General features: G+C 71.8%; 214 protein-coding genes and 6 pseudogenes (2 of these 220 running past the window's edge). 121 read left to right on the top strand and 99 right to left on the bottom strand.

Annotated features, from left to right (window positions below; genetic code table 11):
- The 3 genes from fmdA to ACVW19_RS32195 all read right to left on the bottom strand — a co-directional run.
- A protein-coding gene (gene fmdA, locus ACVW19_RS32185) for a formamidase (RefSeq protein WP_457463926.1) crosses the window boundary here: on the bottom strand, positions 1-609 show its 5' end (the start). 639 nt of this gene lie to the left of the window's left edge; 609 of the gene's 1,248 nt are visible here — the first part of the coding sequence; its start codon is at positions 607-609; its stop codon lies beyond the left edge, outside the window.
- Between the two features lie 158 nt (positions 610-767).
- Complete coding sequence (locus tag ACVW19_RS32190; RefSeq protein ID WP_457463927.1) at positions 768-1,421, bottom strand: AmiS/UreI family transporter; 654 nt, start codon at positions 1,419-1,421, stop codon at positions 768-770.
- 174 nt (positions 1,422-1,595) lie between these two features.
- Positions 1,596-1,874: an FmdB family zinc ribbon protein gene (locus ACVW19_RS32195; RefSeq protein ID WP_457463928.1), complete on the bottom strand. Its 279-nt coding sequence runs from the start codon at positions 1,872-1,874 to the stop codon at positions 1,596-1,598.
- A gap of 387 nt (positions 1,875-2,261) precedes the next feature.
- Here ACVW19_RS32195 and ACVW19_RS32200 point away from each other — a divergent pair, with 387 nt between their 5' ends.
- Positions 2,262-3,419: an NAD-dependent formate dehydrogenase gene (locus ACVW19_RS32200; RefSeq protein WP_457463930.1), complete on the top strand. Its 1,158-nt coding sequence runs from the start codon at positions 2,262-2,264 to the stop codon at positions 3,417-3,419.
- Between the two features lie 84 nt (positions 3,420-3,503).
- Here ACVW19_RS32200 and ACVW19_RS32205 read toward each other — a convergent pair whose 3' ends face one another.
- Complete coding sequence (locus tag ACVW19_RS32205) at positions 3,504-3,878, bottom strand: hypothetical protein (protein WP_457463932.1); 375 nt, start codon at positions 3,876-3,878, stop codon at positions 3,504-3,506.
- A gap of 833 nt (positions 3,879-4,711) precedes the next feature.
- Positions 4,712-5,227 carry a hypothetical protein gene (locus ACVW19_RS32210; RefSeq protein ID WP_457463934.1) on the bottom strand — a complete coding sequence of 172 codons (516 nt, stop codon included), beginning with the start codon at positions 5,225-5,227 and terminating at the stop codon, positions 4,712-4,714.
- 308 nt (positions 5,228-5,535) lie between these two features.
- Between ACVW19_RS32210 and ACVW19_RS32215 the strand changes: the two genes are divergently transcribed.
- The gene (locus ACVW19_RS32215) at positions 5,536-6,732 is read left to right on the top strand and encodes an IS110 family RNA-guided transposase (RefSeq protein WP_457463935.1); all 1,197 of its coding nucleotides are present in this window, start codon (positions 5,536-5,538) and stop codon (positions 6,730-6,732) included.
- Positions 6,733-6,740: 8 nt separating this feature from the next.
- Here the strand turns inward: ACVW19_RS32215 and ACVW19_RS32220 are convergent, their stop codons facing one another.
- Positions 6,741-7,289 carry a DUF2231 domain-containing protein gene (locus tag ACVW19_RS32220; protein WP_457463937.1) on the bottom strand — a complete coding sequence of 183 codons (549 nt, stop codon included), beginning with the start codon at positions 7,287-7,289 and terminating at the stop codon, positions 6,741-6,743.
- A gap of 120 nt (positions 7,290-7,409) precedes the next feature.
- Here ACVW19_RS32220 and ACVW19_RS32225 point away from each other — a divergent pair, with 120 nt between their 5' ends.
- Both ACVW19_RS32225 and ACVW19_RS32230 read left to right on the top strand, forming a co-directional pair.
- Positions 7,410-8,162: a helix-turn-helix transcriptional regulator gene (locus tag ACVW19_RS32225; RefSeq protein ID WP_457463939.1), complete on the top strand. Its 753-nt coding sequence runs from the start codon at positions 7,410-7,412 to the stop codon at positions 8,160-8,162.
- A gap of 252 nt (positions 8,163-8,414) precedes the next feature.
- Complete coding sequence (locus ACVW19_RS32230; protein WP_457464879.1) at positions 8,415-8,900, top strand: DoxX family protein; 486 nt, start codon at positions 8,415-8,417, stop codon at positions 8,898-8,900.
- A 1,246-nt stretch (positions 8,901-10,146) separates the two neighbouring features.
- Here the strand turns inward: ACVW19_RS32230 and ACVW19_RS32235 are convergent.
- Positions 10,147-10,374, bottom strand: a complete 228-nt coding sequence (locus ACVW19_RS32235; protein WP_457463941.1) for a hypothetical protein — start codon at positions 10,372-10,374, stop codon at positions 10,147-10,149.
- Between the two features lie 311 nt (positions 10,375-10,685).
- On the opposite strand from ACVW19_RS32235, the gene ACVW19_RS32240 reads away from it, so the two are divergent.
- A complete protein-coding gene (locus ACVW19_RS32240; protein WP_457463942.1) occupies positions 10,686-11,144 on the top strand; it encodes an SRPBCC family protein in 459 nt (152 codons plus the stop codon).
- A 1-nt stretch (position 11,145) separates the two neighbouring features.
- Here ACVW19_RS32240 and ACVW19_RS32245 read toward each other — a convergent pair.
- Positions 11,146-11,627: pseudogene (locus ACVW19_RS32245) on the bottom strand (IS6 family transposase); the annotation flags it as partial.
- 104 nt (positions 11,628-11,731) lie between these two features.
- Here ACVW19_RS32245 and ACVW19_RS32250 point away from each other — a divergent pair.
- The gene (locus ACVW19_RS32250; protein WP_457463943.1) at positions 11,732-12,358 is read left to right on the top strand and encodes a hypothetical protein; all 627 of its coding nucleotides are present in this window, start codon (positions 11,732-11,734) and stop codon (positions 12,356-12,358) included.
- Between the two features lie 200 nt (positions 12,359-12,558).
- Here ACVW19_RS32250 and ACVW19_RS32255 read toward each other — a convergent pair whose 3' ends face one another.
- Both ACVW19_RS32255 and ACVW19_RS32260 read right to left on the bottom strand, forming a co-directional pair.
- Positions 12,559-12,921 carry a hypothetical protein gene (locus tag ACVW19_RS32255; protein WP_457463945.1) on the bottom strand — a complete coding sequence of 121 codons (363 nt, stop codon included), beginning with the start codon at positions 12,919-12,921 and terminating at the stop codon, positions 12,559-12,561.
- 564 nt (positions 12,922-13,485) lie between these two features.
- Positions 13,486-13,875 carry an ArsR/SmtB family transcription factor gene (locus tag ACVW19_RS32260; RefSeq protein ID WP_457463947.1) on the bottom strand — a complete coding sequence of 130 codons (390 nt, stop codon included), beginning with the start codon at positions 13,873-13,875 and terminating at the stop codon, positions 13,486-13,488.
- Positions 13,876-13,970: 95 nt separating this feature from the next.
- Here ACVW19_RS32260 and ACVW19_RS32265 point away from each other — a divergent pair, with 95 nt between their 5' ends.
- Positions 13,971-15,947: a heavy metal translocating P-type ATPase gene (locus ACVW19_RS32265; RefSeq protein ID WP_457463948.1), complete on the top strand. Its 1,977-nt coding sequence runs from the start codon at positions 13,971-13,973 to the stop codon at positions 15,945-15,947.
- On the top strand, positions 15,944-16,348 hold the full coding sequence (locus ACVW19_RS32270) for a (2Fe-2S) ferredoxin domain-containing protein (RefSeq protein WP_457463949.1): 405 nt from the start codon (positions 15,944-15,946) through the stop codon (positions 16,346-16,348). Before ACVW19_RS32265 ends, ACVW19_RS32270 begins: the two co-directional genes overlap by 4 nt.
- 529 nt (positions 16,349-16,877) lie before the next feature.
- On the opposite strand, the pseudogene ACVW19_RS32275 reads toward ACVW19_RS32270, so the two are convergent.
- A pseudogene (locus tag ACVW19_RS32275) lies at positions 16,878-17,056 on the bottom strand (DDE-type integrase/transposase/recombinase); the annotation flags it as partial.
- A gap of 204 nt (positions 17,057-17,260) precedes the next feature.
- Here ACVW19_RS32275 and ACVW19_RS32280 point away from each other — a divergent pair.
- A complete protein-coding gene (locus tag ACVW19_RS32280) occupies positions 17,261-17,545 on the top strand; it encodes a hypothetical protein (protein WP_384203297.1) in 285 nt (94 codons plus the stop codon).
- 252 nt (positions 17,546-17,797) lie between these two features.
- A complete protein-coding gene (locus ACVW19_RS32285; protein ID WP_457463950.1) occupies positions 17,798-18,352 on the top strand; it encodes a hypothetical protein in 555 nt (184 codons plus the stop codon).
- 80 nt (positions 18,353-18,432) lie between these two features.
- On the opposite strand, the gene ACVW19_RS32290 is transcribed toward ACVW19_RS32285, so the two are convergent.
- Positions 18,433-20,175, bottom strand: a complete 1,743-nt coding sequence (locus tag ACVW19_RS32290; RefSeq protein WP_457463952.1) for a VanW family protein — start codon at positions 20,173-20,175, stop codon at positions 18,433-18,435.
- 480 nt (positions 20,176-20,655) lie between these two features.
- Here ACVW19_RS32290 and ACVW19_RS32295 point away from each other — a divergent pair, with 480 nt between their 5' ends.
- Positions 20,656-20,811 (top strand): hypothetical protein, encoded by a 156-nt coding sequence (locus ACVW19_RS32295; protein WP_457463953.1) that lies wholly within the window; start codon positions 20,656-20,658, stop codon positions 20,809-20,811.
- A 172-nt stretch (positions 20,812-20,983) separates the two neighbouring features.
- Here ACVW19_RS32295 and ACVW19_RS32300 read toward each other — a convergent pair whose 3' ends face one another.
- The 5 genes from ACVW19_RS32300 to ACVW19_RS32320 all read right to left on the bottom strand — a co-directional run bounded on the left by ACVW19_RS32300 (position 20,984) and on the right by ACVW19_RS32320 (position 25,658).
- Complete coding sequence (locus ACVW19_RS32300) at positions 20,984-21,808, bottom strand: alpha/beta fold hydrolase (RefSeq protein WP_457463955.1); 825 nt, start codon at positions 21,806-21,808, stop codon at positions 20,984-20,986.
- Positions 21,809-21,880: 72 nt separating this feature from the next.
- Positions 21,881-23,530, bottom strand: a complete 1,650-nt coding sequence (locus ACVW19_RS32305; RefSeq protein WP_457463957.1) for a hypothetical protein — start codon at positions 23,528-23,530, stop codon at positions 21,881-21,883.
- A 232-nt stretch (positions 23,531-23,762) separates the two neighbouring features.
- Positions 23,763-24,455, bottom strand: a complete 693-nt coding sequence (locus ACVW19_RS32310) for a DUF305 domain-containing protein (RefSeq protein WP_457463958.1) — start codon at positions 24,453-24,455, stop codon at positions 23,763-23,765.
- Complete coding sequence (locus ACVW19_RS32315) at positions 24,452-25,108, bottom strand: DUF3105 domain-containing protein (RefSeq protein ID WP_457463960.1); 657 nt, start codon at positions 25,106-25,108, stop codon at positions 24,452-24,454. The genes ACVW19_RS32310 and ACVW19_RS32315 overlap by 4 nt, the downstream gene beginning before the upstream one ends.
- 106 nt (positions 25,109-25,214) lie before the next feature.
- Positions 25,215-25,658: a hypothetical protein gene (locus tag ACVW19_RS32320; RefSeq protein WP_457463961.1), complete on the bottom strand. Its 444-nt coding sequence runs from the start codon at positions 25,656-25,658 to the stop codon at positions 25,215-25,217.
- 282 nt (positions 25,659-25,940) lie between these two features.
- On the opposite strand from ACVW19_RS32320, the gene ACVW19_RS32325 reads away from it, so the two are divergent.
- From ACVW19_RS32325 to ACVW19_RS32335, 3 genes are all read left to right on the top strand, one after another.
- Positions 25,941-27,308 carry an MBL fold metallo-hydrolase gene (locus tag ACVW19_RS32325; protein ID WP_457463963.1) on the top strand — a complete coding sequence of 456 codons (1,368 nt, stop codon included), beginning with the start codon at positions 25,941-25,943 and terminating at the stop codon, positions 27,306-27,308.
- Positions 27,309-27,390: 82 nt separating this feature from the next.
- Positions 27,391-27,555: a hypothetical protein gene (locus ACVW19_RS32330; protein ID WP_457463965.1), complete on the top strand. Its 165-nt coding sequence runs from the start codon at positions 27,391-27,393 to the stop codon at positions 27,553-27,555.
- Positions 27,552-28,301: a sulfite exporter TauE/SafE family protein gene (locus ACVW19_RS32335; protein WP_457463966.1), complete on the top strand. Its 750-nt coding sequence runs from the start codon at positions 27,552-27,554 to the stop codon at positions 28,299-28,301. Before ACVW19_RS32330 ends, ACVW19_RS32335 begins: the two co-directional genes overlap by 4 nt.
- A 51-nt stretch (positions 28,302-28,352) precedes the next feature.
- On the opposite strand, the gene ACVW19_RS32340 is transcribed toward ACVW19_RS32335, so the two are convergent.
- On the bottom strand, positions 28,353-28,640 hold the full coding sequence (locus ACVW19_RS32340) for a metal-sensitive transcriptional regulator (protein WP_457463967.1): 288 nt from the start codon (positions 28,638-28,640) through the stop codon (positions 28,353-28,355).
- Between the two features lie 81 nt (positions 28,641-28,721).
- Between ACVW19_RS32340 and ACVW19_RS32345 the strand changes: the two genes are divergently transcribed.
- From ACVW19_RS32345 to ACVW19_RS32365, 5 genes are all read left to right on the top strand, one after another.
- Entirely contained in the window at positions 28,722-29,312 is a 591-nt protein-coding gene (locus tag ACVW19_RS32345; RefSeq protein WP_457463969.1) for a rhodanese-like domain-containing protein, read from the top strand.
- Positions 29,313-29,495: 183 nt separating this feature from the next.
- Positions 29,496-30,566: a zinc-dependent alcohol dehydrogenase family protein gene (locus ACVW19_RS32350; protein WP_457463970.1), complete on the top strand. Its 1,071-nt coding sequence runs from the start codon at positions 29,496-29,498 to the stop codon at positions 30,564-30,566.
- A gap of 68 nt (positions 30,567-30,634) precedes the next feature.
- The gene (locus tag ACVW19_RS32355) at positions 30,635-31,132 is read left to right on the top strand and encodes a flavodoxin domain-containing protein (protein ID WP_457463972.1); all 498 of its coding nucleotides are present in this window, start codon (positions 30,635-30,637) and stop codon (positions 31,130-31,132) included.
- A 284-nt stretch (positions 31,133-31,416) separates the two neighbouring features.
- Positions 31,417-31,866 carry a pyridoxamine 5'-phosphate oxidase family protein gene (locus tag ACVW19_RS32360; RefSeq protein ID WP_457464881.1) on the top strand — a complete coding sequence of 150 codons (450 nt, stop codon included), beginning with the start codon at positions 31,417-31,419 and terminating at the stop codon, positions 31,864-31,866.
- Positions 31,867-32,013: 147 nt separating this feature from the next.
- On the top strand, positions 32,014-32,637 hold the full coding sequence (locus ACVW19_RS32365) for a hypothetical protein (protein ID WP_457463974.1): 624 nt from the start codon (positions 32,014-32,016) through the stop codon (positions 32,635-32,637).
- A 136-nt stretch (positions 32,638-32,773) separates the two neighbouring features.
- Here the strand turns inward: ACVW19_RS32365 and ACVW19_RS32370 are convergent.
- From ACVW19_RS32370 to ACVW19_RS32420, 11 genes and pseudogenes are all read right to left on the bottom strand, one after another.
- A pseudogene (locus ACVW19_RS32370) lies at positions 32,774-32,962 on the bottom strand (PEP/pyruvate-binding domain-containing protein); the annotation flags it as partial.
- A gap of 67 nt (positions 32,963-33,029) precedes the next feature.
- Positions 33,030-35,426, bottom strand: coding sequence for a glycoside hydrolase family 65 protein (locus ACVW19_RS32375; protein WP_457463976.1), 2,397 nt, complete (start codon positions 35,424-35,426; stop codon positions 33,030-33,032).
- Between the two features lie 61 nt (positions 35,427-35,487).
- Entirely contained in the window at positions 35,488-36,363 is an 876-nt protein-coding gene (locus tag ACVW19_RS32380) for a universal stress protein (protein WP_457463978.1), read from the bottom strand.
- Between the two features lie 117 nt (positions 36,364-36,480).
- Positions 36,481-37,473 (bottom strand): Acg family FMN-binding oxidoreductase, encoded by a 993-nt coding sequence (locus ACVW19_RS32385; RefSeq protein WP_457463979.1) that lies wholly within the window; start codon positions 37,471-37,473, stop codon positions 36,481-36,483.
- Between the two features lie 52 nt (positions 37,474-37,525).
- On the bottom strand, positions 37,526-38,413 hold the full coding sequence (locus ACVW19_RS32390; protein WP_457463980.1) for a pyridoxamine 5'-phosphate oxidase family protein: 888 nt from the start codon (positions 38,411-38,413) through the stop codon (positions 37,526-37,528).
- 11 nt (positions 38,414-38,424) lie between these two features.
- The gene (locus tag ACVW19_RS32395; RefSeq protein ID WP_457463982.1) at positions 38,425-38,898 is read right to left on the bottom strand and encodes an Hsp20/alpha crystallin family protein; all 474 of its coding nucleotides are present in this window, start codon (positions 38,896-38,898) and stop codon (positions 38,425-38,427) included.
- A 129-nt stretch (positions 38,899-39,027) separates the two neighbouring features.
- A complete protein-coding gene (locus ACVW19_RS32400) occupies positions 39,028-39,312 on the bottom strand; it encodes a DUF1876 domain-containing protein (protein ID WP_457464883.1) in 285 nt (94 codons plus the stop codon).
- Between the two features lie 55 nt (positions 39,313-39,367).
- A pseudogene (locus ACVW19_RS32405) lies at positions 39,368-40,714 on the bottom strand (nicotinate phosphoribosyltransferase); the annotation flags it as partial.
- A gap of 402 nt (positions 40,715-41,116) precedes the next feature.
- Positions 41,117-41,407 carry an SHOCT domain-containing protein gene (locus tag ACVW19_RS32410; RefSeq protein ID WP_457463984.1) on the bottom strand — a complete coding sequence of 97 codons (291 nt, stop codon included), beginning with the start codon at positions 41,405-41,407 and terminating at the stop codon, positions 41,117-41,119.
- Between the two features lie 26 nt (positions 41,408-41,433).
- Positions 41,434-42,312, bottom strand: coding sequence for a universal stress protein (locus ACVW19_RS32415; protein ID WP_457463986.1), 879 nt, complete (start codon positions 42,310-42,312; stop codon positions 41,434-41,436).
- Positions 42,313-42,448: 136 nt separating this feature from the next.
- The gene (locus ACVW19_RS32420; RefSeq protein WP_457463988.1) at positions 42,449-43,327 is read right to left on the bottom strand and encodes a universal stress protein; all 879 of its coding nucleotides are present in this window, start codon (positions 43,325-43,327) and stop codon (positions 42,449-42,451) included.
- Between the two features lie 221 nt (positions 43,328-43,548).
- Between ACVW19_RS32420 and ACVW19_RS32425 the strand changes: the two genes are divergently transcribed.
- Positions 43,549-44,001, top strand: a complete 453-nt coding sequence (locus ACVW19_RS32425; protein ID WP_457463989.1) for a Crp/Fnr family transcriptional regulator — start codon at positions 43,549-43,551, stop codon at positions 43,999-44,001.
- A gap of 82 nt (positions 44,002-44,083) precedes the next feature.
- Positions 44,084-44,746, top strand: coding sequence for a CBS domain-containing protein (locus ACVW19_RS32430; protein ID WP_457463991.1), 663 nt, complete (start codon positions 44,084-44,086; stop codon positions 44,744-44,746).
- Positions 44,747-44,776: 30 nt separating this feature from the next.
- Here ACVW19_RS32430 and ACVW19_RS32435 read toward each other — a convergent pair whose 3' ends face one another.
- Both ACVW19_RS32435 and ACVW19_RS32440 read right to left on the bottom strand, forming a co-directional pair.
- Positions 44,777-45,823, bottom strand: coding sequence for an alcohol dehydrogenase catalytic domain-containing protein (locus ACVW19_RS32435; RefSeq protein ID WP_457463993.1), 1,047 nt, complete (start codon positions 45,821-45,823; stop codon positions 44,777-44,779).
- 198 nt (positions 45,824-46,021) lie between these two features.
- Complete coding sequence (locus ACVW19_RS32440; protein WP_457463995.1) at positions 46,022-46,897, bottom strand: universal stress protein; 876 nt, start codon at positions 46,895-46,897, stop codon at positions 46,022-46,024.
- Between the two features lie 196 nt (positions 46,898-47,093).
- Between ACVW19_RS32440 and ACVW19_RS32445 the strand changes: the two genes are divergently transcribed.
- Both ACVW19_RS32445 and ACVW19_RS32450 read left to right on the top strand, forming a co-directional pair.
- Positions 47,094-47,327, top strand: coding sequence for a baeRF2 domain-containing protein (locus ACVW19_RS32445; protein WP_457464884.1), 234 nt, complete (start codon positions 47,094-47,096; stop codon positions 47,325-47,327).
- Positions 47,240-47,590 carry a hypothetical protein gene (locus ACVW19_RS32450; RefSeq protein WP_457463997.1) on the top strand — a complete coding sequence of 117 codons (351 nt, stop codon included), beginning with the start codon at positions 47,240-47,242 and terminating at the stop codon, positions 47,588-47,590. Before ACVW19_RS32445 ends, ACVW19_RS32450 begins: the two co-directional genes overlap by 88 nt.
- A 71-nt stretch (positions 47,591-47,661) precedes the next feature.
- On the opposite strand, the gene ACVW19_RS32455 is transcribed toward ACVW19_RS32450, so the two are convergent.
- The 4 genes from ACVW19_RS32455 to ACVW19_RS32470 form a co-directional block, all read right to left on the bottom strand.
- Entirely contained in the window at positions 47,662-48,810 is a 1,149-nt protein-coding gene (locus tag ACVW19_RS32455) for a Rieske 2Fe-2S domain-containing protein (RefSeq protein ID WP_457463999.1), read from the bottom strand.
- A gap of 157 nt (positions 48,811-48,967) precedes the next feature.
- Entirely contained in the window at positions 48,968-49,735 is a 768-nt protein-coding gene (locus ACVW19_RS32460; RefSeq protein WP_457464000.1) for a sulfite exporter TauE/SafE family protein, read from the bottom strand.
- 103 nt (positions 49,736-49,838) lie between these two features.
- Positions 49,839-50,642, bottom strand: coding sequence for a polyphosphate kinase 2 (ppk2, locus tag ACVW19_RS32465; RefSeq protein ID WP_457464002.1), 804 nt, complete (start codon positions 50,640-50,642; stop codon positions 49,839-49,841).
- Between the two features lie 42 nt (positions 50,643-50,684).
- Positions 50,685-51,374: a vitamin K epoxide reductase family protein gene (locus ACVW19_RS32470; RefSeq protein ID WP_457464004.1), complete on the bottom strand. Its 690-nt coding sequence runs from the start codon at positions 51,372-51,374 to the stop codon at positions 50,685-50,687.
- Positions 51,375-51,743: 369 nt separating this feature from the next.
- On the opposite strand from ACVW19_RS32470, the gene ACVW19_RS32475 reads away from it, so the two are divergent.
- From ACVW19_RS32475 to ACVW19_RS32510, 8 genes are all read left to right on the top strand, one after another.
- A complete protein-coding gene (locus ACVW19_RS32475; RefSeq protein ID WP_457464006.1) occupies positions 51,744-53,012 on the top strand; it encodes an MFS transporter in 1,269 nt (422 codons plus the stop codon).
- A gap of 86 nt (positions 53,013-53,098) precedes the next feature.
- Complete coding sequence (locus ACVW19_RS32480) at positions 53,099-53,539, top strand: hemerythrin domain-containing protein (protein ID WP_457464007.1); 441 nt, start codon at positions 53,099-53,101, stop codon at positions 53,537-53,539.
- A gap of 255 nt (positions 53,540-53,794) precedes the next feature.
- Positions 53,795-57,502, top strand: a complete 3,708-nt coding sequence (locus ACVW19_RS32485) for a nitrate reductase subunit alpha (RefSeq protein ID WP_457464886.1) — start codon at positions 53,795-53,797, stop codon at positions 57,500-57,502.
- Positions 57,502-59,262 carry a nitrate reductase subunit beta gene (gene narH, locus ACVW19_RS32490; protein ID WP_457464009.1) on the top strand — a complete coding sequence of 587 codons (1,761 nt, stop codon included), beginning with the start codon at positions 57,502-57,504 and terminating at the stop codon, positions 59,260-59,262. The genes ACVW19_RS32485 and narH overlap by 1 nt, the downstream gene beginning before the upstream one ends.
- Complete coding sequence (gene narJ, locus ACVW19_RS32495; RefSeq protein WP_457464010.1) at positions 59,259-59,951, top strand: nitrate reductase molybdenum cofactor assembly chaperone; 693 nt, start codon at positions 59,259-59,261, stop codon at positions 59,949-59,951. Before narH ends, narJ begins: the two co-directional genes overlap by 4 nt.
- Positions 59,948-60,715: a respiratory nitrate reductase subunit gamma gene (gene narI, locus ACVW19_RS32500; RefSeq protein ID WP_457464011.1), complete on the top strand. Its 768-nt coding sequence runs from the start codon at positions 59,948-59,950 to the stop codon at positions 60,713-60,715. The genes narJ and narI overlap by 4 nt, the downstream gene beginning before the upstream one ends.
- A 96-nt stretch (positions 60,716-60,811) precedes the next feature.
- Positions 60,812-61,450, top strand: a complete 639-nt coding sequence (locus ACVW19_RS32505) for a DUF6629 family protein (protein ID WP_457464013.1) — start codon at positions 60,812-60,814, stop codon at positions 61,448-61,450.
- A gap of 70 nt (positions 61,451-61,520) precedes the next feature.
- Complete coding sequence (locus ACVW19_RS32510; protein WP_457464015.1) at positions 61,521-62,498, top strand: pyridoxal-phosphate dependent enzyme; 978 nt, start codon at positions 61,521-61,523, stop codon at positions 62,496-62,498.
- Between the two features lie 31 nt (positions 62,499-62,529).
- Here ACVW19_RS32510 and ACVW19_RS32515 read toward each other — a convergent pair whose 3' ends face one another.
- From ACVW19_RS32515 to rhaI, 6 genes are all read right to left on the bottom strand, one after another.
- The gene (locus ACVW19_RS32515; protein ID WP_457464017.1) at positions 62,530-63,168 is read right to left on the bottom strand and encodes a LutC/YkgG family protein; all 639 of its coding nucleotides are present in this window, start codon (positions 63,166-63,168) and stop codon (positions 62,530-62,532) included.
- Positions 63,165-64,661: a LutB/LldF family L-lactate oxidation iron-sulfur protein gene (locus tag ACVW19_RS32520; RefSeq protein WP_457464019.1), complete on the bottom strand. Its 1,497-nt coding sequence runs from the start codon at positions 64,659-64,661 to the stop codon at positions 63,165-63,167. The genes ACVW19_RS32515 and ACVW19_RS32520 overlap by 4 nt, the downstream gene beginning before the upstream one ends.
- Positions 64,658-65,413 carry a (Fe-S)-binding protein gene (locus tag ACVW19_RS32525; RefSeq protein WP_457464021.1) on the bottom strand — a complete coding sequence of 252 codons (756 nt, stop codon included), beginning with the start codon at positions 65,411-65,413 and terminating at the stop codon, positions 64,658-64,660. The genes ACVW19_RS32520 and ACVW19_RS32525 overlap by 4 nt, the downstream gene beginning before the upstream one ends.
- A gap of 73 nt (positions 65,414-65,486) precedes the next feature.
- A complete protein-coding gene (locus ACVW19_RS32530) occupies positions 65,487-66,938 on the bottom strand; it encodes a rhamnulokinase (RefSeq protein ID WP_457464022.1) in 1,452 nt (483 codons plus the stop codon).
- A complete protein-coding gene (locus tag ACVW19_RS32535; RefSeq protein WP_457464024.1) occupies positions 66,935-68,974 on the bottom strand; it encodes a bifunctional aldolase/short-chain dehydrogenase in 2,040 nt (679 codons plus the stop codon). The genes ACVW19_RS32530 and ACVW19_RS32535 overlap by 4 nt, the downstream gene beginning before the upstream one ends.
- A 144-nt stretch (positions 68,975-69,118) precedes the next feature.
- The gene (rhaI, locus tag ACVW19_RS32540; protein ID WP_457464026.1) at positions 69,119-70,279 is read right to left on the bottom strand and encodes an L-rhamnose isomerase; all 1,161 of its coding nucleotides are present in this window, start codon (positions 70,277-70,279) and stop codon (positions 69,119-69,121) included.
- A gap of 262 nt (positions 70,280-70,541) precedes the next feature.
- On the opposite strand from rhaI, the gene ACVW19_RS32545 reads away from it, so the two are divergent.
- From ACVW19_RS32545 to ACVW19_RS32590, 10 genes are all read left to right on the top strand, one after another.
- The gene (locus ACVW19_RS32545; RefSeq protein WP_457464028.1) at positions 70,542-72,056 is read left to right on the top strand and encodes a sugar ABC transporter ATP-binding protein; all 1,515 of its coding nucleotides are present in this window, start codon (positions 70,542-70,544) and stop codon (positions 72,054-72,056) included.
- Complete coding sequence (locus ACVW19_RS32550; protein WP_457464030.1) at positions 72,053-73,093, top strand: ABC transporter permease; 1,041 nt, start codon at positions 72,053-72,055, stop codon at positions 73,091-73,093. The genes ACVW19_RS32545 and ACVW19_RS32550 overlap by 4 nt, the downstream gene beginning before the upstream one ends.
- Positions 73,086-74,123, top strand: coding sequence for an ABC transporter permease (locus ACVW19_RS32555; protein WP_457464031.1), 1,038 nt, complete (start codon positions 73,086-73,088; stop codon positions 74,121-74,123). The genes ACVW19_RS32550 and ACVW19_RS32555 overlap by 8 nt, the downstream gene beginning before the upstream one ends.
- Positions 74,124-74,159: 36 nt before the next feature.
- Complete coding sequence (rhaS, locus tag ACVW19_RS32560) at positions 74,160-75,245, top strand: rhamnose ABC transporter substrate-binding protein (protein WP_457464033.1); 1,086 nt, start codon at positions 74,160-74,162, stop codon at positions 75,243-75,245.
- 31 nt (positions 75,246-75,276) lie between these two features.
- On the top strand, positions 75,277-75,597 hold the full coding sequence (locus ACVW19_RS32565) for an L-rhamnose mutarotase (RefSeq protein WP_457464035.1): 321 nt from the start codon (positions 75,277-75,279) through the stop codon (positions 75,595-75,597).
- A gap of 221 nt (positions 75,598-75,818) precedes the next feature.
- On the top strand, positions 75,819-76,844 hold the full coding sequence (locus tag ACVW19_RS32570; protein WP_457464036.1) for a LacI family DNA-binding transcriptional regulator: 1,026 nt from the start codon (positions 75,819-75,821) through the stop codon (positions 76,842-76,844).
- 120 nt (positions 76,845-76,964) lie between these two features.
- Positions 76,965-78,266 carry an alpha/beta fold hydrolase gene (locus tag ACVW19_RS32575; RefSeq protein WP_457464038.1) on the top strand — a complete coding sequence of 434 codons (1,302 nt, stop codon included), beginning with the start codon at positions 76,965-76,967 and terminating at the stop codon, positions 78,264-78,266.
- A gap of 77 nt (positions 78,267-78,343) precedes the next feature.
- Positions 78,344-79,087, top strand: coding sequence for a PIG-L deacetylase family protein (locus ACVW19_RS32580; RefSeq protein WP_457464040.1), 744 nt, complete (start codon positions 78,344-78,346; stop codon positions 79,085-79,087).
- 83 nt (positions 79,088-79,170) lie between these two features.
- A complete protein-coding gene (locus ACVW19_RS32585) occupies positions 79,171-80,049 on the top strand; it encodes a sigma-70 family RNA polymerase sigma factor (protein ID WP_457464888.1) in 879 nt (292 codons plus the stop codon).
- Between the two features lie 43 nt (positions 80,050-80,092).
- Positions 80,093-80,923, top strand: a complete 831-nt coding sequence (locus ACVW19_RS32590; protein ID WP_457464042.1) for a pentapeptide repeat-containing protein — start codon at positions 80,093-80,095, stop codon at positions 80,921-80,923.
- Here ACVW19_RS32590 and ACVW19_RS32595 read toward each other — a convergent pair.
- Positions 80,885-82,435: a cytochrome P450 gene (locus ACVW19_RS32595; protein WP_457464044.1), complete on the bottom strand. Its 1,551-nt coding sequence runs from the start codon at positions 82,433-82,435 to the stop codon at positions 80,885-80,887. The genes ACVW19_RS32590 and ACVW19_RS32595 overlap by 39 nt on opposite strands.
- A 183-nt stretch (positions 82,436-82,618) precedes the next feature.
- Between ACVW19_RS32595 and ACVW19_RS32600 the strand changes: the two genes are divergently transcribed.
- Complete coding sequence (locus ACVW19_RS32600; protein ID WP_457464046.1) at positions 82,619-83,233, top strand: TetR/AcrR family transcriptional regulator; 615 nt, start codon at positions 82,619-82,621, stop codon at positions 83,231-83,233.
- Positions 83,234-83,332: 99 nt separating this feature from the next.
- Complete coding sequence (locus tag ACVW19_RS32605) at positions 83,333-84,061, top strand: DUF2470 domain-containing protein (RefSeq protein ID WP_457464047.1); 729 nt, start codon at positions 83,333-83,335, stop codon at positions 84,059-84,061.
- 252 nt (positions 84,062-84,313) lie between these two features.
- Here ACVW19_RS32605 and ACVW19_RS32610 read toward each other — a convergent pair whose 3' ends face one another.
- From ACVW19_RS32610 to ACVW19_RS32620, 3 genes are all read right to left on the bottom strand, one after another.
- On the bottom strand, positions 84,314-85,372 hold the full coding sequence (locus tag ACVW19_RS32610; RefSeq protein ID WP_457464049.1) for a hypothetical protein: 1,059 nt from the start codon (positions 85,370-85,372) through the stop codon (positions 84,314-84,316).
- Positions 85,373-85,428: 56 nt separating this feature from the next.
- Positions 85,429-86,682: an FUSC family protein gene (locus tag ACVW19_RS32615; protein ID WP_457464051.1), complete on the bottom strand. Its 1,254-nt coding sequence runs from the start codon at positions 86,680-86,682 to the stop codon at positions 85,429-85,431.
- Positions 86,683-86,819: 137 nt separating this feature from the next.
- Positions 86,820-87,314, bottom strand: a complete 495-nt coding sequence (locus tag ACVW19_RS32620; protein WP_457464052.1) for an FBP domain-containing protein — start codon at positions 87,312-87,314, stop codon at positions 86,820-86,822.
- A gap of 272 nt (positions 87,315-87,586) precedes the next feature.
- Between ACVW19_RS32620 and ACVW19_RS32625 the strand changes: the two genes are divergently transcribed.
- From ACVW19_RS32625 to ACVW19_RS32635, 3 genes are all read left to right on the top strand, one after another.
- On the top strand, positions 87,587-88,876 hold the full coding sequence (locus ACVW19_RS32625) for an ROK family protein (protein WP_457464054.1): 1,290 nt from the start codon (positions 87,587-87,589) through the stop codon (positions 88,874-88,876).
- Positions 88,877-88,973: 97 nt separating this feature from the next.
- Positions 88,974-89,237 carry a hypothetical protein gene (locus tag ACVW19_RS32630; protein WP_457464055.1) on the top strand — a complete coding sequence of 88 codons (264 nt, stop codon included), beginning with the start codon at positions 88,974-88,976 and terminating at the stop codon, positions 89,235-89,237.
- 509 nt (positions 89,238-89,746) lie between these two features.
- Positions 89,747-89,986 carry a hypothetical protein gene (locus ACVW19_RS32635; RefSeq protein ID WP_279331864.1) on the top strand — a complete coding sequence of 80 codons (240 nt, stop codon included), beginning with the start codon at positions 89,747-89,749 and terminating at the stop codon, positions 89,984-89,986.
- A 53-nt stretch (positions 89,987-90,039) separates the two neighbouring features.
- On the opposite strand, the gene ACVW19_RS32640 is transcribed toward ACVW19_RS32635, so the two are convergent.
- Complete coding sequence (locus ACVW19_RS32640) at positions 90,040-90,669, bottom strand: VanZ family protein (RefSeq protein WP_457464057.1); 630 nt, start codon at positions 90,667-90,669, stop codon at positions 90,040-90,042.
- 85 nt (positions 90,670-90,754) lie between these two features.
- Positions 90,755-91,417: a DUF4230 domain-containing protein gene (locus ACVW19_RS32645; protein WP_457464059.1), complete on the bottom strand. Its 663-nt coding sequence runs from the start codon at positions 91,415-91,417 to the stop codon at positions 90,755-90,757.
- A 186-nt stretch (positions 91,418-91,603) separates the two neighbouring features.
- Here ACVW19_RS32645 and ACVW19_RS32650 point away from each other — a divergent pair, with 186 nt between their 5' ends.
- Complete coding sequence (locus ACVW19_RS32650; RefSeq protein WP_457464060.1) at positions 91,604-92,557, top strand: ribose-phosphate diphosphokinase; 954 nt, start codon at positions 91,604-91,606, stop codon at positions 92,555-92,557.
- 12 nt (positions 92,558-92,569) lie between these two features.
- Here ACVW19_RS32650 and ACVW19_RS32655 read toward each other — a convergent pair whose 3' ends face one another.
- Positions 92,570-92,977 carry an anti-sigma factor antagonist gene (locus ACVW19_RS32655; protein WP_457464062.1) on the bottom strand — a complete coding sequence of 136 codons (408 nt, stop codon included), beginning with the start codon at positions 92,975-92,977 and terminating at the stop codon, positions 92,570-92,572.
- Between the two features lie 363 nt (positions 92,978-93,340).
- On the opposite strand from ACVW19_RS32655, the gene ACVW19_RS32660 reads away from it, so the two are divergent.
- Genes ACVW19_RS32660 through ACVW19_RS32680 form a run of 5 tightly spaced genes read left to right on the top strand, consistent with a single transcriptional unit; the run spans position 93,341 to position 97,751 of the window.
- A complete protein-coding gene (locus ACVW19_RS32660) occupies positions 93,341-95,143 on the top strand; it encodes an ATP-binding protein (protein ID WP_457464063.1) in 1,803 nt (600 codons plus the stop codon).
- Entirely contained in the window at positions 95,140-95,550 is a 411-nt protein-coding gene (locus tag ACVW19_RS32665; RefSeq protein ID WP_109378666.1) for a roadblock/LC7 domain-containing protein, read from the top strand. Before ACVW19_RS32660 ends, ACVW19_RS32665 begins: the two co-directional genes overlap by 4 nt.
- Positions 95,547-95,918 (top strand): DUF742 domain-containing protein, encoded by a 372-nt coding sequence (locus ACVW19_RS32670; protein WP_457464065.1) that lies wholly within the window; start codon positions 95,547-95,549, stop codon positions 95,916-95,918. The genes ACVW19_RS32665 and ACVW19_RS32670 overlap by 4 nt, the downstream gene beginning before the upstream one ends.
- The gene (locus ACVW19_RS32675) at positions 95,899-96,504 is read left to right on the top strand and encodes a GTP-binding protein (RefSeq protein WP_457464067.1); all 606 of its coding nucleotides are present in this window, start codon (positions 95,899-95,901) and stop codon (positions 96,502-96,504) included. The genes ACVW19_RS32670 and ACVW19_RS32675 overlap by 20 nt, the downstream gene beginning before the upstream one ends.
- Complete coding sequence (locus ACVW19_RS32680; protein WP_457464069.1) at positions 96,501-97,751, top strand: cytochrome P450; 1,251 nt, start codon at positions 96,501-96,503, stop codon at positions 97,749-97,751. The genes ACVW19_RS32675 and ACVW19_RS32680 overlap by 4 nt, the downstream gene beginning before the upstream one ends.
- Positions 97,752-97,856: 105 nt before the next feature.
- Here ACVW19_RS32680 and ACVW19_RS32685 read toward each other — a convergent pair whose 3' ends face one another.
- A complete protein-coding gene (locus ACVW19_RS32685; protein ID WP_457464071.1) occupies positions 97,857-98,888 on the bottom strand; it encodes a 7-epi-alpha-eudesmol synthase in 1,032 nt (343 codons plus the stop codon).
- 329 nt (positions 98,889-99,217) lie between these two features.
- On the opposite strand from ACVW19_RS32685, the gene ACVW19_RS32690 reads away from it, so the two are divergent.
- Positions 99,218-99,610: a VOC family protein gene (locus ACVW19_RS32690; RefSeq protein WP_457464072.1), complete on the top strand. Its 393-nt coding sequence runs from the start codon at positions 99,218-99,220 to the stop codon at positions 99,608-99,610.
- A 96-nt stretch (positions 99,611-99,706) separates the two neighbouring features.
- Here ACVW19_RS32690 and ACVW19_RS32695 read toward each other — a convergent pair whose 3' ends face one another.
- On the bottom strand, positions 99,707-100,012 hold the full coding sequence (locus ACVW19_RS32695) for a DUF4235 domain-containing protein (protein ID WP_384211010.1): 306 nt from the start codon (positions 100,010-100,012) through the stop codon (positions 99,707-99,709).
- Between the two features lie 734 nt (positions 100,013-100,746).
- Between ACVW19_RS32695 and ACVW19_RS32700 the strand changes: the two genes are divergently transcribed.
- A complete protein-coding gene (locus ACVW19_RS32700; protein WP_457464074.1) occupies positions 100,747-102,603 on the top strand; it encodes a ricin-type beta-trefoil lectin domain protein in 1,857 nt (618 codons plus the stop codon).
- Between the two features lie 33 nt (positions 102,604-102,636).
- On the opposite strand, the gene ACVW19_RS32705 is transcribed toward ACVW19_RS32700, so the two are convergent.
- Together ACVW19_RS32705 and ACVW19_RS32710 are read right to left on the bottom strand one after the other, a co-directional pair.
- On the bottom strand, positions 102,637-103,251 hold the full coding sequence (locus ACVW19_RS32705; protein WP_457464075.1) for a DUF4232 domain-containing protein: 615 nt from the start codon (positions 103,249-103,251) through the stop codon (positions 102,637-102,639).
- Complete coding sequence (locus tag ACVW19_RS32710) at positions 103,248-105,668, bottom strand: SpoIIE family protein phosphatase (RefSeq protein WP_457464077.1); 2,421 nt, start codon at positions 105,666-105,668, stop codon at positions 103,248-103,250. The genes ACVW19_RS32705 and ACVW19_RS32710 overlap by 4 nt, the downstream gene beginning before the upstream one ends.
- A 316-nt stretch (positions 105,669-105,984) precedes the next feature.
- Here ACVW19_RS32710 and ACVW19_RS32715 point away from each other — a divergent pair, with 316 nt between their 5' ends.
- From ACVW19_RS32715 to ACVW19_RS32730, 4 genes are all read left to right on the top strand, one after another.
- Positions 105,985-106,230 (top strand): hypothetical protein, encoded by a 246-nt coding sequence (locus ACVW19_RS32715; RefSeq protein ID WP_457464078.1) that lies wholly within the window; start codon positions 105,985-105,987, stop codon positions 106,228-106,230.
- Between the two features lie 3 nt (positions 106,231-106,233).
- Positions 106,234-106,611 carry a toxin Doc gene (locus ACVW19_RS32720; RefSeq protein WP_457464080.1) on the top strand — a complete coding sequence of 126 codons (378 nt, stop codon included), beginning with the start codon at positions 106,234-106,236 and terminating at the stop codon, positions 106,609-106,611.
- A 354-nt stretch (positions 106,612-106,965) separates the two neighbouring features.
- The gene (locus ACVW19_RS32725; RefSeq protein ID WP_457464081.1) at positions 106,966-108,543 is read left to right on the top strand and encodes an RICIN domain-containing protein; all 1,578 of its coding nucleotides are present in this window, start codon (positions 106,966-106,968) and stop codon (positions 108,541-108,543) included.
- 428 nt (positions 108,544-108,971) lie between these two features.
- Positions 108,972-109,406, top strand: a complete 435-nt coding sequence (locus tag ACVW19_RS32730; protein ID WP_457464083.1) for a subtilase-type protease inhibitor — start codon at positions 108,972-108,974, stop codon at positions 109,404-109,406.
- Between the two features lie 260 nt (positions 109,407-109,666).
- Here the strand turns inward: ACVW19_RS32730 and ACVW19_RS32735 are convergent, their stop codons facing one another.
- The 4 genes from ACVW19_RS32735 to ACVW19_RS32750 all read right to left on the bottom strand — a co-directional run bounded on the left by ACVW19_RS32735 (position 109,667) and on the right by ACVW19_RS32750 (position 115,932).
- A complete protein-coding gene (locus tag ACVW19_RS32735; RefSeq protein WP_457464084.1) occupies positions 109,667-112,501 on the bottom strand; it encodes an NHLP bacteriocin export ABC transporter permease/ATPase subunit in 2,835 nt (944 codons plus the stop codon).
- 1 nt (position 112,502) lies between these two features.
- Entirely contained in the window at positions 112,503-114,725 is a 2,223-nt protein-coding gene (locus tag ACVW19_RS32740) for an NHLP family bacteriocin export ABC transporter peptidase/permease/ATPase subunit (protein ID WP_457464085.1), read from the bottom strand.
- A complete protein-coding gene (locus ACVW19_RS32745; protein ID WP_457464087.1) occupies positions 114,722-115,528 on the bottom strand; it encodes an HlyD family efflux transporter periplasmic adaptor subunit in 807 nt (268 codons plus the stop codon). The genes ACVW19_RS32740 and ACVW19_RS32745 overlap by 4 nt, the downstream gene beginning before the upstream one ends.
- A 188-nt stretch (positions 115,529-115,716) precedes the next feature.
- Positions 115,717-115,932, bottom strand: a complete 216-nt coding sequence (locus ACVW19_RS32750) for a type A2 lantipeptide (RefSeq protein ID WP_457464089.1) — start codon at positions 115,930-115,932, stop codon at positions 115,717-115,719.
- Positions 115,933-116,569: 637 nt separating this feature from the next.
- Between ACVW19_RS32750 and ACVW19_RS32755 the strand changes: the two genes are divergently transcribed.
- Positions 116,570-117,907 carry a S1 family peptidase gene (locus tag ACVW19_RS32755; RefSeq protein ID WP_457464091.1) on the top strand — a complete coding sequence of 446 codons (1,338 nt, stop codon included), beginning with the start codon at positions 116,570-116,572 and terminating at the stop codon, positions 117,905-117,907.
- A gap of 160 nt (positions 117,908-118,067) precedes the next feature.
- On the opposite strand, the gene ACVW19_RS32760 is transcribed toward ACVW19_RS32755, so the two are convergent.
- Positions 118,068-120,212: a SpoIIE family protein phosphatase gene (locus ACVW19_RS32760; RefSeq protein ID WP_457464092.1), complete on the bottom strand. Its 2,145-nt coding sequence runs from the start codon at positions 120,210-120,212 to the stop codon at positions 118,068-118,070.
- Between the two features lie 201 nt (positions 120,213-120,413).
- On the opposite strand from ACVW19_RS32760, the gene ACVW19_RS32765 reads away from it, so the two are divergent.
- The 5 genes from ACVW19_RS32765 to ACVW19_RS32785 all read left to right on the top strand — a co-directional run bounded on the left by ACVW19_RS32765 (position 120,414) and on the right by ACVW19_RS32785 (position 126,792).
- Positions 120,414-122,864, top strand: coding sequence for a SpoIIE family protein phosphatase (locus tag ACVW19_RS32765; RefSeq protein WP_457464093.1), 2,451 nt, complete (start codon positions 120,414-120,416; stop codon positions 122,862-122,864).
- A gap of 203 nt (positions 122,865-123,067) precedes the next feature.
- Complete coding sequence (locus ACVW19_RS32770; RefSeq protein WP_457464095.1) at positions 123,068-124,135, top strand: glucose-1-phosphate thymidylyltransferase; 1,068 nt, start codon at positions 123,068-123,070, stop codon at positions 124,133-124,135.
- Entirely contained in the window at positions 124,132-125,118 is a 987-nt protein-coding gene (gene rfbB / locus ACVW19_RS32775) for a dTDP-glucose 4,6-dehydratase (RefSeq protein WP_457464096.1), read from the top strand. The genes ACVW19_RS32770 and rfbB overlap by 4 nt, the downstream gene beginning before the upstream one ends.
- A complete protein-coding gene (gene rfbD, locus ACVW19_RS32780; protein WP_457464098.1) occupies positions 125,115-126,002 on the top strand; it encodes a dTDP-4-dehydrorhamnose reductase in 888 nt (295 codons plus the stop codon). Before rfbB ends, rfbD begins: the two co-directional genes overlap by 4 nt.
- The gene (locus ACVW19_RS32785) at positions 125,989-126,792 is read left to right on the top strand and encodes a class I SAM-dependent methyltransferase (protein WP_457464099.1); all 804 of its coding nucleotides are present in this window, start codon (positions 125,989-125,991) and stop codon (positions 126,790-126,792) included. Before rfbD ends, ACVW19_RS32785 begins: the two co-directional genes overlap by 14 nt.
- Here ACVW19_RS32785 and rfbC read toward each other — a convergent pair.
- Positions 126,782-127,390, bottom strand: coding sequence for a dTDP-4-dehydrorhamnose 3,5-epimerase (gene rfbC / locus ACVW19_RS32790; RefSeq protein ID WP_457464889.1), 609 nt, complete (start codon positions 127,388-127,390; stop codon positions 126,782-126,784). The genes ACVW19_RS32785 and rfbC overlap by 11 nt on opposite strands.
- A gap of 2 nt (positions 127,391-127,392) precedes the next feature.
- Positions 127,393-129,330 carry a glycosyltransferase family 2 protein gene (locus ACVW19_RS32795; protein ID WP_457464100.1) on the bottom strand — a complete coding sequence of 646 codons (1,938 nt, stop codon included), beginning with the start codon at positions 129,328-129,330 and terminating at the stop codon, positions 127,393-127,395.
- A 214-nt stretch (positions 129,331-129,544) separates the two neighbouring features.
- On the opposite strand from ACVW19_RS32795, the gene ACVW19_RS32800 reads away from it, so the two are divergent.
- Positions 129,545-130,048 (top strand): metallophosphoesterase family protein, encoded by a 504-nt coding sequence (locus ACVW19_RS32800; protein ID WP_457464101.1) that lies wholly within the window; start codon positions 129,545-129,547, stop codon positions 130,046-130,048.
- A gap of 221 nt (positions 130,049-130,269) precedes the next feature.
- Here the strand turns inward: ACVW19_RS32800 and ACVW19_RS32805 are convergent, their stop codons facing one another.
- The gene (locus tag ACVW19_RS32805) at positions 130,270-130,635 is read right to left on the bottom strand and encodes a nuclear transport factor 2 family protein (RefSeq protein ID WP_457464103.1); all 366 of its coding nucleotides are present in this window, start codon (positions 130,633-130,635) and stop codon (positions 130,270-130,272) included.
- A gap of 123 nt (positions 130,636-130,758) precedes the next feature.
- Positions 130,759-132,513 carry an ABC transporter ATP-binding protein gene (locus ACVW19_RS32810; protein ID WP_457464105.1) on the bottom strand — a complete coding sequence of 585 codons (1,755 nt, stop codon included), beginning with the start codon at positions 132,511-132,513 and terminating at the stop codon, positions 130,759-130,761.
- 174 nt (positions 132,514-132,687) lie between these two features.
- Here ACVW19_RS32810 and ACVW19_RS32815 point away from each other — a divergent pair, with 174 nt between their 5' ends.
- From ACVW19_RS32815 to ACVW19_RS32830, 4 genes are all read left to right on the top strand, one after another.
- Positions 132,688-133,776, top strand: coding sequence for an S-(hydroxymethyl)mycothiol dehydrogenase (locus tag ACVW19_RS32815; RefSeq protein ID WP_457464107.1), 1,089 nt, complete (start codon positions 132,688-132,690; stop codon positions 133,774-133,776).
- Positions 133,776-134,405 carry an MBL fold metallo-hydrolase gene (locus ACVW19_RS32820; RefSeq protein WP_457464109.1) on the top strand — a complete coding sequence of 210 codons (630 nt, stop codon included), beginning with the start codon at positions 133,776-133,778 and terminating at the stop codon, positions 134,403-134,405. The genes ACVW19_RS32815 and ACVW19_RS32820 overlap by 1 nt, the downstream gene beginning before the upstream one ends.
- A gap of 137 nt (positions 134,406-134,542) precedes the next feature.
- Entirely contained in the window at positions 134,543-135,469 is a 927-nt protein-coding gene (locus ACVW19_RS32825) for an SDR family oxidoreductase (protein WP_457464111.1), read from the top strand.
- Between the two features lie 47 nt (positions 135,470-135,516).
- The gene (locus ACVW19_RS32830; RefSeq protein WP_457464113.1) at positions 135,517-136,323 is read left to right on the top strand and encodes an SDR family NAD(P)-dependent oxidoreductase; all 807 of its coding nucleotides are present in this window, start codon (positions 135,517-135,519) and stop codon (positions 136,321-136,323) included.
- A 52-nt stretch (positions 136,324-136,375) separates the two neighbouring features.
- Here ACVW19_RS32830 and ACVW19_RS32835 read toward each other — a convergent pair whose 3' ends face one another.
- Together ACVW19_RS32835 and ACVW19_RS32840 are read right to left on the bottom strand one after the other, a co-directional pair.
- Positions 136,376-137,578 carry a Gfo/Idh/MocA family protein gene (locus ACVW19_RS32835; RefSeq protein ID WP_457464115.1) on the bottom strand — a complete coding sequence of 401 codons (1,203 nt, stop codon included), beginning with the start codon at positions 137,576-137,578 and terminating at the stop codon, positions 136,376-136,378.
- Positions 137,579-137,592: 14 nt separating this feature from the next.
- Positions 137,593-137,802 (bottom strand): hypothetical protein, encoded by a 210-nt coding sequence (locus ACVW19_RS32840; protein WP_457464117.1) that lies wholly within the window; start codon positions 137,800-137,802, stop codon positions 137,593-137,595.
- Positions 137,803-137,902: 100 nt separating this feature from the next.
- Between ACVW19_RS32840 and ACVW19_RS32845 the strand changes: the two genes are divergently transcribed.
- Positions 137,903-138,088: a hypothetical protein gene (locus ACVW19_RS32845; RefSeq protein WP_109378756.1), complete on the top strand. Its 186-nt coding sequence runs from the start codon at positions 137,903-137,905 to the stop codon at positions 138,086-138,088.
- A gap of 99 nt (positions 138,089-138,187) precedes the next feature.
- Positions 138,188-139,017, top strand: a pseudogene (locus tag ACVW19_RS32850) (IS5 family transposase).
- A 16-nt stretch (positions 139,018-139,033) separates the two neighbouring features.
- Here the strand turns inward: ACVW19_RS32850 and ACVW19_RS32855 are convergent.
- The gene (locus ACVW19_RS32855; RefSeq protein ID WP_457464119.1) at positions 139,034-140,389 is read right to left on the bottom strand and encodes a S1 family peptidase; all 1,356 of its coding nucleotides are present in this window, start codon (positions 140,387-140,389) and stop codon (positions 139,034-139,036) included.
- Positions 140,390-140,589: 200 nt separating this feature from the next.
- Between ACVW19_RS32855 and ACVW19_RS32860 the strand changes: the two genes are divergently transcribed.
- Complete coding sequence (locus ACVW19_RS32860) at positions 140,590-140,976, top strand: PPOX class F420-dependent oxidoreductase (protein ID WP_457464121.1); 387 nt, start codon at positions 140,590-140,592, stop codon at positions 140,974-140,976.
- 28 nt (positions 140,977-141,004) lie between these two features.
- Here the strand turns inward: ACVW19_RS32860 and ACVW19_RS32865 are convergent, their stop codons facing one another.
- Positions 141,005-141,427: a Zn-ribbon domain-containing OB-fold protein gene (locus ACVW19_RS32865; RefSeq protein WP_457464123.1), complete on the bottom strand. Its 423-nt coding sequence runs from the start codon at positions 141,425-141,427 to the stop codon at positions 141,005-141,007.
- Positions 141,428-141,663: 236 nt separating this feature from the next.
- Here ACVW19_RS32865 and ACVW19_RS32870 point away from each other — a divergent pair, with 236 nt between their 5' ends.
- Complete coding sequence (locus ACVW19_RS32870) at positions 141,664-142,515, top strand: hypothetical protein (RefSeq protein ID WP_457464124.1); 852 nt, start codon at positions 141,664-141,666, stop codon at positions 142,513-142,515.
- A 73-nt stretch (positions 142,516-142,588) separates the two neighbouring features.
- Positions 142,589-143,326, top strand: coding sequence for a peptidoglycan-binding domain-containing protein (locus tag ACVW19_RS32875; protein ID WP_457464126.1), 738 nt, complete (start codon positions 142,589-142,591; stop codon positions 143,324-143,326).
- 33 nt (positions 143,327-143,359) lie between these two features.
- Here ACVW19_RS32875 and ACVW19_RS32880 read toward each other — a convergent pair whose 3' ends face one another.
- The 5 genes from ACVW19_RS32880 to ACVW19_RS32900 form a co-directional block, all read right to left on the bottom strand.
- Positions 143,360-143,737, bottom strand: coding sequence for a hypothetical protein (locus ACVW19_RS32880; protein ID WP_457464128.1), 378 nt, complete (start codon positions 143,735-143,737; stop codon positions 143,360-143,362).
- Positions 143,738-144,064: 327 nt separating this feature from the next.
- On the bottom strand, positions 144,065-144,982 hold the full coding sequence (locus ACVW19_RS32885; RefSeq protein WP_457464129.1) for a MurR/RpiR family transcriptional regulator: 918 nt from the start codon (positions 144,980-144,982) through the stop codon (positions 144,065-144,067).
- Positions 144,983-145,144: 162 nt separating this feature from the next.
- Positions 145,145-146,689 (bottom strand): ArnT family glycosyltransferase, encoded by a 1,545-nt coding sequence (locus ACVW19_RS32890; RefSeq protein WP_457464890.1) that lies wholly within the window; start codon positions 146,687-146,689, stop codon positions 145,145-145,147.
- Positions 146,690-146,940: 251 nt separating this feature from the next.
- Positions 146,941-147,444: an N-acetyltransferase family protein gene (locus tag ACVW19_RS32895; protein ID WP_457464131.1), complete on the bottom strand. Its 504-nt coding sequence runs from the start codon at positions 147,442-147,444 to the stop codon at positions 146,941-146,943.
- A gap of 140 nt (positions 147,445-147,584) precedes the next feature.
- A complete protein-coding gene (locus tag ACVW19_RS32900; protein ID WP_457464133.1) occupies positions 147,585-148,247 on the bottom strand; it encodes a nucleoside/nucleotide kinase family protein in 663 nt (220 codons plus the stop codon).
- Positions 148,248-148,307: 60 nt separating this feature from the next.
- Between ACVW19_RS32900 and ACVW19_RS32905 the strand changes: the two genes are divergently transcribed.
- The 3 genes from ACVW19_RS32905 (at position 148,308) to ACVW19_RS32915 (ending at position 151,316) form a co-directional block, all read left to right on the top strand.
- On the top strand, positions 148,308-149,072 hold the full coding sequence (locus tag ACVW19_RS32905) for a beta-phosphoglucomutase family hydrolase (protein ID WP_457464134.1): 765 nt from the start codon (positions 148,308-148,310) through the stop codon (positions 149,070-149,072).
- 113 nt (positions 149,073-149,185) lie between these two features.
- A complete protein-coding gene (locus ACVW19_RS32910) occupies positions 149,186-150,679 on the top strand; it encodes a hypothetical protein (RefSeq protein WP_457464135.1) in 1,494 nt (497 codons plus the stop codon).
- A gap of 124 nt (positions 150,680-150,803) precedes the next feature.
- Positions 150,804-151,316 carry a DUF5709 domain-containing protein gene (locus ACVW19_RS32915; RefSeq protein WP_457464136.1) on the top strand — a complete coding sequence of 171 codons (513 nt, stop codon included), beginning with the start codon at positions 150,804-150,806 and terminating at the stop codon, positions 151,314-151,316.
- Between the two features lie 82 nt (positions 151,317-151,398).
- On the opposite strand, the gene ACVW19_RS32920 is transcribed toward ACVW19_RS32915, so the two are convergent.
- The 3 genes from ACVW19_RS32920 to ACVW19_RS32930 all read right to left on the bottom strand — a co-directional run bounded on the left by ACVW19_RS32920 (position 151,399) and on the right by ACVW19_RS32930 (position 154,162).
- Positions 151,399-151,605, bottom strand: a complete 207-nt coding sequence (locus ACVW19_RS32920) for a hypothetical protein (protein WP_457464138.1) — start codon at positions 151,603-151,605, stop codon at positions 151,399-151,401.
- A gap of 190 nt (positions 151,606-151,795) precedes the next feature.
- Positions 151,796-152,992: a glycoside hydrolase family 64 protein gene (locus ACVW19_RS32925; RefSeq protein WP_457464139.1), complete on the bottom strand. Its 1,197-nt coding sequence runs from the start codon at positions 152,990-152,992 to the stop codon at positions 151,796-151,798.
- A gap of 267 nt (positions 152,993-153,259) precedes the next feature.
- Complete coding sequence (locus ACVW19_RS32930; protein ID WP_457464140.1) at positions 153,260-154,162, bottom strand: Gfo/Idh/MocA family protein; 903 nt, start codon at positions 154,160-154,162, stop codon at positions 153,260-153,262.
- A gap of 197 nt (positions 154,163-154,359) precedes the next feature.
- On the opposite strand from ACVW19_RS32930, the gene ACVW19_RS32935 reads away from it, so the two are divergent.
- Entirely contained in the window at positions 154,360-154,620 is a 261-nt protein-coding gene (locus ACVW19_RS32935; RefSeq protein WP_202276907.1) for a DUF5133 domain-containing protein, read from the top strand.
- A 50-nt stretch (positions 154,621-154,670) separates the two neighbouring features.
- On the opposite strand, the gene ACVW19_RS32940 is transcribed toward ACVW19_RS32935, so the two are convergent.
- Complete coding sequence (locus tag ACVW19_RS32940; protein WP_457464142.1) at positions 154,671-155,642, bottom strand: GlxA family transcriptional regulator; 972 nt, start codon at positions 155,640-155,642, stop codon at positions 154,671-154,673.
- A 198-nt stretch (positions 155,643-155,840) separates the two neighbouring features.
- Here ACVW19_RS32940 and ACVW19_RS32945 point away from each other — a divergent pair, with 198 nt between their 5' ends.
- Positions 155,841-156,311, top strand: coding sequence for a hypothetical protein (locus tag ACVW19_RS32945; protein WP_457464143.1), 471 nt, complete (start codon positions 155,841-155,843; stop codon positions 156,309-156,311).
- 169 nt (positions 156,312-156,480) lie between these two features.
- Complete coding sequence (locus ACVW19_RS32950) at positions 156,481-156,696, top strand: hypothetical protein (protein WP_202276909.1); 216 nt, start codon at positions 156,481-156,483, stop codon at positions 156,694-156,696.
- A 48-nt stretch (positions 156,697-156,744) separates the two neighbouring features.
- Here the strand turns inward: ACVW19_RS32950 and tgmB are convergent, their stop codons facing one another.
- From tgmB to ACVW19_RS32970, 4 genes are all read right to left on the bottom strand, one after another.
- A complete protein-coding gene (gene tgmB / locus ACVW19_RS32955) occupies positions 156,745-157,728 on the bottom strand; it encodes an ATP-grasp ribosomal peptide maturase (protein WP_457464144.1) in 984 nt (327 codons plus the stop codon).
- Between the two features lie 16 nt (positions 157,729-157,744).
- The gene (gene tgmA / locus ACVW19_RS32960) at positions 157,745-157,936 is read right to left on the bottom strand and encodes a putative ATP-grasp-modified RiPP (protein WP_279331803.1); all 192 of its coding nucleotides are present in this window, start codon (positions 157,934-157,936) and stop codon (positions 157,745-157,747) included.
- A 119-nt stretch (positions 157,937-158,055) separates the two neighbouring features.
- Positions 158,056-158,376, bottom strand: a complete 321-nt coding sequence (locus ACVW19_RS32965) for a YkvA family protein (protein WP_457464146.1) — start codon at positions 158,374-158,376, stop codon at positions 158,056-158,058.
- 146 nt (positions 158,377-158,522) lie between these two features.
- Positions 158,523-158,654 carry a hypothetical protein gene (locus ACVW19_RS32970; RefSeq protein ID WP_457464148.1) on the bottom strand — a complete coding sequence of 44 codons (132 nt, stop codon included), beginning with the start codon at positions 158,652-158,654 and terminating at the stop codon, positions 158,523-158,525.
- Between the two features lie 43 nt (positions 158,655-158,697).
- Between ACVW19_RS32970 and ACVW19_RS32975 the strand changes: the two genes are divergently transcribed.
- Entirely contained in the window at positions 158,698-159,951 is a 1,254-nt protein-coding gene (locus tag ACVW19_RS32975; RefSeq protein WP_457464149.1) for a hypothetical protein, read from the top strand.
- Positions 159,952-160,024: 73 nt separating this feature from the next.
- Here ACVW19_RS32975 and ACVW19_RS32980 read toward each other — a convergent pair whose 3' ends face one another.
- On the bottom strand, positions 160,025-161,233 hold the full coding sequence (locus tag ACVW19_RS32980) for a hypothetical protein (protein ID WP_457464151.1): 1,209 nt from the start codon (positions 161,231-161,233) through the stop codon (positions 160,025-160,027).
- 450 nt (positions 161,234-161,683) lie between these two features.
- Between ACVW19_RS32980 and ACVW19_RS32985 the strand changes: the two genes are divergently transcribed.
- The 4 genes from ACVW19_RS32985 (at position 161,684) to ACVW19_RS33000 (ending at position 163,914) form a co-directional block, all read left to right on the top strand.
- The gene (locus ACVW19_RS32985) at positions 161,684-162,097 is read left to right on the top strand and encodes a hypothetical protein (protein WP_452984873.1); all 414 of its coding nucleotides are present in this window, start codon (positions 161,684-161,686) and stop codon (positions 162,095-162,097) included.
- A complete protein-coding gene (locus ACVW19_RS32990; RefSeq protein ID WP_457464152.1) occupies positions 162,094-162,897 on the top strand; it encodes a hypothetical protein in 804 nt (267 codons plus the stop codon). The genes ACVW19_RS32985 and ACVW19_RS32990 overlap by 4 nt, the downstream gene beginning before the upstream one ends.
- 38 nt (positions 162,898-162,935) lie before the next feature.
- Positions 162,936-163,454 (top strand): roadblock/LC7 domain-containing protein, encoded by a 519-nt coding sequence (locus tag ACVW19_RS32995; protein WP_457464154.1) that lies wholly within the window; start codon positions 162,936-162,938, stop codon positions 163,452-163,454.
- Between the two features lie 85 nt (positions 163,455-163,539).
- Entirely contained in the window at positions 163,540-163,914 is a 375-nt protein-coding gene (locus ACVW19_RS33000; protein ID WP_457464155.1) for a hypothetical protein, read from the top strand.
- 101 nt (positions 163,915-164,015) lie between these two features.
- Here the strand turns inward: ACVW19_RS33000 and ACVW19_RS33005 are convergent, their stop codons facing one another.
- Together ACVW19_RS33005 and ACVW19_RS33010 are read right to left on the bottom strand one after the other, a co-directional pair.
- Positions 164,016-165,218 carry a globin domain-containing protein gene (locus tag ACVW19_RS33005; protein WP_457464157.1) on the bottom strand — a complete coding sequence of 401 codons (1,203 nt, stop codon included), beginning with the start codon at positions 165,216-165,218 and terminating at the stop codon, positions 164,016-164,018.
- A 217-nt stretch (positions 165,219-165,435) separates the two neighbouring features.
- On the bottom strand, positions 165,436-165,819 hold the full coding sequence (locus ACVW19_RS33010) for an STAS domain-containing protein (protein WP_457464159.1): 384 nt from the start codon (positions 165,817-165,819) through the stop codon (positions 165,436-165,438).
- A 458-nt stretch (positions 165,820-166,277) separates the two neighbouring features.
- On the opposite strand from ACVW19_RS33010, the gene ACVW19_RS33015 reads away from it, so the two are divergent.
- The 3 genes from ACVW19_RS33015 (at position 166,278) to ACVW19_RS33025 (ending at position 171,268) form a co-directional block, all read left to right on the top strand.
- Positions 166,278-166,973 carry a response regulator gene (locus tag ACVW19_RS33015; protein ID WP_457464160.1) on the top strand — a complete coding sequence of 232 codons (696 nt, stop codon included), beginning with the start codon at positions 166,278-166,280 and terminating at the stop codon, positions 166,971-166,973.
- Between the two features lie 103 nt (positions 166,974-167,076).
- On the top strand, positions 167,077-168,801 hold the full coding sequence (locus tag ACVW19_RS33020) for a GAF domain-containing protein (protein WP_457464162.1): 1,725 nt from the start codon (positions 167,077-167,079) through the stop codon (positions 168,799-168,801).
- A 97-nt stretch (positions 168,802-168,898) separates the two neighbouring features.
- A complete protein-coding gene (locus tag ACVW19_RS33025; RefSeq protein WP_457464163.1) occupies positions 168,899-171,268 on the top strand; it encodes a glycoside hydrolase family 65 protein in 2,370 nt (789 codons plus the stop codon).
- Positions 171,269-171,286: 18 nt separating this feature from the next.
- Here the strand turns inward: ACVW19_RS33025 and ACVW19_RS33030 are convergent, their stop codons facing one another.
- The 4 genes from ACVW19_RS33030 to ACVW19_RS33045 all read right to left on the bottom strand — a co-directional run bounded on the left by ACVW19_RS33030 (position 171,287) and on the right by ACVW19_RS33045 (position 177,010).
- Positions 171,287-171,784, bottom strand: a complete 498-nt coding sequence (locus ACVW19_RS33030) for a lamin tail domain-containing protein (RefSeq protein ID WP_457464165.1) — start codon at positions 171,782-171,784, stop codon at positions 171,287-171,289.
- A gap of 219 nt (positions 171,785-172,003) precedes the next feature.
- A complete protein-coding gene (locus ACVW19_RS33035) occupies positions 172,004-173,368 on the bottom strand; it encodes an FAD-dependent oxidoreductase (RefSeq protein ID WP_457464166.1) in 1,365 nt (454 codons plus the stop codon).
- A gap of 151 nt (positions 173,369-173,519) precedes the next feature.
- Positions 173,520-176,258, bottom strand: a complete 2,739-nt coding sequence (locus ACVW19_RS33040) for a SpoIIE family protein phosphatase (RefSeq protein WP_457464168.1) — start codon at positions 176,256-176,258, stop codon at positions 173,520-173,522.
- A gap of 206 nt (positions 176,259-176,464) precedes the next feature.
- Positions 176,465-177,010, bottom strand: a complete 546-nt coding sequence (locus tag ACVW19_RS33045; RefSeq protein ID WP_457464170.1) for a hypothetical protein — start codon at positions 177,008-177,010, stop codon at positions 176,465-176,467.
- A 444-nt stretch (positions 177,011-177,454) separates the two neighbouring features.
- On the opposite strand from ACVW19_RS33045, the gene ACVW19_RS33050 reads away from it, so the two are divergent.
- Both ACVW19_RS33050 and ACVW19_RS33055 read left to right on the top strand, forming a co-directional pair.
- Positions 177,455-177,715, top strand: a complete 261-nt coding sequence (locus tag ACVW19_RS33050; protein WP_457464172.1) for a DUF397 domain-containing protein — start codon at positions 177,455-177,457, stop codon at positions 177,713-177,715.
- A gap of 109 nt (positions 177,716-177,824) precedes the next feature.
- Entirely contained in the window at positions 177,825-178,769 is a 945-nt protein-coding gene (locus ACVW19_RS33055; RefSeq protein WP_457464174.1) for a helix-turn-helix domain-containing protein, read from the top strand.
- Positions 178,770-178,878: 109 nt separating this feature from the next.
- Here ACVW19_RS33055 and ACVW19_RS33060 read toward each other — a convergent pair whose 3' ends face one another.
- Complete coding sequence (locus ACVW19_RS33060; RefSeq protein ID WP_457464176.1) at positions 178,879-179,700, bottom strand: SAM-dependent methyltransferase; 822 nt, start codon at positions 179,698-179,700, stop codon at positions 178,879-178,881.
- A gap of 312 nt (positions 179,701-180,012) precedes the next feature.
- On the opposite strand from ACVW19_RS33060, the gene ACVW19_RS33065 reads away from it, so the two are divergent.
- The 10 genes from ACVW19_RS33065 (at position 180,013) to ACVW19_RS33110 (ending at position 190,485) form a co-directional block, all read left to right on the top strand.
- A complete protein-coding gene (locus tag ACVW19_RS33065) occupies positions 180,013-181,185 on the top strand; it encodes a cytochrome P450 (protein WP_457464178.1) in 1,173 nt (390 codons plus the stop codon).
- On the top strand, positions 181,182-181,370 hold the full coding sequence (locus tag ACVW19_RS33070; RefSeq protein WP_457464180.1) for a ferredoxin: 189 nt from the start codon (positions 181,182-181,184) through the stop codon (positions 181,368-181,370). The genes ACVW19_RS33065 and ACVW19_RS33070 overlap by 4 nt, the downstream gene beginning before the upstream one ends.
- Positions 181,367-182,509 carry an NAD(P)/FAD-dependent oxidoreductase gene (locus tag ACVW19_RS33075; RefSeq protein WP_457464182.1) on the top strand — a complete coding sequence of 381 codons (1,143 nt, stop codon included), beginning with the start codon at positions 181,367-181,369 and terminating at the stop codon, positions 182,507-182,509. Before ACVW19_RS33070 ends, ACVW19_RS33075 begins: the two co-directional genes overlap by 4 nt.
- 9 nt (positions 182,510-182,518) lie before the next feature.
- Positions 182,519-183,436 carry a LysR family transcriptional regulator gene (locus tag ACVW19_RS33080; protein ID WP_457464183.1) on the top strand — a complete coding sequence of 306 codons (918 nt, stop codon included), beginning with the start codon at positions 182,519-182,521 and terminating at the stop codon, positions 183,434-183,436.
- Between the two features lie 246 nt (positions 183,437-183,682).
- Positions 183,683-184,657, top strand: a complete 975-nt coding sequence (locus ACVW19_RS33085) for a phosphotriesterase family protein (RefSeq protein ID WP_457464185.1) — start codon at positions 183,683-183,685, stop codon at positions 184,655-184,657.
- A gap of 49 nt (positions 184,658-184,706) precedes the next feature.
- The gene (locus ACVW19_RS33090) at positions 184,707-185,666 is read left to right on the top strand and encodes a phosphotriesterase family protein (RefSeq protein WP_202276936.1); all 960 of its coding nucleotides are present in this window, start codon (positions 184,707-184,709) and stop codon (positions 185,664-185,666) included.
- Positions 185,667-185,710: 44 nt separating this feature from the next.
- Complete coding sequence (locus ACVW19_RS33095) at positions 185,711-186,826, top strand: FAD-dependent oxidoreductase (protein ID WP_457464186.1); 1,116 nt, start codon at positions 185,711-185,713, stop codon at positions 186,824-186,826.
- Positions 186,827-186,830: 4 nt separating this feature from the next.
- Positions 186,831-187,754, top strand: coding sequence for an alpha/beta hydrolase (locus ACVW19_RS33100; protein WP_457464188.1), 924 nt, complete (start codon positions 186,831-186,833; stop codon positions 187,752-187,754).
- Between the two features lie 35 nt (positions 187,755-187,789).
- Positions 187,790-188,752, top strand: a complete 963-nt coding sequence (locus tag ACVW19_RS33105) for an MBL fold metallo-hydrolase (protein ID WP_457464189.1) — start codon at positions 187,790-187,792, stop codon at positions 188,750-188,752.
- Positions 188,749-190,485: a CocE/NonD family hydrolase gene (locus tag ACVW19_RS33110; RefSeq protein ID WP_457464190.1), complete on the top strand. Its 1,737-nt coding sequence runs from the start codon at positions 188,749-188,751 to the stop codon at positions 190,483-190,485. The genes ACVW19_RS33105 and ACVW19_RS33110 overlap by 4 nt, the downstream gene beginning before the upstream one ends.
- A 105-nt stretch (positions 190,486-190,590) precedes the next feature.
- On the opposite strand, the gene ACVW19_RS33115 is transcribed toward ACVW19_RS33110, so the two are convergent.
- Positions 190,591-190,731, bottom strand: a complete 141-nt coding sequence (locus ACVW19_RS33115; protein ID WP_457464192.1) for a hypothetical protein — start codon at positions 190,729-190,731, stop codon at positions 190,591-190,593.
- A 423-nt stretch (positions 190,732-191,154) separates the two neighbouring features.
- Here ACVW19_RS33115 and bdeA point away from each other — a divergent pair, with 423 nt between their 5' ends.
- The 3 genes from bdeA to ACVW19_RS33130 all read left to right on the top strand — a co-directional run bounded on the left by bdeA (position 191,155) and on the right by ACVW19_RS33130 (position 196,609).
- The gene (bdeA, locus tag ACVW19_RS33120; RefSeq protein ID WP_457464194.1) at positions 191,155-192,093 is read left to right on the top strand and encodes a bis(hydroxyethyl) terephthalate hydrolase; all 939 of its coding nucleotides are present in this window, start codon (positions 191,155-191,157) and stop codon (positions 192,091-192,093) included.
- Positions 192,094-192,313: 220 nt separating this feature from the next.
- Complete coding sequence (locus ACVW19_RS33125; protein ID WP_457464196.1) at positions 192,314-195,172, top strand: LuxR C-terminal-related transcriptional regulator; 2,859 nt, start codon at positions 192,314-192,316, stop codon at positions 195,170-195,172.
- Positions 195,173-195,313: 141 nt separating this feature from the next.
- Complete coding sequence (locus ACVW19_RS33130; RefSeq protein WP_457464197.1) at positions 195,314-196,609, top strand: helix-turn-helix domain-containing protein; 1,296 nt, start codon at positions 195,314-195,316, stop codon at positions 196,607-196,609.
- On the opposite strand, the gene ACVW19_RS33135 is transcribed toward ACVW19_RS33130, so the two are convergent.
- The gene (locus tag ACVW19_RS33135; protein ID WP_457464199.1) at positions 196,584-197,792 is read right to left on the bottom strand and encodes an erythromycin esterase family protein; all 1,209 of its coding nucleotides are present in this window, start codon (positions 197,790-197,792) and stop codon (positions 196,584-196,586) included. The two genes, ACVW19_RS33130 and ACVW19_RS33135, sit on opposite strands and share 26 nt — an antisense overlap.
- A gap of 58 nt (positions 197,793-197,850) precedes the next feature.
- On the opposite strand from ACVW19_RS33135, the gene ACVW19_RS33140 reads away from it, so the two are divergent.
- The 6 genes from ACVW19_RS33140 (at position 197,851) to ACVW19_RS33165 (ending at position 203,674) form a co-directional block, all read left to right on the top strand.
- A complete protein-coding gene (locus tag ACVW19_RS33140; protein ID WP_457464200.1) occupies positions 197,851-198,585 on the top strand; it encodes a TioE family transcriptional regulator in 735 nt (244 codons plus the stop codon).
- Between the two features lie 159 nt (positions 198,586-198,744).
- Complete coding sequence (locus ACVW19_RS33145; RefSeq protein WP_457464201.1) at positions 198,745-199,527, top strand: ABC transporter ATP-binding protein; 783 nt, start codon at positions 198,745-198,747, stop codon at positions 199,525-199,527.
- Positions 199,524-200,336, top strand: a complete 813-nt coding sequence (locus tag ACVW19_RS33150) for an ABC transporter ATP-binding protein (protein WP_457464203.1) — start codon at positions 199,524-199,526, stop codon at positions 200,334-200,336. Before ACVW19_RS33145 ends, ACVW19_RS33150 begins: the two co-directional genes overlap by 4 nt.
- Entirely contained in the window at positions 200,333-201,229 is an 897-nt protein-coding gene (locus ACVW19_RS33155; protein ID WP_457464205.1) for a branched-chain amino acid ABC transporter permease, read from the top strand. The genes ACVW19_RS33150 and ACVW19_RS33155 overlap by 4 nt, the downstream gene beginning before the upstream one ends.
- Positions 201,222-202,391 carry a branched-chain amino acid ABC transporter permease gene (locus ACVW19_RS33160; RefSeq protein ID WP_457464206.1) on the top strand — a complete coding sequence of 390 codons (1,170 nt, stop codon included), beginning with the start codon at positions 201,222-201,224 and terminating at the stop codon, positions 202,389-202,391. The genes ACVW19_RS33155 and ACVW19_RS33160 overlap by 8 nt, the downstream gene beginning before the upstream one ends.
- Complete coding sequence (locus ACVW19_RS33165) at positions 202,388-203,674, top strand: ABC transporter substrate-binding protein (RefSeq protein WP_457464208.1); 1,287 nt, start codon at positions 202,388-202,390, stop codon at positions 203,672-203,674. The genes ACVW19_RS33160 and ACVW19_RS33165 overlap by 4 nt, the downstream gene beginning before the upstream one ends.
- Positions 203,675-203,785: 111 nt before the next feature.
- Here the strand turns inward: ACVW19_RS33165 and mgrA are convergent, their stop codons facing one another.
- Positions 203,786-204,829, bottom strand: a complete 1,044-nt coding sequence (mgrA, locus tag ACVW19_RS33170; protein WP_457464210.1) for an L-glyceraldehyde 3-phosphate reductase — start codon at positions 204,827-204,829, stop codon at positions 203,786-203,788.
- Between the two features lie 246 nt (positions 204,830-205,075).
- On the opposite strand from mgrA, the gene ACVW19_RS33175 reads away from it, so the two are divergent.
- On the top strand, positions 205,076-205,678 hold the full coding sequence (locus tag ACVW19_RS33175) for a snapalysin family zinc-dependent metalloprotease (RefSeq protein WP_457464211.1): 603 nt from the start codon (positions 205,076-205,078) through the stop codon (positions 205,676-205,678).
- 259 nt (positions 205,679-205,937) lie between these two features.
- On the opposite strand, the gene ACVW19_RS33180 is transcribed toward ACVW19_RS33175, so the two are convergent.
- Entirely contained in the window at positions 205,938-207,116 is a 1,179-nt protein-coding gene (locus ACVW19_RS33180) for a S1 family peptidase (protein WP_457464213.1), read from the bottom strand.
- A 99-nt stretch (positions 207,117-207,215) separates the two neighbouring features.
- A complete protein-coding gene (locus tag ACVW19_RS33185) occupies positions 207,216-207,593 on the bottom strand; it encodes a hypothetical protein (protein WP_457464215.1) in 378 nt (125 codons plus the stop codon).
- Here ACVW19_RS33185 and ACVW19_RS33190 point away from each other — a divergent pair.
- The 3 genes from ACVW19_RS33190 (at position 207,592) to ACVW19_RS33200 (ending at position 210,175) form a co-directional block, all read left to right on the top strand.
- Positions 207,592-208,242, top strand: coding sequence for an HD domain-containing protein (locus tag ACVW19_RS33190; RefSeq protein ID WP_457464217.1), 651 nt, complete (start codon positions 207,592-207,594; stop codon positions 208,240-208,242). The two genes, ACVW19_RS33185 and ACVW19_RS33190, sit on opposite strands and share 2 nt — an antisense overlap.
- Positions 208,243-208,362: 120 nt before the next feature.
- The gene (locus tag ACVW19_RS33195) at positions 208,363-209,361 is read left to right on the top strand and encodes a GlxA family transcriptional regulator (protein WP_457464219.1); all 999 of its coding nucleotides are present in this window, start codon (positions 208,363-208,365) and stop codon (positions 209,359-209,361) included.
- 361 nt (positions 209,362-209,722) lie between these two features.
- Positions 209,723-210,175, top strand: coding sequence for an ATP-binding protein (locus ACVW19_RS33200; protein WP_457464221.1), 453 nt, complete (start codon positions 209,723-209,725; stop codon positions 210,173-210,175).
- 33 nt (positions 210,176-210,208) lie between these two features.
- Here ACVW19_RS33200 and ACVW19_RS33205 read toward each other — a convergent pair whose 3' ends face one another.
- From ACVW19_RS33205 to ACVW19_RS33215, 3 genes are all read right to left on the bottom strand, one after another.
- Complete coding sequence (locus ACVW19_RS33205; RefSeq protein ID WP_457464222.1) at positions 210,209-212,608, bottom strand: ATP-binding cassette domain-containing protein; 2,400 nt, start codon at positions 212,606-212,608, stop codon at positions 210,209-210,211.
- An 89-nt stretch (positions 212,609-212,697) separates the two neighbouring features.
- Positions 212,698-213,111, bottom strand: coding sequence for a VOC family protein (locus tag ACVW19_RS33210; protein WP_457464224.1), 414 nt, complete (start codon positions 213,109-213,111; stop codon positions 212,698-212,700).
- 5 nt (positions 213,112-213,116) lie between these two features.
- Positions 213,117-213,572 (bottom strand): helix-turn-helix transcriptional regulator, encoded by a 456-nt coding sequence (locus ACVW19_RS33215; RefSeq protein WP_457464225.1) that lies wholly within the window; start codon positions 213,570-213,572, stop codon positions 213,117-213,119.
- Between the two features lie 192 nt (positions 213,573-213,764).
- Between ACVW19_RS33215 and msrA the strand changes: the two genes are divergently transcribed.
- Positions 213,765-214,286, top strand: a complete 522-nt coding sequence (msrA, locus tag ACVW19_RS33220; protein WP_457464226.1) for a peptide-methionine (S)-S-oxide reductase MsrA — start codon at positions 213,765-213,767, stop codon at positions 214,284-214,286.
- A 115-nt stretch (positions 214,287-214,401) separates the two neighbouring features.
- Here the strand turns inward: msrA and ACVW19_RS33225 are convergent, their stop codons facing one another.
- Positions 214,402-214,875, bottom strand: coding sequence for a carboxymuconolactone decarboxylase family protein (locus tag ACVW19_RS33225; RefSeq protein WP_109378571.1), 474 nt, complete (start codon positions 214,873-214,875; stop codon positions 214,402-214,404).
- A gap of 325 nt (positions 214,876-215,200) precedes the next feature.
- Between ACVW19_RS33225 and ACVW19_RS33230 the strand changes: the two genes are divergently transcribed.
- Positions 215,201-215,425, top strand: a complete 225-nt coding sequence (locus tag ACVW19_RS33230; protein WP_457464227.1) for a hypothetical protein — start codon at positions 215,201-215,203, stop codon at positions 215,423-215,425.
- Between the two features lie 98 nt (positions 215,426-215,523).
- On the opposite strand, the gene ACVW19_RS33235 is transcribed toward ACVW19_RS33230, so the two are convergent.
- On the bottom strand, positions 215,524-215,976 hold the full coding sequence (locus tag ACVW19_RS33235) for a phospholipase (protein WP_457464229.1): 453 nt from the start codon (positions 215,974-215,976) through the stop codon (positions 215,524-215,526).
- 421 nt (positions 215,977-216,397) lie between these two features.
- On the opposite strand from ACVW19_RS33235, the pseudogene ACVW19_RS33240 reads away from it, so the two are divergent.
- Both ACVW19_RS33240 and ACVW19_RS33245 read left to right on the top strand, forming a co-directional pair.
- Positions 216,398-216,991, top strand: a pseudogene (locus ACVW19_RS33240) (dihydrodipicolinate synthase family protein); the annotation flags it as partial.
- Positions 216,992-217,166: 175 nt separating this feature from the next.
- Positions 217,167-217,955 carry an SAM-dependent methyltransferase gene (locus ACVW19_RS33245; protein WP_457464230.1) on the top strand — a complete coding sequence of 263 codons (789 nt, stop codon included), beginning with the start codon at positions 217,167-217,169 and terminating at the stop codon, positions 217,953-217,955.
- Positions 217,956-217,992: 37 nt separating this feature from the next.
- Here the strand turns inward: ACVW19_RS33245 and yicI are convergent, their stop codons facing one another.
- Positions 217,993-220,263 (bottom strand): alpha-xylosidase, encoded by a 2,271-nt coding sequence (yicI, locus tag ACVW19_RS33250; RefSeq protein WP_457464231.1) that lies wholly within the window; start codon positions 220,261-220,263, stop codon positions 217,993-217,995.
- A gap of 306 nt (positions 220,264-220,569) precedes the next feature.
- On the opposite strand from yicI, the gene ACVW19_RS33255 reads away from it, so the two are divergent.
- From ACVW19_RS33255 to ACVW19_RS33265, 3 genes are read left to right on the top strand one after another with little or no spacing between them, the layout of a single operon-like run.
- The gene (locus ACVW19_RS33255; RefSeq protein WP_457464233.1) at positions 220,570-221,844 is read left to right on the top strand and encodes an ABC transporter substrate-binding protein; all 1,275 of its coding nucleotides are present in this window, start codon (positions 220,570-220,572) and stop codon (positions 221,842-221,844) included.
- The gene (locus tag ACVW19_RS33260; RefSeq protein ID WP_457464235.1) at positions 221,841-222,794 is read left to right on the top strand and encodes a carbohydrate ABC transporter permease; all 954 of its coding nucleotides are present in this window, start codon (positions 221,841-221,843) and stop codon (positions 222,792-222,794) included. Before ACVW19_RS33255 ends, ACVW19_RS33260 begins: the two co-directional genes overlap by 4 nt.
- Positions 222,795-222,799: 5 nt before the next feature.
- Positions 222,800-223,642 carry a carbohydrate ABC transporter permease gene (locus ACVW19_RS33265; RefSeq protein ID WP_457464237.1) on the top strand — a complete coding sequence of 281 codons (843 nt, stop codon included), beginning with the start codon at positions 222,800-222,802 and terminating at the stop codon, positions 223,640-223,642.
- Between the two features lie 117 nt (positions 223,643-223,759).
- On the opposite strand, the gene ACVW19_RS33270 is transcribed toward ACVW19_RS33265, so the two are convergent.
- Positions 223,760-224,422 (bottom strand): CBS domain-containing protein, encoded by a 663-nt coding sequence (locus ACVW19_RS33270; RefSeq protein ID WP_457464239.1) that lies wholly within the window; start codon positions 224,420-224,422, stop codon positions 223,760-223,762.
- Positions 224,423-224,649: 227 nt separating this feature from the next.
- Here ACVW19_RS33270 and ACVW19_RS33275 point away from each other — a divergent pair, with 227 nt between their 5' ends.
- Positions 224,650-224,850, top strand: coding sequence for a type II toxin-antitoxin system VapB family antitoxin (locus tag ACVW19_RS33275; protein WP_202276968.1), 201 nt, complete (start codon positions 224,650-224,652; stop codon positions 224,848-224,850).
- Positions 224,851-224,860: 10 nt separating this feature from the next.
- Here the strand turns inward: ACVW19_RS33275 and ACVW19_RS33280 are convergent, their stop codons facing one another.
- Positions 224,861-225,022 carry the 3' end of a YqjF family protein gene (locus ACVW19_RS33280; RefSeq protein ID WP_457464241.1) on the bottom strand. The gene runs 621 nt beyond the window's last position, so the window shows 162 of its 783 coding nt (coding positions 622-783); the start codon falls outside the window, past its right edge; it ends in the stop codon at positions 224,861-224,863.

The raw sequence follows: 225,022 nt of genomic DNA on the forward strand, positions 1-225,022 counted from the left end.
GAGGGCCTGATCGGGCTCGGGCGCGAGTCCCAGGGGCGGGACCCGGTCGGGGTCGGTGTCGATCAGGGCCTGCTCACGCCTGTTCCACCGCTCCAGCAGTTCTGCGGACGGCGCGGTGCCGAAGAGACCCGGGTGGGTGATGCCGGTGAAGCGGACACCGGGAAGGTGCCTGGAGGTGGCTACTTGCCCGTGGAAATCCCAGATCGCTTTGTAGGCGTCGGGGAAGTAGTCCGTCAGGAACCCTCCGCCGTTGGCTTTGGCGAAGACTCCCGTATATCCCCAGCCCTGACCCGGCGCGTCCCCGACCTGCTGGGGCACCGGCCCCAGGTCGAGGATGTCCACGACGAGCAGGTCGCCCGGCTCCGCCCCTTCGACGCCTATCGGCCCGCTGAGCATGTGGGTGGCGTTCAGGCCGACATCGCGCACGTCGTTGGCGGAGTCGTTGTTGCCGATCTGCGCGTCGGTCCATTCGCGGCATTCGACGCGGAACTCGTCTCCCGGGCGGACCATCGCGGCAACCGGAACATCCGGATGCCACCTGTTGTGTCCAGGTACGTCCTGGTCGCGCATCGACCGGGATTGGTCGACGCTGAAGATTACGTCAGGCATGTGAACTCCGTGGTCTGTTCTGTACGGGTGAGCGGGTGCGGCGTGTGGCCCGGGGTGCTCCGACCACCCCTCACGCTGCTTCTGACGTCTCCACTTCTTGCGTTTCAACCACCTCCCGGCGCTCCCGTCGACAAGTCGGCGGCGGTCATCGGCAGCCACTAGCCGGGGCTGCCGACCGGATGGCCCGGGACGCCGTACTCCTCCGCGGGCCTGCCGGGCTGCCTCCGGCGAAGTACGATCCACAGCGCGGAGAAGGTCAGGACGCCGAACGCGCCCAGCGCGATAGCCATCTCAAAGAAGTTCTCGGTGACCCAGTAACCGGACAGCAGCAGGAATGCCGGTATGACACCGGTTACCCAGCCTTCGATCGCTGTCACCCAGCCGACATAAGACGTCAAGGCCTCCATTTTCAGTCCCAGTAGCAGGAAGAAAAGGAACCAGAGGAACGCCCAGTAGAGCCATATCACTCCGAACGGCTGATCGTCGAACAGCCGGAAGTTGACGAAGGAGTACCCCAGAGCCGCGATGGCCACGAACAGTGAGTAATAGCCCACACCTGTCGTGTCGAGCCCCATGAGTATTCCGATTCCCACATAAAGGTATGTGAAACCGAAAAGGAAGATGCCCGATGCGAGCGCGATTTGGCTGGGGTCCCGATTCGCGGCGATGATGAGATATGTGGGTGTGAGGACCTGGAGCCCGCCCACGAACAGATTGAATACGGCGGCTGCCCGGCTGTCGACCTTTCCCAGCAGCATCAATCCGTTCAGGAAGAGCACCGCGCCTACAAAGAGAAGTCCGACGTTGCCCAAGGGGGACACCTCCCGAGATTTCGCTCCGCGAGCGATGGGCCCGCCGGGCGGTCATGCAACCGAGATGCTGTTGTGCGCAACCCGTGCCTCCGGTGAGGCGGCAGGGATCGAGACCGTCCCACGCCCCTTCTCTGAGAGGGCGTTGGACTGATTCCGCCGGTCCGTGACTTCCCCTCAGGGCCGGGGGAGCCGGTCGAGGGCCGGATGGGCCGGCCTCGGCGCAGCCCGCTCGGGAGGCACCCGCGTGACCACCGCGGGATTTTCCCGAGACTTCTCCTCCTGCTCGCGCAGGCCCGCGACGGCAGGCGAGGTGAACGCGGTCGCGGGGGACGAGTACACACGCCGAGCCGTATTCGAGCACTGCGGGCAGGCGCGCGCGGTCGGCGCTGTGCCGATCGGCAGCTTGACGTCGAACGATCCGCAGCGGTTGCAGGAATACTCATACGTCGCCATGATCCGTCTCCGCCTCGCCGCGCTTCCGGCCTTGGGCCGTGGCGCGGTTCTGGTCGAGCCAATGAACACCGGAGCAGCATCGCCTCTTATTCCAGGCAACGCCTGTGACGACGGCGTGTCAAGGCGAGTTGGAGATGCTCCTGGGATCGCCCTGCGCCGCCGTGCCGAATGGGCGGGTACGACGCGGCGGGCCCCACCGGGTGGAAAGGACGTGACCCCCGCGCCGCATGCTGCTCGGTCGGGGCTTTGCGGGCGCGGTGATCAGTGTGTTCGGGCCCGTTTGTTGTGCGGCGGCCCGGTCACTCGGCACTGGACAGCAAGGCCGGCCGGAGCGAATGCGCGGTTACCGGACCACGCCTGTGCGCCGGCCTTCGTAGGAGTACGGCCATGGCGAAGATTCTCACGGTGCTTTATCCGGATCCCGTTGACGGCTACCCGCCCAGGTATGCCCGAGATGAGATCCCCGTCATCAGCGGCTATCCCGGAGGGCAGACGGCGCCCACCCCCCGGAGCCTCGACTTCAAGCCGGGTGAGCTGGTCGGCTGCGTCTCCGGCGAACTCGGTCTGCGTCCGTTCCTGGAGGAACGGGGCCACACATTGGTCGTCACCTCCGACAAGGAGGGGCCCGACTCCGTGCTGGAACGGGAAATTTCCGACGCCGAGGTGGTGATCTCGCAGCCGTTCTGGCCCGCCTATCTCACTCCTGACCGGATCCGCCGCGCACCGCACTTGAAGCTGTCGGTCACAGCCGGGATCGGTTCGGACCACGTGGACCTGCCGAGCGCCATCGAGCACGACGTCACCGTGGCGGAGGTCACCTACAGCAACAGCATCAGCGTGTCGGAGCACGCGGTCATGCAGATCCTCGCTCTCGTCCACAACTATCTGCCCGCCCACGAGTGGGTCACCGCCCGCCGGGGGTGGAACGTGGCCGACAGCGTCTCGCGGAACTACGACCTGGAGGGCATGGACGTCGGCGTTTTCGGTGCCGGGCGGATCGGCATGGCAGTGCTCCGCCGGCTGCAGCCATTCGATGTGAAGCTGCACTACAACGACGTGCACAGGTTGCCACCGAACCTCGAGCGGGAGCTGGGGCTGACCTGGCATGCGGATGCCCGCTCCCTGGCGGCCGCCGTCGACGTGCTCTCCATCCACGCGCCGCTGCACGCGCAGACGGTGAACCTCTTCGACGACGAGATGCTCGCGACCATGAAGCGAGGGTCGTACATCGTCAACACAGCCCGCGCGCTGATCGTCGACCGAGACGCCGTGGTACGCGCTCTGGAACGAGGCCATCTGGCGGGTTACGCCGGGGACGTCTGGTATCCCGAGCCGCCGGAAGAGGACCACCCGTGGCGCGGCATGCCGCACGAGGGCATGACACCGCACGTGTCCGGTTCGACGCTCTCCGCGCAGGCCAGGTACGCGGCAGGCGTCCGGGAAATCCTGGAGTGCTGGTTCGACAACCGCCCGATCCGCCAGGAGTACCTCATCGTGGAGGGCGGCAGGCTTGCCGGGACCGGGGCCCGCTCGTACACCGTCTGACGCACACGCTAGGAGTCGGCGGGGCCGTCACCGCCCGTGCACAGGCGGCCGGGACGGCACGCTCCGCTCTCCGTGTTCTCCGTGTCAGGGCGCCCCCGCGATCGCGCAAGCGCGGCACGGGGGTCGGCCGCAGGTGCACTGCAGGATGGCGTCCAGCACCTCGTGGTCGTGGTAGAGGCACTTGTCCTGGCAGGTGTGGCGCGGGACGAAGCCCGCCTGGAGCTCGTCCGGCCAGGGCTCCTCGCCCTCCCGGCAGCGTACGAACCGCTCGGGATCCGTGGAGTGCAGCCGGTGCATGCTCTCCCGTGCCTCGCCCTCCAGGTCGTGCGTTTGGGCGACCATTGCTTTGAGCTGGTCGGCGAGACCGGAGAACCTGGCGTCGCCCGTTCTCACATGGGCTGCGCCCAGCGCCATGACGGCGTTGCCCAGGAACCGACGAGCGTCCTGAAGATCGGTCACGTGATGCAGTTGGATGCCCGTTACGCTTCTGACCCACACGGCGTCTTCACTCACTTGTCCACCTTCCGGGGTCGGTCGCCCACTGGTAGTGCCGGCGCGGAAGTACGTCTTGTCTTCCTCATGCGCCCTGAAGTCCGGTCCGGGCGGCTGCCCGCAAGGTCACTGGTGAACGTCCTGCTTCAGACCCGGTCCGCCGCGCTGCGGAAAAGGTCCATAAGGGACGCATGCTCTCAAGAAAGCTAATTCTGCAGTGCGGGCCAGTCCAGCCCTGCATCAGTGAACTGCCTCACAAGCGCTGCACCTCTGCTTCCCGGCAGTGGTGAGGTGTCGGGGGATGCGGCGGCATGTCGACCGGGTCCACTCCGAGCATCGAAGGCGGGGGGCGGGCCGGGGTTCCTCCATGTCTTTCGCACCATCACGGAGCATGGCGACCAGCACGCTGATGTGGTGCCGGGTGAGCCGGAGGAGAGCCTGTGTGCGGGTCGTTCCGCGGGCGTGGCATCGGCTTGCGCAGACACAGCTCATCGGCGGGTCGGGGCACGGAGCGCGAGGGCTCGCCGATCGGCGCGGAAGGACCGACACGACCGACGACGGCAGGTTCTCCGGACGGTTCTTTCGGCGGCCCTGGTGCGGGTGCCGTGTTCCGGCCGTCGCTCGCGCATCGGGCGACGGCATGCCAGGGGGCGGGGGTCGGTGCGCCTGCAGTCGCATCGACCCCCGCCCCTGGTGGGTATGGGCGGCCCCGTCCGGTCACCTGCTGTCGTCTCGGCCATGGTTGCTCATACGCGATGTCGTTGTCGGACATGAGCCACGTGGACGGTGCGTGCGGCTGATCAGCGGACCGGCGGTTTCGGCCCCTCGCTGTCAGCGGCGATTGTCCCCGCGGCCGCAGTCGCGCCGGTCGCGGCGGTTGTCGTCGCGGACGTTGCCGCGGTCGCGGTCGTTGTCCATGGCGCAGGAGCCGGTGACGACGCGCCGGGCGTCGGAGTGGGGCGATGATGCCGAGGCCCGTACCGCCCGCGGCGAGCACGGCGCCCGCCACGAGAGTCACCGAGGCGGTCGCGGTGGGCGGGGATCCGGCGAACCAGCATCACGAATCCCAGCAGGGCGACCGGCAGCAGCAGGCCGAAGGAGGTCCAGACCAGGGCGCTCTTTTCGGCTACGACATAAATGATCCGTACCACCAGTCCGCTCGCGGCCAGGACAAAGTGCCCGAAAACCACAGGTGCGGGCAGGCGGCTGGTGCCGGACTGCTGCTGGAGGATTCCGCTGCGTTGGATCCAGATGCCGAGCATGTAGAAGCCGCCGAGGGCGGTGATCACCCAGGTGATCAGTGCGGCGATGCCCATGGGGACTCCCAAGTGATGAGATGTCGAAGGCAGCCGGACGGCACCGGCCCGCTGTGCAGGGTCGTGCAGTATCAGGCGGCTCTACCTTCTTGATCGGGTTGATCGAGCCATTCGTAGGGTTGGGTCGCCCAGGGGTGCTGGGTGTGGCTATCAGGCGGCTGCCGTCTCGTGGCTTCCCTTGCTTCGCCGCCCGGCGCCCCACGACGACTCGGCCGCCGATTAGGAAGTGCGAACAAGTCGCTGTGTAGAGCAATGCCGGCGAGGTCGTCCGTGGCACGAGCAGTACGAACACGCACGTCAGGAGCACAATGAGCCGGATATGGGCGGGGATCGACAGCGGCAAGGGCCATCACCACGGCCTTGTTCTGGACGCCGAGGGCAAGACCCTGTTGTCGCGGCGGGTGGCCAACGACGAGCCCGAGCTGCTGAAGCTGATCGGTGACGTCCTGGACCTGGCCGACGGCCGTGAGGTCACCTGGGCCATCGACATGACCGGCGGGGAGCCGGCACTGCTGCTGGCCTTGCTGGTCAACCACGGCCAGGAGGTCCTCTACATGCCCGGCCGGCTGGTCAACCGGGCATCCGACGGCTACCGCGGCGAGGGCAAGACCGACGCCCGCGACGCCTACGTGATCGCCGACCAGGCCAGAATGCGCCGCGACCTGCGGCCCATCCGCCCCGGTGACGAGACGGCCGTGGAACTCAAGCTGCTGACCGGACGCCGGTCCGACCTGGTCGAGGACCGCACCCGCGCGGTGAACCGCCTGCGCGGCACCCTGCTGAGCATGTTCCCGGCCCTGGAGCGGGCCCTGGACGTGACCAACACCGGCCCGCTCAGGCTGCTGACGGGTTACCAGACGCCGGCCGCGATCCGCCGGGCCGGCATCGCGCGGCTTGCGAAGTGGCTGGCCAACCGCAAGGTCCGCAACGCCAGAGCCCTGGCCGAGGCGGCGGTCGAGGCCGCCGAGCGCCAGCACACCGCCGTCCCCGGGGAGAAGACCATCGCCAGGCTGGTCCACACCCTGGCCGAGGAGGTGATGGCCCTCAACGAGCAGATCCGTGAGCTGGACAAGCTCATCGAGGGCCGGTTTCGCGAGCACGAGCTCGCCGACATCCTTCTGAGCGTCCCGGGCATCGGCACGGTTCTGGGAGCGGAGTTCCTCGCCGGCGTCCGCGGCGGCCTGGACGAGTTCGACTCCCCGGACGCCCTGGCGGCCTTCGCCGGCGTCGCCCCGGCACCGCGCGACTCGGGCAAGGTCAGCGGCAACCTTCACCGGCCGCTCGTCTATCACCGAAAACTTCAGCGCGTTTTTTACACCTCCGCGCTGGTCAGCGTCCGCTATGACCCGAACTCGCGGAAGTTCTACGACCGTAAACGCGCCGAGGGGAAGAAGCACGTCCAGGCCGTGCTCGCCCTTGCCCGCCGGCGCGTCAACGTCATCTGGGCCCTGATCCGCGACCGACGGTGCTACGAAGTGGCGCCACCGGTGACTACGGCAGCTTGACAACAGCATTAGGAAGCAGGGCGGGCGTTTCGCGTGCTGCCGCCGGGCGTGTATCCCTCGGCCTGGGTGTTCTCGTCGGCGACGCGGACGCCGTAGCGATAGGCGAGCCTGCCACCCAGGAATCCCGAGACGCCCAGGACCGCCACGCTGAGTGCGGACAGGACGAGCCTGTCCAGTCCGACACTTCCGCCGCCGGTGTGATCGCTGTACCGCCACAGGAAGTTGACGGCGTAGGCGGCGGTCACCAGCAGGTTCAGCGTCATGTGGACCAGGGCGGCGCGAGAGGCAGGGGCCCGGCCGGGGATCGCGAACAGGTCGAGGAATCCGACCATCGCCGCCGGCAGGGCACCGATCACCCCGACCGCGATCAGCCACTCCGAGGACTGGGTCAGGAAACCCGGACGGCTGACGACGTGGGAAGCGATGTCGAACACCAGGCTGGTCGCCCAGGCGCCGATCGGCACCGTGACCAGGATCGGGTGGAACGGGTGGCCGTACGGGCCGGCGAGCGAGGCGCTGACCGGACGCTTCGCCTGAAGCTGTGCCTCATCAGCCATCGCAACCTCCTTTGATTTCACCAATAAAGATCGGTTTTATTGAGAGGGGGCGTCAAGGTACGCAGGACACGGGGTTGCAAGAGCACTTGCGCCCACGCAGATGAGAGTTACCGTGGTCCTGTGGCCTCCGATCAGACAGCACAGGCCGACGCGGCCGGCAGCGCCATCGACTCCGTCAGCGTCCTGAGCGAGGACTCACGGCGGCGCATGTTCACCTTCATCCGCCGTGCGGGCCGCGCTGTCACCCGCGACGAGGCCGCCGCCAGCGTCGGCATATCCCGCAAGCTCGCCGCCTTCCACCTCGACAAGCTCGTCGACGCCGGCCTGCTGCGCGCCCGGTACGAGACGCCCGGCGGGATCCGCAAGGTCGGCAGACGGCCGAAGGTGTACGAGCCCACCGACGCCCAGATCACCGTGAGCATCCCCGACCGGCGCCACGAACTCCTGGCGGACCTTCTCCTGGACGCCGTCCTGACCGAGGAGGCCGACGAAAACGCCGCGCAGGCGGCGGTGCGGACCGCCGAACAGCGTGGCCGGCAGATGGGCGAAGCCGCGCGGGAGGAAATCCGTCCAGGGCGCCTGGGCCCCGAGCGGGGGCTGACCGCCTGTGAACGGCTGCTGGACAGGTACGGCTACGAGCCCGTCCGGGAAGGCCCGACCCAGCTCCGGCTGCGCAACTGCCCGTTCCAGCCGCTGGCCGCGAAGGCCCCTGACCTGGTGTGCGGCATGAACCAGGCATTCCTCAGCGGCTACCTCACCGGCCTGCAGGTCAACGGGGTTCAGGCTGTCCTGGCCCCCGAGCCCGGCGAATGCTGCGTGCGACTGGGCCCGAACGACACCGATCGCGATGACCAGATACTCCAGGACCACTGACGCGATACCGGCCGTCTGCCCCCGCGGGCCACCGCCCGGATCGACGCTGCCCGCAGCGAAAGGGGCGGATGGGGAGGGGGCTCGCCCGCGAGACCACGCGGAGCTCACCCATCACCGGTGCTCGACATCCGGTCGAGCTGGGGGAAACGTCCGTTCTGGCGTTCCAACCGGAGCATTGCCATGTTGACCAAAAGCATCCTCAACCCTCTTGTCTCTTCCACGGAACCGGTGGCGCATCGCACCACCGCGCCCATGACGACCGCCGCCGACTTCGGCCTGCTGCTCATCAGGCTGACCTTCGGCCTGCTGATGGCCGCACACGGGGCTCAGAAAGTTTTCGGACTCTTCGGCGGCGAGGGCCTGACGGCGACCGGCAAGGGGTTCGCGGCCCTGGGCTACCACCCGGGAGAGCTCTTCGCCGTGATCGGGGGAATGTCCGAGTTGCTCGGTGGCCTCGGTCTGGCCCTCGGCCTGCTGACGCCGCTGGCGGCTGCCGCCCTGATCGGCGTCATGATCAATGCGATGGCCACGGTCACCGGCGCCCACGGCCTGTGGGAGACGGACGGCGGCGTGGAATACAGCGTCTGTATCGCTGTCGTCGCCCTGGCCGTCGCTGCCATCGGTCCGGGCCGGCTGGCTGCCGACCGCCCATTCCGCTGGGGCAAGGGCGGCTGGAAAGAGGCAGCTTTCGCCCTCGGCCTGGGCGGCGTCGCCGCCGCGATCACACTCACCCTGTAGGCGCAAAGCGCCCCCCCCGCGGCTCCCGCTGCGCGCCGTCGAGGGCCGCGCGCCAGGCGCTCCTGCGCTCGGCCATGCCGTTCCCGCTGAGTGAGCAGGCCACCGGGACACTGCGCCTGTGTCGATCACGAGCGTTGTTGACATCGGCCGGGCTTGATCATGGCGAAGACCTCCGGTGTGGTGGGGATGTCGAGTCTTCACCACACGGAGGTCGGGCTTTTTCCCAAGGCCGGGTAGTCGACGATCTCCGCGCTCTGTCAAGGGAATTCGGAGACCGGTGATCGCGGTGCAGACACCTGGACCGGCCTTGTGGATGAGGCTGCTGTCAGCCCATCGTGAAAGTTGTCCGTACAAGGTGCCGGGGGTGGCGTCGCCGAGGCGGTAGGCGATGTCGCGGGTTCGCCAGGAACGGTCGGGGGCTTCCTGGAGCAGGGCCAGGACGCGTTCTCGGCGGCGGTCGGCCGGGGCGGTGTCGGTCGTCCCGGGAGGCAGCGGGAAGCGGGGTCCGCCGGGGCGGGGGTTCGAGGACGGTGATGTCGAGACCGGTGACGGTGCGGCTGCGGCCGGGCCCGCCGTCGGGGCGTTGTTCGTTGTACCGGGAAATGGGTGATGTGACCTTGCGGGTGCTCACTCGTGGGCGGCGGGCCGGGAGCAAGGAAGCCAGGATCCGGCGGCCGATGGTGCCGATCGGATCGGTGGCGTCGTGGATCACGCCAGAAGCCTGGACGACCTGGTCACGGGCGGTGTGGAGGGCGATGGTGAACCCGCAGCGGTCCGGGGCGGTGCCGGGGCGGGACTTGGCGGCGTCGACCATGGCGGCACGTAAAAGCTGGTAGAGCGTCAGCACGGACCACATCCCCTGCTCGGTCCCGACGGGATCGCCCGACCGCAGGACGCGTCCCTGCATGATCGTGTGACGCAGCGCGTAGTACGCCGATTCGTGTCCCCACTGCTGGTGGTGGAGGGTGACCAGGGCTGCGGCGGGTGTCGGTCAGGGCGGTGACCAGTCGGTAGGAACCGATGAAGGCGGTGCCGTCCTCGCGGGTCACGGTGATTCGGGCCTCGACGATCCGTACCCGGACGGTGCCGATCACCGACAGGTAGGAGCCGTCGGCGAGCCGGACCAGGACCGGGGTGCGCCGGTTGCTGCGCAGTCGACCCAACACCTGCGCGCCGGTGGCGGTCACCCGGGCGAGGAAGTCGTTTCCGTCGAAGCCCTTGTCCCACAGCACCAGCATGTCCGGCGTCAACAGGTGCAGCAGGTGCCGGGCATGCTGGTCTCGCCTTCGCCGGTGGGGCCGAAGACCGCGCCGATCAGGGCCCGGGTCCCGGTCTCCACCAGCGTCATCAGCTCCAGCAGCGGGGAGCCGCCGTGCCGCGGGGAGCCGAGCCAGGCCCGGTTGCGGTCGGTGTCCGGGGCCTTGATCGAGCTGCAGCCGTAGAAGGAGACCGTGCGGTACGAACCGAACCGCACACCGGGCGTCCTCGGTGCGCCGGCGGCCCGGACAGCACCTCGTACAGTCTGCGCATCGGGGCACTGCCGAGCCTGCGGCGCAGGTCACGCAGGGCCTTCGTGGTCGGCAGGGCAGTCGCCGGGTCGACAAGACCCGCCGGCGAGCGGTGCTATGGCCCGCGACCTGCGCTTGATCTTCGTTACGTGATGATCACCGGTGGTCGCACCCACCCTCGCATCGCCCCTGGCCGGCCAGAACGCGGTCTATGGCCGGGACACATAGGATAAGCGCGGTGGCGGATCTCGGGGCCTTCGGTGGAAGGAGGTTCGTGATGACACACGATGGCGGGTTGAGACTGCATCTGCAGCGCGTCCTCCGCGCACCGCGCTCAGTCGTATTCCGAGCATTGACCGAACCGCAGGAACTGGCCAAGTGGTGGGGTCCTGGCGGTTTCGCCATCCCGAGTGTGGAAAGCGACCTCCGGCCAGGCGGTAGTTATCGGATTTCGATGCAGCCTCCGGAAGGCGATCGATTCTACCTGGTGGGGGAATTCGTTGAGGTCGATCCTCCGGAACACCTGTCCTACACCTTCCGGTGGGAGGATCCCGATCCTGAGGACCGGGAGACGATGGTGACGCTGTGGCTCCGCGATATCGACGGTACGCGGGCCGAGTTGGTCTTGAACCAGGGCGACTTCGCCACAACGCGGCGCCAAGCTCTCCACGAGGAAGGCTGGACTCAGAGTCTCAACAAGCTTGAGGAACTCATTTCGTCGGCTGCGTCGGCCTGATGAAGGCGGACAGGGATCTTGGTGCGGCGCCGGCGGAGCGGAAGCCCTTCATCGTCCGTTCGCGCCGCCGGGTGGGCCGGTGCGGGTTCTCCGCCCGGTTGTTCAGGTACTTCGAGGTGCGGTGCTCCACCCCCGGCATGGCCTGGCGGTGGGCCGCTCCGTAGGAGCGGAGCCTGGCGGTGACCACCACACGCGGCACGCACTCCGGGCTTTTCGGGAGCCGACGGAAGAACCGCACGGCGGCACGGGTGTCGCGCTTGGGCCGGACGAGGATGTCCCGTACGTTCCCGTGCTGGTCCACCGCCCGCCACAGGTACTGCCGCTCGCCGTTGACCGTGATGAAGACCTCGTCGAGGTGCCGCGTGTCGCCGGGCGGGGACCTCGGCGGCGCAGCGCGTTGGCGTGGGCCTGCCTGGACCTGGCGCCCCAGCGGCGGACCGTCTCGCAGGAGACGACGACACCGCGCCCGGGCGGCAGGTCCTCGTGCCCGGGGCGGGAACCAGCCGGCCGGAACGACTCGTCACTGATCGCGACCGCCACTCAAGGCGGCGGGGGACATCATGGGTGGAGCAACAGCGGGGGGTTTCATGAAGCGTGCATCTGCGGCAAGAACGGGTCTGGCGGCCGTGGCGGTGGTGGCGATGCTGGCGGTCAGCGGCTGCCGGGGGGACGACACGGGCCTCCCCGACCCCGACTCCCCGAGCGGGCAGGTCTCCGAATCCGCGTCGCCGACGCCTTCGGCGGAGCAAAGCGGTCCGCGCACCCTGGTGGACGCCACCCGAGCGGGTGGCCTGGACAGGCTGGCGGGAGACCAGGCCCTGACGGACGCCCCGGTCGACCCGGGAGAGATGCGGGACGGCATGACGCTGGTCCTCGGCAGCTACGGGGCCCCGGGCGGGCAGGGTGCGCCGGTGCTGTTCGAGGGCGTCGACCACGTGCCCGAGGACACCGGCAGGCGCCGTGAGCACCTGTTCCGGGGCATGATCGAGTACATCCGGTGGGACCCGGAGCTGGGGCAGCCCGAGGCGCAGCCGGTGGAGCCCGGGCCGCTCGGCGGCTCGGTGGAGTGCCTGCTCGCCTCGCTGAGCGAGGAGGGCAGCGTCATCTGCGGGTGGGCCGACGAGGGCACGGCGGCCGTCGCGCTCTTCGAGGACAGCACGCTCGCCGACGCGGGAAAGCTCTTCGTCGAGATGCGTGGGGACCTGGAGCGCTGACCGACCGGCGAGCGAGAACAGGGCCGCAGCCCCGGCCGGCGGGCCGGACACTCTGTCCCCGGAGGTCCGGAGGGCTCCCGGGACCTCCGGGACCGCGTCGGGACGTACCGGCGCTCCCCGGCATCGTCGATGCCCTGACCGAAGCCGGCACCCGCGGGAGCCGGCTTCGGGGTGACGTTCCTTGACGCGTCCCCCTCCAGTCAGCGCAGGGTCGGTACGGTGCCGCACTCCGCCCACGTGACGTCGACCCCGTGCAGGTCGCTGCCCCACTCTTCGGAGATTTCCGCGAGCCGGGCAGCGTCGGGCGGGGTGCGGCCGAGGCCGATTGCGTACCGTGCGAACGCCGACCCGGTCTCGAACGGGCGGGGCCAGGCGTACGCATCCCCCGCTCCGGCGTCCTCCAGAGCGGTGAGCAGCGCCCGCAGACGCCCCCGGACGCGCCCCGGAGTCCCCTCGAACTCCTCGGCAGGGCCGGGTCTACGGTCAGGATCGCCCAGGCCGCGTGCTGCCGGTGCAGGGAGGGCGGCGACAACAGCTCGGGCCAGGGGGGTCCGTGCCTGCATCCGCTGCCGTTTCCAGGACGGTCCAGGCGCGGTAGAGCTCATCGGTCAGCAGGTCCCGGAAGCAGGCGCCGACTGAAGCCCGACCCCTGCTGGGACTCCCTTGGTGATGGCAGCGTCTCCGCGCTGTTCGGCGACCGTCGGCTGGAAGTCGAAGAGCAGGAGCTACGGCGCGACCCGAGGCCCGCCTCGCTCTCGTACGGGCAGTGCCGGATCACCGGCTTCAGGGGCGAGGAGGCGCGCCGGCGAGCGGTCGTGCGAGTGCACATTCTCGACGGTCTGTACGGCACCGACGGCCGCAACTGGCCGTCCGAGTTCCTTTCCAGCCGCATGGTCGCGCTGGGCAGTGATCTGCCGGGCGCGGTGCACACGGGAGGCCAGCCGGCACACGGTCACGAAGCAGCGGCGCGCCAGATCGGCCCAGCCGGACCGAGCAGCGGCTCGCAGGACAGGAACCGAGTCGCTCGATTCACCGTTCGGCGGCGTGTTCCTGCTGATGGCCTCTCGGTACTTCACGGGGGAGACCACGCTGCCGGCCCGCGCCGGCCGTCTGACTGACGCGGTTGCTTATCGCCGGTTCGCGGCTGGCGCTGCCTCGGAGGTGGGGGCGTCGCGCAGGCCGATCCGCAGGTGCTCCACATGGAAGAGGGCTTGCTCCAGGAGTTCGGCGACATGGTTGTCGTACAGCGAGTAGACGACGGAGCGACCGTGACGCTCGCCGGAGACCAGTCCCAGGTTGCGCAGCAGGCGCAGCTGGTGGGAGCAGGCGGAGGCTTCCATGCCAACGGAGTCGGCGAGGTCGCCGACCGAGCAGGGACCTTCCTGGAGCCGGGCCAGGATATACAGGCGTGAGGGGGTGGCCAGAGCCTGGAGGGTCGCGGCGACGTCGGTCACCCCCGCCGCGTCCAGTCGCTCGCGCGGGGTGGCGTTGTTCCTGTTGTCGGCTCCGTGACCCATGGCGTCCATCCTAGCGGTGACGTATGAAAACCTGTTCAGGTATTCCTGTACGGTGGGGGTCGTTTCCCCACCCGCCCGTGAAGGGTTGTTTTGTCATGTTCTCTGTCCTGGATCAGCGGCCCGCGTCGGTCGCCGCCGGGCCGCGTCCCTCCCTGCCGCGGCGCCGCACGCGCGTGCTGGCGCTGCCGGAGGCCCGGTGGGCGCTGGCTGCGCTGGTGCTGTTCCTGCTCGCCCTGCCGCCGTACCTGCTGGGTGCCCCGGGGTGGCTGTGGGGGGCGCTGTTCGCCGCCGTCTATGTCGCCGGCGGCTGGGAACCGGGCTGGGAGGGCTTGAAGGCCCTGAGGGACAAGACGCTGGACGTGGACCTGCTGATGGTCGTCGCGGCGCTCGGCGCCGCCGCGATCGGTCAGGTCCTGGACGGTGCGCTGCTGATCGTCATTTTCGCCACCTCCGGAGCCCTGGAGGCGGTCGCGACCGCCCGCACCGCGGACTCCGTGCGCGGCCTGCTCGACCTCGCCCCCGCCACCGCGACGCGGCTCCTGCCCGACGGCACCGAGGAGAGCGTCGACGCCGCACATCTGAAGGTCGGGGACACGATCCTGGTCCGCCCCGGTGAACTGGTCGGCGCCGACGGGCAGGTCCTCGACGGAGCCGGCGATGTCGACCAGGCCACCATCACCGGCGAACCGCTGCCGGTGGCGAAGGAGGCCGGGGACGAGGTGTTCGCCGGCACCGTCAACGGCACCGGCGCCCTGCGCGTGCGTGTCGAGCGTGACCCGGCGGACTCGGTGATCGCCCGGATCGTGACGATGGTCGAGGAAGCCTCCGAGACCAAGGCCCCCACGCAGCTGTTCATCGAGAAGATCGAGCAGCGTTATTCGATCGGCATGGTGATCGCGACCCTGGCCGTCTTCGCCGTCCCGCTCGCCTTCGGCGACGAGCCGCAGTCGGCTCTGCTGCGGGCGATGACGTTCATGATCGTCGCTTCGCCCTGCGCGGTGGTGCTTTCCACGATGCCGCCGCTGCTGTCCGCGATTGCCAACGCCGGACGCCACGGTGTGCTCGTCAAGTCCGCCGTCGTGATGGAACGCCTCGGGCAGATCGACGCCGTCGCGCTCGACAAGACCGGCACTCTGACCGAGGGCACCCCACGCGTCACCGACATCCGCCCGCTGCCCGGCAGCGCCCTGGACGAGGACGAGGTGCTCGCCCTCGCCGCCTCGGCCGAGCACCCCAGCGAGCACCCGCTGGCACGCGCCGTCGTGGACGCCGCCCGCGATGGAGGTCTGGTTATTGCCGACGCGGGCGATTTCACCTCCGTCCCCGGTCAGGGCGTCACCGCCACCGTCGCCGGCCGCACCGTCCAGGTCGGCTCCCCCGCCCGGCTGCTGCCCGCCGACGCCGACCCGGCCCACCATAAGGTGGTGCGGGAGCTGGAGGATGCCGGGCGTACCGCGGTGGCGGTGCTGCGCGACGGCGCACCGGTGGGGGTGCTGGGCATCGCCGACCGACCGAGGCCGGACGCCGCTGCCACCGTCGCCGCACTCACTCGCCTGACCGGCCGCACCCCGGTGCTGCTGACCGGCGACAACGAGCGCGCCGCGCGGTACCTGGCCGCCGAAGTCGGCATCACCGACGTCCGCGCCGGGCTGCTGCCGCAGGACAAGGTCATCGCCGTGAAGGAATGGCGAGATCAGGGCCGCAGGGTGCTCGTCGTCGGGGACGGCGTCAACGACGCACCCGCGCTTGCCGCCGCCCATTCCGGGATCGCCATGGGCAAGGCCGGCTCGGACCTCGCCCTGGAGACCGCGGACGCCGTCGTGGTCCGTGACGAGCTGTCGACCATCCCCGCCGTAGTGAACCTCTCGTGCACCGCCCGCCGCCTGGTCATCCAGAACCTGGCCATCGCCGGGGTGTTCATCACCGCCCTGGTCGCCTGGGACCTGATCGGCACCCTCCCGCTGCCCCTCGGCGTCGCGGGGCACGAGGGCTCCACCGTCATCGTCGGCCTCAACGGTCTGCGCCTGCTGCGCGAGGCCGCCTGGACCACCTCTGCCAAGGACATCGCATGAGCAAACGCACCCGCCGTGCCGCCCCCGCAACGGGGGCGGCACGGCCCACCATCACCGTCTGCCGCGGCTGCTGCTGCGGCACCCCCAAGATCCCCGGCCTCGACCACACAGCCCAACTGCGCGACCTGCGCCAGGCCGTGGAGGGCGCCGCGACCGTACGGGTCACCGACTGCCTCGGCACGTGCGAACGCGCCAACGTCATCGTCGTCCAGCCCTCCGCCGACGGCCGCAAGAACGGCGGTGCCCCCGTCTGGCTCGGCCTGGTCAACGACCCCGACGCCACCACCGACATCACCACCTGGGTCCACAACGGCGGTCCCGGCCTCACCGATCCACCAGGCATCCTCGACCTGTACACCTTCCAGCCCTCACGCCGCGTCCGCGCCGAACTCCACGACTGACCGACCCCTTTGGGCCGGGCCCTTCGCATCCGGCGGCACACCAGCAGGCCCTCGCCCCAGTGCGCCACGATCGGTACACGTTCCCGGGCCTCGATCAGAGCGGCGTGCGCCGAGGCGAACGTGTCTGCCCGCGCCCGTCGGCGAGCACACCGCATGCCCGCGCAGCCACCGGCCCCTGCTCGCCGCCGCCAAGGCGCAGCGGTCGGTATCCCTGCCAAGGCCGAGCCAGAAGCAGTTTGCGCAGCTGGAGGCGGAGCCGGAAGGGGCTGGCCGCGCACGGGGAGGACCAGCGGTGGACGCTGGTGCGAATCAAGCCGGTCCTGCCACGTGCCGGCGCGACGGACCGCGGAGCGGGACGACGAAGCCGTCACGGGGTGGGGCAAGGCGGTGGGGTCTTGCGCGGAAGGCTCGTGTCGGCCCGTGGACCCTGGCTCTTCGAGGACGAAGCCGGTTCCTCCACGGCGCCGCCTCAGACGAAGACCTGGTCACAGCGTGGCCGTCGGCTGAGACGACGAGCCGGGGCAGCTCAGGCTGCGCCGTAGAAGTGGAGCTTGTCGGTGACCACCACCCGCGGCCGGTGCGGGCCTTCTCGAGCGGTTTGCGGAAGAAGCGCCGGGCCGCGGCCTTGTCCCGGCGGTCCTGGACCAGGATGTCGAGCACGTTGCCGGCGGCGTCGACAGCTCGCCACAGGTACTTCAGCTCACCGTCATGCGGATGCTGCGCGAACACGACGAGCACACAACTGCGACGGAACCCGTGTGCGGGGCCGTGTGTCCGGGCCGGAAGCCGCCGTTCGGACCACCCAAGGGGGCCCTTCAGGTGATGGCCGGACGCCTCATGAGCCAGGCAGTTGTGACAGGGGTACGAGGTCTCAGCAGAGGACGAACCCAGAACCACCCGAGGAGCTTGGCGATGTACGCAGCGGTCCGGCGGTACGAAGGGGTGACCGATCCGGCAGAGGCGGGACGCCTCGTGAACGAGGGCTTCGTGCCGCTCATGCGCCAGGTCTCCGGCTTCGTGGCCTACTACTGGATCGATGCCGGGGACGGAGTGATGGTCTCGACCAGTGTCTTCCAGGACCGGGCCGGTGCCGAGGAATCGATCTCGAGGGCGGCGGACTTCGTGCGGGACAACCTTGCGTCCCTGCTCCCCAACCCTCCCCAGGTCACGGCCGGAGAGGTTCTGGCTTCCGCATAGCAGCGTCCGGCCCGGCCTCCTGGGTTCCCCGTGACGGTGAGTGAGGAGCTGACGTGGCTGGGAGGGCGGGGCCCGTTCCGGCGTTCGGTTTCGAAGGTGTTCCTTCGGCGGTCGTGAGCCGGGTGCCGGTTTTCTGCCGTCGACGACTGCTCGCTGTTCCCGGGAGCGCAGGCCCTCCAGCATCATCGGGGTGAGCGCCTCGGCGACCCTGTCACGGTCGACCGGCCGGCCCTCGAGCCGGACCACGGTGGCGTGGAACCGGGCGGAGCCGAAGCCGGCCCGCACGGCCGGTTCGAGGTCGAAGTCGCGGTGCCGCCACGGGGAAAGGCCGGTCTCGAGCACCTCGCGGAGCTGAGCCGGGTACGGCGCGATCCGCTCCCGCAGGCGCAGTGCACGCCCGCCTCGGTCAACCGGCGTGACCGCGGGCCGCCGCACGCGTTCGACGAGTCGGCGGAGACGATCGCCGCGGTCGTCTCGAAGCCGCTCGCAAAGGGTTACGGCGAGGTCGAAGTCTCGCGGCAGGCGCTGGGGGACCGGGTGGAGCCGCTGCTGCGCGACGGCGTGCCGTTCGGCAGCCCGGCGTGCATCCCGGGCCACTACAACAACGAGGGGGCAGCCGTTCGGGAAGACCTTCGAGCTGAGCGTCGGCGACCCGCGGGGTGCCACCGCGTTCTTCGCGATGATCGACGAGTGGCGGCGGGCCGGCGAGTTCCCGGAGCCGGAGCGGCGCCGGTGCGGCGGCTGAACGCCCCGCCGTCGAACGGCACGGCATGCTCGCCGTGCCGTTCGACGGGACCGCCCCGATGACGGATCGGTCCGCGGGCCGAGGGAGGCCGGGCGGGGCCCCGGGGCGATGCCACGCCGGACGGGTCGACGGGGGCGCCTCCTCAGGGCTGACGCTCGCTCGGCGCCTCTGCGCAGGTGACCTCGTCACGTGGGGTGTAGTGCGTGCGGAACGGTTCCCGCTTCACTTCCCGGCCGTCGTCGCGGAAGACCCGTTCCACGGTGACGTCGAAGCCCTCGAGCGGGGTCTGCGGCACGCACTTCTCAGCGGTGCTCACCTTCTTCGTCGGCTGCCGCACGTTGGTGCGCGGCCCCTTGACCGACGTGATCTCGTCGTACTTCTTCGTGCCGAGGAAGGTGACGGTCACCGAGGTGTCGGTGGACTCGGCCTGGATGTAGACGGCCTTGCCGGAGTCGTTGGCGAACCTCAGGTCGAGGCTGTCCCAGGCGACCGTCGCCTCACGGCCCTCGGGGTAGCGTTCGATGTAGAAGGAGTGGGCGCCGTACTCGACGGGCTTGACCCCGGCGAAGAACATCGCGTTGAAGACGGTCGTGGCCACGGCGGAGACACCGCCGCCGGACGCCTTGACGTACTGGTCGTCGAAGATCATGATGCCGTCGACGAAGCCGTTGGCCCGGGTGCGCTCGCCGACGGTCCGGTTGAAGCTCCAGGTCTCGTCCGGCATGACGACGGAGCCGTTGATGAGTTCCACGGCCCGGCCGATGTTCGTCGTGCGGTAGGCGGCCGGCTCGAAGGTGACGGTGAAGGAGGACATCTTCTCCGTCAGCCCCAGCCGGGCGGCGTTCTCGCGGGTGACCTCCGGCTGGATCCGCTGTGTGGCCACCTCGCCGGTGCGGGCGGCGCCCGACTCGGTGAGCAGGGGCAGGACGGCCTTGCTCAGGGCCTTGTCGGTGACCTTCACGGCGGGTCGGGCGTCGGCGGTCACCACGACCTTCTCGCCCTCGAGCCCCAGCCGGGCGTTCCGGGGCGTGGTGGGGAGGTCGTTCAGGGCGCCGGCCACCGCGGGGGCGGCGCGCAGGCCCTCGCCGTCGAGCTTCGGCGTGAGCCTGCCGGTGTCGTCCGGCCGCATCGTCAGGTACCCGCCCAGCACGGCCGGGGTGATCGTGAACCGCTTGTCGCCCGCGGTGAGCGTGACCGGTGCCGACATCGCCGGCTGCGCGAACTCGCGCACCGCCCGCCGTACCTCTTCCGCCGTGACCTTCGGCCTGGTCTCGCGTGCGGGCAGCACCGTGACCGAGTCCGCCGCGCCGCGCAGGAAGGGGGCGCGCAGGGCACCGGTCGCGGCGTCCACGTCCAGCGCGTACCCGGTGCGCGGGGCGATCTGCTCGACACGGCCGTCGTCGAAGGAGACGGCACCGTCGCGGACCTTCCGGTCGAGCGTCTTCGCCAGCTTCCCGAGGGTGGTACGGGCCTTGTCCTCGTCGATCCGCACGACCGGTTCGATGTCACCGCCCGAGCGGAACAGCCCGCCGACCACGCTGACCGGATCGGCGCCGGTGGACGCCGCCCGGTCAAGGGTCTCCCGGATGTCGAAGGTGAGCCCCGCCTGCCGCGGATCGACCGTGCCCTTGCGGTCGCCGACCTGCACCGCCAGCTTCCGCGAGCCGGCCGCCGCCAGGTGCTGCTCCAGCTTCCGGGCGGCTTCCTCGCGGGTCAGGCCGCCGATGTCCAGGCCGCGCACCGTCGTACCCGCCTCGATCTCACCGCCGGTGAGCAGCAGCCCGGCCAGGTACAGGCCGCCGATGCCGACGGTCAGCGCACCGCCCGCCAGGGCGACGGGCGGGAGCGAGGCCTTTCGAGGGACGGAGGGTATTCGGGGGTGCATGGGTCTCCTGATTGGTCGATGTAGCGTACACCCAATGCCGCGGCGTTATGTGCGAGAACGGTCCGTCAAGCTATGAACAACCGGACACCACAGGGTATATCCCGGATCACGTCGGTCCTCCCCGATCAGCTGCCCGAGTTTCGACGTCGACGACCTCGCCGAGGCCGGGGCCCGGCTGCTGTCCCAGGGCGCCACCCGCCCCCAGCCGGACCCGACCGCTTCCCGGTCCTCACGGACCCCGCGGGCCCGTCCCTTCCGCCCGGTTCCGCAAAAGCCGCGGACGACGGACCGAACGGCGTCAGGAGCACAGGCAGGGGTCGGTCTCGTGGCCCGGGCCGATGACGTCGCGATCGGGCAGAGCGCCTTCGAACGCCTGGATCTCGTCGACGGCGCCCTTCAGGTACTCGCCCCAGCCGTCGGCAGTGCGGGCACGTCCGACCTGGGCGGGCCGGTGCTCGTCCGGCCGTTGCGGAGGTGGCGGTGGCCTCGGCGTTCGTGCAGCCGTCGGCGTACAGCGTGACCGTGTCGGTCGCGTCGTCGTGGACGATGGTCAGCCGCGTGCCAGGGCCGCTGCTGCCGGCCGGCGTCGTGACCTGCGAGAGGACCGCCATGGGCCGGATGGCGTCGGCGTCCTGAATCCTGGCGACGACTCCGAGGGTGAAGCTGTCGCCGGTGTCCAGCACGGGGCGTCGAGCGCCGCTTCGGTCCGCTGCGTCAGTGCACCGTCGCCGACTCCTCTCACCCCCACCGCACTGTCCAGAACCGTGCGTTGCACCGTTTACCTGCACGGGTGCGATGCCGGCGCCTGTCACTGACGGGCGAGGAACGAGCTCAGTGCCGCGGAGAGTTCGGTAGGCGCCTCCAGCGCGATGAGGTGAGCGGCGGTGGGGAACTCGACCAGAGCGGCGTCGGGAATCTCTGTGGCGTACCGGCGGGCCATGTCCTGGAAGTCGGCGACGTCGAACGTGCCGATCCCGACCAGTGTGGGGACGGAGACAGCGGCGACGTCACCGGTTGTGGCGTCCTGGGAGTGCTTTTCCCTGGCGGCCTGGTTCACCAACGACGTCCGTAGTGGAGCGCTGAGTCGGTCGGCCAGTCCCGCGGCAACGTCATCCCACCCGCGTGCGGGCCCGCGCAACCACATGTCCAGGTTCACGCGAATGGCGGTGTCCAGGTCGCCGACGTCCAAGGCCGCAGTCTCGGCCTCGTCGTACGCGACCATGTCCGCGGACCAGTGGTGCCCCGGCCGTGGCGGGGCGAGCAGCGCCAGGGAGTGCACCCGGCCCGGGTGGGTGAGAGCGAAGTCCACGGCCACGCGGCCGCCCCAGGACGCACCCACGAGCCGGACGCGTTCGTGGCCGAGGTGGTCCAGGAGGCGGCGCAGGTCGTCGGTCTCGCTGAACGGTCCGGTCGGGGGTGCGGACTCACCGAAGCCACGCAGGTCGTACCGGATGACCGTGTGCCGTTCCGCGAGGGCGGGCACGACCGCGTCCCACATGCGGTGATCGGCGACGCCGGCATGCACGAGCACGACGGGCGGTCCCTCGCCGGTGACGACGTAGGAAAGGTGGCCGAGATCGTCGGCGAGTACGAGCATCCGCAGATCCTCGCAGGACGACAGCACAGGGGCCACCCGATAAGGGAAGGTCCGTCAGGAACCGCGGGACCGAAGCCGGCGCGACCGGGTCGTGGCGGGCCCGGCGCGCTACAGCAGTCCTCCCAGCGGCAGGACCCGCTCGGTGAGCTGTCCGCGCAGCCTTCCTCCGGTGGTGTCGGCTTCGGCGAGCCAGTCGGCGGCGATCAGCAGTTCGACGTGCCCGGTGATTTCCTCGGGCGGCAGGGCACAGAACGCGGCGGCCCTGTCCAGATGCAGTCCGCCGTCCTCGGCGTGCCCGAGGCGGCCGTCGGGGCGGATGTGGGCGGCGCTGTACAGGGCGAGGAGCCGGGTGGCGGCGCCCAGTTTCTTCTTGCGGATCTTCCGGTCGCCGACGGCTTTCTGAGCCCAACCGGAGATCTTCGAGCGGGTGGTTTTGCCGAAGACGAACGGGCGGGGCTGTTCGGGCAGCAGCATGGGGACGGTGACCGCGGTGGGGTTCTCGGGCCGGGAGGTCAGCGCCTCGGTGACGGTACCGGGCAGGCGCAGCCAGTCGGCGGCGACCAGCTGTTCCAGCACTCGCTCGGCATCACCCTGCAGCCAGGCGGTGAGGTCCTGTCCGGTGATGTTCCCGGTGCCGGCGCGCGCGGCCCGCAGGGTGAGCAGAAGCACCGCGAGGTGCACCTCGGCCTCGGGGTGCGGGGCGTGGTCCTGGACGTGGCCCAGCACGGTACGGGCGTGCACTGCCTGTTGCCGGGTCAGCAGCCGTTCCACCACCGGGCCGTCGGCGGGCCCGCCGACCCGGTTCTCGTGCATCTCGAGGGTGGTCTGCGCCGCCTTGCGGGCCCGGTGCGCCTCATGACGCAGGGTTCCGTCGCCGGTGACCTCGGCCCACAGGGCGAACGCACGGGCCTTGCGCTCGTGGAGTTCGGCAAGGAGGGCGAGGTCGGGCTCGGTGCGCTGCTGATAGGCGCGGAACGCATCCCCGAGCTCGATGAGTTCCACACGCAGTACGTCGGGCTGAAGGTCGTGCGGCACGGTCCGCTGCGCGATCTTCCCCCACCGCTTCGCCCGCCGGGACACGTCCCCCGGTGGGGCGGTGCGGGCGCCGGGCGCCACGGCGGATCCGGCGGCCGGGGAAGAAGCGTCGGCGGAAGCGGAAGCAGAAGCAGAAGCAGAAGGGTACAGAGGGGAGGGGCCGTGGTCGGAGAACACCGCCGCCACATTCCCGCCGGTCGGCTCCCGGCCCGTCTCCGGCTTTCCCGCCGCTTCCCGTCCCGCACCGATCGGGGCCGGGGCGGGACGGGGCGGTGGGGCGGTGTCCAGGACACGGCAGTCGGGAATGGCGGCCGCGCAGCGCACACACGTTTCCGCGATGCGCCACAGCCGCCCGGCACGGTTCGCGTGCACCATCAGGACCACCGGGCCCCCGCATCGCACCGTCCCCTCCGCCGGCCGCGCCCCGTCACGCCTGCCGGCGGGGACGTCGGAGGTGTGCCACGCACAGTCGGCGGCGCGGCAGCCGCACCATGCCCCGCCGCGCGGCCCGCCGTCCGCCCGGATGCGGGCCAGATGCGTGTTGACGTGTTCGACCGTGGCCTTGCGCCCCGCGGGAGTGCTGGAAAAGTGCTGATCGGCACAGGCCGGGCGGGAGCAGGAGAGCCGGACCGTGCCGGCGGAGGGGCGGCCGTAGGGGTCCAGGCGCACCGTCCACACCCTCCCCGTGACGCGCTCCTGCTGCGTACCGGCTTCCACCGTCATGTGTGCACTCCCAGCGTTGCCTGATCCGTTGTCCGGGCGGTCCCCATCATCGGGGAAACCTGCCGACCAGTCGCTGCGAAACGGAAATTTCACCCTGGCGTGCCCCGGTGACGGCGTGGGTGACGATCGGGCACACCGCGTCGCCACGCCGGACTCCGGTGCGGGAGCCGTCGCTGCGCATGCGGTCGGGTGCCGCCGCTGGGCGGCACCCGACCGGACGACCGGAGCGGAATCACTTCCGGGGCGCGGCCCCGCGCTCCTTCAGCAAGGCGGTCATCAACTCCACCTCCGACTGCTGGCCCTCGACCATGCTCTGCGCCAGCTTCCGCTCGGTGTCCACCTCGCACTGCGAGACACAGGCGCGGGCCATGTCGACGCCGCTGATGTGGTGGTCGATCATGAGCTGGAGGTAGAGGATCTCCGCCTGATCGTCCTCGAGCTCACCGAGCCGGTCGAGTTCCGCGGCCGTGGCCATGCCCGGCATCAGGGACCCGCCCTTCGACCCGTGGTCCTCGTGGCCACCGTGCATCCACGTCATGTACCCGTCGGGCGAGATCTTCGGCAGCTCCCACAGATCGAGCCAGCCGAGCATCATGCCGCGCTGGTTGGCCTGAGTCTGCGCGATGTCGTACGCGAGACGCCGGATGTCCTCGTCGGCCGTACGGTCACGGACGATGTACGACATCTCCACCGCCTGCTGGTGGTGGACGGCCATGTCACGAGCGAACCCCGCATCGGCGGAGTCCGCAGCCGGAACGCCGGCCGTCTGCTCGTTCTCCTTGCTCACCATGACCAGGACCGACAGGGCCACGACCACGGCGACGAGGGCCGCCGCGCCGACGGTCAGCCAGCGGGTGAGGCCGGGTCGTGGGCCGTGTGCCTCTCCCGGGTCCGTGGCTCGTTCCGTCATGACCGTGCCGGTCATGACGCCATCAGGCCGCCCGAGCAGGCGGCACCCGGCTCAGGGGTCTGGGGCCCCTGGACGTACTTGGTGAAGAACTGGTCGATCCGCGGATCCGATGCCTTGTCCACGGTGAGCTGGCGCCCCCAGGCCGACAGCATGATCGCCCCGGACTGGTTCGTGACCGGGCTCATCAGGCTGTAGGGGGTCTGGGAAACCTTGTCCCCGAGAGCCTCGATGTCGGCGTCGGCGGCCTTGTCGTTGTAGGTGACCCAGACCGCGCCGTGCTCGAGGGAGTGGACGGCGTTCTCGTTCGGTATCGCCTCGGTGTAGACGGTGCCCTCGCAGGTCATCCACGCCTGGCTGTGGTCGCCGCCGACCGGTGGGCTCATCGCGTACTTCACGGCGCCCTGGACGTGGTTCCGGGTGAGCTTCTTCGCCTCCCAGGTCTTCTCACCCTGTACGGGCTTCTTCGCCTCGGCCGCCTGCTGCTCGCTCTTCTCGTTGGCGCTGTTGAGGGCGTACCCGCCCCACCCGACCAGCCCCGCGACGATGACCGTGCTGAGCGTGATGGTGATGACGCGGCGACGACGCTCCCGCCCTCTCTCGACGCGACGCATCTCTTCGACGCGGGCCTTGCGGGCAGCCGCGGCTTCCTTCTTGCTGGTCTTGCTCATGACTGAGTGAGTCCTTCTCCCGCCGTTCGGCGGTGGGTGCAGGGGTGATGGACGGATACCGCTCGGCACCTGCGCGAACGTGAGCGCGGGGCGCGGCGGGGCACCGTCAGGTCCGTTGCACCTGGAGGACGTGGAGGTCGGGAGCGCCGTGCACCGGCGGGGGCTGTGCGAGGACCGCGGGGTGCCGCTCCGGACACGGGAAGCCCGGCACACGGGTCAGGACCAGGGGCGGAGTCTGCGTCGGCGCGCCGAGTGCGGCCGGTACGTCGTGGACGACAGGGGAACAGCAGGGATTGCCGGGGGAGCAGTCGCCCTGCCCGACGAGGGACATGACGGGATGCTCGGCCGGGGACCCCGCCGCCACCGTCCTGTCCGCGGACAGGGCCGTCGGGGGAGCGGCGTCGCCCTCGGCGCCACTGTGCCCCGCGTACCCCAGGCACACCACCAGGGCGGCGAGCAGGACGGCGAGGGCAGGGCAGAGGACCGCGGTGCGAACAGTCCACCGCGGGCCGTGTCCTCTGTCTTGCGCCGACTGCGCACAGCTCCTCATCACGAGTGATGTTAAGCGGTCCCCGCGGGAGACCTGATGGCCGGTCCCGGACTGTCAGTGATCACGCCCGTTCGTGTGGACCGGAGTGGACGGAGGCGCGGGACGCCCCATGGTGCGAACGGCCGGCGTCGCGGCCGCTCTCGAGGTGTGCGGGCCGTGCACGAGGTACTCGCGAGGCGTGTGCGCGGGTTCCCCCCCTCCTCGAAAATACCCCCCGGGGTACCTGTGTTACTGTCGATGACATACCCCCGGGGGTAATTCTTCACTGGAAGGGAGTGCCTCGTGTTCTTCGTCGACACGATCGAGGTGCAGGGGCTCGGCAACCGCGGTTATCTGGCGGGAGGCGAGCGGACGGCGGTGGCGGTCGACCCGCCGCGCGACATCGACCGGGTGATCGCGGCGGCCGTACGGCGCGGGGTGCGGATCTCGCACGTCGTCGAGACGCACCTGCACAACGACTACGTCACCGGTGGTCCGGAGCTGGCCCGGATCACCGGCGCCGCCTACCTCGTGCCCGCCGGGGCCCGTGTCGCCCTCGCGCGCGTACCGGTGCACGACGGTGACCACGCGGACATCGACGCCGCTGCCGGTCTGACCCTGCGCGCCCTGGCCACGCCCGGCCACACCCCGCACCACACCTCCTACGTGCTGGAGGAGAACGGCACGGCACGCGCGGTCTTCACCGGCGGCTCGCTGCTGATCGGTACCGTCGGGCGCCCGGACCTCGTGGAGCCGCGCCTGACCGAGCGCCTGGCCCGGGCACAGCACGCCTCCGCGCGCCGGCTCGCCGCCGAGCTGCCCGAGGAGACGGCGGTGCTCCCCACGCACGGCTTCGGCAGCTTCTGCTCGTCCACCCAGGCCGAGGGCGACAGCACGACGATCGGCAAGGAGAAGGAGTCCAACGAGGCCCTCTCCCGGGACGTGGACACCTTCGTCGCCGACCTGCTGGCCGGCCTGGACGACATCCCCGCCTACTACGCGCACATGGGACCGGTCAACGCCACGGGCCCCGCGCCCGTCGACCTGACCCGGCCCGCCCTCGCCGACGCCGAGGAGATCGCCGCCCGGCTGGCGGCGGGGGAGTGGGTGGTGGACCTGCGCAACCGCGTCGCCTTCGCCGACGAACACGTCTCCGGCTCGTTCAACTTCGAGGCCGAAGGGCAGCTCGCCACCTATCTGGCCTGGCTGATCCCCTGGGGCAAGCCCGTCACACTGCTCGCCGAGTCGTCCGAGCAACTCGCCGTCGCCCAGCGCGAGCTGGTCCGCGTGGGCATCGACCGCCCGGCCGCCGCGGCCACCGGAGGACCGGCCGACTGGGTGCGCGAGGGCGAGGAGCCGGCCTCCTTCCCGCGGGCGACCTTCGCCGACCTCGCCGGCCGGCACCCCGCGGAGGGCGTCGTCGTCCTCGACGTCCGGCGTGATGCGGAGCGGGCAGGCGGACACGTCCGGGGCTCGGTGCACATTCCGGTCCACACCCTGCACAGGCGCCTCGACGAGGTCCCCGAGGGTGAGGTGTGGGTGCACTGCGCGGGCGGTGTGCGTGCCGCCGTCGCCGCCTCCCTTCTGGACGCCGCGGGGCGTGACGTCGTCGCCGTGGACGACTCCTTCGACGCGGCCGGGCGGGCCGGACTCACCGTCCGCAAGGGCTGACGGCGGCTGACGGCACGGATGCCGCAGCGGGCCGCGCCGGCCCTTCGCGCCGGCATGAGAAACACAGGAGCAGGAAACCGACATGAGCGTCTTCCGGCGAGGCCGCAGCGGCCCGGACCGCGTGACCGTGCGGCAGGCGGAGCACGCTCCCCGAGCCGGCCGCCCGCCGCTGTCCACGCCGGCCGCCCGGGCCGCGGCGGGGCTGCCGGTGACGGACCCGCACGGCGCGAACGGCGCCCTCACGTGAGCGCTCTCGCCCTCGCCCTGGTGGCCGGGGCCATGATCGGTCTGGCACTCGGTGCGCTCGGAGGCGGCGGTAGCGTGCTGGCCGTCCCGGCCCTGATCTACCTGCTCGGCTTCACCCCGGTCGAGGCCACCACCGCGAGTCTGGCCGTCGTCGCGTTCACCTCGGTCGCCGCATTGCCCGCGCACGCCCGTGACGGCCGGGTGCGGTGGCGTACGGGGATGCTGTTCGCAGCGGCCGGGACCGGCCCGGCGATGCTGGGCGGCGCGCTCGCCGGACGCCTTCCGGAGACGGTGCTGACGGCGGCGTTCGCCGTGGTGGCGGCAGCGGCCGCGCTGCGCATGCTGCGGGCCCGGCCGCTCGCGGACACCGTCGTGCCGGTCCGGCCGGGCCGCGCGGCGGTAACCGGCGCCGGGATCGGCGCCGTCACCGGCGTGCTCGGCGTCGGGGGCGGCTTCCTCGCCGTGCCGGCGCTGGTGGGCGTGCTCGGCCTGCGCATGCGTGAGGCGGTGGGCACCAGCCTGCTGGTCATCACCGTCAACTCCCTGGCCGCGCTGGCGATGCGCGCCGGCACGCTCGACACGTTGGACTGGGCGGTCGTCGGACCCTTCGCCGGAGCGGCGGTCCTCGGCGCATGGGACGGGAAGCGGCTGGCCGCGAAGGTCTCCGGAGGCGCACTCCGGCGGATCTTCGCCGGGGTGCTGTCGGCCGTGGCCGCCCTCATGCTGCTCGACGCGGTGATGATGTGACGCGCCGCGGCCCGTACACCCCGGCGAGCCCTGCGCCGGGAAGGCGAGCCCCTACGCCAGGGACAGGAACAGCTTCTCCAGCCGGGCGCGCATCTGCTCGGTGTCCTCCCCGTTCTTACGACCGGACTCCATGTCCACCACGCACCGCTGCAGGCCCGTCGCGATGATCGCGAAGCCGGCCCGGTCGAGCGCGCGGGAGGCCGCGGCGAGCTGCATGACGACCTCCTCGCAGTCGCGCCCCTCCTCGATCATCCGGATCACCCCGGAGATCTGGCCCTGCGCCCGGCGCAGCCGGTTCAGCACGGCCTTCAGTTCCGCACCCTCGAGCTCCAGTTCCACGACCACTCCTCGAAAAATACCCCTAGGGGTACTGTACGTCCCGGTTCGGGATCACGTCGACCACCAAGGATCACACCTGACATGACCAGCCCCCTCACCCCGGTCACCCTCGGCACCGACCAGGCCCGGACCCGCCTCGACGAACTCACCGTCATCGACGTGCGCACGCCCGCCGAGTACGCCTCCGGCCATCTGCCCGGAGCCCTGAACATCCCCCTGGACCACGTCCGGCGCGCCCTGCCCGAGATCCGGCACGCCGCCGAGCGGGGAGACGTGCTTCTCGTGTGCGCCTCCGGGGCCCGTTCCAAGAACGCCTGCACACTGCTGGCCGAACAGGGCGTCCCCACCGCCACGCTCGCCGGAGGCACCGGCGCCTGGGCCGCCGAGGGCCACGAACTGCACCACCCCGCCGTCTGCGCCACCACCCCGGCCGGATGGAGCATGGAGCGCCAGGTCCGTTTCACGGCCGGCACCCTGGTGCTCCTCGGCCTCGTGCTCGGCCTGCTCGTGCATCCGGCGTTCCAGCTGCTCTCGGCCGGTGTCGCGGGCGGCCTGGTCTTCTCCGCGCTCACCGACACCTGCGGCATGGCGGTCGTGCTGGCCAAGCTGCCCCACAACCGCCCCCGCGCGGCCGACCTCGACGCCGCGCTCGCCGCCCTGCGCGGCCGCTGAGCCCTGCGGGGCCGACCGGGCCGGCCGTCCCCCGAGGGCCGACCGGCCCAAGCGGATGTCCCGGTCGTCGAACAGACTGGAGGTGCGGGACCCCGGCGTTGCGCCGGTGCTCGGCGCACACCTTGCTGACGGCGCGCCGCCGGGTTCCGCACCCCACCGGCGAGCAAGAGAGCGAGGGTCGTCATGAAGGGCTACGTCTTCCACGGTCCCGGACAGGCTTCCTGGGAAGAGGTCCCGGACCCCGGCATCAAGGAACCCACCGACGCGATCGTCCGGGTCGACGCCGTGACCATCTGCGGAACGGACCTGCACATCCTCAAGGGGGACGTGCCCGAGGTGCGGCCCGGCACCGTGCTGGGGCACGAGGCGGTCGGCGAGATCGTCGAGGTGGGAAGCGACGTGCGCACGGTGCGCCCGGGGGACCGGGTGCTGGTCTCCTGCATCAGCGCCTGCGGACGGTGCCGGTACTGCCGCGAGAGCATGTACGGCCAGTGCCGGGGCGGTGGGGGCTGGATCCTCGGGCACCTGATCGACGGAACCCAGGCAGAGTACGTCCGTGTGCCGTACGCCGACCTGTCCGTGCACCCGCTGCCCGGAGCTCTGGCCGGTCAGGACGCCGTGCTGCTGGCCGACATCTTCCCCACCGCCTACGAAGTGGGCGTGCTCAACGGAAGGGTGAGGCCCGGGGACACCGTCGTGGTCGTCGGGGCCGGCCCCATCGGGCTGGCGGCCATTGCCACCGCCCGGCTTTTCGCCCCCGAGCGGATCGTCGCGGTCGACCTGGCCGACGCCAGGCTCGAGGCCGCCAGGAGTCTCGGCGCCGACGCCGTGGCCGACGCGCGGGAAGCCCCCGAGCAACTGGTCACCGACCTCACGGACGAGCTCGGCGCGGACGTCGTCATCGAGGCGGTCGGTGTGCCGGAGACCTTCGAGATGTGCACGCGCATGGTCCGGCCCGGCGGGCACGTGGCCAATGTCGGTGTGCACGGCAAGCCCGCGGCCCTGCATCTGGAAGACCTGTGGATCAAGAACGTGACCATCACCACGGGCCTGGTCGACACCCGTTCCACGCCGACGCTGCTGCGGATGGCGTCCGCCGGCAGGCTCCCGACCTCACAACTGGTCACCCACACCTTCTCCCTGGACCAGATGGAGGAGGCCTACGACGTTTTCGGCAACGCCGCCGAGACCGGCGCCCTCAAGGTCGTACTCGGTGAGCCACGGCATGACGTCGTCGCCACGCGGACGACCTGACGGCCGGCAGGCGCGGCGCGGCGTGGCCGACGACTGGCTGCGCCGGCTGTGAGAGGAGGCGCAACACCATGACCGGCACCGTGTTGGTCACCTACGGAACCACGAACGGATCGACGGCGCGGATAGCCGAAACCGTCGCCGACGTCCTGCGGAAGGGCGGGTTGACGGTCGAGACCCTGCCCGCCCGGTCCGTCGCGAGTGTGACGTCGTACGACGCCGTGGTGGTCGGCGGTGGACTGTACGCCGGACGCTGGCACAAGGACGCCCGTCGGTTCGTCCGCCGGTACCGCCGCGACCTGGCGGAGCGCCCGGTGTGGCTGTTCAGCAGCGGCCCGTTGGACGCTACGGCCTCGGAACGGGACATCCCGCCCGTGCCCGGTGTGAAGAAGGCCGTCGCCGAAATCGACGCCAGGGAGCACGTCACCTTCGGCGGTTGTCTCGAGGAGGGCGCGAAGGGATGGGTCGCCCGGATGATCCTCCGCAGCGGAAAGGGCGGGGACTTCCGCGACTTCACGGCGATCGAGACGTGGGCGGCACATGTCGCCGACGATCTGACGCGCGCATGAGAGCGGGCTGGAGGACTGTGCCCGATCCAGACCCCGGTGCCCGGCGCCGGGGTCACCGTAATACCTGCGCCGACGACCTGTCGCCGCGCTGCCGCCAGGCCGTTTTCCGGTGTGAACGGGACTGTCGGCCCTCACCTTCCAGCCTCGCCCAGCTCAGGGTGGAGAGACATGGAAGGCCATGAAAGGCCATGAAAGGCCATGGACGGACATGGAAGGCCATGGAAACGCGTGAAAGGCGCGGAAAGAAGCGGTACCCGCTGTACCAGGAGGAGGACGGGTCGACGATGTACCCCAATGACGGTTTCCGTGAACTCGGTCGGCAGGAGTGCCTGCGGCTGATGGCCGAGGTGCCCGTCGGCCGCATCGTCTTCACGCGCCTGGCCCTGCCCGCCGTGCTGCCGGTCAACTTCCGCCTGGACGCCGACGGCGCGGTCCTGCTGCGTACCGCCGCGGCCTCGGAACTGGTCCGCGCGATCGACGGCGCGGTGGTCGCCTTCGAGGCCGACGACGTCGATGCGGCCCGGCAGGCCGGCTGGAGCGTGGTCGTCACGGGCCCGGCCGCGGTGGTGACCGACCCGGCCGAGCACGCGCGCCTGTCCCGCACCGGTCCGGTCTCCTGGGTGCCCGCGACGCGGGAGGTCTTCGTCCGTATCGAGCCCGAGCTGGTCACCGGGCGTGAACTCGTCGGCGGACGCACCCTGTACGGGGTGGGCCTGGCGGCAAAGGACGGCTGACGGCCGTCAACTGGTCCAGTACCGTGGGACGTTCGGCCCGCCCACCGGGTCCTTCGGCCCCTCCGGCGGACGCCGGCGGCGCGGGACATTGAAGGAGCAACGAGAGTCGTCCACCTCCTGCGCCACCCTCTGGAAGGGATGAGCACCATGGCAGTTCACGACAACCCCCACCGGCGTCCGGGATCCCGCGTTCCGTCCCCGCACCGGGCCGGGACGGCTCCCGTCTCCGCCGAGCCGGTGACCGCGGCGGCGACCGAGACCCGCGCGTACGTGCTCGCCGGGCTCCGTCTGCTGACGGGTTTCGTCTTCCTGTGGGCGTTCCTGGACAAGACGTTCGGCCTCGGCTACGCGACCCCCTCCGGCAAGGGCTGGGTCGACGGCGGGTCGCCGACCAAGGGGTTCCTCAGCGGCGTCGCCGTCGGGCCGATGGAGTCCACCTTCCACGCCTGGGCCGGGGCCGCCTGGGCCGACTGGCTGTTCATGCTCGGTCTGCTCGGTGTCGGCCTCGCGCTGATCGCGGGCATCGCCCTGTGGCTCGCCGCGGTCGCGGGCACCGTCATGATGGCGCTGATGTGGGTCGCGGAATGGCCGCCGGCCCAGCACCTGTCGGACGGTTCGCCGAGCATGTCGACGAACCCGTTCGCCGACTACCACCTGATCTACGCCGTGGTCCTCGTCGCACTCGCCGCCGCGGGCGCCGGCGCCACCTGGGGACTGGGCAAGGTCTGGGCACGGCTCCCCTTCGTCAGCCGCAACCGCTGGCTGCTCTGACGGCCGCGGAAGCGTCGGACCGGGCCACCTCCGCTCGTCGGCGGGGGTGCCCCCTCGTTCGTGTCCCCGCCGACGCCGTACGGTGAGGCTCCGCGCGACCGGGCCCGAGGGCCTCCGGTCACCTGCTGTCGCCGGCCTCGGTCCCGAGTCCGGCCGGCTCACCGCCGGTGGTGAGGAACGAGCGGCAGGCCTCGGGGATGACGGTGAAGCCGGGCGGCACCGGCAGGCCCAGGCGGGTCATCTCGGCCAGGTTGGCGCCCTTGCCGCCGAGCAGGTCGGCCATGTCCCGGTCGCCCTCGGTGAACGCGTACACATGACGGACCATGACGGTGCCCTTCCTTCCCGGTGCGGTCGGATCACATCTCGAGGACGTCGCACGACAAGCTTGGCGGTCAACCCCGCGGCAGCACGAGCGTGCACGTCTCTCCCGGTGCCACCGTGACGGCTCGGTCGGCGAGCACCACGCGGATCGGGGACTGCTCGGAGTCGGGCACGCCGATCCGCAACCGACCGCTCCGCAGTCGCACTTCGACGCCCCAGTGACCGCGGTAGCGCAGTGAGAAGCCGTATTCGGACAGCGCCGGAAGCGGCACCGGGTCGAGCCACAGGGCGTCCTCGCGGGTCTCCAGTCCCGTCAGGCCGCGCTGAACGAGGTCGAGGGTCCCCGCCATGGCGCCGAGGTGGATGCCTTCGCCGGTCGTGCCGCCCTGGACGTCGGCGACGTCCGACTCGAGGGCCTCATGGAGGTACTGCCATGCCTCCGCCCGTCTGACCCGGGCGAGGACCCAGCCGTGGACGAGTTCGCTGAGGGTGGAGCCGTGGCTGGTGCGCCGGAGGTAGTAGTCGACGGTCCTGCGCCAGATCGCGTCGTCCATCACGTACCCCAGACGCCGGAACAGCCACTGCAGTTCCGTGGGCGAAAAGAGGTAGCCGAGCATGAGGACGTCGGCCTGTTTGGAGGCCTTGTAGCGGTTGACCGAGTCGCCCTCGGCCTCGAGGATCCGGTCCAGTCGGCGGATGCTGTCGTACCGCGCGCGATAGCCGTCCCAGTCCAGTTCGGCAAGGTCGTCGTAGCCCTCGAACTGGCTGATCACGCCCTGGTGGTAGGGCACCCGCAACCGCCTGGACACCTCCTCCCACCTCGAGAGCTCGTCACGGTCCAGGCACACGTGCTCGAACAGCTCCTCCCGGCGCCACGCGGGAAGCCGCCGTACAAGGTCCAGGGCGCGGGTGACGACCCAGGCAGCGGTGACATTGGTGTACGTGTTGTCGTCCAGTCCTGGCCGGGCCGCGCCGGGGTAACTGTCGTGGTACTCGTCGGGGCCGACCACCCCACGGATGCGGTAACGGTCCGACTCCGGGTCGTGGACCGCCGTGTCCGCCCAGAAGCGGGCGATCTGCAGCAGCATCTCCGCGCCCTTGGTGTGGAGGAACTCCGTGTCGCCGGTGGCCTCGCAGTACTGCCACACGTTGTAGGCGATCGCCGACCCGACGTGGTGCTGGAGCCGGGAGTGATCCGGCAACCAGCGCCCCGAGCGGGGGTTCAGATGCAGCTCCTGGGTCTCCTCACGGCCGTCGCTGCCGCTCTGCCACGGGTACACCGCCCCCGCCCGGCCGGCCGCGGCTGCCGCCCGGCACGCCTGCGGCAGGCGCCGGTACCGGTAGGTCAGCAGTGCCCGGGAGACCTCCGGGAAGTGCAGGTTCAGATACGGCAGCACGAACAGCTCGTCCCAGAACACATGCCCCCGGTAGGCCTCGCCGTGCAGCCCCCGGGCCGGCACCCCCACGTCCAGGTCCGCGGTGTGCGGCGACAGCGTCTGCAGCACGTGGAACAGGTGCAGGCGCAGGATGTGGCCTGCCTCGCCGGGTACCCGGACCTCCGCGCGCCGCCACAGCCGCTCCCATGCGGCGACGTGGGATTCCAGGAGCGTGGAAAAGTCCGGGGCGCCGGCCACGCGGTCGACGGCCGCCTCGAGCGGGTCGGCGATCGCCGTGTCGCGTGAGGTGTGCAGCGCCACGGTCTTCTCCACGCCGACGTCCCGGCCCGGAACGACGGAGACCACCAGACGGTGCACGACGCGCTGCCGGGCGCGCTGCAGCTCCGGAGCCGGGGGCCGCCGCCCGGTGACCACGGTCCGGGCCGCCATGGCGATCGCGATGTCGGAGGTGCTGGTGCGGCAGCGCAGCCACACCGTGCGGGGCTCCTCCGTCCCTGTCTGCACGTGCGCCAGATGACGGCGCTCGAGAGACCGGTAACGATGCACGTTGCTGTTGATCACACCGCCGTCGAGGGCGGACTCGACCTCGATCTCCCCCGACCAGTCCTCGGCCGTGAAGACCGTCCGCAGCGCGGCCAGATGAGGGTCCCTCATGTGGACGAGGCGGGTCTGCTCCACACCCAGCACGCCCGCGTCGTCCCGATAACGGAACGTGCGGGTCAGCGTGGCCCGACGCAGGTCCAGGATGTGCCGGTGGTCGAGGAAGGCGCAGGTGTCCGGGGAGAACCACGGACCCCACGGTCCGCCGGCGGGGCGACAGCGAAACCGCAGGGGCAGCCAGTTCGGCAGGTTGACCAGATCCTCGTTCACCACCTGACGCCCCGCCACCCTCGACTCCAGACGGTCGTAGCAGCCGGCCGCGTAGGTTCCCGGGCAGTGCACCACCCCCGCCCGGCTCTCGGGCACCGCGCCGCGCGTGGCGAAGTAGCCGTTGCCCAGGGTGCACAGCGATTCCCGCAACCGCTCGGCAGCGGGGTCGTACCCCTCGTACTCCCACGTCCACTCCGGCATCCGCCGCCTCCACCCCTCTCCCTTCACGACACGTGCCCGCGTGGCGCCCGCACGACGGGGTTCAGGTTCTCCGGGGGACGACGGCGACCGGGCACGCGGAGTAGTGCAGCAGGGCGTGGGCGACACGGCCGAGCTGCAGACCGAAGTGGCCGTGGCGCCGCAGAGCGCCGACGACGATCAGGTCGGCTTCGGCCGACGCCTGCAACAGGACCCGGTGGGCGGGGCCTTCCACGGGCCTGCGCCGCACCTCGACCTCGGGGTGCTCCCGCATCGCCTGGTCCAGCGCGTCGGTGAGGTGGGTCGCGGCGCGCTCCTCGTGGGCACCGGCGGCGTCGTCGGCGAGGAGGGGATGGTCCGCGTGCTCGTGAGCCGGGCTGCGCCAGGCCCGTACGGCGTCGAGGGCGGAGCCGCGCGCCTCGGCCGCACGGAAGGCGAACCGCACGACGCCCGTGCTCGTGGCAGGGTCGCCGACCCCCACCACCACCCGCCCGAAGAGGCCCTGCCGGCTCTGTTCCGCACCACGGACCACGATCACCGGGCACACGGCACGTGCCGCCACGGCGAGGCTGACCGATCCCAGCAGCAGCCCGGCCATTCCGCCACGGCCGCGTGAGCCCGTGACCAAGGCGTATGACTCGCTTCCCGCGTGCAGCAGCGCGGACACGGCATCGTCGGGCTGCACATCGCCCGACACCTTCACCTCGGGATTGCGGAGCCGGGCACGTTCGACGGCGGACGCGATGATGTGCTCCGCCATGACCTCTTCGGCGGGGCGATCGGTCCTGAGGGAGGGGAGGGCCGCCTCGTAGCGCTCCCACAGGGAGGCATGGATCAGGCGCACCGGCAACCTGCGGCGTGCCGCTTCGTCCACCGCCCAGTCCAGTGCCTGAAGGCTGGAATCCGATCCGTCGACGCCCACGACCAGCGGGAGTTGCATGGGTTTCCTCACTTTCCTGCGCGGCCACTGACAGACCTCATGCCCATACCGTCGCACTGCCCGGGGCCCGCCGCGACATACGGACCGCACCACCGGTGCCCGTGGGGCCGCGGCGGCTCAGGGCTGGATGTCGAGTACGTCCGGCACCGGGCGTCGCGGGGCGCCGGGGCCCTTGGGGCCGTATCCCAGGCGCAGCACGATCTGTATGTGCCCGGCCCCGGACACGGGGTCGCGCAGCGGCCAGCGCAGGTCGCTCCACTCCAGGGCCTGGGTGGCGAAGGAACTGGACAAGCCCTCGAGGGTGGCCAGCAGCAGGACCCGTTCCATGGCCTGGCCGGCGCGCAGCCAGTCCTCCGGGCGGTCGTGGGAGGTGCTGAGGACGGCCAGCTGGGGGGTCCGTTCGAACTCGGCGGTGCCGCGGCCGGGCACCGGCCTGCTCCCGGCGAAGTCGCGCATGGGCGCCTTGCCGCCGTGCTTGCGCGGCCCGAAGGCGTAGTCGGGCACTCCGTCCGGGGCCGTGTTCCCCGACGGAGTATCGATACGGGTCCACTTTGCCAGGTCCCGGCCGCTGCCACGGTCCGTGAGATTGCGTGCCTCGGCCTCCTCCAGCAGTTCCAGCACCTGTTGCAGGTGCCAGGAGGACGGGAAGGTCAGCGTCGCTCCCTCACTGCGGGCGGCGTCGGCCAGGGCCGTGCGCAGCTCCTGGGGGATCTCCGTCTCCTCGAACGGGAAACGGCTGCTGTGCCGCTGGTGGATCGCCGGATACAGCGCGGGGAGAGCGCTCTGACCGCTCCAGGGAGCGGTCAGCCGCACGACGGCGAGCAGCGCCGGATCGGCCGGGTCGGGCAGCAGCCGGACTGCCGGGTGCCACCCCTCGTGGGTCAGCGCGACCCGCAGGTTCAGCAGAGCGGCGCCGCCGCCGAGGTGCAGGGCACGGTTGTCCGGGTCGGCGTGCGGCAGGGCGCGGTCGAGGTCCGCGCGCACCTGGAAGGTACGGCTGCCCCGGAAGTAGCGAAAGCGCCACGGCTGTGCGTTGTGCATGGACGGAGCGGCGGCAGCGTCGTGCGTAAGAGCCGCCACCCGCTCGTCCGGCAGGGTCTGCTGGTTCACAGGGGCTCCTTTCGTGAAGCGGCGGAGCACAGTGGGCACGGGCCGTGGCAGCTCACTGACCGGCCGGAGTGATGCGGCGTCCGGTCAGGCGGGTGGGCAGGATCGACACCCACATCTCGCGCCCGCCCCCGGCCCACGGTGCGGTGTGGGCGCGCTCGGTCAGCCGCCGCACCTCGTCGGGCTCCGTGACCACCCGTGCGGGGCCGACGGCGAGCACGCTCCAGCCCCGGCTCATGGCGTCGTCCACATGGTCGACTTCGAACGCGACGTCCGATCCCACGGCCGCCGCGGGCACGGAGTCAGGAGCGGTCCGGAAAGCGATCGCGTCGTCGACGACCTCGTAGTTCACCGGGACCACCGCCGGCCCTTCGGGCGTGGTCACCGCGACGCGCCCCACACCGTGCGTGGACAGCAGGGCGCGGCAGTCCTCCGGTCCGAGGTCCCGCAGCTCGGGGCGCAGCAGCGCAGCGCCCCGGCCGGGCGGCAGATCGACGCCACTCCCGCGCAGTGCCTGGACGCTGGTGCCCAGCGCCGAGGCCAGCCGGATGAGGGTCGCCAGGCTCGGATCGGCCGGGCGTTCCTCGAGATAGGCGAGATAGTCCGGCGCCATCCTGGCGCGGCTGGCCGTCTCTTCCCGGCTCAGGCCCCGCCGGGTGCGTTCGGTGGCCACTCGCCGGCCGATGTCGCCGGGGTCGGGCGCGCCGACGGGCGGGGGCGCGCCGGCCCCGGTGCCGGACTCGTGTTCGTGTTCGTGTTCGAGATGCTTGATGTGGGCGTCGGGGCCGGGGAACACGAGTGTCACCTCCTGTGTGTCCGACCAGCGCACGTCGTACGGAGGGGTGCCGTCCTCGTGGTGGAGTCCGACGATCTCGCCGTCACGCCGGGTGGCGCCGGTCGCCGGGCCTTCGATGACAAGTTGATCGCCGAGGTGAGCTCGCATGATCGCCACCCTCAACCCGTGATCTCGATGCGACGCGGCTTGGCCTTCCGGGCTTTGGGGACGCGCACCGTGAGGACTCCGCCGGTCAGCTCCGCGGTGATGTGCTCGGTGTCGACGTTCGGAGGCAGACTCGTGCGGTAGTCGAACCGCCCGACGTGCCGGGTCTGCCGACGGAGCACACCCGTGCGTTCCCTCTCCTTGATCTCGCCGTGGATGTCGAGCTCGCCGTCGCCGACCTCCACACTGATCCGGTCCTTCTCCACGCCGGGAAGTTCCAGCTCCATCAGATAGGCGTCCTCGGTGTCCTCGACGTCGGCCAACGGCGCCCACGCCCCTCCTTCGGCCTCGGCCTCGGGAAAACCGCGGCCGGGGAAGGGGAAGGTGGAGTGCATGAGCTGCTCCATGCGGGTGCGCAGCTCCTCGAGCTCCCGGAAGGGTTCCCACCCGGAGAGCGAGCCCCTGCCGCGGTGTGCTGGAAGCGTCATCGGTCGTCCTCCTTGACTTCTGGACCGGCGGTGCGCCCGCCGGTGGAGACGCATGTGCTGCTCACGGGGCCGGGTTCCCCGGCAGGCGCCGGGCTCACGAGGTCGTCCCCGGCCGGGCGCGGACTGCGGTCAGGCCGGCCAGCCGACGGGCGGGCGGGGGCGCGGCCCGACCGCGCCCGTGCCCTCGATGTCGCGCTCGGCGATGTCCACCAGCTGCCGGCCCAGGTCCTGCAGGGCCCGGCCCGCCGCCAGCTCGTCTCCGATCTCCGGTACCTCCGGGTCCGCCGGATTCCGGCGCGTGGCCCCGTGGCCGGTGAGCACCGTGGTCCCGGTGTCGATCACCGCGCGGGCCCTCGTCGTTCTCCCGTCCTCGAAGAGGTGGAGGCGGACCTTCCATTCCACGGTGTGCGGCATCGCTTCCTCCTCGGCTCGGTACGGACCGGTGTGCCCCGGATGCGGTTCGTTCGGACACTCCGTGCCGCGCGGCGGGTGCCGCCGTCTGCTGTGCGATACGGCGCCGGACCCGGTCGGTGAGGGCGCTCAGCCGCTCGGACGGCGCGGCACGGGGTGCGACGGGCGCCCGGACCCGCCGGGCGGTCGGCGGCAGTGCGGCCAGGTCGGCGGCGAACCTCTTCCGGCACTCGTCGAGCGTGGACCTCTCGCCGGTGCGCTGTCCGTTCCGCATCACCGTCTCCAGCAGCGGCGTGCCGTCGAGCGGTGGCCGCTCGTCGGCGAGAGCGATCACGTCGGAGCAGCCGGGACGGCGGAACACCTGCTTCTGCCCGGGCGCCGTCACCTTCGCCGACGACAGCTTCATGACCGGCCGCCCCTCGTACTCCACCATTTTGTAGGCCGAGTCCAGATACGGCGCGTCGGCCGAGACCCCGATGCGCGTGCCGACCGCGTACACGTCGATCGGTGCCCCGGAGCGGACCAGATCGTCCACCGCGTACTCGTCGAGACCGCCGCTGACGGTGATCCGTACGTCCGCGAGGCCCGCTTCGTCGAGGATGGACCGGGCCCGTGCGGCCAGGAGCCCCAGGTCACCGCTGTCCAGGCGTACGGCCGAGCCGGGCCCGCGGTTCAGGTCCCGCAGCACACGCGCCGCGACGCGGACGCCCTCCTCGGTGTCGTAGGTGTCCACGAGGAAGGTGACGGGGCCGGGGTGGGCCCGGGCGAAGGCGCGGAACGCGTCTTCCTCGGCCGGGAAGGCCTCCACATAGGAGTGGGCCATCGTGCCGACCGCGGGTACGTCCGCGGCCGTGGCCGCGGCCACGTTGCTGGTCCCCGCGAAACCGACCATCGCGCCGAGCCGGGCGGCCTGGAAACCGGCCTGCGGGCCGTGGGTCCGCCGCAGGGAGAAGTCCACGACCGGGCGCCCGGCCGCCGCGATCACACAGCGCGCGGCCTTCGAGGCGATCATCGTCTGATGGCTGAGCAGGTTGAGCACGTACGTCTCGGCCAACTGGGCCTGCGGCAGCGGCGCGGTCACCTCCAGCAGGGGCTCTCCCGCAAGGGCGATCCGCCCCTCCGGTACCGCCCGCACGCTGCCGGTGAACCGCAGACCGAGCAGGGACTCCAGATCCCGCGGCGGACGGTGCAGCGCGGCGGCGAAGGCATGGACGTCCTTCGGGCCGACCCGCAGACCGGACAGGTGGTCCAGGGCGGACTCCAGCCCCGCCGCGACCAGGAAGCCCCGCTCAGCAGGCAGATCGCGGACGAACAGGCTGAACGTCGCCGGGCCGGTCATCCCCTCCCGCAGATAGGACATGGCCATCGTCACTTCGTACAGGTCGGTGGTCGTCGCATCGGACATCAGCGCCACCTTCTCGGTCCCGTCCGGTTCTCTTTCGCGTCACCGGCGGAGTCGGCCGGACCACACGGGTTCCGCCGGATTCCCCTCGGCGCCGGCTCCCCGCGCGGTGGCAGCGGACCGGACGCGCGCGGTGAACTGCGTGGACTCGTCGCCGGGCCCCCAGCGGATCGCCGGTCGCTTCGCCTTCCACCATCGAACGGAGGCAGGCATCGGGCACAGGGCCGAAGGTCCCTGATGAGCGGTCCTTCAGGCAGGGAGGGGCCGGCCACCGGAGCTGATCACCGTTTCCCGGCCGTGCGGAACGGCGGTGAACGGCAGCCCGAGGCCGGCGTCCGCGCGCATCTGGATGCCTCCGTCTCCCACCGGGACGAAAAGCCGGGGCTGGGAGTTGTGGACCTGAGATCAGGGCGATCGCCCGCCCCGGTCCGAGGCCCCCCGCAGGACGGCCAGCCGGCGCCGGTACTCGTCCTCGTCGATCTCCCCGCGGGCGAACCGCTCGGCGAGGACCTGCTCCGGGGCCGGGTGCTCCGGGGCCGGGCGGCCGGCAGGGAGGTGCGAAGGCCCGGAAGCCCTGCTCAGCGAACGGAAGATCAGTACACCGGCGGTGATCAGCAGTGCCCAGAACAGGACGGTGCCCAGTGACATGGCGAACCAGCCCCAGCCGTTCATGCCATGCGAGTTCCAGTACGTCATCAGGGATCACTTCCTCGAACGCGCCGTCAGTCGTGCGGCACGATCACGACCGGGCAGCCGACGCGGTGGATCACGGCGTGGGTGACCGGGCCGGTGCGCGGTATCCCCCGGCGGTCGGTGAGCCGGTCTCCGACGACCAGCAGTTCCGCTCCGGACGCCGCCTTCATCAGGGCGCCTGCGGGCTTTCCCTCGACCACGGTCTGAAGGACCTCGACATCGGGGTACTTCTCGCGCCACACCTGGAGCACGGCGGAAAGGAAGCCCAGCCATTCCTCGGCCCGCTGCGGCTCGCCCACCAGGCCGACTTCGCCGGGGCCCAGGGTGAGCCGGTCGGGCGCACGCCACGCGTGCAGAATCCTCAGCCGCGCGTGCCGCAGGCGGGCCGCCTCGAAGGCGAACGCGAGCACCTCGTCGCACGGTTCCGTGACGTCGACACCGAGGACCACGTCCCGCCGGTCGGTGCCGGCCGCTTCCTCTTCCTCCCCGGCCGTGGCGGCCCGTACGAGGGCGACGGGCCGCGTGGCCTTCGCCACGACGCCGAGCGCGACCGAACCCATGAGCAGTCCGGTGATGCGGCCCAGCCCGCGCGAGCCCAGCACCAGCAGGTCGGCGTCGTTTGCCGCCTTCACCAGGGCGGCGGTCGCCGGTCCCTCGACCTGGTCGTCGTACACCCGCACCTCGGGGCACGCGGCGCGAACGCGTTCCTCCGCCTCCCGCAGGACGCGCCGCGCCAGGTGCCGCTCGCTCGCGTAGGTGATCTCCGCTCGCTCCTGGCGCGGGTGCCAGTTGCGCGCGTGCAGCAGCCGCAGGGCTCGCCCGCGACGCATGGCCTCGTGGGCTGCCCACTCGGCGGCCGCCAGGCTCTCGGCGGAACCGTCGACGCCGACGACAACAGGCGACAACATGACATGCACCTCCAGAACAAGGCCTTCTCCCCGCCACCAGCGTCGCCCCGGCGGCGGCGCGTGCGCAGGGGCCCCAGGTCCTCACCTGGGGGCCATCAGGCCCCGTCCGGGAACAGTGGACGGGACGGTTGCTCCGTCACACCCGCTGCGGCACGACCGCGACCGGGCACTGGGCGTGGTGCAGCAGCGTGTGACTCACCCGGCCGAGCTGGAGACCGAAGGGCCCCTGACGGCGTCGGGCACCGACGATCACCAGGTCGGCGGCCGCCGACCTGAGCACGAGGACCTTGGGGGCGGGTCCTTCGACCGTCGCCCGGCGCACCCGGACGCCCGGATGGTCGGCCATCGCATCGCGCAGCAGCTCGTCGAGCAGGGCAAAGGCATGCTCCTCGTGGTGACACGCCGGTTCCCCGGCGCGTGCCGGGTGGTGGGCGGTCTCGTGGGCGGGACAGCGCCAGGCGCGTACGACGTCCAGGACGCACCCGCGTGCCCCGGCCTCACGGAAGGCGAACCGCACGGCCTCACCGCTCGCGCCGGGGTTCCCCGCCCCGAGAAGGATCCGCTCGTGGGTGCCGGCCAGTCCGGCCGTATCGCCTCGGACCACGACCACCGGACAGCGCGCACGCGCCGCTACGGCCAGGCCGACCGAGCCGAGGAGCAGTCCCTTCAGCTCCCCCCGGCCGCGTGACCCGGTCACCAGGAACGAGGCGTTGTCACCCTCGCGCACAAGGGCGTGCGACGCCTCCTCGGGGAAGATCGCCGTGGAGATCCCGACCTCGGGGTCGCGCCGGCGGGCGCGTTCGGCGGCGGATGCGATGATGCGCTCCGCCATCACCTGTGCCGAGGGGCGTCGCGGATCGGACGACGGGCGGGTGCCTTCGTAGTGCTCCCAGAGGGAGGCGTGCACCAGCCGCAGCGGCAGTCCGTGCCGGCCTGCTTCGTCCACGGCCCAGTCGACGGCCCGCAGACTGGGATCCGATCCGTCGACACCTGCGATCAGGGGAAGTTCCCTCACGGTGCCCACCGCCTTTCGGCCGCCATGTGCTGCGGGTACGACTCGGCCTCCACCGTCTCACGCGCCTGGGTGGCCGGTGTCTCCACCCGGTTGGGCCGAAGGGCCCTCCGATGGGGCCCGGCCGGCCCGTGGCGTCCCGCTCCGGTCGGGCACATGCTGTCGTTACGGCCGACAGAGGCCGCCGTTCGGCTGCGGCGGCAGGCGCGAAGGGAGACAGAACGATGACAACGACCCCTCTGGCCACCGGTCTCCCGGCCGAACACCGCGAGCGGTTGATGCGGCACGCCCGCGAGGTCTCCTTCGACATCGGAGCCCGTCTGTTCGAGGAGGGGCGGCGGGCCGACCGGTTCTGGATCATCCGGACCGGTACCGTCGCCCTCGACCTGCAGGTGCCCGGTCGCCGCGCGGCCGTGATCGATTCGCTGGGCCACGGTGAACTGGTCGGCTGCTCCTGGCACTTCCCGCCCCACCTGTGGCTCCTGGGCGCCGAGACCACCAGCCCGGTGCGGGCCTGGGAGTTCGACGCGGAGGCCGTGCGGGCACTGTGCGCCGAGGACCCCGAGTTCGGCCGCGCGATCGCCGTGTGGGTCGGCCGGGTGGTCGCCCAGCGACTGCACGCGACCCGCGTCCGGCTGCTCGATCTGTACGCCCCGCACGGCAGCGGGAGCGGATGACGACCGAGTTCCCCGCGCCGTGCGCCCCGGCCCCAGCGGCCACGAGCTGACCCACGCACCTGACAACCCGAGGGGGAAACCCGTGAACGGCAGCCCGCACACCGTGAGCGACGTGATGTCGCATACCGTCGTGGCCGTCGGCCGCGACGCCCCGTTCAAGGAGATCGTCCGGCTCATCGAGCAGTGGAAGGTGAGCGCCCTGCCGGTGCTGGAGGGCGAGGGCCGGGTCGTCGGCGTCGTCTCCGAGGCCGATCTGCTGCCCAAGGAGGAGTTCCGCGACAGCGACCCCGACCGGTTCATGCAGCGGCGCCGCCTGCCCGAACTGGCCAAGGCGGGGGCACTGACCGCCGGAGAGCTGATGAGCACCCCGGCCGTCACCGTCCACGCCGACGCCCCCGTCGCGCAGGCGGCCCGCATCATGGCTCAGCGCAAGGTCAAGCGGCTGCCCGTGGTGAGCGACGAAGGGCTGCTCGAGGGCATCGTCAGCCGGGTCGACCTGCTGAAGGTCTTTCTGCGGACGGACGAGGAACTCGCCCGGGAGGTCCGCAGGGAAGTCGTCGCTCCCCTCTTCCCGGCCCCGCTCGAGCCCGTAGGGGTGGAGGTCTCCGACGGTGTCGTCACCCTCACCGGCCGCATACGGGACACCTCGCTGGTGCCCGTCGTCGCCCGCGCGGTACGCGCCGTCGAGGGGGTCGTCGACGTCACGTTCCACCTGGCGGACGGATCGTCGGGCGAGCCGCGGTGAGGGAGGGCGCACGGGACTGCCGGCCCCGCGCTACCGGGGCGGTTCCGGCGCCTCGCGGTACAGCACGACCTTGAGGGCGCCGGTGTCCGGGCCGTGCGCGAAGACCTCGTAGGCCTCCTCCATGCGGTCGAGGCGGAACCGGTGGGTGACGAGCGGGAAGACCGTCAGGCGTCCGAAGACCAGCAGGTCGAGCAGCCAGGGCGTGGAGGAGGTGTCGACCTGGCCGGTGCTGATCGTCACGTTCTTGCGCCACAGGGCCTCCAGGTGCAGGGTGGCCGGTTTGCCGGGCATGCCGATGTTGGCTATGTGCCCTCCCGCGCGCACCACGCGGGTCGCCAGGACGAAGCCGTCCGGGTCGCCCGCGGCCTCGATGACGACGTCGGCTCCGGGCCCCTCGGACAGCTCGGCGACCATCCGCCCGGGCAGTTCGGCGGCATCGGCGCCCAACCGGGTGGCGGCCGCCAGCCGGGAGTGGGACAGGTCCACCGCGACGATCCGGCGCGGCGCGTAGAGCCGGGCGACGAGGACGGCGGCCAGCCCCACCGGGCCCGCGCCCATCACGACGACGGTGTCTCCCGGACCGACGTGTCCGTTGCGCACCCCGACCTCGTAGGCGGTGGGCAGCAGCTCGGCGAGCAGGACCGCCTCGTCCAGCGGGAGGTCCGGGGGGCGTCGGTGCGTGGAGTGGTCGGCGAAGGGGACGCGGACGAACTCGGCCTGCGTCCCGTGGATCACATTGCCCAGGATCCACCCGCCGCCCCCGCGGCACTGTCCGTACAGGCTGTCGCGGCAGGGCGGGCAGTGTCCGCAGGCCGAGACGGAGGAGACGATCACCTGTTGTCCGGGGCGCCGGGTGTGCACCCCGCTGCCGACCTCCACCACTTCGCCCACGGCCTCGTGGCCGAGGATTGTTCCCGGTTTCACCTCGGGGAGGTCGCCCCGCCGGATGTGCAGGTCGCTTCCGCAGACGGTGGTCGCGTCGACGCGGACGATCGCGTCGGTGTCGGCCTCGATCACGGGATCCGGCACCGTGTCCCAGGAGGTCCGTGCGGGGCCGTGGTAGATGAGTCCGCGCATGCTTGCTCCCTGCCTCGCCGTCTCCTGTCCACCGTCACCCCCGGCGGGCTCCCCGGCAACACGGGATGCCCGCACCGCCCCGGGCCCGTCAGCCCGACCGCGCGTGGGAACGTCGTACCGTCGGGGTCGGAGCCCGACCGGAGTGCGGACGCGTCGGCCTGATGTGCGGATGCCGTCGCTTCTCTCGGATCATCCGGCTCAGTCGTGGGGGACGACGGCGACAGGGCAGCGTGCGTGATGGATGGCCGCATGGGCGACGGGGCCCAGACGAGGTGCCGGAGCGCGGTGGTGCCGACGCCGGCCGACGACCAGCAGCCCGGCGCTCCCTGCGGCCCGCAGGACCGCCCTGGCGGGACTTTCCAGCCCGATGCTGTCGGCCACCTCCACCTGCGGGTACTTCTCACGCCACGGGTGGAGGACCTGGTCCAGTTGCTTCCTCGCGTCCTGCGCGATGCCTTCGGCGACGTCGTGGTCCACCCCCCAGGGAACGTAGGCGTGCACGGGCAGGGCCTGGCCGTTCACGGCCCGCAAGAGCGCGCCGCGCGCGGCGGCGGTGGTGAAGGCGAACCGGAGCAGGTTGTTGCAGGGGCCGTGCAGCTTCAGCGCGACCACGACATCGCCTGTCCCGCCCGGTGCGGCCGGTTGCACCTCCGCGCGGGTTTTGGCGCGGACCAGAACCACCGGCCCCTCGGCCCGTGCCGCGACGGGCATGCTGATGTCCCCGAGGAAGTAGCTCTCGACGAGCTCCAGCCCCCGCGAGCCGAGCACGGTCATCTCGGACTCCGACGCCGCGTGCAACAGCGCGTCCTGGGCCTCGTCGGCAACCAGGTTGCCGACGATGGCGAGACCGGGATGGTGCTTTTGGAGTTCCGCCTGTGCGTTGTGCACCAGCCGCTTCGCCCAGTAGTTCTGGTCGATCTCGGAGGGCACCTCGGTGGGTTCCGGCGCGAGCATGGGCCACGCGTGCAGCAGGCGCAGCGTCAGTTTGCGGTGCTCGGCCTCGTCCGCGGCCCAACGGGCGGCGGCAAGGCTCTCGGGTGAGCCGTCGAGACCGACGGTGATCACAGGCTCCATGGTGCCTGCCTCCGTCTCGTATGAAGCTGGACATGACGGTGCCCGGGGCCGCCCCTCCAGAAGCGCCGGTACACCGCGCGGCCTTCCGTACATTCGATGAGTACCGCGAACCTTGCCGCGGCGCACGCGGACCGAGGTCGGTCGGGGCTGTCGACGAGGCGGCCCGGCGTACGAGGAGTGCGGCGCAGACCTGGTGGTGCTGGTCGGTGACCCCCGTGAACGGCCCGCGGTGCACGAAAAGCTTCCTGAGGCGGTCCGTGAGGTCACGGTGGAGACGGAGCACGGCGGCAGTACACACGTCATCGCCTGGACGAGGCACTCGACCGCTTCCACGCCGGACGGGTGGGCACCGGTCGGCCGACGGACGCGGTCGAAGGTGTCCCGGCCCTGGTCGAGGCCGCCCGGGAGCACCGCGTCGACACCCTGCTGATCCGGCCCGACGGGCCGGAGCTGGGCCGTGAGACGTGGGTGGGCGATGAGCCCGACCAGCTGGCGGTACGCCGGACCGACGCGCGCAGCCTGGGTGAGGGCGCCCCGATCCCCGTACGCGCCGACGACGCGCTGCTGCGGTCGGCCGCCGTCACGGCCGCCGACGTGCTGATCGTCCCGCTCTCGGACGAGGACGGCCCCGACGTACCGGCAGGCGGCCTCGGCGCCCCGCTGCGCTGGACGTACGAGCCGACCCCGGCCTGACGAGGAACCGTGTGACCCGGCTGCGTCCGCGGGGCCGGCGCCGGTGTCCGCCCTTCCGCCGCCGGGCGGGTTCACCCGCCCGGGGCCGGGCCGTCGTCGGGGCGGAGCCCGCATGCGGCGGGCCGGGGCCGGACAGGGACGCCGTTGGCGCGCAGCACCTCGCGGACGTCCAGGATCAGGGGGAAGACCTCGTGGTTGCGGTCCTCACCCTGTTCGTCCCACGCCCGCTGCTCGGCTTCGACGGCCATGCGGTCCTCGGCGAAGACGCGTTCGGTGAAGCGTCTGATGAACGGCCAGGCCAGGTGGAGCGCACCGGGAATCCCGGGCTTCTCGATCATGAGCAGGCCGTAGGCGTGACACGTGCGCTGCGCGGCGTCCTCGGGCACGTACGCGACCCAGAGGTGGAAGGACGGCCGCTCGGCGCCCTCCGGGACCAGGTCGAGCGTCTGGTACGGGTACTCGGTGCGGATGGTCATGAGGTCGCGGGAGTCGCGGCCCGTGATGCCCTCGGCGGCCAGCAGACCGGCACCCCGGTTCCGCTTTCCCCCGGTGTGGCTGAACAGGTACCTGGCCTCCACCGAGCGCGCGTCGGTCCGGTGGTCCAGCAGCTCGGGGCGGAGCCTGCCGACGACTCCGCGGTGGAGGAACTGGTGGTTCATGTCGAGCAGATTCTCGTGCATGAACGAGTAGTGGCAGCGCACGGTCCGGGAGAAGGTCATGGTCCGGTACCGCGGTGAGCCGAAGGCCGGCAGTTCGGGCACCGGAGTGGCCGCCGCTTTCTCCGGGCTGCCCGGGAAGACGAACACCAGGCCGTACGCCTCGCGGACGGGGTAGCCGCGCACGCCGCGCGGCGGCCGGCCGTCCCCCTTCGACAGGTACGGGATCTGCGAGATGCGGCCGTCGCCACGATAGGTCCACGCGTGGTAGCAGCAGCGGAGTGTCTCGCCCTCCACGACGCCCATGCTCAGCGGCACCTGCCGGTGGGCGCACCGGTCCTCCAACGCGTAGACGGCACCGCTTCGTCCGCGGTAGAGCGCGATGCGCTCACCGGCGAACGAGGTCGCGGACACCCGTCCGGCGCGCACCTTCCTGGAGAGCGCGACGGGATACCAGAAATCCGGGTTCGCCCCGACCCGCCGAAGGTCGCTCGTGCCGGAACGCGGATCGCGGTGCCCCGCGGACCGGTCGCTCCCAGCCCTGTCGAAGCCGGTGTCGGTCATACCTCTCCCTCGCACGTGGTCCATGCCATGGGGGCAGCACCCCCATCCTGGCGGCGGGCCCGCCCCCGAGCCCCGCCCGGCGCGTCCGGACGGGTGAGGAGGCCGACGGCCCCGGGAGAGGCGCGGGAGGCCGGCGACGGCGCCGGCGGTGGACGGCTCAGCGCAGGAGCAGTTGGGCGATGGCGAAGGTGCCGACGACGACGATGAAGACCCGCAGGGCGGGTGCGGGGAGCCGGCGCCCGACCTTCGCGCCGATCTGCCCGCCGATCGCCGAGCCCACGGCGATGAGGAGGACGGCCGTCCAGTCGTAGTCGGCGACGAAGAGGAAGAACAGGGCCGCGATGCTGTTGACGACGGCGGCGAGGACGTTCTTGACGGCGTTCAGACGCTGGAGGGTGTCATCGAGCATCATGCCCATCAGGGAGAGGTAGATGATCCCCTGAGCCGCCGTGAAGTAGCCGCCGTAGACACTGGCGAGGAGGATTCCGCCGAAGAGGACGGGACCGCCGTCGGTCTTGGTGATCGTGCCCGTGCGCGCCCGGCGCCGTTGGACGACGGCGGATATGCGGGGCTGCAGCACCACGAGGACCAGCGCCAGAGCGACGAGGACGGGGACGATCGTCTCGAAGGCGGTCGCGGGGAGGGACAGCAGCAACACCGCTCCGGTGAACCCGCCGGCCGACGCGGCGACGCCCAGCCTCAACACGAGGCGACGCTGGCCCCTGAGCTCCCTCCGGTAGCCTATGGCGCCGCTGATGGACCCGGGGATCAGCCCGAGGGCGTTGGACACGGTGGCGGTCACCGGTGGCAGCCCGGTGGCGAGCAGGACCGGGAACGTGATCAACGTTCCCGAGCCGACGATCGTGTTGATGGTGCCGGCGCCGATCCCGGCAACGAAGACCGCCGATGCCTCCCAGATGGACAAGGCCGTCTCCTTCACGATCGGTGAGCCGCCTCCCCGCCCGGAAGGTCGAGGGGCCACACCGATCATGCACGAAGGGCACTCGCCCCCGGCCGACGGGGGCAGTTCAAAGGCCCGCCGTGTGGTCGGGGACGTAGGTCTGGAGGTCACGTGGCGGGCGTTGGTATCCGGTGGACGACGGGCGCTCCGGCAGCTCGATGACCGGGGGTGCCACCTCCTGGTAGGGCACGGTGCTCAGCAGGTGGGCGATCATGTTCAGCCGCGCGCTGCGCTTGTCGTCGCTCTCCACGATGTACCACGGCGCCTCGGCGATGTCGGTGTGCACCAGCATCGTGTCCTTGGCACGGGAATAGGCCTCCCAGCGGGTGAGCGACTCCAGGTCCATGGGAGACAGCTTCCAGCGCCGCAGCGGATCCTCCAGCCGCTTGCGGAAGCGGGCCTGCTGCTCGGCGTCGCTCACCGAGAACCAGTACTTGCGCAGCAGGATCCCGTCCTCCACCAGCATCCGCTCGAAGATCGGGCACTGGCGGAGGAAGAGCCGGTACTCCTGCTCCGTGCAGAAGCCCATGACGTGCTCGACGCCGGCGCGGTTGTACCAGGACCGGTCGAACAGAACGATCTCGCCGGCGGCCGGCAGATGTTCGACGTAGCGCTGGAAGTACCACTGGCCGCGCTGGCGTTCGGTCGGTTTGGGCAGGGCCGCGATCCGTGCCACGCGCGGGTTGAGGTGATCCGCTATTCGTTTGATGGTGCCGCCCTTGCCCGCCGCGTCCCGCCCCTCGAAGACGACGACCAGCCGGGCACCTTCCGCCCGCACCCACTCCTGGAGTTTGATCAGCTCCGTCTGCAGCCGCAGCAGCTCGCTCTCGTACACCGCACGGGACAGCTTCACCGTCTTCTTGCCGGCCATGCCGCCTCCACCGCCCGGTGACCCGTGCCGTCGACGGTCAGGTCACCTCGTCCAGGTCCAGCACCGGAAAACCAGAACACCAGAGCGCCACCGTACTGACCGGCGACGGAGCGTGCATCCGGCAGGCCGGCCCGCAGGGCTCGGAGCAGGGTGCGCCGGTACGGCCAGAAGCGGGTGAGGACGAGTACGGCGATCACGCCGTACCAGGCACCGAGCAGCATCCAGTGGGTGTCCCGGACCACGTCCGGGAACCACGTCCGGGACCCTCCGGGGCGCGGGGAGGACTCCCTGGTCCAGGCAGTGCACGGTGACGTACCGGAAGAGGGCGACGGTGACGGTCCAGACCACGGCGCAGTAGGGGCAGAGCTCGTTGAGTTCGTACAGCGACCGGGCGATCAGCCGGTGGACGAAGACCACCCCGGCCAGCGCCCCGGCGCCCAGCGCGAGCCGGGGTCCCCGGTGGAGGCGGGCACCGGTGAGGGCGGCGACGCCCGGCACGGCGACGGCGGCGAACGCGCCCAGCCCGAGCGGCATGTCGGGGAAGCCGAACAGGTTGCCCCGCGGGCTGGACATGACGCTGCCGCAGCCCACCACCGGGCTGATGTCGCACGCCGGCCGGTGGGCCGGGTCGTCGAGCGACCGCCAGTCGTCCACGGCGAGCTGGAAGGACGCGAGCCGGCCGACGAGCCCGGTGACCAGCAGCACCAGGCCCGTCCGGCGACCGGCGCCCACCGTGTGCGGGGGGAGGGAGGCGGGGCGCTGACGGGTGGCTGCTCCGTCGAGCCGGGACCGGCGCCGGTCCCGGACAGGGTCGTTCGGCCCTCCGCCCGGGACGCGGGAGCCGTCGGTCGCCAACGTTCAGGCCCGTTGTTTCGCGGTTTGTCCATGTGGGAACCGAGGGGGGCGAGGCCGGCCGCCGGGCGGACCGGTCCCCCGGGCGGGGACCGGTCCGCCCGGCGGCAGGGACCTATGGCCCCTGGGGAGGGAAGGCCCCGGAACCGGACAGTGGTCATGGGGCTTCGGCCCGCGGGCAAGGGGCTCACGGTTTCCGCACGGTCCCGGTGCCGGGGCGCCCACGTGAGAGGAAGGGACGGACACAGCATGGTCCAGTCGCCGAAGTCCAAGAACGGCAGCCCACCGTCAGGCGCCGGGGTGCCCGGCCGGGCATGGCTGATGCTGGCTCTGGCCACTGTCGGTTTCGCCGTGAACTTCTGGGCGTGGGCACTGCTCAGCCCCCTCGCTCCACGCTTCCAGGACAGCCTGGACCTGACGTCGTTCGAGCAGTCGCTGCTGGTCGCGGTCCCCGTCGTGGTCGGCTCCCTGGGACGTATCCCGGTCGGCGCGCTGACCGACCGGTTCGGCGGGCGCCTGATGTTCCCGATCGTGTCGGCGGTCACGATCGTGCCGGTCCTCTACCTGGGCCTGGCCGGGCATTCCTCCCTCGCCGCACTGCTCATCGGCGGGTTCTTCCTCGGTATCGGCGGCACCGCCTTCGCCGTCGGCGTGCCCTTCGTCAACGCCTGGTTCCCGCCCGAGCGGCGCGGACTGGCCATCGGCGTCTTCGGCGCCGGCATGGGCGGCACCGCCATCAGCGCCCTGACCACGGTGACCCTGGTCGACGCGAGCAGCATGGAGACGCCGTTCCTGATCACCGCCGCGGTGCTGGCCGTGTACGCCCTGGTCGCCGCGCTGGTGCTGCGCGACGCACCGGGCCGCACCGTACCGAGCCTGCCGCTGGCCCGGCGGCTGGCCGCCACCATGAAGCTGGGCATCACCTGGCAGGCGTCCGCGCTCTACGCCGTCGCCTTCGGCGGCTACGTCGCCTTCTCCGTCTACCTGCCCACCTACCTCAGGACCGGCTACGACCTCACTCAGGCCGACGCCGCCAACCGCATGGCCGGGTTCGTGCTGCTCGCGGTGGCGATGCGTCCCGTCGGCGGCTGGCTGTCCGACCGGCTGGGCCCGGTCCGGGTCCTGGCCGGCTCACTGGCCGTGATCGTGGCCGGCGCGCTCGCGCAGTCGTTCACCCCGGTGCTGGCGCCGGTGGGGACCATCGCGTTCCTCGCCATGGCGGCCGCGCTCGGCGCGGGCAGTGGGGCGACCTTCGCGCTGGTGGCGCGGCTGACCCCGGCCGACCAGGTCGGCTCGGTCACCGGCGTGGTCGGCGCCGCGGGCGGCCTGGGCGGGTTCCTGCCGCCGCTGGTGATGGGCTCGCTGTACGGGGCGTACGGGTCGTACGCCGTCGGTCTGGTGCTGCTCGCGGTCGTGTCCGCCGCGGCGCTGGCCTACACCCTCACCGGTGTCCGCGCCGCGGTCGAGGGGGCCGGGCAGCACACCGGAGACCGGCACCCCGCCGGGAGCGCCGTGTAAGGAGCACCGGTGAACGAAAAGTCGACAAAGCCTGGCGAAGAACAGTGAAGAGTGACGGAAGACGACAGAGAAGAGGAGGAGATCCAGTGTGCGAGTACTGCGGCTGCCAGTCCCTGGCGTCGATCGACGAGCTGACCCGCGAGCACGACGAGGTCGTCCGCCTGATCAGCCACCTGCGCCCCGCCCACGAGGCCGGTGACGTGGCCCGGATGGCGCAGGTGGCCCGGGAGATGGCAGCCGTGCTCGGCCCGCACACCCGGGTGGAGGAGGGCGGCCTGTTCCCCGCCATGGCCGAGGACTTCCCCGACCGGATCGCCACCCTGGAAGCGGAGCACCGGCACGTCGACGCGGTGCTGGAACAGGCCGCCGACGGAGCCGTCCCGGGCGACCCGGCCTGGCCGGACCGGCTGATGGAGGCGATGGAGTCGCTGCGCGACCACATCCTCAAGGAGCAGGACCGGCGTCTTCCCGGCCGCGCTCGCGGTGCTCAGCACCGAACAGTGGGCCACGGTCGACGCGGTGCGTGAGGAGGTGGGCGGTGCCCTGCCCCGCCCCGCCGCCGCGACGGAGGCGTAGGGCGAGGTTCAGCGCACCCGGACAGCCGCACCCCACCGTTGTTGATCTTCATCGGAAAGCAGAATCGGTGGTGTGGCTGTTGACCTCGGGGCGGGAAGTGGTCCTAGAGTCGAGAGCGGCCGAAACCGATCACAATTCGAACGGGCCACCTGTGCCCGGAGCGGAGTGGCACGGTGAGCACGGAGACCAGCCCGGGACGGGCGGGCATGGACGGCGCTCTGGCGGAGGCCCTGGTACGCAGCCGCCGGTTCTTCACCCGGGCGGAGGTCTCCAAGGACCTGCGCACCCTGCACAGGAGCGGCGGACGCCAGGCGGACGAGTTCTACCGGGACCGCTGGTCGCACGACAAGGTGGTGCGCTCCACCCACGGGGTGAACTGCACCGGCTCGTGCTCGTGGAAGGTGTACGTCAAGGACGGCATCATCACCTGGGAGGCCCAGCAGACCGACTATCCGTCGGTGGGCCCCGACCGCCCCGAGTACGAACCGCGCGGCTGCCCCCGGGGAGCGGCCTTCTCCTGGTACACCTACTCGCCGACCCGGGTGCGCTACCCGTACGTGCGGGGCGTACTGCTGGAGATGTACCGGGAGGCCAAGGCCCGCCTCGGCGATCCGGTGGCGGCCTGGGCCGACATCGTCTCCGACCCCGAGCGCTCCCGTCGCTACAAGCGGGCGCGCGGCAAGGGCGGTCTGGTGCGGGCCGGTTGGGCGGAGGCGACGGAGATGGTGGCCGCCGCGCACGTGCACACCATCAAGGAGCACGGCCCGGACCGGCTGGCCGGGTTCTCGCCGATCCCGGCCATGTCGATGGTCTCGCACGCGGCCGGCGCACGCTTCTACTCCCTGCTCGGCGGCGCGATGCTGTCGTTCTACGACTGGTACGCGGACCTTCCGGTGGCCTCGCCGCAGGTCTTCGGCGACCAGACCGACGTACCGGAGTCGGGGGACTGGTGGGACGCCGGCTACCTGATCATGTGGGGCTCCAACCTGCCGGTGACCCGCACCCCGGACGCGCACTGGATGGCCGAGGCCCGCTACCGGGGGCAGAAGGTGGTCGCGGTCTCCCCGGACTACGCGGACAACGTGAAGTTCGCCGACGAGTGGCTGCCGGCCCAGCCGGGCACCGACGGCGCCATGGCCATGGCCATGGGCCATGTGATCCTCAAGGAGTTCTTCGTCGACCGGAAGACGGAGTACTTCGAGCAGTACGTCAAGCGGTACACCGACCTGCCCTTCCTGGTCACCCTCGACGAGGCCGGAGCCGGAGCCGGAGCCGGCACCGAGACCGGTGCCTACGTACCGGGCAAGTTCCTGACCGCCGCCGACCTCGGCGGTGAGGCCGCCGAGGCCGAGCACGCGGAGTTCCGCACCGTGCTGCTGGACGCGGCCACCGGGGAGCCGGTGGTGCCGAACGGCACGCTCGGCGACCGCTTCGGCGAGTCCGGGGCCGGCAAATGGAACCTCGACCTGGGCGACACCGTGCCGTCGCTGTCCGCCGACGGCACCCCCGAGACACCGGTCACCGTCCTGCTGCCGCGTTTCGACGCCCCGGACGGCGCGGCGGGCCGGCTGCGGCGAGGGGTGCCGGTGCGCCGGATCGCCGGCCGTCTGGTGACCACGGTCTACGACCTGCTGCTGGCGCAGTACGGAGTGGCCCGGGAGGGACTGCCCGGCCGCTGGCCGGCCTCGTACGAGGACGCGGAGGAGCCGTACACACCGGCCTGGCAGGCCGCGATCACCGGAGTGGACGCGGACCGGGTCGCCCGTATCGCCCGGGAGTTCGCCGCCAACGCCGAGGAGTCCGGCGGCCGTTCGATGATCATCATGGGGGCGGGGACCAACCACTGGTTCCACTCCGACACCATCTACCGGTCCTTCCTGACCCTGACCACGCTGACCGGCTGCCAGGGCGTCAACGGCGGCGGCTGGGCGCACTACGTCGGCCAGGAGAAGGTCCGCCCGATCACCGGCTACTCGGCGATCGCCACCGCCGCCGACTGGAACCGGCCGGCCCGGCTGATGATCCAGACCGCCTACTGGTACCTGCACGCCGACCAGTTCCGCTACGACCCGTTCTCCGCGGACACCCTCGCGGCGGCCGGCCCCGGCGGGGGCGGCCCGTTCGCCGGGAAGACCACGGCGGACGTCATCGCGCAGTCGGCGCGGATGGGCTGGATGCCGTCGTATCCGACCTTCGACCGCAACCCGCTCGACCTGGCGGACGACGCCGCGGCCGCGGGCCGCCCGGTCGCCGACCACGTGGTGGACGAACTCAAGGCGGGGCGGCTGAGGTTCGCCGGTGAGGACCCGGACGCCCCGGAGAACTTCCCGCGGGTGCTGACCGTCTGGCGGGCGAACCTGCTGGGCTCCTCCGCCAAGGGCAACGAGTACTTCCTCAAGCACCTGCTGGGCACCGACGCCTCCGTGCGGGCCACCGAGGCCCCGCCCGAGGCCCGCCCGCGGGACGTGGTGTGGCGGGAGGAGGCCCCGGAGGGGAAGCTCGACCTGCTGCTGACCCTGGACTTCCGGATGACCAGCACCACGGTCTTCTCCGACGTCGTCCTGCCGGCCGCCACCTGGTACGAGAAGTACGACCTGTCCAGCACGGACATGCACCCCTTCGTGCACGCCTTCAACCCGGCGATCCCCCCGCCGTGGCAGACCCGCAGCGACTGGGACGCCTTCCACACCCTCGCCAAGGAGTTCAGCCGGCAGGCGGCCGGCCATCTGGGCGTGCGCACCGACGTCGTCGCGGCGCCGCTGCTGCACGACACCCCGGACGAGATGGCGAACCCGCACGGCCGGGTCCGCGACTGGAAGGCGGGGGAGTGCGAACCGGTCCCGGGCCGGACCATGCCGAAACTCGTCACCGTCGAACGCGACTACGCGGCCGTCGCCGACAAGATGGCCGCGCTCGGACCGCTGCTCGACACCCTCGGCGCCACCACCAAGGGCATCACCTTCAAGGTCGACCGCGAACTGGAGTACCTGCGGCACAAGAACGGCACCGTGCGCGGCGGCACGGCCGACGGCCGTCCCTCGCTCGCGCGTGACACCCACGCCTGCGAGGCGATCCTCGCCCTGTCCGGCACCACCAACGGCCACCTCGCCACCCAGGGCTTCCACAGCCTGGAGGCGCGCACCGGCACCCGGCTCGCGGACCTGGCGGCCGAACACGAGGGCAAGCAGATCACCTTCGCCGACACCCAGGCCGCGCCGGTCCCGGTCATCACCTCGCCGGAGTGGTCCGGTTCGGAGACCGGTGGGCGCCGCTACTCGCCGTTCACCGTCAACGTCGAGCGCCTCAAGCCCTGGCACACCCTCACCGGCCGGCAGCACTTCTACCTCGACCACGACTGGATGTCCGCGCTCGGCGAGGAACTGCCCGTCTACCGGCCGCCGTTGAACATGGACGCCCTGTTCGGCGAGCCGCGCCTCGGGGACGTCGGCGAACTGGGCGTGACCGTGCGCTACCTGACCCCGCACAACAAGTGGTCCATCCACTCCGAGTACCAGGACAACCTGTTCATGCTGTCCCTCTCCCGGGGCGGCCCGACGATCTGGATGAGCAAGGAGGACGCCGCGAAGATCGGCGTCCACGACAACGACTGGGTCGAGGCCGTCAACCGCAACGGGGTGGTCGCCGCCCGCGCGGTCGTCTCGCACCGCATGCCGGAGGGCACCGTCTACATGCACCACGCCCAGGACCGGCTCATCGACGTGCCCCGCACCGAGACCACCGGCCGGCGCGGCGGCATCCACAACTCCCTGACCCGGCTGCTGATCAAGCCCAGCCACCTCATCGGCGGCTACGCCCAGCTGTCGTACGCCTTCAACTACCTCGGCCCCACCGGCAACCAGCGCGACGAGGTCACCGTCGTCCGCCGCCGCTCGAACCAGGAGGTGACGTACTGATGGCCGTCGGCGAAGCACCCGCCGGGCCCGCCCCCATCGGGCGGGTGATGGCGCAGATGGCGATGGTGATGAACCTCGACAAGTGCATCGGCTGCCACACCTGCTCGGTCACCTGCAAGCAGGCGTGGACCAACCGCTCCGGCGTCGAGTACGTCTGGTTCAACAACGTCGAGACCCGCCCCGGCCAGGGCTACCCCCGCCGCTACGAGGACCAGGACACCTGGCAGGGCGGCTGGGAGCTCAACAAACGCGGCAGGCTGGGGCTGAAGGCGGGCGGCCGGTTCAAGAAACTGATCCAGATCTTCTCGAACCCCAAGCTGCCCTCCCTCGACGACTACTACGAGCCCTGGACGTACGACTACGAGACGCTCACCAACGCCCCGCTCCAGGACCACACCCCCGTCGCCCGCCCCAAGTCCCTGATCACCGGCAAGGACATGAAGATCGCCTGGTCCGCGAACTGGGACGACGACCTCGGCGGCTCGCCCGACCACGGCGACAAGGACGTCCTGCTCGACCAGGTCTCCGAGAAGATCAAGTTCGAGTTCGAGCAGACCTTCATGTTCTACCTGCCGCGCATCTGCGAGCACTGCCTCAACCCGTCCTGCGCGGCCTCCTGCCCCTCCGGCGCGATCTACAAGCGGGAGGAGGACGGCATCGTCCTGGTCGACCAGGACAAGTGCCGGGGCTGGCGGATGTGCGTCACCGGATGCCCGTACAAGAAGGTGTACTTCAACCACCGCACCGGCAAGGCCGAGAAGTGCACCTTCTGCTTCCCGCGCATCGAGGTCGGACTGCCCACCGTCTGCTCCGAGACCTGCGTCGGCCGGCTGCGCTACATCGGCCTCGTCCTCTACGACGCCGACCGGGTCCTGGAAGCCGCCTCCACTCCCGACGACACCGGCCTGTACGAGGCGCAGCGGCAGGTCTTCCTCGACCCGGACGACCCCCGGGTCGTCGCCGCGGCCGAACGGGCCGGCATCCCGCGGGACTGGATCGAGGCCGCGCAGCGCTCCCCGATCCACTCCCTGATCAACACCTACAAGGTGGCCCTGCCGCTGCACCCGGAGTACCGGACCATGCCCATGGTCTGGTACATCCCGCCCCTGTCCCCGGTGGTCGACGCCGTCCGCGACACCGGACGCGACGCCGAGGACCACCGGAACCTCTTCGCCGCCGTCGACGCCCTGCGCATCCCCGTCGACTACCTCGCCCAGCTGTTCACCGCGGGCGACCCCGCCCCCGTCGACGCGGTCCTGCGCCGCCTGGCCGCCATGCGCGCCTACATGCGCGACATCAACCTGGGCCGCGAACCGGACGACGCCGTCCCCGAGGCGGTCGGCATGACCGGCGAGCAGGTCTACGACATGTACCGGCTGCTGGCCCTCGCGAAGTACGACGAGCGGTACGTCATCCCGCCCGCCCACGCCGAACAGGCCCACCAGCTCGAGGAACTGGCCACCGAGTGCAGCCTCGACTACGAGGGCGGCCCCGGCATGGGAGGCTCGGGCCCCTTCGGCGAGACCTCCGGCGGCGCCGCCCCGATCGCCGTGGAGAGCTTCCACGCCCTGCGCCACCGCCAGACCTCCGACACCCCGGCCACCCCCACCGACAAGACCACCCGGGTGAACCTCCTCAACTGGGACGGCAAGGGCTCCCCACCCGGCCTGTTCCCGGACACACCGTCCCGGGGCGGCGACAACGGGAGCGGCGAGGGCCCGGGTACGGGCCGCGACGGGAAGACGGAGCCGAAACCATGAAACGGAAGTCACCGAAGCCCGCCGGGCTCTCGAAGAGCACGCGGGCGCACCGCACCCGGCCCTGGCACCCCTCCGCCTGGCAGGCCCAGTCCCTGCTGCTCGCCTACCCCGACGACGGGTTCGGCCGGAACCTGGCCCTGGCCCGCCGGGTCGCCGACGCCCTCCCCGACCCGGCCGTGGCCCGCCCCCTGCTCCGCTTCGCCGCACACGCCGAGCGGACCGCCCCCGCCGACCTGGCCGCCGCCTACGTGGCCACCTTCGACCACCGCAAACGCTGCTGCCCGTACCTGACGTACTACGCGCACGGCGACACCCGTAAGCGCGGCATGGGCCTGCTGAGGCTGAAACAGACCTACGCCGCGGCCGGCTGGCGGCTCGCCGACGACGAACTGCCCGACCACCTCGCCGTCGTCCTCGAGTTCGCCGCCGCCGACCCCACCGCGGGAGCACGCCTGCTCACCGAGCACCGGGCCGGCCTCGAACTGCTGCGGCTGGCCCTGAACGACGACGACTCGCCCTGGGCGCACGTCCTGGACTCCGTCTCCGCCACCCTGCCCGCCCTCGCCGGCGACGACCGTGAAGCCGTCCTGCGGCTCGCCGCCCAGGGCCCGCCCGAGGAACAGGTCGGGCTCGACCCGTACGCGTCCCCCGTGTTCCTGCCCGACCCCGTCGTAGGAGGTCCCCGATGACCGTGCCCGCGCAGCCCGTCACCCTGGCGGCGGAGGCAGGCACCGGCGGCATCCTGCTCTGGGTCGCCCTGCCCTACGTCTGCCTCGCGGTGTTCGTCCTCGGCCACATCTGGCGCTACCGCTACGACAAGTTCGGCTGGACCACCCGCTCCTCCCAGCTGTACGAACGGCGGCTGCTTCGCATCGGCAGCCCCCTGTTCCACTTCGGCATCCTCGTCGTGCTGATCGGCCACATCGTCGGCCTGCTCATCCCCAAGGGCTGGACCGAGGCCGTCGGGGTGAGCGAGCACACCTACCACATCGGCGCGGTCGTGCTCGGCACCGTCGCCGGCGTCGCCACCCTCGGCGGGATCGCCGTCCTGATCTACCGGCGGCGCACCGTCGGCCCGGTCTTCTCCGCCACCACCCGCAACGACAAGGCCATGTACGTCTCCCTCACGGCGACCATCGTGCTGGGCCTGGCCGCCACCGTGGCCGCGAACATCGCCGGCGGCGGCTACGACTACCGCGAGACCATCTCCCCCTGGTTCCGCTCCCTCTTCTACCTCCAGCCCGATCCGGCCCCGATGACCGGCGCCCCGGTGCTGTTCCAGCTCCACGCCCTCAGCGCCCTGCTGCTCTTCGCGGCCTGGCCCTTCACCCGCCTCGTCCACATGCTCACCGCCCCCCTCGGCTACCTGACCCGCCCCTACATCGTCTACCGCAGCCGCGACACCGCTCTCGGCACCCGCACGCCCCGCCGGGGCTGGGAGCGCACCGGGTAGACACGGGGGAGCGCGCGCTCCCCCGTGTCGTCGCCGCCCGGTCGTTCCGGGCCCGTGAAGATGGGGGTTCTTGGCGGGTGACCCGAGGGCGGAGCGATGTGCTGGAGTGCGGAGGCCGACCTCGTGGCGGGCGTCGGTGTCGCGGCGGTCGGTGCGGCCTGTGTGGCGCGGGCGGACCGCAGCCGTGACCTTCCGCTGGCCGTGCTGCCGCTGCTGCTCGGAGTGCACCAGATGATCGAGGCGGCGATCTGGGCCTCGGACGGAGGGACGGGTCCGGCCGTCCTGCTCTGGGCGGTCGTCGCCCTGCCACTCCTGGCGCTCTGGGTACCGGTGGGCGTGTGGTGCGCCGCCCCGCGCCCCGCGCGGCGCGCACTGGTCCTGCCGCTGGCCGCCGGTGCCGTGACGGCGCCGGCCCTCGGGTACGTACTCGCCACGCGCCCGGTGCGGGCGGAGAGCCGCGGGCACACCATCGGGTACGTCCTGGACCTGCCGCACGCTCCACTGCCGGCCGTGGGCTACCTGGTGGCCACGGTCGGCGCGCCGCTGCTGTCCGGCGACTGTGGCCTGCGGATGCCGGGCGCCCTGGCCGCCGCGGGCGCGCTCGTCTGCTGGACCCTGTGGCGGCTGGAGTTCGTCTCGACCTGGTGCGCGTTCGCCGCCCTGTGCTCGCTGGCCCTCTTCGGCTGGGTACGCGGGCGCAGCCCGGCACGGGACGGCCCGGGCGGGACCCGGTGAAGCCCACCGCGCCCCGCCCCTGCCCGTCCCGCCCCTACCGGTCGACGGCGACGGAACCTAGAGTCACCGAATGACGACCACCACCCTGCCGGTCACCCTCGACGACGTCCGTGCCGCCGCCGAACGGCTCGAAGGCGTCGCCCACCGCACGCCGGTCCTGCGCTCCCGCACCCTGGACGCGCTCGTCGGCGCCGAGGTCCACCTGAAGTGCGAGAACTTCCAGCGGGTGGGCGCCTTCAAGTTCCGCGGCGCCTACCACGCGGCCTCCCGCCTCACCCCCGAGCAGTTGTCCCGGGGCATCGCCGCCTACTCCTCGGGCAACCACGCCCAGGCCGTCGCCCTGGCCGCCCGGGAACTCGGCACCACCGCCGTCATCGTCATGCCCGAGGACGCCCCGCCCTCGAAGCGGGCGGCCACCGAGGCGTACGGCGCTCAGATCGTCACGTACGACCGGTACACCGGAGACCGGGTCGCCGTCGCCGAGGCCCTGGCCGCGGAGCGCGGCCTGGCGCTCGTCCCGCCCTACGACCACCCGCACGTCATCGCGGGACAGGGCACGGCCGCGCTCGAACTCCTCGAAGAAGTGGGGGAGCTGGATGTGCTGCTCGCGCCGGTCGGTGGCGGCGGGCTGATCGCCGGAAGCGCCACCGCGGTCAAGGGCCTGTACCCCGGGGCGCGGGTGATCGGCGTGGAGCCGGAGGCGGGGGACGACACCAAGCGGTCCCTGGAGGCGGGACACCGCGTGAGCGTCCCGGTACCGCGCACCATCGCCGACGGCCAGGCGCTGCACACACCGGGTGAACTGACGTTCTCCGTCAACCGGCGGCTCCTCGACGGAATCGTCCTGGTCGGCGACGACGAGATCAGGGACGCCATGCGGTTCGCCTTCGAGCGCCTGAAGATCGTCCTAGAGCCGAGCGGCGCCACCTCTCTGGCCGCACTGCTCGCCGGCCGCGCGGGCCCCCTCCCGCGCCGGGTCGGCCTGATCCTCTCCGGCGGCAACGTCGACACCGCATGCTTCGCCCGGCTCTGCGGCCCTCACGACTGACCCCCGTCGCCCGCGACGTGCCACACCGGCCTCACTCGACCAGGACGACCTCCAGGGTGCGTGGGCCGTGGACGCCCTCCACCCGGTCGAGTTCGATGTCGCTGGTCGCCGACGGGCCGGAGATCCAGGTGAGCGGGCGGGCCGGGTCGAGGCGTTCGAGGGCGTACGGGACGGAGGGGACGACCTGGGCGGCGCGGACGACGCAGATGTGGTGGTCGGGGACGAGGGTGATACGGCGGCGGCCCTGGTCGGGCGAGCCGTCCAGCACGATCGTGCCGGTCTCGGCGACGGCGACCGCGCAGGCGGTGACCACGCTGTCGACCCGGTCCAGTTGGTGCGGGGTGCTCTCCGCCCGGTCCGCGACCCGCGCCACGCCGGTCCGCGCGAGCCAGACCTCGTCCAGCCCCGGCGGGACGAGGACCGACGACGCGCCGCGCGAGGACAGGAGTCCGGCGACGACCCCGGCCAGACCGGCGGCGTCGGTGCGGTGCACGATCGCCCGGTAGTCGGCCAGGTTCTCGGCGAGGAGGTCCAGCGTCTCCGCGACGGTCCGCCGCCCGTGCTCGCGCAGATACTCCCGGGCGACCGCCTGCTCGTACGGGGTGTGGTCCTCCGGCACGTCCGCGAGGGCGCGTCGCACCCGGCCCAGGATCCGGTCCCTGCTGCTCATTCGGCGGCTCCCTTCACGTCGTTCCCGCCCCGCGTACGCTGCCACCAGTCCCGGAACGGCTCGGCGGGGACCGGCGGAAGGTCCCGTGTCCCGCTCCACGCCCGGCCGGGACCCGGCAGGGTGCGCGGGTGGAGACGGCGGGTGCGGGAGGCGAGGCGCTGACCGGTGCGCAGCGCACCCGGATGCGTGAACGCCCAGCGCGCCGCGCGCATCGCCGCACGCTCGGCGGCGTGCCCCTTCGCGGGCTTGAGCACCACCTTGTTGCCGCCCCGGGTGACCTCGCCGCCCTCCACGACCCGTTCCCGCAGATGCACCAGCACCTCGGGGATGTCGATGGCGACCGGGCACACCTCGTAGCAGGCCCCGCACAGCGACGAGGCGTACGGCAGGGACGCGTCGATCTCGCTCGCGGTGCCCCGCAGCTGAGGGCTGAGGATGGCGCCGATCGGACCCGGATAGACGGAGCCGTAGGCGTGGCCGCCGGCCCGCTCGTAGACCGGGCAGACGTTGAGGCAGGCCGAGCAGCGGATGCAGCGCAGGGCCTGGCGGCCGACCTCGTCGGCGAGGGTGTCGGTGCGGCCGTTGTCCAGCAGCACGAGGTGGAAGGCGCGCGGGCCGTCCGCGTCGGTGGTGCCGGTCCACATGGACGTGTACGGGTTCATGCGCTCGGCGGTGGAGGAGCGGGGCAGGGTCTGCAGGAACACCTCCAGGTCCCGCCAGGTCGGCACGATCTTCTCGATGCCGACGACCGAGATCAGCGTCTCGGGCAGGGTCAGGCACATCCGTCCGTTGCCCTCGGACTCCACCACCACCAGCGTGCCGGTCTCGGCGACCATGAAGTTGGCGCCGGAGATGCCGACCTTGGCGCGCAGGAACTTCTCCCGCAGGTGCAGCCGCGCGGCTTCCGCGAGTTCGGCGGGCGTGTCCGTCAGGCCCTCGGGCGCGGGACGGCCCCATGCGCCCATCTCGGAGCGGAAGATGTCCCGGATCTCACCGCGGTTGCGGTGGATCGCCGGGACGAGGATGTGCGAGGGCCGGTCCCTGCCCAACTGCACGATCAGCTCGGCCAGATCGGTCTCGTAGGCGTGGATGCCCGCGGCCTCGAGGGCCTCGTTGAGCTCGATCTCCTGGGTGGCCATCGACTTGACCTTGACGACCTCCGACTCGCCCGTCTCCTTGACGAGTCCGGTCACGATCCGGTTGGCCTCGTCGGCGTCGGCGGCCCAGTGGACGGTGCCGCCCGCGGCGGTCACCGACTCCTCCAACCGCACGAGATAGTGGTCGAGGTGACGGAGCGTGTGGTCCTTGATCCGCTTGCCGGCCTCCCGCAGCTCCGCCCAGTCGGACACCTCCGCGACGGCCTTGGCCCGCTTGGCACGGATGGTGTGCGTGGCGTGCCGGAGATTGCCGCGCAGGGTGGTGTCGCGCACGGCCTCCCGGGCGGCGCTCGGAAACGCGGGAAAGCCGGGCATTCCGACGAACGTTCCACTCATACGGCCGGTTCCTCCTCCGTGCTCGCCAGGATCTCCGCGAGGTGCACCGGCCGCATGCCGGTGCGCAGCCTGGTCATCGTCCCTCCGATGTGCATCAGGCAGGAGTTGTCCGCCGCGCACAGCACCTCGGCGCCCGTCGACTCGGCGTTGCGGACCTTGTCGGCGCCCATCGCCGCGGAGACGTCGGGGTTCTTCAGCGCGAACGTGCCACCGAAGCCGCAGCACTCCTCCGCTCCCGGCAGCTCGACCAGCTCCAGCCCCCGCACGGCTTCCAGCAGGCGCCGGGGCCGCTCGCCGAGCCCCAGGGAGCGCAGCCCGTGGCAGGTGGGGTGGTAGGTCACCGTGTGCGGGTAGTAGGCGCCGACATCCGTCACACCCAGCACGTCCACCAGGAACTCCGTGAGTTCGTACGTCTTCGGCACCACGGGCGCCAGCGTGGCCGCGAGGGTGTCCCCGCGCCCCTGGGCACGGGCCCGCTCACCCATCCGCGGATACAGCTCCCGCACCATCGCCCCGCACGACCCGGACGGCGTCACGATCGCCTCGTAGTCCCGGAAGACGTCGGAGAAGTGCTCGGCGAGGGGTTCCGCCTCGTGCCGGTACCCGGTGTTGTAGTGCGCCTGCCCGCAACAGGTCTGCGCCATCGGGAAGTCGACCTCGACACCCAGCCTGGTCAGCAGTTTCACGACGGCGCGCCCGGTGTCCGGATACAGCGTGTCGTTGACGCAGGTCAGGAACAGGGCGACACGCATCGCGGCTCCTTGTGGATCGGTCATCGGGTGGATGCAGGGTAGTGCGCGGGCGCCGCGCGGGGGAGACCCCCGGTCAGCCCCGGGCGAGCCGGGCGCGAGCGGCCTCCCACCGCCGCGTTCCGCCGCGCGGTTCGTACCGCGTCAGCAGCTGGGTCCGGGTGAGCAGGCGCCGCATCCCGGCCAGGTCGCCGACCGGTCCGCGCACACCGGCCTGGACGAGGACGTTGCCCAGCGCGGCCGCCTCGGTCGGGCCGGCCACCACAGGCAGCCCGCAGGCGTCGGCGGTCAGTTGGCACAGCAGGGTGTTGCGGGTGCCGCCGCCCACGATGTGCACGACGTCGACCGACCGTCCCGCGAGCCGCTGGGCGTCCTCGACCGCGCCGCGGTGCGCGAGGGCGAGCGAGTCGAGGATGCAGCGGGTGATCTCGGCGGGGGAGCCGGGCACCGGCTGCCCCGAGGCACGGCAGGCCTCGGCGATCCGCTCCGGCATCCGCCCCGGCGCCAGGAACGCCGCGTCCCCGGCGTCCACCACGGACCGCAGCGCCGGCACCTTCGCCGCCTCCAGGAGCAGCGCCCCCAGGTCCGGATCACCCCAGGCCCGTACGCACTCCTGGAGCAGCCACAGGCCCATGATGTTGCGCAGGTACCGGACGGTGCCGTCCAGCCCCAGCTCGTTGGTGAAGTTTGCGGCGCGGCTCTCCTCGGTCAGGACCGGGGCGTCCAGTTCGAGACCGGCCAGCGACCAGGTGCCCGTGCAGATGTAGGCGAACCGCTCACCGGTGGCGGGCACGGCGGCCACCGCGGAGGCGGTGTCGTGCGAGCCGACCGCCGTCACCGGGACGGGTCCGGCCAGCCCGGTCTCCTCCAGTACCTCGGGGCGCAACTTCCCCGCCGGGTCTCCGGGTTGACGCAGCGGCGCGAACAGGGAGAGATCGATGCCCAGCCGCTCCGCGACCGCGTGGGACCAGTCGCGGGTGCGCGGGTCGATCAGCTGCGTGGTCGAGGCGTTGGTCAGCTCCGTGCCCTGCTCACCGGTGAGCCAGTACGTCAGCAGGTCCGGGATCAGCAACAGCCTTCTGGCCTGTGCCAGTTGGGTGGTGCCGCGGGCCGCCGTCAGCTGGTACAGGGTGTTGAACGGCGCGTACTGCAGACCGGTCGCCGCGTACAGCTCCTCGGCGGGCACGCTCGCCCGGACCTTCTCCGCGACCCCCTCCGTACGGCGGTCGCGGTAGTGCACCGGGTTGCCCAGCAGCGCCCCGTCCGCGTCGAGCAGGCCGTAGTCCACGGCCCAGCCGTCGATGCCGACGGACGACGGCCCGTCGCCCGCCGCCCGCAGCCCGTCCAGCACTCCGGCGTACAGCCCGAGGACGTCCCAGCGCAGCCCCTCGGGCACGCGCACGGGCCGGTTGGCGAAGCGGTGGACCTCGGTCAGCTCCAGGCTGTCGGGGCCGATGCGGCCGACCATGACACGCCCGCTGGACGCGCCGAGGTCGACCGCCGCGTACGGCCGCACGGCGGCGCTCATCGCAGGAACGCGGCGGCGACGCCGGCGTCGACCGGGACGTGCAGGCCCGTGGTGTGCGTGAGGTCCCCGCCGGTCAACGCGAAGACGGCGGCCGCGACATGCTCGGGCAGCACCTCCCGCTTCAGCAGCGTGCGCTGTGCGTAGAACTCGCCCAGCTTCTCCTCGGGCACCCCGTACACGGCCGCCCGCTGCGCGCCCCAGCCGCCGGCGAAGATGCCCGAGCCGCGCACCACACCGTCCGGGTTGACCCCGTTGACGCGGATGCCGTGCTCGCCCAACTCGGCGGCGAGGAGCCGTACCTGATGGGCCTGGTCGGCCTTGGTGGCCGAATAGGCGATGTTGTTCGGACCGGCGAACACGGCGTTCTTGGACGCGATGTAGACGATGTCCCCGCCCAGCCCCTGCGCGATCATCACCCGGGCCGCCTCACGGGAGACGAGGAAGGAACCGCGGGCCATGATGTCGTGCTGGAGGTCCCAGTCCTTCGCGGAGGTCTCCAGCAGGGGCTTGGAGATGGAGATCCCGGCGTTGTTCACCACCAGGTCGACTCCGCCGAAGGCGAGCACCGCCGCCCGGAAGGCCTCGGCGATCTGCTCCTCCGACGTGACGTCGACGGTCACGGCGACGGCCTTGTCGGATCCGCCCAACTCCTCAGCCACCGCAGCCGCGTTGTCCCCGTTCAGGTCCGCCACGACGACACAGGCGCCCTCGGCCGCCAGCCGCCGCGCGATCGCCTTCCCGATGCCGCTGCCGGCGCCGGTCACCAGCGCCACCCGGGTGGCGAGCGGCTTCGGCTTCGGCATCCGCCGCAACTTGGCCTCCTCCAGGGCCCAGTACTCGATGCGGAACTTCTCCGACTCCTCGATCGGCGCGTAGGTGGAGACCGCTTCGGCGCCGCGCATCACGTTGATCGCGTTGACGTAGAACTCGCCGGCCACGCGCGCGGTCTGCCTGTCCTTGCCGAAGCTGAACATGCCCACGCCGGGGACCAGCACGATCGCCGGGTCGGCCCCGCGCATGGCGGGGGAGTCGGGCAGGGCGTGGCGCTCGTAGTAGGCGGCGTACTCCTCGCGGTAGGCGGCGTGCAGTTCCGCCAGCCGGGCCACGGCCTCGTCCAGGGGGGCCGCCGGGGGCAGATCGAGGACGAGCGGCCGGACCTTGGTGCGCAGGAAGTGGTCGGGACAGGAGGTGCCCAGCGCGGCCAGCCGCGGGTGCTCGGCACGGGCCAGGAAGTCCAGTACGGTCCCGGAATCGTCGAAGTGCCCGACCTGCGGCCGGTCCTGCGAGGCGACGGCACGGACGTACGGCGCGAGGGCGGCGGCCCGCTCCCGTCGCTCCCCCTCGGGCAGGGCCTCGTACCCGTCGAGCACCGGCCCGAACGGCTCCGGCCCGCCACGCTCGGCGAGGAACCGTTCGGCGGTGCGGATGATGTGCAGCGAGTTGCGCTCGCACTCCTCGGAGGAGTCGCCCCACGCGGTGATCCCGTGGCCGCCGAGCACGCATCCGACGGCCCGCGGGTTGGCCTCCTTCACGGCGGCGATGTCCAGCCCGAGCTGGAAACCGGGGCGCCGCCACGGCACCCATACGACGGTGTCGCCGAAGCACTCGGCGGTCAGCTTCTCCCCGTCGGCGGCGCAGGCGAGCGCGATCCCGGAGTCGGGATGCAGATGGTCCACGTGCGGGGCCTTCACCAGTCCGTGCATCGCGGTGTCGATGGAGGGAGCCGCACCGCCCTTGCCGTGCAGGCAGTAGTCGAACGCGGCGACCATCTCGTCCTCGCGCTCGACCCCGGGGTAGACGTCGGTGAGCGCCCGCAGCCGGTCCAGCCGCAGCACGGCCAGCCCTTCCGCGGTCAGCGTCCCGAGATCCCCGCCGGACCCCTTGACCCACATCAGCTCCACCTCACCCCCGGTGACGGGATCGGTTCCCGTGCCCTTGGCGGAGGTGTTCCCGCCGGCGTAGTTGGTGTTCCGCGGATCGGCACCGAGCCGATGCGAACGGGCGAGGAGGGCGGCGGCTTCGGGATGGGTAGACATGAGCCTCAGTCCTTGTCCAGGAGACGTGGGGGAAGCGCGCCCCTCCAGGGGCGCGGGGCAGTTTCCATGTGCGGCTACCGCCGCGTGGGCGCGATCAGCCGCACACGGCCCGCAGCCCGCAAAACAACAGAACCCGGCAGACGCCTACGCCCCCCACCCCGCCTGCTCCCCGCCAACCCGCTCAGCGACAACCTTCTCCGCCCACCCGGACTGGCGATAGGCGGAAACAGGGTCGGGGTCCAACCCCATCTCCTCCCGCACCTCACACAGCAGCGGCCGCACATCCGTGTTGTACGCGTCCATCAACACGGCGTTGGCGCCGAGCACATCGCCGGATGCCTGCGCATCGGCCAACGCCGACCGGTCGACGAGGAGAGCCTTCGCCGTGGCCTCCTGGACGTTCATGACGGAACGAATGATCGCCGGGATCTTCGCCTCGATGTTGTGGCACTGGTCGAGCATGAACGCGGTCTCGGAAGTGAACCCGCCCCCGCGCACCACCTCGTACATGATCCGGAACAGCTGGAAGGGGTCGGCGGCGCCCGCCATCAGGTCGTCGTCGGCGTAGAAGCGCGAGTTGAAGTCGAACCCGCCGAGCTTTTGCTCCCGCAGCAGCGTCGCGACGATGAACTCGATGTTGGTCCCGGGCGCGTGGTGCCCCGTGTCCACCACGACCTGTGCCTTCGGCCCGAGCTTCACGCAGTGCGCGTACGCGGTACCCCAGTCCGGGACGTCCGTCGTGTAGAACGCCGGCTCGAAGAACTTGTACTCCAGCAGCATCCGCTGGCCCTCGCCGAGCCGCTCGTAGACCTCCGCGAGCCCCTCGGCGAGCCGGTCCTGCCGGGCACGGATGTCGTCCTGGCCCGGGTAGTTCGTACCGTCGGCGAACCACAGCTTCAGGTCCTTCGACCCGGTCGCGTCCATGATGTCGACGCACTCCAGCAGATGGTCCACGGCCTTGCGGCGCACCGACGGCTGTGGATGGCAGATGCTGCCGAGCCGGTAGTCGTCGTCCTGGAAGGTGTTGGAGTTGATCGTGCCGAGCCGCACACCGCGGTCCTCGGCGTGCTCGGCCAGCGCGGTGTAGTCGTCGACCTTGTCCCACGGGATGTGCAGCGCCACCAAGGGTGCGGCCCCCGTGAACTCGTGCACCTTGGCCGCGTCGTCCAGCTTCTCCTGCGGGGTGCGGGGCACGCCCTGCTGCGCGAACACCTTGAAGCGGGTCCCCGAGTTGCCGTACGCCCACGACGGCGTCTCGACGACCTGTGTCTTGAGAGCGGCCTTCGCCGCGGCGAGCTCGGTCACGTCAGGGCTCCTGTGACATCGGGTCGTATCGACCACTGAGTGAAACGATTCAGGACGGGAAGCTATGGGGCCTCCGCAGGGGTGTCAACCCCTGCGGCCGAGACCGTGATCCGTGACCAGGGTGTGACCTGAAGCTGTCGAAACTTTTTCGACCGGGACCCATTGACGTGACATGCGCCGCGCGCCTAACGTCCCGGCAACCCAGTTGAAACCTTTCACGACGTCGCCAGGGCCGTCCCGCCGACGTCGTCGAGGAGCCCTCATGACCCACCCGTCCGACACGGGTTTGGCCCCGGTTCTCGCACTGAGGGGCATCTCCAAGTCCTTCGGCGCGGTCCGCGCGCTGCGGGACGTCTCCCTGGAACTGTTCCCCGGCGAGGTGCACGCCCTCGCCGGGGAGAACGGTGCCGGAAAGTCGACCCTCATCAAGACGCTCGCCGGAGTGCACCGGCCGGACACCGGCCAGGTGCTGCTCGACGGCGAGCCCGTCGTCTTCCACGGTCCGGGCGACGCCCGCGACGCCGGAATCGCCGTGATCTACCAGGAGCCCACGCTCTTCCCCGACCTGTCGATCGCCGAGAACATCTACATGGGCCGGCAGCCCCGGCGTGCGCTCGGCCGGATCGACCACAAGGCCACCCGCACCGCGACCGCCGCCCTCATGCGGCGGCTCGGCGTCGAACTCGACCCCGGCCGGCCGGCCCGCGGCCTGTCCATCGCCGACCAGCAGATCGTCGAGATCGCCAAGGCGCTCTCCTTCGACGCCCGCGTCCTGATCATGGACGAGCCGACCGCCGCCCTCACCGGCAGCGAGGTCGCCCGCCTCTTCGGCGTCGTGCGCACCCTGCGCGAACAGGGCGCGGCGGTCCTGTTCATCTCCCACCGGCTGGAGGAGATCTTCGAGATCTGCGGGCGGGTCACCACCCTGCGCGACGGCGCCCGCATCGCCAGTGAGCCGCTGGACGGCATGACCGAGGACGACCTGGTGCGCCGCATGGTCGGCCGCGACCTCGAGGAGCTGTACCCCAAGCAGGAGGTGCGCCCCGGCGAGATCGCCCTGAGTGTGCGCCGGCTGACTCGCGAGGGGGTCTTCACCGACGTCTCCTTCGACGTGCGGCGCGGCGAGATCGTCGGCCTCGCCGGGCTCGTCGGCGCCGGGCGCACCGAGGTGGCCCGCGCCGTGTTCGGCGTCGACCGCTGGGACGCCGGCGAGGTCGAGGTCGACGGACGGGCGCTCACCAACGGCGCTCCGTCCACCGCCATGGCCGCGGGCCTCGCCCTGGTCCCCGAGGACCGGCGCGCCCAGGGACTGGTGATGAACATGTCCATCGAGCGCAACATCGGTCTCACCGGACTCCGTACGACGGTCCGGGCCGGCCTGATGGACCGGGGCGCCGAACGCGACCGCTCCCTGGACTGGGCGGTCAGACTGCACGTCAAGTACGCCCGGATCGCCGACACCGTCAACACCCTCTCCGGCGGCAACCAGCAGAAGGTCGTCCTCGCCAAGTGGCTCGCCACCGGCCCCAAGGTGCTGATCGTGGACGAACCCACCCGCGGCATCGACGTCGGCACCAAGGCCGAGGTGCACCGTCTGCTGTCCCAACTGGCCGCCGACGGCGTCGCCGTGCTGATGATCTCCTCCGACCTGCCCGAGATCCTCGGCATGGCCGACCGCGTGCTGGTGATGCACGAGGGCCGGCTCACCGCCGAGATCCCCCGTACCGACGCCACCGAGGAAACCGTGATGGCCGCAGCCACGGGGAGGGCCGCGTGACGGTCGTCAGCCCCGATCCCGCCCCCGTCGCCGAGGTGCCCAGGTCGAGCGGCACCCGGCTGGTCGACCGCGTGTTCAAGATGCGCGAACTCGCCATCCTGCTCGTCTTCCTGGTGATGATCGCCGTCACCCAGGCCGGCAACAGCGAGTTCCTGTCCGAACAGGGCATCAAGGACCTGCTGCTGAACGCGACCATCCTGGTCCTGGTCGCCACCGGCCAGGCCCTCGTCGTCATCACGCGCAACGTCGACCTGTCCGTCGGTTCCACGCTCGGCATCAGCGCCTTCGCCGCCGGCATCCACCTCCAGGGCGGCGGAAACCCGGTCGTCGCCGTCGCCCTCGCCGTCCTGCTCGGCATCGGTTTCGGACTGCTCAACGGACTGCTCGTCAGCCTCGGCCAGGTGCCCGCCCTCGTCGTCACCCTCGGCACGCTCTACATCATCCGCGGCATCGACTCCGTCTGGGTCGGCTCCCGCCAGATCACCGCCGCCGATCTCCCCGGCGGATTCGTCGACTTCGGATCCGGCGGCATCTCGGCGGTGCCCTACCTGGCGCTCATCGCCCTCGCGGTGCTCGTGGCGACGGCGTACTACCTGAAGCACTTCGGCAGCGGACGCGAGCTGTACGCGCTCGGCTCCAACCCCGAGGCCGCCCGGCTGGCCGGCATCCCCGTGCGCAAGCGGATCCTCGCCGCGTACACCTTCTGCGGCGCCCTCGCCGGACTCGCGGGCGCCCTGTACCTGGCCCGGTTCGGCAACGTCGACTCCGGCACCGGCAGCGGTTACGAACTCACCGTCGTCAGCGCCGTCGTGGTCGGCGGCGTGGTCTTCACCGGCGGCTCCGGCAGCGTCTACGGCGCGGCGCTCGGCGCGCTGCTGCTGACCTCCGTCAACAGTGTGCTGCCCGCCCTCGGCGTCAGCTCCGTGTGGGTGCTCGCCATCAACGGCATCCTGCTCATCCTCGCCATCGCGGTCGACCGGATCGTCGCGCTGCGCGTGGCCACCGCCCTGAAGAAGAGGAACGCCCGCCATGGCTGACTCCGCTCTCGCGCGCGCCGTCCGCCGGTCCCCGTCCGTGCGGTGGGACACGGTCGTGGGCGCCCTGCTCGTCGTGGTCCTGCTGCTGTCCTTCGCGACCGTCGACGGCTTCGGCAACGCGCTCAACCTGTCCTTCCTGATCGGCAACACCCTGCCGATCGCACTGATCGCCCTGCCCATGACCCTGCTCGTCGTCTCCGGTGAGATCGACCTCTCCGTCGCCTCCACCGCCGGCCTGTCCGGCGCGGTGATGGGCGCCCTGTGGAACCAGGGCCTGGCCATCGAGACGATCATCCCGATCTGCCTGCTCATCGGTGTGGTCTGCGGACTGGTCAACGGTCTGCTCGTGACCCGGCTCGGGCTGCCCTCCCTCGCCGTCACCATCGGCACCCTCGCCGCCTACCGCGGCATCGCGCAGATCGTGCTCGGCTCCGACGCGGTGACCGACTTCCCCGCGCAGTACCTGGACTTCGCCGCCGGACGCATCGGCGACACCTTCGTCCCGTACGCCTTCCTGCCGTTCCTGGTGCTGCTCGCGATCGCCGTGGTCGCGCTGCACGCCACCCCGTTCGGGCGGTCGCTGTTCGCCATCGGTGCCAGTGAGGAGGCCGCCCGGTTCGCCGGCATCCGGGTCAGGCGGCAGAAGCTGATCCTGTTCACACTGACCGGCCTGATGGCCTCCCTCACCGGAGTCTTCTGGGCCCTGCACTACGCCAGCGCCCGCTACGACAACGCCACCGGCCTCGAACTCTCCGTCGTCGCCGCCGTGTTGCTCGGCGGCATCGACTTCGACGGCGGCAAGGGCACCCTCGGCGGCGCGATCGCGGGCGTCTTCCTGCTCGGCGCGCTGCAGAACGTGATGAGCCTCGTCAACGTCTCCGCCCAGTCGCAGATCGTCGTCACCGGCGTCCTGCTCGTCGTCTCCGTGCTCGGCCCGCGCGTGGCACGGCAGCTCTCCGCCGCTCGCGCCGGACGCCGGGCGGCATCCGCCCCGCCACCGGTGTCCAGGACACCGACTCCGGCCCCGTGAATCCCCCTCGCCCGTCTCGCCCGTAAGGAATCCACCATGCGCAAGACTTCCCTCCGCCGGACCTGCGCGGCCCTCGCCGCCGTCACCTCCCTCGCCCTGGCCGCCACCGCCTGCGGCGGCACCACCAAGGACGACGTCAAGAACGAGGGCGGCGGCCAGGCCGCCACGGCCGGCAAGGCCGACCCGAACGCGCCGACCAAGAAGGGCCTGACCGTCGGCTTCCTCCCCAAGCAGGTCAACAACCCCTACTTCACCACCGCCGACAAGGGCGGCGAGAAGGCCGTGAAGGAACTGGGCTCCACCTACAAGGAGGTCGGCCCCTCCAGCGCCACCGACACCGCCGGCCAGGTCTCCTACGTCAACACGCTCACCCAGCAGCAGGTCGACGCCATGGCCGTCTCCGCGCAGGACCCCGGCGCGCTGTGCACCGCGCTCAAGCAGGCCATGAAGAACGGCATCAAGGTCGTCACCTACGACTCCGACACCACCGCCGACTGCCGCAACGCCTTCGTCTCGCAGGCCAGCGGCGAGGACCTGGGCCGCACCGAGGTGCAACTGCTCGCCGAACAGATCGACTACAAGGGCGAGATCGCGATCCTGTCCGCCGCGCAGACCGCCACGAACCAGAACGCCTGGATCGAGTTCATGAAGGACGAACTCAAGGACCCCAAGTACAAGGACATCAAGCTGGTCAAGGTCGCCTACGGCAACGACGACGCCCAGCAGTCCTTCCAGCAGACCCAGGGACTGCTCCAGGAGCACCCGAACCTGAAGGGGATCATCTCCCCGACCACCGTCGGCATCAAGGCCGCCGCCCAGTACCTCTCCGGCTCCAAGTACAAGGGCAAGGTCAAGCTGACCGGTCTCGGCACCCCCAACGACATGCGCAAGTACGTCAAGAACGGCACCGTCGAGGCGTTCGAGCTCTGGGACCCGGCGAAGCTCGGCGAACTCGCCGCACGCACCGCCGTCGCCCTGGCCTCCGGCCAGATCACCGGCAAGGAGGGCGAGACCTTCACGGCCGGCGCGATGGGCGAGTACACCATCGGCAAGGACGGCGTGATCAACCTCGGCAAGCCCACCGTCTTCACCGCCGAGAACATCGACCAGTTCGACTTCTGAGCATCAACGAGTAGGGAAGGAGCGGTACTTCATGCAGCGCGTCTGTTTCCTGCTCAAGGTCCGCCAGGACAAGCTCGCCGAGTACCGCGAACGCCATGCCGCCGTGTGGCCCGAGATGCGCGAGGCGCTCTCGGTCACCGGCTGGCACAACTACTCGCTCTTCCTGCGCGACGACGGCCTCCTCGTCGGCTACCTCGAGACGGAGGACTTCGAGGCCGCCAAGGCCGGCATGGAGGCCACCGAGGTCAACGCCCGCTGGCAGACCGAGATGGCCCCCTTCTTCGAATCCCTCGACGGTGCCCGCCCCGACGAGGCGATGCGACCGCTCACCGAAGTTTTCCACCTCGCCTGAGAACGGAGCCCCGGGACGAGACGACGCACCCTGCCGGCCGCACGCGTTCACCGGTCACGTCCCCGGCCGCTCCGGTCTCTTCGGCCGGTGCACCACGAACCAGGTCGCCGGCTTCCGGCCGCTCGCCCGGCCCCACCCGACGGCAACCGCTCCCGGGGCGGCCGTGCCGGTAATGTGAAGGTCCACCCGCCGCCCCACGTCTCCTCGGAGGTTTCAGCCCGATGGCCCAGTCGGTGGGTATCAAGGACGTCGCCCGCGTCGCCGGAGTCTCCGTCGGCACGGTCTCCAATGTGATCAACCGCCCGGACACGGTCGCCGTCGAGACCCGGGCACGGGTGCTGTCCGCCATAGACCGGCTGGGCTACGTCCGCAGCGAGTCGGCACGGCAACTGCGTGCGGGCCGCAGCCGGATCATGGGCCTGCTCGTCCTCGACATGGGCAACCCCTTCTTCGTCGACGTGGCGCGCGGCGCCGAGCGCGCCGCGCGTGCTGCCGGACTCGGCGTGATGGTCTGCAACAGCGACCAGAACGCGGGCGAGGAGGCCGAGTACCTCTCCCTGTTCGCCGAGCAGCGGGTGCGGGGCGTGCTGCTCACCCCGGCCGACGCCACCGGCCGCAACATCGAGGCCTTCCGCCGGCACGGCATCCCCTTCGTGCTGGTCGACCGGGTCGCCGAGGGCACCACCGAGTGCTCCGTCTCCGTGGACGACGTGGCGGGCGGCGCGCTGGCCGTGCGCCACCTCGTCGACGCGGGACACCGGTCCCTCGCCTACGTCAGCGGGCCGCCCGGCCTGAACCAGGTCCGGGACCGGCGCACCGGCGCCCTGAACGCCCTCGCCGAGGCCGGACTCGGCCCGGAGCGACTGCGCGAGCTGCCCACCGACCGCCTCGACGTCGCCGCCGGACGGGACGCGGGCGCCAGGCTGCTCGGCCTCGCCGACCGCCCCACCGCCGTGTTCTGCGCCAACGACCTGCTCGCCCTCGGCGTGCTCCAGGCCATGTACGCGGCCGGCGTCGGCGTCCCGGACGACCTGGCGATCGTGGGCTACGACGACATCGAGTTCGCCGCCGCCGCGGCCGTCCCCCTCACCTCGGTACGGCAGCCCGCCGTCACCATGGGCGCCCTGGCGGCGGAGCTGCTGCTGGAGGAGACGGAGACCGGGACCGCGGCCGCGCCCCACGAGCACCGGAGGGTCGTCCTGCGCCCGGAACTCGTGGTCCGGCGTTCCAGCCTGTCGGCACGTTGACCGATGCACGGAAAGATGAGGCGGGAGCGGAAAGAATTGTGTGATCCCGGGCTCGAAGGCCGGACGAACATGTGTTGAACTGGGTCGCGATCCGACAATTCGTTCGTCCCGGGAGTCCCGTTGACCGTCAGCTACCGCCAGCCCGGCGTCGTCCTCACCGACCGCCGCTTCACCGTGCCCCTCGATCACGACGCCCCCTCCGGGGAGACGATCGAGCTGTACGCGCGTGAGGTCGTCGCCGCGGACAAGGCCGGCCGGGACCTGCCGTGGCTGATCTACCTCCAGGGCGGCCCCGGCTTCGGAGCGAACCGTTTCATCGGGCAGCAGGCATGGCTCGGCCGGGCCCTGAAGGACTACCGCGTCCTGCTGCTCGACCAGCGCGGCACCGGCGGCTCCACCCCCGCCAACCGGCAAACGCTCCCGCTGCGCGGCGGCCCCGCCGAGCAGGCCGACTACCTGGCCCGTTTCCGCGCCGACTCCATCGTCCGCGACTGCGAGGCGATCCGCCCCGAGGTCACCGGCGGCGCCCCCTGGACCGTCCTCGGCCAGAGCTTCGGCGGCTTCTGCACGGTCGCCTACCTGTCCACCGCCCCCGAGGGCCTGGACACCGCTCTCATCACCGGCGGACTGCCCTCCCTGGACGCCCGCCCCGAGGACGTCTACCGGGCCGCCTACCCGCGCATCGAGCGCAAGGTCGCCGCCCATTACGCCCGCTACCCGCAGGACGTCGAGCGCGCCCGCCGGATCGCCGACCACCTCCTCACCCACGAGGTCGTCCTCCCCAACGGCTACCGGCTCACCGTCGAGGCGTTCCAGTCCCTCGGCATCCTCCTCGGCAGCGGAGACGGCAGCCACCGACTGCACTACCTCCTCGAGGACGCCTTCGTCCGCACCCCGGCGGGCCCCGCGCTCTCCGACGCGTTCCAGGAGCAGGTGCAGGGCCTGCTGTCGTACGCGGGGCACCCGCTCTACGCGCTCATCCACGAGTCGATCTACGGCCAGGACGGCCGGGCCACCGACTGGTCGGCCGAGCGGGTGCGGGCCGAGTTCCCGCAGTTCGACGCGGCGAAGGCGCTCGCGGGCGACGGGCCGCTGCTGTTCACCGGCGAGACCGTCCACCCCTGGGTGTTCGACTGCGACCCCGCGCTGCGCCCGCTGCGCGAGACCGCCGAACTGCTCGCCGCCCGCACCGACTGGACGCCCCTGTACGACCCGGCCCGCCTCGCCGTCAACGAGGTCCCGGTCGCGGCGGCCGTCTACCACGACGACATGTACGTCGACACGGAGCACTCCCTGCGCACCGCGCGGGCGATCCGCGGCCTGCGCACCTGGGTCACCGACGAGTTCGAGCACGACGGCGTGCGAGCGGGCGGCCCCCGCGTGCTGGACCGGCTGCTGGCGCTGGCCCGGGGCGAGGTGTGAGCGCGGGGTGAGGCGTGACCCCGGTGCTCCGTGTGGGCCCCGGGGGTGTTGTCGGTGGTACGGGTTAGTCTGCGGACATGACCGAGGTGACGTTCACTCAACTCGAGCCCATGCCCGGCGACTGGCAGCGCGCGCTGGCCGTGGTCGCCCACCCCGACGATCTCGAGTACGGCTGCGCCGCCGCGATCGCGACCTGGACCGACGCCGGCCGTGAGGTCGCCTATGTGCTGGCGACCCGCGGCGAGGCGGGCATCGACACCCTGGAGCCCGCCGAGGCCGGCCCGATCCGGGAGCGGGAGCAGAGGGCGAGCGCGGCCGTGGTCGGCGTGTCGACCGTGGAGTTCCTGGACCACCGGGACGGCGTCATCGAGTACGGCACCGCTCTGCGCCGGGACATCGCCGCCGCCATTCGCCGCCACCGTCCAGAACTGCTGATCACCCTGAACCACCGGGAGACCTGGGGCGAGACGTTCTGGAACACCCCGGACCACGTGGCGGTCGGCCGCGCGGTGCTCGACGCGGCCGGAGACGCCGGCAACCGGTGGATCTTCCCGGAACTGACCGAGCAGGGCCTCGAACCCTGGAACGGTGTCCGCTGGGTCGCCGTGGCAGGCTCCAGCATGCCCACCCACGCCGTGGACGCGGCCGCCGGCCGGGAGCGGGCGGTGCGCTCCCTGCTCGAACACCGCACCTACCTGGAGGCGTTGACCGACGAGGATCCCGAGGCGTATGTACGCGGCTTCCTGACGGGGGACGCCCGGGAGTCGGGCAAGCGGTTCGGGGGCCGGCCGGCGGTCACCTTCGAACTGTTCCCCCGGTGACGGGTGGCGGCGTGGACGACGGAAACGCCGGGGGCGAGACGGACGAGAAGGGTGCCGAGAAGGGCACGTCAGCCCCGGACGCGCTGGCCGGGCGCTTCGAGGCGCACCGCGGACACCTCAAGGCGGTCGCCTACCGGATGCTCGGCTCGCAGACCGAGGCGGACGACGCGGTCCAGGAGACCTGGCTGAGGCTGAGCCGGACGGAGGACGCCGCCGCCATCGGCAACCTCGGCGGCTGGCTGACCACCGTGACCGGCCGGATCTGCCTGGACCTGCTGCGCTCCCGCGCCGCCCGCCGCGAACAGCCCATCGACGAGACCTTCGTCCCGGACCCGGTGGTCAGGCCCGTCGCACCGGCCGACCCGGAACAGGAGGCGCTGCGGGCCGACTCCGTCGGTGTGGCCCTGCTGGTGGTGCTCGAGCACCTGGAACCCGACGAACGCCTCGCGTTCGTGCTGCACGACATGTTCGCCGTGCCCTTCGACGACATCGCCCCGGTGGTGGAGCGCAGTCCGGCCGCCACCCGGCAGCTCGCCAGCCGCGCCCGCCGCCGGGTGCGGGACGCCGCCCCGTCGTCCGAGCCCGACCTCGGCCGGCAGAAGCAGGTGCTCGACGCCTTCATGGCGGCGGCGCGCGGCGGTGACTTCGAGGCGCTCGTCGCCGTCCTGCACCCGGAGGTGACCCTCAGGGCGGACGCGGGCGCCCTGGTCCGGGGCGCCGCGGGGTCGAAGGCCCTCCAGGGCGCGCGGACGGTGGCCGAGTCGGCGCTGATGTTCGCCCGGCACACCGCGGCGGCGCGCCAGGTCATGGTCAACGACTCGCTGGGCCTCATCAGCGTCGTCGACGGCATACCCCGGTCGGTCATGGCCGTCACCATCACCGACGGCCGTATCACCGGCATGTACATCCTGGCCGACCCGGAGCGGCTCGAACGACTGGAGGTGCCCGGTCTCGGAGGGTGACCGCCGCACCGGCACCGATCTCTCGTTCCGTATGCTGAACGGCATGCCAGAGGAGAAGACCGGCCTGCCGGACCTGCGCGGCGACTGCGGGGAGTGTTTCGGGCTGTGCTGTGTCGCTCTGCCGTTCACCGCGTCCGCCGACTTCGCGATGGACAAGCAGGCCGGCAGGCCCTGCCGGAACCTGCGTGCGGACCACCGCTGCGGCATCCACGCGCGGCTGCGGCAGGAGGGATTCAGCGGCTGCACGGTCTACGACTGCTTCGGCGCCGGTCAGAAGGTCTCACAGATCACCTTCGGCGGACAGGACTGGCGCACCGGGCCGCCGGAGCGGGCCCGCCGCATGTTCGACGTGTTCCCGGTCGTCCGGCAGCTGCACGAACTGCTCTGGTACCTGACCGAGGCGCTCACCCTGACCGCGGCGCGTCCGGTCCACGCCGAGCTGCGCCGGGCGCTGGAGAAGACCGAGCGGCTCACCCGCGGGACCCCTGACGAACTGGGCGCGTTGGACGTGGGCGCCCACCGGCAGGACGTCAACGTGCTGCTGCTGAGGACGAGCGAACTGGCGCGGGCCGGGGCTCGCGGGCGCAGGAAGGACCGCCGGGGCGCGGATCTGATGGGTGCCCGTCTCCAGGGGGCCGATCTGCGCGGGGTCAGTCTGCGGGGCGCCTACCTCATCGCCGCCGACCTCACCGGCGCCGACCTGCGGGACGCGGACCTGATCGGCGCCGACCTGCGCGACACCGACCTCACGGACGCCGATCTGACCGGCGCGTTCTTCCTCACCCAGCCCCAGCTGAACGCGGCCCGGGGAAGCGCCGGCACCAGAGTGCCCGGGTCACTCACCCGACCCGCGCACTGGACAGCGGTGCGCTGACGGCGCGCCGGCGGGTCCGGGCGCCCCGGACACGTCGGACACCCCGGCGGCCTCGGCCCCGGCCGGCCGTGCCGTCCGCCGCTCCGGGCGCAGCCGCAGTCCCTCCGGCATCAGTGTGAGCCGCTCGGTCACGCGCAGCCGGTAGTCCGGATCGGGCCGCAGCTCGTAGCGGCGCAGCAGCAGTCCGAGCACCAGCGTCGCCTCGTGCAGCGCGAACTGCCGCCCGATGCAGGCCCGCGCCCCGGTGCCGAACGGCTTGAAGGTGTGCGGGGGCCGGGACCGTACGGCCGGTGCGTCGAACCGGCCCGGGTCGAACCGCTCGGCGTCGGGTCCCCACACCCCGGGGTCCCGGTGCAGCATCGGGGTCAGCACCAGCGTCCACGCTCCCCGCCGCATCGGGTGCTCCCCGGCCAGCACCGTGTCCGCGCGGGCCTCCCGGGCGAAGGCGGGCGCGGTGGGCCACAGCCGCAGCGACTCGTCGAGCACCCGGCGGACGTACCGCAGTCTGGCCACCTGCTCGTAGCCCGGAACGGCCGCGGAGCCCCAGACACGGTCCACCTCGGCGCGGGCCCGGGCCGCGACGTCGGGGTGCCGGGAGAGATGGTGCAGGGCGAAGGAGAGTGCGCCCGAGGTGGTCTCGTGACCGGCGATCAGGAAGGTGATGACCTGACGGCGGACGTTCTCCGGCGACAGCCGCTCGCCGGACTCGGGGTGCGCGGTGTCCAGCATCCGGTCGAGCAGATCGCCCTCCCCGCCGCCGTCCGCGCGCCGGGTCCGCACCACGTCGTCGACGATGCGGTTGAGACGGGCGATGTCGGCGGCGTTGCGCCGGCTCGCGCTCCGCAGCAGCAGCGGGGCCAGCGGCGTGGGCACGGAGTTCCGCCGCTGCGCGTAGGCGAGCGTGCCGACCATCGCGGTGACGAAGGGATGCGGACGGGACCGTTCGAACGAACCGAAGTCGTGCCCGAACCCGGTGCGCGCGATCGTCTCCAGCGTCAGCCTGGTCATGTCGCCGGGCACGTCCACGGTCCGGCCCGCACCTGCCGCGCGGTCCCAGTGGTCGGTCAGCCGCTCCGCCACGGCCAGCATCATCGTGTGATAGCGCGCCATGGCCTCGCGGTTGAACCCGGGGGCGAGCACGTCATGGGCGAGCTGCCAGTTGGGTTCGTGGTTGTACGCGGTGAACAGGCCGTCGCCCGCGACCGGCCGCAGATTGGCCACGCCCAGCCCCACGTGCTTGGCGAAGCGCGCCTCGTCGGCCAGATCGGCCACCAGGTCCGCGCCCCACACGAACACGAACTCCTTGCCGAAGGCGTTCCGCCGGAAGATCGGCCCCAGCCGGCGGGCGTGGCGCATCGAGTCCTGCAGGGGAGTGCGCCGGTTCGAGCCGAGGACGTCCCCGAGGAGGGGGACCCGGTGGGGAGGGCGGGGGATGCGGTGCAGTTCGGGCCAGCCCCGCTCGGCGCTGCGAAACCCCTTCGGCAGTCCGGTCGGTGTCGTCGTTTCCGCCATGCGGTCTCCTTCGATCCGGCGAGCGCCTGCGACGCGGCGTGGCGCGGCGCGGCGCGGCGCGTGGTCCGGGGGACGGTGCGGTGCGCCGTGAAGTTCGGGAAGCGCGAGACGTGTTGTACGCGGGTTCAATAGGGCGTCCCAGTCTGGTCCGGCGGTTGAACCGGCGTCAAGTAAGGTGCGGGGATGGCCGCGAACGAGGGCGAGGGCGGGCGCACGCGCCGCCGGCTCAGTACCGGGGAGCGTCGCGAGCAGCTTCTGTCGGTCGGGGCGCGGCTGTTCTCGGAGAGTCCGTACGACGACGTGTGGATCGAGCAGGTGGCCGAGATCGCCGGGGTCTCGCGCGGGCTGCTGTACCACTACTTCCCCACCAAGCGGGACTTCTTCGCGGCGGTCGTCGAGCGCGAGAGCGAGCGGATGCTGCGCATGACGGCGGCGGTGCCCGGCGCCCCGGTGCGCGGGCAGCTCGCCTCGGGACTCGACACCTACCTGGAGTACGTCCAGGAGCACGCGCACGGCTACCGGGCCTTCCACCGTGCCGACGCGGCGGGGGACCAGGCGGTACGCCGGGTCTACCGGCGCGCTCTGGCCGCGCAGGAGCGGCAGATTCTTCAGGCGCTTGCGGGGGACGCCGAGTTCGGTCCACTGCTGAGGCGGCGGCCGGACACCCGTCTGGCCGTGCGCGGCTGGCTGGCCTTCACCACGGCCGTGTGCCTGGAGTGGCTGCGCGGTTCCGAGTTGAGCCGCGAAGAAGTGCGCGATCTGTGTGCCCGCGCGCTGCTCGGTGTTCTCACGTTCTGAGAAGGTGCCGAAAGGTCTCGCACAGGTCACGCCGCCTGGTTGGCGTGCGCCCCGATCTTCGCTAGGTTAGGCAAGGCTTACCTAAGAGGAGGTTCGAGGATGGGTGACGACACGCACGTCTGGACGGCCGAGCCCGGCGCGGCGGAACGGGCCCGCTCCGTGCTCGCCGCCGCATGGTCCTGCGCGGTGACCGCGGAGGGCTTCCGGGAGGAGTTCGTAGGTGCGCACGGTGTGGGCGACGACGGCCGTGTCCTGCTGGAGGTGCCCGAGGAGAGCGCGCTGCTCACCGCCGCGATCTGCGCGCCCCGCGGCGAACCGTCCGCCGTGCTGGAGTTCGCCGACGTCGCACCCGTTCCGGTGCGGAAGAGGATCCGTGCCAGGCTGTGGCTCGCGGGCCGGTTCACCGTCGAGGACGGCCGGCTCGCCTTCCGGGCCACGCGTGTGGTGCTGCGGCAGGCGACCGGAGCAGTCGTCGTCGACCCGGACGAGTTCGCCGCGGCGCGCCCCGACCCGCTCGCCACCGCCGAGGCCCGGCTGCTGACCCACCTCGCCGACTGCCACGGCGACGCGGTCGAACGGCTCACCCGTCTGGTCGACCCGGGCAGCCTGCACGGCGCGGTCCGCGTGCAGCCGCTCGCCGTCGACCGGCACGGACTCACGCTGCGCATCGAACGCGTCCGCACCGGCGGCGACGTACGGCTGCCGTTCCACCGGCCCGCCGACGACCTCGGCCAGCTCACCGAGCGTATGCACGTACTCCTCTCCCAGGCGGGCACGGTCTCCTGCCCCCGCCCGCTGCAACGACAGCGCGCCGACGGGGACGGCTAGGGGATGTCCGGCGAATCGGGGAGCAGGAAATCGACGGTGCCTCATCAGCGCGGGTGAGCGGGGGTGATGGGGGTCCCTCCCGCTCATGGGGTCCCCCCCTGCTCGAAGAGCTTGGGGGAGGGCGTGCCGGACCCCGCGCCTGCGGCCTGATCCGCCGGACAGCACCTGGGTGGACTCCCGGCCCGCGGGCGTGCTCCACAGCCGTGCCACCGCCCCGGGCCGACCCGCCGCCGGCCGGCCCGGGACCCGTGCCTACCAGTCGCCGTCCTCGACCGGCTCGCCCTGCGCGTCCCCGAGCGGTTTCACCTGATGCGGCGACGGGGGCTGCCAGGGCTCGTGGTCGTCCCCGAGCCAGTCGCCGACCGGTTTCACCGACTGGAGCGTGTCGGTCGGCTCGAGGTCCCGCGCGTCCTGGTCGTAGTAGTCGAACCAGGGCAGCCCCGCCCGGGTGTAGGCGGCCCGGTCCACCGGGGACGGCGGCGGCGCCTCACCCGTGATGCTCCGCCACTGAGGAGGCGTCACCAGATGGACGAACACCCGGCCGGCGGGCCGCTCGGACCAGTCCGTCAGCGGCCGGTCGTCCTGGTAGACCTCCTGCCGCATCGAACCGCCGACACCGAGCCCCATGGCCGCGGCGGCCCGGGGCGTGCCGCCGGACGCCGCGGGTGCCGCGCCCGGCGCGGGCGGCGCCGCCATGGCGGGCGCGGCACCGAAGCCGGCGGTGTGGGCCGAGAGCCGCGCCCGCTCCGCCCGCAGGCGCTCCCGCTCCCGCTCCTCCTCGCGCCACCGGGCCAGCGCCTGAGGGTTCAGCGGGAAGGACTGCAACTGGACACCGCCCCACACCTCCTCGCCGGTGACCTGGCCCTCGACGGTCGCGCCCAGCCCCAGCGGCACGGCCACGAACTGGCGGACCGTGCCCTTCCCGGAGTTGATGCCGTCCAGCCAGGGCTGCCGGGGCAGCACCAGGTAGTTCTGCGGGTCGCGAGCCGGCCGGTCGCTCCACGGGCGGCCGGAGACCGCGCACACCTTGCCGACCCCCACCTGCAGCGCGGCCGGCTCCTTGGTGCCCGCGAAGCTCAGCCACATGGCCTCCCGCAGATACACCGGGAGCATCACACCGCCGCGCGCCCGCCAGGCTTCGGGCACCGACTCCGCGTAGTCCGCGACACGCCGTACCGGAAACTCGCCCAGGCCCGGCGGCAGTGCGTGTGTTCCGGTCTCCGGCAGCCGCAGCGTACGGATGAACCGCACTGCCGTACCGCCAGGCAGCCGCAAGGTGTTCCCGTCGATCCGCACGGTGGTGTCGGTCATCCGCGTGCCCCCTTCGTCTCCGTGGCCGACGGCACGCACACCCTCGGCCGGTTCCGTCACAGAGAACGCCCGGCGGTACCCCGCTGGTTCCGGCGCAGCCGCTTCGGCAGGCGCAGCCGCTCCCGCATCCGGGTGAGCCGCGGCAGGCGTTCGCGCTGCTCGCGTGCGTGCCGGTCCAGCTCCTCCAGCAGCCGTTTCGAACGGTGCTCGATGTCCATCTCGTCGAGGATGCGGTCGACCTCGGTCAGCAGCGCGCCGTGCAACTGCCACTGACGGGCGTCCCGCCGCACCTCCTCCAGCAGCATTCGGGCCAGCCGGTCGCGGGTCGTGGCGGCTTGCTGCAGTTCCGCGATGAGCCGCTCCTCCGCGGATTCCGCGCTCTCGCTGACGCTCGAGGTGACCAGCACCGAGAAGCTGACCACCGCATCGGAGATCTCGGACAGCAGCTGTTCGACAGCGGTACCCGTCTCCGGCGGGAACAGGGGGTCCGGCTCGCGTTCCTTCGCGAGGTCGGTGAAGGTGCGCGCCAGGACCCGCAGGACGACCGTGCAGATCTCCAGGGTGTCCAGGCCGGTGCGCAGCACGACCCGGTGCAGCAGACCCTCCCGCACCCGCGGGTTCAGCCGCAGGCTGTCCTCTGCCTGCCGGAGGTCCGCGTCCACCTCGGAGATGTCGTGATCGAGCCGGCGGGCCTCGTGCAGCCGGGCCGCCGCGCGGTGGTGGGGGGTGCGCTCGGAGGCCTGCTCGCCCAGGCGCAGCATCAGCTGCCGCACCCGCCGGGCCAGCGACTCGATCGACTCACCGGCCTCCTCCACCCACACCGGAGGGGCCAGCAGCAGGTTGAAGGCGAGCCCGACGACGGCGCCGATCAGCGTCTCCACGATCCGCGCCCACGCGGTGTCCCCGTGGTGGGTCACCCCGAGCACCAGCATCGCGCTGATCGCCACCTCGGGGACGAACTCGTCCACGCGTACGAGGCGGCCGACGATCAGTGACGCCAGGATGAGCAGGCCCAGACTCCACCAGCTCAGCCCCACCAGCAGGCTGAAGAGGATGGCGACCACCACCCCGGTCACCACGGCGTTCACCCGGCGTACGCCGGTGGTGAGCGTGGAGAACAGGGTGACCTGGACGACGAGCAGAGCCGTCAGGGGAGCGGTGAGCGGGGCGGCTTCCGGGCTCAGCCGCAGCGCGATGATGTAAGCGATCGTCGCCGCCGCCGCCGAACGCAGCGTCTGCACGGCCACGGGATCGCGCCGCTGCTTGACGAACTGCCTGGCCTGCGACACCCACTCACGAACCACTCGCATCCTCCGACGGTTCCCCTTCCCCGGACGCGTCGAACGTGTTCGGGGAGGACCGTAGTCAGCCGGGTGACGAACCGGGGCGTTCGCCGACCAAATGCTGACCAACGCCGACTGATGCCGACCAATGCCGCGGCCGGGTGTCACACCTTGTCGAGGAAGGCGTGGAGGTTGCCCAGCGTGCGGGCGATCTGCTCCTCCAGAGTGAGGGTCTCCTCGAAGCGGGGGCCCGTCTCCGGGACCTTCTTGCCGCGCAGGTAGAGGGAGCAGGCGAGGTCGGTGCACATGTAGGCGCCGACCGAGTTGCCCTCGCGCCCGGCCGGGCCCGCCCTGCGCGCGGTCATCAGGGAGACGCCTCCGCGCGGATGGGTCGTCAGGCACAGCGAGCACATGCTGCGGTGCAGGAACCCGCGCCGGGCGGGCTGGAAGCGCAGGGCCACCCCCACCAGGCGGCCCTGGTCCGCACGCTCGGTGACGAGGTAGCCGCGGTCGGGCGCACCCGGGTCCCGCCAGCCCAGGAAGTCCAGCTCGTCCCAGGTCCGCTCCCCGAGATCGTGGGGTACGAACAGGCGCTTGGCCTCACCCTTCGAACAGTTGACAAAGGAACCGCGGATGTCTTGTTCGGTGAGTGATCTCATGGGACTCTCCCAGCCTGGCCTTTCTGAACCTGGAGGCTCTGGTTTCCGGCCCAGGGTAAGGATCCCGAAGGAGCGTGAGCCAGCGCTTTTCCCCGAGAAGGCCCCGCTGCGGGTCGGCGCGGGGCGGAGTGCGGGGGCTGTGGCGCGGTGACGAGGGCCGGCAGTGTTGGTTCACAGTTAGTTCACAACATTAAATAAGGGTGGGGGGAAGTCGCGCCGATCCGGTCCTCGACGGTATGTTGCAGGTCGGGCAGGGTTTCGGAAGGAGCCATATGGCGGGGCGGAACGGGCGCACGGTACGCGACCTCAGACGGGCCAACCGTACGGCCGTGCTGCAGCGGCTCTACTTCGACGGCCCGCTCAGCCGCTTCGAGCTCGGCCCGGCGACCGGGCTGAGTTCCGGTTCGGTGAGCAATGTCGTCGCCGACCTGATCGGTGACGGCCTGGTCGAGGAGGCGGGCAGCGTCGACTCCGACGGCGGCCGCCCGCGCACCCTGCTGCGGGTGGCACCGGTCAGCGGCCACATGATCGGCGTCGATGTCGGCGAGACCCGGGTACGGGTCGAACTGTTCGACCTGACCCTCACCGAACTCGCCCGGGCCGAGCGCCCGCTGGAGCAGCAGCGCTACGAGGTCGAGGTCATCGTCGACCACATCCGCGCCGGAATCACCGAGGTGCTCACCACCGCCGGCCTCGCCCCCGAGCGGCTCCTCGGTGTCGGTATCGGCGTCCCCGGCATCGTCGAGCACACTCCCGACCGGGGTGCCGTCGTGCACGGGCAGACCATCGGCTGGGACGCCATCGAGCTGGAGTCCCTGCTGCGCAGCGGTTCACCCCTGCCCGGGAGCGTCCGCTACTTCATCGACAACGGCGCCAAGACCCTCGGTCAGGCCGAGATGTGGTTCGGGGCCGGACGCGGCGCCCGCAACGCCCTCGTCGTCCTCTTCGGCTCCGGCGTCGGCGCCTGCCTCGTCACGCCCGAGGCGGAGCACGGCCGCGCGGTCGAATGGGGGCACCTGACCGTACGGGTACGGGGCCGCCGTTGCCGCTGCGGCGCGCTCGGCTGCCTGGAGGCCTACGCGGGCGCCGAGTCGCTGCTCGCCCGGTGGCGGGAGGAGGGCGGCCGGGGCCCCGGCGGAACCGACGAGGAGACGGCGCTGACCTCGATGCTCGCCGCCGCCTACCCCGCCGACGGCACCGCCGCCGACCCGGTCGCCCTCGCGGTGCTGGAGGAGACCGCCGAGTACCTGGGCGCCGGCCTCTCCGACCTGATCAACCTCTTCCAGCCGGAGCGCATCCTGATGGGCGGCTGGGCCGGCCTTCAGCTCGGCTCCCGCTTCCTGCCCGCCGTGCGCAGGCACGCCCTGTCGTACGCGCTGCGCCACCCCGCCGAGAACGTGACGATCGAGCTGGGCAGCCTCGGCCCCGACGCCGTCACCGTCGGCGCCGCGATCCTGCCGCTCGCCGACTTCTTCACCCGCGGCGGACGGCGCCCCGACCCGGATCCGCAGTCCCCGCAGCCCGCCTGGCGCAGAGCGCTCCAGGAACGGACGCCGCGCTGAGGTTTCGCAGCTCACAGCGCAGGTACTCGCGCGGCGGCGTACGGACGCACGTACACGCCGGCCGTACGTGACGACGTGCGGAGGAAGGGAGAGGAGCATGACCGACCACCGCGACGAAGGACCGGGCGAGAGCGGCCAGGGTGTTCCCCGGGACCCGCCCGACCAGCAGGCCGGTGCGGGCGAGGACCCCTGGGAGGTCGCACCCGCCGCCGATGAGGAGGAGTCCGCCGGACCGGACGCGCCCGGTGAGCGGCAGCCCGACGTCCCCGACACGGACGAGGCCGGGACCGGCCGCCGGGGCGCGCCGCACTCGGCCTCCGCCAACCCGGACCAGCCGGTGCCGGACGAGCCCTCCGCCTGACGCGCGGCAGGCCTGCGCGGCGAACGCCGTGCGGCACGAACCGTACGGGGAAACGCGGGAAACCGTACGGGGAAATGCGGTAAAGCGCGGGGAAACGCCGGAAAAGGGAAAGCCCCGGCCGTGACGGGGGAATCACGGCCGGGGCGGTCAGGGGTGGGCACGTACGGCGGTCGCCTCTCGGCGGACGGCTCCACAGGGCTTCAGCCGAACGATCGTCCCTGTGGGCGGAAGGTGAGGCCCGGGGGCACTGTTCCCTCCGCACCCACGCCTCCTTCAACGGGGAACGGCTTCCGGGTGTTCCGTCCGTACGCCCGGTTTGGGGTGATGTGTATCACCTCGAGCCGGGCTCCCGGGCGTGGACGCAGCCGAGGATCTGCGGGTCGAGCCGCCCCGGCGCGCACGCGTCGGTGTCGATGCTCCGGGGTGCCCGGGTCCGGCTGTCGGGTCCCCGTCTGCCGGGTGGCTCCCCGAACCCGCGTTCGCCCGGTTTGCGGCCTACCCTTTGATGCATGACGGAAAGTGGGAGCTTGTACGTGACCCATCCACGGATCATGGTGCTCGGCGTACAGCCCGGTACGCCACCGTTCCGGATCGTGGAGATCGACGGAGAAGTGATCGGCGAGGCGAGAGCGATCACGGACGTGCTGCTGGCCGCCGCCGCGTTCGGGATCACGGTCCATGATCTCGACGACCCGGACACGGTGCGCTGGGTGGGCGGGGACAAGTTCACCTGGACCGTTCGCCGGTAGGCGCGAGGAGAGCGACGCCCTCCGCCCCCGAGGCTGTGGTGGTGCCGCCCGGGTCACGCCTGTTTCCTGCTCTTCAACTTGGCCTTGGGCATCGGCTCGGCCTTCCCCTCGGCGCTCGGCCTCGCGTCGGCCTTCGGCCTCCGGGCGTGCACGGCGCGGCTGAGCCGCCGTCCGAGCAGCAGATACCCGATCAGCGCACCACCGGTGTTCAGGATGACGTCGTCGATGTCGAAGGCGCGTCCGGTGATCATGGCCCCCTGCGCGAACTCCACCATGAGCATCACGCTCCCGGTCAGCAGCAGCACGCGCAGGAACCCGCGGGTGCGCGGGGCCACCACCGGCGCGAGGAGACCGAAGGGCATGCCCAGAAGGATGTTGCCGCCGACCTGGCGCACGGCGTCGCGCAGCGCGGGCTGGTCGAGATAGGCCCGCAGGGAACGGCCGGGACGCAGATTGGTGTGGATCAGCGCCTCCGAGGCGGGGGAGGGCTGCAGGGTGAGCCGGGCCAGCATCATCGCGAAGACGACCATGAAGGCGAAGGCGCACAGCATCGCGAGCAGCCGGATCGGCAGGGGCAGCGGTCGCGGCCCGCCGTTCCCGCCCCCGGCGCCGCGTGTGGGTCCAGGACCGCTGCCCGGCGTGCGGCGCCACCCGAAGAGCCGGCGTGAGGCAGTGCGGGGCATTCCGTCCTCCTATGGTCAACTGCTGTGCTGGATAGGTCAGTTACCCGGCCAAGCGACCATCACGCCGCCCCTGTGCCGGTACGGCTCAGCCGCCGTAGGCGACCTTCACCTTCTTGAACCCCAGGGAACGCAGCAGCCCTTCGAGCATCCCCGTGGTGTTGCTCTCGGCGCGGGCGGTCAGTCCGCTCTCCTTCGCCGCGTCACCGATGTGCCGTACCGCGAGCTTCTGGACGGCCTGCTCGCTGTTGGGGTTGTCCGAGAAGAGGTCACCGAGGCGGTCGAGCAGCCCGCGCTGCTTGGAGACTGCGTAGGAGCGCTCGGGGTCGAGTGCCGGAGTGCCCAGGCGGGCGTGCGGCAGCCGCAGGGTGGCGGACGTACGGTCCTCATTGACCTGTACGTCGTCCTTGCCGAGCTTTCCGAGGTCGACATAGGCGTCGACGGTGCCCGCGCCCACGTACAGGGTGCGGCTGCCGCGGACCGCGTCGGGCAGGAACCTGGCGTCCTTCTCCAGATCCACCACGACCTGGAAGTTGCCGGTCGCCGCGTCGTACCGGCTGATGTCCTGGATGGACTCCAGGAGCGCGGGGCCGGAGCGGTCCTGGGTCTCCGTGCCGAACAGGTCCTTCAGGCCCGGCAGTACGCTCAGCCGGACACCGGCGAACAGCACGGCGAGCACCACCACCACCGCGGTCAGTGCCTTCGCCCAGCCCGGTATGCGCCCGGGGAGGCGCCTGATGGGAGTCGTCATGGTGACGGCCCTCCTTCCTACTGACCGAATGCCCCCCACTTCCCCTGACAGACAGGGAAGTTGAGATGCGGGGGAAATCGCCGGGAGCACGTGGGGGCGCACGCCGTAGCGGTGCGGCGGGCTGGGTGAGGGTTCGTGGCCAGTAGCATGAGGCTCCCGGCCGACAGGTCATCAGAGGAGCCGACCGTGCGAGACATCGCCGTGTTCAGCGGCAGTGCCCATCCGGAACTGGCGGCGGAGGTCTGCGCGCATCTCGGCGTGCCGATCAGTCCGGTCCGGGCCAGCCGGTTCGCCAACGACTGCCTGGAGGTGCAGCTGCTGGCCAACTGCCGCGAGCGGGACGTGTTCCTGATCCAGCCCCTGGTCAAACCGGTCCAGGAACACCTCGTGGAGCTCCTCCTGATGTGTGACGCGGCCCGCGGGGCGTCCGCCTCCCGGATCACCGTCGTGATGCCTCACTACTCCTACGCCCGCTCCGACAAGAAGGACGCCCCGCGCATCTCCATGGGCGGACGCCTGGTCGCGGATCTCCTGGTGGCGGCAGGCGCGAGCCGCGTCCTGGCGATGACCCTGCACGCACCGCAGGTGCACGGCTTCTTCTCGGTGCCGGTGGACCACCTGCACGCACTGCGTGAACTGGCCGCGCACTTCAGCCAGTACGACCTGAGCCGGACCACCGTCGTCTCGCCCGACCTGGGCAACGCCAAGGAGGCGGCGGCGTTCGCCCGGCTGATCGGGGCGCAGGTGGCGGCCGGGGCGAAGCAGCGGTTCGCCGACGACCGGGTGCGGATCAGTTCCGTCATCGGTGAGGTGGCCGGGCGGGACGTCATCGTCCTGGACGACGAGATCGCCAAGGGCAGCACGGTGCTCGAACTGCTCGACAGGCTGAGGGAACTGGGCCCGCGCTCCATTCGCGTGGCCTGCACGCACGGCCTGTTCGCAGCCGGCGCGCTCAAACGCCTGAGCGAGCAGCCCGACGTGCTGGAGATCGTGTGCACCAACACCGTTCCGGTGCCCGCCGACGAGCACACGGACAAGCTGCGGATCCTGTCCATCGCCCCGGCGCTCGCCGAGGCGGTGCGCCGCATTCACAACGGCGAGTCGGTCAGCGCCCTGTTCGACGCCCCGCCGACCGCGTAGCGGCCCGGACGCTCACATCGGGCCGGGTGCGGCCCCGGGGTGTTCCAGGGCCGCGTCCAGGGTGGGCCGAGGGGGCAGCAGCCCGGCCAGGCCGGTGATCCGCAACAGGCGCAGGGTCAGCGCGTGGGTGCACACCAGGTGCAGCCGGCCGTGCTGGTCCAGCACCCGCTGCCGGGCGCGGTACAGCAGGCGCAGACCCGAGGCGTCCAGGAAATCGATCCGGGTCAGATCGAGCACGATGCGGCACTCGGGGGCCGAGGTCGCCGCATCGAGGTGCGGGACGACCTCCGCCTCCGCGGCTATGTCGATCTCGCCGCGGAACTCCAGCACGGTGTGTCCCCGGTCCTGGTGGACGCGGAGGTACCGGGTAGGCGGTGCAGGTTGGTGCCGCACCACGCCATCGCCTCCAGCCTGCTCCATGCGCGGTGGGATCGGCCCAACGCCGTTCCCTGCCTTGCAAGTTACCCTTGGGTGGGCGGATGCGGGCATGTTTGAATGTCATATGTCTTCGAATTGCGGCCAAGTTCTTCGGGGCGGCGACTGTCGTCAGAACCAACTCCCAAGCATGTAAGGACACTTGTTCGCCCTCACCTCTCCTCCGGGGCGTGACGGAACCCTCACTTCCGTCACCCCCGAACTTGATCCTTTTGTGGTGGGAACCGATAAGCTCCTTGGCAGCGCTGCGAGTTGAAGCGATCGCGCCGCGCCCGTTCGCGGTCCGTACCCCTGAGTGCGATCCCTTGCACACCCCCCTGTTCGATCGTGTTGCTTCGAAGGATGCAGATGGAACTCGCCACTCCGCCACCGGCGGCGCGGCCCCCTGTCGCCTGGTACAGCTGGTGGTTGATGCCGCTGGGCCTGGGCGGCGGGACGGTTGCCGCCACGTTCATGAGCTCGGAGCGAATAACGACGGCCGTCGCCGGCGCCGCCGCCACGGCGGCCGGTGCGATATGCGTACGGCTGTTGCTCCGCACCCGGACCCGACTGGCCCGGACGGAGCGCACCCTCCGTGCCGCACAGGCCGACCACGAGGCGCGGTTCGCCGAGCAGAACGCCGCACACGAACGGCTCCTCGCCGACCGGAACACGGCACACGAGGAGCAACTCGCCGACCAGGCAGAGTCCTTCGAGGCGAAGTTCGCCGAGCAGGCCGAGCGCCACGACGCCCGGCTGGCCGAACAGGCCGCCGGTCACGAGGCGCGGATCGCCGAGCAGCGTGAGGCCCTGCGGGAGCACTCGGCGCACCAACTGGCCGCGGTGACCCGGCTCGCCGACGAGCAGTTGCCGGAGGCGATCGAGCGGCTGCGCGCCGGTGACGCCATCGACGACGTGCTGCCGAGCGTCGACCGGAGCGCCGAGGCCGATGTCGAACTCCAGACCGAGCTGCGCAAGACCCTGCGGATCGCCCTGATGGCGCTCGAGGAGGAGTTCGACCGCTCCACCTCCGCCGAACAGGCCGTCATCAGCATCGGCAACCGCATCCACGTACTGACCAGCAAACTCCGGGGCCGACTGCACGAGCTGCAGGGTGAGCACGGCCGCCTCCCGGTCGTCGCCCGAGGCCTGATGGAACTCGACCAGGAGATCGGTCCCGCCGACTGTCTCGCCGCCAGCGTCGGCGTGCTCGGCGGTTCGGACCGGCCGGGCAGGCAGTGGCAGGAGCCGCAACGGCTGCTGAGCGTGATGCGCGGCGGCATCGGCCGGATCAAGGACTTCCACCGTGTCCAGCTGCGCCGGCTGCCCGAACTCGGCGTCGACGGCGGCCTGGTGGACCACCTCACGCTGATCTTCGCGCATCTGCTGGACAACGCGGCGCGCTACTCGCCGCCCACCGAGCCCGTGGTCGTCTCCGGCAAGGAGGTCCCGAACGGCGTCGGCATCGAGATCCAGGACTCCGGCAAGGGCCTGAGCGAGGAGAAGAAGCGCGAGGCCGAACACGCCCTCGCGGGCACCGCGCCCGGTGCGGGGATCGGCGGCATCACCGAGGACGCGAACATCGGTCTCAGGGTCGTCGGCGTCCTCGCCCGCCGCTACGGCATCCGCGTCACCTTCGCGGACTCGCCGTGGCTCGGCACCTCGGTGGTGGTCGTCGTACCGCACAAGTACTTCAGTCCGCTGCCCACGGCCGCCGCGGCGCCGACCGCTCCCGCACCGAAGACCCCCGCCGTCCCGTCCGTCCTGCCGTGGACCGCGGTCACCGACGAGGGGGAGGCCGACCGCTGGCCGACCGACTCCGCCGTGTCCCCGGAGTCCGACGGAGAGCCGGCCACCACGCCCGGCGGACTGCCCCGCCGCCGCAGTGCCAGGCGGACCGAGGCGGAGCCGCAGCCGACGGGCCGGCCCGAGCGCGGCGGGCCGAGCACCGTCACCCCCGTACCGCCGGACGCGTCCTTCGCCGGTCTCGCCGCCTTCGCCACCGCCGGGCGCGACAGCGCCGGACGCGACAGCGCGGCACACGACGCGGGGGCGCACGACTCCCAAGAACGCGACACCGGCGCGGCGCCCGAAGCGGCCACCACCGGTGACACCCCCGCAGGACGCGAGTCCACCGAGCACCGCACAGAGGAGAGCGACCACACCCCATGACACAACAGGGAAACGACGTGAGCTGGGCGCTCCGCGATCTCGTCGAGAGCATCCAGGAGATCCGCTTCGCCCTCGTGGCCTCCAGCGACGGCAAGGCCATCACCTCCTTCGGGGCGGACGACCCCGACGACGTGGACCGCTTCGCGGCCGTGGTGGCCGGTCTGCAGGCGCTGGCCCAGCCGGTCGCCGAACAGTTCCCCTCCTACGCGGGGCAACTGCGGCTGGCGATGATCGAGGTCGACGGCGGCCACCTCTTCGTGGTCCGCGCCGGTGTGGAGACCTACCTCGGCGTCCTCGCCCGAGAGGGCCTCGACCAGGGCCTGCTCGGACACCAGATGAGGGACCTCGCCCGCAGAATGGGAGAGCTCCTCGGCACCACTCCGCGCCTGGAGGAGCACTCTGGATGAGTGCTCCCCGCCGGCCGTCGGATCCGTCCGGTCTCGAGCGTTACTACGTCCTCACCGGAGGACGCAGCGGGCCGGGCGGTTCGGCGTCGAGTCTTGACGTGGCGACCCTCGTCGTCTCCCGCTCGGCCCCCGTCCCGGGGATGCAGCACGAGCACGAGGAGATCGTCCGGCACTGCCGCGATCCGCTCTCGGTCGCCGAACTCGGCGCCCACCTCGGACTGCCGTTCAACATTCTCGCCGTGCTGCTGTCGGACCTGCTGGACGAAGGCCACGTCGAAGCCCGTGACCCCATGCCGGCACACGACGCCGACCGCGGGCCCGACCTCGCGCTCCTTGAGGAGGTACTCAGTGGACTTGAAAGGCTTTGAGCAAGCCGGTCGGCATACGGCCGGGGACACCCGCTCGGTGAAGGTGATGATCGCCGGCGGCTTCGGCACCGGAAAGACCACGATGGTCCGGTCGGTCAGCGACATCAAGCCGCTCACCACCGAGGAGACCCTCACCCAGGCCAGCGCCGCCGTCGACCACCTCATCGGTGTCGCCGACAAGGCGGAGACCACCGTCAGCCTGGACTTCGGCAAGATCGGCATCAACGACAGCCTGGTCCTGTACCTGTTCGGCACGCCCGGTCAGGAGCGGTTCTGGTTCCTGTGGAACGGGCTGTTCAAGGGCGCGCTCGGCGCCGTCGTCCTGGTGGACACCCGGCGGCTGGCCTCCAGCTTCCGGGCGATCGAGGAGATGGAACGGCAGAAGGTGCCCTTCGTCATCGCCCTCAACGTCTTCCCCGACTCCAAGCACTATCCGGTGGACGAGATCCGCGACGCCCTGGACATCCCCGAACACATCCCGGTCGTGGCCTTCGACGCACGGGACCGGGCCGCCAGCCGCGATGTGCTCGTCACCCTCATCCATCACCTGCGAGAACGCTCGGCCGTGGCCGTGGAGTCCCGATGAGCGACCCGACCGAGAACGCCCCCGGCGCGGCCCGCGGCTGCCCCGTCGCCCACCACGGCGCGGACCTCGTCCGGCTGTACGGGCAGGACGTGGCCGGTGACCCGGGCGGCATCCACGAGCGGCTGCGCAAGGAACACGGGTCGGTCGCGCCGGTGCTCCTGGAGGGCGACGTGCCGGCCTGGCTGGTGCTCGGCTACCGGGACAACCGCCGGGTGCTCGACAACCCCCGCCAGTTCACCCGGGACGCCCGGATCTGGCGGGACCAGCGCGACGGGCGCGTCGCGGACACCTCACCGCTGGTCCCGATGCTCGGCTGGCGTCCCGACTGCGTCTCCCAGGACGGCGAGCCGCACCGCAGGCTGCGCGGAGCCGTCACCGACGGACTCCAGGCCGCGGCCGGCCGCGGTGTCCGACGGCACGCCACGCACTTCGCGAACAAGGAGATCGACGCCTTCGCGGATTCGGGCAGCGCCGACCTGGTGGGCGACTACGCCGACTACCTGCCGATGCTGGTACTCACCCGCGTCCTGGGGCTGCCCGAGGCGGAGGGGCGCGACCTGGTCGAGTCCTGCGCCCAGGTCCTCAAGGGCGGCGAGGAGGCCGTCACGCACGACAGCCGCATCCAGGAGATCCTCGGGGCGCTCGTCTTGCGCAAGCGGTCCGAACCCGGCAGCGACCTCACCACCGCCCTGCTGGCCCACCACGCCGGGCTCGACGAGGACGAGGTGGTCAGCCATCTGCGGCTGGTGCTGATCGCCGGCCACACCACCACCAGCAACCTGCTGGCCAGGGTGCTCCAACTGGTCCTCACGGACACCGCACGGCTCTCCGGGCTGATCAGCGGCCGGCTGAACGTCTCCGCGGTCGTCGAGGAGGTCATGTGGAACAGCCCGCCACTGGCGGTTCTGCCGGGCCGGTTCGCCACCAGCGACCTGGAACTCGGAGGGCACCGCGTCCGCGAGGGCGACCTGCTGGTGCTGGGCCTCGCGGCGGGCAACCAGGACCCCGAGATCCGCCCGGACATCGGGGTGTCCGTGCAGGGCAACCAGTCGCACCTGGCGTTCAGCGGCGGGCCGCACGAGTGCCCGGGCCAGAACATCGGCCTGGCCGTCATCGAGATCGCCGTGGACGTCCTGCTGCACCGGTTGCGGGACCTGCGCCTGGCGGTGCCGCCGGGGGAACTGTCCTCGACCGCCTCCACCTGGGAGACCCGGCTGGACCGCCTGCCCGTCGAGTTCAGTGTTTGACGACGCCGCCGCCGACGCCGCCGACGCCGTGACCGCCGACCGGGCCGGCCACCGTGACCGGCGGTGCTGCGCGGCCCCGCCACGGGGCCGCGCAGCACCGCCGGCTCACACGGTCAGCAGGTCGTCGACCGAGCCGCGGCCCGCCTGTTCGGCCGTGGCCACCGCTCCCTCCTTCGCCGCCGCGTAGCGGCCGCTGGTCAGGGCCCACTCGTAGTTGCCCTCGATCCAGTGCTGAATGGCCTGTACACCCTTGTCCACCCGGTCGCGTTCCTCCGTGTCGAGCCCCAGTTCGTCGCACATGCCGGGCACCCGCGACTCGAGGACGAGGTACTCGTCCAGGCAGGCGGTCGTCATGCGGTACGCCTCGGCGGCGGCCTCCTCCCAGGAGCAGCCGCGCTCCCGGTGCAGTACGGCGATCAGGTTGTGGCCGTCGCCGCGGCGCCGCTCCCGCTCGAAGGAGTGGATGTCGTTCATGAACCCGATGGTGTCCGCGGCCAGATCGCGCATCCGCTCCATCAGCGGATGCGCCATCGCCCGTGCCGGCACCTCGAAGCCGCGGCTGCGCTCACCGACGTCGATGCTGTGGTGGATGCCGACGGTACGGCGCCGGAACACGGTGTACTCGTCGAGGCCGAGCGTCCCGGCCAGCCCGCGGGCCGCCAGGTCGACCTCCTCGCAGTGGGCCACCAGGAACCGCCCCCAGGACGCCGCGAACCGGGTCTGCCAGGTCAGGGACATGCCATCCGAGAGGCGTTCCCAGACCTGCGCCCAGGCCACCGTGATCGGGCAGAGCACCCGAGGAGTGCTTCCCGCCGGCCGCAGCGGGGTGACGATCAGCTCCCGCGCCACGTCCGCTATCAGGTCCGCGCGGTCCGGCCGGCCGGAGTCGAACTGGTCGTCGAAGAGGAAGGCCAGGGAGAACCAGTTCATCAGAACGACCATGTCCTCGGCCGAGGCGTACGGATAGGTACGGGCGGCGGCCTGCGGCAGGTCCCAGGAGCGGTACTCGTCGAATCCGTCCCGGCTGCGTACCAGGCCCATCTCCCACACCCAGCGCAGATGGCGCGCGCGGGCGTACTCCAGATGCTCGCTGACAGGGGTGTTGAAGGGGAGATCGAACCGGACGTCCTGAGACATGTGCTTCCTTTCGGGAGACGGTACGCAGAGTCCCCCAGCCCTGCGGACGGGCCGTCATCGCGACCGCCCGCACACTTGAACTCGGCTTCACGGAGCGAAAGTTGAACCGGGAAGCGGTACGTAGCTGCCCAGATCCCAAATGATCTACACCAGGCGCCCCTCGTGATGTCTGTTACTTCACAGGTCACTTGAGGTGCTTACCGTCCCAAACGCTCCTGAAGCCACTGGACTTGGTGCGCGGATTGAAACCGCCGAGCGGGGACAGGTGCCAGGTACCGGCCGGGGTGCCGCCCCGAGCCCGGACGGACCCGGACCCCGCGGAGGAAGACATGGCACTGGTACATGCCGGAGTGGTGGTGCTCGACTGCGCCGAGCCCGAGAAACTCGCCGAGTTCTACCGGGAACTGCTGGAGGCCGAGGTGGCCGACGCCAACGCCAACCGGGTGGAGATCCGGGCCGCCGACGGCTTCCGGCTGGCGCTGCGCCGCGACGTCAACACCACCGCCCCGAGCTGGCCGCGCCCCGAGAACTCGCTCCAGGCACACCTGGAGTTCGTGGTCGAGGACCTGGATGCCACGGAACGCCTGATCGTGGGTCTCGGCGGCCGTGCGGTGGAGACGAAGGACGTCACCGGACCCCGGGAGGAACGCGGCTACGCCGACCCGGCCGGGCACTCCTTCACCCTGCGCCGCGGGGTGCCGGTGGGACCGAAACAGGGCTGACGGGCGCCTCCCCCGCCAAGACCTCCGCGGCCCCGGTCCCGGGCGCACCGGGCGCCGGGGCCGGAGCGGGGGAGCGGAGGCAGGGTGCGGCCTCGGTCAGTCACGTCCGCCCTTGTCCGGGACCGGCCAGTAGCCCGTCGAGCGTTCGATGGCCTTGGCGCCCGCGCGGTCCACGGCACTGCGTACCGCCGCGAAGATGGCGCCCTGGATCGCGGCGGCCAGCAGGATCTCGCCCCAGCGGCGGTCCCGGTCCAGCGCGTCGGGCGCGTCGTCCTCGTGCCGGATCACCTTCCATGTCTTCTGGAAGGCGAGCCCCGCCAGGGTGCCGCTCGTCCAGCCCAGCGCGAACCCGATGGGCTTGTACGCCAGGGGCAGCTTCTTCTTCTTGGTCTTCTTCGCCACGTGGATCTCCCAGGTCGGTTCCAGCGTTCAAGAGTCCCTGTGACCACGTTCCCCGTTTTGGGCCGTGGGCACGGCCCCACCGCACCCGACCGGGTGCCTCGGGAACGCGGGAGGCGCGAGAGGCAGGGTGGAGAGCCCCGCCGCGACGGGGGAACGCGGCGGGGTGCGGCCTACGGGTGCCCGTCGACCGGGCCGTCATGCACAGTGGCGCGAAGAAGATCCCGGAGCCCCGGGCGGGGAGCGGCCCGAAGGCCGTACGGTGCCGGCGGACCGGACGGGTGACCAGGGTTTCGGGTGATCGGACAGCCCGGGAAACCCTTCCCCCGCGTCCTCGTCCGCGCCGCCGCGGTCCAGACGCGGACCGGCCGGCCGTGCCCCTTTCGGGACACCGGACATCGAACCGGATGATCGGGCACGTGAAATCAAGTGCCTCGAATCCCGTTGACACTTTGTCAAAACGCGCTGGCCGTGGGAGAAATGCGCGAAACCGCGGAGTCACTTGTTCCTGCTCGTTGACCTGTGCAAAAGTGGGCCGTACCGGCGTGCGGACAATATCTTTTGTCCTGGCGTGCGCGTGGCCGCTCCCCGCAGGCCAATCGGCTCCAAGAGAGCTGTTCCGGGCGGGTGTTCGAGATGTCGAATCCCGTACGGACGGGCTCCCGTCGTATCGTCGGTGAGGCTGCGGGCCCGCTGGTACGGACTTTATTCCGCGCATCCTCGAGAGGACTGCATCCGTGAAGGACACCGGTCTGTCGCATTTTCGGGTTCCGGCCCATTCGTCCGAGGTGACGGACGAGCAGCTGGCCGCCGAGCTGCGGAAGTGGACGGGTGCCACACCGGCGCTGCACCCCGCAGGTGAACTGCTCGACCGGCACTGGGAGTCGGTCTTCGGCTACGCCCGACTGTGCACCGACGGCCCGCGGTCCGCCGGGATGCTCACCACCGCCGCGTTCACCCGGCTCTTCGGCGAGACCCTGAAGCACAACGGGCCGGGTTCCGCGTGGCGACCCCAACTCCTCGTCATGGTCCGCAGGATCGCCGCCGAGTGGATCGGAGACCACCGGCGCGACATGCTCCGTCCCGACCTCACCGCCGAGTCCGGTGACGACCGACAGCCGGCCGCCCGGCTGCTGCCGCTGCCCGAACGGCGCCTGCTGTCAGGGGCGTTCCAGCGACTGCCGCAGTCGGCGCGCTGTCTGCTGTGGCACGTGGAGGTCGAGTCCGAACCGCTCCACGTCCCTGCCGGGCTGCTCGCGCTGGACGAGGAGGGTGCCCGCTTCGAACTGCGCCGTGCCCAGGACCGGTTGCGCGACGAAGTCCTCCAACTCCACGGTGAACTGGCCCCCGACCAGGAGTGCCGACGCTATCTCCGCCTGCTCGAGGTGACCTACCGGCGAGTGGGAACCGAACTCGACCCGGACCTGCGCACCCACCTGGACAGCTGCGTCCACTGCCGGCACGCCGCGGACCAACTCGCCTGCTTCACCACCGGACTCGGCACGGCCCTGGCGGAGGCGGTCCTCGGCTGGAGCGCACAGGAGTACGTGGAGAGCCGGGCACGGGCGGCTGTCGCCACCGACGAGCCGGCGGACGGGTCCACGGACGGCTCGGCGGCCGAGGAGCGGCCGTCGCCCGAGGGTGTCGTCGGCACGGCCTTCCCCGGCCCCGCGGACGGGCCCTTGGGCGCGACGAACGAGTCCTTCACCGACTCGGAGTCGATCCCGCCCCTTCCCACCGAGGAACCCCGCACCGCACCCACCGTGCCCCCGGTCCCGAACACCGCCCCACCTCCCGCCGCGCACCCGGCCCCACCTCCCGCCGCGCACCCGGCCCCTCGTCCCGCTTCCCGCCCCGGGCGACGTGCGACACCCCGCACCGGTTCTCGCGGTGCCGTGCTCCGCGCCGGTTCCCGCGTCGCCCGGAAGGCCGCCCGCCGGGCCGCGCGCCGTCGTAACCTCGCCGCGGGCATCCTCACGGTCAGCGGGCTGATCGTCCTTCCACTGGTGCTGTGGACCTCGGGCGGCTCCGACGCCTCCGCGCGGGGCGACGGCCGCCCCTCCGAAACCCCCGGTGCCGAGGAGGGCACCCCGTCGCCCGGCGACCCCTCGCGGTCCGGCTCCGGCGAGGTGGTGAAGGGTGCCCTGCGCGGCCGGCTGCACAACACCGCCTCCGGCCTGTGTGTCGGCGTGGTCGGCGACCGTGCCGTCGCGGGAGCCGAGACCGAGCTCACCGCCTGCTCGGCGGGCGAGGTCCAGCAGTGGACGTACGAGACGGACGGGCTGCTGCGCAACGCCGCGGAACCGGACCTGTGCCTCGACTCCCGCCTCGGTTACTCGGTGCGGCTGGCCCGGTGCACGGGCCCGGCGCGGGCGAACGCCGACAGCGCGCGCTACGACTTCACCGTTCAAGGCAGCCTGGTGCCCCGCTCCGGCCGGGACCTGGGGCTGGCACCCGCGGCGACCGACGGCTCGGGCGCCCTCGTCCTGAAGACCCGCGACGATTCGGACACCCAGCGCTGGGCGATCCACGCCTCGGAGCCCGCCCCGCAGGAGAAGGTCGTCAACTGGGGCGCCGACGAGCCGCGACGGTGAGGCGTCCGCCGCCGGGCGGACGCCTCACCCGCGTCAGGGGCCGGTGCCCTCGCTCAGTACCGTGACGAACACCGCGGAGGAGTCACCGGCGACGGGCACGGCACCGGCCGTCCACGGCACCTTCAGGGGGTCCCGCTCGTCCGGCGGGGTCACCAGCAGCGCCGTGGGGGTGGCCGTGTGCGCCCCGCTGACGCCGGGCGCGGAGTACCGCAGCCCCGCCCACGCGCTCTCGCCGGGCTCCAGCGCGACGCGCACGGCGTCACCGGGGGAGCGCTTCGGGTCGGGGCCGAGTTGCTTGCCGGACGCGTCCACGAAGGCGGCGCCGGGATAGCCGTACAGGGTGCAGGCGCGGGAGGAGACGTTGGTCAGTACGACGGGGAAGTTGCGCTGACCCGCGCCCGGGTCCACGCCGCCGACCCGGGCGCGCAACTCGGAGGTGTGGCAGCGGGCCGTGGCGCGGTCGGCCGTCCTCCCGGAGGCGGTGACGGCAAAGGCGGCACCGGCGTCCGAGGCCGTGGTGACGCCGGAGGCAGCGGTGCCGGTTTCGGTGCCGCAGGACGCCACCGCGCCGAGTACCGCCAGCGCACTCGCGAGTACAGCCGCCCGGCGCACGAAGGCCCCGCCCCTGATGGTTCGGAAAGCGCTCACAGTTCCTCCTGCTCCAGCAGTCCCAGTTCGGCCCAGATGGTCTTGCCCTCGGCGGTGTGCCTGCTGCCCCACCGCTGGGTGAGCTGGGCGACCAGGAGCAGCCCCCGTCCGCCCTCGTCCCAGGTCTTGGCGCGCCGCAGGTGCGGGGCGGTGTGGCTGGCGTCGGACACCTCGCAGATCAGCGTCGTCGCGTCGCAGATGAGCCGGAGCCGGATGGGCAGGGCGCCGTAGCGGATCGCGTTGGTGACCAGCTCGCTCACCACCAGCTCGGCGGTGAACGACGCCTCGGTCAGGGACCAGATGCCCAGCTGGTCCAGGACCTGTTTGCGGATCGGTGCGACCAGCGCCGGGTCGGCCGGGATGTCCCAGGTGGCGACCCGGGAGGACGGCAGCCCGCGGGTACGGGTCAGCAGCAGGGCCGCGTCCTCCGTCCTGCTGCCCGGGCCGAGCAGGGCGTTCAGGACACGGTCGCAGGCCCCGTCGAGCGATCCCGAGGCCGCGTTCGACAGGGCGTCGGTGAGCGTCAGGCGGCCGGTTTCCGTGTCGCCCGCCGGGCCTTCGGTCAGCCCGTCGGTGTAGAACGCCAGCACGGAGCCCTCGGACAACTCCAGCTCCACGGACTCGAAGGGCAGACCGCCCAGGCCCAGCGGCGGTCCGGACGGCAGGTCGAGCACGCGGGCCGGCCCGTCCGGCGGAACCAGGACGGGCGGCGGATGCCCCGCCCGTGCCAGGGTGCAGCGCCGGGACACCGGGTCGTACACCGCGTACAGGCAGGTCGCGCCGACCTCGCCGCGACCGGTGTCGGCCGACTCGCCACGGCCGCCGACACCGTCGCCGGCCGACTCGTGGGCGAGGTGCAGGACCAGGTCGTCGACGTGGGTGAGGAGTTCGTCGGGGGCCAGATCGATGTCGGCGAGGGTACGGACGGCCGTACGCAGCCGGCTCATCGTCGCGGAGGCCTGGATGCCGTGGCCGGCGACGTCCCCCACCACGATGGCCACCCGCATCCCGGACAGCGGGATCACGTCGAACCAGTCGCCGCCCACGCCGGAGCGTGCGGCCGGCAGATACCGGGAGGCGGAGTCCACCGCGGCCGTCCGGGGCAGGCCGCGGGGGAGCAGGCTGCGCCGGAGCGTGAGGGTGGTCTCGCGTTCACGGGAGTAGCGGCGGGCGTTGTCGATGCAGACGGCGGCCCGTGCCGTGACCTCCTCGGCCAGCAGCACGTCGTCGTGGGTGAAGGGCTCGGGGTGCCGGAACCGGGTGAACACCGCGACGCCGAGAGTGATACCGCGGGCCTGGAGGGGGACGGACAGTATCGAGTGGACGCCGAGTTCCCGGATCTCCTGGGCGCGGGTCTCGTCGGCCGCGAGCCACGGACTGAGATCGCCCGAGGGCACCGAGGCGACGACGCTGTGCCCGGCGATCAGCGAATCGGCCTGGGGTGCGGCGGCCGGGTAGACGATCACCTCGTCCGTCTCGGCGATCGACTCGAAACCGCCCGGTTTGTGGGACCGGTGGGCCACCCGGCGCAGCGCGACCGGCAGGGTCGGCGGATCGGTGGCTTCGGCACCCAGGTCGTTCTGCTCGAGCAGGTCGACGCTGACGAAATCGGCGAGCGCGGGCACACAGACCTCTGTCAGCTCCTGCGCCGTCCGGGTGACGTCGAGGGTGGTGCCGATGCGCACGCTGGCCTCGTTGACGAGCTGCAGCCGTGCCCGCGCGCTGTAGTGCTCGGTGAAGTCGTGGGCCGTCACGCATACGCCGGCCACCCGGCCGCCGTCGTCGGTGAGGGGCGCGATCCGGGCCAGCCAGGCCTGTGCACGACCCGCCCCGGCGGCACGTGTGCGGATCTGCATGTCGTGGCCCCGGCCGCTCCGCAGCACCTGGCTCATGTGCCGCTCCAGCTCGAAGTGCCGGGGCTGGCCGCCCAGCTCGGTGGGCCTGAGCCCGCGCAGCTGGCGGGCCGGCAGCCCGAGGAGGGCCGCCATCGCGTCGTTGACACCGCGCAGACGCAGGTCCTGGTCGAAGACCGCGGTGGCGCACGGGGACTGGAACATGGCCGCCCGGAGCAGCGGGTCCTCGGCCGGATCGGTTTCCCCGGACCCCAGCGGTGTGACGGCCAGCCAGTCGCCGGTGCCGCCGTCCTCCCGCCGGACGCGGTGGGCGAGCACCCACACGGTGACGGTGCCACCGTCTTGGTGCCGAAGCGCGAGCGTGCCGTTCCAGACTGTGCCCGACGGCGGTGGGGGCGGGTCCGCGCCGACGGCGAGCAGGTCGGCCGCGGGGCGGCCGACCACCTCCTCGGCGCTGTGGCCCAGCAGCAGCCGGGCACCTTCGTTCCACCGGACGAGGGTGCCGTCGGCGGCGATGACGGCGCGGGCCGTCACCGGATCGTCGAACGGGTCGTCCGGCCTCATCGTCGCCACTCCATCGCGCACACTCACTGTGAACTGGTGGATCGCCAGAGTTTCAGCCTAGTGCGTCAAAGCCGGACGTGGCCCGGTACCCCGGTCGGCCCGGGACCGCGGGACCGGGGCGGGTGCGGCGGGTGCGGCACCCGAAGCGGTCGTCGGGAGCCGGCTCCTCTCGGTGTCCGCGCCGGCGCCGAAGATGCCGTCCCGTTCCGCGGGGCGGCACCTCCGGCCCGCTCCCGCCTGTCCGGCCGGTACCGGTTCACAGCCGCTCTGAACTGCTGGTATTTACGATTGAGTACCTGAGCGGTACCGTGAGGGCATGCCTGCTCTCAATGTGGAGTTCAGTGACCGTGAACTCGAGGACCTGCGGCAGATCGCCAAGGAGCGCGGTACGTCGATGAAGGCGCTCGTGCGCGAGGCGGCCGCGGCCGACATAGCGCGCCACCGGGCGCTGCAGGAGGGTGCGGAGGCGTTCCGTCGGTTCTTCGCCTCCCACGCCGACGAATTCGCCGCCGCCTTCCCGGACGACGAACCGCGCGCCGAGGGTGAGGGGCGGGCCGCCTGACCGATGGGACCCGTCCTGCACATCGACGTGCCCTGGCTGCTCCAGCGGCACGAGGAGGTCCTCCCGGACCAGCCCACCATCAACGACTTCTCGGCGCTGGTCGCGGCCGTCGCCCGGCACCGCGTCGACCCGCCCCGCCTCGGCGTGGACTCGGACCCGGCCTGGCGGGCCGCCGCCCTGCTGCACACCCTCGCCCTGCTCCGGCCGCTGCCGTCGGCCAACGCGCGCTTCGCCTGCGCGACGGCCGTGGCGTACATGTTCGTCAGCGGAGCCGGCATCGACCCGCCCTACGGTGCGATCGTCGACCTGGCCCGCGATCTGATGTCCGGTACGGCGGACGTCTACGCGGCGGCGGACCGACTGCGGTCCTGGCAGATCTGACACCGCCGCCCGGAATGCGGACCGGGGGAAAACGCAGGGGGAAACGCCGGGGAAAACATGCAGGTGGAAAGCCGGTGAGAGGGGTGCCGACCGGGCTTATCGTGTCGACTTCCTGTCAACGGGCGGAGGTTGCCCGAGCGCCTTGTCGGCCGTGTGCGGGTGTGTGAGAGTGGGCCACCCGCGAGGGGGGTAAAATCCGGGGTCGCACGCGCGTTGACGAACCGGATCCGATTTCACCGTCGGTGAATTCGCGTCCTCCCGCGCAAAGCCGCCAAGAGGTATGGACCACTCGGGGACTTCCCTTTTGGGCGTCAGAACTTCTGTGTCACCTGCGCGTGGGAAGGAACCACCTCAGTGCCCACCCCTCACCCCCGTCGGCCTCCGTACCCCCCTCCCGGCGGGGATCCGGGGGAGTCCGACGAGGCCCTCGCCACGCGGCTTCGAGGCCGCCCGGAGAGCGAGGCCGCCCGGTCCGTGGCATTGCTGACGGCGCGTCACTGGACGTCCATGCACGACTACGCGACCGTCTGCCTCGCCTCGTCGGGGCCGACGGCCGCCATGGTCACCGCGGCGGCACAGCACCGGGTCCTGGACCGGATCGCCCTCGGCGAACCAGCCGTCGCGCTGCGCCCGGTGCTGCTGGTGGCCGTGCGGGACACGGTCCGGGAATGGGCCGCCGACGACCGCACGGCGGACGCTCTGCCCGACCTGCAAAAACCCGCGGGCGGACGCGGCATGCGCGCGGCGAAGACGATGACGCCGGACAACCGCACGCTCGCCCAGCGTTCCTTCCGCTCCCTGCCCGCCCTCGCGCGCTGCGTGCTCTGGCACGTGGAGGTCGAGGCGGAACCCATATCGGTCCCGGCCGGTCTGCTCGGCATCGATCCCGACATCGCGTCGGGCGCGCTCGAACAGGCGCGTGAGACATTCCGTCAGGGCTGCGTCCACGCCCATCAGGAACTCGCGCCCACGAAGGACTGCCGGTTCTACAACCGACTCCTCGACGTGCCCATCCGCCGGGGCAAGACGCTGCTCCCCGATGTGCAGCAGCACCTGACGGACTGCCGGTACTGCCGGAACGCGGCCGAGCAGCTGAGCCATTTCGAGGGCGGTCTCGGCACACTCCTCGCCGAGGCGGTCCTCGGCTGGGGCGCACGCCGCTACCTCGACTCCCGCCCCGGCCGGGCGGCACCGGGCCCGCGCGGCGGCCGCGCCGCCCGCCGCGGACAGCGGGGCGGCGGCGGACGGTCCGGCGGCAGCCGGCACCGCCTCCTGTCCCGGATTCCCGCACCCGCCCGCCTCACCGGCCTGGGGCTTCCGGACGCGGTGCGCTCCACCCGCACCCTGCTCACCGGCCTCGGAGCCGTCTCGGCCGGGGTGTTGGTGAGTGTGCTCATCGCGGGGCCCTCCACACCCGACGGCGGCACCGACCCGACGGGCGCCACCAGCGCGGCCGGCGGCGGAGGGGTCGTCCCGACCGAGTCCCCGCCGGGCGTGGCCGGCCTGCCCACGGGGCCGGAGCAGACCCTCCTGCGCAACGCCGCCTCCGGTCTGTGCCTCGACACCCGGGGCGAGCCCCGCAACGGCGTCGGCACCCGGCTGGCGCCGTGCTCCTCGCGGTGGAGCCAGCAGTGGACCTACGAGGACGACGGACTGCTGCGCAGCGTGGCCGACCCCGGTCTGTGCCTGGACTCGCACAAGGACGCGGGCGTCGTCGTCCTCGCCACCTGCGCCGAGGAGAACGACGGCCGGGGCGACGACGTGCGCTACGACCTCACCGTGCAGGGCGAGTTGCTGCCCCGCTGGGACGAACAGATGGCGCTCGCCCCGGCCGGCCCTGACGCGAACGCCGACATCGTCGTCAGGGTGCGGGACCGGGCCGAGGGTCAGCGCTGGGTGACCGAACCGGTGGAGTCGGCCGAGGACTCCTGACGTGAGCCGTGAGCCGTGAGCCGTGAGCCGTGAGCCGGGGCGGGGCAGTCCACCGCCCCGGCACACTCCACTCCACCCCCCGGCAGGGCTAGGGCGAGGTCCGGTTCGGCGATCAGGCGGCGGATGAATCATGAACAGAAGCTGTCGCGGAATGGTCGGCCGAGAACGGGATCGGAATGTTTCAGGCCTATTGCTGAGCGATGGGAATTCGGCCATCTGGCCACTTCGCACACGCGGTACCCCTGTGATTACAGGGCTCACGCTTCCGCTTTCCGTGACTTCGCGCCACTGATTCAATACGCAAGGTTACCGAAACCGGCAGGGTCGACGTGTGTTTCCGCGGCGGACTCGGCAGACTCCCGCTCGCCGGTCCGGCACCACCGAGCACGGTCCGGCACCTCGTCGAAACGAGCGGAAGGATGCACACAATGCGGAACACCGCGCGCTGGGCCGCCACCCTCGCCCTGACGGCCGCGGCCGTCTGCGCACCTCTGTCCCTCGGCGCGTCGGCCGCCCCGAGCGGCGACCCGTCCGCGCTCTACGCCCCGTCGGCCCTCGTGCTCACCATGGGGCGCGGCGAGAGCGCGGCGGCCGTCACGCCGGAACGCGCCGTCACCCTGACCTGTGCCCCCGAGACCTCGGGCACCCACCCGGCCGCGGCCGCGGCGTGCGGGGAACTGGCCGGGGTGGGCGGGGACCTGCGCGCGCTGACCGCCGCGGAGGGAGTGTTCTGCACCAAGCAGTACGACCCGGTCGTGGTCACCGTCGACGGCGTGTGGCAGGGGCGGCGCGTGTCCCACGAGCGCACCTTCCCCAACGAATGCGTGATGAACGCCCACGGTTCGGGCGTCCTCACGTTCTGAGACCGGGACCGCACGGTTCCCGTGACCGCGCGGCGGTCGGGGTACTGGGGAGTACCGACCTCCTCGCGGAACGTGCGGTCTCGCACAAGGGGGCCGGCGGGCGGAGTGGGGCCGCCCGCCGGCCTCCGGCGTTTTTGGACACTTGCTCTCCTTGACGGGAAGACGGGAAGACGGGAAAGCGGGAAAACGACTCCAGAAGCATGTCGGGCTCATGTCCGACGCCGCCCTCCGGGCCGCTCTCGCCGATCCGCGGGCCGGCGTCACGCCATCTGCCGCCGCACCAGTTCGTGCAGTCGCCCGGCCGGGTCGGCGAGCAAGTGGGCCGGCGGGCCCTGCTGGACCACCTTGCCGTGCTCCATCACCACCACCCGGTCCGCGTCCAGCACCGTCGACAGCCGGTGCGCGATGACGACCCGGGTGGCCCGCAGCGCCTTGGTGCTCTCGATCACCGTGCGCTGCGTCTCGTTGTCCAGGGCGCTGGTCGCCTCGTCGAAGAAGAGGATGCGCGGCCGGCGGATCAGCGCCTGAGCGATCATCAGCCGCTGCCGCTGGCCACCGGAGACCGAGCCGCTGCCCGAGACGATGGTGTGCAGTCCCATCGGCATCCGCCGGATGTCCTCGGCCAGCCCCGCCATCTCGGCCGCCGCCATCGCCTCCTCGGGCGTGTACGGCTCGGTGCCGCAGATGACGTCCAGGAGGGAACCGGTGAACGGCTGGGCGTGCTGGAGCACCACACCGCACTGCCGGCGCACCGCCGACTGGTCGAGCGCGGCCAGGTCCTGACCGTCGTACAGCACGCTTCCCGACAGCGGCCGGTCGAAGCCGATGAGCAGCCGCAGCAGTGTGGACTTGCCGCAGCCGCTGGGGCCGACCACCGCCACGAACTCGCCCGGCCGCACCTCGAAGGAGACGTCGTCGAGGACCAGCGGACCGTCGTCCGAGTAGCGGAAGGACACCCGCCGTGCCTCGAGCGCCCCGCTCAGCGGGCCCGGCCGGGTGCTCGCCGCCCGCACCTCGGGCGTCGCGTCCAGCACCGGCCGGATCTGCTCGAACAGCGGCAGCGCGGCCACCCCGGAGACGAACGCGCCGGTCAGCTGGGTGACCGAGGTCAGCACCATCGTCACCGACGTGTTGAAGGTGAGGAACTCGGCCGCCGTCATCGAACCGCGCGCCGGGCCCGCCAGCAACATGAACATCGCCAGTGTGCACAGCGGCAGATAGACCGCGCCCAGCACCGCCGTCAGGTTCTTGATCCGGCCGGCCTTCTGCTGGAGCTCACGGCTGCGGGCGAACTCGGACGCCCACGCCCCGTACGCGTAGTTCTCCGCCGCCGCCACCCGCAGCTTCGGCAGGCCGCGCAGTGTCTGGAAGGCCTGGTTGTTCAGCTTGTTGGTGAGCACCACCAGACGCCGCTGCCACCGCACCTGCCACAGCCCGAGCCCCGTGAAAACCGCGGCGATGACGACGAGCATCCCGATCGCGGCCAACGCCATCGGCACGCTGAACCACAGCAGCAGCCCCAGGTTCATCGCGCCGACGGTGACCGACTGGGCCACCGTCGGCCCGACCCCGGCCAGCAGCCGGCGGATCGCGCTGATGCCCATGGCCGCGCTCGCCAGCTCACCGGTCGAGCGCTCGGTGAAGAACGACGTCGACAGCCGCAGCAGCCTGTCCCACACGGCCGGCTGGAGCGTGGCCTCCACCCGGCCCTCCAGCCGCAGCAGGGTGAGGTTCTGCAGCAGCATGAAGGCGGCGGCCACCACACTGCCGATGATCACCGCGAGACACACCTGCGCGATCAGCCCGGTCTGCGCCTTCGGCACGAACTCGCCGAGCACCTTGCCCGTGGCGATCGGCACCAGTGCCCCGATCGCCACCGTGACCAGACCGCTGAGCAGCAGCCCCGTCAGATCGCCGCGGGTGCCCGACATGCAGAACCGCATCAACCTGAGCGGGCTGAGCCGCCGCTCGGGCAGCGGGCGGTAGAACATCACCGCCTGCGGCTCGAACTCCGCGGCGTTCGCCTTCTCCACCGGCGTCTCACGCCCCGTCGCGGGATGCACCGCGACATATCCGCCGCGCCGCCACAGCAGCGCCACCGGCGCGCCGGACAACGCCCGGTGACCCACCAGCGGACCGACGTCGTCCCGCCACCAGCGCCCGTCCAGCCGTACGGCACGGGTGCGCAGACGGGACGCGACGGCGATCTGCTCGACCGGATCGAGACGATCGCCGCCGGTGCCCGGCCGGGCCGGCTCGGCGAGCGTGATCCCGGCCGCCCGCGCGACCAGCTCGCAGGCCGCGTACGTGGCGTCCGCGTCGGCCGCGGTCGTTCCCTGCGCCGACCGCTTGCCGATGGCGGCGAGCAGCGTCCGGTCGGCCTGGACGCGGACCGCCTCACCGGCCTTGATGCCCTCGGCGGTGCGCGTCTCGTGGGTGTGCTCCAGCTGCTCGATCCAGCGGTCCAGCGTGGTCATCAGCCGGTACTGCTGGTCGACCAGGCTCTGCCACAGCGCCGGGTCCATCAGCAGGTCCGCCGCGGCCTCGGCGCCGTACAGCGAGCCGTACTGCACGCTGCCCGGCGGCACCTGCATCCAGAACACGTCGTCGTCGCTGGGCGCGGCGGCCCGCTCGGTGGCCATCGGCGCCTGGAACAGCACCGACAGACTGCGGCCCACACCGAGGGCGAGGGCGTACTCCAGCGGGCTCGTGGTCGGCGGGACGTACTGCGGATTGCCGTACTCGTCGTACGACCAGGTCTGGGTGTCCGCCGCCCGGTACAGCTCGCGCAGGCCGATACGGCGCACCACGCAGTCCCGCAGCGGCCGGGCCACCAGGGTGTGCCGCGGTCCCGTGCCGGGGCCGAGCAGCAGCGAGCCGGCCTCCAGCCGGCCCAGGTGGTGCCAGTGGCCCCGCTCCTCGGCGTCGACGGCGAACAGGTCCACCGCGCCGGCCGCGATCAGCCACAGCGTCTGCGGCCCCGCCAGATCCAGCCGGTTGAACCCGGCACAGTCCATCCGCGTGCCCAGCGAACCGAGCGCCCCCAGCACGAGGTCGCCCCCGTGCCCCTCCCGCTCCTGCACGGTCGTCGTCATCTCACCGCTCCCTGACCAGCGCGGCGTACGCGCCCCCGCGCGCCACCAGTTCCTCGTGCCGGCCGCGCTCCACGACCGTGCCGTGGTCGAGGACGACGATCTCGTCGCTGTCCCGGACCGTGCTCAGCCGGTGCGCGATCACCACACAGGCACAGCCGCGCCGGCGCAGGTTGTCCATCACGATCAGCTCGGTCTCGGCGTCCAGCGCGCTGGTCACCTCGTCCAGCACCAGGATGCTCGGCCGCCGCACCAGCGCCCGCGCGATCTCCAGGCGCTGGCGCTGCCCGCCGGAGAAGTTCCGGCCGTCCTGCTCGACCCGGCTGCGGATGCCGCCCGGCCGGCGCGTGATCACGTCGTACAGGGCCGCGTCCCGGAGCGCCTCCTCCACCGCCTCGTCCGGGATCGACGGGTCCCACAGCGCCACGTTGTCGCGGACGGTGCCCTCGAAGAGGAACACCTCCTGGTCGACGAAGGAGACGGACGCGGCCAGCGCCCCGCGCGCGATGTCCTCGATGCGCTGCCCGTCGATCCGGATCACACCCTCCCACGGCGTGTACAGGCCCGAGAGCAGCCGGGACACCGTGGACTTGCCGCTGCCGGAGCCACCGACCAGCGCCACCTGCCGGCCCGGCCCGACGGTCAGGTCGAAGCCGGTCAACAGCGGCTTGTCCAAAGGGTTGTAGCCGAAGGTGAGGTTCTGCAGTTCGACATGGCCGTGCAGCCGGCGCGTGGACTCCCCGGCGCCGGGGCGGCCGTAGAGCGGGTCGGCCCGGAAGTTCTCCACGTCCTTCAGCCGGGCCACGTCCGCCGCGAAGTCCTGGATCCGGCCCGCGACACCGTTGAGCCGGGTCAGCGGCGCGGTGAACCGGGTGACCAGCGCCTGGAAGGCGACCAGCAGACCGACCGAGACGTGCCCCTCGACCGCGCGCATACCGCCGATCCACAGGATCAGCGCGCTGTTGAGCGTGGCGAGCGTCGGCGCGACCACGCCGAGCCAGGCACTCGGCACACCGAGCCGCTGCTGCTCCTCCAGCGTGGTCGCGTGCTGCCCGGCCCACTTGCGGAAGTAGCCGTCCTCGCCGCCGGTCGCCTTCATCGTCTCGATCAGCTGCAGACCGGTGTACGCCGTGTTGGTGAGGCGTGCGGTGTCCGCGCGCAGTTTCGCCGTACGGGTCGCGCGCAGCCGGATGACGATCCGCATCGCCAGGACGTTGAGCAGCGCCACCCCGATCCCGACGAAGGTGAGCTGCGGGTCGTACGTGTACAGCAGCACCGCGTACAGCAGGACGACGACGGCGTCCACGCCCGCCGCCGACAGGTCCCGGGACAGCGTCTCGGCCACGGCGTCGTTGGACTGCAGGCGCTGCACCAGGTCAGCCGGGCTGCGCTGGGAGAAGAACGTCACCGGCAGCCGCAGCAGATGCCGCAGGAAGCGGGCGCTGGACAGCGTGGAGGAGACGAGCCGCCCGCGCAGCAGGTTGGCCTGCTGGAGCCAGGTCAGCACCAGGGTGAGCAGGACACAGGCGCCCATCGACGTGAACAGCACGCCCAGCATCGACGTCCGGCCGCCGATCAGGAACTCGTCGATGAAGGTACGGCTGAGCCCGGGCACCGCCGCGCCGACCGCCACCAGCAGCAGGCTCGACAGCACCACGGCGGGCATCGTCCCCGCCGTGCCGCGCAGCCGGGCCGGCATCGCACCGAGGACGCCCGGCCTGCGACCGCCCCGGGTGAAGTCCGGCCCGGGCTCCAGCGTCAGGACGACACCGGTGAAACTGCCGTCGAACTCCTCCAACGGCACGAAACGGCGGCCCTTGCCGGGGTCGTTGACGAACACCCCGCGACGGCCGAAACGGCGGCCCATGCCGTCGTAGACGACGTAGTGGTTGAACTCCCAGAACAGGATGGCCGGCGCCGTCACCCCGGCGAGGGCGGCCAGATCCATCTGCATGCCCTTGGCGGTCAGCCCGTAACTTCGGGCCGCCTTCAGCAGGTTGCTGGCGCGCGAGCCGTCCCTGGAGACACCGCAGGCGATCCGCAGCTCCTCCAGCGGGACATGGCGTCCGTAGTGGCCGAGCACCATCGCCAGGGAGGCGGCGCCGCATTCCACGGCCTCCATCTGGAGCACGGTGGGCGTACGGACGGTCTTCCCGCGTGCCTTGGGCACCTTGCGCCTGGGCGGGGCGGCACGGCGCCGGCCGCGGTTCTCCCGTGCGGTGGTCACGGCAGCAGCCAGTCGACGGGACGCTCGTCGGACAGTCGGACGGAGCCCGAGGCCAGGGTCATCGAGGTCAGGGGGAACGGCGGCCCCTGGGCGGAGGACCACCGGTAACCGCTCTTCGTGGCGGACGACTTCTCCAGTTCGACCGTGACGGCCACCGGCCTGCCCTCCTTCGTGAACTGCTCGCCCAACTGGCTGTCCCCGAGGAACGCGGCGATCTGCTGGGCGGACTGAGCGGAGCGGTCCACCGACTTCACCTCGCCGCGCAGCACGCCGTACTCCTGGCTCGGCACCGACTGCACGGTGAGGTCGACCGCGGCGCGCGCGGGAATACCGGCGGCGCTCTCGGCGGGGACGTAGACGGTCGCGTACAGCGGGTCGTCGGCGTCGGCGACCTTCTCCACGGCGGCGACGTTCGCGCCGGTGGTGATGATCTGCCCGACGCTGGCGGCGAGTGTGGTGATCCGGCCGGCGTCCAGGGTGCGGACGACGGTGTCGCCCTGCTCGGTACGGACCTTCAGGACGGGGGAGTTCGCGGGCAGCCGCTCGCCCTGCTTCGCGAGGACCGCGGTGACCTGCCCGGCGAGGGGGCTCTGCAGGACGTAACTGCCCTGCCCGTGCGTCAGGACGGCGGGCGCGGCCACCGTGGAGGTCACGGACCCGGTCACCGCCCACACGGAGGCGGCCGCCATGGCGACCACGGTCACGGAGAGGACCAGCCAGCCCTGTGGCCGGGCGAAGCGCACCGGGAGATCGAGCTCCTCGGGCGACTGGAGCTTGGCGAGGGCCTGTTGGCGGAACTGCACGGTACTTCCCTCACCTGCGTGAACTCTGCGAAGGACGGCGGGGTACGGCTCGGCTGAGCCGGCGGGCGGGCCGGCCGGGGGTGCCGGGGCCTGTCGTGACGTCCCGTCCGCCGGGCGGCGGGACCTGGAGCAACGCCGAGCCCCGGAGCCGGGGGGCGGCTCCGGGACTCAGCGACACGAGGGCGCGATCAGAGACCGGCGACCAGGTTCGTGACCGGGGCGGTGTTCAGGCCGGTGACACCCTCGACGGTGCCGATGGCCGTGTCGGCCAGGCCGGAGACCGGGGCGATGCCGTCCACCGCGCCCGTGACGGCGTTCACGGCGTTCACGGACAGGCCGCCGGAGACGTTGTCGAGCTCGGCGTCGGAGATCTCGACGGTCTCGACCTGGGGGGTGGAGTTCATGATGGAACTTCCCTTCGTATGGATATGGCACAAGGGGGAGAGCGGCCTCCTCTGGGGGCAGGGGAAAGCCGCGACCGCGAGCGCCGGACCCCGGCGCCGGATGCCCGGAACGGCCTTGCGGTGCGATGGATCAAAGCACGCCCCGGCTCCGGGCTTCCAATCAAACAAACCTCCCACCAGCGAACTTGCGGCTTTGTGGAGCTCAAGAGTGCAGAGAAGGGCACGGCCCGGTGGCGACTTCTTCACATGGCTCACGGCATCGACCCGTCCCGCCGCTTGCGCCCCTCGGACCGGAATCCGGCACACCGGTCCCAAAGGTGTGAGGGGGACGGCCGGCCCGTGGGCGACCCCCGACTCCGGTGACCGCGTTGGGCAGCCGGTGTGCAGATTCGCTGAAGCCGGGATTCCGCTCACCGTCCGCGACGGAGGGTGCGCGCTCGATCGCGGTGCGTACTGCTTCCGGGTGGCTGCCCAAACGGTCGGCGGGGCACATGAGTTGGCCGATTCCGCGGTGTGAACCCGGTGTCCGCAAAAGGATTTGAACGCCCTGCCGGACCCGTGCGTACCAACAGCCATCCAGGCGCCGACAGTCGCCGAACGGCGACACGACTCCGGTCCCCCCAGGAGGTCGAGAAGTTTGAGTCACAAGCGAATTCCGAAGCACAAGGCCGCGATAGCGGTGGGCGGTGTGGTGGCGCTCGGCGCCGCCGCGATCCTGCTCCCCAACGCCAACGCGTCACAGGACGGCGCGACGGACGACGCCGCGGCGGCGGCGCCGAAGACCCTGAAGGCCGCGGACGCCTCGGATCTCGCCTCGCAGCTCGCCGGGCTCCTCGGCGACGCGTTCGCCGGTTCCTACTACGACGGGGGCAAACAGCAGCTCGTCGTCAACGTCGTGCCGGGCGACAACAACAACGTCATCGTGCAGGCGAAGAAGGCGGGCGCGACCGTCCGCGAGGTCGACAACAGCATGACCGAGCTGGAGGCCGGCGCGCGGACGCTGAAGACCGAGGCGACCATCCCCGGCACCTCGTGGGCCGTCGACCCGCGCACCAACAAGATCCTGGTCACCGCCGACTCCACGGTGACCGGCGACAAGTGGGACAGACTGGAGTCCACCGTGCGCGGCCTCGGCTCCGGCATGGCGACCATCAAGAAGTCCGCGGGCACGTTCAGGACGTTCGCCTCGGGCGGGGACGCCATCTTCGCCGCCAACTCCCGCTGCTCCCTCGGCTTCAACGTCACCGCGGGCGACGGCACCCCCGCCTTCCTGACGGCCGGTCACTGCGCGCTCGGCGGGCAGCAGTGGTCCGACCAGCAGGGCGGCGCCCCGATCGCCACCATCGACCAGGCCGTCTTCCCCGGCGAGGGCGACTTCGCGCTCGCCAAGTACGACGACCCGAACACGCAGGCGCCGAGCGACGTCGACGTGGGCGGCCAGACGGTGCAGATCACCGGGGCCGCCGAGGCCACCGTCGGCCAGGAGGTGTTCCGGATGGGCAGCACCACCGGGCTCGCCGACGGCCAGGTGCTCGGTCTCAACGCCACGGTGAACTACCCGGAGGGCACGGTCACCGGTCTCATCCAGACCGACGTCTGCGCCGAGCCTGGCGACAGCGGCGGCTCGATGTTCACCCAGGACGGCCTCGCGATCGGTCTGACCTCGGGCGGCAGCGGCGACTGCACCGTCGGCGGCGAGACGTTCTTCCAGCCGGTCACCACTGCCCTGGCCGCGGTCGGCGCGACCCTCGGCGAGGGCGGCGCGGGCGCCGGAGCCGGCGACCAGGCGGTCGGTGAGGACGCCGGTGGCGGTGAAGCCGGCGGTGAAATCGGCGATGAGGACGCCGGCCAGGGAGTCGGTGACGGAGCAGGTCAGGATGCCGGCCAGGGGGCCGATGACGGGGCCGGACAGGGAGCCGGCTACGGGGCCGGCCGGTATGCGGAGGACGGTGGCGGCCAGACCGGAACCCACTGACCGGAACCCACTGACCGGAACCCACTGACCGGAACCCACTGACCGGGACCCGCCCGACCGCACCGGGCGGAGCGCCCGTGGTGCGCCGCCGCCCCGGACCCCCGCCACGCGATCGTGGCAGGGGCCGGGGCGGCGGCGCACAGGGCGGCCGAGGGCGGGCTCAGTCCGGCGGCAGCGCCTTGAGCAGGAGCAGCGCGACATCGTCCACCCGTCCCTCCGGGCGCGCACCGTGCTGGACCAGGGCGTTGGCGAGGTCGTCCAGGGGACGGTCCCCGAGGGCGGTGAGGAGGCGGCCCAGATCGGCCAGCGCGTCCTCGAAGTCGGTACCGGGTGATTCCACCAGTCCGTCGGTGTAGAGGACGAGGAGCGACCCGGGGGAGAGGTCCACCTCGGTCGTCGGATACGTCGCCGAACCGTCGATGCCCAGCAGCGGACCACCGGCCAGGTCCAGCACCCGCACCCGGCCGTCCGGCCTCCTCAGCAACGGCGGCGGATGGCCCGCCCTGGACATCACGGCCCGCCCGCGCGCGGGATCGAGCCGCAGATACAGGCAGCTCGCGAACAACTCGGAACCCAGCTCGAGCAGCAGCCGGTTGGTGCTGCGCATCACCTCCTCGGGCGGCTGCCCGACCGTCGTGTACGCGCGGACCGCGGTGCGTACCTGCCCCATCAACCCGGCCGCCGTCACGTTGTGCCCCTGCACGTCCCCGATCACCGCCGCCGCCATCCCCTGCGTCGGCACCAGGTCGTAGAAGTCGCCCCCGATCTCCATGCCCTGAGTGGCCGGCAGGTAGCGGGCCGCCGCCTCGATCCCGGCCAGCGACGGCAGCGTGTGCGGCAGCAGAGCCGCCTGCAGCCCGTGCGCCAGCCGGTGCTTGGCGTCGTAGAGCAAGGCCCGCTCCAGCGCCTGGGCGATCAGCCCGGCCAGGCTCGTCAGCACCGCCCGCTCCTCCGTGGTGAAGTGGTGCGGCGAGGCGTAGGCCAGCACGCACGTCCCCACCGGGCGCCCCGAGGCGATCAGCGGCAGGTAGGCCCACGACGAGAAGCCCGAGGGGTTCACGATCAGGACCGGATACAGGCGCTCCAGTTCCTCCCGGGACTCGAAGAACGCGGGCACGCCGGTGCGCAGCACCTGACCGCCGGGGGTCGGTTCGGACAGCGGCATCCCGTCGTACCGCTCGACGACGGGCGGATCCGGATACCCGCGGTGCCCGAGGACGAGCAGCCGGCCCGCCCGTGAGCCGAGGATCACCAGTCCCTGACTGCCCACCGCCGGGGCGATCTGGTCCGCGACCAGTTGCACCACGTCCTGCACGCCCACCGCCTCGGTCAGCGTGCCGGCCAGGTGCAGCAGCTGGGAGATGGTCACGAGCCTGGCCGGAGCGGTGCCCGGCTGCCGCGCGGCCCGGTCCGTGTCCGCCGCGGTACGGGCCCGGCTGATCCGGACACTGAGCCCCGTCGTACTCGGATACATCCGGAACGACAGCCACTCGCCGGGCGGGCGCAGCGCCACGAACGACGTGGTGTGCTGGCTGAGCAGCGCGGCCCGGTAGTGGTCCTCGTACACGGGATCGTTCAGCCACGGTACGGCCGCCCACAGCTGGGCGCCGAGCAGCCGGTCGACCGGGGTGTCCAGCAGATGTGCCGCGGCGGCGTTGGCGAAGCCGACCCGCCCGTTCAGATCGAGCGAGCACAACCCGTACGGCAGCCGGGCCGCCATCCGTGCCGCCTCCACCGTGCCGAGCGTGTCGGCCATGCCGCTCACCAGCGGCGCGGCCAGCAGATCCGGCTCCGAAGGAAGCGGCAGACTCTCCTCGGCGGCCCGCTCCAGCCGCGCCGCGAGACGGTCGCAGGCGGCGGTCAGGTGATCACGCTCCCACTCGGACAGCTCCGGCGGGCGGCCGCCGGGCCAGGTCACGAACACCGCGCCGTACGCCCTGGTCGCGGTGGCCAGCGGCAGCGCGGCCACCGCGAACTGGTACGGCAGCACCACGGCGATCCGGGGGTAGCGCCGCGCCATCTCCTCCTCGCCGCCCACCCAGACCAGACGCCGCTCGCGCACCGCGTCGGCGACCGGGATCGGCGCGCTCAGCGCCACCCGTTCCCAGGGCGCCGCGAACGCCCGGGGGAGCCCCGCCGCCACCGCCATCTCCAGCACCGGCCGGTCCGGCGCGACCAGGTACACCGCGCCGGAGTGGGCATGCACCTCGTCCATCATCGCGGTGAGCGTCAGGGAGAGCATCGGACGGCCGACCGGCGCCCGCGTGCCCGGCGGCACCCACGCGGAGGACTGCCCCTCGGACACGCCGACCACCTCCTCGCTCGGCCGCGTCGCCCGCCCCGAGAACCCAATCTCCCCCCTGCGGGCCCGCCCCGCACGGCGAGCCGCGCGGCACCCGGTCCGCTCCGGCGCGCCCCGCGGGTCCGTCGCGGTCAGCGGCCTGGCGGACCGCCGGAACGCGACGGGGCGCCGCAGGGGCTGCGCGGGGCCCGTACAAGCGCTGTAATGGCCAACGTGGTCGGTGAGGGCGCTGCGGGACGCAGCACGAGGACGCTGCGCGCGGAAGCCGCCCTGACGGCGATCACCGCCGAACCGGAGACACCGGACCGGTTGCGCCGGGTCCTGGAACAGGCCCTCGTCTTCGCCGGCGCCGCGCTCGTCGCCGTGTACACGCCCAGCGCGGAGAGCGAGCAGCTGCTCCTGGTCGAGTCGGCCGGGATCCCGCGGACCCTGTGCGGGGTGCGCGACAGCTACTCCGTCGCCGGGCACTCCCCGGCCGCCGAGGCCGTACGCGGCGGCCGGCCGGTGTGGCTCGGACCGACGGAGCTCGCCGCCCAGGCCCAGGCGCGGCGCGTACCCGCTCGTGACTTCTCCCTCGCCGCCCTGCCCGTGCGTCACGATCCCGGAGGCTGCCTGCTCGCCGTCAGCGAGCGCCCCGGCGGCTTCGACCCCGAGGACCGGGTCTGCCTGGGGCTCGTCGCCGACGCGGTCGCCTTTCCCGAGCCGCCGGCCGCCGACGGCGGCGGCGAGCTGCCGCCGGGCACCTTCAGCCTCGCCATGGACACCGGACGGGTCCGGCTGGGCGACGACGTCCTGGACCTGTTCGGCCTCGGCCCGGACGACTTCGACGGCCGGGTGGAGACCCTGATGGGGCTGACCGTGCCGGAGGACCTGCCCTCCGTGATGTCGGTGGTCGAGGCCGACCACCTGACCGTCGGCGAGCGCGAGCTGGAGTTCCGGGTGCTGCAGCCCACCGGCCCGCCGAAGTGGCTCCGGCTCCGCGGCCGGCTGCTGCAGGGCGGAGAGGGCCGTCCGGCCCGCCTCGTGGGCTCCGTCGCCGACGCGTCCACGCTGCGCTCCGACGTCACCGACGTGGCCCGGGTGCAGCGCCTCGCCGCCGCACTCGCCACCGCGGTCACCGTCCGCGATGTCGGCAGGGCCGTGGTCGCCGCCCTGCGCGGGCCGCTCAGAGCCGACCGGATCGCGGTCGCCGAACTGGAGAGCGAGCGGCTCGTCGTCACCGTCCTCGACCCGCCGGAACCGGACGCCTGGCCGGATCTGTGGCGCGCGGAGTGGCGCGCCGAATGGCCCGAGGCGCCGGTGCGCACCATGCCCACCCTCGCCGCCGTCCTGCGCGAGGGCCGGCCCCGGATCTGGCCCGCGGGCAGCCCGCTGGAGACCTCCCTCGCCGAGGTCGGACCGGGCGGCCTCGCCGTGCTGCCGCTGCCCGCCGGCAACCGGATGGCCGGCGCCTGCCTCATCGGCTGGGACGCCCCGCACGACTTCGGAGCCGACGAACGCGCCCTGCTCACGGCCGCCGCCGGCCTCGCCGGGCAGGCTTTGATGCGGGCCCGTGCCTTCGACGCCGAGCACGAGCTGGTCGGCATGCTCCAGCGCCAGCTGCTGCCGCGCCGGCTGCCCCGGCTGCCCGGCGCGGTCGCCGTCGCCCGCTATCTGCCCAGCACGGTCGGCCTGGAACTCGGCGGCGACTGGTACGACGTGATCCCGCTGCCCGACAACCACGTCGCCCTCGTCATCGGCGACGTCCAGGGGCACAGCACGGGCGCCGCCACCCTCATGGGACAGATGCGCACCGCGCTGCGCGCCTACGCCGTCGAGGGGCACGCGCCCGACGTGGTGGTGTCGCGCGCCAACCGGCTGCTCATCGACATGGAGAGCGACCTCTTCGCGACCTGTTGCTATGTCGACGTCGACCTGGAGCAGGGCTCCGCCTGGTGCGTACGTGCCGGGCACCTGCCGCCGGTGCTGCGGCACCCGGACGGCCGCACCGAGATCGCGGAGGCGGAGGGCGGCCCACCACTCGGCGTCATGACACAGGCCGACTTCCCCATGAGCCCGCTACGGCTCCAGCCCGGCACGACCGTCGCCCTCACCACCGACGGCCTGGTCGAGTCCCACGAGGCCGACATCGACGAGGGCATGGACTGCTTCGCCCGCCGGCTCGCCGACGTCGACCCGGCTCACCTCGGGCTCGTCGCCGACACTCTGCTCGGCAAGGCCGCGCGCAGCGACGACGTCGCCCTGCTGCTGATGCGCTACGACGGCATGGCCCTGCGCCCGCTGCGGGAGAGCTGGACGGTGTGGCGGGTGCCCCAGGCGGTGGGCCACGCCCGCCGCTTCACCCGGCGCACCCTGCGCTCCTGGGGCACGACCGAGGACCTCGACGCCGCCCTGCTCATCGTCTCCGAACTGGTCACGAACGCCCTCGTGCACACCGAGGGACAGGTCCGTCTCGACCTCACCCTCGTCGGTGACCGGCTCCGCCTCGCGGTCGCCGACGCCTCGCCGCGCAGTCCCGTCAAGCCGAGCAGCATCGGCTGGGAGGCCACCGGCGGCCGCGGCATCCTGCTCGTCGAAGCGGTGTCGGCGGCCTGGGGGACACTCCCGGTCAGTGGCGGCAAACAGGTGTGGGCGGAACTCGTCCCGCACCGGTGAGCGCGTGGTGGCACCGGCCGCCGACAACGGTCCCGGCGCCCGGGTCATCCCTTCGAGTGATACGGCCGATGAGCGCGACCCGGTCCCGCGCACATCGTCACGCGCCGGAATCACGGCGACCGGACGGTTTTCGTCGGGGATTTCGTAACGAACCGTTGAAACAAGTGACGTTCCATCCGTCACGCACCACTAAAGTGAGTCAGATGAAGGCTCTCGTGCTGTCCGGCGGCGCCGGAACCCGACTGAGGCCGATCACCCACACCTCGGCCAAGCAGTTGGTGCCCGTGGCCAACAAACCCGTGCTCTTCTACGGGTTGGAATCGATCGCGGACGCGGGTATCACCGAGGTCGGGATGATCGTCGGTGACACGGCCGCGGAGATCGAGAACGCGGTGGGTGACGGATCGAAGTTCGGCCTGCAGATCACCTACATCCCCCAGGAGCAGCCGCTGGGGCTGGCGCACGCCGTGCTGATCGCCCGCGACTGGCTCGGCGACGACGACTTCGTGATGTACCTCGGCGACAACTTCATCGTCGGCGGCATCACCGGCCTCGTCGAGGAGTTCCGCAGACACCGGCCCGACGCGCAGATCCTGCTCACCCGGGTGGCCGACCCGCGCTCCTTCGGTGTCGCCGAACTCGACGCGGGCGGGCAGGTGATCGGCCTGGAGGAGAAACCCGAGCGTCCCAAGAGCGACCTCGCCCTCGTCGGCGTCTATCTGTTCACGCCCGCCGTCCATGACGCGGTGCGCGCCATCAAGCCGTCCTGGCGCGGCGAACTCGAGATCACCCACGCCATCCAGCATCTGATCGACTCCCGCGCCGAGGTGCGCTGCACCGTCATCCAGGGCTACTGGAAGGACACCGGCAACGTCGTCGACATGCTGGAGGTCAACCGGTCCGTCCTCGAAGGGATCGAGCGCCGGATCGACGGCGACGTGGACACCGCTTCCGAGACCATCGGCCGGGTGGTGGTGGAGGAGGGGGCCCGGATCAGCAACTCGCGCGTCGTCGGCCCCGCCGTCATCGGCGCCGGCACCGTCGTCAGCGACTCCTACGTCGGACCGTTCACCTCCGTCGCGGAGAACTGCCGGATCACCGACAGCGAACTCGAGTTCTCCATCGTGCTGCGGGACTCCTCGATCGAGGGCGTCCGCCGCATCGAGTCCTCACTGATCGGCCGTCATGTCGAGGTGACCCCGGCCCCCAGCGTCCCCAGCGCCCACCGACTCGTCCTCGGAGACCACAGCAAGGTGCAGATCCATTCATGAACCTCCTCGTCACCGGAGCCGCCGGCTTCATCGGCTCCCGCTACGTCCGTACGCTGCTCGCCGCCGACGCGCCCGACGCCCCCGAGGCGCCGAGGATCACCGTGCTGGACGCGCTCACCTACGCCGGGACCCTCGACAACCTCGAACTCGACCACCCCCGGCTGGAGTTCGTTCACGGTGACATCCGCGACGCCGACCTCGTCGACAAACTGACCGCCGAGGCGGACCAGGTGGTGCACTTCGCCGCCGAGTCCCACGTCGACCGCTCCATCCTCACCGCGTCCGACTTCGTCCTCACCAACGTGGTCGGCACCCAGGTCCTCCTCGACGCCGCCCTGCGCCACGGCGTGGACACCTTCGTGCACGTCTCCACCGACGAGGTCTACGGATCGATCGCGTCCGGCTCGGCGACCGAGGAGTACCCCCTCGAACCCAGTTCGCCCTACTCCGCGTCCAAGGCCTCCTCCGACCTGCTCGCCCTCGCCTACCACCGCACCCACGGTCTGGACGTCCGCGTCACCCGCTGCTCCAACAACTACGGGCCGCACCAGTTCCCCGAGAAGGTCATCCCGCTGTTCGTCACCAACCTCCTCGACGGCGGGAAGGTCCCGCTGTACGGCGAGGGCCTCAACGTCCGCGACTGGCTGTACGTGGACGACCACTGCGCGGGCATCGACCTCGTGCGCACCGGGGGCCGGGCCGGCGAGGTCTACAACATCGGCGGCGGCACCGAACTCACCAACAGGGACCTCACCGGGCTCCTCCTCGAAGCCTGCGGCGCCGGCTGGGAGAGGGTCGAGCACGTCGAGGACCGCAAGGGCCACGACCTGCGGTACTCCGTCGACTGGAGCAAGGCCCGCGACGAACTCGGCTACCGCCCGCGTCACGACTTCACCACCGGCCTCGCCGAGACCATCGCCTGGTACCGCGACAACCGCGCCTGGTGGGAGCCGCTCAAGCGGCGCGTCACGGAGCAGTCATGAAGTGGCTGGTCACCGGGGCGGGCGGGATGCTCGGCCGGGACACCGTCGACGAACTGACCCGGCGCGGCGAGCGGGTGACCGCCCTCGACCGGGCCGCCCTCGACATCACCCGGGCCGAGGCCGTCGAGCGGGTGTTCACCGAGCACCACCCCGACATCGTGGTCAACTGCGCCGCGTACACCGCCGTCGACGACGCCGAGACCGACGAGGAACGCGCCACCCGGATCAACGGTGACGGACCCCGCCTGCTGGCCCGCGCCTGCGCCACGCACGGCGCCCGGCTGATCCATGTCTCCACCGACTACGTCTTCTCCGGCGACGCCCGCGCCACCCCCTATCCCGAGGACCACCCGACCGCCCCGCGCACCGCCTACGGCCGCTCCAAACTGGCCGGCGAGCGGGCCGTGCTGGAGGAGCTGCCCGGCGCGAGCGCCGTCGTGCGCACCGCCTGGCTGTACGGGGTCCACGGTAGAAACTTCGTGCGGACGATGATCGGTCTCGAGGCCCGCCGCCCCACCGTCGACGTCGTCGACGACCAGCGGGGGCAGCCCACCTGGAGCGTGGACGTCGCCGAACGCATAGCCGACCTCGGCCCTCGCCTCGGCGACGACGTGCACGGAGTCTTCCACGCCACCAGCTCCGGCGAGGCCACCTGGTACGAGCTGGCCGGGGAGGTGTTCCGGCTGATCGGCGCCGACCCCGAGCGGGTGCGGCCCACCACCGGCGCGGCCTTCCCCCGGCCCGCCCGGCGCCCCGCGTACAGCGCCCTCGCACACGGCCGCTGGCAGGACATCGGCCTGCCGGCGCCGCGCGACTGGCGCGTCGCCCTGCACGAAGCACTGCCCCGCATCCGCAAGGAGAGTCCCCTTCGTGAAACGCCATGAGTTCCTGCGGGAACTGCACAAGGCCAGCGCCAACCGCAACTACCTGGAGATCGGCGTCAACGACGGCCGCAGCCTGCGCCTGTCACGCGTCCCCAGCATCGCGGTCGACCCCGCCTTCAAAGTCGTCTCGGAGCTGAAGTGCGACGTCCACCTGGTGAAGGCCACCAGTGACGACTTCTTCGCCCGTGACAACCCGCTGGCCCACCTCAAGGGCGGCCGCCACCCGCTGCGCAACCTCCGCCGCGGCCGCAGCCCCATCGGGCACTGGCGGCGCACCACGCTCGACCTGTCGTTCATCGACGGCATGCACCTGTTCGAGTACGCCCTGCGCGACTTCATGAACGTCGAGAAGCACTCCGACTGGGCCAGTGTGATCGTCCTCGACGACATGCTGCCGCGCAGCGTCGACGAGGCGGCCCGGGACCGGCACACCACGGCCTGGACCGGTGACGTCTACAAGATCACCGAAGTGCTGGCGCGCTACCGCCCCGACCTGGTCACCGTCCTGGTCGACACCCAGCCCACCGGCCAGCTCGTGGTCTTCGGCGCCGACCCGGACAACACCGTGCTGCACGACAAGTACGACGAGATCATGGCCGAGTACAAGGTGCCCGACCCGCAGAAGGTCCCCGAGACGATCCTGGAGCGGGCCGGCGCGGTGCCGCCCGAGGCACTGATCGAGGCCGGCTTCTGGCGCCCGCTCACCCAGGCCCGCAACCGCGGCCTGCCGCGGCGCCTGGGCTGGGAGCCCCTGCGCCGCGCGCTCGACCAGGTCGGCGTCAGCCGCTGAGTCCCCTGCCGCGCAGCTCCTCGTAGCGTGCGCGGCAGGCCTCGTACGAGGGCAGCAGGCCGAGGCGCTCCGCCTCGGCCAGCGTGGGCGCCTGTTCGTCCTTCGACGACAGCACCGGGTCGATGCCCTCCGGCCAGGCGATGCCCAGCGCCGGGTCCAGCGGATGCACCCCGTGCTCGCGGCCCGGTGCGTAGCCCGTCGAGCACAGGTACACCACCGTCGCGTCGTCGGTGAGCGCCATGAAGGCGTGCCCGAGCCCCTCGGCCAGGAACACCGCGTGCCGGGTGTCGTCCTCCAGCAGCACGGCCTCCCACCGCCCGTACGACGGCGACCCCACCCGCAGGTCGACCACCACGTCGAGGACCGCGCCGCGCACACAGGTCACGTACTTGGCCTGGCCGGGCGGCACCTCGGAGAAGTGCACCCCGCGCAGCACCCCGCGGCGCGACACCGAGCAGTTGGCCTGCGCCAGGGACAGGTCGTAGCCCGTCGCCTCGCGGAACTCCTCACCCCGGTACCACTCGTGGAAACTGCCCCGGTCGTCCGGGAAGACCTTGGGCTCCAGCACCCAGGCCCCTTCCAACTCCAGTGCGCGCACCGTCATCGCCTTCCGTCGATCAGTGGAGCCACCCTCCTCCGGGCGGCGCCGAGCATCCGCCGCGCCCTGCGCACCAGCTTCCGTACGGCACCGGGGTGCGGAATCGGCACCACCAGCACCCCGCCCCCGCCGGTGCGGAGCGCGAACGGCAGTCCCTCGAAGCGTGGTTCGGCGGCGTCCGGGTCAAGGCAGAGCGCGACCCGCCAGATCCCCCGGGGGAGCCCCGAGGGCAGCGTCGCCTCCAGCCGCGACCCCGGCCGTTCCAATTCACCGGCCAGCGTGCCCGGCGCGTACAGGGTCCGGCCGCCGGACGAGAACCGGAGCCGCACCCCGGTGCCGTCGTCGGCGTGCAGCGGCACCCGGGCGCGCAGCCGGGCCCCCGAGACCGTCACGTCCGGCCGCCGCACCTGGCCGAGACCGAGCCGCCTGCCCCGGACGGCGACGTCCAGGGAGAGATTGCCGTGCGGCTCCGTCCAGTACGGCAGGAACGCCCGGCCCGCGGCGACGCCGGCGTACGGCTCGGAGCGGGTGGCGCGCGGGGCCGGGCCCAGCCGGCACTCCTTGGTCCAGCCGCCGAGCTTGACCCGTACGACGGCGTCCCAGAGCCCGTCACCGGGGAGTGCGGCCGGGTCGACCGTGGCGGCCGCACGCAGCACCAGCCGCACCCGCTCGCCGTCGTCGACGGGCACCGTCTCCCGGGTGAACTCCACGGGCTGGAAGTACTGGGCGGAGCTGGCCCGTTCACGCAGCAGCAGATCCGCCGTGGCCTGGTCGAAGCGGGCCGCGGTCTGAGCACCGACCCATGCCACCGCCTCCTCCACGTTCTTCGGCGTGTCGGTCAGCGGGGCAGGGGCGGCATCGGCGGGGAACGTCATCGGCGCGCCCGCGGAGACGTACTCGGCGGTGAAGCCGAGACACAGCGAACCGCCCTCCCACTCCACGCCCGTGGGCACGGTCGTCGGCGCGACCCCGGCCTCCCACTCGGCGAAGGCCACCACGTCGTCGTACCGGTCCGCCGCCGTCAGCGAGGCGACCACCTGCTGCGTCGGCTGCAGTCCGGCCGCCACAGCCGGGCCGAACCGCTCGACGACCACCTTGTGGATCTCCGTGAACAACTCCCTGCGGTAGTCGTCCGGCAGCCCCAGCAGCCGCCGGGCCCGCAGCCGCTCCACCATCTCCACCCGCAGCCAGCGACGGAACAGCCTGTCACGCACCGGACCGGGCTCGGTGTACCGCTCGACCACGTCGAGCGCCTCGCGGAGGTTCTTGAAGTAGCCCACCGGGTCGAAGCGTTGGAAACCGGCGTTCGAGGCGTCGTCGCGTCTGATGTGGTAGTAGCAGACGTAGTCGCTGAGCACGGAGATGTTGGCCGCCCGCAGATACGCCTCCGTGACGAAGACGTGGTCCTCCAGCCGCCGCCGCCCCTCCGGGAAGCGCAGCCCGATGTCGTCGAGGAACGCCCGGCGGAACATCTTGTGCGGGGTGAGGCTGTCGATCAGCGGCGCGTTCTCCACCGTGGCGCGCGGATGGTTGCGGCGGAACAACTCCACCGGCACACCGCGGTTCTTGCCGGCCATCTTGCCGACGACGACATCCGCGCCGTTGGCCACGCCGTAGGCGTACATCCGCTCCAGGGCCTCGTCGCCCAGGTAGTCGTCGTTGTCGACGAACATCACGAACTCGCCCCGGGCGGCGGCGATCCCGACGTTGCGCGGCTTGCCGGACCAGCCGGAGTTCTCCTGGTGGATCACCCGCATCCGGGGGTCCTCGGCGGCCAGCCGGTCGAGCCGCTGTGGAGTCCCGTCGGTGGAGCCGTCGTCGACGAAGATCGCCTCGTAGGAGTCGGGCGGCAGCGACTGCCGTTGCAGGGAGGAGATGCAGTCCTCGATGTAGATCCCCGGGTTGTAGACGGGAATGATGACGCTGACCTTGACCGGCATCTGGATTTGTGGCCCTTCGGGTCGCTTGCCGTCGAACGGGCGGCTTGTCGTGCGTTGCCCGATCGTAACTCCGTGGCCACCGTGGTCCCGGCTTTCAAACGCCGTCGAGACCGTGCCGTGATCATCCCTCGGAAACCGCGCCGACCGGCGTGCCCGAGCGCCCACTTGGGCGTGGCGACACGCGCCCCCCGGGGCAGGCCCTAGTGTGCTGAACGTGCGCCTGCTCCTGATGTCCGACACCCACCTGCCCCGGCGGGCGAAGCGGCTGCCCGCGCCCCTGCTCGACGAACTGCCGCGGGCCGACGTCGTGTTCCACGCGGGGGACTGGGTCGACACGGCCACGCTCGACCTGCTCGAGAGCCGCAGCCGCCGGCTCGTCGCCGTGTACGGGAACAACGACGGACCCGAACTGCGCGCCCGTCTGCCGGAGATCGCGTACGCCGAACTCGACGGTCTGCGCTTCGGCGTGGTCCACGAGACGGGTCCCGCGAGGGGCCGGGAAGCCCGGTGCGCCGCACGCTTTCCCGACCTGGACGTACTGGTCTTCGGGCACAGCCACATCCCGTGGGACTCCACCGCCGCCACGGGACTGCGTCTGCTCAACCCGGGCTCACCGACGGACCGCCGCCGACAGCCCCACCACACCTATCTCACCGGCATGCTCAACGACGGCCGGCTCGGTGATCTGGAACTGCACCGGCTGCCACCGCGCCGGTGACGGCCGTTCCCGGGGCGTCCGCGCCGGCCGGGCACGCCCGGCCGGCGCCCGAAGGGCCGGGCCGCTTCGTTCCGGTGAAGCGGCCCGGACGCTGCGAGTAGTTGCTCTGTCACGGACCTCCTTCCCGCGATCGGAGGTGATACGAGCCCGCCTACCCACCCCAGCCGGGTTAACACACCCTTTTTGTCTTATTTGTCAGGATCGGTGTCGCCTGCGGCGGATCACTCGTCCCAGGCCTGGATCATCGTCTGCTCGGTGATCTTGCCGTCCCGCAGCGAGATCATCGACTCCGAGAGCACCCGCACCCCGTCGGGGTACAGGCAGCTCTCGCTGTAGGCGGCATGATCGCCCTGGACGACGCACCGCTCCAGCCGGTGCGTCATGTCACGGCTGTACACGTCGTCGAGCATGGCGGCGATCTCGTCCCGGCCGTGCAGGACCTTCGGGTTGCTGGGCTGGGTGTTGCGGTCCACGATGCGCAGTTCGGCGTCGTCCGCGTAGAGCGAGACCATGGGTGCCGACGTCTGCGCCTCGATGCCCCGGCGCAGTGTGTGGGTGCCGAAACCGGCTTCTGCCGAGGTTGTCATGACGGCCTCCTTGGAGGGCCCGGCCCGGTCCCGAGCGGGCCGCACCGGGCCTCTCCTACGAGACTCCTCCGACCCGGTGGGCCCCGCAAGCCCGGCCCGCGCGCGACGCGCCGCCGGGAGGGCTCACCCGCTCGTCGCCAGGAACTGCGTCGCCGCCAGCTCCGCGTACAGCGGATCGGCGGTCACCAGCTCACGGTGGGTCCCGACCGCGCGGACCCGGCCGGCGTCCATCACCACGATCCGGTCGGCCATCGTCACCGTCGACAGCCGGTGCGCGACGACCAGCACCGTCGTCGTACGGGCCACGTCGGCGACGGTGTCGCGCAGCGCCGCCTCGTTCACCGCGTCGAGCTGCGAGGTGGCCTCGTCGAGCAGCAGCAGCCGAGGGCTGCGCAGCAGCGCGCGGGCGATGGCGACCCGCTGGCGTTCCCCGCCGGACAGCTTGGTGCCGCGGTGCCCGACCAGCGTGTCGAGCCCGTCCGGAAGCCTGTCCACCAGCCCGCCGAGCCGGGTCGTCTTCACCACCCGGGCCACGGCGTCGTCGTCCGCCTCCGGGTTCCCGAGCAGCAGGTTGTCGCGGAGGGAGCCCGACAGCACCGGAGCGTCCTGCTCCACATAGCCGATCGAGGACCGCAGCTCCGACAGCTCCCAGTCGGCCAGATCGCGTCCGTCGAGCGTGATCACGCCCGCGTCGGGGTCGTAGAAGCGTTCGATGAGGGAGAAGACGGTGGTCTTGCCCGCGCCGGACGGGCCCACGAACGCGGTCATGCCCTGAGCGGGCACGGTGAACGTCACCCCGTGGTGGACGTACGGCAGGTCGTCGGCGTAACGGAAACGCACGTCCTCGAAGGCGAGCGCGGCGGGAGCGGTGCCCGGTGCCGGCAGGGGCGCGGCACCGGCTGCCGGTTCGGCGGGCAGCCGCAGCGCCTCCTGGATGCGCGCCAGCGCGGCGCTGCCCGTCTGGTACTGCGTGATCGCGGCGACGACACTCTGGATCGGAGCCATGAGATAGAAGACGAACAGCAGGAACGCCACCAGCGTGCCGATGTCGATGGCGTCCGTCGCCACCCGCGCGCCGCCCACCGCGAGCACCGTGATGAACGCGACCTGCATCGCGAGCCCGGCCGTGTTGCCCGCCGCGGCCGACCACCTGGCGGCGCGTACGCTCTGCCGCCACGACTCCTCGGCGGCCTCGTGCAGCGCGCGCTCCTCCCGCGGCTCGGCTCCGGACGCCTTCACCGTGCGCAGCGCGCCCAGGACCCGTTCCAGCGAGGCACCCATCACGCCGACCGCGTCCTGCGCCCGCCGGCTGGCCCGGCTGATGTGGGGCACGATCACGCCGAGTACCGTCCCCGCGCCCACGATCACGGCGAGGGTGACCGCCAGCAGCACGGGGTCGACGAAGCCCATCAGCACGACGGTCGCGATCAGCGTGAGGCCGCCCGTGCCGAGGCCCACCAGTGAGTCGGTGGTGACCTGGCGCAGCAGCGTGGTGTCGGAGGTGATGCGGGCCATCAGGTCGCCGGGCTCGCTGCGGTCCACGGCCGTGATGCGCAGCCGCAGCAGATACGACGACAGCGAGCGCCGCGCCCCGAGCACCACCGACTCCGCGGTGCGCCGCAGCACGTACGACCCCAGCGCGCCCAGCACGGCGTTGGCGACGACGAGCGCCGACATCAGCAGCAGCGCGCCGGTGATGGCCCGGTCGGCCGACAGGTCGTCGATCAGCTCCCGGGCGACCAGCGGCAGCATCAGCCCGGTCGCCCCCGTCAGCAGGGAGAGCGCGGCCCCGCCCAGCAGGGCCCACCGGTGCGGTCGTACGTATCCGAGGAGCGCCCGCCAGGCGGGCGGACCGGTCTTCTGCGCTGCGATGCTCACGTCGCTCCCTGGGCGTCGGACGGAAGGCCCAGGCTACGTCGCGGGGGCCGGGCCGTGACACGGCGGACGGACCCGCACAGGCGCCGCGACCTGCCACGGAGCCCACCGGCCGAGTCACCGGCAGGTCGCGTAGGGTCTCAAGGACCTACACCGGAAGATGAAGGAGCCAGCACCATGGCGCAGGAAGTGCGCGGTGTGATCGCACCGGGCAAGGACGAGCCGGTACGCATCGAGACGATCGTCGTACCCGACCCGGGGCCGGGCGAGGCGGTCGTCCGCATCCAGGCCTGCGGTGTGTGCCACACCGACCTCCACTACAAGCAGGGCGGCATCAGCGACGACTTCCCCTTCCTGCTCGGCCACGAGGCCGCGGGCGTGGTGGAGTCGGTGGGCGACGACGTCACCGACGTCGCACCCGGTGACTTCGTCGTCCTCAACTGGCGTGCGGTGTGCGGCACGTGCCGCGCCTGTCTGCGCGGACGCCCCTGGTACTGCTTCGACACGCACAACGCCAAGCAGAAGATGACCCTCGCCTCGACGGGCCAGGAGCTCTCCCCTGCCCTGGGCATCGGAGCCTTCGCCGAGAAGACCCTCGTCGCCGCCGGACAGTGCACCAAGGTCGACCCCGAGGTCGCCCCGGAGGTCGCCGGCCTGCTGGGCTGCGGCGTGATGGCCGGCATCGGCGCCGCGATCAACACCGGCAACGTCGGCCGTGGCGACAGCGTCGCCGTCATCGGCTGCGGCGGCGTCGGCGACGCGGCCATCGCCGGGGCCCGGCTCGCCGGAGCGGCGAAGATCATCGCCGTCGACATCGACGACCGCAAGCTGGAGACCGCCCGCTCCATGGGCGCCACCCACACCGTCAACTCCCGTACGTCCGACCCCGTCGAGGCGATCCGCGGACTCACCGGCGGCTTCGGCGCCGACGTCGTCATCGAGGCCGTCGGCCGCCCCGAGACGTACCAGCAGGCCTTCTACGCCCGCGACCTGGCCGGCACGGTCGTCCTCGTCGGCGTGCCCACCCCGGAGATGAAGCTCGAACTGCCGCTCCTCGACGTGTTCGGCCGCGGCGGCTCCCTGAAGTCGTCCTGGTACGGAGACTGCCTGCCCTCACGGGACTTCCCGATGCTCATCGACCTGCATCAGCAGGGCCGACTGGACCTCGGCGCGTTCGTCACCGAGACCATCCAGCTCGACGAGGTGGAGAAGGCCTTCGAGCGGATGCACAAGGGCGACGTCCTGCGCTCGGTGGTGGTGCTCTGATGGCCGCCCGCATCGAACACCTCGTCACCTCGGGCCAGTTCAGCCTCGACGGCGGCACCTGGGACGTCGACAACAACGTGTGGATCGTCGGTGACGACCACGAGGTGATCGTCATCGACGCCGCGCACGACGCCGACGCCATCGCCGAGGCGGTGGGCGACCGCCGGTTGAAGGCGATCGTGTGCACCCACGCGCACAACGACCACATCGACGCCGCTCCCGCCCTCGCCGAGCGCACCGGGGCCAAGATCTGGCTGCACCACGACGACCTGCCGCTGTGGAAGCAGACCCACCCCGACCGCGACCCCGACGCCTGGCTGGTCGACGGCCAGGTGATCGAGGCGGCCGGCGCCGACCTCACGGTGCTGCACACCCCCGGGCACGCGCCGGGCGCGGTCTGCCTGTACGACCCCGGGCTGGGCACCGTGTTCACCGGAGACACCCTCTTCCAGGGCGGCCCCGGCGCCACCGGCCGTTCGTTCTCCCACTTCCCGACGATCATCGACTCGATCCGCGACCGACTGCTGACGCTCCCGCCGGAGACCGAGGTCCGCACCGGCCACGGCGACTCGACCACCATCGGCGCGGAGGCGCCGCATCTCGAGGAGTGGATCGCCCGCGGCCACTGAAGCCCCCGGCCCCGGCGCCTCGCAAAAGACTCGCCGGGAAACCGGGAAACCGGGAAACCGGAAAAGGCGACAGAGGATGTCCGGCTTACCCGTCACTCTCGTGGCGACAGCAGATCGCTGGTGACGGGAGGCCGGACATGCCGGGGCAGTGGGCAGCATCGTTGAAGGACAAGGTGGCGCTGGTCGCCGGGGCGACCCGGGGAGCCGGACGGGGCATCGCCGTCGAGCTGGGCGCGGCGGGTGCCACCGTCTACGTCACCGGACGCAGCACCCGCGAGCGGCGCTCCGAGTACGGCCGCCCCGAGACCATCGAGGACACCGCCGACCTGGTCACCGAGGCCGGCGGCCGGGGCGTCGCCGTCCCCACCGACCACCTGGACCCCGCTCAGGTCAAGGCCCTCGTCGACCGCGTCGCCGACGAGCAGGGCCGCCTCGACGTCCTCGTCAACGACATCTGGGGCGGCGAGCACCTCTTCGCATGGGACACCCCCGTCTGGGAGCACGACCTCGACAAGGGGCTGCGCCTGCTCCGGCTCGCGGTGGAGACCCACGCCGTCACCAGTCACCACGCCCTGCCGCTGCTGCTGAGCCACCCCGGCGGGCTGGTCGTCGAGGTCACCGACGGCACCGCGGACTACAACCGCGACACCTACCGCGTCTCCTTCTTCTACGACCTCGCCAAGGCGTCCGTCCTGCGCATGGCCTTCGCCCTCGGCCACGAACTCGGTCCGCGCGGCGCCACCGCGGTCGCGCTCACCCCGGGCTGGCTCCGCTCCGAGATCATGCTCGACGAGTTCGGCGTACGGGAGGACAACTGGCAAGACGCCCTGACCCGCGTCCCCCACTTCGCCATCTCGGAGACCCCGCGCTACGTGGGCCGGGCCGTCACCGCCCTCGCCGCCGACCCGCGGGTGTCCCGCTTCAACGGCACCTCCCTCTCCAGCGGCGGCCTCGCCCGGGAGTACGGCTTCACCGACCTCGACGGCAGCCGCCCGGACGCCTGGCGTTACCTGGTCGAGGTCCAGGACCCGGGCAAACCCGCGGACACCACCGGCTACCGCTGACGTCCAGCCCCTCCCCGGGTGATCGTCCGGCGCAGTAGCGTTCCCGCATGACGACGGACACAGGGCGCTTCGCGGGATACGGCATTCTGATCACGGGCGCGGCACGCGGCATCGGGGCGGCGACCGCCCTGCGGTTCGCGAAGGAGGGGGCGCAAGTCCTGATCGCCGACGTGGACGGTGCCGAGGCCGGGCGCACCGCGTCGGCGCTCCGTGAGCGGGGTCTGAGGGCTGAGAGCGTCACCTGCGACGTGGCGGAGCGCGCGTCGGTCGAGGCGGCCGTCGCGCACGCCGTGGACACCTTCGGCTCACTCGACGTCCTGGTCAACAACGCCGCCCACTGCACACCGGACGCCCCCCTCTTCGAGGACGAGCCGGACCGGGCCTGGGCCCGGGACCTCGACATCACCCTCACCGGCGCGTACCGCTGCTGCCGCGCCGCGCTCCCGCATCTCGCCGCCTGTGGCCGGGGTGCCGTCGTCACCATCGGTTCCGTCAACGGCATCCAGGACTTCGGCAACCACGGGTACAGCGCGGCCAAGGCGGGTCTGGCCTCCCTCACCCGTACCCTCGCCGGTCACGCCGGGCCCCGGGGCGTCCGGGTCAACCTCGTCGCTCCGGGCACCGTGCGCACCAGGGCGTGGGAGGGCCGGGACGACGGCCTCGCGGCCCTCGCGGCGGTGCGCGGGCTCTACCCGCTGGGCCGGGTGGGCGAACCGGAGGACATCGCGGCCGCCGTGGCCTTCCTCGCCTCCCGCGACGCGTCGTGGATCACCGGCACCACCCTGGTGGTCGACGGCGGTGTCACGGCGGTCAACTCGGGATTCCGTCAGGCGCTGGCGGGGCCGGAGAGCTGAGCCGGGCACCCGGTGCGGCGGGGCCCGGCTCCCGGGCCGGAGGCCCGGGAGGTCAGAGGGCCGGGGCGTCGCCGAAGTCCGGGATCTCCAGCCTGGCGCCGCCCTGCAGCGCGGACTGGTGGGCGATGATGCCGGGCAGCGTGTAGCGGGCGGCGACCCAGGCGTTCACCGACGGCAGGGTGCGGGTGTTCACCGCGGTCACGAAGTCGTCCGCGAGGAAGTGGTGGCTGCCCTCGTGGCCGTTGGCCAGGTGGTCGAACGCGCGCGGGAGCCGGGCGCGGTCGTGCACCGCCGCCGAACCGGAGGTGAGGGCGGCGCGAAGTTCCGGCGCGATGTGCTCGAGGGAGGGATCGTCGGGGGACAGCGTCGGCTTGGGCTCCAGCAGTTCGGTGATGTCCTGGACCCCGCTCTTGTCCTGCCACAGCGCGACCGTGGCGAGCTGCTCCATGCTCGCCTCCGTGCCGAAGAAACGGAACCGCGATTCCCTGATGTGCGAGGGATAGCCGACCCGCCGGAACTCGTTCGTGCGGAACGCGCCGCCGCCCGCCACCTCGAACAGGGCGGTGGCGTTGGAGAAGTCGTTGTCGAACTGGCTGATCTCCCTCTCGAAGACGCCGTCCCCGCGGTCGTCCCTGACACCGATCGCACAGACCCCGACCGCGTGCGTCCGCCAGGCCCCCAGCACCCCGCCCACCGCGTGCGTCGGGTACAGCAGCGGGGGAAAGCTGGCGGTGGCCTTCCAGTCGTCGCCGCCGCTGTACCGGTACGCCTCGTAGAAGCCCAGGTCCATGTCGTGGACGTAGTCGCCCTCGGCGTAGAACAGGCGCCCGAAGGCACCGGCGGCGATCCGGTCGCGGGCGTGGACCGTGGCCGGGTGGTACTGGCTGGTCTCACCCATCATGTACGTCAGCCCGGTCGCCTTAACCGCGTCGATGATCGCCGCGATCTCCTCCGTACGGATCGCCATGGGGACCGCGGAGTACACGTGCTTGCCCGCGTTCAGCCCCTGGAGCACCAGGGGCCCGTGGGTCCAGCGCTGGGTGAAGATCGCGACCGCGTCGATCCGCGGGGACTCCAGCATGGCCTCGTACGACGGGAAGGTGCCGGCGAGGCCCTGCGCGGTGGCGAGCCGCCGGGCCCGTTCGGGCAGCAGGTCGGTGACGTGGATGTCGCCGACGCCGGGGTGCGCCTGGAACAGGGCGGCGAACCGGCCCGAGAACTGGCCGGCGCCGACGATACCGAGCGAGAACGTCATGGCGAGCGTGCCCTTCACTGGGAGTGAACGAGGTCGACCCGCGACGCGTCGGCGGTGATCGCGGCCGCGGTGCCGTGCGGGGTGCCGGAGAACACGATGCCGTAACGGCCCTCGCTCTGTGGGTACTTGTCCGACGCCGGCCCGTTCACGCAAGCCGTCGGGAGAAGCGGGGCGGGGCGGTCCGCGAAGGGGCGGGCGATGGTCCGGGATGTGAACTCCCCCACGTTGCACGGTAGATGGACGTGATCAGTAACACTGTCCGGCATGTCGGATATACCGGGATCGCTCGTCGTTACTCACGCGGCTTTCACATCCGGGGGTCGTATGCTTCACAGCATGTCCACCACTCTTGAACCCTCCTCCGAGCGATCGGCTGCCGAGGTCAACGAGGAGATTCGGGCCCTGTGGCTCCGGTCGGGCGGGACACTGAGCGGCGAGCAGCGCGCGGAGTACCAGCGGCTCGTCCAGGAGTGGGCCTCGGCCCTTCCGCGGCGGGCCGAGGCGGCCTGAGCGCCGCACTGGCCCGCTGCCCCTCGCCCGCGCTCCTCACCCGAACGGGGCCTAGGCGGTGTCTTCAAATGGTCTTGGGTGGTGGATCATGGTCGGGTGATACGTCGCCATGAACTGTCGGACGCCGAGTGGGAGTTCGTCCGGCCGCTGCTGCCCGCATCGCTGCGGGGCCGCAAGCGGCTGGACGACCGCACGGTGCTCAACGGGATCGTGTGGAAGTTCCGCACCGGGACCGCCTGGCGGGACGTGCCCGAGCGGTACGGCCCGTGGGCCACGCTGCACACCCGCTTCCGCCGTTGGGCCCTGGATGGCACCTTCGAGCGGATGCTCCAGGCCGCCCAGGCCAGGGCGGACGCGGCCGGGGACATCGACTGGCTGGTGTCGGTCGACTCCACCGTCGTGCGGGCCCACCAGCACGCCGCCGGGGCCCGAAAAGGGGGCTCCGCAGCCCCGCCCTCGGACGCTCCCGAGGCGGCCTGACCAGCAAGATCCACCTGGCCTGCGATGCATGGGGTCGTCCGCTGGCCTTCACCGTCACCGGCGGCAACACCAACGACTGCACCCAGTTCACCGCCGTGATGGAGGCGATCCGGGTGCCCCGCCTCGGCCCGGGACGCCCCCGGGTGCGGCCCGATCACGTGCTGGGCGACAAGGGCTACAGCTCCAAGGCGATCCGGGCCTGGCTCAGGCGGCGGGGCATCGCCCACACCATTCCGGAGCGGGCCGACCAGGTCCGCAACCGGCTCCGCCGGGGCAGCCGCGGCGGGCGCCCGCCGGTCTTCGACCGACAGCTCTACAAGCGGCGCAACGTGGTCGAACGCTGCTTCAGCCGGCTGAAGCAGTGGCGCGGCATCGCCACCCGCTACGACAAGACCGTCGAGTCCTACCAGGCAGCCGTCACCCTTGCCTCGCTCCTGATGTGGGCGTGACATTTGAAGACACCACCTAGCCCCACATCGCCGAGTAATGGCGCCGGTACGCCTTGCGGTCCTGCTCCGTGCGGATCCAACGGGTTGCCACCAGTGCCACCAGACTGCCCCCGATGACCAGCGTGCCGGGGCCGACCGCACGCGGGTCGGCCAGGCGGGACAGCACGGTCGACGCGGCGTCCTCCGTCGCCGACGAGCCCGGTGACGCGGCGTCCGGCGCCACCGCGCCCTGCGTCGCCGGCGGAGCCGCCTTGTCCGAGCCGTCGCCGGCCTTCGGGGCCACGATGAGGTCCACCTTGAGCTGCGACAACGCCTTCGTGACCGGCTGGAAGAACGTCGTACCGCCCGCCTGCCGGCAGTCGCCGCTGCCGCCCGACGTCACACCGAGCGCGATGCCCTCGGAGAACATCGGGCCGCCGCTGTCACCGGGTTCGGCACACACATTGGTCTCGATGAGGCCGCTGACCGTGCCCTCCGGGTAGTTCACCGTCGCGTTGAGCGCGGTCACCTCCCCGTCGCGCAGCCCGCTGGTGCTGCCGCTGCGGAAGATCCGCTGGCCGACCTCGGGGTCTCCCGCCCCCGTGATCCGCACGCCCCGTCCGTCACCGATCGCCACCACGCCCGCGCCCTCGCCCGCCCGGCCGCCGTCGTACTCGATCAGGGAGTAGTCGTCGCCGGGGAAGCTGCCGCCGACCGTGGTCCCGACCTGCTGCCTGCCCCGGTCGTCGGCGAACCAGACGGATCCGTCGGGTCCGCAGTGCCCCGCCGTGAGGATGAAGTCACGCTTGCCGTCGGTCACGTTGAAGCCCGCGGAACAGCGCCCGGCGGTCGACAGGATGGGCACGGCCCCGTTGAGCAGGGTGGTGAAGGTGCCGCCGGTGCGCTCCATGCGGACGAATCCGCCCACTCCCTCCGCGACCCGGGTCAGGTCGGACCAGTCGTCCGCGGACACCGTGCTGTCGCCGCGGACCACCACCTCGTTGGACCGGTAGTCCATGGACCAGGCCGTTCCGGGCACGCGCGGTGCCGAACGCAGAGTCCGCGTGGCCGACTTCAGGTCGCGCATGCTGTGGCGCACCATCTTCGGGTCGGCGCCGGCCTTCCGTACCTCGGCCGCCGCCTTCTCGTCGGTGACCGCGACGACCGTCCGCCCGTCGGCAGCGAGCCAGCTGCCCGCCGTGCGGGAGGCGCCGAGCCGGGAGACGAGTTCGGAGCCGGGGCCGGCTGCCTCCTCGGCGGCGTAGGGAACCGTGTCCGGCTCCGGTGGCTCACTCGCGACGGCGCGGGTCACCATCGTTCCTCCGAGGAGGAGTCCGCCGACGGCTGCCAGCCGTGTCACTCGCCGGACGACCCGTCGTCGTGCGTGCCTCATGCATGACTCCCGAACCAGAACAGCGCGGTGCGAACACCGCGGGGCCTCCCCTGAGTCGAGCGCCCTCTCTTCATACGCGCGCGGGCCCCGTCGTGTTCACCGCCGACGTGATCCGAAAATACGAGGCCGCGTCGGCCGGCTGTGTGCCGGCCGGACAGGCTCCGGGCGGGAGGGCGTGGGCGGGTTCTAGACTGCCGGGTATGGGCGACACATCGTGGGAGCGGCTCGGAGCGGGAAAGTACCTGCTGGTCACCAGCTACCGGCGCAACGGAACGCCGGTGGCCACCCCGGTGTGGGTGGTGCGGGACGGGGAGGCGCTCGGGGTCTGGACCGCCGCCGACTCCTGGAAGGTGAAGCGCATCCGGGCCCGCGCCGACGTTCTGATCGGCCCCTGTGACATACGGGGCAACCCGACCGGCGACCAGCTCCCGGCCACCGCGGAGATCTGCGACCGGGCCGCCACCGCCCGCTATCGCGAGCTGATCGCCCGCAAGTACGGTCTGACGGGGCGGCTGACGCTGCTCGGCAGCCGCCTGCGCCGGGGCCGGGACGGCACCGTCGGAATCCGCATCACCCCGACTGCCTGAACGGTTTTGAACGGTGCCCGGTGGGGCGTCAGGTCCAAGCCCGGTAGGGCTCGTCGACCAACTGGAAGACCGGTTCGCCCCGTACGGGGTCCTTGGCCGTGGACAGCCGTACCCGGTCGCCGCCGTGGATGCCGATGGGCGGTCCCATGACCCGGCCGCGTACGACGAAGCCCTCGGCCATCTCGATCAGGGACACGTTCCGGGCCGCCGGCGTGTTGCGGTGCACCACCGTGGAGTGGCGGACCATTCCGACGCCCGTGCTGCGCTCCGTACGCAGGTCGCTGCCCTGACAGACGGGGCACAGCAGCCGCTGGTACACGGCGGTGCCGCACCAGGTGCACCGCTGGAAGGTCATGGCCTCGATAGAGGCGGAGGCACCGCTCTGGGATTCGAGCAGCCCCGTGGCGGAGCCGGCTGCCTGCTGAGCCACGTTTCCTGAGTGGTGATACACGCTGGTCAACTCCCTGCACTCGGCCGGAAATCCCGCGTGCGCGGTCGCCCGGCACGCCCGTGCCCGGTCTGTCGCAGCACCGCGCACGGCCACAGAGTATGGCACTCAGTGCCACCCGTAAAGGCACTCGGTACCACAATCTCTGCATGCGGACGTGCCCGGTGTGCCCCGGCGCCGTACCGAGAACCGGGTGCCGTTCATATGATCAGGGCGCCGCCGTCCCCGAGGAGTCCCGCATGGCACCCGCGCGTCCCCGCCTCCGAGCCCGCCCCCGTCTCCTGTACGTCACCGACCTGGCCTACCCGGCCCGTGGGCGCCGCTACGGCGACGAGGACGTCTTCCTCACCTCCCGGCTGCGCGAGGACTTCGACCTGGCGCTGTGCCACCCGCGGGACGCCGCCGCGCTGCTGGACGGCTTCGACGCCGTCGTGGTCCGCAACAGCGGCCCCGTGCTGTCGTACCCGGACGCCTACCGGGCCTTCCGGGAACGGGCCACGGCGACCGGCACGCCGGTCTACAACCCGCTCACCGGCCGGGGCGACATGGCCGGCAAGCGGTACCTGCTCGAACTGAGCGCCGCCGGCTGCCCGGTGATCCCCACCGTCGACCGGACGGAGGACCTCGACCGGCTGCCCGCGGCAGACCGGTACGTGGTCAAACCCCGGCTCGGCGCCGACTCCGTGGGGCTGCGCATCGTCGACCGGGACGCCGTGGACGGCCTCGTCGACGGCAGCGTCCTGGTGCAGCCGCACATCGACTTCGCCTACGAGGTCTCCTTCTACTTCGTCGACCACGACTTCCGGTACGCCCTGTACGCCCCGCGCACCGACCGGCGCTGGCAGTTGGAGCCGTACCGGGCCGGCCCGGGCGACCTGGAGTTCGCCCGGCGGTTCGTCGAATGGAACACCCTCGACCACGGCATCCAGCGAGTGGACGCCTGCCGCGCCCCGGACGGCGAACTGCTGCTGGTCGAGCTGGAGGACCTCAACCCGTACCTGTCCCTCGACGCCCTGGACGAGGAGTCCCGGGAGACGTTCGTGTCCGCGATGACGGCCTCCCTGCACCGCTTTCTGCGCGCCGCGGGCTGAACCTCCGACGCTTGCCTCCCGTATCCCTCCCCGTGGGCGGCTCCGCCCTCGTGCGGAACGGAAGGAGAGCGGCATGCCGACGCCGTCCGACCCAGGGCAGTCGCACGACGGCCCGCCCCTGGAGCCCGTCCGCGTCCTGCGCCCACGTAGCACGGACGCGCTCGCGGAGATGTTCCGGGAGTTCGAACGGGAGAAACGGGAGGGACGGGAGGGTTGGGGAGACTACGAGTCCGTCACCCTGCCCCGGCCGCCGACCGGTGCGGAGGACGAGACACAGGAACTCCCGCCGGTCGCCCCCGAGCCGGCCGGCGGGCCACCGGCGCCCGCGTCCGGCCCGGTGGGCCCGGTGCATGCTCCTGGGCAAAGTCCCGCACCCGGACCGGCGGCGCGGCGTGCCGCTGTGGCGGTCGCCGTGGCCGCGGCGGCGGTGCTCGGGTTCGGCGGCGCTGTCCTGTTTCTCGGCTTTCTGGGTTTTCTGGGCTTTCTCGGCCACGACACCGACGACCGTGCCGCCACCGGCGCCGGCCCCTCCGCGAGCCCTCCGGTGAGCGCGCCCGCCACGCCGCCCGAACCGGCCCCGACGGGACCCGGATTCCTCAGCGAGGGCGATGTCGGGCCCGAGGTGACCGAACTCCAGGAACGGCTCCTGCGCATCCCGGACGTCTACCGCGACGGTGCCACCAGCGGCCGCTACGACGCCACCCTGGCGGCGGCCGTCGCCCGTTTCCAGCTCTGGTACGGCATCCAGGGAGACGAGACCGGAGTCTACGGAGACGACACCCGCCTCGCGCTGGAGTCCCGTACGGGGTGACGCCGGACGCCGGCCCCGCACGTCCCGTCGTGGTCAGCGACCCGATTCCAGCAGGGCCCGGGTGACCGCGCGCACGCTGCGCGCGATGTGCTGCAACTGCATGACCTCGGCCGCGTACAGCTTGATCGTGTGCTCGATGGCCCCTTCGTGCAGACCCAGACGGGGCAGATCGGCCCGTGCGGTCTGCAGGGCGGTGCGTGCCACCCGGATCTCGTGCTCGACCTGGATCTGGGCGTGCCGGGCCAGCAGGACGGGGTGCCGGATGAACGCGGGATAGCTCGCGTAGCGCGCCGGCACCAGCTCACGAAGCCACTTGGCCGCCGAGCGTTCCCAGTCGTGGCTGCCGGGTGCCTTGACCTGGCAGGGCCAGTCCGGACTGCTGAGGCGCGTGGACGTCACGGTCATGATCATCGCTTCCGGGTGTGCGGCGTCGTAGGGGTGCACGACGGGGTGGGGCGGCCCCGAGTCAGGGGAAGACCGAGGCCGCCACGGGCGGCCGGACAGGGGCTGCCCGGCCGGGCCCCTGGCCGTCGGAGCGGGTAGGGCCCGGCGGCCACGGGCGTTCGGGGCGCGGATCGCGGTCCGGAGTGGACGCGTTGCGACCCGAAAGCAGTATTTATATATGCCATCTGCTTTGCAAGGCGTATGAAAACATTCATGTGTGCTTCAAAGGGGAGGTGCGCTTGCCGACCGCGTACGTCCGTGGCCCGCGGTGAGGGGTCGGTGACCGGCCGCCGCTCAGTCCCTGAGGAAGAACTGGTGCTGGTCGGCGACCTGTTCGTACTCCTCGAGCCGGGCCTGGGTCCGCTCCGGGTCCGCGTCCGTCATGGCCTGGAGCAGCGCCGCGCACATCACGCCCGGAGCGGCGTAGGAGTCGAACACCAGGCGCGACCCGGTGCCGGTGGCGAAGGTGACGTCGGCTTCGTCGGCGAGAGGGCCCAGCGCCAGATCGGTGATCAGCGCGACCTTCAGCCCGGCATCCCGGGCGACCCGCATCGCCGTCAGGGTCTCCTGGGCGTGCCGGGGCAGGGAGAACGCCAGCACCCAGGTGCCGCCGGCCTCCCGCGACTGCAGGAGCGCGTCGTAGGCGACGCTGCCGCCCCGGGTCACCAGCCGGACGTCCGGGTGGATACGGCGGGCGGCGTAGGCGAAGTACTCGGCCAGCGAGACGGAGATGCGCAGCCCGAGCACGGTCAGCGGGGCGGACGCCGACAGCGTGCGGCCGATCTCGATGACCCGGTCGGCGTCGGCGAGGTCCCGCCGCAGGTTCTCCAGGTTCTCGATCTCGACGTCCACCGCCGCCTGCAACTCGTTGCCCCGGTACTCCTCCGCCGGTCCGCCGGGGAGCGTGCCGAGGGCGATCGCCTGGAGCTTCTCCCGCAGCGCGGGGTACCCGCTGAACCCGACGACCGAGGCGAAGCGGGTCACCGAGGGCTGGCTCACCCCGACCCGCTCGGCGAGGTCCGTGATCGACAGGAACGCCGCCTCGGTGATGTGCTCGATCAGGTACTGGGCGATGCGCCGCTGCCCAGGGGACAGCCGGGGCCGGTCGAACAGCGTGCGGAGTTGGGACGTCGGGGACACCTCCGTGTTCCGGCCCGCCTTCCCCGAGGTGATCGCGGATGCCTGGGCGCGTGCCTGCTGCGGCGATGGCACCGGGGCGCCTCCTTCGTTTCCCACGAATGTTCAATTTAGCTCACACACGGTGGCGATCAGGCTTGAGCGATACCGGGCAATGCCGAGCGGCACAGGGCAATGCCGAGCGATACCGCGCGATACCGAGGACTGCCGGGCGGCCGATGTCCGCGCGGGCCCGCGTCACCGCCGGTAGAGGGTGATGGAGTGGCCGACGTCGTCGACCGGGCGGCTGCTGTCGATCAACTCGGCCAGTCTGCCGGTCGCCTTGGCCGCCGCCGAGTCCGACACGGCCAGGACCCCGTGCACCCGGCCCGGTGGCACCCGCAACGGATCGGCGGCGCGGATGCCGTAGTACGACGGCACCCCGCTGCCCTTGTACACCAGCCAGATCCGCTCACCCCGGTACCGCTCGCGCAGTCGGTCGGCGAGCCGGCCGAGGTCCTGACCCCAGTCCACATTGGAGTCGTGCAGCCGCAGCCGCGTCTTCGCCGGGCCGCCGAAGGCCTCGTTGGAGTACGGCAGAAAGTACGGGTACGCCCGCAGCGAGCCGGCCGCGACGAACACCACCAGCACCGCGGTGACCACCGGCACCCACCGCCACCGCAGGACGAGCACGCACCCCGCCGCCACCGCGAGGAACATCGGCAGGAACAGGGCGTACCGCGTGCCGAAGTCCCGGCTGCCGTACATGGCGGCGGTCAGCAGCACCGCCGGAGCCGCCGTCAGGTAGGGCGCCGCGGGCCGCAGTCGCCGCACCGCCATCACCGCGACGGTTCCGGCGGTCCACAGCGCGAGCGCGCCGAGCGGCGTTTTCACCAGCAGCGCGGCCGGCAGGTAGTACCAGAGGGAACCGGTGTAGAGCCGGCCGAAGAGGAAGCCCTTCCAGGGGCGGTTCTCGAGGGCGAACTGGATGCGCATGCCGTCCCGGTAGGGCTCGGGGAACGGCGTCAACTCCACGGCCAAACCACGCAGTCCGTGCACCACGGGCACATGCTGCTGAGGGTCCCAGCGCAGTCGCGGATCGACGACCAGGTGGACGGCCCAGACGACGGCGACCGCGACGAGCCCGACGACGGACGCCCCGGCGAGCGCCCGCAGCAGTCTGCGCCCCGGCGTGCCCCCGGCCGCGCACCGGACCGACACCGCGGCGAGTGCGAGCAGCACCGGAACCACGGGCAGCATGCTCATCTTCGTCGCCAGCGCCGCCCCCGCCGCCGCACCGGCGAGCGGCAGATGGAGCCGGGGCCGCAGCCGGGCCCGCCACAGCAGCCACACCGAGGTCAGGACGAACCCGGCGGCCGGTACGTCGAGCGTCGCCAGTGAACCGTGGGCGATCACGTCGGGGGAGAGGCAGTACAGCGCGAGCGCGACCAACGCGCCCGCGTCACCGATGAGTTCGCGGGCGAAGGTGAACACCACGAGCCCGAACAGCAGCGTCAGCGCGATCACCGGAAGACGGGCCCACAACATCAGCCGCCATGGGTCGTTGCCCGACTCGTACAGCAGATGCCGCCCCAACTCGCCCTGGTTTCCGCGGAAGCCGGGATCGAGGCGCGGATCCGCGACCGCGACACCGGCGGCGACCAGCAGCTTCCCGAGCGGTGGATGCTCGGGGTTGTACCGCAGGCTGTGCTCCTCCAGGTACACGGCGGCCGTACCCACGTACACCGGCTCGTCGATCGTCGGAGTCTGCCGCACGGCGGCGGTCACCATCGCGACGGCCATCTGCCCGAGCAGCAGCACCGTCACCACGGCCACCGGCCACCGCCGCCCCGGGCCGGCCGAGCGGACCACGGCCGCCACCGCCGGCCCGGAGCCCCGCTCACCTCCGCCGGGCAGCGCCCGTTGCCGCCCGCGCCCCACCAAAAGACGACTCATACCGCCCCACTCTCGCACCGCCGCACCCCGGCCGGGCGCCAAGCGGCCGGCGGGGCGCGCCGCTCCTTCGGGCAGTCCCGGGGCGCGCCCGGCGAGTGTCAGGGAGTGCGCCCCACAAGGGCCGGCACGTGAGCGGCGAGGTCCGCCAGCGGGGCGCCGCTCAGCCGGCACACCGTCCAGTCGTTCAGGAACTCCGCCCCGAGTGACCGGTAGAAGCCGATCGCCGGCTCGTTCCAGTCCAGCACCACCCACTCGAAGCGCTCGAAACCGTTCTCCCGGCAGATCGCCGCGAGGGCTGCCAGCAGTGCCTTGCCGTGCCCGGCGCCCCGGGTGTGCGGGCGTACGAAGAGGTCCTCCAGATGCATCCCCCGGGTGCCGGTCCAGGTGGAGAAACGCGGGAACCACAGGGCGAAGCCCACGGTCCGGCCATCGGCGTCGTCCTCGGCGATCAGGACGGACGCGGCGGGGTGCGCGCCGAACAGCGCCTCGCGCAGCTGCTCCTCGGTGGCGCGGGACTGCTCGGTGGCCTTCTCGTAGGCGGCGAGTTCATGGATCATCGCCAGGATCTCGGGGACGTCGTGCACGGTGGCGGTTCGGATCATGGACCGGAGCATGAATCACCGGGCCGTGCCGTGTCCATCGGGAGCGGCCCGGTGGACGGCCCGAGCCGTCCGGGCCGGTCCCCGCACGCTTCGCGGACCTCAGCCGGTCGCGTCACCGGCCGTGCCGGGCAGCAGCACACTCATGCCGCGGTGTCCGTGCGCGGCACCACGGACGCCGGCACCACGAGGTCGGCGCGGTGCCGGGTCGGGGCGATCAGTTCGGCGTTGGGCTGGTCCGAGCGAAGGGCCCAGGCCACCGCCTCGTCACGGCGTTTGCCGAACTCCTCGTGGCGGGCCACCAGCCGGCGCAGCCGCTCCTCCTCTTCCAGCTCGCAGAACCACACCTCGTCGAGCTGCGGCCGGACCCGGGCCCAGGCGCCGGTGTCCAGCAGCAGGTAGTTCCCCTCCGTGACCACCAGCCGGGCCGTCGGCGGCACCGGCACGGCACCCGCGACCGGCTGCTCCAGCACCCGTTCGAAGCCGGGCGCGTACACGACGTCGTCGTACGTCTCCTCACGCAGGCGTCGCAGCAGTTCCGCGTACCCGGCGGCGTCGAAGGTGTCCGGGGCGCCCTTGCGGTGCCGGCGGCCGAGCCGGTCCAGTTCGGCGTCGGCGAGGTGGAAGCCGTCCATGGGGACGTGCGCGACCCACGGCTCCCCGGTGCCGTTCAACTCCCGCACCAGGTGCCCGGCGAGCGTGGACTTGCCGGAGCCCGGGCTGCCGGCGATGCCGAGCACCGCGCGCCGGCCGACCCCGGTGAGGGCGCGGGCGCGACCGAGGAGATCGTCGAAGGTCGGTGTCACACGGACGAGTGTGTCACCCGCGCTCCCCGTGTTCGCCGCCGAGGGGGGAAGGAGTCCGGTATGACGGATCTGGGTCTGCCCGAAAACATCCTGGCCTGCCTCTTCGACCTCGACGGCGTCATCACCAGGACGGCCGTCGTCCACGCGGCGGCCTGGAAGGAGACGTTCGACGCCTTCCTGCGCGAGCGGGACGGCGCCGGCTTCCGGCCCTTCGACGCCGGCGACTACGACGAGTACGTCGACGGCCGTCCGCGTGCCGACGGCGTACGCACCTTCCTCGCCTCCCGGGCCATCGAACTGCCCGAGGGGAAACCCGGGGACCCGCCCGACGCCCCGACCGTGCACGGGCTCGGCAACCGCAAGAACGAGCTGCTCCTGGAGCGGATCCGCACCGGTGGTGTCGACGCCTACGACGGCACCCTGCGTTACATCGCGGCGGCCCGCGCCCGCCGACTGCGCACCGCTGTCGTCTCCGCCAGCGCCAACTGCCTCGACGTGCTGCGCGCCATCGGTGCCGAGCACCTCTTCGACGTCCGCGTCGACGGCGTGGTCGCCGCCGAACGCGGCCTCCCGGGCAAGCCGCGCCCCGACACCTTCCTCGCCGCGGCCCGGGACCTCGGTGTGCCTCCCGGCCGGGCCGCCGTGTTCGAGGACGCGCTGGCCGGCATGGACGCGGGCCGCGCCGGTCACTTCGGATACGTGGTCGGCGTGGACCGCGTCGGACGGCCGGACGCGCTGTACGCCCACGGCGCCGACCGGGTCGTGACGGACCTCGAGGAGCTCCTCGGGGAACCGGGGGAGCGGCGGCCCCCACGGACGGGATGAGGCGAACGGCCGTACTCCGCTCCACCCGCCTGCCCCTTGCGGGTTAATTTGTCCGTGTTTGCGCGGTTCACATGCCGGCGTCTCGCCGGAGCAAGGGATGCAAGGGACGGACGATGCCCGACGGAAGCGATCTCCTCCTCACCGGAGGACGGCGACGCGCACACGCGTCCCCGGGCGTGCCCCGTCCGGCCACCGGCACCGCACCGCTCGTGGCCCTGGCCGCCGTCTTCACCCTCACCCAACTCGTTCTCGTCCGCCCGGGCCTGGGACTGGGCTGGGACGAGATCGTCTACGTCAGCCAGGTCACGTCCCACCACCCGGCCGCCTTCTTCAGCGCCCCGCGCTCCCGCGGAGTCTCGCTCCTGGTGGCGCCCGTCGCGTCCTGGTCCTCGTCCACCGTCCTGCTGCGCGTCTACCTCGCCCTGCTGTCCGGCCTCGCCCTGTACCTGGCGCTGCGCGCCTGGCGCGGTCTGTTCCCCACCCGCGTCCTGGTCACCGCCGGAGCCTTCTACGCCTCCCTGTGGGTGACCCTCTTCTACGGCCCCCAGGCCATGCCCAACCACTGGGTCGCGATCGGCGCCCTGATCACGGTCGGTTCCTTCCTGCGGTACCGCGCCGACCGCTCGGCGCGCGGCGCGCTGTGGGGCGTCGTGGCGGGGGCCGCGCTGATGGCGTGCATGCGGCCCACCGACGCCGTCTGGGTGATGGTCCCCCTGTTCGTCCTCGCCCTGGCCGGCCGCCACTGGCGGCTGCTGCTCGCGTCGGCGGCGGGTCTCACGGCGGGCGCGGTCGAATGGGTGGCCGAGGCCTACGTGGGATACGGCGGCCTGGGGGAGCGGCTGGCCGAGGCCTCCCGCATCCAGGGCGGGCTCGGCTGGCACATGGCCGTCGACGACCAGCTGCGCAGCCTGGGCGGACGCGGCCTGTGCCGCCCCTGCACCGGGCCGATGCCCCATCCGGTGATCACCCTCTGGTGGTTCGCCCTGCCCCTGCTCGCCGCCGCCGGACTGGTCGTCGCCGTACGGGCCCGGCGTGTCCTGCGTACCGTGATGCCGCTGGCCTGCGCCACCACGGCCGCCCTCCCGTACCTGTTCATGATCGGGTACGCGGCACCCCGCTTCCTCCAGCCCGCCTACGCCCTGCTCGCGATTCCCGTCGCCGACGGACTGTGGCACCTGGCCAGGAAACCGGCCGGGAAGTGGCGGCCGGTAGCGGCGGCACTGGTCGCGCTCGCCCTGGCCGGCCATCTGGCGGTGCAACTGGCCGTCCTGGTGCACACCGTCGACCGCAACACCGAAAGCCGCCGGGACTGGACCCGAGCCGCCGGCGAACTGCACCGGCTCGGCGTCCGCCCGCCCTGTCTGATCACCGGCCACGAGGCCATCCCCGTCGGCTACTACACCGGCTGCTCCTCCGGCGAGACCAGCGGGAACAACGAGAACATCACGGTGGCGGAGATCCTGCGCACTGCGGACCGCGTCCCCGTGGCCGCGCTCACCGGCCCCGGCGGCGTCCCACCCGACTACGCGCGGCCCTGGCCGGTCCACCGGGTCGTCGACCTCGAGGTCCGCATCGCCCCGGCACCCCGGCAGGACGCCTCCGGCTGACGCCCGGACCGCCGGGAGGCGGCAGCGACCCGCACGCCGAACCGGGATTGGGCGGCGCATAACGGGAAACGCGGACCCGACACCCGAGAGGAAGGATCCGGCACAGCGTGACAGGGAGGACACCGTGGGTACCGATCCGATGGCGGACGACGTGTACCGGCCCACCGGAGGCAACGAGGAGCAGGAGGACGCCGCGCCCCTCGACCGGCAGAACGCCGTCGACGAACGGACCTGTGACGACATCCTGGACGAGGGCCACTCCCCGCCGGAGAAGCCGCTGGGCGTGACCCGGCACGGCACCACGGCCGCCGAACGGCACGAGGGCGAGACCCTGGACGAACGGCTGGCCCAGGAAGTGCCCGACACGTCCGCGCCCGGCGGGGACGGCGTGGGTGACCTGCCCGGGGGCGAGGGCGAACCGGTCGACCCGGAGACCGGCACCGAGCGCGCCGGACGCCTGGTCGCCCCGGACGAGGGCGTCCGCGCCGACAGCACGAAGGAGACCGTCGCCGAGGACGTCGGCATCGACGCGGGGGCCGCCGGAGCGGAAGAAGCCGCCATGCACGTCGTGGAGGACGAAACGGCGTTGCCGGAGGACCGGGACGGGGACCGGGGACGGAGCCATGACAGGACCTGACCCGGTCCGATCCGCCCCGGCCTGCTCCGTCCCGGCCGATCAGGGCCGATCAGGACGGGCCTGAGCAGGCCGGGCCCGGGGTTCAGGGAAGCAGCTTGTCCAGTGCGGCGGGTCCCTCCTCCGCCAGTTTGCGCTTGGCCCATTCGAGATTCTGCGGGGTGAGGTCCTTGCCGGAGGCAAGGACGAGGTCCTCCGGCGACACCTCGGTGCCGGTACGGGCGTGGAGCAGGCCGTCCGGGGTGGTGCGGTCCTCGGACGGCCTGGACTCCTCGGGCTGTGACGTCGACATCTTCTGGCTCCTCGGGTCCGGACGTTGTAGCGGCCCGGTGCGGTCATCGGGTCCGATATCACCATTCAACGCGGGAGCCCGCCGTGCATCCGGAACATGCGGGGCGCCGCCTCGAAGGGCCGCTCCTCACGTGCAGGAGTACCTTCCCCGGCCCGCGGAAAACACTGCGAAGACGCCGTCCGGGCAGGCCCTAGAAGGGCGACAGCGTCAGACGCAGGCCGGTGGGGGCCGTGTCCTGGATGTAGGAGGCGAAGTCGGCGACGTCGTCGAAGGCGAATCCGTACGCCTTTCCGTCCTCCGTGGCCGTGTGCACGGCCTTGGAGTAGTGGTTGGTGAGCTCGGTCCGGTAGAAGACCGAGGCGTCGGTGGTCGGCTGGTCGGGGTGGCTGAGCAGCGTCGAGCGGTTGAAGCCGGCGCCGAGCACGGCGGCGACCGGGCCGGTCGTACCGTCGTTGGGAGCGGCGAGCGCGCCGTCGCAGAAGAGCACGTCCCGCGTGGACGGCTTGCCGAAGGAGACCTGGGCGGGCCCGTCGAAGGTGAACCGGTCGCCACGCACCCGGCCGGTGAAGGTGCCGGCGTTGGTGGTGACCTTCAGGTCCCGGCCGGTGTAGGTGCTCCACACCTCGTCGATGTACGGGGCGAGGTGGTCCTCGGCGAACAGACCCGAGTCCAGTCCGTGTCCCGGCGCGATGATCCGGGTGTCGTCCACGACGAGCCGTGAGAACGCCTCCACCTGCCTGATGGCGTCGAACACGGCACGGCGGCCCCCCTCGCGGAAGGCGCCCGTGGTCTGGTCCTCGGAGCCGGTGAGCCGGATGTTCAGCGGCACGCTGAACATGTCGACCATCGTGGTGTTGCAGAACATGCCCGCGGAGTTGTAGGTGAACTCGGCACAGTCGTGCAGCACACCGTAGTTGGGGTCCGAGGTGACCCAGCCCGCCGGGTACTGCAGCGCCGCGTTGCCGTTGCCGTCCGCGACTGCCTTGAACTTGAGCTTCTCACCGAGGGCCACGTAGACACGGCCGGACATGTACGGCAGGGACAGCTTGGTCTCGCCGCTGCCGGCCAGGCTGATCGCGTAGTCGGTGAAGCCGTCGGCGCCGTTGTCCGACAGGGCGATCGGGGCCGGGGTGCCGTCGGGGGTGACCCGTACCTGACGGCCGTCCTGGTTGCCCACGATGTAGAGGTGCACGCTCGCGTTGTCGAAGGAACCGCTGTTGTTGACGACCGTCAGCGGGAGGGGGCCCGCCGCGGCCTTCGTGTCGGCGGGCGTCTCCGCGAGGGCGTGGGGGGCGAGCGCGGCGACGGCGGGCGCGGCCACGGCTGCCCCGCCGAGGGCGAAGAGGACCTTCCGGCGGCCGAGGGAACGCTGGTGACGGGGAGTCATGTGGGGGGTCTCCTGAGGTGATCGTGGGGGTTCTGGACGGCGTCGACCCGGCCTGGGACCTCGGGGCGTAGAGCGCTCCAGAGGGTGAGAGCGCTCTCAGACCGTGCGTCGGCGTCGGCGCGTGGCTTTGATGGTACGGACCGGAACGACCCCCGCCAACGGGTCCGACTTGTCCCTCGATCCGCCCTGACCAGCGGTTACTTGAACGGCGTACGAGAACCCCACGATTGCTTAAGCACTTCTTAAGCGTCGCTTAAGCCGGAGACGTCAGAGGCCGGGCCGGGTCGTTCCGCCGTCGAGCAGGGTCTCCGCGGCGGCCAGGATCTCGGTGACGCGGAGCGCGAACGCGGCGTCGCAGGGGTGCGGCCTGCCGGTGTCCGCGGCGGTGAGGAGCGCGTCGACGGCCCGTCCGAGGGCGGGGACCGCCCCGTGGCCCGTCTCCGGCAGGACGGTGACGCCGGATTTGCCGCGAAGTTCCACGGTGGTGCCGGCGGCGGCCGGGGGCGCGGTCAGGCTCAGGGTGACGGCGCTCGAAGCGTCGCTCGTGTGCTCCAGTACGAGATGGACGGTGTCGCCGGGGCCGTGCGCCGCCGCCGACACCCGTCGGGCGTCGCCGAGCAGGGGCAGCAGTACGGACAGGGCGTGCGGGCCGACGTCCCACAGCGCGCCCTTCTCCCGTCGCCAGGGCGAGGCCGCGAACGGGCTGTCGCCGGAAGTGAACACCGACCCGAGCCACTCCGCCCGCGCGGTGAACCAACTGCCCACGCCCGCCTGTTCATTGATCCACGCTGCCGGTTCGGGCTGGAAGCGGGTGGTGAAGAAGACCACGGAGGCGACCCGCGTCTCCTCGACCGCCTCCGCCACCGCCCGCCCCTGCGCCACCGTCGGGGCGAGCGGCTTGTCGAGCAGCAGATGACGTCCCGCCCGCGCCGCACGGACCGCCAGGTCGGCCTGCACGTCCGGCGGCAGGGCCACGGCGACGGCGTCCACGTCGGCGATCAGCGCGTCGACGTCGTCGTACGCGCGCGTGCCGTGCCGGTCGGCCAGTTCCTCGGCGGCGTCGAAGCGGCGGCCCCACACACCGGCGAAGTCGAGGTCCCGGTGCCCGCTCAGCGCGGGGGCGTGTGCCATCTGCGCCCAGGGGCCGGTGCCGAGCAGTCCGATACGCATGCCGTCGCTTCTCCCGTGCCGTGTCCGCCGTCGGCCGGTGGTGCCCGGCCCGATGTCGGCCCGAGCGTGTCATACCGGCCGGGGTGGCGGGACACCGGGTTCTCGCCGATTCCGACCAGTTGAGCAAATGGGATGAATGTTTCGGTGTGATCCGGGTAGGCGCCCGTCACACTCGGAGATCAGAGAGAGGCGTTTTCGTGCTGGTACCGGATCCCAAGAGGGTCAGACAGTTGCTGACGCGTTACGCGACGCTGCGGATCGCGCAGGCGGAGCGGTACTCGCCCGTCGCGGCGCGCGAGTTGGAGGACATCACCTACACGCTCTGCGTGATGACGGGAACGGCCGGCATCCGCGAGGCCGTCGCCCGCGCGGACGCGCTGCTCACCGGGGAACGGGCCGCGGCGGACATCCGGACCACGGGCGCGGACGACGAGAGCGGCCGGACCCTGGTCGGGTGACGGCTCCCGGGCTGTGTTCCGCCGTTCCGCCGGAGCAGGCAGGTCTCCGGCTACGAGCCGGTGCTCGCGACGGGCCGTCGCCCGTGGAACGCCGACCGATACGCATACGGTGTGGTGCCCACCACCTTGCGGAACCGCTCACGGAACGCCGTGGGCGAGCCGAACCCCGACTGCTGGGCGATCCGTTCGACGGTGTAGTCGCTGTTCTCCAGCAGGTACTGTGCCCGCCGCACCCGCGCCCGCAGCAGCCACTGGACCGGCGTGGTGCCCGTCTGCTCACGGAACCGGCGGCCGAGGGTGCGCTCACTCATCCCGGCGCGCGCCGCCATCGCCCCGAGGGTGACCTCGTGCGCCAGATTGTCCTCGAGCCACTCCAGAAGCGGCTCCAGGGCCGACCCGCGGGGCACGGGCGGGTACTGGTGCACGATGAACTGGGCCTGTCCGCCCTCCCGTTCGAGTGGCATGACGGACATCCGGGCCGTGTTCGCGGCCACGGCCGAGCCGAGGTCCCGGCGGATCATGTGCAGGCACATGTCCAGTGCGGCGGCGGCGCCGGCCGAGGTGAGGATCTGCCCGTTGTCGACGTAGAGCACGTCGGGCTGCACCTCGACGCGCGGAAAGTCACGGGCCAGCCGGTCCGCGGCCACCCAGTGCGTGGTGGCGCGCAGCCCGTCCAGCAACCCGGCCTCCGCCAGGACGAACGCGCCCACGCACACCGAGGCGATCCGGGTGCCCGCCCCGGCCGCCCGGCGCAGTGCCGCGCGGACGGCGGGGGAGAGCGGCGCGGCACCTTCGGCGCAGCCCGGGACGATGATCGTGTCGGCGTCCGCCAGGGCCTCCAGTCCGCGGTCGACGCGCAGGACCAGCCCGCCGTCCGCCACCACCTCGGGTGTCTCCGCGCACGGGCGCACCCGGTAGGCGGGCCGGCCGTCGGGCAGGTGCGTCCAGTCGAAGGTCTGCATGGGGGCCGCCATGTCGAACGGGATGACCCGGTCGAGCAGCAGAATCGCCACGGAGTGCATGAACGCCACGATAGACAGGTTCCCGCCACCGACAAGAGCCGGGTGGAGCCGGGACGGCGGTGCGGCGACGGCCGGGAGGGCAGCTCGGTGGTGTTGGCGAAAACCCGTTGGAAGCTGTCGGTCCGGCCCCTGGGTGATCGTCCCCCGGGCCCCTAGCGTGGGCCCGGCACCGCTGATCACACCAAGGAAAGAGCCCCGGTGACCAAGTTCCTGCTGTCCGTCCACGTCCTCGCCGCCATCATCGCCGTCGGTCCCGTGACCGTCGCGGCGAGCATGTTCCCGCCGGCCGTGCGCCGAGCCGCCGCCGAGGGCGGCGGGCCCGCGGCGACGGCGGTGACCACTGCCGGAGTGCTCCACCGCATCTGCGGGGTCTACGCCCGGATAGGAATCGCGGTGCCCGTCCTCGGGCTCGCCACGGCTCTCGCCATGGGGGTCCTGGGCGACGGCTGGCTCATCACCTCCATCGCCCTGACGGCCGCCGCCGCGGGCGTCCTGATCGCCTTCGTCCTGCCCGGCCAGGATGGGTTCGTCGAGCAGTTGGCGGAGGGCAGAGCCGTCGACCGGCGGGCCACGGTGCGACTGGCCATGTCCACCGGTGTGTTCAACCTGCTGTGGGCGACGGTCACGATCCTCATGATCGTTCGCCCCGGCTCCACGACGGGAGCCTGACGGGGCCGGACCGCGCCGGGCCCGGCCGGGGCTCGCGTCGGCTGACCCTCCTGTCCCGGTCTGCGTCAAGTCGTACGGGTGAATTCCCGCTTCATGGTGTCCGGGCGCCTACACTCGGCAGTCGCGCCCCCGCCCCCCGGGGGCGACGAGCAGAGAGGCACGTTGCCGGGTGTTCCAGGATTCCCCCATCTACGACCGACTCATCGCGGAGTGCGGCGATGTGCCCGCGCAGGTCCGCAGGGAGGCCGAACGAGTGAGCAGGGAACTGGAGCTGGTCATGCGGCCCCTGCAGTCGTCCGGGTACACCCCGGGCCTCGACCGTCCGCAGTCCCCGGGCAACGGCTGGCAGCGCACCGCCCTGTTGCCCGGCCCCCGGCCGCACTGACCCGGAGGAAGGGCCCGTACCACCGCGCCCAGGCGTGGTGGCGGGCCCTCAGCGCGTCGTGGTGCGCACCCCGTTGACACCCGGAGTCTCTTTGGGGGCGGGCCGGGACAGCCACTCGGCGACGGCGCGGGCGATCGGCTGTCCCGTCTCCACCTCGACGAACCCGAACTGACCCGACTGGTTGCACTCCAGGAACCACCACGTTCCGTCCGCGTCCTCGGCGAAGTCGAACGCCCCGTACGCCAGTTCGGCCTCGCGCAGATAGGCGTGGACGGCGTCGGCGGTGCGCGGCGGCACGTCGACGGGCTCCCAGGGGGAGGGGGATGTGGCGAAACGCACATCGACCTCCGTCGGTTCCGCGTCCGGGGCCGCCGCCTTGCGGGCGGCCAGCAGGCGCTCGCCCACGACGGTGAGCCGGATGTCGGCCCGCTTCGCGATCCGCCGCTGGAGCAGTGTCGGTCCGAACGCCACGGCGGCGAAGTCGGTGTCCGGCGCCACCCGGCTGGTCGGCACGGCCCGCGGCGGATCCTGCGGATGTGCTCCGGAGACCGGTTTGACCACCAGGTCCGGGAAGCGCTCCGCGAACTCCCGGGCGGCGCGCGGGAAGGTCGTGATCACCGTGGCGGGCACGGGCAGGCCGCAGCGCTGGGCCAGTCGTAGCTGCCATGGCTTGTGACGGGCCTGCCGGGCCGCGTCCGGATGGTTCATCCAGCGGGCGTCCGAGCCGCGCAGCATGCCGTAGAGGGCCTGGGCGGCCTCCTCGGTCAGCCACGGAGACGGCTGGGCCGCCCGCCCGGCCGGGGCGCCCGGCCTGCGCACCCACACGGACCGCAGCCCGCCGATGCTCACCAGCCGCCCCCCGGCGGAGAGATGGCCGCGAAAGCGGCCGTGGACGTATTCACCCGAGAGCGAGACCCCGCCGGTCAGATCTGCCGGGTCGAGGCGTACCACCGGAACCCCGGAATCATGCAGATGCACGATCACCATGTCGGCGGTCACGTCCTCTTCACAGGTGAGGATCAGTACGGTCATCGTCTGCGGTCCATGGTCAGTCGTCGAAATGGGTCTTGGACCCCGCGGTGGACGTCGTGGTGCCCACCTCCCGCAACAGTGCGTGATCGCAGGCCGCCACCCGTCCGTCGACGAGTACGTTCAACTGCAGTCCAGAGTCGTACACATACGGAGTGGTTACGGCCAACTCCGGTGCCGGACGTGCGTAGTTGAGCGCGAACGGTTGCATCGTCTCTCCCTCGTCGGTACCGCGCCGACCAGCGGCGGCCCACCGTGCACCGCCGCTTGGTCCGCCGACCTGTTTCGGCTTCCAGAGACTTATACGAATCGAACGGGTGGTTGGTTTCCTTACGGAGCGTAGTCATCGGCGGGTTCACGGTCCGGTCGCCGGGGCGTCGCCCCGAGGGAACGTGCGCCGAGGGAGCCGCGCATGCTGCGCAGGGCGAGCAGCAGGACGCCGATGTCGTCCAAATAGATAGGGTCGGGCAACAGGTCGGCCGGCAGTACCAGATAGAGGACCGCACCCCAGAACACCCAGCGCGGGCCCGTGGGCAGACCGGCGTCCCGCAACGCCCGCCGGGTGCGGACCAGTCGCACCAGGACGGCCACGGCGCAGGCCAGCACGGCGGCCGCGACGGCGGCGACGAGTACCACGGTGGTGGTGTCCACGGGGTGTCCTCCTCCAGGAGCGGCGGGGCAACGGTCTCTCTGTCTGGATGCCCGGTAACGGCCCCGGCTATGGCATCCGCCGGACGCATGGAGCAATACAGGTCATACCCATGGCCCAGCCGAGTGGCCGTGCGGGGCGAGGGCGCCTAGTAATGGTCCACGTAACGTCGCTCGTCGTACGTCCGGGGGCGAGGAGCGGCCTCAGCCTTCTTCTTGGAGCCGAGCATGACCACCTGCTCTTCGTCACCCTCCTCGAACACCTCGAACGAATCCGCCATACCCGCCGGGACGGACCCGGCCCTCCCACCGACACCGCCGACGATGCCCCCTCCGTCCGCCGCGACGGTCTCCGCCACCGGCACCGTCCTGCTGGACCCGGCCCCGATCGGCGCCGGGGATGCCATCGGCGGCCTGATGTGCGCGGCGGTGTCGGACCGCCCCCTGGAGGAGGTCGCCGACCTCATCACGTCGCTGGCACGCTCGCCCGAGCACACGCCGGCCGTGGTCGACGCCCTGCGCGCCGTCGGGGTGGGCCGGTCCGTTGAGGACGTCGCCCGTCTGGTCGCCCTGCTGACCCGGCCGCCCCGCGACGCCGACAGCGCCGACGAGGTGATCCGGGCCGCGGCGGCGCACCGTCCCGTGGCGGACGTGACCCGGCTGGTGGCGCTGCTGCAGAACGAGGAACTGGCACCCCACTGCCGTGAGGAGGCACTGCGGGCCGCAGCCTCCGGCCGCTCCGTCGAGGAACTGATCGAGCTGATAGACCGACTGGCCGCGCAGGAGCCACCGGAACGCTCCGGCAGCCCGGCAGCGGTCCCGTCGGCCCCGCCCCGCTTCGAGGACGACCACGGCGACGAGGACGACGACGCGTACGGAGACCGGCACCGAGCCCCGTACCGAGCCGGGAACAGCGGTCAGGGCGGGGGCGGGGACCGGCGGGGCACCCGGGAGGACGAGGAAGCCGGGGACGGGCGCGGAACGGCGCCGGAGGCCGGATACCGGACCGTCCACCGCGGTGCCCGGGGCGCGGCGGCCCTGCGCTCGAGACGGCGGATCAGGCACCACCGGCCCCGCGCGCGAACGGGGCAGGGCACGAGGCCCGGCCGGAGACCCGACGGCGCCGCCCTCGAGCGCCCGCCCGAACAGGCGGTCCGGTCCCTGACCTGGTCCAGCTGGCTCGCCGCGGTGGCCCTCGCCCTGTGCGCGGTGGCCCACTTCCCCCTGCACTGCGACGGTTCCGCACTGACCCTGCACGCCCTCACCGTCGGCCTGTCGGTGCTCTGCACGGCGCTGGCCCTGATCCTGGTGGTGCGCCCCGGCGCGCTGGTGCTCGCGCCGGCGGTCGTCGTACCCGCGGCCCTGGTCGGGGCGCACGCCTACGGTCCGTCCTTCCCGTCCGTCTTCCTGTCCCGGGCCGTCCGCCTCGCGCTCGCCCCGCAGTGGCTGGCCAGCGCGGCGGCCGTCACCGCCGCGCTGCTGGCGCTGACGGCCCTGGTCATCCGGGTGGCATCCCCCTTCCCCGGCAGGCACTGGGCGGTGTGGCCGGCACCCGGGACACACCGGATGCCGGACTGAGCGCGCCGACCGAGGAGGGACGCCGGGTTCACCGGGCAGGACCGGGGCCGACCGGGCAGGACCGGGAAAGGCCCTACGGGTCCGAAGCCGCCGACTGCCTGTCGGAGGCGGGCGGGGCCCCGCCCGCCTCCTCGGCTGCCGACGGGCGACGCGCCGCCCTGGGACCGAACTTCAGGCGCTCCAGCGTGCGCGTCAGCTGCCGCACGGGCGACGGAGCCGGCGTACCACCGGGCGGCAGGGCACGGGGGCCGGAGGCCGCGGCGGACTCCCGGTAGGCGGCCAGCGCCTCGTGCGCGCTCTCGGCCGCCTCGCGGTACAGGTCGCGGGACTTCGTCATGGCCTCCAGCGCGTCGGCGTACATGGCGACCAGCCGGCGCTCGCGGACGAGCTCCTCCTCCAGGGTCAGCAGACGCCAGTCCTCCCGCAGCGCGGTCAGAGCGGCCTCGGCGCCGTCCGGCAGCGGGCGCGGCAGCGCCGCGAACCGGCCCACCGCGTCGACCAGGTCGGCGGGGCGGGTGCCGTCCAGGAACACCGCGCGCACCGAGAACTCCCCGGCGTCGTAGCCGTCCGGGGTCGGTCCGCCGGGCAGGACCACCGCACCGCCGCGCGGCACCTCGACACCGGAGTCCCGCAGCGCCCAGTTCACGACCCGCAACTGATGCGGCGCGGCCCGGTGCTCCACCACGCGATGCCGCAGCCCCGACGGCAGCCAGTGGGCGAGCGGCAGCCGGCCGCGGTCGTCGGTGGTCATCGCCTCGTGGACGACGACGTGGATGTTCCACCCGTTCCCGCCGGCGCTCCGCGCGCAGTCGCGCAGCAGCCGCCGTACGGCCTTGTCGTCCTCGGAGAGCGGATTGATCTCTCCCAGCCGCAGCCCCGTGGCCGCGTCGTGGTTCCAGGCCGGGTCCGGGTCGTCCAGGGGCCAGAACATACCGGCGGGGGACGGCCATGCGTGGTCCCAGGGCTGCTCGGCCTCGGCGACCAGGATCCAGCGCTGCCCGTCCCCGTCGGCGGGGCCGACGCTCAGCCGGGCGCGCACGGTCACCGCCCCGGCGACCCGGACACGGGCCTGGAACACCCGGTCCGGCGTGTCGTGCCGTGTCTCGTGCCCTGCTTCGGGCACGTCGTCGGGCACTTCCAGGAAGGCGTCGATGCCCCCGCTGCCCTCCAGCCGGGGCAGGGTGCGCCGGAGCACGTCCAGCGCCGAGGCACCGGTGTGCCGGCCGGCGGTCAGCCAGACGGACGGAGGGATCGTGGGGCGGGTTGTGCGTGAGGTAGGCATGAGTCCAGGGGTGAACGGGGGCACGTGCTCCTGCCATTGTCGTCGCTGTCGGACGGCGAACTGACGCGGGTTCCGCCGGGCGGCGGTCCTCGTCCGCGGCTACCCGCGCGGTGGGGCTCTCATGTGTCACGTGTCATCCCCGCACGCGGGTCCCGCGCACGGGGTGTGCGGGGCGCACACATGGCGGAGGGCTTTCACTCGTGGTCGCGACAGTACCCGGTCCCCACAATGGAATCCGGTGAGCAGGGCCGACCCGCCATCCGCACAGGGGAAGGCCCTGCTCGCACCCCGCCGCCCACCGGACCGGGAAAATCGGCGACGTTATCAGTACCGGGGCGTCCTTGTCGCATATTCCAAGGGAAAACACCAAAGCCCCCACCTCGGTCGAGCACACACCGTAGCGTCGACGTCACGTTCGCGGTACAGCCGTGCGATGAGGGGGGATCCGGCGTGCCCGGAATCGACGAGAGTCTGCTGGAAGCCATGCGACTGCCTGGTGCGCGGGGTGCACTGGTGGTCGACTGGATCAGTGGACTCGCGCTGGGTGCGGTGGGCGACGCGCCGGGCGACGACCCGGAGGCGACAGCGGCGGAGACCGCCGAACTCGCCCGCCTCGCCATGGAGAGCGGCACACTCGCACCGGCCGACGGCGGCCTGTCCGTCGCGTCCGTCGCCTCCGGCAAGGAACCACCCGTCCAGGACCTCATCCTCACCACCGTCGACGCGTACCACCTGCTCCGGTTCGTCATCACGGCCTTCGACAGCACCGTGTTCCTGTACCTGTGGCTCGACCGCCGTGACGGCAACCTGGCCCTGGCCCGTATCCGGCTGGCCGAGATGGCGGACCGGCTGGTGCTCGGATGACCACGGCGGCACCCATCGAGGGATCGGCACCGACCGGCGGATCGGTGCCTGCCGTGCTCGGCAGCCTCGCGGCGGAACGCGCCACCGGGGCCCTCTCCACCGAGTCCGGGGTCTTCTACCTGGCGGCGGGGCACGTCGTCCACGTCGAATCCGTGTACAGCCCCGACCTCGGCGATCTGCTCACCCGCAGCGGTGCCCTCCCGGCCGACGGCTGGTGGGAGGCGGTCGAGCGGGCCGGGGCCCGCCACCGCGTCGGCCGCCAGTTGGTCGACAGCGGCCGTCTCACCACGGGCGCGCTGGAACTGTGCCACACGGGCGCGCTGTTCGACGCGGCGTACTTCGCGCTGGCCCAGGACACCGCCGCGCTCCGCTTCCGCCCGGAAGCAGCGCACTGGCTCGGCGCGGTCCGCCCCGTTCCGGTGCACAGCGTGCTGCGCGAGTCGCGGCGTCGCCGTGATCTGCTGCACCGCATCTGGCCCGACCCCGCCGTCGACACCGCCCCGCTCACCCGTGCGCCCGGCGCCGACCCGGCGGACCTGCCGCCCCGCCGCGGCCGGACCCTCGCCCGGGTCGACGGGGCCAGCACCGCCGCGCAGATCGCCTCGGCCCTGGCGTGCCGCACCTTCCACACCCTCGTCGAACTGCGTCGCCTGGCCGCCGACGGACTGATCGCCCCCGCACCGCCCCCACCCCCGCCCGTCGCCACCGTCCCCCACGGCACCGGCGAAGCCGGCTCCGCGTGGGACGAGCCCGACACAGCGCTGCTGCGACGGCTCCTGGACGCCTTGGAGGCCCTGTGATCCGCGCGCGTCGACAGCGTGCCGAAAGGAGACTGCTCATGGCCGTCGAGACCGACGTGCTGGACGAACTGCGTCGGCTCCGTACCCGGGTCCCCAGGCTGGCGGGATCACTCGCGGCCACCGTCGACGGGCTCGTCCTCGCCCACGACGTGCCCGACACCGAACCGGAGGGGCTGGCCGCGCTCACCGCCGCCGCGCTCGGTGTCGCGTACCGCGTGACGGACGCCACCGCCCGCGGCGAGTTCCGCGAACTGCTGGTGCGCGGGACGCGGGGATACGTGGCGACCTACGCCGCAGGAAGCACCGCCGTGCTCACCCTGCTCGCCGACGACCGGGTCAACGTGGGCCGGCTGCATCTGGAGGGCCGGCGCAGCGGGGCCCGCATCGCGGACCTGGTCGCCACCGGAGCCGGCCCCGGCGTGGGCCGGCACACCGACCGCGCGGCGCCCGAACAAGGCCCCGTACCCGCCCTGGACACGGACCGCCGGATCGGCACCCTCCCGGTGCGCGCTCCGCAGCGGCCCGCACACCGGCCCCGGCCCCAGGCCGACGGCTGAATCCCGGCTCCTCCTCCCGGCCTGCCGCCGCGGCACGACCCGGCGACCGGCCAGAACAACGATCACGACCGAAAGGAAACCTCTCATGGCCAACACCGAGACCGCGCTCAAGGACTGCCTCAGCTCCATCGACGGCGCGACGGCCGCCGCACTCGTCGACTACACCAGCGGCATGGCGCTCGGCACGATCGGCGGCGGCAAGGACTTCAACCTGGAGGTCGCCGCCGCGGGCAACACCGACGTCATGCGCTCGAAACTGCGCACCATGGAACTCCTCGGGCTGAAGGACGAGATCGACGACATCCTGATCACCCTGGGCAACCAGTACCACCTGATCCGCCCGCTCAAGGGGCGCGGCGGCAACGGTCTGTTCCTGTACCTGGTCCTGGACAAGGCTCGCGCCAACCTGGCGATGGCGCGCCACCAGCTGCGCCGGATCGAGACGGACCTGGAGGTCTGAGCCGGGACCGGACCGGTTCCGGAACACCGCAACGGGCGTGTGCCCTTCGCGAACACCACTCGCGAAGGGCACACGCCCGTTACGGCGTCAGCCGGACTCGGTCAGGCCGCGTCGGGAAGCCACAGGTCGGGACCGAAGACCTCGTAGCTGATCTGCCGGGCGGGGACGCCGGCACCCAGGAGCCCGCCACGCACCGTGCGCATGAACGGCAGCGGGCCGCACAGGTACACCGACGCGTCCGCAGGGACGTCGATCCCGGTGAGGTCCATCAGGCCGCTGCGCGCCTCCGGCTCCTCGGCGCCCGGCCGCTCGTACCAGAAGACCGCGCGGGCGTCCGGCAGTTGCTCCACCAGGGACCGCACCTCGGCACGCAGGGCGTGCTCGTCGGGCGAGGTGTCGGCGTGCAGCACCAGGACCCGGCGGGCCGAGCCCGTCGCGGCGAGCCGGGCGAGCATGCCCACCATGGGGGTGCAGCCGATACCGGCCGAGACCAGCACCAGCGGGGTGTCGGCCTCGTCCAGGGCCACGTCGCCGGCCGGCACGGACAGCGCGAGTTCGTCCCCCACGCCGGTCTGCGCGTGCAGCAGGTTGGACACCTCGCCGTCCGGTGTCTCCGCCTCGCCGGTGAGGCGTTTGACGGTGATGCGGCGCAGCTCGCCCCCGGGGTCCGAGGACAGGCTGTACTGGCGCAGCTGGTGCACCCCGTCGGGCATCCGCAGCCGCACGCTCACGTACTGCCCGGCCCGTGCGGGCGGGGCGGGCTCGCCGTCGGCCGGGCGCAGCAGGAACGACACCACGTCGGGGGTCTCCTCGTGCCGTTCGACGACCGTCCACTGCCGCCATGTCGCGCCCGGTTCGACCCCGGCGTCCTGGTAGAGGCGGGCCTCCTGCCCGATGAGGGCACCGGCCATCAGCCAGTACACCTCGTCCCAGGCGGCGGCCACCTCCGGGGTGACGGCCTCGCCGAGCACCTCCGCGATCGCGCCGAACAGGTACTTGTGCACGATCGTGTACTGGTCGTCGGTGACCCCGACCGCGATGTGCTTGTGCGCGATCCGTGCCAGCAGGGCGTCCGGCCGGGTGTCCGGGTCGGCGAGCAGCGCCCGTGCGAAACCGGCGATGGAACCGGCCAGCGCCCGGCGCTGGGCACCGCTGGCCTGGTTGCCCCGGTTGAACATGCCGTCCAGCAGTTCGGGGCGGTCGCGGAACATCGCACCGTAGAAACGCGCGGTGATCTCGTCGAGCGCTCCGGCCACGGCGGGAAGGGTGGCCCGGACCACTGCGGCAGATTCTTCGGACAGCATGAGGTCTCCCAACAGCGTGACGGGGTAAGGGCGTTGGACCGCCGTTCCGGACCGGCGGCACCACCTGTATAGCAATCCGACATGAGGGTTTCCGTCGGTAACCGACGCTGGCGGGGCACTGCGGGCCCATCGGCCCGGGAGAAGGGGACCTTCGGTCCCGGGCGCCGCGCACCCAGCAGGGCCGATCGGCTCGGTCACGGGGGACTCACGACGCTGTTCAGCGGCTTTCGCGCACCGTGGGGGCGGCCGCGTCGAGCTCCGCGGGCAGTCGGGAAAGCAGTTCGAAGACGCCGGTGAGCCGGACGTGGTGGAGGAGGCGCAGGAAGGAGGGCTTGTCCGTGATCAGCCGCAGCCGCCCGCCGCGGGCCAGCACCCGGTTGCGGGCGCGGCACAGCACGCCCAGCCCCGAGCAGTCGATGAAGGGCACAGCGCGCAGATCGAGCACCAGGTCGGGAAGGGCGCGGTCGGTCAGTGTGTCCAGGCGCCGCGACAGAACGGGCGCGGTGCGCAGGTCGAGTTCACCGCGCGGGGTGACGACCGTCGTTCCGGCGACGGTCCGTTCGGGCGGCTCCGCCACGGACCGGCTGGGGTTCTGGGGCATACCGTCCAGACAACCCGGAGCGGCGAGCCCGCCGGTAGGGCCGGCCGGCCCCAGCCGCGGCGGTCCACCGGGGCCGACCGGCACTGACCGGTGAGTACGGCACTCGGGGCGAGGACGGGGCGGGCACCGGAACCGTCGGTATCGTGAGCGGAGCGACACCGCGGGGGATCGGCGCCGCTCCTGTCCTCGAGGATGGCCCGGCCGTGTGCCGCGGCACAGGTGCCGATGGTCCCGGAGTCCCGGGCCGTCCGGCCTTGGCCACGTCGCACAGGACAGCGGATGACCCGGGACGAGGCGGGTCACCCGGGGGAAAGCAAGGCCGGTCGGCCCTGGCCGTCCGGCCCGTAATCGAGAAGGATCTCCCTGGAGGGGGCCGTCGGCCGCCGGCCGACGGCCGGTGTGCCCGGTGTGCCCGGTGTGCCCGGTATGCAGGGACAGTCAAGGACAAGGAGCATCAGATGGCGGACAGCGAGCAGCCCGGACCCGACCGGCCCATCCGGGTCTTCCTGCTGGACGACCACGAGGTGGTCCGCCGCGGAGTGCACGACCTGCTCAACGACGAACCGGACATCACCGTGGTCGGCGAGGCCGCCACCGTCGAGCAGGCCCTGGTCCGCGTCCCCGCGCTCCGCCCCGACGTGGCGGTCCTCGACGTCCGCCTGCCCGACGGCGACGGTGTGACCGTCTGCCGCGAGCTGCGCTCGAAGATGCCCGACCTGGCCTGTCTGATGCTCACCTCGTTCGACGACGAGGAGGCCCTGCTGGACTCGATCATGGCGGGTGCCTCCGGCTATGTGCTGAAGCAGATCCAGGGCTCGGACCTGGTCGCGGCCGTGCGGACGGTCGCCTCGGGACAGTCCCTGCTCGACCCGAGCGCCACCACCCGCCTGATGGCCCGGCTGCGGCAGGAACAGGAGGAGCCGAAGGAGGAGCAGGACGCCCTGCCGGGACTGACCGAACGCGAGCGGGAGATCCTCGCGCTGATCGGTGAGGGGCTGACCAACCGGCAGATCGGCCAGCGGCTGTATCTCGCGGAGAAGACGGTGAAGAACCACATCTCCCGTCTGCTGGCCAAACTCGGGGTGGAACGCCGTATCCAGGCCGCCGTGATCGCCACCCAGGCCCAGGACCGGCTGCGGCGCACGGACCGCTGACGCCGGGTGCGGCGTTCGGTGGGACGTGATCGTGCAGGGCCCGTTACCGTGGCACCTGCCGGGGGCACATCCCCGGTAGGGCGAGCGAACGGGAGGACCACGGGTGGAGAGCTCCGAGCGGGACGGGGACGCCCGTCTTCGGCTGCCGCAGCTGAGGCTGGACGAGTTGCTGGAGGAGCTCCAGGCCCGGATCGACGCGGCCCGCGGCACGCGTGACCGGGTGCACAGCCTGCTGGAGGCCGTCCTCGAGGTGGGGCGCGAGCTCGACCTGAAGCAGGTCCTGCACAGCATCGTCGACGCCGCGGCGGTGCTGGTGGACGCGGAGTACGCCGCCCTCGGTGTGATCGGCCCCGACGGGAAACGGCTGTCGGCCTTCCACACCGTCGGTGTCAGCGAGGAAGTGATCGCCCGCATCGGCCACTTCCCCGAGGGACACGGCATCCTCGGGGAGCTGATCCGCCACCCCGAGCCGTTGCGGCTGGCCAAGCTCTCCGACCACCCCTCCTCCTACGGGTTCCCGCCCCACCACCCGCCGATGAACAGCTTTCTCGGCGTCCCCATCCGGGTCCGTGACCAGATCTTCGGCAACCTGTACCTCACCGAGAAACGTGCCGGGGCGAAGTTCGACGAGGAGGACGAGTCGGTCCTGTCGACCCTGGCCGTCGCCGCCGGCGTGGCCATCGACAACGCCCGGCTCTACGAGGAGTCCCGGCTGCGGGAGCGGTGGCTGCAGGCGAACACGGAGATCACCCACGCCCTGATGTCCGGCAGCGGCGGCAGCGAGGCCCTCCTGCTGATCGCCGAACGCGCCAGGGAGATCACCGGCGCCGCGCTCGCCGAGGTGGCGGTGCCGATGGAGGGCACCGGATCGCTGACCGTGGAACTCGCCATCGGCCAGGAGGCGGACGCCCACCGAGGGCTCGTCGTACCCGTCGACGACAGTCTGCTGGGCCGGGCGTTCACCAGCGCCGCCCCCGTCACCAGCCCGGACGTCTCCAGCGACGAGCGGGTCTCGTCCGGGCCGCCGCGCTTCGCCGGACTCGGCCCGGCGGTGGCGGTGCCCGTCGGATCGGAGGACGGTGTCCGGGGCATCGTCCTGCTGGTGCGCGCCACCGGCGCCGGCGAGTTCTCCGAGAAGGAGATCGAACCGCTGCAGGGCTTCGCCGCGCAGGCGGCCGTGGCGATGGAACTGGCGGAGCGGCGCCGCGACGCCGAGCAGATCGCCGTGCTGGAGGACCGGGACCGGATCGCCCGGGACCTGCACGACCTGGCGATCCAGCGACTGTTCGCCACCGGGATGACGCTGCAGAGCGCCGGCCGCTTCATCGAGCACAAGGAGGCCTCGGAGCGGGTCGCCCGGGCGGTGGACGACCTGGACGAGACCATAAAGATCATCAGGTCGACCATCTTCGGTCTGCGCGCGCACGACACCGCGTCCGGGACCGGTCTGCGGGCCCGCGTCGTGCGGGTGGTCGGCGAGGCGGCCCCCCTGCTCGGCTTCGCCCCCAGCGTGCGCATGGAGGGCCTGGTCGACACCCATGTGTCGAAGGAGACCGCCGACCATGTGGTGGCCGTCCTGTCCGAGTCCCTGACCAACATCGCCCGGCACGCGCGCGCCGACCGCGCCCAGGTGGCTCTCGAGACCGACGGCCGCGAGGTGCGGCTGACGGTCTCCGACAACGGTGTGGGCATCCCGGCCGGCGGCCGCCGCAGCGGACTGCGCAACATGGCCGAGCGTGCCGCGCAACTCGGGGGCGAGCTGGAGATCGACAGTTCCGCGGACCGGGGCACCACCCTGGTGTGGCGCGCGCCCGTACGGGAGGGTTAGAACCCGTCCCCGGCCGTGTGTGGTCGGCCCGGGGCTGGGTACCCCGTGCCGAACCACCGGGGCTCTCCGCTGGGCCGACCGCGGAAGGAGCGTCGTCGTGACGGGCTGGACCTGGGAGTACGAGGGATACGACGCCGCCGAGGCGCGCCTGCGGGAGTCGCTGTGCACGCTCGGCAACGGCTACTTCGCCACCCGGGGAGCGCTGCCGGAGTGTACCGCCGACGCGGTGCACTACCCGGGCACCTACACGGCCGGCTGCTACGACCGGCTCACCTCGGAGGTCGCCGGGCGGCAGGTCGAGAACGAGGACCTCGTCAACCTCCCCAACTGGCTGCCGCTGCGCTTCCGGCTGCCCGGCGGCCTCTGGCTCACCCCCGACACCGCGACCGTGCTCGACCACCACGAGACCCTGCGGATGGCCTCGGGGCTGCTGGAGCGCCTGACCCGGTACGACCTCGGCGGCGGTCGGGTGCTGAGGGTGCGCCAGGAACGGCTGGTGCACATGGCCGACCCCCATCTGGCCGCGCTGCGCACCGAGTTCACGGGGGAACAGCACTCCGGCGCCCTAGAGGTCGAGGCGGCGCTCGACGGCGGCGTCACCAACGCGGGAGTGGCACGCTACCGGGACCTGGACGGCCGGCATCTGACCCATGTGCACAGCGGCAGCTCGGCGCCGGACACGGTGTGGCTGCGTTGCCGCACCCGTACCTCGGACATCCTGATCGCCTTCGCCTCCCGGCTGCTGTCCGAGGCGCCCACCGCGATCCGCAGGGAGGACCGACGTGCCGTCCAGTCGACCCGTCTGCACCTGACTCCGGGCCACACGACGACCGTGGACAAGATCGTCGCCCTGCACACCTCGCGCGACCCGGCCATCAACGATCCCTTGCACGCCGCCGTCGACCGGGTGGGCCGGGTCCCCGCCTACGACGAACTGCTGGAGTCCCACCGGACGGCCTGGGGCCAGCTGTGGCGCCGGGGCGAACTGGACGTCCCCGGCGAGGCAGGCGGCATTCTGCGTCTGCATCTCTTCCACGTGCTCCAGACCCTCTCCCCGCACACCGCCGACCTGGACGTCGGGGTGCCGGCCAGGGGACTGCACGGCGAGGCCTACCGCGGGCACGTCTTCTGGGACGAGCTGTTCGTGCTGCCCTACCTCAACCTGCACTTCCCCGAGGTCTCCCGCGCCCTGCTGCACTACCGGCACCGCCGGCTGGGCCGGGCCCTCAACGCCGCCCGGGACGCCGGACGCAGGGGGGCGATGTTCCCCTGGCAGAGCGGCAGCGACGGCCGGGAGGAGGCCCAACAACTCCACCTCAACCCGCGGTCGGGCCGCTGGGTGCCCGACCACTCCCACCTCCAGCACCATGTGGGCTCGGCGATCGCGTACAACGTGTGGCAGTACTGCGAGGCCAGCGGCGACACCGAGTTCCTGCACACCAAGGGCGCCGAACTGCTGCTGCAGATCTCCCGCTTCTGGGCGGACGCCGCCGCCTGGGACCCGCTGCTGGGCCGGCACCGGATCAAGGGTGTGGTCGGCCCCGACGAGTACCACGACGCCTATCCCGACGCGGCCGAGCCCGGACTGGACGACAACGCGTACACGAACGTGACCGCTGCCTGGGTGCTCGCCCACACCCTCGACGTGCTGCGCGCCCTGCCCGAGCCGCGCCGACGGGAACTCGACGAACGCACGGGTCTGGACGGAAGCGAACTCGAGAAGTGGGAGGAGGTCTCCCGCACCCTGCACGTGCCCTTCCACGACGGCGTCATCAGCCAGTTCGAAGGGTACGGAAAGCTTGCCGAGCTCGACTGGCAGGACTACCGGCGGCGTTACGACGACATCCGGCGGCTGGACCGGATCCTGGAGGCCGAGGGCGACAGCGTCAACCGCTACCGGGCCTCGAAGCAGGCGGACGTCCTGATGCTCGGCTATCTGTTCGCCCCGGCCGAACTGCAGGGCCTGTTCCGCCGGTTGGGGCATGAGTTGGACGAGGCGACCTGGCGGCTCACGGTGGACCACTACCTGCACCGCACCAGCCACGGCTCCACCCTCAGCGGCCTCGTCCACGGCTGGGTGCTGGCCCGGGAGCGGCGCGCCGAGGCGTGGACGTTCTGCCAGGAGGCACTGCGCGGGGACATCGCCGACATCCAGGGCGGCACCACCGGTGAGGGCGTTCACCTCGGCGCCATGGCCGGCACCCTCGACCTGGTCCAGCGCGGACTGCCGGGGCTGGAGACCCGGGGCGGCGACCTGCGGCTGGACCCGGTGCCCCTGCCGGAGCTGTCCTCCTACGGCTTCACCCTGCGCTACCACGGCCACTGGGGTGTCCGGCTGAGGCTGGAACGCGGCCTGCTGGAGATCGCCGTACCGGCCTCCGGCCCCGCCCCGATCGACGTGCGCCTCCCGGACCGCACGGCCCGCCTCCACCCGGGGGAGACGGGCCGCCTGCCGCTCACGGAATGACGGTCCGGCGGGGGTCGGTCACTTGTGGAAGCTGATGTACCCGTCGCCGTCCCGGTCGGAGCCGCGCTTCGTGTACGAGTGCACGTCGGCGCGGCTGCCCGTGGGCTTGACCAGGTAGATCGTGTCCTTGTCGTTGTTCCAGATGAAGTTGCAGTTGTCGCGGTAGACGACGTTGTTCTTGTCGGAGTCCGTGCCGTGGCCGCCGCGCAGCTTCACGTGGTCGCGGGGCTCGAGGTAGTGGTTGGCGGTGAAGACGAACCGGTTCCCGGCGGCGTCCTTGACCAGGTACCCCTTGAGGTTCACGGTCTTCGTCGACGAGTAGTTCTTGATCGTCAGGTACTCCTGGTGCGTGTTGCCCGTGGAGCACTTGTTGGAGTCGCGCCCCGGAGCGTCGTACTGGACGCCGCGCACCTTGAGCGCGGAGGTGTACTCGGCGGCGTGCGCCGGAACGGCCGTCAGCATGGCCAGGGCGCCCGCGGCTGCGGTGGTGGCGACGGCAGCAGTGCGTATACGCATGAACTCATCCCCCCTGTATGACCTTTGTGTGAAGGTCATATGGTGATCTGGTGGCGGCTGGATCGTACACAACTTCGATTGCCGTCACGTCAGGGGGGGTGCCGGTGGGCGCCGGCGGCCGCTCGCCGACCGCGCGGAAAGCGGAGCGCCCGTCCGGTCCCTCGAGGGACCGGACGGGCGCTCCGCGGTACGTTCGGTGCCGGCCGCCCGGCTATCGGCTCACGCGCCGCTCTCCCGCAGCATGTCCTCGCGCTCCACGAGCTTCACCCGATCGCGTCCCTGCGGCTCGCCCAGCGCCTTCTCCGCGGCGTCCAGCCGGTACCAGCCGTCCCAGGTGGTGTGGCGGACGGCGCGCTCGGCGAGGAGGGCGTCCACGGCCTCCGGGGCGGGCGAGGCCGGAGTCGACAGCCGGCCGTTGGCGAAGTCGTCCAGCAGGTTCGCCACCGTCTCGTTGGCGTCGCCCTTGGTGTGGCCGATCAGGCCCACCGGGCCGCGGCGGATCCACCCGGTGACGTATGTGGACGTCAGGTGCTCGCCGTTCTCCTGCATGACCCGGCCGCCCTTGTCCGGAACGGTGCCGGAGTCGATGTCCCAGGGCAGTTTGGGGAGCTTGTCGGACAGGTAGCCCACCGCGCGGTAGACCGCGCTGACGTCCCAGTCCTTGAACTCGCCGGTGCCCTTGACGTTGCCGGTGCCGTCCAGTTCCGTGCGCTCGGTGCGCAGGCCGACCACCTTGCCGTCCTCGCCGAGGATCTCGGACGGCGACTCGAAGAAGTGCAGGAACAGCTTGTGCGGACGGTCGCCGGCGTCGCGGATCGCCCACTTCTCCAGGGTCTTGGCGACCATGTCGGCCTGCTTGTTGCCGCGCCGGGTCGCGATCGAGCCCTCGTCGTAGTCGATGTCCTCGGGGTCGACGATCACCTCGATGCTGGGGGAGTGGTCCAGCTCCCTCAGCTCCATCGGGCTGAACTTCGCCTGCGCCGGGCCGCGGCGGCCGAAGACGTGGATCTCCCGCGCCCTGTTGGCCTTCAGCCCCTCGTGGACGTTCGGCGGGATCTCCGTCGGCAGCAGTTCGTCCGCCGTCTTGGCCAGGATGCGGGCGACGTCGAGGGCGACGTTGCCGACGCCGAGCACGGCGACCTTCTCCGCCTCGAGCGGCCAGGTGCGCGGTACGTCCGGGTGACCGTCGTACCAGGAGACGAAGTCGGCCGCGCCGTACGAGCCGTCGAGATCGATCCCCGGGACGGACATCGCCCGGTCGGCGGTCGCGCCGGTGGCGAAGATCACGGCGTCGTAGAACGCGCGCAGGTCGTCGAGATGGATGTCCGTGCCGTAGTCCACATTGCCGAACAGCCGGATCTGCGGCTTGTCGAGCACCTGGTGCAGGGCCGTGATGATGCCCTTGATCCGCGGGTGGTCGGGAGCGACGCCGTACCGGATCAGACCGAAGGGCGCCGGCATGCGCTCGAAGATGTCGATGGAGACGCCCGGTTCGGCGGCCACGTCGGACTTGAGCAGGGCGTCGGCGGCGTAGATCCCGGCGGGGCCGGATCCTACGACGGCTACCCGCAGGGGGCGGGGCATGGGCAGTTTCCCTTCGAGCGATGACAAGAGCCTCACTCGATCCTAAACAAAGGCTTGCCTTACCTGGTACGCGGGTCCGGTCTATGGGCACATAAGTGGCCCTTATGACTCCTCAAGGCCTCTCATGTGCTTTCCGGGGCGAACGCCGTGGTCACGGGAGGGACTGCTCCGCCCAGATGACCTTACCGGCCGGTAGGTAGCGGGTGCCCCAGCGCTCCGCCAGCTGCGCCACCAGGAACAGGCCGCGTCCGCCCTCGTCGGTCATGGTCGCGTACCGCAGATGCGGCGAGGTGCTGCTGCCGTCGAAGACCTCGCAGATCAGATGGCGGTCCCGCAGCATCCGCACCTCGATGGGACCGCCGCCGTAACGGATCGCGTTGGTGACCAGCTCGCTCAGGATCAGTTCCGTGCTGAAGGAGAGGTCCTCCAGTCCCCACTCGGTCAGCTTCCGGGTGACCGCGGCGCGCACCTCGGCGACGGCCGCCGGGTCGGAGGGCACCGGCCACTGGGCGATCCGGTCCGAGGTGAGCGCCCGGGTGCGGGCCACCAGCAGGGCGATGTCGTCCCGTGCCCTGACCGGACTCCGGGAGTCCAGCACGGCCCGGCAGGTGTCCTCGGGGGAGTCCCCGGCCCGCGACAGCGCCTCGCGCAGCAGCTCCAGACCGACGTCGATGTCGTGCTCCCGGTCCTCGACCAGTCCGTCGGTGTACAGGACGAGACGGCTGCCCTCCGCCGGCTCCAGCTCGGCCGTCTCGAACGGCAGCCCGCCCAGCCCCAGGGGCGGGCCGGCGGGCACGTCCACGAATTCCACGGTGCCGTCCGGGTGGATCAGCGCGGGCGGCGGATGGCCCGCGCGGGCGACCTTGCACTTCCGGGTGACCGGGTCGTAGACGGCGTACAGACAGGTCGCCCCGGTCACCGGGGCGCTGTGCTCGTCCTCCGTCTCGTCCGAGTCGATGCGGCCGACCAACTCGTCGAGCAGGCCCAGCAGCTCGTCGGGCGGCAGGTCGAGCGCGGAGAAGTTGTGCACCGCCGTGCGCAATCTCCCCATGGTGGCCGCGGCGTGCAGCCCGTGCCCGACGACATCGCCGACCACCAGCGCGACCCGCGCCCCGGACAGCGGCAGGACGTCGAACCAGTCACCGCCCACCCCGGCCTGGGCGGGCAGATAGCGGTAGGCGATGTCCAGGGCGCTCTGCTCGGGCAGGCTGCGGGGCAGCAGGCTGCGCTGGAGCGTGACCGCCATGCTGTGCTCGCGCGTGTAGCGGCGGGCGTTGTCGATGGACACCGCGGCCCGTGAGACCAGTTCCTCCGCCAGGGCCAGCTCGTCCTCGTCGAACGGCTCGGGCTTCTCGGAACGCCAGAAGCCGACCACGCCCAGCAGCAGGGAACCGGCCCGCAGCGGCACGGTGATCAGCGAGTGGATGCCGTACCCCACGATCTGCCCGGAGCGCTCCATGTCCTGCGCCCGCCACCCCGGGGCCTCACTCAACCGGGGCTCGACGAGCGGCCGGCCGGTGGCGAGGCTGCGGCCCTGCGGGGACGACTCGACGAACCGGGTCCGGGTGCCCACCGGGTACAGCGGGGCGTCCTCGCGGACGCCGGCCATCGCCGTGCGGCGCACCGGGCCCGCCCCGTCCGGCTGACCGCCGGCCAGCACCGTCTCGAACAGGTCCACCGTGGTGAAGTCCGCGAACCGCGGTACGGCGAGTTCCGTCAGCTCCTCGGCCGTGCGGGTGATGTCCAGGCTGGTCCCGATGCCCACACCGGCTTCGTAGAGCATGTCGAGCCGCTCCCGCGCGGCCTCGGCCCGGCCGGACAGGGCACGCAGTTCGGTGGAGTCGCGGACCGTGGCGACGCTGCCGGGCGGGCCCCCGGCGCGGTCGGTGGACCGCTGGTTGACGGCCAGCAGCCGGCCGCCGACCCGATGCACCTCGTCCGTGGCGACGCGCCCCGAGGACAGCAGGTCGGCGGTGCCGGGGTCGAGGGGGAGGTCGAGCACATGACGGCCCTCCGCGTCCTCGGGCAGACCGAGCAGCCGGTGCGCCTCGTCGTTGGCGAGCAGCAGGGTGCCGTCGTCGGCGAGGATGACCACGCCTTCCCGCACCGCGTGCAGCACCGCGTCGTGATGCTCGTACATCCGGGTCATCTCGTGCGGACCCAGTCCGTGGGTCTGCAGCAGCAGACGTCTGCTGATCAGGGCCGCGCCCACGGTGGCCAGCGCGAGTGCGGCGCCCCCGGCGGCCAGCACCAGCGGCAGCTGGTCGTCGACGGCGCCCCCGACGCGCTCGGTCGTGATCCCCGCCGAGACCAGGCCCACGACGACGCCGTCGGGGTTGTTCACCGGCACCACGGCCTGGACGAGGGGGCCGAGGGTGCCCGTGATCTCCTCGGTGACCGGCCGTCCGGCCAGCGCGGGCTGCAGGGTGCCGACGAACTTCTTGCCGATACGGTCCGTCCTGGGGTGTGTGTAGCGGATGCCCTCGGTGTTCATGACGACGACGAAGTCGACCTTCGCCTGCTTGCGGATGGTTTCCGCGCGCGGCTGGAGCAGGGCAGTGGGGTCGGGGGATCCGAGTGCATCGACGATGCCGGGCGCGTGGGCGAGCGTCTCCGCGACGGCGAGCGAACGGCTGCGGGCCTCCCGGGTGCTGTCGTGCCGTACCTGCAGCACCAGCGCGATCACGGCCGACACGACCAGCAGCAGCACGATCACGACATGCAGGATGAACACCTGCCCTGCGACGCTGCGTACGCTCAGCACCGGCCGGAGCCACGCCGGTGGGTGCCACCGCGAACCATCGCCTCTCCGTCGTTGCCGGCGTATGGAGGTTGTGGCGCTGGGCCGCTGGGGCGACCGGGCCTGGGATCGACCCATCAGTCGGACCATGTGCCGAGTTTAACTACAGGCCTCAATGGCGTGTCTTCGACGGGCAACGGCCGTTCGTGGCGAGACCCCGGGCCGGTCAGGGACGTCGACGGTCCCGCCGCCGGATGTGCCCGAGGGCCGCGCGACCGGTGGTGCGTTTCCGGTCGCGCGGCCCTCCCCCGTGCCACTCGCCCCTCGGCGCTCGTCCCCCAGGCGCTCGGAGGGGCTCATTCGGCCAGCGCGCGGGCCAGCTCGGTCGTGGCACGGGCGATCTTGGTGTCCCGGTCGGCCATCAGACGGTTCAGGTCGCCCCGCCGGGCACGTACCGCCTGCCGGGCGGCCCGCTCCCACACGACCGGGTTCTCGCGGTGATTGAGCAGCTTGGGATACGCGGCGGCGGTGCTCTCCCACTGCCGGGCATCGGCGATCGCCTTGAGCAGCCGGATGATCTCGGCGCGGCAGGTGACGTGCGGCAGCTGCGCCAGCTCCCAGAGGAAGGGAACGGTGGCGGCCGTCGCCTGCTCCACCACGAAGCCGTACTGGCAGATCCGTTTCCGCAGATCGGCCAGAGCGGACCGGGCCGTGTCGGCGTCCCCCCAGGCGATGCCGTTGAGCAGCAGGGGGATGGCCGCCGCCGACCCGGTGGAGTCCTGGATGTCGCGCCACGGCACCCGGGACAGTGACATGAGGGGGGCCGTACGTGCCATTCCGGTCGGAGACGTGTGGCGCACAGGGCGCTCGCTGCCCGGGTGTTCCGTCGAAGCGCTGCGCATCGCGTGGGTGCCTTTCCGCGGCGGTTGTGTCGAGTGGGGGGCTGGTCAGAGGGGCGGCCGGGCCGGCAGCCGGGCCCGGACCGTCTTGCCCGTCGAAGGAGCGGGAGCCCGGCCCCGTGCCTCGGGCAGGGCGTCGTCGCAGCACCCGCTCGCGGTGGCCGAACAGCGGCCGTCCGCCCGAACCGCGATCCCGGCGCTCGCCCCGATCACTTGGTGCACAGGTGATGACACGCCGTCTCCCCGATGCGACGTCAGGACAGGGCGTCACCAAGGGGGTTGACGCCACGGCTATTATCCACGCTGAGAGTGATCGTGTGCAATTGCACGAGAAATTGCGTGAAGTTTTTTGCGGTGCGGCGGATCGGGCGGCGACCGGGCCCGGCCCCTCCCGCGTGAACGGCCGGACCCCGTCCGGCGATCCCCGTGAACAGCAAGGAGGCTGCGGTGCCAGGAGTGCGGAACGGAGTGCGGGCGAGTTCCTTGGACGCCTGCTGGATCAAGAGCCGGCACAGCAACGCCGAGGGCAACTGCGTCGAGGTGGCCCCGCTGAGCGACGGCGGCGTCGCGATGCGCAACTCCCGCGACCCCGACGGGCCCGCGCTGGTCTACACGGCCGCGGAGCTGGCGGCATTCCTGGCCGGGGCGAGGGACGGCGAGTTCGACCACCTGGTCCGAACGCTTCGGGGCCCGGCGCAGGGGAAGTGAAGCGGAGTCCAACTCCCCACTTCCACAGGGCTTCTGCGGGCGGATGCGCTGCGGCAGAGTGCGGTGCGATAGTGTGAATCGCCCTTGTGCCGGTCTGCTGGGAGTCAGGATGTCCGCCGCCTCGCATCGCATCTCCCGCCTGGAACCCTACCTGGACCGCACCGAGCCGGCTCCGACCCTGCTGAAGATGCTGGTCGGTGTGCAGTTGGCGGGCTTCCGCGAGGACGCCGGGCTGGCTCAGGACCAGGCGGCGCGCTCCGTCGGTTTCAGTGCGGCGAAGTTGTCCCGCATCGAGTCCGGCAAGGGGCGCCGCCCACCCACCGAGAGCGACGTCCGGGCGCTGCTGGAGCTGTACGGCACCGACGACTACGAGATCTCGGTGCTCCTCAAGCTGCTCCGGCGGGCCGGGGACCCGGGCTGGTGGCAGCGGTACGACAAGCGGCTGATGCCCGAGTGGTTCGACCGGTTGGTCGGACTGCAGGAGGCCGCCGCCACCATCCGTACCTTCGAGATCCAGTACGTTCCCGGCCTGTTGCAGACGGCCGCCTACACCCGCGCGGTGGTGGAGCGCGGTCTGCCCAACGCCCCGGCCGGCGAGGTGCGGCGCCGCGTGGAACTGCGCATGCGGCGGGCGGAGTTGCTGCTGCGCGAGGGGGCTCCGCAGCTGTGGGCGGTCATCGACGAGTCGGTTCTGCTGCGTGTGCTGGGCAGCGTCGAGGTGATGCGCGAGCAGCTCGAACACCTCGCGCGGATGGCGGAGCGCCCCAACGTCACGGTGCAGATCGTGCCGTTGGACGTGACCAACGCGTCGGCCCCCGCCATCCCGGTGACGTATCTGCGCTTCGACGGTCTCGATCTGCCCGACGTGGTCTACCTGGAGCACATCAAGAGCGCCAACTTCCTCGAGGACCGCGACGAGACGGAGGAGTACCGGATCGCGCTGGACCGCCTCGCCGACGAGGCCCTGAAGCCCCGTGATTCCCTGGACCTGCTGCGCGCCACGACGCAGGGCCGCTACCTCTCGCCCCACTCCGCCCCGTACTCCGGGGCATAGCGGTTCCGCAAGGCGCGGCCGACACGGAACGCACGACGCCCCTCGCACGACCCCGGTGATCCGGGTCCGGCGAGGGGCGTCGACGTGTCGGGGGCCGGCGTAGCGGGCCCTACAGCGGGATGCGGCCCACGCCCCCGAACTCGATCCACTCCTGGGTGAGCTGACGGGGCGCCACCTCTGTGTCCGGGCGCCAGGTGGAGACCTCCACCAGGCCCGGCTCCAGGACCTCCAGGCCTTCGAAGTACGACTCGACGTCGCTCTCCTGCCGCACCCGGCCCCAGTGCCCCTGGGTCACCTGGTCCATGAACTCCGTGACGGACTTGCGGACTTCGGCTTCCTCGCTGACCAGCTGGCACATCACCAGGAAGCTGCCCGGTGCGAGCCGTTCACGGACCCGGCGGGCCACGGCGAGCGGGCCGTCGGTGTCGCTGTCCGGGATGCAGTGGAACACGGAGTTGAACAGCACGCAGGCCGGCTGTGAGAAGTCGATCAGGCGCTGCGTCTCGGCGTGGCCGAAGATCTCGTCGGTCTCGCGCATGTCGGCCTGTATGACCACGGTGCGCTCGTCCTGCTCCAGCAGGGCGCGCCCGTGCACCAGCACCATCGGGTCGTTGTCGACGTACACCACATGGGTGGTCGGGTCGATGCGCTGGGCGACCTGGTGGACGTTGTCCTGGGTGGGCAGACCGGAGCCGTGGTCGAGGTACTGCCGGATCCCGTACTCCTGGGTGAGGACCCGGACGACGCGCTGGAGGAAGCGCCGGTTGTTCAGGGCCAGGCGGCGCGTGCTGGGTACCACCTTGTCGAGCTCTTCCACGGCGGCACGGTCGGCCGAGTAGTTGTCCTTGCCGCCCAGGTAGTAGTCATACATGCGTGCGGCCGTCGGCACTGTTGCGTCGATCTCGGTGGACAACTGCTTACCGGTGTGCATCGTTCCCCCTGCGGAGTGCCAACTGGACTGGCTGGACAGGGAGTACATCCTAGGGAGCGCCGCGCGGCTCGGACCAGTCCATGAGCGAACAAGCCCCTGAAGGAATGGTGGAGTTGTTCCTGCCGATGCCCGGAGTCACCGTGTGCGTGCCGGTATCACATGGTTCCTCCCGCCGTTGCGGCGCGGGGAAGGCCACCGGCCGCCCCGGCGCGGGCCTGCCGGGGCACCGCAGGGGAAGCATGAATTGCGTGCATGTTGCGGCATGTAAAACATTCACTTGCTGGATGTGAAGGCGGCCACTTCACTGGGGACATGGCCACTCCACCCATCTCCGGTATCGACCTCTTCGCCGACGAGGTCGTGCTCGACCCCTACCCCGCTTACGCCGAACTGCGGGAGCAGGGGCCTGTCGTTCACCTTCGGAAGAACGATGTCTACGCGCTGACACGGTACGACGTCATCCGTGACGCACTCGCGGACTGGGAGTCGTTCTCCTCGACCTCGATCGCGTTCAATCCGATGGCCAACGAGGCGCTCACCGGCACCTCGCTCGCGTCCGACCCGCCGGCGCACACCCAACTGCGCGCCACGCTCACGGAGAACCTCTCCCCGCGGGCGCTGCGTGGTCTCAAGGGCGGGATCGAGAAGAAGGCGGACGCTCTCGTCGCCGAACTCGTCGAGACGGGTTCCTTCGAGGCGATCGACGCCCTCGCCCGCGCCTTCCCGCTGGAGGTCGTCGCGGACCTGATCGGCTTCACCGGCCACGTGCGCGACAACATGCTGCGCTGGGGGCAGGCCGCCATGCAGGTCCTCGGCCCGATGAACCAGCGCACGGCCGAGAACTTCCCGATCGCCGGCGAGCTCTACGGATGGTGCTCCGAGGTCAAGGCCGATGACCTGGCCGAGGGCTCCGTGGGCCGCGGCATCTTCGAGGCCGAGGCGCGCGGCGCCATCCCGCCGGACACGGCCGGCCACATCATCCACCAGTACCTCGGCGCCGGCGTCGACAGCACCATCGCGGCGATCGGCAACATCGTCGCCCTCTTCGCCGCGCACCCCGACCAGCTCGCCCTGGTCCGCGCGAACCCGTCGCTGGTACCGGCGGCGTTCAACGAGGCACTGCGCTTCTGGCCTCCCATCAACGCCTGGGGCCGGCGTGCCACCAAGGACGTCGAGATCGACGGGACCGTCATCCCCGCAGGCGCGCAGATCGCCATCCTGCTCGGCGCCGGCAACCGCGACCCCCGGCACTACGAGAACCCGGACGCCTTCCTCGTCGAGCGCAACCCGGTCGACCACCTGGCGTTCGGCTACGGCCCGCACGGCTGCGCGGGCCAGGGGCTCGCCCGCCTGGAGGCCCACGCCGTGATCGAAGCGCTCTCCCGGCGCGTCGAGCGCCTCGTCGTCGGGCCCGAGGTCCGCGTTCCCAGCAACATCACCCGGAGCATCGAGGAGCTCCCCGTCCTGGAGGTGATCCCGGCATGAAGATCGTTCTCGACCGTCCCCGCTGTGAGGGCCACGGTCTTTGTGAGGAGGCCGCCCCGCAGCTCATGCACCTCGACGACGAGGGCGAGCTCGTGCTCGACCGCGAGGAGGTCGACGGGGCCGACGCCGCCCTGGCGAACGCCGCCGCCCGCGTGTGCCCGGTCGCCGCGCTGAGGGTCATATGAGCACCGGCACCCTGAACCGCGTCGTCGTCGTCGGCAACGGGATCGCCGGGCTCACCGCGGCCGACACGCTCCGTGAGGCCGGCTTCGACGGCGAGCTGACCATCGTCGGCGACGAACCGCGTCCGGCGTACAGCCGCCCGGCCCTGTCGAAAGCACTTCTGCTCGACAGTGACGACGTGTCGTCGCACGAGCTTCCACCGGCCGGTCACGGAGCGACCGAACTGCTCGGTGTACGCGCGAGCGGACTCGACCTCGACCGTCGGCGCGTCACGCTCGACGACGGTACGGAGCTGCCGTACGACCGCGTCGTCCTGGCCACCGGCTCCCGGGCACGGCGGCTGTCCGACCTGCCCGAAGAGCTCACTCTGCGCGGACTCGACGACGCGCTGTCCCTGCGCGAGCGGCTGGCGGGCAAGCCGTCGGTCGTCGTGGTCGGCGGCGGCCCGCTCGGAATGGAGATCGCTTCCGGGTGCCTGGCCGCCGGCTGCCGGGTCACCGTCGTCTCCCAGGGCGTGCCCCTCATCCTCCAGCTCGGCCCCCACCTCGCCGACGTCTTCGTCAGGGCCGCGCTGGACCAGGGGCTCACCGTCGTCGAGACCGCGGCGGCACGGCTCGAACGGCGGGACGGAAGCACTCGGGTCGTCCTCGACGAGGGTGCGGTCCTCGACGCGGAGTTGATCGTCACCGCCGCCGGCGACGTGCCCAACACGGAGTGGCTCGCGGACTCGGGACTCGCGGCGAAGGGGGCCGTCCCGGTCGACCGGCGCGGGCTCGTCCGCCCCGACGTCGCGGCCGTCGGCGACCTCGCGGCCTTCCCCACTGCGCACGGCCTGCGCCGCATCCCCCTGTGGAGCAGCGCGATCGAGCAGGCGAAGGTCGCCGCCGCGGCGCTTGTCCGCGGCGACGAGTCGCCGCCGCTCCGGTTCCAGCCGTACTTCTGGACCGAGCAGTTCGGACTGAGCCTGAAGGCGGTGGGCCACCTTCCGGTGGAAGGGGAGCCGACGTACGTCGACGGGCGGCCCGGGGGCGGGCCGGCGTTGATGCGCTGGCCGCACGAGGACGGCACCGGTGACGTCGTGGCGCTCGACTACCGGATCCCGATTCCTCGGCTGCGCCGCATGACTCAGGCAGCCGCGTAAGGTCGTCGTATGGGTGAAGAGGGCGCCACGGGTTCGGGGCTGGACCGACTGGCATCGGTCAACCTCAACCTGCTGGTGCCCCTCCTCGCGCTCCTCGAGGAACGTTCGGTGACCAGGGCCGCGGAGCGGGTCGGCCTGTCACAGCCGGCGATGAGCCACGCCCTCACCAGGATGCGGCGGCTGCTGGGTGACGACCTCGTCGTCCGGCAAGGCACAAGCCTCACGCTGACCCCGCGCGCGCTGGAGCTGATCGCGCCACTGCGCAGTGCCCTGGAACAGACGGCGCACATCGTCAACTTCCCCTGCTTCGACCCCGCCACGGATCGGCGCGTCATCACGATCGCCATGACGACCAGCACGGCGTTCGTCGTCGGTCCCCGACTGGCACGGCTCGTTGCCGAGCGTGCGCCCCACGCCACGTTGCGTCTGCTGACGATCACGGTGCCGACGGAGGCCACCTTCACCGACAAGGGCGTCGACGTCGTGCTGCTCTCCGAGGGGCACTTCTCGCCGTACCCGCGCGAGCGGCTGTACAACGACCGCTGTGTGGTGGTGGCCTCACCGGACACGCCACCGGAAGCGAGCGCGCTCGACCTCCTGACCACTCAGCCGCACGTCGTCGTCGACACCGACCGGCGCGTCTTCCCGTATTCGGTGCTCGACGAGAAGGAAGTCACCTACCGCGTCGGCCAGTTGAGCTCCGACTTCCTGCTGGTGCCCTTCCTGGTGGCGCGCGCAGGCGGTGTCGCTCTCCTCCGTCACCGGGTCGCCGTCGCCATGCAGGCGCTCGCCGATCTGCGGATCGAGGAGTTCCCGTTCCCGCTTCCCGGGCTCGGGATCGACATGGTCTGGAACCCCCGGCTGGCCGATCAGTACTTCGTGGAATGGCTCCGGGCGCTCCTGTTCGACGTCGCGACCAGCCTCTGACGCCGACAACACTTTCCGTCGCATTCGCCGCATTCACCGCATTCGAGGCATCCGCGACGGCGAGGCCGCCATCTCCTCGGACGGCCTTGACGTGCAGCGCCGGGCGGGAAGCCCCGGTTTGTCCGCCCCGTCCCCCGCGCATCGTTTTACGTTTCGTTCATTTCATTGACGCTGTGTAAACCGAATAGATACTGTGCCAGCAGCCACAGGGTGCTGGGCACCCCACCTGAACACGTGAGGGCAGGCATGAGCGTCAAGAGCAACACCGTCAACACCGTTCTGGGCCCGGTGCCGACCGAGCGGCTGGGCGTCGTCGCGGTCCACGAGGCCCTGCTCTCCGTGGTTCCGGGTGCCGAGCACGCGTACGACATCACCATCGACCGCGCCGAGATCTTCGAGACCCTCGCCGCGAAGCTGAAGGACTTCCGCGCCCACGGCGGCGGCACGATCGTCGACAGCACCGGCATGTTCCACGGCCGGGACGTCCGGCTGTACGAGGCACTCTCCCGCACGACCGGCGTGCACATCGTCGCCTCGACGGGGCAGGGCCCGGAGGAGCTGCTCGGCGGCTACTTCCTCACGCCGCAGACCAACCCGCCGACGCCGTGGCCGGCCGAGAAGTTCGCCGACCTCTTCGCCAAGGAGGTCACCGAGGGCATGGTGGTCCCCCGCGTGGAGCGCCGCGGCGCCGCCGGCCTGGTGGCCACCACCGCGACCCTCGAGGGCATGACCGCGACCGACGAGAGCCTGTTCCGCGGCGCGGCCCGGGCCGCCCTGAGCACCGGTGTCGCGGTCTCCGTCCGCTACGGGAGCGACGCCGTCCACGACCTCGACGTCGTCCTGGACGAGAAGCTGCCGGCCGACCGCGTCGTCGTCGGCGGACTCGACCGCAGGGACGCCGCCGCCACCGGCGCCCCCCTCGAGATCGCCCGCCGCGGTGCCTATGTCGCGCTCGACCACGTCGGTGCGGAGGACGAGGCCCACATCACCGACGCCGAGCGCGCCGACCTGGTCACCGACCTGGTGCGGGCCGGCTTCGGCAACCGGGTCCTGCTCTCGAGCAACGCGACCGGCGTGGCGAAGGGCCACCCCGGCAACGACCTCCCGTACAGCTACGTCCTGACCACCTTCGTCCCGCTCCTGAAGGCACGGGCTCTCAGCGACGAGGACACGCAGCGGATCCTCGTGGAGAACCCGCGCGACCTGCTGTCGACGCGCTGAGCGCGTCGGCACGAACGACCATCGAGTTTCTTCAGCAAAGGTGAGTGTTGTGTCGAGAGTGAACACCGTCCTGGGGCCGATCCCGGCCGAGGAGCTGGGTCTCGTGGCCATCCACGAGCACATCGGCTACGGCATGCCCGGCTCCGAGCTGGACACGAAGTGGTGGAAGACCCCCGAGCAGCGGTACGAGGAGACCGTCCCGAAGCTGCGCAGGTTCCACGAGCTGGGCGGCGGCACCTTCGTCGACGCCACCGGGATCTGCAACGGCCGCGACGTCGACTACTACAAGTCACTGTCCGCGAAGACCGGCGTCCACATCGTCGCCTGCACCGGCTTCGTCGGCGGTGACACCGCCCTGCCGCACTTCGCCCGGGCCGACGTGGACTACCTGACCCGCCAGTTCGTCCACGAGATCACCGTCGGCATCGGCGACACCGGCAGCCTCGCCGGGGTCATCAAGGTCGGGGTGAGCCGCGGCGGCCGCATGACGGACCTGGACAAGCGCATCTACCGGGCCGCGGCCCGCGCCTCGCTCACCACGGGCGTGCCGATCCTCACCCACCTCGCGATCGACGCCGAGAACGCGATCGCGATCTTCAACGAAGAGGGACTTCCCCTGGACCGCGTCCTGTTCGGGCACGTCGACGACGGCGTGAACGCCGACAAGACGCGCGACGTCTGGATCGCGGAGCAGGGCGGGCGCATCGGCTTCGACACCTTCGGCTACGAGACCGAGCTGCCGGACCCGCCGTTCTGGGCCCGCCCCCGCCAGGAGCGCCTCGACCACTTCCTCCGGTTCATCGGCGACGGCCGGCTGCACCAGGTCCTCGCCTCCGCCGACGCCAACTGCAGCCCCCTGGGCTGGCCGGGCGTGAAGGGTCACACCGTCAACTACATCTTCGAGGACCTCATCCCGGACCTCCGCGCCGCCGGTCTCGACGAAGCCGCGATCAAGACGATCTTCGTCGACAACCCGGCCGACTTCCTCACCCTCCGGAAGTCCTCCTGATCCTCCAGAGCTTTTCTGACCCTCCAGAATCAGAGAGAACCACCATGCAGACCTCAGACCTGAAGAACCTGAAGATCGCCATCGTCGGAGCGGGATACGGCGGCGCGGCGGCGGCCAAGGCCCTCAGCCTGCTGGGCGCCGAGGTCGACGTCTACGAGCAGACGACCCAGATCCGGGAGGTCGGCGCCGGCATCGGTCTGCGTCCGGCCACCATGAACCGGTTCCGCGAGTGGGGGATCTTCGACGCGATCGCGAAGGTGAGCTCGCCGAGCGAGTACTTCGAGATCCTCACGGCCACCGGTGAGCCGATCATGAAAGAGGCGTGGCCGGTCTCCGGGGAGCAGACCCACACCCACCTGATCCACCGCGGTGACTTCATCGACGCCCTCCTGGGCGTGCTCCCCGAGGGCATGGTGCACCTCGGTCACAAGCTGGAGACCGTCCGGGACAACGGCGACCGATCCGTCCTCACCTTCGCGAACGGCAAGACCGTCGAGGCCGACCTGGTCGTCGGTGCCGACGGCATCAAGTCGGTGGTGCGCCACCAGCTGTTCAGCGACAAGGGCCCGGTGTTCTCGGGCGAGCACGCCTACCGCGCCGTCATCTCCGTCGACGACGCCCACGGGATGGTCACCGACGACAACCTGCGGATGTACATCGGCAAGGGCACGAAGATCTACCTGCTGCCGCTGCGCCACCGCGGCCAGGTGTCGTTCGACATCACCGCCCTGTGCCCGGACAGCACCTGGAACCCGAAGAACACGAAGGAGGACATGCTGGCGACGGTGGAGGGCTTCGACGAGCGCCTCGTCAGCATCACGCGTGACCTCGACATGCAGGCCGTGAACATCCGCGCGGTCTACGACATCGACCCGGTCGACACGTGGCACTCGGACTCCGTCGTCCTGGTGGGCGACGCCGCCCACTCGATGCTGCACCACCAGGGCCAGGGCGCGAACTCCGCCATCGAGGACGCCGGCGCGCTCGCCGACGCCCTGCGGGACGCGGACTCCCTGAAGGAGGCGCTGGCCCGGTACCAGGCCATCCGCAAGCCGGAGACCGACAAGCTGCAGGCCATCTCGCGCCAGGGCTGGTCCGAAGAAGAGATCGAAGACGTCTTCCCCGGCCAGAAGCCCGCCGACGCCGCGCCGAAGGAGTAACGAAATGCCCCTGCACCCTGAGATCGCCAAGTTCCTCGCCGGCCTGCCCACCCCGCCCGAGGGCCCGCTCGACCCGGTCGCCATGCGCGCCGGGGACGAGGCGCACGTCGCTCCCCTCGAGGAGCGCCTGCCGCTCCACGCGGTCGAGGACGTGACCGCGCGGACGGCGTCGGGCGAGGTACCGGTGCGGATCTACACACCGGCCGAGGCCGACCGCCACGGCGTGCTGGTCTACTTCCACGGCGGCGCGTTCTTCCTCGGCAGCCTGAACACGCACGACCACGTCGCGCGCTCGCTGGCGAAGGAGACCGGGCTCAAGGTCGTCTCCGTCGGCTTCCGGCTGGCGCCCGAGGCCGCCTTCCCCGCCGGCCTCGACGACTGCTACGCGGTCGTGCGGTGGGTCGCCGAAGAAGGGGAGAGCCTGGCCTGGGACGGCACGACGCTCGCCATCGCCGGCGACAGCTCCGGCGGCAACTTCGTCGCCGCGGTCGCGGCCAGGGCACACGACGACGGCTTCGACCGGATCACGCACCAGATTCTCTACTACCCCTCGCTGGACCTGGACTTCGACGTCGACCGCTATGCCTCGCTGCGGGAGAACGCCGTGGGCTACGGCCTGGAGACGGCGGGGCTGAAGCCCTTCAACGCCTTCTACATCGACAGCGGCGCCGATCCCGCGGACCCGCTCGTCTCGCCGATCAAGCGGGCGGACCTCACCGGGCTGCCGCCGGCCCTCGTGGTCACCGCGGAGTACGACCCGATGCGCGACGAGGGCGAGCTCTACGGCCGGCGGCTGCAGGAGGCCGGCGTGGAGGCGACGGTGAGCCGGTACGAGGGCGCGGGCCACGGATTCGTCCAGCACTTCTCCTGGATCCCGGAGTACCACGAGGTCTTCGCCGAGACGCGCGACTTCCTCGGCCGGCGCTGACCCGGCCGACCGCGTACGAGCACAGAAAGAGGGCCATGACGCACGTAGTTCCCGTCCATCCCCTGGTCTCGCCGTGGGGCCGGTTCGGTCTCTACAGCTTCTTCATCGACGCACCCGAGCCGGCCGTCGTCGACACCGGGATCGCCTCCTCGCCCGCCGAGGGGATGGTCCCGGCGCTCGAGGCGATCGGGCGCCGCATCGAGGACGTGCGCTGGATCCTGCTGACCCACGGTCACATCGACCACGTCGGCGGGGCGCACGCCCTGTGGGAGCTCACCGGCCGGCGCGCACAGGTGGTGATCCACGAGGCCGACGCCCCGATGCTCCGCTCGCGGCGGGCCCACGTGGAGGAGTACCTCGCGGGACGGGGCCGGTACCTGGGCGACCCGGAGGGAGAGGCGAAGGTGACGGCCGCCGCGCAGGCCGTCATCTCCGGCGAGATGGAGCCCACCCTGCTCCTCAAGGGCGGCGAGACCCTCTCGCTGGGCGGCGGCGTCACCGTCTCGGCGCACTCGATACCGGGCCACACGCCCGGATCGGTCGCCTACGTCGTCGACGGGCAGCGCTCGGTGTTCGTCGGCGACTCCGTACAGGTCCACGGGGCCGCCAACGGCTTCCCGGGCTACACGGACCCGGCCGCCTACCGCACCGGTCTGGAGTACCTGCGGGACGAGATCCGTCCGCAGCGGCTGTACCTCGGGCACCCGTACCGCCGCGCGGACGGCACGCCGTACGGCGTCGAGCTCGACGCCGTACAGGCCCGGGAGGCCATCGACCAGAGCCTCGCCGTCGAGGGCCGGGTCGCCGAGGCCGCCTGCGGCTGCCTGCGGGCCGGCCTGGAGGAGACGGAATCGCCGTACTCCCCGTTCGCCCGCGCCGCCGAGGAGCTCGGCTACACCGGCGACCCCACGCTCGAGCCGTCGCCGTTCTTCACCTCGATGCACGGCTACCGCACGCAGCACAACAGAACTCGTAGTACAGGAGCTTCGCACTCATGACTGACTTCCAGACGATCCAGGCGGGCGGGCAGAAGATCGCCGTCCGCAAGGATCTCCGGATCCCGATGCGCGACGGTGCCGTGCTGGCGGCCGACACCTACAGCGGCGTCGAGGACAAGCCGCGTCCGGCGCTCGTGGCGCTCAGCCCGTACGGCAAGGAACTGCAGGCCCTCGCCCTCACCACGCCACCGCAGCGGCGCCCCAGCCCGATGTGGGACGGCTGCATCGAGGCCGGTGACATCGCGCGCGTCGTCCAGGAGGACTACGTCCACGTCATCGGCGACCTGCGCGGCTCCGGCGCCTCCGAGGGCGAGCACATCGGCAACTACAACGCCGGTGGCGTCCCGCTCGGCCAGGACGCGTACGACTTCATCGAGTGGGTCGCCCAGCAGCCGTGGTGCGACGGCAACGTCGGCATGATCGGCATCTCCTACTTCGGCTCGATGCAGGTGCTGGCGGCGGCCGAGCGGCCGCCGAGCCTCAAGGCGATCTTCGTCAGCGGCGGCCACTACGACTTCTACGAGACCACCTACCACGGCGGCGTCATGTGGTTCATGCCGCGCGCCGCCCGCGAGGGGCGCGGCGGCGACTCCGGCTGGGCCTTCACCGACGGCGTCAAGTCCCGCATGCTGGAGACCTTCTCCCCCGAGGAGATCAAGGAGCGCGTCGCCGAGCGCCTGAAGGACCCGGACGTGGCCGCCTGGCCGAACCTGGTCCACGTGCTGAACTACCCGAAGAACCACGAGGCCTGGTTCGACATCGTGATGAACGAGGTCGACGGCGAGTGGTACGAGGAGCGCAACCCGGTCACCCTCGCACCGAACATCGACATCCCCGTCTGGCTCCAGATCGACCAGGGCCGCGGCTGGACGCTGGACGGCACCATCGAGGTCTTCAACCGCCTCAAGGGTCCCAAGAAGCTGGACATCGGCCCCTACCCGCCCATGCAGTCGCGCCCCTTCATCGAAGAGCACGACAAGATGTTCCGCTGGTACGACTACTGGATCAAGGGCATCGACAACGGCGTCATGGACGAGCCCGCCGTCACCGTCCACGTCGAGGGCTCGCGCGAGTACGTCACCGGTGCGCAGTGGCCGCCGAAGGAGGTGGAGCACAAGGCGCTCTACTTCCGCCCGCGCCGCAAGCTCTCCTTCGAGCCCGAGCCGATGGGCGCCGAGTACGCCGCCCCCGACGGCTTCTACCAGGCGCCGCTGACGGTGACCGACAAGGTGGAGATGCTCAGCTGGAGCACCGAGCCGTTCACCGAGCCCACCGAGATGATCGGTCAGGGCGCGGCGCACCTCTTCGCGGAGATCGACCAGCCCGACACGAACTTCATCCTGCGCATGTGGGACGAGGCTCCGAACGGCAAGCGTCAGCTCCTCACGACCGCCTACCTCAAGGCCTCGCACCGCGAACTCGACGAGGAGCGCAGCACGGAGGGCGACCCCTACCACCCGCACACGCGTGCGGTGCCGGTCGAGCCGGGGAAGATCGAGGAGTACGTGCTGCGCGTCTACCCGTTCGCGGCGACGTTCCTGCCCGGCCACAAGCTGGTCGTGGAGCTCTCCAACGCCGAGCCGCTGGCCGACGAGCACAACGCCCTGCTGCCGCCGGACGCCTTCCACCTGCCGGTGGGCCGCCCCGTCACCCACAAGATCTACCGTGACGCCGCGCACCCCTCCCGGCTCCTGCTGCCGTTCACGACGGTCACGGCGGCAGACGCGCGCTGACCCCGCCCGCGCGGGTGCGCGTACCACCGATCTGTTCCCGGCACGGCCGGCGCCGCCGTCGGCCGCGCCGGGAGCAGCGATCCCTCGCCGGAACGGCGGGCGGTTTCAGTGGGCTTCCACGACCTCCTGGAACGACTGCATGCAGGGAAAGCAGTGGCGGTCCGTCGCGTGGCGCCGACGGGACTCCTCCTCCTTCTCCACCCCGCACAGCGTGGTCCTCTTGTCCGTGGTCAGAACATGCCACACAGGCTCCCCCGAAGTGTCTGCACCGCACCACATCTCGTGCATTCCCAGCTCCCTCCGGGTAGGCAGGCCGCTTCCATCCGAGCACGGCGCGGGCCGAACCGGCTTCCGGAGAGGGCCATGCGGGTGACGCGCGGGCGAGCGCACACGAGTTCCCGCACGGCGGCCCACCGCCGCCCGGTGAGCCGCCGACAGAGGGGGCGGACGGCAGAGGAGGGCTGACGGGCCCGGGGGAGCGGCGCGACGGAACGGCGGAACGAGACCGGTGAGATTGCCGGTCCGCGCCGGCCCCTTCCGCGCCCACAGTGGCAACCGCCAGCCCCAGAGGCGGCGCCCACGGCCGGAGCACGGTCACTCCCACGTTCCATGTCGTACCCCGTGCACCGGCCGCCGGGCGGCTCGCCGCGACAGAGAGGACCACTCGTCGTGCAGCAGCACCCCCACACCAGCACCTCGGCCGAGACCACGCATCCGGCCCGCCCCCGGCGCGGCAGGACCGGACGGTTCGCCGGACTGGCCGCGGCCGTCGCCGTCGTCGTCGGCCTCAGCACCTTCACCGGTCCCGGCGCCCACGCCGCGGACAACCCCTACGAGCGCGGTCCGGCGCCGACCGAATCCAGTATCGAGGCGCTGCGCGGCCCGTACTCCGTCTCCGAGATCTCCGTCTCCTCGCTCTCCGTGAGGGGCTTCGGCGGAGGCACCATCTACTATCCGAACAGCACCGCCGACGGAACGTTCGGCGCGATCGCCGTCTCGCCCGGCTACACCGCCTACCAGTCCTCCATCGCCTGGCTGGGCCCGCGCCTGGCCTCGCAGGGCTTCGTGGTGTTCACCATCGACACGAACACCACGCTCGACCAGCCCGACTCCCGCGGTGACCAGCTGCTGGCCGCGCTGGACTACCTCACCCAGAGCAGTGCGGTCCGCAGCCGCATCGACAGCAGCCGCCTCGGCGTCATGGGCCACTCGATGGGCGGCGGCGGCACCCTCGAAGCCGCCAAGGACCGCCCCTCACTGCAGGCGGCGATCCCGTTGACGCCCTGGAACCTCGACAAGACCTGGCCCGAGGTCCGCACCCCGACCCTGATCTTCGGGGCCGACGGCGACACCATCGCCCCGGTCTCCACCCACGCCGAACCCCTCTACACCGGTCTGCCGTCCTCCCTCGACCGGGCCTACCTGGAACTGAACAACGCCACCCACTTCACGCCCAACTCGAACAACACCACGATCGCGAAGTACAGCGTCTCGTGGCTGAAGCGGTTCATCGACAACGACACCCGTTACGAGCGGTTCCTGTGCCCGCTGCCGCAGCGGAGCCTGACGATCGAGGAGGCACGGGGCAACTGCCCGCACACGTCCTGAGGTTCCCCCGGACCTCGACCCGGTGGCGGCCCGCACGCGGTGCGCGGGCCGCCACCGGCGTTGTGCGTGTGCACCACCGAGGGGCGCCCGACTTGGTCCGCAGCACACTCCGTTCCTCGCGTACACGACGAAAAGCCGCTGGTAGAGCGGTGGTTGAGCCGGTTCGTGCGTGCGGACGGACATCTTCCGCCGTTTCTTACGCGTGAGTAACGTCGCGGAGATGACCGGACAGACGACTCCCGGACCCGCTCCGCTCCGGTACCGCCCGGGACCCCGACGGCAGGCGCTCGCCGCGCTGCTGGACAGGCTGCGCACCGACGGCGGTGTCCACGTCGTGACCGGTGAACCCGGTGGCGGACGTACGGCCTTCCTGGAGTTCGCCGCACGCTCCTTCCGCGCCGGACCGGTGTGGCACGTCCGAGCCGATCCGGCCCGGACCCCGCGGCCGCACAGCGGTCTGCGCACTCTGCTGCGTGCCGCCGGCCGCTCCGTACGCCTCTCCGACGAGGGTACGGCGGACAAGGTGTTCCTGGACGTCCTGCGCGAGGCGTCGGCCCGTTCGGCCCTGCTGGTGTGCGTGGACGACGCGCACCTGTGGGACCCCGCCTCGCGCGCCGTGCTGGGCCGGGCGGCGGCACGCGTGCACGCGGCGGACGGCGCCCACCGGGTCGGGCTGCTCCTCACCGTCCCGGGACACCGGCCCGTGGACCCGGAGTTGGCCGGGCTGCCGGTGCTGGACCTCGCCCCGCTCACGCCCGGGGACGCGGCGGGACTCCTGCACGACCTGACGGACGGTGCCGTCGACCCCGCCGTCCGCGACGAACTGGTGACCGAGGCGCAGGGCAATCCCGCACTGCTGGTGGCCCTGACCCACCGCCTCTCGCCCGCCCAACTCCGCGGCCGGCGCGCGCTGCCCCGCCCACCGGCCGACGCCGGGACCCTGGCCGCCGTCGCCGGCGGGTGCCTGACCGGTGTGCGGCCCGACCACGCCGACCTGCTGTTGTCGGTCGCGGCGGCGACACGTGTCACGGGCGAGCCGGACGCAGACGCGTCGCTCGTACGGCGGGCGGCGGCCGTACTCACAGGACGGGGGGAGGGGCCGGGCGCGGGAGCGGCTGCCACCGTCGTACCGGTGCCGCACGCCGAACCACCTTTTGACGGAGCGGAGTTGCCCGACCTGCTCGTGCTCGTCGAAGACCGGATCCGGTTCCGCAGCGCGCTGCTCGGCAGGACGGTGTACGCCGGTGCGCCGCCCGAACGCCGCCGCGCCGCGCACCGCGCGCTGGCCGGGGCGCTCCCGGCACCGCACGGCGTGCCCGCCCTGCTGCACCGCTCGTGGACCGCCCCGGGCCCCGACGCGGACCTCGCCGCGGAACTGGCCGCTGCCGCGGCCGACGTGACGTCCGGGCTGCCGCCCGGTCTGCGCCGTACGGTCCAGGTGCGTGCCGCCGAACTGACACCGGACGACGCGGAGCGCGCACACCGGTACACGGCCGCCGCGGAACAGGCCCTGCTCGCCGGGCATCCGCCCGAGGCCCTGCGGCTGCTCGACGCCGCCGTGACCTGTCAGGTACCCGCCCCGGTGCGGGGCCGTGCCGAACTGCTCCGCGCCAGGGTGCTCCTGGCCGACGGCCCGGTGGACGACGCCCGCGAGTCCTTCCTGCTCGCCGCCTCCCTCCTCGCGGGCCCGAGCCCCGCGGAGTCCGGCGCGGCAGTCCTCGGCGCGGCGGACGCGGCGTGGGCCGCGGGCGACCCGGTGGCCTGCCTCCGCGCCCTCGCCCCCGAGGCCCCGACCGGAACCGGAGACACGACCGCCCCGCTCCGGACCGGGGAGCACGGCGCGGTCGCCCTGCTCCGAGACCACCGGGACGGTATGCGGGCGGTCCTCCAGGGGCGGTTCGACCTTGCCGCAGCCCCGTTGACCCGGGTGGTGGACCGGGGCCGTCCCGCCACCGAGCCCGAGCGGCTGCTGCGTTCGGCCGCCGCGGCACTCATGCTCGGCGACGTGACCGCCGCCCGCCGGGCCGGGGCGCGGGCGCTGGCCGCGGCACGCACCCTGAGGGCCGCCGCCCTCGAACCGAGAGCCCTGGAGTACCTGGCCTACGCCGAACTCCGCGCCGGCCGCCACCAACTCGCCCGGACCCACGCGGAGGAGGGGCTGCGCGCCGCGCGCCGGACCGGGCAGCGGAACACGGCCGCCCACCATCACGCGGTGCTGGCCCTCGCGGCATCGATCGAGGGGGCGCAGGAACGCGTCGCCGAGCACACGGCGACCGCGCTCGCCACGGCCCGGCGGCACGGACTGGCGCAGGCCGCCATGCTCGCCCAGTGGGCGGCGGCCCGCGCCGACCTGGGTGCGGGCCGCCCCCGCGAGGCCGCCGACCGGCTCGGCCCCCTGGTGAGACCGGGTGCGCGGCGCGGGCACTTCGCGGTGTGGATGCTCGCCGTCCCCTGTTTCGTGGAGGCAGCCGCACTGGCCGGGCAGCCCGAGCGCGCCCGCGCGGTGGTCGAGGACTTCGCGCTGTGGGCCGGGTGCGGCGCCGACCCGCAGGCTCCCGCCCAACTCCTGCGCTGCCGCGCCCTGCTGGCTGCACCGGAGGCAGCCGACGAGCTGTACCTGCGGGCCCTGGACCGGCACGACGAGACCTCCGGCGACTTCGAACGGGCCCGCACCGAACTGCTGCACGGCAAGTGGCTGCGCCGTCGGCGCCGGCTGCGTGAGGCACGGGCGCGGCTCGGGGAGGCGCTGGTGGACTTCGAGCGCTGCGGCGCGCACCTGTGGGCGCGCCAGGCGGGCGCGGAACTGCGCGCGGGCGGCGCGGTGTCGGCCGGGGCCGGTACCGGAGAGCCGCCCCGGCGCGACGGGCGGGACCTGTCCCGGCTGACCCCGCAGCAACTGCGGATCGCACGGTGTGTCGCCGAGGGCGCCACCAACCGGGAAGTGGCCCTGAGCCTGTCCGTCAGCACCCGCACCGTCGACTACCACCTGCGCAACGTCTTCGCGATGCTCGGCGTCCGCTCCCGGGTCGAGCTCGTCCGGCTGGTCGAACAGGCGGAAAAGGCCAGTGCACACCTCTAGGGACCGACCGGACGGTATGCGATCCTTCGGGGCAGGACGAGTCAGGTGGCGGCCGCCCACGGGCTCCGCGGCCGGCCGGTGGCCGGTACGCGGACCGCCACGCGGGCGCCGCCGGGAAGCCGACCCTGGGGGAGATGCGCGATGCGACACGCTGTACGGCCACGTGGCCTGCCCCGCCCCGGACCCGTGCCCGCACCCGCACCGCGGCCACGGACCCCGCGTGTGCGGTCACTGATCGACGCCGACGCGCTCCGCGTGCTGCACCGCGCCGCCCGGATCCTGCTGGACGACCTGCCCCGGCTCACCGACCAACTGGTCGCCGTGCTCCAGGACCAGGAGCCCGCCTACCGATCGGCGATCGAGCACGATGCCACCGAGATCTGGCAGGAGGTGCACCGCTCACTGCGGCACAGCATCTCCTCGCTGCTGGACCCGCGCGGCGCCCGCGACGCCGCGCGCCGCTGTTCCTGGAAGATCGGCGTCACACGCGCCGAGCAGGGGCTGCCGCTGGACGCGGTGCTGCACGCCTTCCGCCTCGGCGGCTCCCTGGTGTGGCAGGGCCTGGTCGACGAGACCTCCCGGACGGCCCCCGAGGACGTACGGCTGCTGGTGCACGTGGCGTCGGACGTGTGGCACTTCGTCGACGAGCACTGCACCGTCGTGGCGGACGCCTACCGGCAGACCGAGCGGCAACTGGCCTGGCGGCGGGAGAACAGGGTGCGGCTGCTGACCGCGGCGCTGCTGGACGGAACCAGCAGGATCGCCGACCTGCCCGAGGCCGCGCTCGCGCTGGAGCTGCCGGAGCAGGGCCGGTACGTGGTCGTCGCGGTCGGCGGTGGCGGCCTCACCGCCTGTCCCGGTGCCCAAGCGGTCCTCGCTCCGGGTGTGCGCGTGCACTGGCACACGGGTGTGGACGCGGACCACGGCATCGTACGGGTCGGCGACGACACGGAGCCGGTGGTGGCGGACGAGCAGCCGCCGGGCGTACGGGTGGGGGTCAGCAGCGTCGTCGAAGGGCTCGCGGCGGTGGGAGAGGCGCGCAGGCTGGCGGACACCGCGCTGAGCCTGTGCCCGGAGACCGGCGGCACGGTCCGGCTGACGGAACACCTGCCGGCGGCGCTGGTGGTGTCGTCCCCCGACCTCGGCACCGCTCTGGCCGACCGGCTGTTCGGTCCGCTGGCGCACCTCGAGCCCGCCGACGCGGAGATCCTGCTGGACACCCTGGCCACCTGGCTGGCCTGCGACGGCTCGGCCCAGCGGGCGAGCAGACGGCTGTACTGCCACCGCAACACCGTCCTCAACCGCCTGCGCCGCTACGAACAACTGACAGGGCGCTCCCTCTCCCGCCCCTTCGACCTGGTCGAGGTCACCCTCGCCCTGACCGCCCGCAGACTCCTCCCGCGCCGACCGCTCACCGGACCTGCGGAACGTCCTTGACGAACACCACTGCGTCGATCCCGGTCAGGTGGGCCGGGTCGAGCGGCATGTAGCCGAACCAGGGGGACTCCCGGGGGGCGGGCGGCCGGTCGCCGAGGAGGCCGGCCAGCAGGGTGCCGTCGACGACGCAGCGGTCCTCCGAAAGCGCGTACAGGAGTCCTTCGAGGCTGTCCGCCGGCGGGGTGTCCACTCCCCGGTGGCGGATCGTGCCGAGGGCTGTGGCCAGGAAGGCGTACTCCTCGCCCAGGCGGGCGCTCACGAGCGCACCGGCGCTCCACCACTCCAGCAGCGGCTGGTCCCACATGCGCATCGTGCTCTTGTCCCGCTGGAGATGGGCGTTGTGCGCGAAGACCAGGGTCGGGCCCCGTTCGGCGAGGGCGAGGAGGTTGTCGGCCATCATCCGGTCCCGCTGGCCCAGCAGCCGTGTCATACGGCCCGGTGAGGTGTCGGCCAGCCAGGAGTGGTAGCGCAGCAGGCCGGTGGCGGTGCGCCCGTACAGGCGCGCCCTCTCCCAGTCGTCCCGCGAGGTCGCCGCGATCAGGTGCGGTGTCTCGGCCTCTAGCAGCGCCACCAGGTCGTCGGCGAGCAGCAGCAGCTCCCCGGCCTCGGCCGACCGCCCCACGGACCGGGCCGGGTCCGTCATGACGGCGGGATGGGTCCACCGGTCGTCGGCGCCGAGCAGACGGTCCAGGGTTTCCGCGGTGCAGGGGAGCAGGTCCGGGGCGAGTCGGGCGGCGAGGAAGCCGTGGAGCGCGGTGAGGGCCTGCCGGGGGCTCGCGGCGCCGGTGATCTCCAGCGGGCCGTCGAAACCGGCGAAGCGGAGCCGCTCGGAAGCGGGCCGGCCCTCGTTGTACTCCCGCATCCAGCGCACGAGTTCGCGGTTGGCCGCGGACGTGCCGAACCCGTGGCTGAATCCGCGCTCCATGACCTCGTCGAGGGTGCCCGTGCCCGAGGTGACGTACTCGTCCACGACCAGGCCCATCAGACAGTCGCTCTCGATCGCCACGGTCCGGTAGCCCTCCCGCTCGACGAGCTGCCGGAAGAGGTCGTTGCGCAGGTCGAGCAGAGTGTCCTCGCCGTGGGTGGGCTCGCCGAGGGCGAGCACCCGCGGCCGGGTCCCGAGCAGCTCCGTGACGGCGGCGGCCGTCACGGCACGGGTGATGTCCTTGATGCCAGTAGCCATGCCCTCAACGGTATCGTTGAACTCACGGTGGAAACTTTCCCGCGATATCATCGGGCCCGTGGGACGAAACCTTCAAAACGGGGAACGGCTCAGGCCGATCGACCTGGCGCGCGGGCACGGTCTGTCCACACAGGCCGTCCGGAACTACGAGGAGGCCGGCATCCTCCCGCCCGCCGACCGCAGTCCCCACGGCTACCGCGCCTACACCCCGCTGCACGCGTGTGCCCTGCGCGCCTTCCTCGCCCTGGTACCCGGCCACGGCCACGCGGTGGCGACGTCGATCATGCGGGCCGTGAACCGGGGCGCGGTCGACGAGGCCCTGCGGACCGTCGACGAGAGCCACGCCCAACTGCTCGACGACCGGCGGACCCTGCAGGCGGTGGAGCGAGCCCTCGGCGACCTGGCCCCCACCACGGCGCCCGGACCCGGCACGGCGGTGTCCGGGACCGGCGGACGGTTCATCGGGCCGCTGGCGGGAGAGCTCGGCATCCGGCCCGCGACACTGCGCACATGGGAGCGCGCCGGGCTGGTGAGCCCGCGCCGCGACCCGGTGACCGGCTACCGCGTCTACGAGGAGGCCGACGTACGGGACGCCCGGCTGACCCACCAACTCAGGCGGGGCGGATACCTGTTGGAGCAGATCGCCCCGCTCATCGCGCAGGTGCGGTCGGCAGGCGGACCGGAGCCGCTGGAGGCGGCACTGCGCGACTGGCACGGCCGGCTGTCCGCCCGCGGGCGGGCCATGCTGACCGGGGCGGCCGGACTGGAGGCCTACCTCCGCGCCCGCGGCTGACCCCGTCCTGGGCAGCCGCACAACCCGTGGCAGCCCCCGTTGGGACGGCGCAGCGAGCGGGGCCCGGAGCCTGTACCGGTCGCTCGCGCCCGTGGTGTCGTGAGCTCCCCCTGCCGTCCAAGCCGTTGCCGCCGTGCGGTACGGCCCCGAGGAGCCGTGATGCCCCAAGCACCACCGGACGACCGGCCCGCGCTGTGCGTCGAGAACGTCGACGTGACGTACGGGCGAGCCCTGTCCGCCCTCCGCTCCGTCTCCCTGACCGTGCCGCACGGCGGCGTCGTCACCCTGCTCGGCGCCAACGGCGCGGGCAAGACGACCCTGTTGCGCGCCGTCTCCGGCACGCTGCGCCTGCACCGTGGCACGATCACGGCCGGCCGCATCCGCTACGGCAGCGCCGTGCTCGACGGCAAGGACCCGGTGACGGCGGTACGCGCCGGCGTCGTCCAGGTCCCCGAGGGGCGGCGGGTGTTCGCCGGGCTCACGGTCGACGAGAACCTCCGCAGCGGCGGTCTGGGACTCGGCCGGCGCGGCCGGGACCAGGTCCACGAGGCGCGGGAGCGCGTGTTCACGCTCTTCCCCCGGCTCGCCGAACGCACCCACCAGGCCGCGGGCCTGCTGTCCGGGGGCGAGCAGCAGATGCTCGCCATCGGCCGCGCCCTGATGGCCGCCCCCCGGCTGCTCCTCCTCGACGAGCCCTCCCTCGGCCTCGCGCCGCAGATGGTGCAGCGGATCGCCGAGGTGATCCGCGAGATCAACACCCAGGGCACCGCCGTGCTCCTGGTCGAGCAGAACGCGGGCATGGCACTCTCCCTCGCCGATCACGCCCATGTCCTCGAGGTCGGCGAGACCCGCCTGTCCGGCCCCGCCGGCGAACTCGCCCGCACCGACGCCGTACGCCGCCTCTACCTGGGCGAGGCCGCCGAGGACCAGGGGGCCGCGTGAACGACCGCACCACCACCGCACCGCCCGTGCCCCCCGTGCTCGACGTACGGGGCGTCACCGTGCGCTTCGCCGGACTCACCGCGCTCGACGACGTCTCCTTCACCGTCGCCCCGGGCTCGGTGCACGCGCTCATCGGCCCCAACGGCGCCGGCAAGTCGACCTGCTTCAACGTACTGTCCGGGCTGTGCCGTCCGTCGGCCGGCACGGTGACACTCGGCGGCACCGAGCTGACCCGGCTCGCCCCGCACCGCATCGCCGCGCTCGGTGTGGCCCGCACCTTCCAGAACATCGTCACCACCCACGGCACGGTCGCCGACAACCTGATGCTCGGCCGCCACGCCCTGTCCCGATCCGGCTTCACCGCCGGTGCGCTGCGCCTGCCACGGGCCGTGCGGGAACAGCGCGAGCACCTCGCCCGGGCCCGCGAGATCGCCGAACTGACCGGCCTCGGAGCCCACTTCGACAGCCCCGTGGCGCTGCTGCCGTACGGCGACCGCAAGCGCGTGGAACTCGCCCGCGCCCTCTGCCTGGAACCGCGCGTGCTGCTGCTCGACGAACCGGTGGCGGGCATGAACTCCGCCGAACGCACCCGCATGGCCGAGGTCGTGGGCGAACTGCGGTCCGAACTCGGCCTGTCCGTCGTCCTGGTGGAGCACGACATGGGACTGGTCATGCGCCTCGCCGACGACGTCACCGTGCTCGACTTCGGCCGCCCCATCGCCCACGGCGCCCCCGACGAGGTCCGCCAGGACCCCGAGGTGCTGCGCGCCTACCTCGGCACCGACACACAGGGGAAGGACGCGGCATGACCGGCTTCCTGGACAACGTCCTCGGCGGCATCGCGCTCGGTGCGGTCTACGCGCTGGTCGCCCTCGGCTTCGTCGTCATCTTCAAGGCGTCCGGCGTCCTCAACTTCGCCCACGGCTCGCTGCTCCTGTTCGGCGGGTACCTCACCGCCGTCCTCCACGACGACCTCGGCTTCGCCGGCGCGCTGGCGCTGGCGGTCCTCACCACCGCGGCCCTCGCGGGCGCACTCGACCGGTTCCTGCTGCAACGCGGCGGACAGGACGCGCACTCCGCCCATGTGCAGACCATCGTCACCATCGGCATCGACATCGTCCTGCTGACCGACCTGGCCCGGCGAATCGGCGGCGACCTGCTGTCCCTGGGCGACCCGTGGGGCGACGCGGTGACCGAACTGGGGCCGGTGACCGTCGCCGACAGCCGGCTCGCGGCGATCGTGGTGTCCGCGGTGGTCATCGGCGCCGTGTTCGCGCTCTTCCGGTTCACCTCCTGGGGCCTGTCCCTGCGGGCGGCGGCGGAGGACCTGGAGGCCGCCGCCCTGATGGGGGTACGGCTCAGCCGGGTGCGGGCAGGCGCCTGGTGCCTGGCGGGCGCGCTCGCCGCGCTGGCCGCGGTGTTCCTCGCCGCGTTCCCGGCACCGGGCCTGGAGCGCACCACCGGCCAGATCGCCCTCAACGCGTTCCCGGCCGCGATCCTCGGCGGGCTGGCCTCCCCGACCGGCGCCCTCGCGGGCAGCCTGCTCATCGGCCTGACCGAGGCGCTGGTCGTCGGCTACCAGTCCGACCTGCACGTCCTCGGTGAGGGTTTCGGCGACGTCGCCCCGTACGCCGTGATGCTGCTGGTGCTCCTGGTACGGCCCGCCGGGCTGTTCGGCGCGAAGGGAGCGGCCCGTGTCTGACCGTCTCCTCGGTGCCCTGACCCACCGCCCGGCCCGCGTCCTGCTCCTCGCCGCCGTCCTGTGCCTCCCGCCGTTCTACCTGGACGCCTTCTGGCTCCGCATCGGCCTGTTCTCCATGGCGGCGGCCATCGGCGCCGTCGGCCTCGCCCTGCTCACCGGCACGGCGGGTCAACTCTCGCTCGGCCACGCCTTCTTCCTCGCCGTCGGCGCCTACGGCTACGCCTATCTGGCGGGCGAGCCCGGACCGGGGCTGCCCCCGGCCCTCGCCGCACTCCTCGCCGTGGCGCTCACCGGAGCGGCGGGCGGGCTGTTCAGCCCCGTCGCCGCCCGGGTGAAGGGCATCTACCTGGGCATCGCCACCCTCGCCCTGGTCTTTCTCGGCCACCACGTGCTGCTGACCGCCGACTCCGTCACCGGCGGATTCAACGGACGCTCCGTGCCCCCGCTCACCCTCGGCGGCTTCACCTTCGCGGAGAGCGACCCCGAACTGACCGTGCTCGGGGTGCCGTTCGGCGCGGAGGAGCGGTTGTGGTTCCTGGGCCTGGCGCTGTTCGGGTTCACCTGGTTCACCGCCCGCGGCCTGCTGCGCGGCCGTTCCGGGCGGGCACTGGCCGCCCTGCGCGACAGCGAGACCGCGGCGGCGGTGATGGGCGTCGACGTCGCCCGCCACCGCTCGGCGGCCTTCGTGGTGTCGTCCATGTACGCGGGCCTGGCGGGCGTGCTCCTCGCACTCTCCTTCCGCCGGGTCGTCCCGGACTACTTCTCCCTGGTCCTCTCCGTCGACTACCTCGCCATGATCGTCATCGGCGGGCTCGGCTCCGTCGCCGGAGCCACCGCCGGTGCCGTGTTCGTCACCGCGCTCCCGCTGCTGATGACCCGCTACGCCGACCAGCTTCCGCTGGTGGCCGCCCCGGGCTCGGGAGAGGGCTTGGTGGGCCCCACCGAGGCCGCCCGCTACCTCTACGGCGCCGCGATCGTCATCGTCCTGCTGTACGCGCCCGACGGGCTGCACGGCCTGGCCCGCCGGGTCCGCGACCGCGTAGGACGCAGCCGCCCCCGCGCCCCCGCGACGGACCCAGCCGACTCAGCCGATCCAGCCGACCCGGTTTCCTCACCCCCGCAACCGGCCGCAGCCGCACGATCCAAGGAGCACACCCCGTGAACACCACGTATCACCGGCCCCGCGACCGGCGCCGCACCGCCCCCGCCGCGCTCGCCGGCGCCCTCGCCCTGCTGCTCGCGGCCACCGGATGCAGCTCCAAGGCGGACGACGGCAACGGGGGCGGTGACGCCGCCGACGGCGTCCGCACCGGCCCCGGCGTCAGCGCCGAGACCATCAGGCTGGGCGCCCTCACCGACCTGACCGGCCCCTACGCCACGCTCGGCAAGAGCATCGTGCAGGCCCAGCAGATGTGGGCCGACGAGACCAACGCCGACGGCGGCATCTGCGACCGCGAGGTGGAGATCGTCGTCAAGGACCACGGCTACGACGTGCAGAAGGCGGTCACCGCCTACGCCGACATCGCCCCGGACGTCGTCGCCCTGCCGCAGGTCATCGGCTCGCCGGTCGTCGCCGCCCTGCTCGACGACATCGAGCGCGACAAGATGCTCACCTTCCCGCAGGCCTGGGCGGCCTCCCTGCTCGGCAAGGACGCCATCCAGGTCCTCGGCACCACCTACGACGTCGACATGATCGCCGCGGTCGACTTCCTCACCCGCACCAAGGGGCTGAAGAAGGGCGACACCATCGGTCACGTCTACTTCGAGGGCGACTACGGCGCCAACGCGCTGGAAGGTTCCACCTGGGCGGCGGAGCAGGCCGGGCTGAAGGTGGCCGGCCAGAAGATCCAGGCCACGGACACCGACCTGTCCGCGCAGGTCTCGGCCCTGCGCAAGGAGGGCGTGAAGGCCGTGCTGATCAGCGCGGGACCCGCCCAGACGGCCTCCCTCGTCGGCGTCGCCGCCTCCCGCGGCCTGCGCGTCCCCGTCGTCAGCAGCGCGCCGGGCTACGCGCCCCAGCTGATGGAGACCCCCGCCGCACCGGCACTGGCGGCCATGCTGCACATCGTGAGTGCCGCGCCCGCCGTCAGCTCCGAACTGCCGGGCGTGCAGCGCATGGTGGCGTCGTACAAGAAGAAGTACCCGGACTCGCCGGTCGACTCCGGAGTGCTGTCCGGCTACAACGCCGCGCAGCTCATGGGCGCCGACCTGAAGGCGGCCTGCGAGGCGGGCGGCCTCAGCCGCGAGGACGTGGTCACGGCGCACCGCTCCCAGAAGAACGCCGACACCGGCCTCGGCACCGCGCAGAACTTCTCCGAGGCCGACCGCCCGGCGAGCGTCGAGACGTATGTGCTGAAGCCCGACGCGAAGGCGGTCGGCAGTGTGGTGAACGCCGAGGAGGCGCACACGGCCCCGGGCGTCGAGAAGTACCTGTCCTCGCGTTAGGCACGCGGCACGACCAGGATGGCCCCGGCTGTTCCCGAGAGGGAGGCGCCGGGGCCGCCGAGAACGGCCCCGACCGGCTGGTCCCGCACGAGGACGAGCCGGTGGCCCGGCTCAGCCCATGGTGCCGAGACGGGCCTCGCGCCACAGGTCGACGCCGCCGTCGGTGGCGTGCTTGTCGATCTCGGCCAGCTCCTCGTCGCTGAAGTCCAGGTTCTCCAGCGCGGCGACGTTCTGCTCCAGCTGCTCGGTGCGGGACGCGCCGATGACCAGCGAGGTGACACGCCGGTCCCGCAGGGCCCAGGCCAGCGCCATCTGGGCGAGCGTCTGCCCGCGGCGGGCCGCGATGTCGTTGAGGGCGCGCAGCCGGTGCAGCATGTCGTCCGTCAGCCATGCGGCGTCGAACGACTTGCCCTGCGTCGCCCGCGAACCCTCCGGCACACCGTCCAGATACCGTCCGGTCAGCAGACCCTGCGCCAGCGCGGTGAACCCGATGATTCCGAAGCCCTCCTCCTGGGCCACGTCCAGCAGTCCCTCCGTCTCGATCCAGCGGTTCAGCATGCTGTACGACGGCTGGTGGATCAGCAGCGGAGTCCCCAGGTCCCGGAGGATGGCGACCGCCTGCCGGGTGCGCTCGGCGTCGTAGGAGGAGATGCCGACGTACAGGGCCTTGCCCTGGCGGACCGCGGTGTCGAGCGCGCCCATGGTCTCCTCGAGGGGAGTGGTGGCGTCGAGCCGGTGGGAGTAGAAGATGTCCACGTAGTCCAGGCCCATGCGCTCCAGCGACTGGTCCAGGGAGGCGAGCAGGTACTTGCGCGAGCCGCCGCCCTGGCCGTAGGGACCCGGCCACATGTCCCAGCCCGCCTTGGTGGAGATCACCAGCTCGTCCCGGTACGGGGCCAGGTCCTGCTTCATCAGCCGGCCGAAGTTGACCTCCGCGGCCCCGTAGGGCGGGCCGTAGTTGTTCGCCAGGTCGTGGTGGGTGATGCCGAGGTCGAAGGCGCGCAGGGCGATCTCACGCTGGGTCTCGAAGGCCCGGTCGTCGCCGAAGTTGTGCCAGTAGCCCAGGGACAGCAGGGGGAGGTCGAGTCCCGAACGCCCGGTGCGCCGGTAGCGCATGGTGCCGTCGTAGCGCTCGGGATTGATGACGTGGTTCATCTGGTGTTCTCCGGGTGCGATGCAGGAATGTCCCGTGGGAGGTGGGAACCCTGTCCACACTGCCCCCACGTGATCCGGAAGTCCAACCGATCCTTGGCACAGGACTCAGCGACGCGGCTTCTGAATCCTGGGGGGCCGCTGTCGGACAGGCGAGGGCCGATTGACGGATTGCCGCCCTCGCCCGACGGGCAGGGAGGCTCTGAGTGTCATGAGCACGACTGCCCTTCCCCCACGAGGAGGTCGACCATGCGCATCCGTACGCTGACCGGAAGCCTGGCCACGGTTCTGGTGATGTCCTTCCCCCTGTTGTCGAGCGGCCAGGCCGTGGCCGCCCCGGCGGGTGTGCCCGAGCAGTCCCTGGCCGCCCGCGTGCTCACCTACGACGCGAGCGGCTCCGCGGAGTTCAGGTCCGCCGTCGACCGCGGCGCGGCGGTCTGGAACGAGAGCGTCGACGCCGTGGAACTCCGCCCGGCCGCGTCCGGGCAGCGCGCCGACATCCGGGTCCTGGCGGACAACGGCTGGCCCCGCGCCCTGCCCACCGGTCTGGGCAGCGGCACCGTCTACGTCGGCCGCCAGGCCGTGAACCAGGGGTACGACACGATCCGCATCTCGGCCCACGAGCTCGGGCACATCCTGGGCCTGCCGGACCGCAAGCCGGGCCCCTGCTCCAGCCTGATGTCCGGCTCCAGCGCGGGAACCGCGTGCACCAACCGTTACCCGAACGCGGCGGAGAAGGCGGAGGTCGAGAAGAACTTCGCGGGCGCCCGCTCCGGAACGGGCGAGGCGGAACGGACGGGTTCGGCAGGGCAGGCGGGGGCGGTGCCACGAGCCGTGCTGATCAGGGACTGACCGGCGGCGCCACCGCGCCCACCGGACCACCTCCCGCGCCGCTCACCCGCCCGATGTGACTGCCCGGGGCGAGTGTGGTTATGATTGACGCACGTCAAGGCGCCGGAACTCCCGGAGTCAGGCCGTGCGTTGGTGGTCCAAGGAAAGGCGCCCCGCTTCCTGCGGGGAGATGCAGGTGCAAGGCCTGCCCAGCGCTCCACCACAAGCCCGGTTCCCGAACGATGTGTTCGGGAACCGGGCTTGCGCTGTTGGGGGCCGGTCAGGCCGTGTGCAGGGTCAGGCCGTAGCGGCCCAGGATCTCGTTGATCGGCTGGAACCAGGTCTCGCCCCCGCCGGAACAGTTGCCCCAGCCGCCGGAGGTGACGCCCTGCGCCTGGTCACCGCTGATGAACGAGCCGCCCGAGTCGCCGGGTTCGGCGCAGACGCTCGTCTTCGTCATCTGATGCACCGAACCCTGGCTGTAGTTGACGGTCTCGTTCTTGGCCAGGACCCTGCCGCAGTGCCAGCGGGTCGTCGAGCCGGAGCGGCAGATGGAGGCGCCGACGGGAGCCTCGTTCGAGCCGCGCACCAGCTGGTCGGAGACCGTGCCCCAGCCGAGCACCACCGGAACCGTCCACCAGCCGCTGCCCACGTTGACCCACGCGTAGTCGTCGCCCGGGAACGAGGAACCCTGGAAGTTGCCGATGTACGAGCCGTCCCAGCCCCGCACCTGGCCGCCCACGCCACCGCAGTGCCCGGCGGTCACGAAGCCGCCGTGCACCGAGAAGCCGATGGAACAGCGGACGTTGCCCGTGTAGTAGGGGTCGCCGCCCACCGTCCCCGCGGCGAAGGTCTCCGCGGCGGCCTCCACGGTGCGCACGGTGACCGGTCCGGCCTCGCGGGCCTCGGAGAGGAACCGCCGGACATCGTTGTCGGCCCGTTCGCCCTCGACGACGTTCACCACCACCGTGTTGGCGGTCGGGTCGACGGACCAACTGCTCACGCCCGAAGGTGCGTCGAGGCGGTCCAGCCGGGACTTGGCCGCGTCGAGTTGCCGTGCGCTGTGCTCGACGACGCGGACGGCCGCGCCGGAGGAACGGAGGTCACGGACCGTCGACGCGTTCGCGTCCGACGTGACCGCGACGGTCAGTTTCTCGTTCTTCGCGTCGAACCAGGCGCCGCCGTAGGCGGATCCGGCGGCCTTGACGGCCTCGGGTTCGAGGTCGGCGGCCCGTCGTTCGGCGGCCAGCCGCGCCTCGGCCTGGGCGGGGGACAGGCCGAAGTCCCGCTGCATCGCCTGCAACAGGGCCTCGGAGGCCGGCGCGGAATCGGCCCGGGCGGCGGATTCGGCGGAGTCGGGAGTGTCGCTCGCCGAGGCGGGCAGGGTGCCGGCCGCGGTCCAGCTGCCGATCATGAGCAGGGCGGCCACGCAGGCATGCGTGAGTCTGGTGCGTCTCATGGGAAGTTGCCCTTCGTCGTTCCAGCAAGGTGGGGGTGGAACAACCGCGTCTGAGAGCGCTCTCATCGGAGTTGGGCAGAGCTTAGCGGGCCCGGAGTATCAGGTCCATGCCAATGCGGGAAATCCGGTGGGGGCCGAGCGGGTGACGAAGCCGGGCGGCGGCGCGGAGCGGCCGGCCGGGGCCTGGTCCACACCGCGGGACCCGGGCCCGAACGAGCCGGCCATGTCCTGATCCGAGGGTGTCGTGTCCTGAAGGACGGGCGCAGCAGGGTCCTGTTCGGGGTTGAGTGGTCCCCATGTCTCCTTCTTCCCCCTCTCCTCCCTCTCCCCTTTCTTCTTTTTCTTCTTCCTCTTCTTCCTTTTCTTCCTCGTCATCCTCGCGACCGTCCTGACAGCCCTGACCACGCCGACCGTTCCGAACCACTCGGCGGCCCCCGACCGGCCGGCCCGTCCGCACGACCCTGGGAGTTCAGCCATGACCGACACCCCGACCACCGCCCTCGCCGGCGTCACCCTGCCCGACAGCCGGCTCGTCCGCGAAGCCACCGAACTCGTCCGGGAGGCGGCCAACGACACCGTCTACCACCACTCCCGCCGCGTCTACTTCTTCGGCACCCTGCGCGGACAGGCCCGCGGTCTGCAGGCCGACCCCGAACTGCTCTACGTCGGCGCGATGTTCCACGACCTGGGCCTGACCGAGCGGCACCGCGAAAGCAAGCAGCGGTTCGAGATCGACGGCGCCGACGAGGCCCGGGACTTCCTGCGCCGCCACGGAATCGCCGACGACGCCGCCCATCTGGTGTGGGAGGGCATCGCCCTGCACACCACCCCGGAGATCCCCTGGCACATGGCTCCCGAAGTCGCCCTGGTGACCGCGGGTGTCGAGGCCGACGTGCTGGGCATCGGCCGCGACGAGATCCCCGCTCCGGCGCTCGCCGAGGTCGTGGCCGCGCACCCCCGTCCCGACTTCAAGCGGAACATCCTCAAGGAGTTCACGCAGGGCATCGCGCACCGCCCGGAGACCACCTTCGGCAACGTCAAGGCCGACGTCCTGGAGCGCTATGTGCCCGGATACGTGCGCCAGAACTTCGTCGACGTCATCCTGGACTCCGACTGGCCCGAGTGACCGGTCCCCGCTTCTCCGCCCTTTCCGCTTTTCCTGCCCCCTGCCCCTCCCGCCCGCACCGAGAGCCGCACACCAGGACCGGCGGCGGCTCTCGGCGGGATCCACCCGCCCGAGGACCCCATGCCGAGCCCCTCCTCCCACACGGTCGCCGTCCTGCTGTACGAGGGTGTGCAGTTGCTGGACGTCGCCGGACCGCTGGACGCGTTCGCCGCCGCCAACGAGTACGGAGGCGGATACGACCTGCGGACCGCCTCGCTGAACGGCGCGGCCGTCCGCACCAGCTCCGGTGTCCTGCTGGGCGCCGACTGCTCCGTGGACGGCCTGCCCGGGGAACTGGGCACGCTGATCGTGCCCGGGGCGCCGAACTGGCGGCCCTCGGTCCTGGACCGCGACCTGCGGCAGGCCCTCACGGCACTCGCCACCGGTGCCCGCCGCACCGCCGCCGTGTGCGCCGGCGCCTTCCCGCTGGCCTCGACCGGCCTGCTGAACGGCCGCAGGGCAGCCACCCACTGGGAACTGGCCCCGCACCTCGCCGACCGGTTCCCCAGGGTCCAGGTCGACGCGGACTCGATCTTCGTCCGTGACGGCACCTTCTACACCTCGGCCGGGGTCACCTCCGGCATCGATCTCACCCTCGCGCTGATCGAGGAGGACCTGGGCGCCGACGCGGCCCGTGCCGTCGCCCGGCACCTGGTGGTCTTCCTCGCCCGGCCGGGCGGGCAGTCCCAGTTCAGTGTCCGCGTCCGGATCGGCCAGCCCCGCACCCCGGCGCTGCGCACGGTGCTGGACCTCGTCACCGAGAATCCGGCGGCCGAGCACACCCTCGACTCCCTCGCCCGCCAGGTCGGGCTCAGCCCCAGGCACCTCACACGGCTCTTCCGGGCGGAGACCGACACCTCGCCCGCGCGGTTCGTGGAGCACGTACGCCTGGAAGCGGCCTGCACCCTGCTGGTGACCGGGACCGACCCACTGGACGCCGTCGCCCGGCACGCCGGATTCGGCAGCCCGGAAACCATGCGCCGGGTCTTCCAACGCGAACTCGGCATCGCCCCCGGCGCCTACCGCACCCGCTTCAGCACCACCGCGGGCTCGGTCCACCGGCACATACCGAACGCCTGAGCCGCAGACCCGGTGCTTGCCCGCTGCCGGAAGGGAAGCGGGAACGCCCGCCGGTATCGGGCGGCGTGACCGGTGAGGCAGCGGAGCGCCGTACTCGAGGAGGGCTGCACACCCGTCGGCTTCTTTCCGTACCGCAGCCAGGGGCCTGTTGGGACAGGGCGGCGCCACCGGTCTCGGAGCGTCGGGTGGTCAGGGCGCCGTGGTGCCCGGCACCGGGCGGCCGGAACCCCGTATGACGTGCCCGACACATTTCGCCGAACGGGCGGTGAGCGACCGCCCGGCCCGGCATGGTGGGCCGGGGGAGTGCGGTCGGGCATTTCGGGTAGTCGCGCGGTGTGATCGGTGAGTGAAGGCGGACCGAATGGAACCAGTTCCGGTGGACGAAGGGGACCCAGTGCCGGGCGCGCCGCGGCGGGCGGCATACGCCCTGGACGGTGACGGCGCGTGGATAGCGAAGGCCCGGCAGCTGGCCGCCGCGTTCCTGGCGCGGGCCCGGACGGAGGACGGGCTGCCCGTCTCGGCGCGCGCGGTGGAGATCACCCAGCTCGTGGTCAGCGAGCTGGTCACCAACGCCCGCAAGTACGCGCCCGGCCCCGTCCGGCTGGACCTGTGCATCACCGAGGACGCCCTCGAGGTGATGGTCCGGGACGGCAGCGGCGTGCTGCCCGTGGCCAGGGTCGCGAACCCGGACCGGGTGGGACAGCACGGCCTGGAGATCGTGATGGCCGTCGCCCACGGACTGGAGGTGCAGCCGGAGCCGACCGGCAAACGCATCACGGCCCGCATCTCCCTGGTGGAGACGACCGTCCGCTGACGACCGGCCGCCTCCACGAGGGCGTCGCTCCTCTCAGGCGCCGACGTACGACGCGAGGTGTTCGCCGGTCAGGGTGGAGCGGGCGGCGACGAGGTCGGCGGGGGTGCCCTCGAAGACGATCCGGCCGCCGTCGTGCCCGGCGCCCGGCCCGAGGTCGATGATCCAGTCGGCGTGCGCCATGACCGCCTGGTGGTGCTCGACGACCACGACCGACTTGCCGGAGTCGACGAGCCGGTCCAGCAGGCCGAGCAGTTGTTCGACGTCGGCGAGGTGCAGGCCGGTGGTCGGCTCGTCGAGGAGGTAGACGCCGCCCTTCTCCGCCATGTGGGTGGCCAGCTTGAGCCGCTGCCGCTCGCCACCGGAGAGCGTGGTCAGCGGCTGGCCGAGGGTGAGGTAGCCGAGCCCCACGTCGGCGAGCCGGCCGAGGATCCGGTGCGCCGTCGGTGTGCGCGCCTCACCGGCACCGAAGAACTCCTCGGCCCGCGCCACCGACATCGCGAGCACCTCACTGATGTCGCGGCCACCGAGGTGGTACTCCAGCACCGACGCCTGGAACCGCTTGCCCTCGCAGTCCTCGCAGGTACTGGCGACCCCGGCCATCATCGCCAGGTCGGTGAAGACGACACCGGCGCCGTTGCAGGTGGGGCAGGCACCCTCCGAGTTGGCGCTGAACAGCGCCGGCTTGACGCCGTTGGCCTTGGCGAACGCCTTGCGGATCGGGTCGAGCAGCCCCGTGTACGTCGCCGGGTTGCTCCGCCGCGAGCCGCGGATCGGACTCTGGTCGACCGAGACCACGCCCTCGCCGTCCTCCCCCTTCAGCCGGCACAGCGACCCCTGCACGAGCGAACTCTTGCCGGAGCCGGCGACGCCGGTCACGACGGTGAGCACCCCGAGCGGGACGTCGACGTCGACGCCGCGCAGGTTGTGCGTCGTCGCCCCGCGGATCTCCAGCGCCCCGGTGGGTTTGCGCACCGACTCCTTGAGGACGGCCCGGTCGTCCAGATGGCGGCCGGTGACGGTGTCGCTGCCCCGCAGCCCCTCGACGGTGCCCTCGAAGCAGACGGTGCCGCCCGCCGTGCCGGCGCCGGGACCGAGGTCGACGACATGGTCGGCGATAGCGATCGTCTCCGGCTTGTGCTCCACGACCAGCACCGTGTTGCCCTTGTCACGCAGCCGCAGCAGCAGGTCGTTCATCCGCTGGATGTCGTGGGGGTGCAGGCCGGTGGTGGGCTCGTCGAAGACATAGGTGATGTCGGTGAGCGGGGAGCCGAGATGCCGGACCATCTTCACGCGCTGCGCCTCGCCGCCCGACAACGTGCCCGACGGCCGCTCCAGCGAGAGGTAGCCCAGCCCGATCTCCACGAACGAGTCGAGGCTGTCGCCGAGGGCGGTGAGCAGCGGCGCCACCGACGGCTCGGACAGGCCGCGGACCCACTCGGCGAGGTCCCGGATCTCCATCGCGCAGGCGTCCGCGATGGAGATGCCCTTGATCTTCGACGACCTGGCCCCCTCGCTGAGCCGGGTGCCGTCGCACTCGGGGCAGGTGGTGAAGGCCACGGCCCGCTCCACGAACGCCCGGATGTGCGGCTGCATCGACTCCTTGTCCTTCGACAGGAACGACTTCTGGATCTTGGGGATCAGTCCCTCGTAGGTGAGGTTGACTCCCTTGACCTTCACCTTGACCGGCTCCCGGTACAGGAAGTCCTGCCGCTCCTGCTCGGTGAACTCCCGGATCGGCTTGTCCGGGTCGACGAAGCCCGACTCGGCGTAGACCCCGACGGTCCAGAAGCTGTCCGACTTCCAGCCCGGGATGGTGAACGCGCCCTCGGCCAGTGACTTGGAGTCGTCGTAGAGCTGGGTGAGGTCGATGTCGGAGACGGTGCCCCGGCCCTCGCAGCGCGTACACATGCCGCCGGTGCGCTGGTAGGTCGCCTTCACCGCCTTCTTGTCGCCGCGCTCGACGGTGATCGCCCCGCTCGCCCGGACCGAGGCGGTGTTGAAGGAGTACGCGCCGGGCGGGCCGATGTGCGGCGTGCCGAGCCGGCTGAAGAGGATGCGCAGCATCGCGTTGACGTCGGTGGCGGTGCCGACCGTGGAACGGGGGTCGGACCCCATCCGCTGCTGGTCGACGATGATCGCGGTGGTCAGACCCTCGAGGACGTCGACCTCGGGCCGGGCCAGGGTCGGCATGAACCCCTGCACGAAGGCGCTGTAGGTCTCGTTGATCAGCCGCTGCGACTCCGCGGCGACCGTGTCGAACACCAGCGAGCTCTTGCCCGAGCCGGAGACGCCGGTGAACACGGTCAGCCGGCGCTTGGGGATCTCGACGCTGACATCCTTGAGGTTGTTCACGCGCGCGCCGTGCACGCGGATCAGTTCGTGGCTGTCGGCACCGTGCGGCGCGACCGGCCGCGCCTTCGTCCTCATGGCCATGCTGGTGGTGTCTTCCTCTCGTGGGTGATTCCCGGGTCGGGTGAGATCGCCGAGCGGGGGCCGGGCGGTGACTGCGGTGACCGGGAGGCTCAACGCAGCTGCTGGATGCGGATCAGGTTGCCCGAAGGGTCGCGGAAGGCGCAGTCGCGTACACCGTACGGCTGCTCGGTCGGCTCCTGGACCACCTCGGCACTGTCGGCCGACTGCAGCCGCGCGAAGGTGGCGTCCAGGTCGTCGGTGGCCAGCAGGAGACCGGCGTACGTGCCCTTGGCCATCATCTCGGCGATGGTGCGGCGCTCGTCGTCGGTGACACCGGGGTCGGCGGCCGGCGGGGTCAGGACGATGGAGGTGCCGGGTTGGCCGACGGGACCGACCGTGATCCACCGCATCCCGCCGTGTCCGACGTCGCCCCGGACCTCGAAGCCGAGGGTGTCGCGGTAGAAGGCCAGGGAGGCGTCCGGGTCGTCGTGCGGGAGGAAACTCGCGTGAACGGTGATGTCCATGGCCGTCACGCTAGAGGGGGGCCGGGCGCGGGCGCTTCTCGATTTCTGACCGGTCTGGTCACCTGCTTCGCCACGCACGGCGGCAGCCCCGCCGTCACGCTCGCCGCGCGGCGCCGATAAGCGCTGGGCGGCATGCCGACGAGCTCGGTGAAGCGCGTGCTGAACGTGCCCAGCGACGAGCAGCCGACCGCGAAACAGACCTCGGTGACGCTGAGGTCCCCGCGGCGCAGCAACGTCATCGCGCGCTCGATGCGCCGCGTCATCAGATAGCTGTACGGCGACTCGCCGTACGCCGCCCGGAACTCCCGGCTCAGATGCCCGGCCGACATGTGCGCGCCACGGGCGAGCGCCTCGACGTCCAGCGGCTGCGCGTACTCCCGGTCGATCCGGTCGCGGACCCGGCGCAGCCGCGCGAGGTCGCGCAGGCGCTGCGCCGGTGCCGGGGCCGGTGAGTCGGTCATATGCGAAATCGTACCCACGGTCGCCGCCTGACCTGGGCGGAATCCTTTGGCCCGGACGGTCATGGGCGGAACAACGGGCTTCCCGTCATGGTTGGGACTGCTGTACGTACGGCTGCGACGGTGCGGGACCATGAAGGCCACGAAGACGCGGCGGAACCGTCCGTCCAGGACGCGGGAGAAGGGCGAGAGCAGATGACGAGGACCGAGAAGACCGTGGAGACGGCGCTGCTGGCGGGCGGCTGTTTCTGGGGCATGGAGGAACTGATCCGCACGTTCCCGGGCGTCCTCGGCACGCGGGTGGGCTACAGCGGCGGTGACGTCCCCAACGCCACCTACCGCAACCACGGCACCCATGCCGAGTCGATCGAGATCACCTACGACCCCGCCGTCACGGACTACCGAACGATCCTGGAGTACTTCTTCCAGATCCACGATCCGAGCACGAAGAACCGGCAGGGCAACGACATCGGGCTGAGCTACCGCTCCGCCGTCTTCTACCTCGACGACGAGCAGAAGCGCGTCGCCGAGGAGACGATCGCCGACGTCGACGCGTCGGGTCTGTGGCCGGGCCCGGTGGTGACCGAGGTCGCGCCGGCCGGACCGTTCTGGGAGGCCGAGCCCGAGCACCAGGACTATCTGCAGCGGTACCCGGACGGCTACACCTGCCACTTCGTCCGCCCCGGCTGGCGTCTGCCGAAGCGCGCGGAGTCCTGAGCTTTTGGGCACCTGAGCCTCATGAGCACCTGAGCCCCATGGCGTCCGGGGCAGCACCACAGGGGGCGCGCACGCGAGGCGGCGCGCCCCTTGTGCTGTCCGTCTGTGCCGTCCGTCAGCCGAACTGGCCGGGCTGGTAGTCGCCGGCGGGCTGCTGGTTGATGACGTTGATGCGGTTGTAGGTGTTGATGACGGCGATGAGGGAGATGAGGGCGACCAGCTGGTCCTCGTCGTAGTACTTGGTGGCGTTGGTCCAGGCCTCGTCGGTGACCCCGCCGGCGGCGTCGGCGATGCGGGTGCCCTGTTCGGCCAGTTCGAGGGCGGCGCGCTCGGCGTCGGTGAAGACGGTGGCCTCGCGCCAGGCGGCGACGAGGTGGAGGCGCTGGGCGGTCTCTCCGGCGTGGGCGGCGTCCTTGGTGTGCATGTCGGTGCAGAAGCCGCAGCCGTTGATCTGGCTGGCGCGGATCTTCACCAGTTCCTGCGTGGCGTGCGGCAGACCCGAGTCGGAGACGGCCTTGCCCGCCGAGTTGATGTGCTTCAGCACCTTGGTCGCGAGCGCGTTGCCGAAGAGGTTGATACGGGCATCCATGGTGATCTCCTGGTTCGCGTGTGCGGTTACGTACTTCTGACGAAGCAGCCCGCCGAGGTGTGACAGGCTCCCGGAATGTGATGTGCGTCTCCCGGCCGGAGGTGGCCCGCGGGGTGCGGCGGGTCGGACCGCGGCGGGCTCGCGGAGGCGTCGTCCACGGAGCGGCGAACGAGCGATAGCCTGACGGCATGCAGGACCACCCCTCCGCACCCGCCGAGAGCGGCACCGCCCTGCCGCGCGTTCAGGACCGCGGCCAGGACTGACGCCCCGGCCCGGTGCGGGAACAATGAGGGGACGGGAAGGCCGGACGGGGAGCGGAGCGTCGGTGAGCGAGCGTCAGGAACGCGACTGGACGGACATGACGCCAGGAGATTTCGACCGTGACGCCCCGCTGCACCTGAACCTGGGCACCGGGCCCGTCGTGGTGCCGGCCGAGCCGGACGAGTACGGCACGGTGCCGCTGTTCGGCGAGGAGCCCCCGACCCGACGCCCCGTCCCGCGTCGCCTCCCGCGCGGCGGCGCGCCCGCCGAACAGGAGCACCTGTTCTGACTCCGTTGCGCCCCGCCGCTCAGGAAGCCTGACGGAAGCGGTGCGCCGCCGGTCCCGTGCGGGGACCGGCGGCTCTCGGTGGGGTCCGGACGGTCCGGTCAGCCGAAGGCCCTGACCGCCTGGTAGTAGGTCCACGCAGTGCTGTTGCAGGCGGTCTTGGTGCCGCCGCTGTAGCCGGCGCAGACCCGCTTGAGGTCTTCGTAGAAGGCGTTGTCGAGGCGTGCCTTGTTGGCGTCGAAGGAGCCGGCCGCCTTGTAGTTGCGGTAACCGAAGTCGTGGCGCGCGCAGGAGGTGGCGAAGGGGAAGCCGAACGGGTTGTCGGGGGAGGTGGAGCAGTAGTCGGTGCTCCAGTTGAACTGGTAGGCGGACCAGGCGGCTTGGTTGGAACGCGCCGCGACCCACTGGTTGTAGCTCGAGGCACTGGTCTGGGTCCAGTTCGAGAGGACCTGGGCCTTGTCGGCGGGGACGGCGTCGGCGGCTGTGGCGGTGCCCAGCACGCTGACGGCGGCAAGGGCCGAGGTGGCCAGTGCGGTGGCGAGTCTACGGTGCATCCCGAACCTCCATGAGGCTGCGACCCGGCCGTCGGGTCGCAGGTTCATGACAAGAGATGCCCATGCCGCCGGTGTTCTCACACCACGCCCGAGTCGTCGGACCGTTGAACCAAGGTGCCTGCCGAAGTCATGGCGCCGGTTGCGGCGAGCTGTCCACTCCTGTGCGTGCTGCCTGCATGTGTGAACAATCAAGGCGATCGGTTGAGGGGCAACATCAAGGCGGGCGCGGTTCTCCCTGGAAAAAGCTCGTGCGGATCGACAGCGCCGTACGTGGCTGTCTGGAAATGAGAACGCCGACTGCATGTGGGGATTGCTTGGCTGATGGCAGGCAGCCACGAACACGCGTCGAAGCCACCGTCACTCCCGTGGCGGACCACCACCGACAGTCCGCCTTCCAGACTTCCGGAAACGGAGATCACCCATGCTCAAAGGCGTCCCCTTCTTCCCCGTCACCCCCTTCACCGACTCCGGTGACGTCGACCTCGAAGCCCTGCGCCGGCACATCACGGCGGGTGTCGAAGCCGGTCCGGGCGGCGTCTTCGTCGCCTGCGGAACCGGTGAGTTCCACGCTCTGGACCGTGAGGAGTTCGGCGCGGTCGTACGTACCGCTGTCGAGGCGGTGGGCGGACGCGTCCCGGTGTACGCCGGGGCCGGCGGCTCGCTCGGGCAGACCCGGCAGTTCGCCCGGACCGCGGCCGAGGCCGGTGCGGACGGCCTGCTCATACCGCCCCCCTCGGGTCTCGTCGCCTACCCCCGTGCCGTCGCCGAGGTAACCGAACTGCCGCTGATCGTCTACCACCGAGCCGACTCCCGGTTCGACGAGGCATCGGCGGCGGCGATCGCCCAACCGCCCACCGTGGTGGGCCTCAAGGACGGCACGGGCGACCTCGACCTCGTCGCGAGGATCATTCCCGCCGTGCGCGAGGCGCTGGGCGCCTCCGGCAAGGACTTCCAGCTCTTCAACGGGATCCCCACGGCCGAGACCAGCCAGCCGGCCTGCCGGGCCCTCGGCGTGGAGCTGTACTCCTCGGCCACCTTCGCGTTCGCCCCGGATGTCTCCCTCGCCTTTCACCGCGCGGTCGGGGTGGTGCTCTGTCCTCCTGTGTCAACTAGCCCTGTATCAAGCCGCGTTGATGTGCGAGACTCGGTGATCGTCAGCAGCCCTGATCCATCGTGGGACGGAGTCCTCCATGCCGGCCGGCAGGTCCAATCCTCCGCAGATCGACACCAGCAAGGCGCACCCCGCGCGGGTCTACGACTGGTTGCTCGGCGGCAAGGACAACTACCCCGTGGACGAGGCCGTCGGCGAGAAGCTGCCGCCCGAGGCGCGGGACGGCGCCCGGCAGAACCGCCAGTTCATGCACCGGGCGGCGGCCTGGCTCGCCGGGCAGGGCGTCGACCAGTTCCTCGACATCGGCACCGGCATCCCCACCGAGCCGAACCTGCACCAGATAGTGCAGTCCGTCGTCCCGGCCGCGAGGGTCGTGTACACCGACAACGACCCCATCGTCCTGCGGCACGCGGAGACCCTGCTGATCAGTGGTCCCGAGGGCGCCACCGACTACATCCAGGCCGATGTGCGCGGTCCGGGGGAGATCATCGAACACGCCCGGACCGTCCTCGACTTCGGGCGTCCGATCGCGCTGTCCCTGATCGCCCTCCTGCACTTCGTCCCCGACGAGCAGGAACCCCTCGCCATCGTCGGCGAGTTGCTCTCCGCGCTCCCGCCGGGCAGTTACCTCGTGCTGTCGCACGCGGCGTCCGACCGGCACGCGGAACTGGCCGCGCAGGTCACCGCCGAGTACGCCAGGGCCGGCATCCGCCTCGGCTTCCGCACCCGCGACGAGGTCGCCCGCTTCTTCGACGGCCTGGAGATGGTGGAACCGGGCCTGGTGACCGCACCGGAATGGTTCCGGACGGCCCCGGCCCCCGCACCCGAGGACAGCGGCATCTACGCGGGCGTCGCGCGGCTCCGCTGACACGACACCGCTCCCGCCCCGGCCGCCGTCGCGTCCGTCATCCCAGCGGCACCGTCACCTCACCCGCCCCCCGGGCCTCCGCCCCGCCCGCGACACGCACCGTGAACGGCCGCTCGGTCCCCGACGCGATGACCCGCAGGACGTCGCCGTCGCGCAGGACCCGGAAGGCCGCGGCCCGCGCACCCGTGGTGTCGGGCACGGTGATCTCGGCCGCGTAGTAGGGCGAGGCCGGCGGGTGGACGAGGAGGACCGGCGCGTCCAGCCAGTCGCCGTCCGGTCGCGAGTCGTCGCCGGCCAGGGGCAGGACGGCGCCCTCCCGGACGTACAGCGGGAGGCTGCCGTAGCCGTGCCGTTCGGCGCGCCAGCCCGGACCGGTGGCCTTCTCGCCGCTCAGCAGGTGGGTCCAGGTGCCCTCCGGCAGGTAGACCTCGACCTCGCCGTCCGGGCTGAACACGGGCGCCACCAGGAGGTCGGGGCCCAGCATGTACTGGCGGTCGAGCGGACGGCACGTCGGGTCGCCGGGGAACTCCAGCACCATCGGCCGCATCATCGGCACGCCCGTGCCGTGGGCCTCGACGGCCGCGCCGTACAGGTACGGCATCAGGCGGTGCTTGAGCAGGGTGAAGCACCGGGCGACGTCGACCGCCTCGTCGCCGAACTCCCACGGCACCCGGTACGACGAGGAGCCGTGCAGCCGGCTGTGCGAGGAGAGCAGGCCGAAGGCGAGCCAGCGCTTGAACACCTCGGGGTCGGGCGTGCCCTCGAAGCCGCCGATGTCGTGGCTCCAGAAGCCGAACCCGCTCAGCGACAGCGACAGACCGCCCCGCAGCGACTCGGCCATGGCCTCGAAGGACGACCAGCAGTCGCCGCCCCAGTGCACGGGGTACTGCTGCCCGCCGGCCGTCGCGGACCGGGCGAACAGCACGGCCTCCCCCTGCCCGCGCTCCTTCTCGAGGAGCTCGAACACCGTGCGGTTGTACAGCTGCGTGTAGTAGTTGTGCATCCGCTCGGGGTCCGAGCCGTCGTGCCAGACCACGTCGGTGGGGATGCGCTCGCCGAAGTCCGTCTTGAAGCAGTCCACGCCCTGGTCGAGCAGGGTCTTGAGCTTCGAATGGAACCAGGCGCGCGCCTCGGGGCTGGTGAAGTCGACCAGGCCCATACCGGCCTGCCACAGGTCCCACTGCCACACGTCGCCGCCGGGCCTGCGCACCAGGTGCCCGAGGGCGGCGGCCTCGTCGAAGAGCGGTGACTTCTGGGCGATGTACGGGTTGATCCAGGCGCTGATGCGCAGGCCCTTCTCCTTGAGCCGGGCCAGCATGCCGTCCGGGTCGGGGAAGACGTCCGGATCCCACTGGAAGTCGCACCACTGGTACTCGCGCATCCAGAAGCAGTCGAAGTGGAAGACGGACAGCGGAATGCCGCGTTCGGTCATGCCGTCCACGAACGACGTGACGGTCCGTTCGTCGTAGGGCGTGGTGAACGAGGTGCTGAGCCACAGGCCGAACGACCAGGCCGGGGGCAGGGCGGGGCGGCCGGTGAGGGCCGTGTAGCGGCTGAGGACGTCCTTCGGGGTGGGACCGGCCACGACGTAGTACTCCAGCGACTGGTCCTCGACGCTGAACTGCACCTGGCCCACGGACTCCGAGCCGATCTCGTAGGAGACCGCCCCGGGGTGGTTGACGAAGACGCCGTAGCCGCGGGAGGAGACATAGAACGGGATGTTCTTGTAGGACTGCTCGCTGCTCGTGCCGCCGTCGGCCTGCCAGACGTCGACGGTCTGACCGTTCTTGACGAACGGGGTGAAGCGCTCGCCGAGGCCGTAGATCTGCTCCCCGACACCGAGCGCCAGCCGGGTCAGCATGTGGTGGGCTCCGTCGCCGGTGGTGGCGAAGGCGGTGCCCTTGGCGTCCGCGCGGGTCAGCTCGCGCCCGTCCACGTCGTGGAAGCCGAGCGAGAAGGGCCCGGACCCGTCGAGGCGGAGGGTCAGCGGGCCGCTGGTCAGCTCGGTGACCGGGCCGTCCGTGCGCACCGTCCCGGCGCCGTTCGGATCGCCGGTGAGGGCGAAGTCGGGGCCGGGGCGCCGCTTGCCCGCGTGGTGGGTGACGCGGACGCCGATGACGCCCTCGGCGGGGGAGAAGCACTCGACCGTGACGAGGGGAGCGTTGAGGGTATCGCCTCGACGTGTCACTCTCTTGACGGCGGCATAGCTGGTGAAGCGCTTCGATTCCGTGCGCACATCGCGCAACTCGGTGGCGTACGAGATCTGGACGCCCTCGCGGATGCGCCAGAAGCCGTCGGTGAACTTCATGATCTTCCTCGGAGGGGGAGGGGGCGATGGCGAGAAGAAAGCCGTACCTGACCAGGAACTATGACAGGTCCGGGAGTTCCTGTCACGCCCTGGAGCGAGGAGAAGGTGCCACCGGGGGCTAGCGCGGCCGGCTCTCGCTGACGTATTAGTAATCAGGCCGAACAAATTGCGTCCGACCCGCAGTGCGGGGTCGTGCACGAGCAACGCGCGTCAGCAAGATCGACTATTCGTCGAAGCGCTTCACCACCCCTGATGAGCCGCCGGCCCGGTGAAAAGCCGGGCCGATCCCACCCAAGGGCACCCACCGTGACAGCACATCCCCCGGTTGCCGCACTGCGCGGGCGCCGACGCCCGCGCAGAGCCGGCACGTCGTTCGCCGCCGCCTCCGTCCTGGTCTTCGGGGCGGCACTGACCGGCTGCGCGCAGGAGCGCGACAGTGACGTGTACACCGTGATGAACTCCTCGACCGACGAGTCCTACCACCGCTGGGACGCCGAGGCGATGGCCCGCTGCGGCAAGCAGCTGGGCGTCCGCATCGAACAGCAGAGCGTCCCGGCGGCGCAGGTGATGACGAAGGCGCTGCGCATGGCCTCGTCGAAGTCGCTGCCGGACATCGTGCAGTTCGACGCCTCCGAGATGCCGACCTTCGCGGAGGCGGGCGGACTCGTCGATCTGCGCACCCTCGGCCTCGCCACCGACGACATCCCCCAGGGCATCGTCGACTTCGGGTCCTACCGGGGCACGTACTACGGTGCGGCCCGTTCCGTGAACACCCTCGCCCTCTTCTACAACGAGGACCTCCTGGACCGGGCCGGTCTGAAGGTCCCCGCCACCTGGGACGAGCTGCGTGACACGGCGAAGAAGCTGACCCGGGGCAAGCGGTACGGCCTGGCCCTCAGCGCGGGCGGCGCCGAGGACGGCGTCTTCCAGTTCACGCCGTTCATGTGGTCCAACGGCGGCGACGAGACCGAGCTGGACGGCCCGCAGGTCGTCCAGGCACTCGACTACTGGAAGGCGCTGCTCCAGGACGGGTCGCTGTCCAAGTCCACCGTCAACTGGACCCAGGCCGACGTCAACGACCAGTTCATGGCCGGCAACGCCGCCATGATGATCAACGGCCCGTGGCAGGTCGAGACCCTCAACACCGACAAGTCCCTGCACTGGGGCATCGCACAGATCCCCGTGCCGCAGGCCGGTGACGCGTCGGTGGGCCCGCTCGGCGGCGCCGTGCTCACCGTGCCCCGCACCGAGGACACCGACCGGGAGAAGACGGCCGGCCGCATCGTCGCCTGCCTCGCCGGCGAGAAGGAACAGCTCACCTACGCCCTGAACAGCTGGATGGTCCCGGCCAACGAGAAGGCCGCCACCGTGTGGCGGGAACGCGTGCCCGAACTCGACGCACTGGCCGACCAGGTCGCCGAGGCCCGCTCCCGCACGGCCGAGCTCGGCGCCGGCTGGCCCTGCGTGTCCCTCGCGCTGCAGAGCGCCTTCCAGTCCGCCCTGACCGGCCAGTCCAGCGAGGTCGCCCTGAAGCGTGCCCAGCAGCGGGCCATGAGCGGGAACCGAGGTACGCGCCCATGACCACGTCCACCGTCACCGCCGCAGCCTCGGCGAAGACGACCGGGAGCACCTCCGCACCGGACCCGGACCGGCTGCGGCGCAGGCGCCGGCTCGCCCGGTGGGGCTTCGTCGCCCCCGCCGTCGTCTTCATGCTGCTGTTCTTCGGCTTTCCGCTCGTCCGCAACGTCGTGATGAGCTTCCAGCACTACACACCGAAGACGTTCTTCACCGGCGAGGCACCCTTCAACGGCACCGACAACTGGTCGGCCGTCCTCCAGGACGCCCTGTTCGGCAAGGCGCTGTGGCACACGCTCGTCTTCACCGCCGGCTCCCTGCTCGGCCAGTTCTGCATCGGGCTCGCGCTCGCCGTCTTCTTCAGCCGCAGGTTCCCCCTGGGCGGCGTGCTGCGGTCCCTGATCCTGCTGCCCTGGCTGGTGCCCATGGTGGTGTCCGGCATCGTGTGGCGCCGCATCCTCGACCAGGACACCGGCGTACTGAACACCTTCCTGGACACGCTGGGACCCGGCGGCAGCACCCCGTGGCTGACCAGCCCCGACATGGCCCTGCTCTCGGTGATCCTGGTCAACATCTGGATCGGCATCCCGTTCAACATGGTCATCCTGTACGGCGGTCTGCAGGAGATCCCGAAGGAGTTCCACGAGGCGGCATCGCTGGACGGAGCCTCGGCCTGGCGCACCTTCCGCTCCGTCACCCTGCCGATGCTGAAACCGGTGATCACGGTCGTCCTCGTCCTCGGTTTCATGTCGACGGTGAAGATCCTCGACCTGATCCTCGCCCTCACCGACGGCGGCCCCGCCGACGCCACCCAGACGCTGGGCACGCTCACCTACCAGAGCTCCTTCGTCGAGCTCGACTTCGGAGCGGGCGCCGTCGTCGGCAACGTACTCATCCTCATCTCCGCGGTCTTCGCGGTGTTCTACCTGCGGGCCAACCGCACCGACGGGAAGTGACCGACATGGCCGCTCACACACCCGCCCCCGCCGCACCGCGCGTGCGGGGGCGCCGTCTCGGCTCCACCGCGGCGGGCGTCCTCGTCCTGGGCGTGATGCTCTTCCCGCTGTACTGGATGCTCAACACGGCGCTCCAACCCGAATCGGGGCTGCTCCAGGTCGCCCCGGTACCCGCCGGCCTGGACCTGTCCGGATTCTCCAAGGCCATCAGCGACCAGGGCGGACACCTGCTCACCTCGCTGGTCGTCTCCCTCGGCGCCGTCGCCGTCTGCCTCGCGATCTCCGCCCCCGCCGCCTACGGACTGGCCCGCTTCGGTCTGCGCGGCACCCGCACCATCGTGTTCGGCACCCTGATCACCCAGATGGTGCCGGGCATCGTCATCGCCAACGCCCTCTACAGCTCCTACGTCGACCTCGGACTGGTCAACTCCTACTTCGGCCTGATGCTCGCGGACGCCTCGCTCGGCATCCCGTTCTCCATCGTGCTGATGCGCGCCTTCATGGTGTCCATCCCGGGCGAGGTCGTCGAGGCCGCGCAGATCGACGGCGCCGGCCCGCTGCGCACCTTCGTCCAGGTGGTGCTGCCGATGAGCCGCAACTCGCTGATCACCTCAGGACTGTTCGCCTTCCTGTTCTCGTGGAGCGACTTCATGTTCGCGCTCACCCTGAACACCACCGACGACGTCAAGCCGATCACCCTGGGCATCTACCAGTACATCGGCGCCCACGTCGGCGACTGGGGCTCGGTGATGGCCGCGTCCGTACTGTCCGCCGTGCCCGCGGCGATCCTGCTCGTCCTCGCCCAGAAGTACATCGCCGCCGGCATCACCGGGGGCTCCGTCAAATGACCACCGCACGCCTCGAGATGGACCTGAACGCATGAGCGACTTCCCTCGTTTCCCACCCGGCGACGGCGACGGCGACGGCGACGGCGACGGCCCCGGTCCGGCACCCGCGGCGCGCGGTCAGCCCGACGACGCCGGGCCGTCGCTCCCGGAGTCGGGCACCGCACGGAACTCCACGTCGACGACGCCGTCGACGTTGCGGCACAGTTCCTCGAGCTCCTGGGCCGTCGCCGGCGAGGACAACTGCCCACTGAGCCGGACATGGCCGTGCGTCACCGTCACCTCCACCGCGGAGGGCGCCTCGCCGAGCGCCCTGACCAGCACGTCCTCGACGATCTCCGTGCGGATCGCCCGGTCCGCGCGCACGAAGACGCGGAGCAGGTCGCTCCTGCTCACCACGCCCCTCAGCCGCCCGGCTCCGTCGATCACCAGCAGCCGCTTGATGCCGTGCCGGGCCATCACCCGGGCGGCGTCCACCACGGTCCAGTCCTCGGCGGCACAGAGCGCGGGCGAGGTCATCAGTCCGGCGGCGTCGGTGGCCCATGCCTTCTCCGGCCGGGACTCCACTCCCGGCCCACCGGGATCGCCCTCCTGACGTCCCCACATCTTGTGCAGCAGGTCCGCCTCGGACACCACGCCCACCGGACGGTCCTCGGCGTCGACCACGGGGACGGCGGTGATGTCGTACTCGAGCAGCAGGTGCGCGATCTCCTTGAACGGTGTCCCGCCCTGGATCCGGACGACGGCGTCACTCATCACGTCGCGCACCTTCTGGTGGCTCATCGTGGTGATTCCTCTCTGCTCCTGGCACACGTCCGACGGGCGGACGACCGCTGTGCGCACGCGGCTGCCACTGCCATCATCGCCGGTCGGAGGGGTCGAACGAGAACAACAGGAGGAGTGCGTTCCGGTTCCCGTCGGTGCGGCCGGAGCCGGGGCGGCGAGCTGCCCGCCCTGTAGAGTTCGGTGATCCGGGTCCACGCAGTGCCCGACGCCGTCAGGAGAGCGCCATGGCCAAGGTCACCGTCACGCTCGATGCCGAACTGGTCGTGGAAGTCATGGTCCTGGCCGGGGTCGGGTCGCCGCAGGACGCCGTCGAGCTCGTGGTGCGGGACTACATCGCCCGCGGCCACCGTACGGAGACACGCACCGAACTCACCGACCGGAACCTGCGCGAGGTGGACACCAAGCCGCAGGAGCCGCAGGGCTGAGCCCGGGACGTCAAGGGGTGCGGATGCCCGCCGGGCGGCCGAAGCGGGCGGGAACGCCCGGCGAGTAGAGGACGCTCACGGGGTCTCCCGCGGGCTTCGGCAGCCCCGCCGCCGTCAGCAGGTCCTCCGCACAGTCGAGCACCTCGGCACGGTGCAGGGACCAGCGCGGATG

This window comes from Streptomyces sp. TE5632, from assembly GCF_054061295.1.

Coding starts and splice junctions, on each gene's coding strand:
- ACVW19_RS32400 (WP_457464883.1), bottom strand. CDS start 39,312: ATGCCGCACACCGTGGAATGGAAGGTCCGCCTCCACCTCTTCGAGGAC.
- ACVW19_RS33085 (WP_457464185.1), top strand. CDS start 183,683: ATGAGCGTCAAGAGCAACACCGTCAACACCGTTCTGGGCCCGGTGCCG.
- ACVW19_RS32880 (WP_457464128.1), bottom strand. CDS start 143,737: ATGATCATGACCGTGACGTCCACGCGCCTCAGCAGTCCGGACTGGCCC.
- ACVW19_RS33270 (WP_457464239.1), bottom strand. CDS start 224,422: ATGAGCCACCAGAAGGTGCGCGACGTGATGAGTGACGCCGTCGTCCGG.
- ACVW19_RS33015 (WP_457464160.1), top strand. CDS start 166,278: ATGGCGGACAGCGAGCAGCCCGGACCCGACCGGCCCATCCGGGTCTTC.
- ACVW19_RS33245 (WP_457464230.1), top strand. CDS start 217,167: ATGCCGGCCGGCAGGTCCAATCCTCCGCAGATCGACACCAGCAAGGCG.
- ACVW19_RS33195 (WP_457464219.1), top strand. CDS start 208,363: ATGCCGAGCCCCTCCTCCCACACGGTCGCCGTCCTGCTGTACGAGGGT.
- ACVW19_RS33000 (WP_457464155.1), top strand. CDS start 163,540: ATGGCCAACACCGAGACCGCGCTCAAGGACTGCCTCAGCTCCATCGAC.
- ACVW19_RS33215 (WP_457464225.1), bottom strand. CDS start 213,572: ATGACCGACTCACCGGCCCCGGCACCGGCGCAGCGCCTGCGCGACCTC.
- ACVW19_RS33185 (WP_457464215.1), bottom strand. CDS start 207,593: ATGGCTGAACTCCCAGGGTCGTGCGGACGGGCCGGCCGGTCGGGGGCC.
- ACVW19_RS32375 (WP_457463976.1), bottom strand. CDS start 35,426: ATGCCGGAGTGGACGTGGGAGTACGAGGGGTACGACCCCGCTGCCGAG.
- ACVW19_RS33065 (WP_457464178.1), top strand. CDS start 180,013: ATGGCCACTCCACCCATCTCCGGTATCGACCTCTTCGCCGACGAGGTC.
- ACVW19_RS32720 (WP_457464080.1), top strand. CDS start 106,234: ATGGGACCCGTCCTGCACATCGACGTGCCCTGGCTGCTCCAGCGGCAC.
- ACVW19_RS32320 (WP_457463961.1), bottom strand. CDS start 25,658: ATGAGGAGCTGTGCGCAGTCGGCGCAAGACAGAGGACACGGCCCGCGG.
- ACVW19_RS32600 (WP_457464046.1), top strand. CDS start 82,619: ATGGCCGCGAACGAGGGCGAGGGCGGGCGCACGCGCCGCCGGCTCAGT.
- ppk2 (WP_457464002.1), bottom strand. CDS start 50,642: ATGGCCGGCAAGAAGACGGTGAAGCTGTCCCGTGCGGTGTACGAGAGC.
- ACVW19_RS32530 (WP_457464022.1), bottom strand. CDS start 66,938: ATGAGCGCCGCCGTGCGGCCGTACGCGGCGGTCGACCTCGGCGCGTCC.
- ACVW19_RS32685 (WP_457464071.1), bottom strand. CDS start 98,888: ATGTCTCAGGACGTCCGGTTCGATCTCCCCTTCAACACCCCTGTCAGC.
- msrA (WP_457464226.1), top strand. CDS start 213,765: ATGACGAGGACCGAGAAGACCGTGGAGACGGCGCTGCTGGCGGGCGGC.
- ACVW19_RS32280 (WP_384203297.1), top strand. CDS start 17,261: ATGTACGCAGCGGTCCGGCGGTACGAAGGGGTGACCGATCCGGCAGAG.
- ACVW19_RS32715 (WP_457464078.1), top strand. CDS start 105,985: ATGCCTGCTCTCAATGTGGAGTTCAGTGACCGTGAACTCGAGGACCTG.
- ACVW19_RS32655 (WP_457464062.1), bottom strand. CDS start 92,977: ATGGAGCAGGCTGGAGGCGATGGCGTGGTGCGGCACCAACCTGCACCG.
- ACVW19_RS32625 (WP_457464054.1), top strand. CDS start 87,587: ATGGCGGGGCGGAACGGGCGCACGGTACGCGACCTCAGACGGGCCAAC.
- yicI (WP_457464231.1), bottom strand. CDS start 220,263: ATGAAGTTCACCGACGGCTTCTGGCGCATCCGCGAGGGCGTCCAGATC.
- ACVW19_RS32390 (WP_457463980.1), bottom strand. CDS start 38,413: ATGCGAGCTCACCTCGGCGATCAACTTGTCATCGAAGGCCCGGCGACC.
- ACVW19_RS32210 (WP_457463934.1), bottom strand. CDS start 5,227: ATGGGCATCGCCGCACTGATCACCTGGGTGATCACCGCCCTCGGCGGC.
- ACVW19_RS32350 (WP_457463970.1), top strand. CDS start 29,496: ATGAAGGGCTACGTCTTCCACGGTCCCGGACAGGCTTCCTGGGAAGAG.
- ACVW19_RS32330 (WP_457463965.1), top strand. CDS start 27,391: ATGAGCGTCTTCCGGCGAGGCCGCAGCGGCCCGGACCGCGTGACCGTG.
- ACVW19_RS32240 (WP_457463942.1), top strand. CDS start 10,686: ATGACACACGATGGCGGGTTGAGACTGCATCTGCAGCGCGTCCTCCGC.
- tgmA (WP_279331803.1), bottom strand. CDS start 157,936: ATGCAACCGTTCGCGCTCAACTACGCACGTCCGGCACCGGAGTTGGCC.
- ACVW19_RS32825 (WP_457464111.1), top strand. CDS start 134,543: ATGCCGGGGCAGTGGGCAGCATCGTTGAAGGACAAGGTGGCGCTGGTC.
- ACVW19_RS33005 (WP_457464157.1), bottom strand. CDS start 165,218: ATGCTGTCCGAAGAATCTGCCGCAGTGGTCCGGGCCACCCTTCCCGCC.
- ACVW19_RS33265 (WP_457464237.1), top strand. CDS start 222,800: ATGGCCGCTCACACACCCGCCCCCGCCGCACCGCGCGTGCGGGGGCGC.
- ACVW19_RS33095 (WP_457464186.1), top strand. CDS start 185,711: ATGCAGACCTCAGACCTGAAGAACCTGAAGATCGCCATCGTCGGAGCG.
- ACVW19_RS32580 (WP_457464040.1), top strand. CDS start 78,344: ATGACCGAGGTGACGTTCACTCAACTCGAGCCCATGCCCGGCGACTGG.
- ACVW19_RS32895 (WP_457464131.1), bottom strand. CDS start 147,444: ATGATCCGAACCGCCACCGTGCACGACGTCCCCGAGATCCTGGCGATG.
- ACVW19_RS32435 (WP_457463993.1), bottom strand. CDS start 45,823: ATGCGCGGACTCATCTACCACGGCCCCGCACGGACCTCCTGGGACACG.
- ACVW19_RS33010 (WP_457464159.1), bottom strand. CDS start 165,819: ATGCCCCAGAACCCCAGCCGGTCCGTGGCGGAGCCGCCCGAACGGACC.
- ACVW19_RS33200 (WP_457464221.1), top strand. CDS start 209,723: ATGGAACCAGTTCCGGTGGACGAAGGGGACCCAGTGCCGGGCGCGCCG.
- ACVW19_RS33060 (WP_457464176.1), bottom strand. CDS start 179,700: ATGCACACCGGTAAGCAGTTGTCCACCGAGATCGACGCAACAGTGCCG.
- ACVW19_RS33210 (WP_457464224.1), bottom strand. CDS start 213,111: ATGGACATCACCGTTCACGCGAGTTTCCTCCCGCACGACGACCCGGAC.
- ACVW19_RS32910 (WP_457464135.1), top strand. CDS start 149,186: ATGCCCGACGGAAGCGATCTCCTCCTCACCGGAGGACGGCGACGCGCA.
- ACVW19_RS32970 (WP_457464148.1), bottom strand. CDS start 158,654: ATGGCGGATTCGTTCGAGGTGTTCGAGGAGGGTGACGAAGAGCAGGTG.
- ACVW19_RS32505 (WP_457464013.1), top strand. CDS start 60,812: ATGTGCTGGAGTGCGGAGGCCGACCTCGTGGCGGGCGTCGGTGTCGCG.
- ACVW19_RS32440 (WP_457463995.1), bottom strand. CDS start 46,897: ATGGAGCCTGTGATCACCGTCGGTCTCGACGGCTCACCCGAGAGCCTT.
- ACVW19_RS32765 (WP_457464093.1), top strand. CDS start 120,414: ATGGCCAACGTGGTCGGTGAGGGCGCTGCGGGACGCAGCACGAGGACG.
- ACVW19_RS33040 (WP_457464168.1), bottom strand. CDS start 176,258: ATGGTCCGACTGATGGGTCGATCCCAGGCCCGGTCGCCCCAGCGGCCC.
- ACVW19_RS32610 (WP_457464049.1), bottom strand. CDS start 85,372: ATGACCGACACCACCGTGCGGATCGACGGGAACACCTTGCGGCTGCCT.
- ACVW19_RS32220 (WP_457463937.1), bottom strand. CDS start 7,289: ATGGCTGATGAGGCACAGCTTCAGGCGAAGCGTCCGGTCAGCGCCTCG.
- ACVW19_RS32660 (WP_457464063.1), top strand. CDS start 93,341: ATGGAACTCGCCACTCCGCCACCGGCGGCGCGGCCCCCTGTCGCCTGG.
- rfbD (WP_457464098.1), top strand. CDS start 125,115: ATGAAGTGGCTGGTCACCGGGGCGGGCGGGATGCTCGGCCGGGACACC.
- ACVW19_RS32890 (WP_457464890.1), bottom strand. CDS start 146,689: ATGGCCGTCGCGATGGTGACCGCCGCCGTGCGGCAGACTCCGACGATC.
- ACVW19_RS32410 (WP_457463984.1), bottom strand. CDS start 41,407: ATGACGTACTGGAACTCGCATGGCATGAACGGCTGGGGCTGGTTCGCC.
- ACVW19_RS33180 (WP_457464213.1), bottom strand. CDS start 207,116: ATGAGACGCACCAGACTCACGCATGCCTGCGTGGCCGCCCTGCTCATG.
- ACVW19_RS32565 (WP_457464035.1), top strand. CDS start 75,277: ATGCAGCGCGTCTGTTTCCTGCTCAAGGTCCGCCAGGACAAGCTCGCC.
- ACVW19_RS32345 (WP_457463969.1), top strand. CDS start 28,722: ATGACCAGCCCCCTCACCCCGGTCACCCTCGGCACCGACCAGGCCCGG.
- ACVW19_RS33130 (WP_457464197.1), top strand. CDS start 195,314: ATGCGACACGCTGTACGGCCACGTGGCCTGCCCCGCCCCGGACCCGTG.
- rhaS (WP_457464033.1), top strand. CDS start 74,160: ATGCGCAAGACTTCCCTCCGCCGGACCTGCGCGGCCCTCGCCGCCGTC.
- ACVW19_RS32690 (WP_457464072.1), top strand. CDS start 99,218: ATGGCACTGGTACATGCCGGAGTGGTGGTGCTCGACTGCGCCGAGCCC.
- mgrA (WP_457464210.1), bottom strand. CDS start 204,829: ATGAACCACGTCATCAATCCCGAGCGCTACGACGGCACCATGCGCTAC.
- ACVW19_RS32250 (WP_457463943.1), top strand. CDS start 11,732: ATGAAGCGTGCATCTGCGGCAAGAACGGGTCTGGCGGCCGTGGCGGTG.
- ACVW19_RS33035 (WP_457464166.1), bottom strand. CDS start 173,368: ATGCCCCGCCCCCTGCGGGTAGCCGTCGTAGGATCCGGCCCCGCCGGG.
- ACVW19_RS32770 (WP_457464095.1), top strand. CDS start 123,068: ATGAAGGCTCTCGTGCTGTCCGGCGGCGCCGGAACCCGACTGAGGCCG.
- ACVW19_RS33175 (WP_457464211.1), top strand. CDS start 205,076: ATGCGCATCCGTACGCTGACCGGAAGCCTGGCCACGGTTCTGGTGATG.
- ACVW19_RS33190 (WP_457464217.1), top strand. CDS start 207,592: ATGACCGACACCCCGACCACCGCCCTCGCCGGCGTCACCCTGCCCGAC.
- ACVW19_RS33145 (WP_457464201.1), top strand. CDS start 198,745: ATGCCCCAAGCACCACCGGACGACCGGCCCGCGCTGTGCGTCGAGAAC.
- ACVW19_RS32595 (WP_457464044.1), bottom strand. CDS start 82,435: ATGGCGGAAACGACGACACCGACCGGACTGCCGAAGGGGTTTCGCAGC.
- rfbB (WP_457464096.1), top strand. CDS start 124,132: ATGAACCTCCTCGTCACCGGAGCCGCCGGCTTCATCGGCTCCCGCTAC.
- ACVW19_RS32735 (WP_457464084.1), bottom strand. CDS start 112,501: ATGACGACGACCGTGCAGGAGCGGGAGGGGCACGGGGGCGACCTCGTG.
- narI (WP_457464011.1), top strand. CDS start 59,948: ATGACCGTGCCCGCGCAGCCCGTCACCCTGGCGGCGGAGGCAGGCACC.
- ACVW19_RS33155 (WP_457464205.1), top strand. CDS start 200,333: ATGACCGGCTTCCTGGACAACGTCCTCGGCGGCATCGCGCTCGGTGCG.
- ACVW19_RS33055 (WP_457464174.1), top strand. CDS start 177,825: ATGTCCGCCGCCTCGCATCGCATCTCCCGCCTGGAACCCTACCTGGAC.
- ACVW19_RS33030 (WP_457464165.1), bottom strand. CDS start 171,784: ATGCGTATACGCACTGCTGCCGTCGCCACCACCGCAGCCGCGGGCGCC.
- ACVW19_RS32520 (WP_457464019.1), bottom strand. CDS start 64,661: ATGAGTGGAACGTTCGTCGGAATGCCCGGCTTTCCCGCGTTTCCGAGC.
- ACVW19_RS32990 (WP_457464152.1), top strand. CDS start 162,094: ATGACCACGGCGGCACCCATCGAGGGATCGGCACCGACCGGCGGATCG.
- ACVW19_RS32640 (WP_457464057.1), bottom strand. CDS start 90,669: ATGCCCCGCACTGCCTCACGCCGGCTCTTCGGGTGGCGCCGCACGCCG.
- ACVW19_RS32750 (WP_457464089.1), bottom strand. CDS start 115,932: ATGAACTCCACCCCCCAGGTCGAGACCGTCGAGATCTCCGACGCCGAG.
- ACVW19_RS32260 (WP_457463947.1), bottom strand. CDS start 13,875: ATGGGTCACGGAGCCGACAACAGGAACAACGCCACCCCGCGCGAGCGA.
- ACVW19_RS32570 (WP_457464036.1), top strand. CDS start 75,819: ATGGCCCAGTCGGTGGGTATCAAGGACGTCGCCCGCGTCGCCGGAGTC.
- ACVW19_RS32995 (WP_457464154.1), top strand. CDS start 162,936: ATGGCCGTCGAGACCGACGTGCTGGACGAACTGCGTCGGCTCCGTACC.
- ACVW19_RS32630 (WP_457464055.1), top strand. CDS start 88,974: ATGACCGACCACCGCGACGAAGGACCGGGCGAGAGCGGCCAGGGTGTT.
- ACVW19_RS33260 (WP_457464235.1), top strand. CDS start 221,841: ATGACCACGTCCACCGTCACCGCCGCAGCCTCGGCGAAGACGACCGGG.
- ACVW19_RS33225 (WP_109378571.1), bottom strand. CDS start 214,875: ATGGATGCCCGTATCAACCTCTTCGGCAACGCGCTCGCGACCAAGGTG.
- ACVW19_RS32830 (WP_457464113.1), top strand. CDS start 135,517: ATGACGACGGACACAGGGCGCTTCGCGGGATACGGCATTCTGATCACG.
- ACVW19_RS32905 (WP_457464134.1), top strand. CDS start 148,308: ATGACGGATCTGGGTCTGCCCGAAAACATCCTGGCCTGCCTCTTCGAC.
- ACVW19_RS32920 (WP_457464138.1), bottom strand. CDS start 151,605: ATGTCGACGTCACAGCCCGAGGAGTCCAGGCCGTCCGAGGACCGCACC.
- ACVW19_RS32615 (WP_457464051.1), bottom strand. CDS start 86,682: ATGCGAGTGGTTCGTGAGTGGGTGTCGCAGGCCAGGCAGTTCGTCAAG.
- ACVW19_RS32835 (WP_457464115.1), bottom strand. CDS start 137,578: ATGACGTTCTCGCTCGGTATCGTCGGCGCCGGCCAGTTCTCGGGCCGG.
- ACVW19_RS32510 (WP_457464015.1), top strand. CDS start 61,521: ATGACGACCACCACCCTGCCGGTCACCCTCGACGACGTCCGTGCCGCC.
- ACVW19_RS32305 (WP_457463957.1), bottom strand. CDS start 23,530: ATGACGGTGGAAGCCGGTACGCAGCAGGAGCGCGTCACGGGGAGGGTG.
- ACVW19_RS32395 (WP_457463982.1), bottom strand. CDS start 38,898: ATGACGCTTCCAGCACACCGCGGCAGGGGCTCGCTCTCCGGGTGGGAA.
- tgmB (WP_457464144.1), bottom strand. CDS start 157,728: ATGACCGTACTGATCCTCACCTGTGAAGAGGACGTGACCGCCGACATG.
- ACVW19_RS32665 (WP_109378666.1), top strand. CDS start 95,140: ATGACACAACAGGGAAACGACGTGAGCTGGGCGCTCCGCGATCTCGTC.
- ACVW19_RS33045 (WP_457464170.1), bottom strand. CDS start 177,010: ATGCGCAGCGCTTCGACGGAACACCCGGGCAGCGAGCGCCCTGTGCGC.
- ACVW19_RS32975 (WP_457464149.1), top strand. CDS start 158,698: ATGCCCCCTCCGTCCGCCGCGACGGTCTCCGCCACCGGCACCGTCCTG.
- ACVW19_RS32195 (WP_457463928.1), bottom strand. CDS start 1,874: ATGGCGACGTATGAGTATTCCTGCAACCGCTGCGGATCGTTCGACGTC.
- ACVW19_RS32365 (WP_457463974.1), top strand. CDS start 32,014: ATGGCAGTTCACGACAACCCCCACCGGCGTCCGGGATCCCGCGTTCCG.
- ACVW19_RS32355 (WP_457463972.1), top strand. CDS start 30,635: ATGACCGGCACCGTGTTGGTCACCTACGGAACCACGAACGGATCGACG.
- ACVW19_RS32815 (WP_457464107.1), top strand. CDS start 132,688: ATGGCGCAGGAAGTGCGCGGTGTGATCGCACCGGGCAAGGACGAGCCG.
- ACVW19_RS33125 (WP_457464196.1), top strand. CDS start 192,314: ATGACCGGACAGACGACTCCCGGACCCGCTCCGCTCCGGTACCGCCCG.
- ACVW19_RS32555 (WP_457464031.1), top strand. CDS start 73,086: ATGGCTGACTCCGCTCTCGCGCGCGCCGTCCGCCGGTCCCCGTCCGTG.
- ACVW19_RS32515 (WP_457464017.1), bottom strand. CDS start 63,168: ATGAGCAGCAGGGACCGGATCCTGGGCCGGGTGCGACGCGCCCTCGCG.
- ACVW19_RS32680 (WP_457464069.1), top strand. CDS start 96,501: ATGAGCGACCCGACCGAGAACGCCCCCGGCGCGGCCCGCGGCTGCCCC.
- ACVW19_RS32200 (WP_457463930.1), top strand. CDS start 2,262: ATGGCGAAGATTCTCACGGTGCTTTATCCGGATCCCGTTGACGGCTAC.
- ACVW19_RS32415 (WP_457463986.1), bottom strand. CDS start 42,312: ATGTTGTCGCCTGTTGTCGTCGGCGTCGACGGTTCCGCCGAGAGCCTG.
- ACVW19_RS32820 (WP_457464109.1), top strand. CDS start 133,776: ATGGCCGCCCGCATCGAACACCTCGTCACCTCGGGCCAGTTCAGCCTC.
- ACVW19_RS32270 (WP_457463949.1), top strand. CDS start 15,944: ATGAGCAAACGCACCCGCCGTGCCGCCCCCGCAACGGGGGCGGCACGG.
- ACVW19_RS32265 (WP_457463948.1), top strand. CDS start 13,971: ATGTTCTCTGTCCTGGATCAGCGGCCCGCGTCGGTCGCCGCCGGGCCG.
- ACVW19_RS33070 (WP_457464180.1), top strand. CDS start 181,182: ATGAAGATCGTTCTCGACCGTCCCCGCTGTGAGGGCCACGGTCTTTGT.
- ACVW19_RS33235 (WP_457464229.1), bottom strand. CDS start 215,976: ATGCACCGTAGACTCGCCACCGCACTGGCCACCTCGGCCCTTGCCGCC.
- ACVW19_RS32605 (WP_457464047.1), top strand. CDS start 83,333: ATGGGTGACGACACGCACGTCTGGACGGCCGAGCCCGGCGCGGCGGAA.
- ACVW19_RS33080 (WP_457464183.1), top strand. CDS start 182,519: ATGGGTGAAGAGGGCGCCACGGGTTCGGGGCTGGACCGACTGGCATCG.
- ACVW19_RS32730 (WP_457464083.1), top strand. CDS start 108,972: ATGCGGAACACCGCGCGCTGGGCCGCCACCCTCGCCCTGACGGCCGCG.
- ACVW19_RS32475 (WP_457464006.1), top strand. CDS start 51,744: ATGGTCCAGTCGCCGAAGTCCAAGAACGGCAGCCCACCGTCAGGCGCC.
- ACVW19_RS33100 (WP_457464188.1), top strand. CDS start 186,831: ATGCCCCTGCACCCTGAGATCGCCAAGTTCCTCGCCGGCCTGCCCACC.
- ACVW19_RS32425 (WP_457463989.1), top strand. CDS start 43,549: ATGACAACGACCCCTCTGGCCACCGGTCTCCCGGCCGAACACCGCGAG.
- ACVW19_RS32525 (WP_457464021.1), bottom strand. CDS start 65,413: ATGCGTGTCGCCCTGTTCCTGACCTGCGTCAACGACACGCTGTATCCG.
- ACVW19_RS32535 (WP_457464024.1), bottom strand. CDS start 68,974: ATGTCTACCCATCCCGAAGCCGCCGCCCTCCTCGCCCGTTCGCATCGG.
- ACVW19_RS32290 (WP_457463952.1), bottom strand. CDS start 20,175: ATGCACCCCCGAATACCCTCCGTCCCTCGAAAGGCCTCGCTCCCGCCC.
- ACVW19_RS32860 (WP_457464121.1), top strand. CDS start 140,590: ATGGGCGACACATCGTGGGAGCGGCTCGGAGCGGGAAAGTACCTGCTG.
- ACVW19_RS32620 (WP_457464052.1), bottom strand. CDS start 87,314: ATGAGATCACTCACCGAACAAGACATCCGCGGTTCCTTTGTCAACTGT.
- ACVW19_RS32380 (WP_457463978.1), bottom strand. CDS start 36,363: ATGCAACTCCCGCTGGTCGTGGGCGTCGACGGATCGGATTCCAGCCTT.
- ACVW19_RS32805 (WP_457464103.1), bottom strand. CDS start 130,635: ATGACAACCTCGGCAGAAGCCGGTTTCGGCACCCACACACTGCGCCGG.
- ACVW19_RS32315 (WP_457463960.1), bottom strand. CDS start 25,108: ATGAGCAAGACCAGCAAGAAGGAAGCCGCGGCTGCCCGCAAGGCCCGC.
- ACVW19_RS32590 (WP_457464042.1), top strand. CDS start 80,093: ATGCCAGAGGAGAAGACCGGCCTGCCGGACCTGCGCGGCGACTGCGGG.
- ACVW19_RS32710 (WP_457464077.1), bottom strand. CDS start 105,668: ATGAGGCCGGACGACCCGTTCGACGATCCGGTGACGGCCCGCGCCGTC.
- ACVW19_RS32980 (WP_457464151.1), bottom strand. CDS start 161,233: ATGCCTACCTCACGCACAACCCGCCCCACGATCCCTCCGTCCGTCTGG.
- narH (WP_457464009.1), top strand. CDS start 57,502: ATGGCCGTCGGCGAAGCACCCGCCGGGCCCGCCCCCATCGGGCGGGTG.
- ACVW19_RS32870 (WP_457464124.1), top strand. CDS start 141,664: ATGGCACCCGCGCGTCCCCGCCTCCGAGCCCGCCCCCGTCTCCTGTAC.
- ACVW19_RS33110 (WP_457464190.1), top strand. CDS start 188,749: ATGACTGACTTCCAGACGATCCAGGCGGGCGGGCAGAAGATCGCCGTC.
- ACVW19_RS32485 (WP_457464886.1), top strand. CDS start 53,795: ATGGACGGCGCTCTGGCGGAGGCCCTGGTACGCAGCCGCCGGTTCTTC.
- ACVW19_RS32645 (WP_457464059.1), bottom strand. CDS start 91,417: ATGACGACTCCCATCAGGCGCCTCCCCGGGCGCATACCGGGCTGGGCG.
- ACVW19_RS32925 (WP_457464139.1), bottom strand. CDS start 152,992: ATGACTCCCCGTCACCAGCGTTCCCTCGGCCGCCGGAAGGTCCTCTTC.
- ACVW19_RS32455 (WP_457463999.1), bottom strand. CDS start 48,810: ATGACCGACACCGGCTTCGACAGGGCTGGGAGCGACCGGTCCGCGGGG.
- ACVW19_RS32845 (WP_109378756.1), top strand. CDS start 137,903: ATGCTTCACAGCATGTCCACCACTCTTGAACCCTCCTCCGAGCGATCG.
- ACVW19_RS32875 (WP_457464126.1), top strand. CDS start 142,589: ATGCCGACGCCGTCCGACCCAGGGCAGTCGCACGACGGCCCGCCCCTG.
- ACVW19_RS32930 (WP_457464140.1), bottom strand. CDS start 154,162: ATGCGTATCGGACTGCTCGGCACCGGCCCCTGGGCGCAGATGGCACAC.
- ACVW19_RS32940 (WP_457464142.1), bottom strand. CDS start 155,642: ATGCACTCCGTGGCGATTCTGCTGCTCGACCGGGTCATCCCGTTCGAC.
- narJ (WP_457464010.1), top strand. CDS start 59,259: ATGAAACGGAAGTCACCGAAGCCCGCCGGGCTCTCGAAGAGCACGCGG.
- ACVW19_RS33205 (WP_457464222.1), bottom strand. CDS start 212,608: ATGGCCATGAGGACGAAGGCGCGGCCGGTCGCGCCGCACGGTGCCGAC.
- ACVW19_RS32310 (WP_457463958.1), bottom strand. CDS start 24,455: ATGACCGGCACGGTCATGACGGAACGAGCCACGGACCCGGGAGAGGCA.
- ACVW19_RS33135 (WP_457464199.1), bottom strand. CDS start 197,792: ATGGCTACTGGCATCAAGGACATCACCCGTGCCGTGACGGCCGCCGCC.
- ACVW19_RS32635 (WP_279331864.1), top strand. CDS start 89,747: ATGACGGAAAGTGGGAGCTTGTACGTGACCCATCCACGGATCATGGTG.
- ACVW19_RS32545 (WP_457464028.1), top strand. CDS start 70,542: ATGACCCACCCGTCCGACACGGGTTTGGCCCCGGTTCTCGCACTGAGG.
- ACVW19_RS32215 (WP_457463935.1), top strand. CDS start 5,536: ATGAGCCGGATATGGGCGGGGATCGACAGCGGCAAGGGCCATCACCAC.
- ACVW19_RS33105 (WP_457464189.1), top strand. CDS start 187,790: ATGACGCACGTAGTTCCCGTCCATCCCCTGGTCTCGCCGTGGGGCCGG.
- ACVW19_RS33275 (WP_202276968.1), top strand. CDS start 224,650: ATGGCCAAGGTCACCGTCACGCTCGATGCCGAACTGGTCGTGGAAGTC.
- ACVW19_RS32795 (WP_457464100.1), bottom strand. CDS start 129,330: ATGCCGGTCAAGGTCAGCGTCATCATTCCCGTCTACAACCCGGGGATC.
- ACVW19_RS32255 (WP_457463945.1), bottom strand. CDS start 12,921: ATGCAGGCACGGACCCCCCTGGCCCGAGCTGTTGTCGCCGCCCTCCCT.
- ACVW19_RS33075 (WP_457464182.1), top strand. CDS start 181,367: ATGAGCACCGGCACCCTGAACCGCGTCGTCGTCGTCGGCAACGGGATC.
- ACVW19_RS32670 (WP_457464065.1), top strand. CDS start 95,547: ATGAGTGCTCCCCGCCGGCCGTCGGATCCGTCCGGTCTCGAGCGTTAC.
- ACVW19_RS32230 (WP_457464879.1), top strand. CDS start 8,415: ATGACGACCGCCGCCGACTTCGGCCTGCTGCTCATCAGGCTGACCTTC.
- ACVW19_RS32360 (WP_457464881.1), top strand. CDS start 31,417: ATGTACCCCAATGACGGTTTCCGTGAACTCGGTCGGCAGGAGTGCCTG.
- ACVW19_RS32855 (WP_457464119.1), bottom strand. CDS start 140,389: ATGAGGCACGCACGACGACGGGTCGTCCGGCGAGTGACACGGCTGGCA.